The following is a 228118-nucleotide window of genomic DNA, read 5'->3' as shown; positions in this document are numbered from 1 at the left end:
CCGACGCTGCTTCCGGCCGGGGCTCCGCTGTCGCTGAGCGGACTGCTGGCCCTGGCGGGAACGTGGCGGGTGCTGCTCGACCTCTTTGCACTCGGTCTCTTCGGTGGCTTCTTCATTGTTCCCCTGTACGCCCTGATCCAGTTGCGCAGCCCGGTGGACCAGCGGGCACGAATCATCGCTGCCAACAACATCCTCAACGCGTTGTTCATGGTCGCCGGTTCGCTGGCGGCTGCCGGATTGCTCGGCGACGGCCTGACGATCCCGGCGCTGTTCGGCGTCGCGGCGCTGTGCAATGCGGCCGTGGCGGTCTATATCTACAGCCTCGTTCCGGAGTTCATGCTGCGCTTCGTCGCCTGGCTGCTGATCCACTCTTTCTACCGCCTGCGACAAAGCGGCATCGGAAACATTCCGGAAGAGGGGCCAGCGGTACTGATCTGCAACCACGTCAGCTTCGTCGACCCGCTGGTTATCGCCGCTGCCAGCCGCAGGCCGATCCGCTTCGTGATGGATCACCGGATCCATCGCATGCCGCTGATCGGTTTCGTCTTCCGTCACATGCGCGCGATTCCGATCGCGCCGGCGCGCGAGGACGCGGCGATGATGGAGGCGGCTTTCGAGGAAGTGGCGCAGGCACTGGCTGCCGGCGAACTGGTCGCCATCTTCCCCGAGGGGCGCATCACCGATAACGGCGAGCTCTACCCCTTCCGGCCCGGCGTGCAGCGCATCGTCGGGCGCACGCCGGTGCCGGTCATCCCGATGGCGCTGCAAGGCCTGTGGGGCAGCTTCTTCAGTCGCAAGGATGGTCCGGCGATGAGCAGGCCTCTGCGGCGCGGCATCTTCTCGCGGATCGCTTTGACGGTGGGCACCCCGGTGGCGCCGGCGGCAGCGACACCCGAACATCTGCAGGAGATCGTCGCCGGATTGCGGGGCGACTGGCGTTAGAATGTCAGCCATGCAACTCTCCGCGCTCAGGCTACGCGAACGGGCCGACCTTTACGAACGACTGATGCGGCTCGACAAGCCGATCGGCATTCTCCTGCTTCTCTGGCCGACGCTGTGGGGGCTTTGGCTCTCGGCTCTGGGGAGACCCGACTGGCTGGTGGTGTGGATATTCGTCCTCGGCACGGTCTTGATGCGCTCGGCGGGTTGCGTGATCAACGACCTTGCGGACCGCAACTTCGACCCGCACGTCGAGCGTACACGGAACCGCCCGCTCGCAGCCGGACGCGTTTCGGTGCGCGAGGCATCCTGGCTGTTCACTGCGCTGGTCAGCTGTGCGGCCGTCCTCGTGTTGCCGTTGCGCAGCTGGTTACTGGCCGGCCTCTGCTTGGCGGCCCTCGGTCTGGCTGCGAGCTACCCGTTCACCAAGCGCTTTCTGGCGATTCCGCAAGCCTATCTGGGTGTTGCTTTCGGCTTTGGCATCCCGATGGCCTACGCTGCCCAGCTTGGACAAGTGCCCGCCGAGGCCTGGTGGTTGCTGCTCGCCAACGTCTTCTGGGCGATCGCCTACGATACCGAGTATGCGATGGTCGATCGCGCCGACGATCTGAAGATCGGCATCCGGACTTCGGCGATCACCTTTGGCCGTTTCGACGTCGCTGCGGTCATGCTCTGCTACGCACTCGCTCTGGCGCTGATTGGCGTCATCGGCCATGGCGTGGGACTGGGTCAGGCGTTCTACGCTGGCCTGGCAGTTGCGGCAGGCATAGCCGGCCATCATTTCACACTCATCAGGTATCGCGACCCGGCAGACTGCTTCAGGGCTTTTCGGCACAACAACTGGTTTGGTGCCAGCGTCTTTGTCGGCATGGCGATCGATTTTCTGCTGCGCGGAGTGGGCAACGGATGAAGAAGGTTCTTTTTGGCCTGCTGGCGCTTCTCGTCGGCAGCGCGCACGCGGCCGACGATGCTCGCGTCCTGGCGCCGATGCCGGCGGCTGCCGAAGCCAACCTGCGAAGCGAGATGCGTGCCAGCCTTTTGGCGCTGAACGAGATTCTCGTCCTGGTGGCCGCCGGGCAGCTGCGCGAAGCGGCTGCCGTCGCCGAGCGGGAACTCGGCGTCTCGGCGATGGGCAAGCACCGCAGCCAGCCCTTCGCGGCCCGGCCGGGCCCGCACATGCCGCCGGCGATGCACGCCATCGGCATCGATGGCCACAAGGCGGCGAGTGATTTTGCCCGGATTGCTGCCGGTGGCGACCGCGACCAGACGGTTGCCGCGCTGCCGACGCTGACTGCGGCCTGCGTCGCCTGCCATTACGGCTATCGGCTTCGTTAGCGGAGATACGCGGCATGACGGACGACCTGCTGCGCTGGGCCGAGGACGCGGCAAGCGCCGACGCGCGGCCGGCTGCCGGGCTTCTCCCCTGGAAGATCCTGGTCATCGACGACGACCCTGAGGTGCATACGGTCACCCGCTTCGCGCTGCTCGATCTGCGGCTCTTCGGGCGGCCGCTCCACTTGCTGCACGCCAGCAGCGCCGCCGCGGCGCGGGCGTTGTTGCGCGACAACCTCGACGTGGCCGTGGTCCTGCTCGACGTGGTGATGGAGACGGTCCAGGCCGGTCTCGATCTGGTCGGTTTCATCCGCGATGAGCTCGGCCTCGCCGAGTGCCGCCTGATCCTGCGTACCGGTGAGCCGGGCTACGCGCCCGAACTGACGGTGATTCAGGAATACGACATCAATGACTATCGCACCAAGGGGGAGCTGACGCATACCAGGCTGATCACGACCGTCAGTTCTGCGCTGCGCTCCTACCAGCAGCTGCATGCCCTCGCCGAGCATCGCCGCGGTCTCGAGCTGATCGTGCGGGCAGCGGCGGACCTGATGCAGGAACACGCCATTGCCAACCTGGCCGAAGGCGTTTTGACCCAGCTCGCGGCACTGCTCAGGTTGCCCGTGGATGGGATCGTCTGCAGTCAGAAGGGGTCACCCCTCGGTGACGACCGCGAACGCTGTTACGTCGTTGGCGCTACCGGCCGCCACGCGGGTTGCATCGCGCAGCCGCTGGAGACGCTGGCCGACCAGCGCATCGTTGCGGCCATCATGAGTAGCTTGGCGCGTCGCAGGCACGTCTTCGGCGTGGATCATGCCGTTCTCTACCTGCAGGCGGCGCCGAGCCAGGAGGCGGCCATCTTCCTCGACGGAGGGCAGATGCTGGAGACCATCGACCGCACCTTGCTCGACGTCTTCGTCGCCAACATTGCTGCCTGTTTCCGCAACGTCAAGCTGGTCGAGCGCCTGCTGCGGGCGCAGGACGAGATCGAGGCGCAGCGCGCCTTTCTCCGCACCGTCATCGACGCCAGCCCGCACTTCATCTTCGTCGTCGACCGCGAGGGCCGGATCCGCCTCGCCAACCAGAGTCTGGCGGAGCGCTTCCGGCAGACGCCCGCGCAGATGGTCGGCAGACTGCAGGCGGATTTCGTCAGCGACGCGCTGTTGCTGCAGGCCCTGGAAGGCGATGATGAAGAGATCGCTGCCGGCCGCCAGGAACGCATCGAGCGGGAAATCGGTTTCATCGGCCGCAGCGGTGAGGAGCGCTGGTTCCACACGATCAAGGTGCCGCTGAAGGATGCCGGCGGGGCGGTCGAGCAACTGGTCGGCGTCAGTATCGACGTCACTGATCGCAAGCGTGCGGAACGGCGACTTCTCGAGGCCAAGGAAAGGGTGCAGGTGACCCTGGACTCGATCGGTGATGCGGTCATCACGACAGACGCAGAAGGCAGGATAGACTACATGAATCCGGTGGCCGAGAGCCTGAGCGGCTGGGCCTTGGCAGATGCCCGCGGTCGGCCGGCGGCAGATGTCTTTCGCGTCGTGCACGAGGACACGCGGGTGCCGGCCAGGGATCCGATCCAGCGTTGCCTGGCCGAGAAGCGGATCGTCTCGCTGCCCGGCCATTGCGTCCTGTTGGCGAGGGACGGGCGGGAGTACGACATCAACGACTCGGCGGCACCGATTCCTCGCGGGGATGGCGGGCTGCAGGGTGTCGTCCTGGTCTTCCACAATGTCACCGAGACTCGCCAGTTGGCTCGCCAACTGGCCCACGATGCGACCCACGACGCGCTGACCGGACTGATCAACCGCGCGGAGTTCGAGCGGCGACTCGAGCGGGCAGTGTCATCGGCGCAGGATGAGGGGGCCCGGCATGTCCTTTGTTACATCGATCTCGACCAGTTCAAGGTGGTCAACGACACGGCCGGGCACGCCGCGGGCGACGAGCTGCTGAAACAGATCAACGCGCTGCTTGCGGGCAGCTTCCGCGAAAGCGATACGCTGGCACGGATCGGCGGCGATGAATTTGCCCTGCTGCAGGAGAACTGCCCGCTGGAACGTGGCCATGTCGTCGCCCAGGCGGCGCTGCGCACGCTTCGCCAGCACAGCTTCAGCTGGGAGGGGCGGAGTTACCAGGTCGGCGCCAGCATTGGCCTGGTGCCGATCACCGCCGAAACCCAGGATACCGCAGAACTGCTGACGCGCGCCGACGTCGCCTGCTATACGGCCAAGGAACTTGGCCGCAACCGGGTTCATGTCTACCAGTCAGGTGATACCGAGACCGTACAGCGCCACAGCGAGTTGCTGGGCGCGGCCGGTCTGCGGGACGCTCTCGAGCGTGGGCTTTTCCGCCTGCATTACCAGCCGATCGTTGGGCTCGCCGGGTCGGGGTTCCGCATCGTTCGCTACGAAGCGTTGCTTCGTGTCGTGCATGAAGTCTATCCGGGCCGGCAGGGCGAACTGGTCTTGCCGGCGGTGTTCATTCCGGCCGCCGAGCGCTTCGGACTCATGGGTGCGATCGACCGCTGGGTGATCAGGCGAGCATTCCAGGAGTATGCGCAGGGGATCGGCACGACCGGCGCAACCCTGGCGATCAACCTGTCGGGCAATTCGTTGAGCGATGAGAGTCTGCTGCAGTTCATCGAGTCCCAACTCGCCGAATTCTCGTTTCCCGCCGAGCGCGCCTGTTTCGAGATCACCGAGACGGCAGCCATCCAGAACCTGCGGCCAGCGCTTGGCGTGATGGCCGCCCTCAAGCGCCACGGCTGCCAGCTGGCGCTCGATGACTTCGGCAGTGGGCTGTCTTCCTTCCACTACCTGAAGACCCTGCCGGTGGACTTTCTCAAGATCGACGGCAGCTTTGTCAAGGACATGTGCTCGAGCGCACACGATGAAGCGCTGGTCGCAGCGATCAACCAGATGAGCCACGCGCTCGGCTTGCGGACGATCGCCGAATACGTCGAGAACCGGGAAATCGTCGATCGCCTGTGCCAACTCGGGGTCGACTACGCTCAGGGCTACTTTTTCGGCAAGCCGGAGCCCTGGCGGCAGGGTGGCGACTGAGGACGCGTGCCGGCGTCAACTGGTGCCGGCTCGGGCGCGCAGGTGATCGCGAGCCAATCGAGACGGGATGCGGCAGGGGTACCTGCGGCGGCCGGGCGGACCACGCGGCAGGACGGGCACTCCGTTCGCTGATCCCCGCCCTGCCGGCTTGCTCGCATTGCCCGTCAGGTTCCGGTGGCGCCGGCAGCCGTCACGCCTGAACCGACGCCGGCCGATCCTTCGGTTTGCACATGTCTAGCGTCAGCCACTGCCGGGCCGAAGCCCGGCAACTTGCCGGATTCGCTGCTCAGCGGGCGTTTTCCAGCGCGGCGATTCGCTCAGCGATCGGCGGATGGCTGGAGAACAGAGCCATCCAGCCCGGGCGATCGGTGATGCCGGCGGTGGCGATGTTCTTCGGCAGGTCGCCGGAATCGATGCCACCCAGGCGGCGCAGCGCCGCCATCATCGGTCGCGGCGTGCCCATCAACTGGGCGGCGCCGGCGTCGGCGCGGAACTCGCGCTGGCGCGAAAAATACATGACGATGATGCTCGCCAGAATGCCGAAGACGATGTCGCAGACGAAGACGGTGATGGCATAGCCGAGCCCCGGGCCGCTGTCCTCGCTGCTGCCCCGGCGCAGGAACGAATCGACCAGCCAGCCGACGACGCGGGCGACGAAGAAGACGAAAGTGTTGACCACGCCCTGGATCAGGGTCAGCGTCACCATGTCGCCATTCGCGATGTGTGCCACTTCATGCGCAATCACGGCCTCCGCTTCTTCGCGTGTCATGCTCTGCAGCAGGCCGGTCGACACGGCAACCAGCGAACTGCCACGACTCGCGCCGGTGGCGAACGCATTCGGCTCTCCCTCGTAGATCGCCACTTCCGGCATCGGCAGACCGGCCTTGTCGGCAAACCGGCGAACCGTCTCGACCAGCCAGAACTCGGTCGAATTGCCCGGTGTGTCGATGACCTGGGCACCGGTGCTCCGTTTGGCAATGGTCTTCGACATCAGCAGCGAGATGAAGGCGCCTCCAAAGCCCATGATGAAGGCGAACAACAGCAGCTTGCCGAGGTCGAGGCCGCTGTCGGCAAAGAACCGGTTGGCCCCCGTCAGTGTGACGACGGTGCCGAGCACCAGCATGATCGCCAGGTTGGTGGCGACGAGCAGAACGATTCGTTTCATGAGTCAAACCTCCAAGGACAAGAGGGCGGCTGTGGCGGTGTGGATGAAGCGCAGGCCCCGCAGCATACCGGACATTGTGGCGTAGAAATGGCGACGAGAAGCCGTTCTTCAAGAGGGGCGGACGATCGCAGCGCCATGCGGCGCTTTCCACTGCGCGCAGCAGCCTGCATCCGTTTCACTACTGCCCACGGTTCTCGCGGACTGCGGTCGCGGTCGCACCGCTTGCTGGCGCCGGCCGCAGTTCGTCGTCCGGCACTGTCGGGCGAGCACGCGTGTGGCGACCATCGCGTTCTCGCGCAAGCCGCCGCGCCAGCGTTCGCCCGGCACGGTCGGCGACCCGGTCGATGGCCGTTGCCAGGTCGGCCTGCGTGTCCTCGATGACCATCTCCGGCGTGCCGGGCAGAGCGCAACGCAATCGGCAGCACTTGTCCGCGCCGCCACGGGGACCGTTGAGGTCGCAGAGGACGACCGACACCCGACCGAGGTGCTGCTGCGCCCAACCGAGGGCGAAGTGCAGGCGACGCTGCACGTGTTCGCGCACAGCGGCATCGGCATCGATGTTCCTGGCGTGAATGCTGATCTGCATGGCTGGGCTCCAGTCGGGTTGTCTCGAGCCGGCAGTCTAGGATAGCCGAGGGTCGTATGAAAAATCGAATATACTTGGGCGATACTTCCGTTTTTCTGGAGTTTTTCCGGCGATGGCAAACCTCAATTTCAAGCACCTGCGTTACTTCTGGATGGTTGCCAAGTCCGGAACGATCGCGCGCGCCTGCGAGCAACTGCACCTGACACCGCAGGCGATCAGCGGTCAGCTGCGGGAACTCGAGGAAGCTCTCGATGTGGAGCTGTTTCGCCGCGCTGGGCGCGGCCTCGAGCTGACCGATGTCGGCCGGCGCATTCTCAGTTATGCCGAGGAGATCTTCGCACTCGGCGACGAACTGCTTGCCGTGGCGCGCGACCAGACCAGCCGCAAGAGCCTGCCTTTCGTCGTCGGCATTGCCGATTCGGTTGCCAAAACGGTTGCCCATCGCGTCGTCGCGCCGGCGCTGCAGCTGCCCGAAGCAGTCCGGCTGGTCTGTCGTGAAGGTCGCCTGACGACGCTCCTCGGCGACCTCGCCGTGCATCGCCTGGACATGGTGATCGCCGACCGGCCGTTGCCCGGCAATCTGAACGTGCGCGGTTACAGCCATCTGCTCGGCGAGAGTGACCTGACGGTCTTTGGCGCCGCCGGACTGGTCCACACCCTGTCCAGCGACTTTCCCGCGTTGCTCGAAGGCGCGCCCTTCCTGATGCCGGGCGACGACATCGCCATCCGGCCGCGGCTCGAGCAGTGGTTGCAGGCAAAGCGGCTGCAGCCGCGGGTCGTTGGCGAGTTTGACGACAATGCCCTGTTGCAGGCATTCGGGCGTGCCGGGGCCGGCCTGTTCGTGGCGCCGACGGCGATTGCCGACGACGTCGTCGACCAGTATCACGTCCTCCGCGTCGGCCGTATCGAGGCCGTCAGCGAGCAGCTGTTCGCGATCACCAGCGAGCGTCGCCTGAGCCATCCGGCCACCGTTGCCATCAGCCAGACCGCGCGGGACGAGGTCTTCCGTACTGCCAGCGATGCCGGCGCCGCAGGCAGCGGCGAGGGGGCTGCCGCCGCCATTCGCCAGCGGCGGCGGTCGCGCCTGCCAAGAATCCTTGGCTGAGCCGGGCAATGCATCGTTTTTCTGGATGTATTTGTACAAATAATTCTGCTTTTTTATTGGCTGATGAGCCCCTATCTTTCTTTCTCGTTCCCCATTGACAACAGGAGACACCAATGAAAACCCTTTCCCTGCTGACCGCTGTCCTGGCGTTCGGCCTGACTCTGGCGGTTGGTGACGCCGAAGCCAAGCGCCTCGGCAGCGGCAAGTCTTCCGGCATGCAGCGCGAATCGGTGACCGCCGATCGCCCGGCGTCACCGGCGATGGCACCGGCGCCGGCCAGAGCACCGGCGGCGGCGCCGCCGGCAGCGCCAAAGCGCTCGTGGATGGGACCGCTGGCCGGTCTCGCAGCCGGCCTCGGCCTGGCAGCCCTCGCCTCGCACTTCGGTTTCGGCGAGGAACTCGCGTCGATGCTGCTCATCGGCCTCTTGGTGATGGCGGTGATGGTCGTCGTTGGTCTGATCATGCGGCGTCGTGCCGCAGCGCAGGCCGGGCCGGGCGACTTGCGGTACGCAGGTGCCGGAGCCGACCACATCGGCAGTCGGCGCAGCTTCGACGAAGTGGCGCTGCCCGCGTCGAGCACTGCTCCTGCTGCTCCGTTCGCTGCCCCCGTCGCTGCTGCGGCCCATTCCGGGACCATCCCCTCGGACTTCGATACCGCTGCCTTCGAGCGCAATGCGAAAGTGAACTTCATTCGTCTGCAGGCGGCGAACGACGCCGGCAACCTCGACGACATCCGCGAATTCACCACGCCGGAGATGTTTGCCGAGATCAGCATGGCCTTCAAGGAGCGCGCTTCGGCGACGCAGGAGACCGACGTCGTCAGCATCGAAGCGACTGTTCTCGACGTGGCCGAGGAAGCGGCGCGTTACATCGTCAGCGTGCGCTTCAATGGCCTGATTCGTGAGCAGGCAAACGCCGCTGCCGAGCCCTTCGACGAGATCTGGCACATGGTCAAGCCACGCGAAGGGCGTGGCGGCTGGACTCTCGCGGGCATCCAGCAGATCCAGTAAGCGGCTTCCCGATCCTTCCCTCGGCGGACGGCGATTCGTTGTCCGCAGCCTTCGCCCCCGACCGGCCCCTTCCGGCGGGGGCTTTTTCGTCGCCCCGTGCGACCACCGTCCGCCAACGGTCATGACTGCCGAGGCACACCTGGTGATGAAAGTCATGACCGTTCCCCTCATCCCCGACCCATCTCCCGCGTGCGGGAGATGGGCGTTCTCCCGCACGCGGGAGAGGGGCGATTGGCGAGTCGCTGACGCGACTTTCACATCAAAGGCGCGACGGTCGCACGGCAAACCACAGGCCGAGGGCAAGGATGGCGAACGACAGGGTCGCGATGACGCCACCCCAGAACCAATAGGGCAGCCACAGCGCCTGTGCCATGATCGCCGTATCGGAAGCATGCGGCAGGCCGTCGATGCTGGCGCTGGCGGAGAACATGTAGTCGACGTCCTGCAGCCAGCTCAGGCAGAGGATGGCGGCGGTCAGGCGCAGGACGAACGTGGCGCCGCGCTCGCTCAGCCAGAGCGCGGCGAGAAGGAACGACAGCGCTGCGCACAGGAGAAAGGTGATGCCGAAAAGGTTGTGCGCCCACAGCGCGACGACCAGCAGCAGGCTGCCGCCGATCAGCGCGAGCAGCGCGCGCGCCAGGCGCGGCCAGCGGCTGAGCATGAGCAGCAGGCTGCCGGCGATGCTCGGGGCGAGCAGGCCGCCAGCAGCGACCAGTGCGCTGTCGAGCCGCCCGGGTGTGCCCCGCCAGAGAGCCACTCCCGAACCGTCCGCATGCAGGGCGAAGCTCTCGAAGTGGGCGCCGAGGAGCAGTGCCGTCAATCCATGGCCGAGTTCGTGGGCGCAGGTGGCGAGCAGTGACACTGGGTAGAGGAGCGTCCGGCCATGCGGCAACTGCCAGGCGATGGCGATCAGCAGCAAGACGCCGAGCAGCGAACGCAGCGGCTGCCGGGATTCCGGCACGGGTCGGGCGGTCGTCGGATCACCGGTGGGTGCAGTCATCGTGGTGCAAATCCTTGCATTGCCTTGCCTGCTTCGTATAATCCTCGACTCCACCCGGTCTGTCGCCGGGTGCTCACAGCGGGAGTCGGAATGAAGGGTATCCTGAATCTCTTGGCGAAGGCAAAGCTTGTCGAGCTCTCCGACGATGAGCGTCCGGCGGTGCCCGCGCCTCCCGCAGCGCCCGCCGTGGCTCCCATGGAACCGGTCGCACAGCGCCCGGCGGAGCTCACTGCGGCGCCCTTGCCGGCAGCCGGTGAGCTGCCGTCGCTGGCCGAAGCCTGCGCGGACGTCGAGAGCGAGTCCTTTGCCGACATCTTCGCCGGTGCTGCCATCCCGCCGTCGCCGTATCCGGCCGAAAAGCTGCTGCGCCTGCTCGACGGCCTGCGCGCCATGGATGCGGTGACGCGCAAGGCAGCCGTGCTGGCGATGGACGCTGCCGATGACAACTGGCAGATCGACGACTGCCTGCGCGATGCCGAGCTGAAGATCGCCGCGCTCGAGGAGCACAAGAGCAGGCTGGCGGCGCAGATGGAGAGTCGCGAGCGGCAGTCGGCCGCGATCGTCGAGCAGATCAGGCTGACCCTCGACGAGGCGACGGCAGCGATCCGGCAGCAGATCTCCGAACTCGAGCAGCTGCGTGAGCGCGAGGTGACGCGCGCCGCGCAGGAAACCACCAGCGTCGAAGCCGGCCTGCGCGCGGCCCGCGAGTCGGTGGCGCGGGAGACGCGGCGCATCGACGGCGAGATCGAACGTCTGCGCGAGATCCCCAACAGTTTCAGACCGCCGGCCGCCGGCCACTGAGAGTCGGTCAAGGAGAAGACAGATGGCACAACTGACCCCGCTTGCCAAAGGGCTGATCACGGTGATCGTCATCGGCGTTGCCGGTTCGCTGGCCTGGAACTTCGGCCTCAAGGAGCGCTTCGCCGGCGGTGGCGAGACTGCCACCGGCAAGCCCGTCGTCGTCGGCACCGCACCAGAGGCGACGCCGAAACCCCGCGCCGAGGCGCCGGCGAAGGCGGCAGTGCCGGCCGAGGACCGCAACGCACCGCTCGGCAGTGCCGCCAACCCGCTCAAGGTCAGCCTGGTCAGCTTCCACGGTTACGCTCCGGCGCTGGTCGCCAACGGCAACGCGCTGACGACGCAGCCGGGGTCGATCTACGGCAAGCTCGGGGTACATGTGCGCTTCGTCATCCAGGACGACATCCCGACCCTGGCCACCATCTTCGAATCCGGGGCGGCGCAATGTGCCTGGCGGACCTCGGATTTCTGGGCGCAGGAGCAGCCGAACCTGCGCAACGCCGGCCTCGACGGTCGGGCGGTGATGATCGTCGACAACACACAGGGCGGCGATGCGGTCATTGCCCGGGATCCGGCGGTGAAGGCGGTCGAGGACCTGGCCGGGCGGAGCGTCGCGCTGCTGCAGTTCACTCCCTCGCACGGCATGCTGATCGACGCCATCGACAACTCGTCGCTGACCGCGCGCCGCAAGGACAGCGTCAAGATGGTGTTCATCAACGCCGAGGAAGGAACCGCCGGCGTTCGCGCCGCGCTCGAATCCGCTGCGGTCGACGCGGCGGTACTCTGGGATCCCGATCTCGCGCTCGCACTGCGCAACGTCAAGGGCGCGCACGTCGTCTATTCGACGAAGACGGCGACCAACCTGATCTTCGACGTGATGGTCTGCGACTCGCGCCTGCTGGCGAAGCCGGAAGGGCAGGCGGTGGTGCAGAAATTCGTCGCCGGCTGGATGGACGGGGTGCTGGCGGCGCGTGCCAGTCCGGACAATGCGGTCGACGCGCTGGTGCGGACGCAGGAGTTCTTCAAGCTGCTCGCCGACAAGGAAGGCAAGCCCTTCGTCAGGAGCCTGTTCGCCAACCTGGTATGGACCGGTGTCGAGGACAACGCCCGGATCCTCGGGCTCGCCGGCGGTACCAACCACTATGAGCGGGTCTACAAGCGATTCGACGAGATCTACCGCAAGGCAGGGGCGCTGGCGAATCCCAAGTCGCCGGTGATCGCACCGCAGGACAGCTTCGATTATCGCTTCATCAAGGCGCTGCTGGCCGAGAACAGGGCGGCGGCGGAGGCGGCTGCAAAGCCCCAGGAGACCTTCACCCAGTCGGCGCTGAGCGAGGCGACGCAGAAGCAGGCGATGGTCACCAAGCCGGTGACCGTCGGCTTTGCCTCGGGCAGTGCGGAACTGACGAAGCGCGCGCAGAAGACGGTCGACAGCGAGATGGTGCCGTTCATCGAGAACAACGGCAAGGCGTATTTCGAGGTGAGCGGCAATTCGGACTCGACCGGCGCCCGTGAGACGAATCTGCGCCTTTCGGCAGCGCGCGCGCGCGCCGTCGTCGACTACCTGGTGACGCAGTGGGAGTTTCCGCGCGAGCGCTTCAAGATCGTCGGCAACGGCCCCGACCGGCCGCTTTGCGTCGAGGCCAACGCCGCCGCCGAAGGCCTGGGCATCGACGATTGTCGCGCCTTGAACCGGACGACGCGGGTGGCCGTTTACGGCGGCCGCTGACCGGCTGTCCGGTGATTGCCGGCTGATGAGCGACTTCTGGAACCCTTACGCGGCGCTCGCCGCGCCGCAGCGACGCCTGCTGGGGGTGGGCGCGGTTGCCGCGCTGCTGCTGCTGTGGAGCCTGCTTGCCGTCTCTGGCCTGGTCAGTGCGACGAAACTGCCGGCGCCGTGGGACGTGCTCGCGGCACTGGCCTACCTCGGCTGGCATGAAGGGCAGAGCATGCTGCTAACGGCGACGCTGTGGTCGGTCGGTCGCCTGCTCGTCGCCGGCGCGTTGGTGATCGCCATCGGCATCCCCGTTGGCATCGCCATGGGCGCTGCACCGAGGGTCAATGCGCTCCTCTCGCCACTCGTCGACCCCTTCCGTTCGGCGCCGGTGGTGGCGCTGCTGCCGATCCTCGTGATGTGGCTGGGAATCGGCGAGACGATGAAGATCGCATTCCTGTTCATCGGCGCCGTCGTGTACCTGATTCCGATGGTGCGTGATGCCATCCAGGCGGTGCCGCAGAGCTACTGGATCGGCGCCCGCGACCTCGGTGCGACGCCGTGGGAGTGCGTGCAGCGCGCCGTCATCCCGATGGCCATGCCGCGCATCGCCGATGCGGTCATCGTCGGTTTCTCGGTCATGTGGACTTACATCACGGTCGCCGAGTACGTCAATGCACGCCAGGGACTCGGGCAACTGATCCAGAATGCGCGGCGCTTCAGTGCCTGGGATCAGGTGTTCGCCGGCATCATCGTGATCATTGCCCTGGCTCTGGCGACTTACCAGTTCATGGTCTGGTTGAAGCGCCGGTTGTACCCCTGGGAGACCGAGCAGTGAGCGCCGAACAGCCAGAGGCTGCGGCTGCAGAGTCGGCCGCGAAGCCGCTGTCGGTCGTCCTCGACGATATCGTCCAGGAGTATCCGGCGCCGGGGGGGGGCGTGACGCGCATCATCGACCGCGTTTCGCTTCGCTTCGACCAGCCGGGAATAAACATGCTGCTGGGTCCGTCCGGCTGCGGCAAGAGCACCCTGCTGCACATGCTCGGCGGCGTGCGTCCGCTGGGTGTGGTCTCGCCGAGCGCCGGTCGCGTGCTGATCGACGGTGTCGAGTGCTCGGGTCCGCACGACGACGCGGTGATGGTTTTCCAGCGCTATGCGAATCGTCCGGACCTGACGGTGTTCGACAATGTCGCCTTTCCCTTCCGGCTCAGGCTCTGGCGCGAGCGCGTTGGCGAAGCGGAGTGGCGGCAGCGGGTCGAGGACATCCTCAAGGCGGTCGGCCTGTCTGACAAGCGCGGCCTGCGTCCGGCGCAGCTCTCCGGGGGCCAGAACCAGCGCGTCGCGCTGGCGCGGGCACTCGTCCTGCGTCCGCGCATTCTGTTGATGGACGAGCCCTTCGGCGCCCTCGACGCGCAGACGCGCGACGAGATGCAGCGGTTGCTGATCGAGCTGCACCGCTCCTGGCCCTGTCTGGTGGTCTTCGTCACGCACGATGTCACCGAGGCGCTGGTGCTGGGGGACCGCGTGATCGTGCTGTCGACGCAGCCGGCGCGGGTCGCCGACGATTTCCAGATCAGCGAGCCGCGCCCACGGTCGGCATCCTGGCAGCGGGCGCGCGAGACGCTCGCGCTCGAGGAGCGCATTCTCGACCAATTGCACCAGGCGAGCCCGGGCAAGGGCCAGCTCAGGGTGACCATCTAGCGATGGCCGAGGGCAAGCCGTCCTACGTCCGCGAGGTCCTGACCAGTCAGACCAACCTCTACGCCTTCCTCGGTTCGTTGGCGCTCGGTGCCGTTCTCTCGATTCCCTTCGGTTTCGGCGTTGGCGCCATCCCGCTGATCGCCTTCGCCGCCGGGGATATCCTCGCGGCGCTGCACATTCCCTCGCTGCCGACCTTTCGCGACGGCGTTGACCGGCGCTGGCGGGCGAAACTGCGGCAGGCGTCGCGCACGCAGCTGATCGACGAGATCCAGAAGCGCGCCGGCAAGCGTGCGCTGCCGGCCGCCGCCCTGCGTACCTACCAGCGCATGTACGAACGCGTGCAGTCGCTCTACCAGCGTGCCGAGAGCGGGCAGGGACGCCTCGCCTGGCGCGATGTCGAACAACTCGACGACGTCACCCTCGAGTACCTGGCGATGTGGCTCGCCCTGCTGGTGATGGACGACCGCGCCGAGTCGGTGAACCCGCGCGAGGTCGAGGCCAAGCTGGCGGCGGTCGATCGGGAACTGGCTGCGCCGCGCAGCGGCACCGACCTGCGCCAGCTGCACAAGGCGCGTGCCGACTACGCGGCGGTGATCGAACGTCACAACCGGATGCAGAGCCGCCGGCGGGCACTGGAAGCGGCGATGCTGTCGATGCCCGATCAGGTCGACGAAATCTACCAGACCATCATGACCCTGCCGGTGACCGAAGAGGTCGGCGTGCGGCTCGAGGAGGCGATTGGCCGGCTGCGCCTGCAGGAAGACATCGAGGCCGACCTGGCGGGCGACCTCGCCGAAGCGCTGCCCGGTGTGGCGATGCCACAACCGGCAGCCGATGCCGCGCGGCAGCGGCGGCTGGTGGCTGTCAGCGGCGGGCGGCGCGGCGCCTAGGGCCGGCTTGGCCGACGAACGGGCACGAGGGGCGGAGCAACACCCGTCAAACCATTTTTTTGCCGCCAATGCGGCCGCAGAAAGGAAGAAGGCGATGGCTGACATCAATTTTCTCGGACGACTGTCGAACCTCTGGTCGGGCTTCGTCTCGCTGTGGATCACCGATGTCGAGAAGCGGCATCCCGAGATCGCCTACCAGAACGCCATCGACTCGATGATCGAGAAGTATGGCAAGCTGAAGAGCGCGACGGCGGCGATCATGCGCCGGCGCGAGGAGATCTCGACACGGCTGGAGAACGAACGCGGCGAGCTGGCCGCCATCTCTGCCGACCTCAGCGCCGCCCTTGCCACTGGCCAGGACGAACTCGGCATCGTTCTCATCCAGAAGAAGAACGCGCTCGAAGCCAGCGTCAAGACGCTCGAGCAGGAGATGGAACAGGCGCGCAACGACGCGCAGGAAGCGAAGGATTCGCTGCTCGGTGTCAAGTCCGAGATCCAGAAACTGAAGGACGAGAAGGACCGCATGCTGGCGCAGATGCAGAGCGCGCAGGCACGCCTGAAGATCCAGAACCAGCTCGAAGGGCTGTCGGTCGATGCCGAAGTGCGCGCGCTCGACAATGTCCGCGAGCACATCAGGAATACCGTCGCCGAGGCCAAGATGGGCAGCGAGCTGCGCGACTCCGACCTCGACGTCAAGCTGGCACGGCTGCGCCAGAGCAGCGGCGCGATCACCGCCCGGCAGCAGCTCGAGGAGATGAAGCGGGCGCGGGCGGCGCAGGGCGAAGCAGCCGGCAAGAGCATGTGATGGTCGCCGCAGCCGGAGTGCGCCGGTGAGCGGCGGCGGCGAGGGCCGGCCGCCGCTGCCGGTGTGGGCAGAAACGCTGCGCCAGAAGTACCTCGCTGGCGAGGCGGCGGTGTTCGTCCTCTACCGCAACGTCTTCGACCGTTACCGGGCGGGTGACGGCTATCGCACGTTGCAGCCCTTCCTCAGCGAGGTGCTGCTGCGGGACAACAAGCAGAACATCTTCGAGCTCAGCATCGACCGGGGTGTGCGGGTCATTCAGGGGGGCAGCGCCGGCGAGCGCGCCGAGCTCTACCGGCATCTCGAAGGCAAGGGGCTGAGCGGCATCTTCGAGTCGCTGGAACGGCAGATGCGTGAGCAGCGATCGAGCGCCCTGCTGATCCCCTACGCCGGGACGATCTTCCCGGCCGCCGAACTGCATTTTCTCTCGCTCGACGAGCGCGGTGCGTTCGCCGCGCTGCACCGCTGGTCTCTGGACGCGGAGTTGGCCGACCGGGACAACGTCGTCATTCTGGTCAGTGAATCGCTCGCCGACCTCAGCCCGGCACTGCTCACCAATCCGCGGGTCGTCGCCATCGAGCTGCCGATGCCCGACCATGCCAGCCGGTTGGCGGCGATCCGCCATTACGCGCCGGCCATGCCGCCGGGCGAGGCCGATGAACTGGCGGGGCAGACCGCCGGCCTGCGCCTGATCCAGCTCGCCAGCATCGTTGCCGGCGAGGCACCGCAGGGGATGAATCATGCGCAGCGGCGGACGCTCATTGCCGAGCTGTTGCAGGGCAGTCCACAGGCTGCCGAGCGCGCCGAGAAGCTGGCGGCGATCACTGCCGGCATGACGCCGGCCGAGATTCGCCAGATCGTCGACCCGACACGCAAATTGCCGGCGGGCGACGACCCGGCGGGCGAGGTGCTGGCGGTCGTCCGCCAGCGCAAGCGCGAACTGATCGAAAAGGAATGCGCCGGCCTGATCGAGTTCATCGAGCCGCGGCACGGGCTCGAAACCGTCGGCGGCAATGCCCACATCAAGGGTGAACTGCGCGACATCGCGCGCCTTATCCAGAGCGGCGACCGCACGCGGGCGCCGATGGGACTGCTGGCGGTGGGGCCGATGGGTGCCGGAAAGACCTTCGTCATCAAGGCCTTTCTCAAGGAGGCCGGACTGTCCGGCATCGCGCTGAAGAATTTTCGCTCGAAATGGGTCGGCTCCACTGAAGCCAATCTCGAGCGGGTACTGGCGACGGTCAAGGCGATGGGTCCGATTGCGCTGGTGATCGACGAAGGCGACCGCAGCTTCGGACGTCAGGGTGACGATGCCGACGGTGGCACCAGTTCGCGTGTCATCGCCCGCCTCAAGGAGTTCATGTCCGATCCGGAGAACCGCGGCCAGGTGCTGTTCATCCTGATGACCAACCGGCCGGACAAGCTCGACACCGACATCAAGCGCCCGGGTCGCCTCGATCGCAAGATCCCGTTTTTTTACGCCGAAGACGCTGCCGAGCGTGCCGCCGTCATCAGCGCCGTCTGTGCGCGCTACCGGGTGCCGCTCGCGGTCCCCGAGGACACGCTGCTGGCGGCCTGCGAGTCCCTCGCCGGTTACTCGAACGCCGATCTCGAAGCGCTCGCACTGCTTGCCGCCGAGTTTGGCGAACGCGAAGCGCGCCTCGCCGGCGGCGCAGCAGCGGCCGCTGCCGGCAGCAACGCTGCGGTGACGCCGGCGCTGCTGGCGCAGGCCAGCGACGACTTCATGCCACCGCAGGAAACGGCCATGGTGTGCTACATGGAGATGCTGGCGGTTGCCGAAACCTCGCGTCGCTCGCTGCTGCCGCAGCGTTTCCGCTCGCTGTCGGCAGTCGAGGTGCAGGAGCGCCTCGCCGACCTGCGGCGTCAGATCCTACCCTGAAGGAGTCCTCATGTTCCCACTGCTCGCAGACGTATCCCTCGACACCGACCAGACTATCGCCGCGACCCGTCTGCTGCTGCACATCGCGCACGTCGATGGTGCACAGACCGCCGAGGAGGTAGCGCTGATTCGTTCATTCTACGAGGGCGCCGGTGAAGGGGCGGCATGGCCGGATTTTGCCAGCCTGCAGGCGGTCGGCGTTGGCGAGTTCAGCCAGACCTTCGCCGAGCCGGCACAGCGCGACCTCGTCGTTGCCTTCTGCCTCATGGTCGCCTATGCCGACGGCGCCCTGAGCGCCGACGAACTGTCCGCCGTGGCGGCGGTGGCCAACGGGATCGGCATGTCCCCGGTGCGCGTCGACGAACTGCTGGCGCTGGTCAAGGACCACATGCTGGCACAGCTCGCGCGCCTGCCCGACGCCGCTTCGGTGGCGACGGTCGCGCGCGAGCTTGGTTGAACGCCGTCGCTGCCGCAGCGGGAAGCCGTTGCCCGCGGCGCCGAACTGCGCAGCCAGCGACCTGTTCTTCGCCCGACGCCGGCACGGCCTTTGCTGCCGACTGATGGCGCCACGACCGTCGCCCGCTTGACCAAGCTGCGGCAACGAACGATACTGGCCCGCGAAGTCGCTGTGGACTGCACCTTCCAACAACGCCAGGAGGAGACGGGCATGTGCAAGGGACTGATCGTTGTCGCCACACTGTCGCTGGTTGCCACCCTGTCTCCGGCAGCACCCCCCGACGAAAGAGGCGCCGCCGTGGGCGGGAGCCGGAATGACAAGTGGAACGAAAAGAATGCCGAGATGGCCGAGGCCCTCCGACTCAAGGGCGATGTCCAGGCAGGGCAGGAAGACTACAAGGCGTATTGCGAAGCCTGCCACTTGCCGAATGGTCGCGGCAATCCGCACGGCAGCATTCCGCAACTCGCCGGACAGCATCCGACCGTGGTCATCAAGCAACTTGCCGACATTCGCTCGGGCCTACGTTCCAACCCGACGATGTATCCCTTTGCGATGAAGCTGCGCGACGCGCAGGCACTGGCGAACGTCGCCGCCTATCTCGCCACGCTTTGTGTGCCACGTGATTCAGGGAAGTACGAGGGCCCCAACGCGGCGAAGCTGATCGCTGCCGGAAAGGTGCTGTACAACCGGGAATGCGTCCAGTGCCACCAGCCGAACGGGGACGGCGCCGCGGAGAAGTTCTACCCGGTGCTCGCCGGCCAGCACTACCGCTACCTGCTGCAGCAGATGGTCGATATCCGTGATGGCAGGCGCCGCAACAGCCACCCGGACATGGTCCGGATGATCGCCAAGTACGACGATGCGCAGTTGGTCGCCATCGCCGCCTACCAGGCAATGCTGGTGACACAGCAGCGGCAATGGACTGTCCAACCGGGCTTCTGCAAGGAAACGGCGGATCGGATCTGAGCGTGCGCGTCAGCACTCGCAAGAAACAAGGTCGCACGTCTTGGTTCCTCGCACAAGACCGTCCGCTTGCCTGAATAAACCAGATCCTACCCAAGTGGGACACCTTGATCCGCCCAGCCTGCACGGTATGACCATGCGTGGAAATAACCTCAGGACCGCCAGAAAGTTGGGGTGAAGAGTACGAAGACCGTCAGGACTTCCAGGCGGCCGATCAACATTGCCGCCGTGCAGACCCACGTCTGGAAGTCATTGAGCGACTGGTAGTTCTGGGCGGGGCCCACGACATTCAGGCCTCAATGCTCTCAACCTATCAGAACATGGTCATACCGATCCCTTGTAGGCGTGTGATAAGTGTGGTTTGTTGGTGAAGTCTCTTGGGTATGATCGGTTTGGCTTGATCTGGACGAGATTCTTGATGAGTTGGTTGAAGACGGAGGCGACGTTGTCGAGAGCATCGAGGCCTTGGAGAAGCCAGCGGCCGAGGGTGCGCTTGATGCGAGAGAAGGTGTCGCCGCGGTTGATGAAGTAGCGAGCGCGGGTGTTGGGATCGAGGGCTTCGCTGGCGGCATGGACGGCCAAGGCATTGAGGTTGTCGCAGAGGACTTTTGCGCCGAAGTCTTGTTGTGCCGCCAGCCAGGACATGCCTGACAAGTGCTCCAGGGCCAGGCGGTGCTTGATCCGGCGGAATGCCTCCTCGATTCTCCATCGGGAGTGATACAGTGCTCCGAATTGGTGAGCGGGGTAGGCGTCGCGGTCCAGGAGCGAGGTCACGAGGACACGGACCTTCTGGCCGAACACTTGGCGAATGAGGCGGACTTTGCAGGGCGTTGCGGCAATTTCGTAGTCGAGGGCATCCTGTTTGCCAGGGGCGGGCAGGGTCACGATCTGCTCGACGAGCCCGGATCGGCGGAAGGTTCGGACGGCGCCGAAATTGAGGCTGTCGGCACGCATGCAGAAGTGGCGTCCTCGCTGCGTCAAGGCGGCGAAGAGCCAGTAGGCTGGGTAACCGCGATCAAGCACCAGGATGTCGTTGTCGCGCAGTTTGTCGAGGTGCTCGAAGAGCATCTGACGCTCGCCGACGTCGGGAGAATACAGCTTGGCGGCGAGGGTCATTTCGATCCCTGGCAGGTAAAGCGCGAAGCCGATGGCATCGACCACATGGCGAGCGAACGACTTGCCGTCGCGGGTCTTGCCGAACAGGGTCAAGCGCAGGACGGTCGCATCGCCGGCCACCACGCGCAGCCCGTTCCACAATGGAAAGCCGAACTGCTCATCGACCAGAGTGAGGAACTGATCGTTGAGCAGTCCGAAAGCGGTGGCCGACACCTGCTTCCGGGCTTGGGCAAAGGCCTGCGCGGAGACTTTTCGCAGCAGCTCGGCGCGGTTCGCCAGATTGGCGAAGAACGCGTCCAGTTCAGACTGCACTTTCGACGTGTATCCGCCGAGCAGGCAGGCCATCAGACGGGCAAAACTGAGAACGCCGGTCCGCGAAAAGGCTTTCTCCGAAAGCCGCGCGTGAAGGAAAAATGCTTGAGAAACAAGATATTTGGAGAACGAGTCAACGACGTTGACATAAAGATCACGGCATATAAAATTCTACATCCATATCAAGGGGATACCTACTTTGCCCTGTGCTCGCCTAGCACGCAAGCGGCTTCTCAGTCGGCCTATCGATTTATGCGTATTGGGTGCTAGGTTGAGAGCATTGATTCAGGCCTGGGCCAGCATTGTTGATGCAGGCAATGATGGCGGTAATTGATGAGGTAAAATCGAGGCCCGAGGCCACAAGAAAAAAGGTCAGCTCGCCGGCAGCGAGGATGTAAAGAAAGATGAACCCCAGCACGGCACCGGCAATGGGAGCAGGAATCGCCTTGTCGCCGATGCGCAAGGGGGCGACGATGCGCGGGTGAACCAGCCGCTTCAACTCCAGCAGTCCCTGTTGCGCCAGAATCAGGGTACGGATCATCTTGATACCGCCGCCGGTGGACCCAGAGCTCACGGTAATGCAGGAGAGAAACAGCATCCACAATGGCACGAAGATCGGCCACTTGTCGTAATCCTGGCTGGCAAAGCCACAGTCAGTGGCAATCGAGACGAGGTTGAAGGCGACATGGCGCAGACTGGTCATGAAGTCGGGATAGACCCCAGAAACGGAAATATAGATCGCGCACACCAAGGTCGAACTGGCCAAGACGGCGACGACCGCCTTTGCTTCCGTATCGTGCCAATACACCGCCAGAGAACGCTTATGCCACGCCAGAAAGTGGGAAGCAAAGTTGATCGCCGCGATGGTCATGAAGACGATCAACACCGCTTCGATCATCGGCGAATCGAACTGTCCGACGCTCGCATCGTAAGTCGAGAATCCTCCCAACGACATAGCGGCAAAAGCATGACAAACAGCATCCAGCCAACTCATGCCAACCAACTTTAGAGCGGCAATGCATGCGAGTGTGATGAAGAGATAGACCAGCCACAACACCTTGGCGGTATCGGCAATCCGTGCCGTCAGCTTGGAATCTTTGTTGATGCCCGTCGCTTCGGCCTTGTAGAGCTGCATGCCACCGACGCCCAGCAACGGCAGGATGGCAACCGCCAGCACAATGATGCCCATACCGCCGAGCCAGTTCAGTTCATGCCGCCAGATGTTGATGGCCGGCGGTAGTTTCTCAAGCCCTGTTAATACTGTTGCCCCAGTCGTCGTCAGGCCAGACATTGTCTCGAAGAACGCATCAGTGAAGGACAGGTCATCGATCACGAACATCAGGGGCACGGTTGCGATGCACGCCATCAGGATCCAGGCCAGCGTCACCAGGATAAATCCGTCCCTTGGTTTGAGTTCCCGCTTCTTGCTGCGACCAAGAACATGCAGGATTGCTCCAAAAGCAAAGGCAATCGCCATGGCCAGCACAAAATCGATTCCCGTGCCGTCGTTGTAGACGACCCCAGCGACGATCGGCATCAGGTAGGTCAGGCTGAAGAACATCAGCATGCCGCCAAGTACGTGCAGGACGGGCCAGATGCGCGATGTCATCAGAGAAACCCTGCCGAGACTTGGAACAACTTCTCGACTTCCGTTACCTGCCGCTTGCGCATGCAGAAAACGATCACATGGTCGTTCGCTTCAATCACGGTATCGTGATGCGGAATGATGACCTGGTTGCGCACCTCGTCGACAAGGAAGCCTTCATGCTGAGTGACATCAGCCTCCTTGACACGGCGAACGATCGCGCCGATATGCACCCCCGCGATCTTGGGCAATTCTTCGATACGCCTCCCAACCACCTTGGACGTGTCCCGATCGCCATTCGCGACCAGTTCTAGCGCCTCCGCCGCGCCGCGGCGCAGACTATGGACTTTTGCCACATCCCCGCGCCGGACATGGGTCAGCAAGGATCCGATGGAAATCTGCGCGGGTGAAATGCCGATGTCGATGGGGCCACCCTGCACCATTTCTGCGTAAGCTCGGCGGTTGATCAGCGCCAATACCCGCTTGCATCCCAACCGCTTGGCGAGGGATGCCGCCATGATGTTGTCTTCATCATCATTGGTCAACGCCAGATACATGTCGATCTCGTCGATGCTTTCGTGGGTCAAAAGCGCTTCGTCGGTCGCCTCGCCACGCAAAACGATGGCGTTTGAAAGCCGCGCGGCAACCTGTCTGGCTCGCTCCGGATTTGTTTCGAGTAGTTTGACCTGGTACTTTCCTTCCAATGTGGCCGCCACTCGAGCGCCGATGTTTCCTCCAGAACCTGCAATGCCTCGGGAAACTCGATCAGCTTGATGATGTAGTCGGTGATGTCCTGTTCCGGGCAGATCGCGTAATCGACGGCAAAGTTGTTGTCCGACAGCAGTTCATCACTGAGAAAGTCCGGAGACCGGAGCCGGGCAAGTCGCGTCGGCACATGAAAGAGATTGCGGGCAATCTTGCAGGCCACCAGATTGGTTTGATCTGACTGAGTGACGGCCACTAGCATTTCCGCATCTTCGATGCCGGCATCACGCAGCACGGACGGATAGGCGGCATTCCCAGCGAGCGTGCGAACGTCAAAGCGGTCGGCCAGATTCACCAAGGCTTCGCGATCTTGGTCGATGATGGTGATGTCGTTGGCTTCGGATGATAGCGCCTCCGCGACGCTTGCCCCAACCTGGCCTGCACCGAGAATCAGGATTTTCATGCCCTGATTCCGGACAGGGTCGTTATAAAGTCAATTTGACCATGCCTGACAGTTGCAGTCTGATATTTCAACGATGACACGCTAAGGATCCATAAGGCCGAACCCATTCAGTATCCAAAAACATATATAAAGATGGTGTAAAAGAATCCAAAAAAAGATATAAAGATAGTGTAAATATTTCGTTGAACTAGAAGGCTCCGCGCCGAAGTAGTCCTACTTTGTCAGATTGCCTTTCGCTCTAATGCCGAGAGCATGGCGGCTGGCTTTCTATAGGCGTAGTCCATGGCTTGGCACCGCCGTCGATGCCTGTTGACGATGGATTCCGCGGGCTCTTCGTCGGTGACGATCTTGGTGGGCAGCCGTCCTTGGCGCATGATCTCCACCAAGCCGCGGCAAGAGATCAGCTCAGCCGTCTCACGATTGGCGATTCGCTCTTGGCCTCCCGGAGGGACTGCTCGGCGAAACGGTGCGCTCCCTGCACTTCCGCCAAGGGGCGCAACCAAGCCCTGGGCTTGGCATTGGACAGGCCGAATTTGAGTTTCGTCCCAGCGAGTTCCCGTCGTACCAGGAGATGCCAGCGTGCTGCAGTAGCGTGGCACAGGACAGGCCAGCGATGCTGCCGCCGATCAGTGCAACATGCGGAGTCGTATTCATGCTCTTCATGGCCACCGAAGTTGTGTCATGGACAACCGGAACGGCATTGCCTGGATTGTGCAATGACGTCGATTCAATTGAACGTTTTGCGGCAGAGTTGTCCACGACATTGTGTCTGATACTTCCTGGGGCATCGACGCGTCTGGAGCTTCGGCAAGACCAGGAGCCTGCTGGGCAGAGAAAGGACTGACGCGGAGATGTGATGGGAAAAATAGCCTTGGTCACGGGAGCGGCAGGCGGCGTGGGTCAAGCGGTGGCGGCCAAGCTGGTTGAGGCAGGCTGGCGACTGATCGTGACCAGCCGGAATGGCGAGCGCCTGGCCGGCACCTTCGGCGACAACCATCTTCAGGTGGTCGCTGACTGCTCCAGCGTGGTCGGATCGCGCCACATTCTCGAAGTGGCCAAGGCACATCGGATGCTGCCCACGGCATTCGCGCACTGCGTCGGCAACATTCGCCTGGGCGCGTTGCATCGGCAGGCCGAGGACGACTTCGCTGCCTGCCTCAACGCCAACCTGATCAGTGCCTTCCATACGCTGGCGGCTTTCGTCGGCGCCTTGCGCGACGCCAGGTCTCCCGGGTCAGCGGTGCCGGTCTCGTCCGCTGCTGCCCGCATCGGCACTCCCAATCATGAGGCGGTAGCGGCCACGAAGGCCGGCGTCGAAGGTCTGGTACGCAGCGCGGCGGCGACCTATGCGGGCAATGGCATCCGCATCAACGCCATCGCCCCCGGCATCATGGACACACCCGCCGCGACCGCCATTCTGGGCAGCGCGCTGGGTCGCGACGCGGCGGCTCGGCAGTACCCCTTGCCGGGAATCGGTTCCGCTGACGAACTGGCCGAACTGATGGTCTGGCTGCTCTCGGACAAGGCAGCGCGGGTGACCGGCCAGGTGTGGTCTCTGGACGCCAGCTTCTCCACCATTCGGCCACTGGTCAGGTAAGGCGGCATGGAGCAACCTCGGCCCGCTCCCCTTCCGCGCAGTGTTGCCTGGCTCGGTTACGGCGGGCTGCTGCCGTTTCTGATCGCCGCCAGCCACTTCCCGGCCTGGTATCTGCCGTTGCGCTTCCGGCTGACTACCGCGGCCTTCCTTCGCCTGATCGCAGGGGCGTTCGCTGAAGCCGCGTGATCTTTCAACAGCCGTCGAACAAGAGGGATCCGATGAACGCCTTCAACAGACTTCCGGGATTCGTGCAGACGCCGGCTGGGCGAGAGCGCGATGTACTGCGGCTGTTGCCCCGCGCGCTGGTCTTCGGCACGCTGCTTCTGGCCCTGCCGTCGCTCGCCGCGAGGATCTTCTTCGCCGCCGGGGATGCGGTGGAGGCCAGCACTCGTATCCAGACGGTCGACATTGTGGCGATCAGTCTTCTGGTCCTGCACGGGACGGTGGTGCTGACGGTCGCGATTGCCGCGTTCATCGTCATGGTGATGAAAGGTCCGGCTTACGTGGCGGACGCTTATCCCGTCGACGATTCGGAAAGCCCGGATTTGTCGGATGGCCGTTAGCAGCCCTCGTGGCGATGGATTGCATGCCCAGTGTGCCGGGCTTCTGTCGAGTCGGATGGGAGTCGAGACCACATCGTCGGCGATGAGCGAAGCAGACCAGATGCAAACACCTCGGCCACTCCTGGCGGACGCTGCTCCAGGTTTGCACGGGTCATTGCAGCCACCTGCCGGCGAATGGACGATACTGCGACTGGCCGCAGCCGATTTTGTCCCGACCTGGCACGGCCGCGTCCTCGACCATCTGTCACCGCCTGACCCCTCACGCGCACGACAGGTCGGTCTGCTGATCGCCGATCGACAGTGGGGTCCGTTCAAGCTCGATCTGCGGACAATCGAACTGGTTTGCTGAAGGAAGCACGACGATGTTCAAACGGTTCATTCTGTCTCTTGTGCTCATGTCCTCCGTCGTGCCGGCGGGCGCCGATGAGCCGTCCTTGCCGCTTGGCGAACTGGCCAAGCCAGGTCGGGTGCTGATGCTCCGGCATGCCCACGCGCCGGGGATCGGCGACCCGCCGAATTTCGTCATCGGTGATTGTTCCACACAGCGCAATCTCGATGCCAGTGGCCGGGCTCAGGCGCGACGGCTCGGAGAGCGTCTGCGTGCGGCCGGCGTGGCGAAAGCGAGCGTCTTCGCAAGCCAGTGGTGCCGCGCGCTCGAAACGGCCCGCCTGCTCGACCTTGGCCGCGTAGAGCCCATGCCCGCACTGAATTCGTTTTTCGAGAGGCCGGACGACAGGCAAGCGATTCTCGACGGCTTGCGGGCTTTCCTCGCCAGGTTACCCGTCGATGGCCCGCCGGTGATCCTGGTCACCCATCAAGTCGTGGTGAATGCCTTCACCCCGGCAACGCCCCCGGCTGGGGGCGGCAGTATCTTTCGGATCAACGGGACCGGAGCGCCGCAGTGGCTGGCCACCATCCCGATGGAGGTGCCAGGAGCTTCATGATCCAGAGTTGCAGTCGGCGCATCCGCCTCGGATCCGGGCAATGGTTGCGAACGGCGATCGCGAGGACGTGCAACGCGCCACCTTCACCTGAGCGGCACCCCGGCGGCGCACGGCGGTCGCAGTGGGCACTGAACGTGCCGCGTGATTGCGGGTACAATCGGTGGTACTTGCCGAGGGATTTTCACCATGCGCTTCTCCGGATCAACCAGTTACGTCACGACCCATGACCTCAACCTGGCGGTGAATGCCGCCATCACCCTGCAGCGGCCGCTGCTGATCAAGGGTGAGCCGGGCACCGGCAAGACCATGCTCGCCGAGGAAGTCGCGGCTGCGCTCGGCCTGCCGCTCTTCCAGTGGCACATCAAGTCGACCACCAAGGCGCAGCAGGGCCTCTATGAGTATGATGCGGTGTCGCGCCTGCGCGACTCGCAGCTCGGCGAGGCGAGGGTCGCCGACATCGGCAGCTACATCGTCAAGGGCGTGCTGTGGCAGGCCTTCGAGTGCGAGACGGCATCGGTCGTACTGATCGACGAGATCGACAAGGCGGACATCGAGTTTCCCAATGACCTGCTGCGCGAACTCGACCGGATGGAGTTCTTCGTCTATGAGACGCGGCAGACCGTTCGCGCCCGGCAGCGGCCGGTCGTCGTCATCACCTCGAACAACGAGAAGGAACTGCCCGACGCTTTTCTCCGCCGCTGCTTCTTCCACTACATCCGCTTTCCCGACCGGGAGACGATGAAGTCGATCGTCGATGTCCATTTTCCCGGCCTCAAGCCGGCGTTGCTGCGCGAGGCGCTTGAGGTCTTCTTCGAGCTGCGCGAGATTCCCGGCCTGAAGAAGAAGCCATCGACCTCGGAACTGCTCGACTGGCTCAAGCTCCTGCTGGCCGAGGACATTCCGCCCGAGGTGCTGCGCAGCAAGGAGCAGAAGGCCGCCATACCGCCGCTGCACGGTGCCCTGCTGAAGAACGAGCAGGACGTCCACCTGTTCGAGCGCCTGATTTTCATGGCGCGCCACAATCGCTGAGGCGACCGTGAGGTCGCACGCGTCCGCGTCGTGAGTGGCGCCGACGACCGCCGACGATGCTGATCGACTTCTTCCTGCACCTCAAGGCGAGCCGCCTGCCGGTATCGATCAAGGAGTTCCTGACGCTGCTCGATGCGTTGCGGCAGCACGTCATCGAGCACAGCATCGACGACTTCTATCTGCTCTCGCGCACCGTCCTGGTCAAGGACGAGAGCCACTTCGACAAGTTCGACCGGGCCTTCGGCGAGTATTTCAGGGGCGTCGAGGCGCTGCCCGGGATGGAGGTGCTGATCCCGGAGGAGTGGCTGCGGCGGGCGGTCAAGAAACATCTCAGCGACGCCGAGCGCGCGCGGCTCGAGAAGCTCGGCTGGGAGAAGCTGATGGAGACCTTCCGGCAGCGGCTGGCCGAACAGAAGGAGCGCCATTCGGGTGGCAGCAAGTGGATCGGCAGCGGCGGCAGTTCTCCCTTCGGCCACGGTGGCACGCATCCGGAAGGCATCCGGCTGGGCGGCCGGAGCGAGAATCGCTCGGCGGTCAAGGTCTGGGAGCGGCGTGAATACCGCAACCTCGATGACAGCGTCGAACTCGGCACGCGCAACATCAAGGTCGCGCTGCGCCGCCTGCGCCGCTTCGCGCGCGAGGGCGCAGCCGAGGAACTCGACCTCGAAGGAACGATCGCCGGCACCGCGCGCAATGCCGGCTGGCTCGACCTGAAGCTGCGGCCTGAGCGGCACAACGCCGTCAAGGTGCTGCTGCTCCTCGACATCGGCGGCTCGATGGATGATCACATCCGCGTCTGCGAGGAATTGTTCTCCGCCTGCCGCAGCGAGTTCAAACACCTCGAACATTACTACTTCCACAACTGTGTCTACGATCACCTGTGGCGCGACAACCGCCGGCGGCACAGCGAACGCATCGCGACGCACGACCTACTGCACCGGTACGGCAGCGACTACAAGCTGATCTTCGTCGGCGACGCGGCGATGAGCCCCTACGAACTGCTGCAGCCGAACGGCAGCATCGAGTTCAACAACGCCGAGCCGGGTGCCGCCTGGTTGCGCCGTCTGGCCGACACCTGGCCGCACACCATCTGGCTCAACCCGGAATCCGAGCACTCCTGGCAGTACCGGCAGTCGACGGCGCTGATCCGCAATCTGCTCGGCGGCCGCATGTTTCCGCTGACGCTCGACGGTCTCGAGCGGGGCATGCGTCTGCTCAGCAAGTAGTGGTCTGTCCCCTCTGCTGCCGTTGCCTCACGGCAGGACCGTACCGTCACGCGCAATCACGCGCTGGTGGCTGTACTCGGCAGCCGGCGGTCGTTCCACCGTACCGCGTGCCTGCAGGTAGTCGACGAAGGTCTGCGTGTAGCTGAGATAGGTGTTCACACTGCGGCCGGCCTGATTGATCCGGGCGAGCGTGCCGTAGCCATCGCCGCCGGTTGCCAGGTAGTCGCTGGTGACGACGGTATAGGTGCGCTCGGGGTCGAGCGCCTGCCAGTCATCACGGTCCCTGGCGCGCACCTCGATGCGGGTGAAGCGGCTGCCGCGTGCCTGCCGCAGGTCGAGGTGCCAGCGCAGGCCGGCAGCGTAAGGGTGCGAGCCATCCGAGCCGCCGCGGTCGAGGTAGTTGCCGACCGCATCCTCGAGCACCTCGGTGACCTGGCGACCGGTCAGTTGCAGTTCGTACAGGACGTTGGTGTATGGCAGGACGGTGTAGGCCGTGCCATAGGTGACCTCGCCCCGCGGCAATGGCGTGCGGATACCGCCGCCATTCTGCAGGGCGATGTCGGCAAGCCTGCTCGCCTGGCGATAGGCTTCGGCAACTGCCTGCGCGATGTCACTGCCACGCGCCAGCCGGTTGGCGTTCTCGCAGCCGCTGACACCAGCGCTGCGGTTGGTCGTTTCACCGGGGACGCGCACGAGGCACAGCGGGTCCGTGGCGGTGCCGATCCGCTGCCGCTTCATCTCGTCGAGGCGGCTGGCGAAGCGGAGAAGTTCCGCCTGCGCCACAGGATCGGGAATGACGGGGCGGGCATCCGTGCCGCGCAGTGCGTCGAGGATATGGGCGCGCGTCGTCGCGTCGACGGCGACAAAGGTGCCGCTGCCGTCCTGCTGCCGGAAGTCGTCGCCGATCGGCAGCGTCGGCGAGCCGCCGCAGCTTGCCACCGCACCGTGCGCATCAAAACGGACCCGCATCAGGCCGAAAATCTTGGCGTATTCCCAGGCCTGCCCGATGCACACCGGATCGCCATCGCGGTTGCGGGCGACCGTCGGGTAGGGGCCAGCGGCGGAAGCCATGCCGATCGCCGAAAAATCGCCGAGCAGCGTGTGCGAATCTCCGCCGATGATCACATCGACCTCGCTCAGCCGCGCCGCCATGGCCTGGTCGGCCTCGTAGCCCTGGTGGGTGACGAGGATGATGTGGCGGATGCCCATGGCGCGCAACTGGTCGATGACCTTCTGCGCCGTCTCGACCTCGTCGTGGAAGCGCGTGCTCGGCAGTGGGCGCGAGGAGTTCATCGTCTTGCCACGCACCTCGATGCCGATGATGCCGACGCGGATATCGCCGAACTGCCGCAGCAGGTAGGGCTGCAGGTAGTCATTGGCGCCTGTCGGCGCCAGTGGCGAGCCGATCGCGGGCTCGACATTGGCCGCGAGGACGGTGGTCCGACACGGTCCCTGACGCAGGTGGTCGAGAAAGCGCCGCAGTCCGGCATCACCTTCGTCAAACTCATGGTTGCCCAGTTCGAAGACGTCGAAACAGACGGTGTTCATCAGCACCGCGTCGGCCTCGCCGTTGTACAGCGTGTGGTAGAGCGTGCCGGTCATGGCGTCGCCGGCGTGAATCTTCAGCAGGTTCGGCAACTCCGAGCTGGCCTTGAAGAGCGCCGTCAGGCGTGGAAAGCCACCGGCGGCGACGCGTGTCGGCACGCCGTCGAGCCGCAGCTCGAAGTCCGGCTGCGGCTCCAGGTTCGAGTGGTGATCGTTGATGTGGGCGATATGGATCTCGATACCCGTCGCCGGGCCGGGTGCCGGCGGTGGCAAGCCCTGGCAGGCGGCGAGCAGGCAGCCGATGGCGGGCAGGGTGACAAACGGCGACGCGGGGCGTAATGTCTGGCGCATGATCAGGGTGGTCCGGAGGCAGGTATGGTGAGCCGGCAGGCTCTGTCGCGGGATGAGCCGACAGCATAGACCCTGCCGCCCGCGTCTGCCAGCGCTTTGCCGATCGTGCCGTCGGCGGTGGGTGAAAGCGCCGCCACGTCGCCAGCCCCGGTATTGGTGATTGCACGGTCGGCTGTTAGACTCCGGCGCGGCCAGTGGTCCGTGCCGTGTCCATTGGCGGGCGGGTTCACGCAGCGCCGGTCGGCGCGGGGCATTCTGGGAGGAACGAAGATGGGATTGTTCGATTTCGTCAAGGCAGCCGGCGAGAAGCTGTTTCGTGCCGGAGACACCGATTCGGCAGCGGCCGCCGCTGCGGCTGCACCCGACGATCAGGCGGCGAGGGACCGCCTTGAAGAACTGAACCGGACCGCGGGTGATGCGATCGAGGCCTACATCCGGACGCAGGATCTGCCGGTGACCGGTCTGACCGTGAGCTTCGATGGCGCCACTGGCGCGGCGACGGTTTTCGGTGTCGCCGGCGACCAAGCCAGCAAGGAGAAGATCCTGCTCTGCTGCGGCAACGTCGCCGGCGTGGCGCAGGTCAACGACATGCTGTCGGTCGATCAAAGCTCTGCCGAAGCAAGCTTCTACACCGTCGTCTCGGGTGACAACCTGTCGAAGATCGCCAAGGCGCATTATGGCGACGCCAACAAGTACCCGCTGATCTTCGAGGCCAACAGGCCGATGCTCGGCCATCCGGACAGGATCTATCCCGGCCAGGTGCTGCGCATTCCGCCCCTCTGAGCGGCTGCCGCGTCGTGCCGCAGCGCGCTCGCCGGCGCCTGCCCTGACTACTCGGGCTGGCGGGGCGCCGCCAGCCGCTCGAGCATGGCGCGTACCGCCCTGATCTGCAGGCCGTTGTGGGTCGGGTAGTCGCTGCCGGTGTAGCCCCACCAGTCCCAGCAGGCGAAGGGGTTGCTGATCCATCTCCGCGAACCCGACGCCAAGCCGTGGCGCGGTGCGGTCTGCGGGTAGAGGACGAGCAGGCGGTTGCTCTCGGCCCAGCGGTTGTAGCCGGCGCCGTCGACGAAGCGTCGCCCGATCTGCGCCGTACTCTGGCGGCAGCCATGAAAGGCGACATGGACGCGGCAGGGGGATTCCCGGCAGGCGGCCGGAACGTAGAGATAGGCTTCGTCGGCGAGACCGGAGTCGATCGCCGGACCGGCTGCGAAGGGGCGCTGGTCGAACGCCAGCATCTCGCCACGATCGTCGGCCGCCGGGGGCTGCAACGGGCCGAGCATGTGGCCGAGCATTTCCCCGGCTGGATCGAGGTCGCCGCAGCGGTTGATGAAGGGCGATGCCGTGCTGCCGCAGCCGGCGGCTTGCGGGTCAGCGACCGAAATCATCGCGTGTGCTGCCTCGGGCACGCGCACGAAACGGATCGCCGCTGGCGGCAGCCACTCGCCGTAAAAGGCGGCGAGTCGGTCGACGACCGCGCTTGTCACCTTGTCGTCCTGGCCGCCGGAAAGCAGCCACACCCGGTCATCGCGCAGATGATCCAGCGGGTCGATTCGTCCGCCGCGTGCGTGTGCCTCGGCGCGGGCGCGCAGCTCGCCGACCGGCGGCAGCGGCGCCCACCAGGAAGGTGACATGCAGCGCGTCAGCGCCCGCCAGATGGAATCGTCAGCGCAATCGTAGGGGCCGCCGGCGAGGACACCGGCGCCGCGCACCAGGCGCGAATGCGCCACCTGGAACTGGACCGCCATGTAGCCGCCGGAAGAAATCCCCGACACGGTCAGTTGCGACAGATCTGCCGCCAGTGCCGGCAGGGGTGGTGCGGCGAGGCCGCTGCGGACACTGGCGACGACGGCGAGGACGAGCAAGGCAGCGAAGCCGCGCCACGAGCCGGGGTGCGTTTTCATCGAGCTGATTTCCTGGAAGAGTGGCGCAAGCGGCAGCGGCCATGCTAGCAGATTCTGCCTGGGGCCGGGCTCGCCGCTGCCCCGGCAGTGGGGTCGATCGGCCAGCCTTGTTGCCGGGCTGGCGCACCTTTACACTGTGCCCTCGCTCACTCTCGGCCGCGCCGGGCGCGGATCGCCATGCCGAATTCTGCCGTTGCCGTGGACTCGAAACTGCCACGAGTCGGGACCACGATCTTCACCGTCATGTCGCGGCTTGCCGCCGATTGCGGCGCGATCAACCTGTCGCAGGGTTTCCCGGATTTCCAGGCCGACGAAGCGCTCTTCGATGCAACCAGCCGCGCGATGCGCGCCGGCCGAAACCAGTATCCGCCGATGGCCGGCATCGTCGAACTGCGTACGGCAATCGCCGGCAAGGTGCGCACGCTCTACGGCACCGATTACGATGTCGAGGACGAGATCACCGTCACCGCTGGCGCGACCCAGGCGATCTTCACGGCCATTGCCGCCTTCGTGCGCGCCGGCGACGAGGTCGTCGTCCTCGATCCGGTCTATGACAGTTACGTGCCGGCGATCGAGACGGTCGGCGGCCTGGCGGTTTTCGCCAGCCTGCGCTTTCCTGACTACCGGCCGGACTGGGATCAGGTCCGCTCGCTGCTCGGGCCACGGACGCGGATGATCATCATCAACTCGCCGCACAACCCGACCGGCAGCCTGCTGCGTGGCGAAGACCTCGATCGGCTCGCCGAACTGACGCGCGGCAGCGACATCGTCGTCCTCGCCGATGAGGTGTATGAGCACATCGTCTTCGATGGGCGCCAGCACGCGAGCGTCGCCATGCACGGCGAACTCGCCGCGCGCAGCATCGTCGTCTCGTCATTCGGCAAGACCTACCACATCACCGGCTGGAAGGTCGGCTACGTCCTCGCCGCGCGGGAACTGATGGCCGAGTTTCGCAAGGTGCATCAGTTCAACGTGTTCACGGTCAATGCGCCGTGCCAGTTCGGCATCGCCGAGTACATGCAGGATGCGTCGCGCCACCTCGGGCTGGCGCGCTTCTATCAGGCGAAACGCGACTTCTTCCGCGAGCAACTGGCGGCCTCACGCTTCGAGCTGCTGCCCTGTCACGGAACCTACTTCCAGCTCGCCCGCTACGCGGCGATTTCCGACCTTCCGGACGGTGAGTTCGCCTGCTGGCTGACGCGCGAGGCCGGGGTCGCGGCGATCCCGGTTTCGGTCTTCCGCCACGACGGTGCCGATGACCGCGTCGTCCGCTTCTGCTTCGCCAAGCAGGAGGCGACGCTCGCCGCCGCCGGCGAGCGGCTGCGCCGCCTGTAGCGATTGCGATTGCAGGCGGCAGCCAGCGCCTGGATTCGGTGACGGTATACTAAATGCATCGATGCGGCACGTTGGTTGCTGCCGTTGAGCGGCGACGGTAACTTCCCGTAAATTCTCCGGGGACAATCTTTCCGGGACAGTATAGTATGCGCGCCGAACCGGCCACTCGGCGCATTGCGACGAGCGATCGATCGAGTCGGCAGGAGGCGTCGCGGCGAAAGACTGTTTGTCCATCTCGGATCGCTCTGTCTGCCGCTTGGTGATTCGAGGTCACAGCGCGGCCGCGCTGCGGTTCGTCTTCTTGCTGTCCCCAAACCGTACCAAGCCCGAAGAAAGGAGATGCGATGAGCATGCTGCAGGAGTTCAAGGAATTCGCCATGAAGGGCAACGTCATGGATCTCGCCGTCGGCGTGATCATTGGCGGTGCTTTTGGCAAGATTGTCGATTCGGTGGTTGGCGACCTGATCATGCCTTTCATCGCCTGGATCATGGGGGGCAGGCTCGATTTTTCGGGCATGTTCCTGGTTCTTGGCAAGGTGCCGGAAGGCACGGCGATGACGCTCGACGCGCTGCGCAGGGCACAGGTCCCGGTTTTCGCCTACGGCAACTTCGTCACCATCCTGGTCAACTTCATCATCCTCGCATTCATCATCTTCATCATGATCAAGCAGATGAACCGCCTCAAGCGGACGGAGCCCGAACCCGCAGCGGCGCCGGCACCGGCGGCCGCCCCCGAGACGCCCGAGGATGTGCTGCTCCTGCGCGAGATCCGCGACAGCCTCAAGAAGTAGGCACGCGTTCCCGCCGGGCTCGTTCGCCGCTGCCGCGAGCGAGTCGGTTGCGCTGGGGCTCAGTTCTCACTTGCCGAGGCCTTTGCTGGCGTCACCGGCGAGCACCAGGGTCATCCGCTCGGGATCGATGTACTTGCGGAATGCGGCGCTGGCCTGTTCGGCGCTCACCGCCATGATCCGGGTTTCGAAGGCCTGCGAATCGCGCCAGTCGCGGCCGAGATCGAGCAGCGATGTCCAGCGCGAGGCGATCGTCGAGTCCTGCGAGCGCGCGACCGCGCTGGCCTCGACGATGCCCTTGCGGGCGGCAGCCACTTCAGCCGCGGTGAAGCCCTTGTCGCGCGCCCGGCGAATCTCCTCGCCCAGTGCCTGCTCGGCGCGCGCCGCGTTCTGCGGTGCGACCATGGCGGCCACCGTCCAGGTGGTCAGGCGCTGGCGCTGGCCGATTGACAGGCTCGAGGCGACGCTGTAGCTGAGCCCGTCCTGCTGCCGCAGGCGGTCCATCAGACGGCTGGTCAGGCCGCCGCTGTTGCCGAAGATGTAGTTGGCGACGAACAGTGCCGCGGCGTCGGCATCGTCACGGTGCAGGTCGATGTCGAGCCGCGCCCGCAGGACGGCATTCTCCCTGTCCGGCGTGTCGATGACGATCCGTGCCGGCGGCACCGGGCGGAACTCCCGCTCGAGGCGCTCGTAGGGCGATCGCGAGCGGGCGTCGGCGAACAGCCGCCGCAGTTGCTCCTCGATCGCCTGCGCATCGAAATCGCCAACGATCGCGATCTCGCCGCGCGCCGTGCCGACGAGTTGGTGCTGGTAGTCGACGACATCGGCGAGTTTCAGCCGGCGCAGTTGCTCGATCCGCTCCGGCAGTGGCGTGTGGTGGCGCGGGTCGCCTGCCGGGTAGGTATTGAAATGCGCCGCGAGGGCGTCGCTGGCGAGGTCCTCGGGGCTATCGAGCTGCGCCTGCAGGGCGGTCAGGTATTCCCGCCGCAGTTCCTCAAACTCGGTCGGCGGGAAGCTCGGCTCGCCAAGCAGTTGCGCTGCCAGGGCAAGCGCCTCGGGCAGCCTGTCGCGTGTCGTCTCGAACTGTGTCAGGCCGCCACGAACCTTCAGCCTGGTCATTTCATCGGCGATCTGCTGCCGGCTCAACTGCCGGCTGCCGCGCGGCAGCATGGCGATCGCCAGCGCACCGGCCATCTTGCGGTCGCGCAGCGACTGCTCGTCACCCCAGCGGAAGCTCATCGAGACGTTGACGGTCTGGCCCCGGTTCTTCTTGGGCAGCAGGGCGATCTGCAGATCGCCAAAGCGGCTCAGCCGCGTCCGCCGGCCAAGGTTTTCATAAGTGGGGTCGAAAGCCTCGCCGGCGTCGCCGCGAGTCGCGGGCCGATAGCTTGCCAGCAACTCGGCGGCCGTCGGCGCCTTGGGCAGCACGGCGCGCTGTGGCGAATCGTCCGGGATGAAAACGCCGACGACGCGGTTGTCGCGCACGAGGTAGCGGGCGGCGGCCGCATCCACCCGTTCCGTCGTCATTCGGTTGAGCTGATCGCGGGCGTGGAAGAACAGCCGCCAGTCGCCCAGGGCAATGTACTCGGACAGCATCACGGCGAACGACTCGGGATCGGTCAGCGCGCGCTCGTAAGAGGTGCGTGCTTCCGCCAGAGCGCGTTCGAGTTCGCCGGCGGTCGTCGGCTGCCGTGCCAGACCGCCTTCGATGGCCTCGATCATCACTTCGCGAACGCGGTCGATCGACTGATCCTTGGCCAGGACGGCGCCGAAGAGGACGAAGCCCGGTTCACGGGTCTCGACCGGCGAGGCGAACACCTGCGTCGCCATGCCGGTCTGCACCAGGGCGCGGTAGAGACGACCGTTTGGTGTGTCGCCGAGGACGTCGCTGGCGAGGGCGATCGCCTCGGAATCGGGGTGCAGGCTGGCGGGCGTGCGGTAGGCGACGGTCAGCAGTTGCACCTCGCCCTTGCGCCGGATGACGAACTGGCGCTCACCGTCGGCAGTCGGTTCGACGGTCCATTGCTCCGGCAGCAGCCGTTTCGGTCGCGGCAGCTTGCCGAAGCTGGCGGCGATCCAGTCGAGCGCCTGCTGCTCGTCGAACTTGCCGGCGACCGTCAGCACGGCGTTGTCCGGCTGGTAGAAGCGGCGATAGAAAGCCTGCAGGTTCTCGATGCGGACGTTCTCGATGTCGCTGCACGCGCCGATCGTGCTGTTGCCGTAGTTGTGCCAGTCGAAGAGCAGCGACTGCATGCGCTTGAACAGGACGCTCGCCGGCTCGTTCTCGCCCATCTCGAACTCGTTGCGGACGACGCTCATCTCGCTCTCGAGGTCCTTGCGCGTGATGAACGAATTGACCATCGCGTCGGCGCTCCAGTCGAGGGCCCAGCGGAGGTTGCCGTCGTTCGCCGGGAAGGTGAGGTAGTAGTTGGTGCGGTCGAGCGAGGTCGAGCCATTGATGTCGAAGCCACGTGCCTGGAACTGTCGCGCCGGGTCCGGGAAGCGTTTCGAGCCCTTGAAGATCAGGTGCTCGAGCAGGTGCGCCATACCGGTCTCGCCGTAGTTCTCGTGCCGTGACCCGACGAGGTAGGTGACATTGACGGTGGCGGTCGGTTTGCCGGCGTCAGGGAAGAGGACCGCGCGCAAGCCGTTGGCCAGTCGGTACTCGTTGATTCCCTCGACCGTGGCGACATGCGTGACACCGGTAGGGAGACGGATGGCTTTCGCCGGCTCGGCGAAGGCTGTGAGCGGCAGTAGCGCCAGCGTCAGCCACGCCAGAAAGCCGCTCACCATCGTGCTCGAGTTGTTCATTGCGCGCTCCATCCGGCTCATGGCTGCCGAGCTGGCGGCCCGCAATGGCGCCCTCTCGTCGGCAAAGAGCCTGGCAGATTGTCGGGGTTGGCAGATTCCCGCCTGCCAGAACGTGGAAAGGCCCGCACAGAGGGAGGGCTGCGCGGGCCGGGTACTGCATCGCCGCCATGCGGAGGAGGGGGGAGGAGAGCGTGGCAGCGACGGAGCGAAGATTAGCAACCGCCGGCAGGACAGTCTGTTGCCGCTGTGTTCCCTTGTGTAACGGCATGTGACTTGCGTTCAGGCGTCGTGGCAGCCGCGGCGAGGGAGTGCTATTGCCTGTGACCACAGGAAGCTGGCATGATTCGTCGCTCGAGCTTTGTTGATCCCGGCGGCGGGGCAGCGCGGGACCGCGCCATCAGCTTCGCTGCCATGACCCGAGAGGAGGGTGCGATGAGTCAGGAATCCGATAGTCTGGGCCTTGCGACAGTCATGCTGGAACGACTGGAAAGGGAGCGTCTGCCTCGAGCACTCGACCTCAAGGCAAAAGTCGACGGCGGAGAGCGACTGGACGAACTTGACATCGCCTTTCTCGAACGGGTCTTTGGCGACATGCAGGCGGCGCAAAAGGTGGTCTGGGAGCATCCCGAGTACCAGGAACTGGCGGCCAAGATGGCCGACCTTTACGAGGAGATCACCGCAAAGGGCCTCGAGAACGAGAAAGCCCAGCCGTCGTAGCGTCCTCGGCGGGACACTTGCTGCCAGCGGGCCCTGAGTGGAGAGAGCACGCCGGCACGGGTCGTGTCGCCGGAGCGAAGCCCGATCCGCTGCCGGCGGCGGCATCAGATCACCTTCTGCGCGCGCAGGCCGGCGATCTCGTCGTTGCTGAAGCCGTTTGCCAGGAGGATTTCGTCGCTGTGTGCGCCGGCCTCGGGTGGCGGCAGGCGGACGGCGAATGGTAACTCGCTGAGCTTGAACGGCGGCGCGAACTGGCGTACGCCATTGTCCTCGACGAGCATGCCGCGGGCCTGCAGGTGCTCGTTCTCGATGCTCTCCTCGAAGCGCAGGACCGGGGTCACGCAACAGTCCACCTGTTCGAACACGGCGCTCCATTCAGCCAGGCTGCGGCTGGCGAATGCCGCCTCGAGCTCGCGGCGGATGCGCTGGCCGTCGCTGCCGGTGGCGAAGGCGAAGGGTGCGAGATCGGGACGTCCGATGGTCGTACACAGCATTTGCCAGAACTTCGGTTCCATCGCGCTGACCGCGAGATGGCGGCCGTCGCTCGTCGCGTAGACGCCGTAGCTCGGCATGCCGCCCGAGAGAACGTCCTCGCCGCGCGGCACGGAATGACCGAGGCCGAGGACCGCGAGCAGCGGGAACAGCGTGTGGGCGAAGACGGCGTCGGTCATCGAGACATCGACGTAGCGGCCATGCCCGGTCGCGCGGGCGTCGATGACCGCGGCGAGGACACCGACCAGCGCGCTCAGCGAACCGCCCAGCAGGTCGCCGATCTGGAAGTTGGGGATCGCCGGCGCACCGCCGGCAGTGCCGATCTGGTCGAGCAGACCACAGTAGCCGAGGTAGTTGAGGTCGTGCCCGGCGCGGTCCCGGTAGGGGCCGTCCTGGCCATAGCCGGTGATTGCGCAGTATGCGATGCGCGGGTTGATCGCCGCTACCGCCGCGTAGCCGATCCCCAGCTTGTCTACCACGCCGGGTCGGAAACCTTCGAGAATCACGTCGGCGGTCGTCGCCAGGCGCATGAACGCGTCCACGCCAGCCGCCTGCTTGAGGTCGAGCCTGAGGCTGCGCTTGTTGCGATTGACCAGCTGGAAGTAGCTGACGGCGCCGTGTACCGCGCCGGCGCTGCGCGCGTAGTCGCCGGCTCCGGTGTCTTCGATCTTGATCACGTCGGCGCCGAGATCGGCGAGGTGCATGCTGGCAAGCGGGCCCGGCAACAGGCGCGTCAGATCGAGCACGCGCAGGCCGGCGAGAGGGGAGGGTCGCATGGCTGTGAGCTTTCGCAGAGAGGGTCGGTACGGCAGGAGTCCGCGGCGCCGGCCGGCAGCGCGCGGGTGGGGCAGCCTCATTCTAGACCGGCTGGCGGATTTCTGCCGGCCCCATGCCGGTCGGGTTGACGGGATCTGGCCGTGACGACGCGGCGGTCCTCGCCCTGGCGCCCGTGCCTGCCGACAAGGTGCAGCGACGAGCCGCAAGCTGCCGTAGAATCGAGCGCATGAACACTTGCGGGATCAGTGGTGTCGTCCTCGCCGGCGGTCTGGGGCGGCGGATGGGCGGCGTCGACAAGGGGCTGCAAGAGTTCGAAGGCAGGCCGCTGGTGGGCTGGGTGATCGAGCGTCTGGCGCCGCAGGTGGACGAACTGCTGATCAACGCCAACCGCAACGCCGAACGCTACGCAGCCTTCGGTCATCGCGTCGTGGCCGACCGCATCGAAGGCTTTGCCGGCCCGTTGGCCGGGCTGCATGCGGCGCTTTCGGTTGCCCGTCATCCCCTGCTCGCGACGGTTCCCTGCGATTCGCCGTTCCTGCCGGGCGATCTGGTCGCACGCTTGCGCGCAGCACTCGACGCGAGCGGCGCCGAACTGGCGGTCGCGACCAGCCTGGGGCGGGTGCAACCGGTCTTCTGCCTGTGCCGGCGTACCGTCTTGCCGGCGCTGAGCGAGCATCTTGCCGCTGGCGGGCGGCGGATCGAGCGCTGGCTGAATTCGCTGCGGCTGGTCGAGGTGGGCTTCGAAGATCAGCCGGCGGCCTTCGCCAACCTCAACAGCAGCGAAGACCTGCAAGGCGGTGCCCGTGTGGCGGCGCCACGGCGTTGCCCGCAAGGCAGTTCGTGCAGCGACGCAGGCAGGCAGTGACGGTGGCCGGAGTGGGTCAACAGGGCGCGTGATCGCAGCCTCGGCCGCTCTGCAGTGTCAGGCAAACCAGGCGAAGGCGAAGACGGCGAGCATGGTCACGGCGATCGCCAGCTTGGCGACGATGGCGACGAGAAAACCGATGCCGGCGGCGACGCCGGCGCGGGCGGCGCGGCGCTGATCGCGTCGGGCGATGTATTCGCCGCAGACGGCTCCGAGTATCGGGCCGAGGATCAGCCCTGGCAGGCCCAGGAACAAGCCGAGCAGCGCTCCGACGCCGGCACCGGCGATCGCCATGCCGCTGGCGCCGGCACGCTTGACGCCCCAGACCGAAGCGAGCGTCTCACCCAGCCAAGCGGCCAGCGTGAGGACGGCGAGCCCGATCAGTGTCGGCACCCCGATGCGTGCGAAGTCGTCGAGCCACGCGGCCAGCAGCATGCCGCCATAGAGCAGCGGCACACCGGGGAGCAGCGGCAGAAAGACACCGAGCAGCCCGAGCAGCATGGCCGCGAAAGCGACGATCCACAGGATTTCGTTCATCGGCCCGCTCCGCCCGGCGAATGAGTCGGCAAGGCCCTGGATGGCGCAGAGGGTGTCGACCTGCCGCTGGCGCCAGTGGTGTTCATGTGCCCGTTCTCCCAGTCAGAGGTGGTCTGCCGCCCCGTCGTGCTCGGCCCTACTTGGTGATTGGCGCGTTGCGACCGGAGAGGCGATCACTGAGGCGCAGGGCAGCATCGCTGAAGCTGCCCTGCGGTTTCTCGCTGCAATGGCGATCGACATGCTGCTCGACCGTGTTGCTCGAAATGGCCGATACCTGCTGGCCCGGATTGGCGTAATTGTGCCCGGTGAGGACGCCCCGGATCCAGGCGACATAGACCGCGCGCTGCTCCGTATCGTTCCTTGACGCCACCCAGGCGCGGCAGGACATGTCGTCGAAGCCGACGATCTTGAGTGGCAGAGCCGCATCGGTGTTGGGCGTCGCCAGTGTGGCCAGCAGCAGGACGGCGTTTGCCAGCGGGTGGCAGCGGGACATCGAGTGGCTCCGTGCTGATTGGACTGAGTGTAGACAGTGCCATTTTCGTCGGTTGCCGGGGGCGAGTCCATGCCTGTCGAGGGCGAACGCCGGAAACGGCTACCGTTTGTTGGCGGGCTCCGACAGTCCAGGCAGACGAGTACAATGGAGGGCCTGCATCCCTCATCGAAGCGAGCCCATGACCGGACAGCTCTTCATCGTCAGCGCGCCATCCGGCGCCGGCAAGACGACCCTGGTGCGACTGTTGCGGGACAACGACCCGGCGCTCGACGTCTCCGTCTCGCACTGCACGCGCGCGCCGCGCAGCGGGGAACAGGACGGCCGCGAGTATCACTTCGTCGGTGTCGCCGAGTTTCTTGCCCAGGTGGCTGCCGGCGGCTTTCTGGAATGGGCAGAAGTCCACGGCAACTACTACGGCACGGCCCGAAGTGGCGTCGAAGCCGCCCTGCTTGGTGGCCGCGACATACTGCTGGAGATCGACTGGCAGGGCGCGCAACAGGTACGGCAGCTCTTTCCGGGGGCGATCGGCATCTTCATCCTGCCGCCTTCGCTGGTTGAACTGGAACGACGGCTGAGCGCGCGTGCGACCGACAGCGCGGACACGATCGGGCGTCGCCTGGTGGCGGCGCGGGAAGAGTTGCGGCATGTCGGCGATTTCGACTATGTTATCATCAACGATGACCTGCAACGTGCGTTGCACGATCTGTTGGCGGTGACCCGTGCGGCGCGACTGCGCTACGCCACGCAGTGTCGGCGACATTCCACCCTGTTCGCAACCATGATCTGAGCCCCTGGAGATTCGCATGGCAAGAGTGACCGTAGACGATTGTCTGACCCGCATCCCGAACCGTTTCCAGATGACGCTGGCCGCCACCTATCGGGCGCGCCAGATCACCGCCGGCGCTTCGCCGTTGATCGATGCCAACCGTGACAAGCCGACCGTCACGGCGCTGCGCGAGATTGCACTGGGCAAGGTCGGTCTGGAAGTGCTCAACCGCGGCCAGGCCTGAGCCTTCGCATACCAAATTGCCGAGGCGCAGCCGTGGATGCCGGTGCTCGGAGCGAAGAGGCTGCTGTCGCGGCGGCTGCTCTCGGCGCGGCAAGAGGGCCGGCACAGCCTGGCGTCGGCGAACCTGTGGGGCCTGAATGCGGCGACGGGCCGGCGCTGCGCTCGGAGGTGTCGCAGGAAGTGGCGACTGACGCGGCTGACGCACCCGTTGTCGAGACCAGTCCGGTGGTTCCGGTGAGTGGCGCGGCGGCACTCGCGCCACCTGCGCCGGCCAGCGTCGACGCTGCTGCGGAGGTGGAGCCATTGCCGCAGGAAAGCAACGAGGCACTTCCTGCTGCCGAGGATGATCCTGCCTACCGGGTCTTCATCGACAGCCTGATGTATCTGCCACCGGAAGAGGTTGAACTCGTCGAGGAGGCCTATCGTTTCAGCGAGGCTGCGCATCGGGGGCAGAAGAGACAGTCGGGCGAGCCCTACATCACGCACCCGCTGGCCGTCGCCGGCGAGATCGCCGAATGGCAGATGGACGTCGAGGGGGTGATCGCCGCTCTGCTGCACGACGTGATGGAGGACACGCCGGTCAGCAAGAGCACCATCGCCGAGCGCTTCGGCAAGCCAGTTGCCGATCTCGTCGACGGCCTGTCGAAGCTCGACAAGCTCGAATTCCAGTCGGCCGAGGAAGCGCAGGCCGAAAACTTCCGCAAGATGCTGATGGCGATGGCGCGTGATCTGCGCGTGGTCCTGATCAAGCTTGCTGATCGTCACCACAATCTGCAGACGATGGCTGCCGTGCGGCCGGAGAAGCGCCGCCGCATCGCCCGCGAGACCCTCGAGATCTACGCGCCGATCGCCAACCGGCTGGGCCTCAACAAGCTCTACCACGAACTGCAGGATCTCTCCTTCCAACTCATCTATCCGCTCCGCGCGCGCGTCCTGGCGCGTGCGCTGAAGGCGGCGCGCGGCAACCGGCGCGAACTCCTGTCGCGCATCCTCGACGGCCTCAGCCGGCGGCTGCAGGAGGCGGGGATCGAGGCACGCACCTCTGGTCGCGAGAAGAGCCTGTATTCGATCTACCGCAAGATGCTCGACAAGCGGCTGTCGTTCTCGCAAGTCCTCGACGTCTACGGCTTTCGCGTGCTGGTGGGCGATGAGACGACCTGCTACGTTGCGCTCGGCGTCCTGCACGCGCTCTACAAGCCGGTGCCGGGGAAGTTCAAGGACTACATCGCGATCCCGAAACAGAACGGTTACCAGTCGCTGCACACGACGCTGATCGGCCCGCACGGTACCCCATTCGAGTTGCAGATTCGCACCGAGGCGATGGACAATCTGGCGCAGGAAGGCGTTGCCTCACACTGGTTGTACAAGGACAGCGAGCAGTTTGGCGCCGAACTGCAACAGAAGACTTCCACCTGGTTCCACTCGCTGCTCGACCTGCAGAGCACGAGCGACGAGTCGGGCGATTTCCTCGAACACGTCAAGGTCGACCTCTTTCCGCACGAGATCTACGTCTTCACGCCGAAGGGGAGGATCATCGCGCTGCCGCGCGGCGCGACGGCGATTGATCTGGCGTACGCGGTGCACTCCGACATCGGCAACCACTGTGTTGCTGCCAACATCAACTTCCAGCCGATGCCGCTCGTCACCGAACTGACCAACGGCGACCGGGTCGAGATCATCACCGCGGCCGATGCCCATCCGAGCCTGGCGTGGCTGAATACGGTCAAGACCGGTCGTGCGCGCAGCAAGATCCGCCATTACCTGAAGAGCGTCCAGCATGACGAGTCGACGCTGCTGGGCGAGAAGATGCTCGATCAGGAACTGCGGGCACTCGGTGTGGCCGCTTCCGAACTGCCGGTGTCGAGCTGGAAGAACGTCCTGCGCGATTCCGGAAACAAGCTGATCAAGGAAGTCTACACCGATATCGGACTCGGTTTTCGTCTCGCCGGCGTCGTCGCACGTCGTCTGCTGGTGCGCGAGGATGCGTCACCGGCAGCGGCCAGGGCGCCCGCATCGCTGGTCATTCGCGGCAGCGAGGGAATGGCCGTGCAGTTTGCCCCGTGCTGTCAACCGATTCCCGGTGACCCGATCATCGGCTCGATCTGGAAGGGCAAGGGCCTGGTGATCCATACCCATGATTGCCCGGCGATTCGCAAGCTGCGCAGCGCCAAACCGACGAAGTGGATCGACGTCGAGTGGGAGCCGGAGCCGGGTAGGCTATTCAGCGTCCGCCTGCGCCTGACGGTGCAGAACACCGTCGGTGCCCTGGGGCGAATCGCGACCGAGATCTCGCAGTCGGGGATCAACATCGTCCATGTCAACATGGACGAGAAGCATCCCGGCCTGTATACGACGATCAACTTCACCGTGCAGGTGGCCGGCCGCACCGCTCTGGCGCGATTGATGCGCAGCCTCCGCCGTCTGCCGGAGGTGATCCGCATTGCACGTGAGCAGGGGCAGGCTGCTTGAAGTCGCGCCGTTCCGGCCACTCGACGACGCCTGAGCAGCGGCGCGTACCGGCTTGAAGGTGCTCGTCCTCGGTGCCGGCGTCGTCGGCGTCTGCACGGCCTGGTATCTCTCCCGGGCTGGCCACGAGGTCTGCGTCCTCGACCGCCAGCCGGCGGCCGGGATGGAAACCAGCTTTGCCAACGGCGGCCAGATCTCGGTGTCGCACGCCGAACCGTGGGCCAATCCGCATACCCCGCTGCGTGCGCTCGCCTGGATGCGGCGCGAGGACTCGCCCCTGCTCTTCCGGCTGCGCTGTGATGCCGCCCTGTTCGACTGGGCGCTGCGCTTCCTGCGCGAGTGCTCGCCATGGCGAACGCGTGCCAACGTGCGCCAGATCGTCAGCCTGGCGCTCTACAGCCGACGCCAGCTGCAGGCGCTGCGCGCCGAACTGCCACTGGCCTACGATCAGCTCGAACGGGGTATCCTGCACCTGTACACCGATCGTCGCGACTTCGCGGCGGCGCTCGGCGCCGCTGCGATGATGCGCGAGCATGGTTGCGAGCGGCGGCCATTGAGCGTGGACGAGTGCGTCGCCATCGAGCCGGCACTGGCGTCAGCGCGCCCGCTGCTCGTCGGTGCCGACTACACGGCCGCCGACGAATCGGGCGACGCGCACCGATTCACGCGGCAGCTGGCGAGCCACTGCGCGGTGGCCGGCGTGGTCTTCCGCTACGGGGTCAGCGTTGCTTCGCTGCGTACTGCTGGCGGCAGGGTGCAGGGGGCGCTTGCCGGCGGCGAACTGCACCAGGCCGACGCCTACGTGGCTGCGCTCGGCAGCTACACGCCGTTGTTGCTGCGGCCGCTCGGGCTGCGCCTGCCGGTTTACCCGGCGAAGGGCTACTCGGCGACGGTGCCGCTGGCTGCGGCCAGTGTCGCCCCGACCGTCAGCCTGATCGACGATGCGCACCGGATCGTCTTTTCCCGCCTCGGACAGCGACTGCGAATCGCCGGTACGGCCGAGTTCAATGGCTACGACACGGCGCTCAACCCGGTGCGCTGCGAGGCGCTCATGGTACGAGCCAAGCAGCTCTTTCCCGACCTGCAGCCGGCTGGTGAGATCGAGTTCTGGGCCGGGTTGCGGCCGGCGACGCCGTCCAACGTGCCGCTTGTCGGGCGCTCGTCGATCGCCAATCTCTATCTCAACACCGGCCACGGGACGCTTGGCTGGACGATGGCCTGTGGCTCCGGCGCCGCCCTCGCCGACATCATCAGCGGCCGCTCGCCCGAGCCGCCGTTCCACTTCCTCTGAACGCCTGGAGACCGCATGAGCAGCGTCAGCTACGAAGTCAGCGACCATGTCGCCATCCTCACCCTCAACCGGCCGCAGGCGCTCAACGCGCTCGACCTGGCGATGATCGAAGACCTGCGCGAGACGACAGCACGCGCCGCCTTCGCGCCCGAGGTGCGCGCCGTGCTCCTGCGCGCAGCCGGTGCTCACTTCATGGCCGGCGGTGACCTTCGGTGGTTCCGCGAGCAGGTGACGCAGCCTGCCGGGCAGAGGCAGATGCGTTTCGAGCGGGTGATCGCCGACGTGCACTTCGCGATACTCAACCTGAAGAGCATGTCGAAGCCGGTCGTCGCCGCCGTGCAGGGCGCGGTCGCCGGTTTCGGGATGTCGCTGATGATGGCCTGCGATCTCGTCGTGGCAGCGGACGATGCCTACTTCACGCTTGCCTACAGCAACATCGCGCTCTCCCCAGATGGTGGAGCGACCTGGTCGCTGCCGCGACAGGTGGGCCTGAAGCAGGCGATGGAGATCGCCCTCCTGGGCGATCGTTTCGACGCTGCGCGCGCGTGCGAACTCGGACTGCTCAATCGGGTCGTGCCAGCGGCAGAGTTGCCGGCAGCGGCAATGGCGCTGGCGCAGCGACTGGCGAGCGGCCCGACCGGCGCCCTGGCGCGGACCAAGGCGCTGCTCAACCAGTCGCTGGCAACGCCCTTGGCCGAACAGTTGCATGCCGAGCAGGAGGCCTTTGCCGCCTGCGCCGCCGAGGCGGACTTTGGCGAAGGACTGGCAGCCTTCTTCGAACGGCGGCCGGCTGCATACGCCCGTTCGTAGCGCCCTGTGCTGCTGGTCGACACGCACTGCCACCTCGCTGCCGGGGAGTTCGCCGACGACCGCACGGCGGTGGCCGCAGCGGCGCGTGCCGTCGGGGTGGTGACGATCGTCGTGCCGGCGGTCGATCTGGCGAGTTTCGCCGCCGTCAGCGAGTGCTGCGCGATCGTTCCCGGTTGCGCCGCCGCGTACGGAATCCATCCGCTGCACGTGTCGCAGGCGGGCGAGGGCGATATGCGGCTGCTGCGCGAATGGCTCGAGCAGGCGATGTCGGCGCGAAGATCGGTGATCGCACTGGGTGAGATCGGCCTCGACTTCCATGTTGCCGGCGCCGATGTCGAGCGGCAGGAATATTTCTTTGTCGAACAGCTGCGGATTGCGCGTGACTTTGGCCTGCCGGTTCTGCTGCACGTGCGCCGTGCGGTCGATCAGGTGCTCAAGTACCTGCGGCGTGTGCCGGTGCCGGGTGGCATCGCGCATGCCTTCAATGGCAGCCGACAGCAGGCGGACGAGTTCATCGCGCTCGGCTTCAGGCTCGGTTTCGGCGGCGCGCTGAGCTTCGACCGCGCGCGACACATCCGGCAACTGGCGGCGACCCTGCCGTTGTCGTCGATCGTCCTCGAGACCGATGCGCCGGACATGCCGCCAGCCTGGCTTGCGGGAGGACGCAACTCGCCGGCCGAGCTGCCGCGGATCGGCGCCCTGCTGGCTGAACTGCGCGACATCGGTGTCGACGAGCTGGCGCGCGTGACCAGCGGCAACGCGCGCGCCGCGCTGCCTCGGTTGCTTTCGGACGATTGATCGGGTAGGGTACGGCCTGAGGGCGTCGGGCTGTTCTCCCTGTGCGTGTCGGGGACCAGGTGAGGAACGATCTGACAGCACAACGATCTGATGGCGCGGGCAGCATTCCGGGATTGGTTCAGCGTTTCCCATGTCGGTTGCGGCGACTGTGTGGTCGATCTCGACGGACTCCTCTGCGAGCGCAAACGTTGGCGTTTTCCATCATGAAAAACAGCTTCGATCGACCTGTTGCCACGACCGTGGCACTGAAGAAAGTCGTGCCTGCGATCCCGCAGTACCTGCAGGCGCACTACTGGTGGGCATACGTCCACCCGCGCGCCATCCACGTATTCGAGCGGCAGTGGCTGGTGAACCTGATTCTCTGGGGCAATTACAAGCGCCTGTGCAATGCGCTGCTGCAGGAGTACGGGCACCATCTGCCCGGGCGCACGCTGCAGATCGCCTGCGCCTACGGCGATTTGACGCCGCGTCTGGCGGCATGCGTGGCGCCCGGCGGCATGCTCGAGATCGTCGATATCCTGCCGATCCAGCTCGATAACCTCTCCGGCAAGCTGGCGGCGGCGGCGCCGGTGCGCATGCATTGCATGGATTCGGCGGCGTTGAGCTTTGCTGACGCCGCTTTCGATCGCGCCCTGCTGTTCTTCCTCCTGCACGAGCAGCCGCAGGCGGTTCGCGAGAAGACGCTGGCCGAGGCGCTGCGCGTGGTTCGACCGGGCGGAACGCTGACCATCGTGGATTATGCGCCGCCGAGCCGCCTGAATCCGCTGCGCTACTTCTGGAAACCGGTTCTCGACCGCCTGGAGCCGTTTGCGCGGGATCTCTTCAGCGAGGAGGTGGCCGCCTGGCTGCCGCGCGACGGTCGTTCGGTCATGGTCAGCAAGCAACGTTTCTTCGGGGGCATGTACCAGATGTTGACGCTCCGCGTCGTCGCCGGTGCCAGTGGGTAGCGGGCAGGCGGACGCGCAATCGACTGGCCGCGGCGCACCGTGCTGCCGCGGCTTTCCGCAGGATGATCGTCACCGGCTCCGGGTCGGTGCGAGAAAGGATCAAGCATGGAGAGTTACAAGGCAGACGTGGTGATCGTGGGTGGCGGCGGGGCCGGCCTGCGGGCGGCAATCGCCGTTGCCGAGGCCGACCCTGCGCTGCAGATCGCGCTGGTGTCGAAGGTCTATCCGATGCGCAGCCACACCGTCGCTGCCGAGGGGGGTTCGGCGGGCGTGAAGCAGGCGAGCGACAGCCTCGAGTATCACTTCAACGATACCGTGCATGGTGGTGACTGGCTCTGCGAGCAGGATGTGGTCGAGTACTTCGTCGCCCACTGTACGGAGGAGCTGACGCAACTCGAGCATTGGGGTTGCCCGTGGAGCCGGACGCCCGACGGCCACGTCAACGTCCGTGCCTTCGGTGGCATGAAGATCGAGCGGACGTGGTTCGCCGCCGACAAGACCGGCTTCCACATGCTGCACACGCTGTTCCAGACCTCGATCAAGTATCCGTCGATCAAGCGTTTCGACGAGCATTTCTGCGTTGACCTGATCGTCGAGGATGGGCGCGTGCAGGGTGTCGTCGCCATCGAGATCGCTTCCGGCGAATTCACGCTGGTCGAGGCGCGCTCGGTGGTGATCGCCACTGGCGGTGCCGGCCGGGTGTTTCGCGAGAACACCAACGGCGGCGTCGTCACCGGCGACGGCATGGCGCTGGCCTATCGGCACGGTGTGCCGCTGCGCGACATGGAGTTCGTCCAGTACCATCCGACCTGCATGCCGGGAACCGGTCTGCTGTTCACCGAGGCCTGTCGGGGCGAGGGTGGCTTCCTGGTCAACAAGGACGGCTATCGCTACCTGCAGGACTATGGGCTGGGGCCGGCCGAACCGACGCCACGCAACAAGGCGATGGAACTCGGACCGCGCGACCGCCTGAGCCAGGCCTTCTGGTACGAGCAGCAGAAGGGCCGGACGATCGAGGGGCCGCACGGCTCGGTGGTCCACCTTGATCTGCGTCACCTCGGAGAGCATAAGCTGCGCGAACGCTTGCCGCAGATCTATGAGCTGGCCGAGCAGTTCATGGGCGTCGACCCGGCGCATGCGCCGATCCCGGTGCGCCCGGCGGTGCACTACACGATGGGCGGCATTCTCGTCGACGGCCGCTGCGCGGCGCCGTTGCCGGGGCTCTATGCCGCCGGCGAGTGTTCCAGCGTCGGCATCCACGGCGCCAACCGGCTGGGTTCCAACTCGCTGTCGGAACTGCTCGTCTTCGGCAAGGTCGCCGGCGTCGAGGCTGCCCGGCATGCACGCTCGGTGCCTCCTGGCGATTCCGCCCGGCTGCTGAAGCAGGCGCAGGCGGTCGAGCAGCGCGTCCAGGGACTGAAGACGAAGAGCGGCGGCAGCGAGCGCATCGCCACGCTGCGCAAGGAAATGGCGCAGACGATGGAGGACGGCTGCGGTATCTACCGTCTTGCCGACAGCATGCAGAAGACCTGCGACAAGCTCGACGAGCTCAAGGATCGTTTCCGCAACGTCAATCTCGAGGACAAGTCGAGCGTCTGGAACACCGAATGGCTGCTCGCCATCGAGCTCGAGTATCAGCTCGACGTCGCGCAGTCGATGGCCTGTTCGGCGATCCAGCGGCGCGAGTCGCGTGGCGCCCATCAGCGCCTCGACGGTTACGAGCAGCGCGACGATGTCAAGTTCCTGGCGCACTCGCAGGCGCACTACGTCGCCGGCGGTCCGCCGCGGATCGACTACGGACCGGTCAGGATCACCAAGTCGCAGCCGGGCACACGGGCTTATGGGGCCGCAGGAGAAAAGGCCGAGCAGGAAAGGAAGGCGTCCAATGTCTGAGATGCAAAAGACGATCGAAATCGAGGTCCTTCGCTACCACCCGGAAAAGGACAGGGAGCCGCACCGGCAGGTGTTCGAGGTGCCGTTCACCGACGACATGTCGGTCCTGCAGGGCGTGCAGTACATCAAGGATTACCTCGACGGCTCCCTGAGCTTTCGCTGGTCGTGCCGGATGGCCATCTGCGGCAGTTGCGGCATGATGATCAACGGCATACCGAGCCTGTCGTGCCAGACCTTCCTGCGCGATTACTACCCGGCGCGCGTGCGCGTCGAAGCGCTGGCCCACTTCCCGATCGAGCGCGACCTGGTGATCAACATGGAAGGCTTCATCGAGAAACTCGAGAGCATCCAGCCCTACATCATCCCGAAGGAGGAGCGCACTCTGGCGCAGGGCGAGTATCTGCAGACGCCCGAGCAGCTCAATGCCTATGAGCAGTTCAGCTCGTGCATCAATTGTCTGCTCTGCTACGCTGCCTGCCCGCAGTTCGGTCTCAATTCGAGCTTCATCGGACCGGCGGCGACGGCGCTGCTGCACCGCTACAACGTCGATTCGCGGGATGGCGGCAAGGCCGAGCGGATGGAACTGATCAATTCCGAGGAAGGCGTGTTCAACTGCACGGCAGTCGGCTACTGTTCGGAGGTCTGTCCGAAGCACGTGGACCCGGCGAACGCCGTCAACCAGAACAAGACCAACAGCGCAGCCGACTATTTCCTGCGTTTCCTCGCTCCGAAAGGAGGTGCCAAGTGAACAAGCGACGTCCCTATGTGCGCTCGATGGACGGCTGGTGGCGCAAGAACCCGTTCTTTGTCGAGTACATGATCCACGAAGGTACCGCCCTCTTCGTCGCCGCCTACGCCGGCGTCCTGCTCACCGGGCTGTATCGCCTGTCGCAGGGCGAGGCCGCCTGGAATGCCTGGCTGGCTGCCCTGAAGAACCCCTGGTACATCGCCTTTCACGTGGCGGCGCTGGCGGCGCTGAGTTACCACACCTACACCTGGTTCAAGATCATGCCGCGCACGATGCCGCCGGTGGTCGTCGGCGGCGAGCGCCTGCCGGGCTGGGTGATCACTGCCGGCGGCCTCGCGGCTGCCGCTGCGTCCTGTCTCGGTCTGCTCGCTCTGGTATGGGGGATGGCACGATGAAAGCGCCGTTGAAACGCTCCAACGCACCGATCTTCTGGGCGCTGTTCGGCGCCGGCGGCATGCTGTCGGCGCTGTTCGGGCCGATGCTGGTCTTCATCACCGGCCTCGCTTTGCCGCTCGGCCTGCTGCTGCCGGCGGACACGATGAGCTATCCGAAGATGCTCGCCTTCGCCCAGAACATCATCGGCAAGGGCTTCATCTTCGCGATCATCGCGCTCTTCCTGTGGCATGCGGCGCACCGCATCTTCCACAGCCTGCACGATATCGGTATCCACGCCGGCACCGGCGCGAAGCTGCTGTGTTACGGCAGCGCCCTGCTCGGCACGCTGATCGCCGCCTACGCGCTGCTGGCGATCGGCCAGTACCTCGGCCTGTGCCTTGAGCGTCGCGAGCATCGGCTCGACCTGCTCTTTGTCATTGGTGGCTTGCGCTACGCCAACCGCGACCACCAGCATCGTCGCCGCATCAACCCCGGCCTGGGCGTTGTACGCCTGTTCGAAGCCGCCACCGGCCACCGGCATGATGCGGGATTCTTCGTCGGTCAGATTGATCTGGTCACTGTCCCGTGCGCCGGGCTCGGGGGCTTTCGGCGGCTTGCCGCCCAACTTTTTGCCGGCCGCTTCTTCCTTGGCCGCGCGCCGGGCCATTTTCTCGTCGTACTCGGCTTTCTCTCGCTGGTAGCGCTCCTCGGCCCGGGCAGCAATCTTCGCCTTGGCCACGGCCATCGCCGCCAGCCGATCTTCACGGCGCTTGATTTCTTCGGGCAGGCTGACGCCGTCCGGAACGTCGGCTTGATCCGCCTGCTCCGCCAAGCTGAAGAGTTCCTGCACCTCAGCCTTGAGCTGGGCTTCCAGCTTTTCGATGTGTCCGTGGGAGAGCGCGCTGTGCCTTGATGCGTTGGCCTCAATCTTGGTACCGTCAAGACAGACGTTACCCAGCTTGAGCAATTTCATTTCCTTGGCCATCGCCAGCACCTGCAGAAACAGCTCGCTCAGTTCGTCCAGAAAACGCCGGCGGAACGTCGCCAGGCTGTCGTGATCGGGATGGCTTCCGGCGGCAATGTAGCGGAAGGCCACCGAATCGTACGTTGCCCGCTCCAGCCTGCGGCTGGAGAAAATACCCGTGGCGTAGCCATAGACCAGAATCGCCAGCAGGGTCGCCGGATGGTACGCCTTTGACCCACGTCCAGCGTACTGTCGCGTCAGCTTCGACAGGTCCAGCTGGTCGACCACCTCCACAATAAAGCGCGCCAGATGATCCTGGTTTAGCCAATCATCCAGTGACGGCGGTAGCAGGTAGTCGGTCTTACGGTCGGTGACGATGAAGTGGGACATGCCGGACCTCGGTTGCTTCAACAGGCATGATCTTAGCATATCCGGTCGGAAGCAAGCCCAAAGTCCGACAGGCTGCTAGCGGCACAGTGCGCAGTGGCTGGGCGAGCGGACCGGCCACTGCGCGCCGTCCTTTTCGTCAGGCCATGCCGCTCAGTCTCGCCTTGCGTTCGCGCTCGATGCGCGTGATGTAGCGCTGCAGCATGTTCATCCGCGCACCGGCGAGGCCGATGAACTCGCAGCCGACGCGAAAGTAACGCGCGCCGCCGCGAGTGGCCTCCTCCCCCTTGTTGCAGACCAGCAGGTTGGCGCTCAGCAGACCTTCGTCGGGCAGGCTGATCCTGCCGTCGTCGAGGCGCTGGCCACGTGGCAGCAGCGTGGCGAGGCTGGGCGTCGCCATCAGCCCGACACCACCGCCACTGATGTCGAGGATCGAGGTGTCCACCGGCAGGGCGCTCCCGTCGGCACGCCGGAGCGTGGCGACCAGGCGTACGGGCTTGGTCACCGGCGTCGTCAGGCGAAAGTACTCGCGCCGCTGCAGCCGCAGCAGCTGGTCGGGCAGCGCCGCGGCGAACGCCGGCAGGCCGCCGTTGTGCGTTTGCGACAGTCTCCCGAGACTGAACTGGATCTTCACCTTGTCCAGCGTACTGACGAGAAACAGTCGCTCGGCGAGCAGCACCTGGCGGTTGATCGCTTCGTCGCGGCCGCTGTCGATGAGAAGCTGGTCTGCTGCCGCATCCACCTGCAGCACCGATGTCAGGATGAATGAGCGGCCTTCGTCAAAGTAGGCGCTGACCAGAGACCGGCGCTGCACCAGACTGCGCAAGACAGCGACGATCTCAACCTTCGATTGCAGGAGAAAGCGGGCGTAGTCCTCGGGCCGCTCGATCTCCAGGTGAATCGGTTGCTGCTCGGCCAGTATCTGGGAATCCGTTTCTTCCATTGCCATTCCTGGGGTCATCTGCAGGCGGCAGTTTAACGCAGAAAGCGCTGCCGGGCGGGCTCAGGCGCGCCTGGTGTGCCCCAAGTAGTGCGCGCCCATCGCAGCAGGAGGATGCCCATGAATGTGCTGTACAACTCCCGCTCGCCAGGCTGGCAAGGACCGTGCGTCGTTGCGTCACCTGCGCGCCGCACCTTGCTCGCAGACCAGGAAGATGCTCGAACACAGATCGGGATACAGCTTGCCGAGCTGGTAGCTGCCTTCGAGGTATTCCTTCGAAATGATGTCGGTCTGCAGCAGGCGGTCCCACTGGAAGTTCGCGAGTGCCTTGAAGAAGATGCCTGAACGATGAACGACTGTCATGCCAGCCGAGATCACGTCGCGCTCCAGCGTGTCAAGCGAGTAGGTGCGGCGGTGGCCATGCTGGGCTTCGGCTGGCGTGACCGCTGCGTTGTGGCTGATCACGCCCATCTTCACCGCGATCTGTCGGGAGGCGGCATTCGCGTTGGGGCAGGCCAGGAAGAAGCGGCCGCCGTCCTCGAGCCACTCGTCGTTGACTCGGCGCAGGACGCCGACCGGGTCGTCGAGGTGCTCCAGTACGTGGGTCATCACGATGTTGTCGTAGCGTCTAGGCAGCTGCACCGACTCGAAGAGCGCGTTGAAGTAGGTGGGCCCTGGGCCCAAGGCATTCTTTGCTTCGGTGATGGCGAGGTCCGACGCCTCAACGCAGGTGATGTCCCTGAAGAGCGCCATCAGGCGCCGCGTGAAGTTGCCCTTGTGGCTCCCGAGTTCCAGCACGCTGCCCGGACGCGTGAAGACCGCGAACGACTTGAGCATGTAGGGGTGCAGGACGTCGAAGTCAAAGCTGTAGGCGTACTTCTCGTGGGCCTCGTTACTGGTGTCGTCGATTTCGCGGTTGTAGTCTCGTTGCGACATGGCGGGTGCGGTTCGGCGGATGGTTGAGGAACGGGGCATGAGCCTCAGTGCTCGAGTGTCGCGTGGCCGAAGCCATGGCGACCGAACTCGTTGCCGTTGTACAGCAGATGGACGCGACCGTCGCAGGCAAATACGTGTGGGTAGCACTGCATCTGTGAGTCCCAGCAATTGCCGGCCGACAAATCGATTCCCGCCCGAGTGTCGTCGCGCTGCCAGTGGATCAAATCCGTCGACCAGGCGTATCCGATACGGTAGGTGGCGGAAGTGTGATTGCGGAAGCCATGCGCTTCGCGATAGCAGAAGTACATGTGATACGTGCCGTCAATGCTGATTACCGTCGGCAGCGCCTGGCACTCGTCAGCGTTCAGGCGATCGGGCACGACCTGCCGTGAATTCCGGTGCCAAGTGATGCCGTCTTGCGAGACCGCGTGCGCAATCTTGTACACCCGGTCAGGGGGCGCGGATGCGTCTTCGCGTATCCAACGCAGGCCGAAAATGTACCACATGTGGTAGGTGAATTCGTGTTTCGTAACGAAGGCATCTCCGACCAAGAACGGCTCGTGGAGTGTGGCCGCAAGAATCGGTCCGGTGCCATGCCGTTGAAACGTGACGCCGTCATCGGCACTGATTGCGAGGCCGATCGCCGCATCGGCCGAGACTGAGACCTTGCGGTTCCACCCGGTCGTGTACGCGAGAATGCGGTTGCCGTCGTCGAAGACATGGAAGGGAAAAATACCGTGCTCATCGAAGCAACCGAGGCCGCCCAGAGGTATGACTGGACTTGTCGACACCCCTAGAAGTTGCTCGAGACGGCGGTCGAAATCGACGAACGCGACGTGGCTCAGGAACTTGCCGCTGGCGTCGCGCTCCCGTGTCGAAAAGTAGACGCGGATGCGGTCGTGCAGAACCAGCGCCTGAGGAGACTGCGCAAAGCCCACGTTTTCGAAGGGCAAGCGGTACTTCGACGGCTGGAAGATGAGCCCGCGTTTGACCCACATCACGGCCGACCCCAGTCCAACGGCGACATCAATCTCGCCAGCCCGATCCCCTCGCGTCCCATCCCGTTGCCTTGGTAGAGCATGTAGCACTGCTCATTCAAGCCGAAGAGGTGCGCATAGCTGACCATCTGCGAGTCCCAGCCAGTCGCGGATGTGGTCATCCCCGCCAGTTCGTCATGTCGGGACCAGTGACGCATGTCTGTTGATCGAGCGTAGCCGATACGGTAGCCTCCAGCGGAGCACTTGTACCCGTGGCTGTGGCGATACGAGAAGAACATGTGGTACAGGCCGTCGCGGAACGTGACGTCGGCGCAGGCCTGACATTCGTCGTCACCCACACGGTCGGCGATCAAGTCAGTGCCGTGCTTCATCCAGTGAATGCCGTCGACGGAAGTTGCCATCCTGATCTTGTAGACTGGCTCGGGCCGTCCGCGCTCGTGCCGAATCCACTGCTTCCCACTGACATAGAAGAGGATCCATCGATCGCCGAACTTGCGGATTCGCGGGCTGCCCATCATGAACGGCTCCTCTGGACTGTACGGGATAACCGGGCCGGGTCCGATCCGCTTGAAGGTCTCGCCGCCGTCTTGACTCACGGCCACGCCGATGGCGCCGTTGATGGGCACCGACTCGCAGCGTGTCCAACCCGCATAGTAGATCCGTACTTCGTCCCCAATCCTGATGGCCGAGACCGGGTTGGTGCCGAACTCGTCGAAGGTGCCAAGTTTGCCCAGTGGCAGGAGCGGCGCGTCGCAGACCCTAAGGACACGCGTCGGATCATTACGATCCAGGTCCAGGTAGGCGATGTAGCTGACATAGAGGCCTTGCCGGTCCGGCTTTGGGCGCGAACAGAAGTAGACGCGCACGCGATCGTCCAGGACGATCGTCGATGGCGACTGCGCGAATTCGTGCATCCACGATTCGCCGTTGAGGTCGCGCGGGTCGAACAGCTTGCCAAGCTTTTGCCAGATGAACATGGTGGAGTACGAGGGCTGTGTATCAGCGCATCAGACACTCGATCGCGTCGACATCAAAGACCGGGATACCCAGTTTCGCGCTGACGGCGCGACGGTCGCGCCAGTAATTGTCGATGAAGATCGCATCGCGCGGGTCGATGTGGTCGGACTTGTCCTCGTCGTTGGCGAGTTGCACGGTCCGGTGAAACAGCGACTCTGCGATGGCGCACCGGCGCAGCGTCTCGCCCAGGTCTTGCCGGTGCTTGGTCAGCAGGACGATCTCGATGCCGTTGTTCCTGCACTGATAAAGGTAGTCCATGACCCTCCCGTGCACTCGCTCACCATCAACGATCGTCTCGTCGAAGTCGATGTAGACCCTGCGATAGACAAGATCGCTGCGAAAACGGTTGTGCAGGCAGCGGTCGAGCTGCAGCGCGTAGTCATTGCGCCGTATCGTGACCGGGATGCGCAGCGCATTGAACAGGCTCAGCAGCGCGAAGTTGACGCCAGCGTGCCGATAAAGCCCCATGGTGCTGGACTGGCGCGGCGCGAACTCCAGCAGCTTGAAGCGGCCTTGCGCATCTTGCTTGACCTGAAAAAACCACGCGCCGTCCAGTTGGAAGCTGTCGTGGATGACCTGAGCAATGCGCCGAACCTCGTCGCTCAAGGGCACGGCGGTGGAACGGAAGGATATGCCCATCTGCACACGCTCGCGCGTGCGCGGCCCGATGAAGAGCAACTGGCCGCAGTAGTCGGAGAAACAGTCCACGCTGAGCTCGTCACCCGGCAGGTATTCCATCACGAGCAGGTCGGGATGCCTGGACAGCAGGAATGCAAGTTCGTCCGGCGTGTCCGCGCGGTATGCTCGCTTACCGCCTTGCCCGTCGTCCGGTTTCAGGAACCGCGGGAACTGCAGCGACGGATCCGAACGACCGAACAGCCGCGGGCAGAAGTCGAAGCCCTTGAGCGCTTCGTAGGTCAGCGACTTGTGACGGGCGATTCGATTCGTCTTCGCGCTGGAGGTGACCACCCGGGCTGTCAGGCGAGCTTGCTGCGCTGCCAGGAAGCTGCAGATCGTGTCGTGCGTGGGATAGATGAACTCGATCGCGTGCGCACACAGGTAGCCGTTCAGTCGCTCGACGAAATCCGGTCGATCGACGTACAGAAGGGGATCCTCGATGTAACGATCTGCCTCGTACAGGAAGGACGCATGGTCGTTCTTGCCCGAGGCTCCGAACAATTCAACGTGATGGCTATACTTCAGCGAATGGTAGATCTCCAGCCCGATCTCGGAGCCTGCGGGGAAGACCATGATCCGGTGCTTGGTCATGCCGCAGAAGAGGGGCGAAGCGCCAACTCAGCAAGCAGACCGCACGAAAGTTCCGGGTAGTCGATGCCGACCGTGCAGAACGCCTCGATGACCCGGTCGTCGAAGTCGTGCATTAGCATCTGCCGCGTGGACAGGGGCTTCAGGTAGAGGCCCTCGAGTCGCTTGATCTCGTAGCCGGCACGTTCGATGTCGCGGCGCAGCGTCTGCACCGTGTAGTAGCGCTTGTGGCCGAGCAACCGGTCATGGTGTGAGAGTTCCTGCATGTCCGACAGCATCCCGGCGAGGTGCCCCAGGCGGCGGTTCAGCACCTCGGCGTTGGGCACGGTGACGAACATGCGTCCGCGCGGGTTGAGGAATTGCCCGAAGTGCTCGAGTACCTGCACGGGATCGTCGACGTGTTCGAGCACGAACCCGAAGACGATGATGTCGAAGCGCTCTTTGCTCTCAAAGGTCTCGAAGTACGACTCGACGATCTCGGCGTCGGAGTCCGAATATTTCTGATTGAAGTTGGCGATTACCGCCGGCGACGCATCGACGATCACGTGCCGGCCGAAGTGCTTGCCGAAGACGCGGGCGGCGATGCCGTGGCCCAGACCGAGTTCGAGCAGCGACGCGGCGTTCTCGGAGAACTTCAGAACGCGCGTCGGGTACCACTTGAGCAGGATCTCGTTGTCGAAGTCGTAGATGTTGTCGCCTTGGTAGGCCCTGACGTGTTGGTCGAGTGCGTTGGTAGCAGGCATCAAAAAAGGTTTCCTGACAAGGCGATCCCGCGGCTGCCGGATGGGCGGCGCGGTTCAGATCAAGTCGTACGCGCTCAACATGCTGGACGCGACCCGCGAAGCAGGGTTGAACATTAGCACATCGACGATTGAAAGACAGGGGACGAACGGCTTCCCGCTTTGCGCATACTCGAGGGGGTGAGGGCGCAGAAAGCGCAGTTCGATGCCCCGAGCCGCGAAAGCCTCCCTGGAGTAGAGTTCGGTACCTCCGATCGAGTTGATGTATTCGCTGGCGCCGCAGGCTTCGCAGATGGCGAGGACCTTCTCCTGCGCCTTCAGTTGCGAGTCGAAGTCGATGGACGACGACGCTCGGATCTCTGCACCGATGTCGAGTTGTGCCGCGAGGACCGATAGCGAGTGGTGGAGGTAGCCGAAGAGATTACGTTCGGGATGGAGGACGATGGTCTGCAGCACGTCGAACGTGCTGTCGAAGCAGGGCGCGTGTCGGTAGGCGCCGGAGAACTGGGCCAGCAGCTTGCGCCCGTCGAATTCTTCGGCGAGGTGGCGCTCGACGATCTGCAGTGAGTCGGAGCCTTTCTTCAGTGGCAGCGTGAACACCTCGTCGGCCCCGTTGCGCAGGAAGCGGTTGCGGTTGATCCAGCCCTTCTTGGTGTACTTGATCTCGTCGTAGATCACGAACACGTTCACCGCGCTCATCAGTTGGAAATAGCCGATGTAGGGCAGAAAGTAGGGCTGCATGATCGCCAGCCTCAAGGGGCACCTCGTGCAAGCAATCGCGGCGGCATGCTGTCAGCACTCACAGCGCCGCGATCACGCGGCAGACCTCCGTCACCTGCGCATCGGCAAGATCAGGGTAGATGGGCAGGCACAGCACCTGCTGGGCCGCCGCACTCGCCACCGGCAGGCGGTCGCGCTGCGCCGACGGCAGGCCGCGGTACATCGAGAACTCGGAGATCAGCGGATAGAAGTAGCGGCGGGGATAGATGCCGGCGCCGCGAAGGCGCTGGTTCAGTTCGTCCCGGCTGATCGGGTACTCCGGTTGGACGAGGATGGGGAAGTACGCATGGTTCGCCCGCCGTTCCCCCGAATCCCCCAGGCAGAGGATGCCAGGCACTTCGCGCAGCCTTTCGCGGTAGGCGTGGTCGATCTCACGCCGCCGTGCCAGTGCCTGGTCGATGTACTTCAACTGCAGCAGGCCCAGCGCAGCGTTGACTTCGCTCATTTTGCCATTAATTCCGGGTGCGACGACGTTGGTCTCACCCGCATGGCCGAAGTTCTTGAGTTGGTCGATGCGTGCCTTGGTACGCGCGTCGGGGCACACGACCGCCCCACCCTCGAAAGTGGTGAACACCTTGGTCGCGTGAAAACTCAGCACGGAGAGGTCGCCGTGCGTCAAGACGCTGCCACAGTGGCACTGCACGCCGAAGGCGTGCGCGGCGTCATAGATGACCTTCAGGTTGTAGATGTCGGCGATCTGCTGGATGGCGTCCACGTCACAGGGGTGGCCGTAGCAATGCACGGGCAGTATCGCGGTTGTTTGGGGCGTGATCGCGGCCTCGATCTTGCCGGGGTCGATGTTGAGCGTCTTGGGGTCGACATCCACAAATACTGGCTTGATGCCGTTCCAGAGCAGCGAGTGCGCGGTAGCCACGAAGGAGTAAGGCGTGGTAATGGCCTCGCCGGTGATGCGCAAGGCCTGTAAGGCGGTGACGAGCGCGATGGTGCCGTTGCAGAACAGGGCGATGTGTGGCACGCCCAGATACTCGGCCAACTCCTTCTCCAGGCGTGCATGGAAGGGGCCGCCGTTCGTGAGCACGCGGGACGACCAGATTTCCTCAAGTAGCGGAATGAACTCCTCCAGTGGTGGCAGGTGCGAGCGCGTAACGTAGATGGGTTTGGTTTCAGACATGACGATCTCGTCCAATGGAAAGAGTGCGAGCGATGGCGCACGGTCCCCGCTCTCGCGGACAGCGGCGCCGGCCGGTGGCGGGCAGTTGCAACGGGCAGAGACAAGAAAGGGCCACCATCACGTTGGTCATGGTCGTCCCGGTGCGCCTGGGGGGCTGCGACGTTCCGGCGTGCGCAGCCGGCCGAGGACACCGCCCAAGGTGCTCTCGCGAGCCGCGTTCACGCGCGCCAACTCGAACTGGTGCGAGAACAGATCGAGCGGCGCCGGGTGATATGTGATCTCGCGGTAGGCGTTGACGGAGGAGATGAACTCCAACTGCACCATGGGCAGTAGATGAGCCCCATCAACGGACCGCAATGTCCAGGTTGGTGTCGGGAACCCCAGGAAACTCATCTGAATCCCAACCGGTCGGTGCCCGTAGTCGGCGTCAACTTCACGCGAACACTCCTTCCCTAATGCCGTGCGAGCGCTGGTGCGCAGCAAACGTTCCGGACACGGGTCTTGCTGCGCGGGCATCTTCTCGGGCTGTCGGCGTCTGTTTGGCGTCATACTGACCTTCGGCACGGCGTACCATGGCCTCGCAGCTTTGCCTCGGACCGTTCTGGCAACGAACGGCGCGCTGTCGTCGCAAGTCTAGCTTGCCGGCAAGCCCTCGAACAGGGGCGCTGGAGACGATGCCTGGCCATTCTCCAGCTGATAGAGCCAGGCCAGCAACTCGGCGACGGCTACGTACAGGTGTGGCGGGATATGCTGATCGAGATCGACCTGGAGCAGCAGCGATACCAGTTCTGCCGATTCGTGCACATAGACCCCATGCTCATGGGCGCGCGCGATGATCTGTTCGGCAACCAGGCCTCGCCCCTTGGCGACCACCCGCGGTGCCGCTTCGGCTTGGTTGTAGGCGAGCGCCACCACGGTCTTGCGCGCATCATCGGGTTGCATGGGCGTCACCATCGCTCTCTCGCAAGCGGCAGAACGTCAGCACTCCGGCCGTCCCTTCGGTTTCCCCCATGCGGTGCCGTATGCCAGTGTGCGGGAGGCAGCGCAGGTCGCCTTGCGTGCCGCGCGCTGGCCTGCTCCATGGCGCCGATGTTCGAGGGTCCGTAGACCGCGCCAGCGATGCGCAATCGGACACCGACGGTTGCTGGCAAGGGTTCTCCTGCATGTGGACGGATGGGGGATTTTCCCCATTCGCGCACCGGTCAGTGCAGCCGGACCTGTCGTGGGCGATGAATCCGGGCAGCCCGACATGTCCGAGAGTCGAGGCCGCGGCGCGTCCGGGAACCGTCGTGCCCGCGAGGGTCAACGTTGGCACGCCCATCCAGCAGGCGTGCAGGGTGGTCGTGCCGCCGGTGTAGGGGAAGGTGTCGAGACAGATGTCGACCTGCTGATGCAGCGCGAGATAGGCGTGCATGTCGCAACGCGGGTGGAAGACCAGTCGATCAGGGGCGATTCCGTTGCGGGCAAACTCGTCCGCCAGACGCTCGGCGTTCCGGTCCGGCCGCATTGCGGCGAGCAGCATGCTGGCGTCGGGCAGGGCGCGCAGCAGGGCGCTCCACAGAGCGACGACCGGTGGACTGATCTTGGTCGGGCGATTGAAGCTGCCGAAGGTGAGGTGGCCGCATGTGAGCGCGGGCAGCGGGGCGATGTCCGGTGCTTCGGCGAAGGGCAGAAAGGGCGCGCTGGCCGGCAGGCGGATGATCTTCTCGGTGAACTGGTGGTCGAACTCGCCGGGCGGGAGGAAGAAGCGGTCCGCGAGGAAATAGTCGACGGTTTGCAGGCCGGTGGTTCCGGGGTAACCGATCCAGCTTGCCTGTATCGGCGCTGGCTTGAGGGCGAAGGTGGGCAGACGGTGATGCGCGGTGTGACCGCTGAGGTCGATCAGGATGTCGATGCCGTCGGCACGGATCTGCTCCGCCAGATCAGCGTCGCTCAGGTCGGCCACAGGTTGCCAGTGCGCGAAGTGCCGACGCAGGCGCTGCGTGACGTGATCCTCCTGCGCATGGTTGTAGTAGGCATGCAGCGCCAGGCTGGGGTAGCCGGACAGCTCGACGAGAACCGGCTCGATGAAGCTGGCGACGGCATGGTTGCGGAAGTCGGCGGAGACCAGACCGACGTGCAGGCAGCGGTCTGGGTCGCGCCGATTGTGGTGTGGCCGGCGGTGGTCACGCCAGGGTGCCTCGATCATCTCGCCGAATTGCCGATGCTCGGCGAACAGTGCTGCGGCGTCGATCGCCTGATGGTGACTGAGGGTGTAGAGCAGGTTGCTGCGTGCCAGCAGCGAATCGGGTTTGAGCCGAATCGCCCGCCGCAGCGCGGTATCGGCTTCGGGGTAGCGTCCGAGTGCGGTCAGGACGACGCCCAGATTGAGATGCGCATTCGCGAGATCGGGTGCGAGGGCGATTGCCGAGCGGTAGCTCGCCTCGGCTTCGTTGAGTCGATCGGCTTGGTTGAGCACGTTGCCCAGGTTGTAATGCGCTACGGCGAAGTCCGGACGGCAGGCGATCGCTTGCCGCAGATCCGCTTCGGCGTCTTCGAGCCGATTCCGTGCGCGCCGCGAGGCCGCGAGGACGACCATGGCTTCGGCGAAATCCGGCTGGCAGCTGATTGCCGATTGCCAGGCGCTTTCCGCCTCTTCGCTTCGCTTCTGCTCGTCCAGGTTGTTGCCCAGGTTGTAGTGCGCGGCGGCGAGATCCCGCTTGAGCAGCAATGCCTGGCGCAGTGCGGCCTCACCCTCGCCGAACTGGCCCTGGACGGTCAGGACTTCGCCGAGGTTGCAGTACGCTTCCGGATAGTCCGGCTGTAGCGCCAGCGCGCGCCGGTAACAGGTTTCCGCCTCCTGCAGGCGGCCCTGCGCCTTCAGGTTGCGACCCAGGTTGTTGTGGGCCTCGGCGAGATCCGGCTGCAGCGCCAGTGCCCGTTGGTACGCACTCTCGGCATCCTGCAGGCGGTCGAGTTCCATCAAGGCGTTGCCCAGGTTGCCGTGGGCGAGAGCGAAGTCGGCGCGCAACTCCGTTGCGCGCTGGTAGCTGATCACGGCATCCTCGTGTCTCCGCTGCAACAAGAGGGTATTTCCGAGGTTGTAGTGCGCTTCGGCGAAGTCGTCTCTGACGGCGAGCGCGCGCCGCTGGCAGCCTTCGGCCTGCGCCAGCTGGCCAAGGTCAGCGAGCACCAGACCGAGATTGCTGAGAACCTGTGCGTCTTCTGGCAGCAGATCGGCCGCGCACTGCATCGCGGCCAAAGCTTCCGCGCCGTGGCCCTGCGCCTTGAGCAGGGCGCCGAGAATCTTCCAGCCGAGACCATCCTGCGGATGGGCTTCCGTCAGACGGCGTGCGACCACTTCGGCGGCGGCGTACTCGCCGCGCTGGTAGAGATCGATCGCCGCAGCGGCCTGCGTCGCGCTCGACCCGTCCGTGGCGTCCGATCCGGCTGGTGGCCGTGCGGCGGCGCGCGCGGCGGTCGCTCCGCCTGGCCCGCGCCGGGCTTCCTTTCGTTCGCCACGGGTGACCGGGGTTGATGCCAGTTGCCGTCGCAGCTCCTCCACTTCGGCGCCGTCGAGCCCATGCTGCTCACCGAGCCCGAGAACCTCGCGCGCTTGGCAAGCTTCGCCGCTGCGCAGCAGCGCGTCGATGTAACTCAGCCAGTGGAGGCGGGACTGCGGGTCCGCTGCCAGCGCAGCCATGAAGTGCGGCAGCGCGGCAGCTGGCTGCGTACCTTCGACCTGCAGGACGCCGAGCCCGTGGTTGGCGGCTGCATGCTCGGGTTGCGCCAGCAGGATGGCACGGTAAAGTTCCTCGGCTTCACGCACGAGTCCTGACTGATGACACTGGCGGGCCTTCGCCAGTGCCCGCGACAGCGTTTCGTCGAGGCCGATGGCCGGTGGCGCAGTGCTGTCCAGCGCCGAGCTGTCCAGTTCAGCCGGCAAGTCTTGCATCCTCGCCAGTCGCCGTGCGCTCGGCGAAGGAAACCCCAGTGAGGGCGATGCCGGCCCGCTCCATCTGTTGTCGGAGGACAGTCGATCCGTCGCGCAGGAGGGCGGTCACCTCCGGCCCGGCGGCGGTGACGGTGATGCTGAGTCGCTCCCTGACGAGGGACAGCCGGGCATCCACCTCGCCCAGCAGGGGCAGGTTCAGCAGCAGGCGCGTCTGCCAGGGGGCATCGTCCTCGGCAGCGGCGGCAGCCGAGCGCTCAGGTGGGCTCCCGATCTCCCAACGGATGTCCTGCCCGGGCCAGATCTGGCCTTGCCACGAGTAGACCTGTGTCGCGTAGGCTTCGAGTTGCTGCTGCACGATCGCCTGCGCCTGTGGCGCCACTGGCGACGGTGCGGGCGCCGGTGCCTGGCCGAGCGGGGCCGCGCTGCCGGCCTCGCGCGCCGGTAGGGGTGGCAAGGTGCCGCTGGCGGCGCGCACGACAGGTTCGTCGCCGGGCACGACACGCGCCGGTGCTGCCGTGTCGGCCGGCAACGGACTGAGCCTGCCCTGCGGCTCGGCCAGCAGCTGTGCCTTGGCATGGCGTCCGTCGATCCATTGTGCCTGGTGTGCCTCGTAGAACATCCCGCTGCGACTGATCGCCTGCTGCAGCAGCGGCAGCAAGTCCTGGCCCTGGCGCGGCGGACTGGGAGCAAGCGGCTGGTTCTCGTTCAGCGGCAGAGCCTGCGAACCGGTCCGGCCGGAGCGGCTGCCGTCGACCAGCAGGCTGCCGATCAGCTGCCCGGTGCGACTGAGCGTCGTCGCCGCCGATTCGCCATCGGCCGCCGCCGTCCTGCCGCCGGCCACGACTGCCAGCGTCAGCCGGCCATCGCTCTCGGCCACCTCGAGTTCGATCGCGTCGCCCGTCTGGGCGGCAAAGGGCAGCGCGAGCGTCACGCTGCGCTGGTTGATCATGGCGCGGTAGCTACCGTTCGGCAGCAGGGCCTGAATCTCGGCCAGCAGTCTCTGGCCGACGACCAGCCCGGTGAGCCGGTCGGCGATCTCCTGTGCCGGCGGCGTCGGCCGCAGCGCCAAGTCGGCCGCCGGTTGCAGGCGGTTGGCGAAATCAGTACGAATCATCGCCGCCGGGGGTCAGCGTTCGGAGTGGGCAGGGCGGTTCATCACGCCTGCCGGCTGGCGGAGCACGACGCGCAGTTCGGCCTGCCGGCGGGCAACCAGAGCGCTGATGCCGGTGTCGCATCGCTGGCAGCTCTCGATCAGTGTCCGGGCCTCGTCCGCGGCAGCGGCCGGCAGCTCGGCGGCGAAGTCGGCGGGCAGGGCCGCGATCAGCGTCCGCCGCTGCGCATCATGCTGCAGCAGCGATTCCCAGTCGCTGCCCCGGGCATCTGCCAGCATCACCTGCGAGAGTGAGGACAGTTGCTGCAGGGCTCCCAGAGTGGGGTTCATGCCACCGACTGCTGCAGGCGATCGGGCGAGATTTCACGCCAGGCACTGTGAATCTCCTCGAGCAGGCTGGCGACCTCTTCCAGCGCCGCCAGGTCATTGTCGAGGTTGGCGCGCAGCAGACGCAGGACCAGATAGTCGTACAGGGCGTCCAGTCGCTCGGCGATCTCGCCTCCCTTTTCCAGGTCAAGGCTGATCTTGAGGCCGTTGCCAATGATGTCGATGGCTTTCGAGATGGCTTCGCCCTTGGCGGCGATCTGCTGCTGCTGCATCGCGGCGCGCGCATTGCCGATGGCTGCTTGGGCACCGGCGAAGAGCAGCAGGATCAGGCGATACGGATCGGCGACCTCGATGGCGGCGTCCACCCCGACCTTGCGGTAGGCGGAAATCGCATTGCGGGCATTGGCGAACATTCAGGACCCCTGGTTGTAGGTGGGCAGGTTGGCGAGCTGCTGTTGCAGGAAGCTGCTGGTCTTGGTCATTCCCGCCATCAGCGTATCGAGCGCAGTGAACTGCCTGCGATAGCGGGCCTCGATCTGTGTCAGGCGGGCCGCGATGATCTCCGACTGCTGACCGAGGCCCTTGATCGAAGTGCTCAGCCCCTCGCTGCGTGCGGCGATGAGGCCACCGACGCCGGTCAGTCCTTCGGTTGCCGTGCGAAACGCCTTGCCATACGCAGCGACGAGGTTGGCAACACCGGTGAGGTCGTCGCTGATCGCCTTGCTCAGATTTGTCGCGTCGACGTTCAACTTCCCGTCCTTCTGCAAGGTGACGCCGATGTCCGTCAGACGTTGCAGGCTGGCGCTCGCCAGTTCTGTCGGCACCGTGCCGAGCGCTGTCCGGACGTTCTCCTGTGCGTTGCGCAGCGTGCTGTCGCCATTGAGTGCGCCAGCCTTCTTCGTCGCTGCGTCGTAGCTGCCGAGGCTGCTGGCGGTGGTGTGGAACTCGTTGAAGGCCTTGACGAGCGCGTTGACGCCATTGTTCAGGCTGGTGGTGTCGCGGCTGATCGTCAGCGTCGTGCTGACTGAGGTCGCCGGCAGTTCGGGACCCTTGAGCAGGTTGATCGTCACGCCGTCGATCGCCGTCGTCACGGTGTTGCTGCTTGCTTCGACGGCGATGCCGTTGAGCTTGAAGGCGGAGCCCTGCGCGGCCTGCGTCTGGGCGAAAGGATCGGTGGCCGGTACCGGCGTCGCGTTCGGGTCGTAGGCGAGGCCAGGAATCCCTGCCAGCGTGACGATCTGATTGCTGCCCGCGGCATCGCTGGTCAGCACCAGTTGCTTGCCGGCCGTGCCGTTGATCACCACTGCCGAAACGCCGGCACTGGCAGAATTGATGGCATCACGGACATTCTCCGGCGTCGCGCCGTCGGCAATCGTGATCGCCGTGCTCTTGTGCGGGCTGCTGCCGCCAGCGCTGTCGAGCGATAGCGTCAGGGTGCCGCCGGTGGGCAGCGTCGTGCCGGTGCCGGAGAAGGGACTGGCGGCCCCGGTCGCGCTGGCGATGACATGCTGGCTGGCGAGGCGCGTCACCTCAAGCCGGTAGCTGCCGGCGACGGCGCCCGACGAAGCGCTCGCCGAAGCGATCGTCGCGTCGCTGAGTGCTGTCCGGAAGACCGAGAACTTTTGCAGCGGCGTCGAGCCGGTCGCCGGGACGAGGTTGCCGGCTGCCGTCTGCAGCGCCGAGACGGCGCTCTGCAGTGACCCGAGGGCCGAGATCTTGGCCTGGAATCCCGCTTCCTTCTTCGCCAACGCGGTCAGCGGGCGCTGCTCGAGCGCCATCAGTTGGCTGACGATGCTGTTGACGTCGAGATTCGAGCCCAGGCCCGGTGATGAAATCGCCATCGGCTTCTCCCGTGCTACTCAGTGGCTGGCGCGACCGCGTTCAGGCCGATTGCTTGACGAAGAGCCCCTTGATACTGTCGAGCGTTTTGGCGATGGCGATCATTTCGGCCGACGGCATCTGGCGGATCACTTCCTTGGTGCTGCGGTCGATGATCTTCACCACCAGTTGTCCGGTGTCATCATTCACGCTGAACTCGATGTCGCTGTTGATCGGCTGTACGAAGCTGCGCACACTTTCGGTCGCCGCTTCGAGTTGTTCGCGGGCCGCGGGCTGCAGCTTCGCCGTCGGTAACGGCTCGCGCCCGGCGGCGATGCCAGCCCCTTCGCCAATCCGCTTCGCTTGGTGTTCGGCCAGATTGGGCATCGGCTGGGCATGCGCGGTCAGCGAAGTGCCGCTAGGCTGGATGTTCATCTTTCACTCCTTCGGCAAGTGGCTTCGGGGGCGTCGTCGTGTTGCCACGTTCACGCCCCCGATCTTACCCCCAAATTGGCGGCGGATGCTTAGCCGCGCAGCAGTGAGAGCACGTTCTGCGGCAGGGCATTCGCCTGTGCCAGCATCGCCGTGCCGGCCTGCTGCAGGATCTGCGCCCGCGACAGGTTGGCGGTTTCGGTCGCGAAGTCGGCGTCCAGTATCCGGCTGCGCGAGGCCGACAGGTTCTCGGACGTCGCGGCGAGGTTGCTGACGACGCTGCTGAACCGGTTCTGCACGGCACCCAGGTTCGCGCGGCTCGAGTTGATGTTGGCCAGTGCCGAATCGATCGTCGAGATGGCGTTGGAGGCACCGCTCGCCGTGCGCAGATCGACGCTTGCGATGCCGGCGCCGAACGTGGCCGTCGCCGCCGTGTAGCCGGCCGTCAGGTTGGTCGAAGCGATGTTGGCGCCACCGAGGTTGATGCCGGCGCTGCTCGTCGAGGACAGCTTGACGCCACCGTAAGTGTTGCTGACCGAACCGGTAGCGAAGCCGAAGTTGGTCGTGTCCGCCGTACCCGCAGCCTCGACGGTGATCGTGCGCCCGTCGGCAGCCGTCATGCTGACCTTCATGCTGCTGCTGTCAAAGGTGGCGGTGACACCGGTCTGGTTCGACACGGCGTTGATCGCGGCGACGACGTTGTTGCCTTGGTCAGTGAAATCGGCCGCGACACCAGCCGAGATCGCTCCGAGCTTGACGCCGTTGATCTTGATGTAGTTCGTCGCACCGCCGTCGACTGCGGCGTTGGCCGTGATCGCGCCGCCGGAGACAGTGCTTGCCGTCGCGACAGCAGAAACCCCGGTCTGGCCGGTGACTGTATTGAAGGCGGCGGCCTTGGCGATCGCGCTGTCGGAACCGACCTTGGTCGTTCCGGCGGTCAGGCCGGTTTCCGTGGCGGTCGCAGTACCCGCGAGTTCCACCTTGATGTCGTGACCATCGATCGAAGCGAGTGTGAGCACGCCGGCACTGGCCGATGCGACGACGCCGGTCGTTCCCGTCTGCCCGTTGATTGCCGTGGCCACGGCGGCAGCCTGTGCGGTCGCATCCGCGCCAGCCGTGACGGAACCGACGGAGACACCGTTGATCTTGAGGTCGCCATCGGCCAGAGCGCCGGTGGCGGTGACCAGGCTGGCCGTGTAGCTCACCGAACTCGACACGCCGTCGGTCAGCGACGGGCCGACGCCGTAGCCGTTGACCGTGATGCCGCCGGTGGAGATGGCGCCGTTGCTGACCGTTGCCGAGAGCGAGGTCACGTACGACGAATTGGTGCCGACGCCCAGCGAATCCGCCTTGGCGCTGGCGATGGTGCTGATCGAGATCTGCTCGCCGGTGTTGGCGCCGATCTGGAACGATTGCGAGTTGAAGGTACCGTCGAGCAGCTTGACGCCGTTGAAAGCGGTCTGGCTGGCGACCGTGTTGATCTGCTGCACGAGCTGGTCGACTTCCTGTTGCAGGGCCGCCCGGTCGGTGGCGGTGTTGGTGGCGTTGGAGGCCTGCACGGCCAGCTCACGCATCCGCTGCAGCGATTCGGTGACGCTCTGCAGGCCACCTTCGGCCGTCTGCGCCAGCGAGATGCCGTCGTTGGCATTGCGCGAGGCCTGGTTGAGGCCGTTGATCTGCGAGGTCATGCGCGCCGAGATGGCGAGGCCGGCGGCATCGTCCTTGGCGCTGTTGATGCGCAGGCCCGACGACAGGCGCTGCAGCGAGCTGGCCAGCGAGTTCTGGGAGCTGTTGAGGCTGCGTTGCGAGTTCAGCGACGCGACGTTGGTATTGATGATTTGCGGCATTTTCCTTCTCCTGTCGAGATCAGATTGACTTCGGTTGCCGGTGACCTCTACGTCTTCCGGCTCATCCCCGGTAGCGAGTTTTGCCCGCTGACATTTCCTGTAACGACGTGCGGCGAAGGAACTTTAGGTTTTTTCCCGCGGCCGGGCGTATGAATTTCCCAGCGGCACGGCGGCACGGAAGTTGAGTGTTCCGGTGCCATCCGGCGATGAAACCACTCGCTTCTGGAGATGCGCCGGCAGGCGGCGAGGTGGCCCTGGCGACGGTCGCCGGCGTGCCGCAGGTCGGTTGGCCAGATCCGGGTGATCGGGATTGCCCGGTATGCAGCAGGCTTCGCTGCATACCGGGCAGTGCGCAGGCAGTGCCCCGGAGCGGGGCCGCCGCTCAGGCGATCAGGGCAAAGTCGGCATGACTGAGCAGCGGATGGGTCTCGGCGCCGATGATGGCGATGGCAACCGCGGCGCCGCTGCCGTTGCCGTCGGCGTCGTAGAAGAGCTCACCGCTCGTCGTGTTGTAGATGATGCGGTCGGTCGCGTCGTGTGCCCGCGTGATGCCGGCGCCGGAGTGGAACTGGTCGGCGCCCAAGCCGCCCGGACTCGATCCGAGCGCGCGGAAGATCGCCAGGCTCAGTTCGATCGTGTCGCTGTTCGGGCTGAAGTCGGTCAGCAGATCGCGGTTGCTGGATGCGCTGGGTGCCTGATCGAGGACGAAGCGGTCCGCTCCGGCACCACCGGTCAGGCTGTCGTTGCCGCTACCTCCGATCAGCCGGTCGTTGCCGCCACCGCCGATCAGCCGGTCGGCGCCGCCACCACCGCTGATCGTGTCGGCGTTGGCGGTTCCGATGAGGGCGTTGGCGCCGGCGTTGCCGACGATCGACAGCGAGTCGCCGACCAGCGCGGCGTCGACGTTCAGCGCGACGGTGCCGCTGCTGGCTGCGACCTCGCCGAGTCCGCTGCCGATCACCACGCGCTCGATGCCGCTGTCGCCGGCGAAGAGCGTGAGCGTGCTGGCGGCGGTTGCTGCGAAACGGATTTCGTCTATGCCGCTCGAGCCGCTGTCGGCAATCTCGACTGCCGGATGATCGCTCGCCGCGGCAATCAGATAGAGGTCCGAGCCCTCGCCGCCGTCAAGCACGTCGATACCCGCCTTGCCGTCGAGCAGGTTGTTGCCGGCGTTGCCGCGCAGCGTGTTGGCGAGGGCGTTGCCGGTGGCGCCGAGATTGCCGCTGCCCTCGAGCACGAGGTTCTCGACGAAGTTGCCGAGGGTCCAGCTGATGCTGCTGCGCACGGTATCGCTGCCGCCGCTGTCGACCGGGCTGCTGGCTGTCGCCGTTTCGAAGACCTTGTCGGCGAGGTTGTCGACGACGTAGGTGTCATCGCCGGCGCCGCCGAACATCGTGTCGGCGCCGAGACCACCGTCCAGGAGATTGGCGCCGCCGTTGCCGGTCAGGACGTTGTTCAGGGCGTTGCCGGTGCCGGCGAGTTCCGCGGATCCGAGCAGTGTGAGCTTTTCGAGGTTGGCTCCCAGCGTCCAGGAGGAACTCGTTTCGATCGTGTCGATCTCGCTCGCCAGGGTGGACGTCTCGATGACCGAATCGCTCGTATCGGCGACGTAGACGTCGTTGCCTGCACCGCCGATCAGGGTGTCGCTGCTGCCACCGCCGATCAGCCGGTCGGCGCCCGCGCCGCCGTCGATGCGGTCGGCGAAGGCGGTGCCGGTGAGGACGTTGGCGCCGGCGTTGCCGACGATCGACAGCGCGTTGCCGACGAGTGCGGCGTCGATGTTCAGCGCGCCCGTGCCGCTGCTGTTCGCGGCTTCGCCGAGCCCGCTGCCGATGACCACGCGCTCGACTCCGACGTCACGGGGAAGGAGCGTCAGCGTGCTGGCGGCGGTCGCCGCGAAACGGACTTCGTCGATGCCGCTTGAGCCGCTGTCGGCGATCTCGGCCGCCGGATGGTCGCTCGCCAGGCCGATCAGGTAGATGTCGGAACCTTCGCCGCCGTCGAGCACGTCGATACCCGCCTTGCCGTCGAGCAGGTTGTTTCCGGCGTTGCCGCGCAGCGTGTTGGCGAGGGCGTTGCCGGTGGCGCCGAGGTTGCCGCTGCCGCCGAGCAGAAGGTTCTCGACGAAGTTGCCGAGGGTCCAGCTGACGCTGCTCTCGACCGTGTCGGTGCCGCCGGCATCGACACGGCTGCTGGCGCTCGCCGTTTCGTAAACCACGTCGCCGGCGCTATCGACGACGTAGCTATCGTTGCCTGCGCCACCGAACATCGTGTCGGCGCCAGCGCCGCCGTCGAGGCGGTTGGCGCCGCTGTTGCCGGTCAGCACGTTGTTCAACGAGTTGCCGCTCGCCACCAGGTCGGCGCTGCCGAAAAGTGAGAGATTCTCGAGGTTGGCGGCGAGTGTCCAGTTGACGCTGCTGACGACCGTGTCGATCTCGCTCGCCAGCGTCGAGGCCTCGATGATGGTGTCGGCGGTGTGGTCGACGACGTAGGTGTCGCCGCCGTTGCCGCCAGTCAGCGTGTCGACGCCGGCGCCGCCGTCAAGACGGTTGGCGAGGGCGTTGCCGGTGAGGACGTTGGCCAGATCGTTGCCGATCAGGTTGTTGGCGAAGCTGCCGACGACGCTGGCGTTGTCGACGTCGGCGCCGAGGACGAAGCTGGCTCCGTTGGTGTTGATCGCCACGAGGACGCTGTCGCTGCCGGCGTTCGCTGCCTCGATGACGACGTCGCCGATGTGGTCGACGAGATAGACATCGTCGCCGTCGCCACCGACTAGCTGATCGGCGCCGCGCTGGCCGTCGAGCGTGTCGTTGCCGTCGGCGCCCTCGAGCCGGTTGCTCTGGGCGTTGCCGCGGAGCAGGTTGGCGGCGCCGTTGCCGATCACGCTGAACGGTCCGTTGCCGCGCAGCTCGACGTTCTCGAAGTGGGCGAGGATGCCAGTCAGGCTGATGGATTGCGGCGCCGAGCTGGCGTAGACGATCTGCAAGCTGTCGTTGCCTTCGCCAGTGCCCTCGCTGACGTTGGCCAGCTCGGCCGCGGCGTTGAGGACATAGGTGTCGTCGCCGGCACCACCGGCGAAGGTGTCGATTCCGGCCTGGCCGTCGAGGACGTTGTTGCCGCTGTTGCCGCTCAGACGGTTGGCTTGGGCGTTGCCGGTGCCGTTGACGCCTGCCGCGCCGGTCAGCACCAGTTCCTCGAGGTTGTTGCCAAGCACGAAGCTCACCGACGAGAAGACCCGGTCGGTGCCACCGGTTGTGCTGCTTTCGACGACGACATCGCCGACGTCGTCGACCACGTAGCTGTCGTTGCCGGCGCCGCCATTCATCAAGTCGGCGCCGGCGCCGCCGTCGAGGAGGTCGTTGCCGGCATCGCCGACGAGGTTGTCGGCGCCGCCCAGTCCGTAGAGTTCGTCGTTGCCAGGCGTTCCGGTGAGCTGGTTGCCGCTGGCGTCGCCAGTCATCGCCCTGCCGGCGAAGGTGGCAGCCTGCAGCGTGTAGCTGCCGCTACCGCCGCGTGCGTCGCGGGCGAGCAGGTAGTAGGTGCCCGTGGTGGTCACGGCATGGATGATCTGTGCGCTGCTGGTTTCGGCGGCGGCGTTGTCGTTGCTGGCGATCGGCGACGGCAGGGTGGCCGCCGTGGTCGGGCCATGCAGCGACAGGTACGCATCCACTGCCGATCCCGGTGCCTGGAGATCGAAGACGTAGGTCGTTCCGGCGCTGAGGCTGACGGCAAAGAGGTCGCGGTCGGTGGAACGTTCGAGCCAGCCGCTGAGCGGCTCGCCGCCGACGGCCAAGGAGCCGGCAGTGGCAGGCGTGGCGCCGTAGTCGTCACTGTTCGCCGTGTCGTCGTTCAGGATGGTGCCGGTTGCGCTCGATGTCCTGAAGCCGAGGCCGGACGACGGGTTCGACAGGGTGACGACGAAGGATTCGTTGGCCTCGATCACGCGGTCGCCCTGCACCGTGACCGTGATGGTTTTCTCCGTCTCGCCGATCGCGAAGGTGATGCTGCCCGAGGTCGGGCCGGAGAAATCGGTTGCCGGATCGGTCGGCGAGCTTCCCGTTCCCTGCACACTCCAGCTCAACGTCTGCACCGACGCGCTGGCGGTGTTCAGCTTCACCTTGTAGGTGAAGACCGCTGCGCCGCTATGGCCTTCGAGCTGCTGGGCGACGTCGGCGCTGATCGACACCAGCGAGCGCAGCGAGCTACCGCCGAGGAGCTCGCTGAGCGACTTGCTGCCGTCGGCAAAGACGAAGAGCTCCATCTCACGGACGGTATCCGAGCCGCTGACGGTACCGTAGAAGTTGAAACCGACATTCTCCGTATAGGTGTAGGTGTAGCTGCCATAGCTGCCGCCGAAGACGACGCTGTCGTTGCCGTCGCCGCCGTCGAGCAGGTCGTCGCCGAGGCCGGCGATGAGGACGTCGTCACCGTCGCTGCCAAACAGGCTGTCGTTGCCGGCGCCGCCATCGAGCCGGTTGGCCAGCGCATTGCCAGTGATCTGGTCTGCCGCCGAACCGCCGACGGCATTCTCGATGAAGCACGAGTAGGCGATGGCGATGTTGTTCGTCATGCTGTTGCCGGACGAGAACGAGCCCGGCGCCAGATTGATCATGCAGTTCGTGTCCCAGCCACTGAGGTTGAGCGTATCGACGCCAGCGGCGTCGTAGATCGTCAGGATCGGATTGGCGTTGACGGTGAAGTCGAAGATCGCCGCCATCGAGCCGCTGACGTTGCTGCCGAAGCCATAGACCGTGTCGCCGGTGCGGGTGGTCGTGTCGGCGCCGTAGATCGTCTGGATGGCGAGGACGTCGTTGAGCATCGGCGTCTGCGGTGAGTAGGTGCGGCCGTCGCGACCGACCCAGTCCGCCCAGGCGATCTGGCTGCTGCTGCCACGGCCGGTGTTGGGGCCGAAGTACGACATCACCGAGTAGACCTGGCTGTCCTGGAACGACGATGGCGTCCAGTTGCCCGTGCCGTTGTACTCGCCCATGTGGTCGAGGCCGAAGGCGTGTCCGAGTTCGTGTACGTAGACCTGGAAGGAGTACTGGCCGACCTGCGGCGACATCAGATCAGCGTAGGCGCGGTTGAACCAGACGCTGCCGATCGACGGATAGTAGGCATGGGCGTAGCTGACGCCGGTGCTCGAGGTGCCGATCTCGATGTTCGAGTTGCCTGGGCTGGTGCGCACGAGGTTGGGCGCGATGAGGTCGTCCCAAGTCTGCAAGGCACGTTCGGCGGCTGTCTGTTGCGCGACATTGAGGCCGACGAAACCGGGCAGCTCATTGTTGCCGCCGTAGATGCCGGAGGCCGTCGTCGGAAAAGCGTAGGTGATGGTCGACCCGCTCCACCGGTATCCAGAGATCAGCTGGTCCAGGATCTGTTGCTGGGTCCACGATGCGAGTGCCATATCGACTCCCTCTGCCGCGTGGACGCAAAGCTGGAGGAGGCACTCGATCAGCGCAAAGGGCGCGCGCCATTCGGGCAACCCGGCCACCCTTCCGAGCCGTTGTGGCAACTCGGGGTAGGGTCCGTGGCTTTGCGTCCGGAGGTTTCCCTCCGTTTGCCATTGACAGGGTGCAAGGACCGACCACAATGGCCAGACTCGCACCCACCGAAAAACGCTGTCACTCTAATCCAGCGGCGGCAGAAAGTAAAGCGGAATCCGGAACGAAGCAGGGCGAATCCGTGTCGGAATTCACGTTTGCCTGGCTACGGGCCGCGGTTGCCGGCAGCCGGTGGCAAGCGGGACCCTGGCGCGAGACCCGCTGCGTGCTTTGAGCAAACCCGGCAGGTCGCTATAATGCACGGCGGCTGGGCGGGTAATCCGGGACCTCACCCTCGTGGCCCGCCAGATGGTGCTTGCCTTGTGGCTTGTCGGTGTGCGACACCTTTCCTGAATCGAGATGCGGATCCTGCTTTGCAATGATGATGGCTATTTCGCACCAGGAATCGAACACCTGGCGCGGGCACTGGCCGATGTCGCCGAGATCACCGTCGTTGCGCCCGAGCGCGACCGCAGCGGTGCCAGCAACTCGCTGACGCTCGATCGCCCGCTGTCGCTGAAACGGGCGGCGAACGGGTTCTACTATGTCAACGGGACGCCGACCGACTGTGTCCATCTGGCGGTCACCGGCATGCTCGAACAACTGCCGGACATGGTGATCTCGGGCATCAACATTGGTGCCAACATGGGTGACGACACGATCTATTCGGGCACCGTCGCCGCCGCCACCGAGGGTTTCCTCCTCGGCGTGCCGTCGCTGGCTGTTTCGCTGTGCAGCAAGACCGGCGGTCATTTTGCGACCGCCGCCCGGGTCACGCGCGAACTGGTCCTGCTGCTGCAGCGGCAGCCCCTGCGTTCGCCGGTCCTGCTCAACGTCAATGTTCCCGATGTCAGCCATGAGGAACTGGCGGGCATCGGCGTCACCCGCCTCGGCAAGCGCCACAAGGCGGAGCCGGTGGTGCGCACGATCTCGCCGCGCAATGAGACGGTCTTCTGGGTCGGTGCTGCCGGCGAGGCACAGGATGCCGGCGAGGGCACCGACTTTTTCGCCGTGCAGAACAACCAGGTATCCGTGACGCCGTTGCAGATCGACCTCACCCACACGGCCCAATTGTCGCTGGTGCGCTCGTGGCTGGCGCAATGAGCGGCGCCGTTGCCGGTTTCGGAATGACTTCGCAGCGCACGCGCACGCGCATGATCGAGCGCCTGCGCGAACAGGGAATTGCCGATGAGGAGGTGCTGGCGGCGATTGCCGCCGTGCCGCGACACGTCTTCGTCGAGGAGGCACTGGCGTCGCGCGCCTACGAGGACACGGCACTGCCCCTGGGCTTTTCGCAGACGATTTCGCAGCCCTACGTCGTGGCGCGGATGATCGAGGCGTTGCGTGCCGGCCGTCAGCGACTCGGCAAGACACTCGAGATCGGCGCCGGCTGCGGCTACCAGGCGGCGGTTCTGGCGCAGTTGACCGACGAGGTCTATGCGGTCGAGCGGATCGGACCATTGCTCACCAAGGCGAGGGCCAACCTGCGCGCGATCGGCAAGTCCGAGGTTCGCCTCAAGCATGCCGATGGACAGCTCGGTCTGGCGGAGGCGGCGCCCTTCGACACGATCATCGTCGCGGCGGCGGCGGCCCGCGTGCCACCGCCGCTGCTGCAACAACTGGCGGAGAATGGCCGCCTCATCCTGCCGCTCGGTGCGAGTGCGCAGCAACTCGTGCTGATCGAACGAGGCCGCGAGGGATTGGTCGAGTCCCGCCTCGACACCGTGCGCTTCGTTCCGCTCCTGTCGGGGGTCCAATGAAGGATCAGGTGCCTCTCCCAGCTCTTCCGATTCGTCTTCTGGCGGTCCTGCTGGCGGTGCAGCTCGGTCTGGCAGGCTGCGCCGGCAAGGGGTCGGCGCCGGCCGAGGAGACTGCGCGGGTGCCGGCGCGGCAGGCGGGGCCCGCGACCCCGGGCAGCCGGGACGGCTACGTCGTCAAGCGTGGCGACACGCTTTATTCGATCGCGCTGGATCACGGGCTGGACTACCGGGAACTGGCAGCGTGGAACAACATCGACAATCCGAACCGGATCCTGGTCGGTCAGGTGCTGCGCGTCCGGGCCCCAGGCGCGGCTCCTGCCGCCGAGGGGGTCGTCGTGCGGCCGATTGCCGCCGGCGCGGCGGTCGAACAGCGACCACTGACGGCGAGCGCTCCGCCGGCTGGCGAACAGCGTTCGCCAGCCGCGGCGGCGGACCTGTTCAAGCGGGCGCCGCTGGCAGGCAAGGAGCCCTACTCGGAGCAAGCGCTGGCACGCGCGCAGGCGCAGGCAGCGGAGCCGGTAGTGGCGGTGGCTCCCGCGGCGGCAAAGGCGGAAGCCAGGCCCGAGGGCAAGCCCGAGGTGAAGACCGAGATGAAGCCCGAGGCCAAGGCGGAGGCCCGGCCGGAGGCGAAGGCTGACAACGAGGCCCGCAGCGGTGACGCCTCCGGCAATGACGAGGTCAGCTGGATGTGGCCGGCGAACGGCAAGCTGGTCGCCACCTTCAGCGAGGGCGGCAACAAGGGAATCGACATCGCAGGCAAGGCTGGCGACAGCGTCGTGGCTGCCGGCAGTGGCAAGGTCGTTTACAGCGGCAGCGGTTTGCGTGGTTATGGCAAGCTGGTGATCGTCAAGCACAACAACACCTTCCTGACGGCCTACGCGCACAACCAGAACGTGCTGGTCAAGGAGGGCCAGTCGGTGGGCAAGGGGCAGAAGATCGCCGAAATGGGCAACACCGACGCCGACCAGGTCAAGCTGCACTTCGAGATCCGGCGTCAGGGCAAGCCGGTCGACCCGCTGAAGCTCCTGCCCGGACGCTGATCATGCCCGCTCCCTACGACGCCGGGTTGGATCCTTTCGCCGACGAGATCGAGGCGGAGCAGTGGGCCGCTGGCGAAGCCGATCCGGTGCCCGAGGTCGTCGATTCGCTGCCGTCAGCCGAGGCCGAACTGCTCAACGACGTGACGCAGCATTACCTCAACGAGATCGGCGCCAAGCCGCTGTTTTCACCGGCCGAGGAGGCCAATTGGGCGCGCCGGGCGCGGTCCGGGGATTTCCTCGCGCGGCAGAAGATGATCGAGCACAACCTGCGGCTGGTGGTCAACATCGCCAAGCATTACCTGAACCGTGGTTTGCCGCTGCTCGACATGATCGAGGAGGGGAATCTCGGCCTGATCCACGCCATCGAGAAGTTCGATCCCGAGCGCGGCTTTCGTTTTTCGACCTATGCGACGTGGTGGATCAGACAGGCCATCGAGCGCGCGATCATGAACCAGTCGCGGACGATTCGCCTGCCGGTACACGTGGTCAAGGAGATCAACCTCGTCCTGCGGGCGATTCGCCATCTCGAGGTCGCCAGTGGCCGTGACATCTGCATCGACCAGATTGCCCACCTGATCGATCGGACCGGTGACGAGGTGCGGCGGGTGATGGCGCTGAACGAGCGGATCGCTTCGCTCGATGCGCCGCTGCAGGTCGATCCCAGCCGAACGATCGGCGACGTGATTCCCGACGAGCAGTTGCTCGAGCCCGACGAGCTGCTGCAGGCCAACGAGATCGGCGATCTCCTGGTGCGCTGGCTGGCGCAGCTGGGTGACAAGCAACAGGAGGTGCTGCAGCGTCGTTACGGGCTGGGCGGAATCGAGCCCTGCACGCTCGAGGAGATCGCCCTCGATATGAACCTGACGCGCGAGCGGGTGCGCCAGATCCAGATCGAAGCCATCGATCAGTTGCGGCGCATCATTCGCCGCGGCGGCGGCACCGCCGACAACCTGCTCTGACGGGCACGCGCGGCGGCCGCTTTGGCGTCGACTATCACGGGCTGCGCGCGGCGGCCGGCCGGTTGCCGCGGGCGGGGTAGCCGGCGGCATCGAGCAGGGAATTCCAGCTGGGCGCGTCGAAGCCGCGCAGGTGCTGGCGGCCGACGCTGACGCTGGGAAAGGCCGCTTCGCTAGCGAGCAGGCGGCTGAGATCGGCAAATTCCTCCTCGCTCCTGAGTATCTTCTCCGTGAATGGGACGTCACGCTGCCTGAGCAGCTCACGCGCGTCCTGGCAGCCCGTTCCACAGCGCTCTGTGGTGTAGAGCACGACGGGAAACTTCTCGCTCGCCTGGCGCACGGCATAGGGGAGCGGTCGCTCCTCGCTGCTGCTGGCGCTCGTCGTGGATCGGCTGACGTTCCTCGCGCCTGGCGGCGGCGGCATGTCGGAGATGACCGTGCCGCCGGTGCTCGGGTCGACCCAGCGATAGGTGATCGTCTCGGCGCTGGCGCCGGCGCTGGTCAGCAGCAGCCAGAGCAGGGACAGGGCAAGGAAGAAGCGGCTGCCGCCGCGGATTGTCGGTGTGCACATGCGGTTGGTCCCTTGCTGTTCAGGCCGCGACCATCCCGCAGTGACGCAGCAGGGCGTCGACTTGCGGCTCGCGACCGCGGAAGGCGCGGAAGCTGTCGATCGCCGGCCGGCTGCCGCCAACCGAAAGGATCTCGCGCAGGAAGCGCTCGCCGGTCCTCCGGTCGAATGGGTTTTCGGCCTCTTCGAAGGCGCCGTAACAGTCGGCCGAAAGAACCTCGGCCCACTTGTAACTGTAGTAACCGGCGGCGTAGCCGCCGGCAAAAATGTGCGAGAAGCCGTTCGGGAAGCGGTGCCATGGCGGCGGCACGAGGACGGCGACTTCGCGCCGCACTTCGGCAAGCAGGTCGAGCACGCTGCGCTCGCCGGCCGGATCGAAGTCGCTGTGCAGCAGCAGGTCGAAGAGCGAGAACTCGACCTGCCGCAGCATCTGCATGCCGCTCTGGAAATTCCTTGCCGCCAACATCCTGTCGAAGAGCGCACGCGGCAGGCTTTCGCCGCTGTCGATGTGGGCGGTCATCCCTTCCAGGACTGTCCACTCCCAGCAGTAGTTTTCCATGAACTGCGAGGGCAGCTCGACGGCGTCCCATTCGACGCCGTGGATTCCCGCAACGCCCGCTTCGTCGACCTGCGTCAACAAGTGGTGCAGACCATGGCCGGTTTCGTGGAACAGGGTGCTGACTTCGTCGTGGGTGAAGATCGCCGGTCGCGGCTGTCCGTCCCTCTCGCCGACCGGTCGCGAGAAGTTGCAGTTGAGGTAGGCGACCGGCTTCTGGATGGTGTCGCTGCTGCCGTCGGGCGACTGCAGGCCAATGCGGCGGCGGCCGATCGCTTCGTCCATCCAGGCGCCGCCGCGCTTCGTCTCGCGCGCGTAGAGATCAAGGTAGAACTGCCCGACGAGTTCGCCGGCTGGGTTCTCGATGCGGAAGAAGCGAACGTCCTCGTGCCAGACGGGCGCCCGGTCGGGCCGCAGGCGGACATCGAACAGGCTTTCGATGACCGAGAACAGGCCGGCAAGAACCTTGTCCTCGGTGAAGTACTGCTTCACCTCCTGCTCGGAGAACGCGTAGCGCGCCTGCAGCAGCTTTTCCGAGACATAGGCAACATCCCAGGCCTCCATTGTCGGCAAGCCGAGTTCGCCACTCGCGAAGGCACGCAGGTCGGCGACGTCCCTTTCGGCGAAGGGCCGTGCCCGGGTTGCCAGGTCGCGCAGGAAGGCGAGGATCTGGGCGACCGAGTCGGCCATCTTGGGCACCAGCGAGACCTCGGCAAAGCTGCCGTAGCCGAGCATCCGCGCCTGCTCATGACGCAGTTCGAGAATCCGCCGGATCAGCGGGGTATTGTCGAGCTCGGCCGGGCCGGACTCGGCGGCACGTGTGGCATAGGCACGGTAGAGCGTGGCGCGCAGGCGACGGCTGTCGGCGTACTGCATCACCGGCAGGTAGGATGGCATGTGCAGGGTGAACTTCCAGCCGCTGCTGCCGTCGCGCTCGGCGGCCTCGCGCGCCGCCTGACGCACGTCGTCGGGCAGGCCGGCCAGTTCGCTGGCGTCGGTCACCAGTTCGCTGAAGGCGTTGGTCGCGTCGAGCAGGTTCTCGGAGAAGCGTGCCGCCAGCTGTGCCAGTTCTTCGCTGATTTCCTGGAAGCGCGGCTTGCTCGCCGCCGGCAGCTCGGCGCCCGCCAGGCGAAAGTCGCGCACCTCGTGCTCGACGACCCGCTGCTGCGCCGGCGACAGGGTGGCGAACTCGCTGCCGGCGGCGATCGCCCGGTACTTGGCGAACAGTTGCAGGTTCTGACCGACCTCGGCGTAGAAGCGCGAGACCTCAGGCAGCATCCGGTTGTAGGCGTCGCGCCATGCCGGCACGTCGTTGACCGAGTGCACATGGCCGACGATTCCCCAGGCGCGCGCCAGCTGCTCAAAACCGTCGGCCAGCGGCGCCGCGAAATCCGACCACGTGGCGGCGACGGCAGCGGACGCGAGTCGGTCGACCAGGCTGCGGCAGCGCGCGAGCAACTCGGTGATCGCCGGCTGCACATCGTCCGGTGACAGCAGGTCGAAACGCGGCAGTCCGGAAAGATCGAGCAGCGGGTTGTCCTGCAGGCTGTTGGGCTGGTTCATGGTGTTTCCAGGTGGGAAGAGGGCTCTGTCGGTGCCGGCGGCCGGTGCCGGTGCGAGTGCTGGCTATTGTACTAGGTCGCGCTGGGAGCGCCACGTGGCATGGCCGAGCGGCGCCAGGTGACGGCGGGTCTGCGCACCCCTGTCCGTACGATGGCATGGAACTTGCTGGCGGTCGCATGTCTTCACTCAAGAGCAACGGGACATGTTTCAGAAGACCAACAGGCCGTCCGGGGGATTCACCCTGATCGAGTTGATGATCGTCCTCGCGATCATCGGCATTCTGTCCGCCATCGCAGTGCCCCGGTTCGCCGAGTTCGTCGCGAAAGGGGAGGACAAGGCGGCGCAGACCGATGCGCGCAATCTCCTGATGGCAGCCACTATTGCGAGTTCGGCGCAGTAGGAGCATTCCCGGTCGTGCGGCTGGCACGGCAGGAAGTGCGTGCGCCGCGACCGCTGCGGTGGGGCAGGAGGGGTCAAGCTGACGATTCTTGGCAGTCGGGTGACGCGGATGGGCCGCCTGGATCGCCTCTTCGCCGACGGCACCCTGTCGCCGATGACCCGCCCCACTTCGTCCTGGCCCGTCTCCAGGGAGCTCGAGCCGGTCAAGGAACGACCCGGCATGGTCTCACCCGGGTTGGCAAGTGAGCGTTGCTGGCGGCGACGGCCGGCGCCCGTGAGGCTGTCGCCTATTCCACCAGCTCGCGATAGGCGTGCCAGGTCGCGTGGCCGAGCAGCGGCATGAGGACGACGAGGCCGAAGAACAGGGTGAGGAAGCCCAGCGCCGTCAGGACGACGACGGTCGCGCCCCAGACGAGCATCGGCAACAGGTTGGCGTCGACGGCGCGCAGGCTGGTGCGGATGGCGGTGCCGACGGTCACCGGTCGGTCGAGCAGCATGGGGACCGAGACGACGGTCAGCGAAAATACCAGCAGCGCCTGGATTCCCCCGGCGAGAATCCAGATCAGCAGCAGGTCGCGGTGCTCGACCGAGAGATGAATCTCGGCCAGCAGGGCCAGCAGGTCGGGAGCAATTCCGGGCGCCAGGAAGGCGAACAGGAAGCTCGAGACCCGTTCCCACGCGAGGCCGAACAATGCCAGCAACAGCCCCAGCTTGGCCAGCTCGATGGCGTTGCGTCGACCACCGGAGAGCGAGCCGATGAAAGTCGACTTGTGGCCGCTTTCCAGGCGCCGGCTGATCTCGTACAGGCCACCGGCGAGCAGCGGGGCGACGAGGAAGAAGCCAGAGGTGGCGACGATGAAGATCTGTCCGTTGCGCCAGGCGAAGATGGTGATCAGGTCGCCGGCAATGGCGAACAGCAGGCCATAGGCGAGACTGGCGATCGGGTTGGCGAGCAGGTCGCGCCAACCCGCAGCGAGCCAGGCCAACGGCCGGCCGACGCCGACGCTGCGTACCGCGGGCACCGAATCATGGCGCTCGGTTGTTGGGCTTGTCTCCACACGCATGCGCACTCCTTCTGCGAGAGGGGCGCTGACCGCGGCGATGCGCGGTGCGCCGGGCAGTCGATCAGTCGATGAATGTCTCGCCGGTCAGCCGTTCGCAGGCTTCGACGTAGCGGGCGCGTGTGCCGGCGAGCACCTCGGCCGGCAGGCGGGGGGCCGGGGGCCGCTTGTTCCAGGCGAGTGTTTCCAGGTAATCGCGCACGTACTGCTTGTCGAAGGATGGCGGGCTGAAGCCCTCGCGATGGGCGTCGGCTGGCCAGAAGCGTGACGAGTCCGGGGTCAGGGCCTCGTCGATCAGGTGCAGGACGCCGCTGGCGTCGAGTCCGAACTCGAACTTGGTGTCGGCGATGATGATGCCGCGGGCGGCCGCATGTGCGGCGGCGGCAGTGTACAGTGCGACGGCTGCCTCTCGTGCCTGCCCGGCGACCTCCCCGCCGCTGCGTCCGTTGGCCGGCAGCAGGTCGGCGAGTGCGCGTGCGCATTCGGCAGCAGCGCGTTCGAAGGTGATGTTCTCGTCGTGATCGCCGAACGCCGCCTTGGTCGCCGGCGTGAAGATCGGCTGCGGCAGGCGGCTGGCGAGTTGCAGGCCGGCGGGCAGGGCGATGCCGCAGACGGCGCCGTTTGTCTGGTAATCCTGCCAGCCGGAGCCGATCAGGTAGCCCCGCACCACCGCCTCGATCGGCAGTGGCCGCAGGCGCTTGACGACCAGCGCACGCCCGCGCACCTGCCAGCGTTCGTCGGCAGCGACGACCGACTCCGGGTCGATGCCGGTGAGCTGGTTGGGGATGATCGCCGCGAGGCGGTCGAACCAGAAGCGGGCGAGGCGCGTCAGCACGCGGCCCTTGTCAGGCACCGGGTCGGGCAGGACGACGTCGAAAGCCGACAGGCGGTCGCTGGTGACGATCAACAGACGGTCGCTGCCGACCCCGTAGATGTCGCGCACCTTGCCGCGGCCGAGCAGCGGCAGACTGGTGATGCTCGATTCGAACAGGGCTGCGCTCACGTTCTTGTTCCGGGGGGCTGCGATGGCGGGAGAGACGGTCGAAGCCCGCGATTATAGGACAGAAAGCGCGCGGCCCGGCGGTGCCTCTCAATGCGCGGCGTCTTCCCTCTGCTGCAGCCGCCGGCGCAGGCGGCGGATGCCCAGCAGGGCGCAGGCTGCGATCGGCGGAATCGAGGCCGCCGTCGCCAGTTCGGGCGAGATCCACGGCAGCAGGTGCGCGCCACCCTTGGCGAGATAGTGCACCAGTTGCGAAGCGTAGTAGGTGATGGCGACCACCGACAGTCCCTCGACGGTCTCCTGCAAACGCAACTGCAGGTGGGCGCGCCGGTTCATTTGCGTCAACAGCTGCTGGTTCTGCCTTTCGACCTCGACGTCCACGCGCGTGCGCAAGAGCTGGCTGGTGCGCGCCAGTCGGTCCGACAGCTCGTCCTGGCGGCTGGCCATTGCCTTGCAGGTCTGCATGGCCGGCAGCAGACGACGCTGCATGATCTCGTGAAAGCTTGGGCAGCCGCTGACGCGCGTCTCGCGCAGCTCGCTGATGCGCTGCATCACCAGCTCGTGATAGGCGCGCGCGGCGCCAAAGCGGAAGGTGGTACGCGCCAGCGAATGCTCGACCTTCGCCGCCAGTCGCGTCAGCTCGCCGAGAACCCGGCTCTCGTCGCTCGGCGAACTGGCCTCACCGATGTGGTCGACCATCGTCGCCAGGTCCTCTTCGGCGTCATGCATCCAGGCGCCGATCTCGCGCGCCACCGGCAGCGCCAGCAGTGCCAGCAGGCGATAGGTCTCGATCTCGAGCAGGCGCTGTACCGTGCGCCCCGCCTGCCGTGGGGTCAGCGAGCGGTCGAGGACGAGAAAGTTCGTCGCGTCCTGCTCGAGCATGAAATCGGTGAATGCCCAGGCAGCCTGGTCGGCAACCTGGGCTGCGATCATCTGCCGACCGGTCGGGGACAGGTTGCCGGTGACCGATTGCGGCGAGACTTCGTTCGCCGATCGCAGCTCCACGTGGGTGGCGACGATCAGTCGTCCGGGTATCCCGTCCAGGTACGCGCGCGGCAGCAGGTCGAGTGCGCGGGTGGCTGCCGCGGTCTCGTCAACGGCGGCCGGCGAGCAGAACACCGTGTGGCAGGAAAACTCCGTGTGCCGCTCCCAGCGCAGGATGAAGCCGGCACCGGCGAAGAGGACCGAGTCGCCCGAGCCGCTCAGCCGGTCCATGCCGGCTTGACGGGCGGCGTCGTGGACGCGCTGGCCTTCGGCCGCGAGCGAGGCGGCATCGTGGGTGAACGCGAGGTGCGAGACGAGAACCGGCGCCACCAGGGGGGGCGCCGGGCGGGCATGGAACTCGTCGTTGAGCAACTGGCGCAGCGGGTGCTGCGCGAGGCCGGCAAGTGGCTGCTCGGGCTGCGGTGCCATCGGTCAGGAAGCGGCTGCAACCCTCGCGAGCGCCGCAGCCGCTGCTTGCTCGATCAGACGACGGTCTGCTTCAGCTCGCCGCTACGGTAGCGTTCGGCCATCCGGTCGAGCGGGATGACCTTGATCCGGCTCGCCTGACCGGCGGTACCGAAGGCCTCGAAGCGGGCGCGACAGATCTTCTTGGCCGCCTCGCGCGCCGGCTTGAGGTAGTCGCGTGGATCGAACTTGGTTGGATTCTCGGCGAAATAGCGGCGAATCGCCCCGGTCATCGCCAGACGGATGTCGGTGTCGATGTTGACCTTGCGCACACCATGCTTGATTCCGGTGACGATCTCTTCGACCGGCACGCCGTAGGTTTCCTTCATGTCGCCGCCGAACTGGCGAATCTCCTCGAGCAGTTCCTGCGGTACCGACGACGAGCCATGCATCACCAGGTGGCAGTTCGGGATGCGCTGGTTGATCTCGCGGATGCGGTCGATCGCCAGGATGTCGCCGGTCGGCTTCTTGCTGAACTTGTAGGCGCCGTGCGAGGTGCCGATGGCGATCGCCAGTGCGTCGCACTGCGTCTGCCTGACGAAATCGGCTGCCTGCTCGACGTCGGTCAGCAGTTGCTCGCGGGTCATCGTGCCTTCCGCGCCGTGCCCATCCTCCTTGTCGCCGCGCATCGTTTCCAGCGAGCCGAGGACGCCCAGTTCACCTTCGACCGAGACGCCGATGGCATGGGCGAATTCGACGACCTTGCTGGTGACCTCGACGTTGTACTCATAGGAGGCGACGCTCTTGCCGTCGGCCATCAGCGAGCCGTCCATCATCACCGACGAAAAGCCGGAGCGGATGGCCGACATGCAGACGGCCGGCGACTGGCCATGGTCCTGGTGCATGACGATCGGGATGTGCGGATAGGCTTCGAGTGCCGCGAGGATCTGGTGGCGAAGGAAGGGCTCGCCGGCGTACTTGCGGGCGCCGGCTGAGGCCTGCATGATCACCGGCGCGTCGACCTCGGCGGCGGCTTCCATGATCGCCCACACCTGTTCCATGTTGTTGACGTTGAAAGCGGGCAGACCATAGCCGTTCTCGGCGGCGTGGTCGAGCAATTGACGCATCGATACGATTGGCATGATTGTCATCTCCAGTTGTTGCCCGCCGTGGCGGGCGGGGCAAGCCGCCTGTGCGGCTTGCCGGGAAGAATGGTCCGCATGGAGCGAGCAGAGGATGCCGGAGGAAGCTCGCTGCTCCCCTCAGACCTGGTAAGCCTGTCGATCGCCGACCCGGACGATCTTCAGCGTGTTGGTGCTGCCGCTGCTGCCCATCGGGTCGCCGGCAGTGAGGACGATGAAGTCGCCCTTGTCGACGATGCCGGCGCTGGTCAGCAGTTCCTCGGCATCGTGCAGCAGCTCGTCGCGGGTGGTCGGTCGCTGCGTCATGAACAATGGATAGACCGCGCGGTACAGGCACATCCGGGTCAGCGCTTCGGGGCGCGGGGTCAGTGCGTAGACCGGAACGCCGCAGTTGAGGCGGCTCATCCAGAGCGCCGTCGCGCCGGACTCGGTGAGCGCGGCGATCGCCTTGACCTTGAGATGGTGCGCCGTCCAGATCGCGGCCAGCGAAATCGTCTGGTCGATGCGCGTGAAGACCTGATTGAGGAAGGCACTGTCGAGGGTGACCTCGGCCGATCGCTCGGCGGCCTGGCAGATCCTGGTCATCGCTTCGACGGTCTCGACCGGATATCTGCCGGAAGCCGTCTCGGCCGAGAGCATCACGGCATCGGTGCCATCGAGGACGGCGTTGGCGACGTCCGAAACCTCGGCCCGCGTCGGTGTCGGTGCGAGGATCATCGACTCCATCATCTGCGTCGCGGTGATCGCCAGCTTGTTCTTCTCCCGTGCCATCTGGATCATTCGCTTCTGCAGTGCCGGCACGGCCGCATCGCCCACCTCGACCGCCAGATCACCGCGCGCGACCATGATGCCGTCCGACGAGGCGATGATCTCCTCCAGCGCCGCCACGGCCTCGACCCGTTCGATCTTGGCGATGGTCGCCGCCTGGCCGCCCGCGGCGTGGATCAGCTGCTTCGCCATGTACATGTCGGCGGCACTCTTGGGAAACGACACGGCGACGAAATCGACACCGATGCTCGCTGCCGTACGGATGTCGTCCATGTCCTTGGCCGTCAGCGCCGGTGCCGACAGGCCGCCGCCCTGGCGGTTGATTCCCTTGTTGTTGGAGAGTTCGCCGCCGTGACGAACGGTGGTGAAGATCTCGCTGCCGATGACGCGTTCGACGTCGAGGACGATGCGCCCATCGTCAAGCAGGAGGACGCTGCCGGCGGAAACGTCGCGCGTCAGGTCCTTGTAGTCGAGACCCACGCGCTCGCCGTCGCCCACTTCGCAGCGCGAGTCGAGGATGAAACGGGCGCCCTGTTCGAGCCAGATCTTGCCCTCGGCGAACTTGCCAACCCGGATCTTTGGCCCCTGCAGGTCGGCGAGGATGCCGACCGGCCGTTGCACGCGGGCCGCCACTTCACGCACCATCTGGGCGCGCGCGATGTGGTCGTCGGCCGTGCCATGCGAAAAATTGAGGCGCACGACATCGACGCCGGCGCGAATCATCCGTTCCAGCACTTCGCTGCTCGACGATGCCGGGCCCAGGGTGGCGACGATCTTGGTATCTCGTGACATTCTTCTTCTGTGGTTGGTTGTTGGCGGCTGCAGCCAGGGGGGGCGCCCGCAGGCGCCCCCCCTTCTCACTCGCTCAGCGAGTCATCACCCGGACCATCTCCAGCACCTTGCAGGAGTAGCCCCATTCGTTGTCGTACCACGAGACGATCTTGACGAAGGTGCCATCGAGTGCCATGCCCGCTTCGGCATCGAACACCGAGGTGCAGCTTTCGCCGCGGAAGTCGGTCGCCACGACCTTCTCGTTGGTGTAACCGAGAACGCCCTTCATCGGACCCTCGGAAGCGGCCTTCATGGCGGCGCAGATCTGCTCGTAGGTGGCTTCCTTGCTCAGTTCGCAGGTCAGGTCGACGACGGAGACGTCCGAGGTCGGAACGCGGAAAGCCATGCCGGTGAGCTTCTTGTTGAGCTCGGGGATGACCTTGCCGACTGCCTTGGCGGCACCGGTCGAGGACGGGATGATGTTCTCGAGGATGCCGCGACCACCGCGCCAGTCCTTGTTCGACGGGCCATCGACGGTCTTCTGGGTGGCGGTGGCGGCGTGTACGGTGGTCATCAGGCCGCGCTTGATGCCCCAGTTGTCATTGAGGACCTTGGCCACCGGTGCCAGGCAGTTGGTCGTGCACGACGCGTTCGAGATGATCGCCTGGCCGGCATAGGTCGCGTCATTGACGCCGAAGACGAACATCGGCGTATCGTCCTTGCTCGGGGCGCTCTGGATGACCTTCCTGGCGCCGGCGGCGATGTGCTTCTGGCAGCTGTCGAGGGTCAGGAAGAGGCCGGTCGACTCGACGACGACGTCAGCGCCGACTTCATTCCACTTCAGCTCGGCGGGATCCTTGACGGCGGTCAGGCGGATTCTCTTGCCATTGACCACCAGCGTGTTGCCATCGACGGAGATGTCACCGTCGAAGCGGCGATGGACCGAATCGTACTTGAGCATGTACGCCAGATAGTCCGGTTCGAGCAGGTCATTGATGCCGACCACCTCGATGTCCGGGAAGTTCTTGACGGCAGCGCGGAAAACCATGCGGCCGATACGCCCAAAGCCATTGATGCCTACCTTGATAGTCATTGAAACGGTCTCCTTGAGAAATTACAGCAGTGATTTCACGATCCTGACCACATTGGCCACGGTGAAACCGAAAGAGTCAAACAACTGGTCGGCGGGCGCCGACTCTCCAAATCGATCGATGCCGAGGACGGCGCCGTCGAGTCCAACGTACTTGTACCAGAAGCCGCTCACGCCGGCTTCGATCGCCACCCGCGGCACCGCTCGCGGCAGCACGGCGTCGCGATAGGCCGGCTCCTGGCGGTCGAAAACCTCGCAGCAGGGCAGCGAAACCACACGCGCCGCGATGCCGTCCGCCGCCAGTGCGCGCTGTGCGTCGAGCGCCAGGCGAACCTCCGAGCCGGTGGCGATCAGGATGACGCGCGGCGCCGGGCAGTTGGCCAGCACATAGCCGCCACGGCGGATCGTCGAAGCGGCTGCAGCGCTGCTGACGAGCGGCAGGTTCTGCCGCGAAAGGGCGAGAATGGTCGGCCCGTGGCGACGCTCGACGCCGGCCACCCAGGCGACCGCGGTTTCAACGGCGTCGGCCGGCCGCCACAGGTCGACCCCGGGGATCAGTCGCAGGCAGGCGAGATGCTCGATCGGCTGGTGCGTCGGTCCATCCTCGCCGAGGCCGATCGAGTCATGGGTATAGACCATGATCTGCCGCAACTGCATCAGTGCCGCCATGCGGATGGCGTTGCGTGCGTAGTCGGAGAACACCAGGAAGGTGGCGGTGTAGGGCAGCAGCCCCCCGTGCAGCGCCAGGCCGTTGGCGATCGCCGTCATGGCGAACTCACGCACGCCGTAGTAGATGTAGTTGCCGCCCTGCTGACCAGTGATCGCTTGCGCGCCCGGCCACCAGGTCAGGTTCGATCCGGTCAGGTCCGCCGAGCCACCGACCAGCTCCGGCAGGCACGGCGCCAGGGCAGTGATGGCGCTTTGCGAGGCCTTGCGCGTGGCGATGGTGCCGGCACGGGCAGCTCCGGCCAGGCAACCCGCAACGGCATCCTGCCAGCCTTCCGGCAGCGCACCCTCGATGCGGCGGCTGAACTCGGCAGCCAGTTCGGGGAAGGCGTCGGCGTAGGCGGCAAAGCGCTTCCGCCAGTTGTCCTGGAAGAAGCTGCCGCGGACACGGCCGTCCCACTGTGCGTAGACCTCGACGGGAATCTCGAAAGGCGCGTGCGGCCAGCCGATGTGGGCGCGCGTCGCGGCGACTTCGGTGGCTCCCAGCGGTGCACCGTGCGCGTCGTGACTGCCCGCCTTGCTGGGCGCGCCAAAGCCGATCTGCGTCCGGCAGCAGATCAGCGTCGGTCGCTCACCATCGCTGCGAGCGGCCAGCAGCGCCGCGTCGATCGCCTGCGTGTCGTGGCCGTCGATGTCGGCGATCACCCGCCAGCCGTAGGCCTCGAAGCGTTGCCGGGTATCGTCGGTGAACCAGCCGGCGACGTGGCCATCGATCGAAATGCCGTTGTCGTCGTAGATGGCGACCAGCTTGCCGAGCCCGAGGGTGCCGGCGAGCGAGCATGCCTCGTGCGAGATGCCCTCCATCAGGCAGCCATCGCCGACAAAGACGTAGGTCGCGTGGTCGACGATCTCGTGCCCGGGCCGGTTGAACTCGGCGGCGAGCATCCGTTCGGCGATCGCCATGCCGACCGCGTTGGCCAGCCCCTGCCCGAGCGGGCCGGTCGTCGTCTCGACGCCGGCCGTGTGCCCGACCTCGGGGTGGCCCGGTGTCCGCGAGCGGAACTGGCGGAACTTCTTCAGGTCGTCGAGCGAAACGTCGTAGCCGCTGAGATGGAGCAGCGCATAGAGGAGCATCGAGCCATGACCGTTCGAGAGGACGAAGCGGTCACGGTCCGGCCAGCCAGGATCCGCCGGGTTGTGGCGCAGGTGGCGACGCCAGAGCACTTCCGCGATTTCGGCCATCCCCATCGGCATCCCGGGGTGACCGGAGTTGGCCTGTTGCACCGCGTCCATGGCGAGGGCGCGGATGACGCTGGTCAGGGGGGAAAATGGTTTGGGCACGATGCTTCGCGAGTCCGGGGCAGGAGGTTGAATCGCATGTGCGGATTATCCGCCAAAAGCGGCACTTTTGCCACCTTCCTCGCCGCAGCGCCGTCAGCGCGCCGCCGGCCGCGCCCGCCTCGCGGCGGCTGGCGTTGGCGGCGAGGCCGGTCTGGCCGCGGCGCACGTGCCGGCGAAACAGGGGGGGCTTCGTTGGAAAGTGATCGCTAACGATAATTTGCAAAAAGTTTAACTTCAAATAATCTATGTGAGCACCTAAACTGCGCGCACTCCGATCCGCAGACCCGTTCCGCTCGCTCTATTCCACCTCCACGCAGGGAGACAAGCATGGACCAATCGAACCGTTACGCCGACCTCAGCCTCCGGGAAGAGGACCTTATCGAGGGTGGTCGGCACATCCTCGTCGCTTACAAGATGAAGCCGAAGGCGGGTTACGATTACCTGCCGGCAGCCGCCCACTTCGCTGCCGAATCGTCGACCGGCACCAACGTCGAGGTGAGTACGACCGACGACTTCACGCGCGGCGTCGACGCCCTCGTCTACCACATCGACGAAGCGAGCGAGGAGATGCGCATCGCTTATCCGCTCGAACTCTTCGACCGCAATGTCACCGACGGCCGCATGATGATCGTCTCCTTCCTGACGCTGTGCATCGGCAACAACCAGGGAATGGGCGACATCGAGCACGCCAAGATCTACGACTTCCACGTCCCGCAGCGCGCGCTGCAGCTCTTCGACGGGCCGGCGAAGGACATCTCCGATCTCTGGCGCATCCTCGGCCGGCCGATCCGCGACGGTGGCTACATCGCCGGCACGATCATCAAGCCGAAGCTTGGCCTGCGCCCGGAACCATTCGCCGCAGCCGCCTACCAGTTCTGGCTCGGTGGCGACTTCATCAAGAACGACGAACCACAGGGCAACCAGGTCTTTGCGCCGATGAAGAAGGTCATGCCGCTCGTCTACGACGCCATGAAGCGGGCGCAGGACGAAACCGGGCAGGCCAAGATCTTCTCCGCCAACATCACCGCCGATGACCATTACGAGATGTGCGCACGCGCCGACTACATCCTCGAGACTTTCGGTCCGGATGCCGACAAGGTGGCGTTTCTCGTCGACGGCTATGTCGGTGGCCCCGGCATGGTCACCACCGCGCGTCGCCAGTACCCGAACCAGTATCTGCATTACCACCGCGCCGGCCATGGGGCCGTCACCTCGCCAAGCTCGAAGCGCGGCTATACCGCCTATGTCCTGGCGAAGATGGCGCGGTTGCAGGGGGCCTCGGGAATACACGTCGGCACGATGGGCTTCGGCAAGATGGAAGGCGACGCCGACGACCGCTCGATCGCCTACATCATCGAACGCGACGAATACCAGGGTCCGGCCTATCACCAGAAGTGGTACGGCATGAAGCCGACGACGCCGATCATCTCGGGCGGCATGAACGCCCTGCGCCTGCCGGGATTCTTCGCCAACCTCGGTCACGGCAACGTCATCAATACCGCCGGTGGCGGCGCGTACGGCCACATCGACAGCCCGGCCGCCGGCGCGATCTCGCTGCGGCAGGCCTACGAGTGCTGGAAGGCCGGCGCCGACCCGATCGAATGGGCGCGCCAGCACCGCGAGTTCGCCCGCGCCTTCGAATCCTTCCCTGGCGATGCCGACATGCTGCATCCGGGCTGGCGGGACCGGCTCGGCGTGCATCGCTGAGACCAACGAGCGGCGGTCGCGGGCCGACCGACGACCGACAACGGCACGCCGGCGGCTCGCTGCCGGCTGGGCAGGGGCAGGCAATGACCGACAGCGAGCAGTACCGGGTTCGCCGGGAACCTTTCTACCGCCAGCAGGGCAACGAGGTCGCGCTCTATGCCGCTGCCTACGCCGCCCGCCTGCCGGTGATGGTCAAGGGGCCGACGGGTTGCGGCAAGTCGCGCTTCATCGAATACATGGCCTGGAAGCTCGACCGGCCGCTGATCACGGTGGCCTGCAACGAGGACATGACGGCCTCGGATCTGGTCGGCCGCTACCTCCTGGAAGCGGGCGGCACGCGCTGGCTCGACGGTCCGCTGACCACCGCCGCGCGTATCGGCGCCATCTGCTACCTCGACGAGATCGTCGAGGCCCGCCAGGACACGACCGTCGTCATCCATCCGCTGACCGACCACCGGCGGACGCTGCCGCTCGACAAGAAGGGCGAACTGCTGCGCGCGCATGCGGACTTCCAGCTCGTCATTTCGTACAACCCCGGCTACCAGAGCCTGATGAAGGATCTCAAGCAGTCGACCAAACAACGTTTCACCGCCTTCGATTTCGACTACCCGGAGGCCGAACTCGAAGCGACGATCCTGGCCAGCGAAAGCGGCATCGATCGCGCGTTGGCGGCGCAACTGGTCGCCGTCGGCGCTGCCGCGCGCCGCCTCAAGGGGCATGGTCTCGACGAAGGCGTGTCGACCCGCCTGCTCGTCTATGCGGCGACGCTGATCCGGAACGGGGTCGCTGCCGGCGACGCCTGCCGCATGGCGCTCGTGCGTCCGATCACCGACGACCGCGACATCCGCGAGACGCTCGAGCACGCAATCGACGCCATCTTCGCCTGAGAACGGGACTTGGCATGCGCGGCAGCGAGACTCCCCCGGCGCTCTCGGCGGATCGTCTGGCCGCCTGCCGTGCTCGGCTCGACTGCCGGCTGCCGCAGGTCGACGGCGTCTTCGCCGACTGCCTGCGCGAAGCCATCGCCGTTCTCACGCCGGCGGGCGTCGACGCCTACCTCGACTGCGCCCGCTTCCTCGGACGCATCGGCCGTGGCGCCGAACCGCTGCTCGCCTTCCTCGAGGAGTGGCCGGCAGTCGCGCGCTGCGTCGGCGAAGAGAGCTTGCCGGCAGTGGTCGCGACGCTGCAGCGTTTGCACAAGTCGCCGAACGGCAAGGCCATCGCCCCGTTCCTGCAGAGCCTCGCCGCCGTGTCACGGCGGCTTGCCGCCGGCGGGCAATTGCAGCGCTACCTCGACCTGACGCTGCGCCTGATGGAGCGCACTTCGGGATCGATCCACGGCATCCACCAGACCTTCGCCAGCCCCGGCCTGCCCGACTTCCTGGTCCAGGCGCCGACGCTGCTTGCCGGCCTGAGCATCGCTGGGCTGACGAACTGGGTCGACTTCGGCGTGCGCAATTACGCCAGCCACCCCGAACGTCAGCGTGACTACTTCCGCCTGCAGTCGGCCGACAGCCGCGCCGTCTTCCAGCGCGAACGGCACGGGACCCTGCTGGTCGACCACGAGCGCCTGCTCGAGCTCTATTTGCGGGGGCTCTGGGGCGAGCAGGCGCAGCTCGTCCCGTACGCCGTCGCCAGCGAGGCCGCCAACCCGGCGTCGCCGGTGCAGCCCTACGACGACGCGGATGGCATCCGCCTGCCCGACGTCCTCGATGATGCGCCTGGCGTCAGCGGCATCGACCGCTACCGCGCCGCACTGGCGCACATCGCTGGCCACCGGCGCTGGAGCACGCCGCTGTTCGCCGACAACCTCAGCCCGATGCAGCGCCTGGCGGTCGAGACCTTCGAGGACAGCCGCATCGACACGCTGATCGTCCGCCGCTACCCGGGCATGCGGCGCATCTTCGGTGCGCTGCATCCGCGCCCGGTTGCCGGCGCCTGCGACCCGCAACGCTTCTCCTGCCTGCGCCATCGCCTGGTCATGCTGTCGCGCGCCCTGCTCGATGGCGAACACGGCGACAGCGACGGAGACCTGCGCGAATTCGTTGCCCGCTTCCGCCAGGCGCTGGCCGATGGCGAGGCAAGCAGCCTGGCGATGAGCGAGCTGGCGCTCGCTTACGTGGCCCGCACCCGCCGGCAGAGCGACCAGTTGCCCGAGCTCTACTTCACCGATACGCTGGTCGACTACCGCGACGACAACCGCCATCTCTGGCGCTTCCACGAACTCTCCGACGACGAGGAGATGTTCGTCGAAAACCGTCCGGCGAGCGCCAGCGCCGAAATCCACCGCCTGCCACCGCACCATTACCCGGAGTGGGACGATCACAGCCAGAGCTACCGTCCCGACTGGGTGAGCCTCTACGAATCGCTGCACCCGTCGGGCGACGCGGCGCTGATCGACCGGCTGCTCGACCGGCACGCCGCACTCGCCCGTCGGCTCAAGCGCCTGCTCGACATCCTCAAGCCGCAGGACCGGGTTCGCCAGCGTTTTCAGGAGGATGGCAGCGACCTCGACCTCGATGTCGCCGTCCGCTCGCTGATCGACTGCCGCAGCGGCGTCACGCCCGATCCGCGGATCAACATGAACCATCGCAGCAACGGCCGCAACCTCACCGTCCTGCTGCTCCTCGATCTTTCCGAGTCACTGGCGGACAAGGTCGGCAGCGGCGATGGCGAGCAGACGGTGCTCGAACTCAGCCAAGAGGCGGTCTCGCTGCTCGCCTGGTCGATCGACCAGCTCGGCGACCCGTTCGCCATCGCCGGCTTCCATTCGGATACCCGGCACGACGTCCGTTACCTGCATCTCAAGGGCAGCAGCGAGCCCTGGGGCGACGCCGTCAAGCAGCGCCTGGCGGCGATGCAGGCCGGCTACTCGACGCGCATCGGCGCCGCTCTGCGGCACGCGGCGCACTACCTCGCGGCGCAGCGGGCCGAGAAGAAGCTGCTGCTGGTCCTCACCGATGGCCAGCCGTCGGACGTCGACGTGCCGGACGGCCGGCTACTGATCGAGGACGCGCGCAAGGCGGTGGGCGAGCTCGACCGGCAGGGGATCTTCAGCTACTGCATCAGCCTCGATGCCAAGGCGGACGATTACGTCGCTCACATCTTCGGTCACCGCCATTCGGTGATCGACCGCATCGAACGGCTGCCACAGCGGCTGCCGGAACTGTTCATGGCGTTGACGCGCTAGATCTGGGCAGCGAACCAGCGACAGCCGCCACTCTTTCGATCACCGGTCGACGTCGAGCGCCGGGCAGCGCCAGCACGCTGGTGACCAACGGCGATCAACCAGAGTGAATCCGGGACAGGCCGATGGGCACCATCATTCACCGTGCCAGGGAATGTGCAAGCGCTTCTTCCCGATATCAAGGCCGTTTCATGCCGTGTCCGAAGGCGTGGCATGAAATTCCGGGCTCTTGCGATAGAAGCGGAAGCAGTTCCGCAGTTGCGCCGTCTGCGCCGCGTCGAGGCCGCTGAACTCGACGCCGCACAGGAATCCGTCTGCCTCTCGTTTCTGCCAAGCCAGTCGCGCTTCGATGCTCAGTGGGTTCTGCTTCTCGTACGCTTGCAGATCGCTGTTGGGCAAGTAGAGCTGCAGGCGGAGCGGCTCATTCTGCGGCAACATGTTGCGGGTTCTCAGTCGCAGGCCCTGCATCGAGAAATCGCTGGCGACGGCTTCAGCCGCTGTCGTTCCGAGCAAGAGTCTGACCCGCAGCGTGTTCTGGGCGCGCGGCGCGCGCCGCTTTTCGTGCTGTGCCGGTGCGATCGCCAGCTCTCCCGTGAACGTGAATCCTTCCATGATGTTGTTGAGCCGGCCGGCGACGGCGCGCAGATCCTCGCCGATGGCCGCCGTCGTCTGCACCTTCATTCCATTGGCGTGCAGGGTATGGAACAGGTCGTCCTGCCGGGATTCGAGGCGGGCGAATTCGTCGACCTGCTGTTGGCTGGCCTGGGAAATGGCCTGGTTCGCCCTGGCCGTCTCGACGGCAGTCGTCGCGATGCCCTCGATGCTCTGTGCCGTCCTGCGTGCTTCCTCCTGCGTCGCGCCGACTTTTTCGACGACCACATTCATTGAAGTGACCACGTGCTGGACCTTCTCCGACAGTTGTCCGATGATCGCGCTGACCTCGGAGGCCGAGTGGGTCGTGCGCTCCGCCAGTTTCCGCACTTCGTCGGCGACCACGGCAAAGCCACGCCCCGATTCCCCGGCCCGCGCTGCCTCGATCGCCGCATTCAATGCCAGCAAGTTGGTTTGCCCGGCGATTTCCTTGATGACGTTCACGATGTTGTGGATCATCTGGGCAAAGCGCTCCAGTTCCAGGATTTCGCCGGATGCGTGACCGACCTCGCGCGCCGTAAGCTCCATCGATGCGATGTTCTGGCGCACGTTGTCGATGCCTTTCCGGGCGAGTTCCTCCACCTGATCCGAGCGGTTTGCCGTATCGATGGCTCGTGCCTGCACCTCGGAAGAAATCTGGTGGACATGCTGCATGGCCTTGCCGACCTCGTCCGAATGGCATTCCTGCTGTTCGCTGACGTCGGCGATTTCGTTCGAGATGGCGGCTACCTGATAGGCGGATTGCTCCATGTTGCGGCCACAGTCGTCGATTTCCTTCAAGATGATCTGCAACCTGTGCTGCATCTTGTCGAGTGCCAGCAACATCTCCCCGGCCTCATCGCCGGACCTGACTTCGATCGCGTTGTCGAGTTTCCCTTCCGCCACGCAGTTGGCGACCTGCACGGCGAGGTCAAGTGCCCGGTTGATGCGGCGCACGATGAAAAACGACAGGAACAACCCGGCCAGGACAGCGACCATCGCGATCAGGACGGAGAGTTCCTGCGTGTGACGCGCCGACTCGATGACCTGAGTGCGTGATTCGGCCGCCTGTCGGCGCGATGCCTCGATATGATCGACGATGATCTGCTTGATCTCCCGCCACAGCGGCGTTTCGGCGGCAATCGTCAACTCCCGTGCCGCGGCAAGTTCATTGGCCGTGACGCGGCTGACGATCGTCTCCTGAATCTGGCGTTGCTTCTCGCGCAGGGTCGCAATCCTCTGCAGCGATCCGGCTGCGGAGTCGTTGCGGCCAGCGAGGCTTTGCGCCTGCTGCAGCGCCTTGCCGAAGTCGGCCGCTGCCTTCGCAAAATTGTCAAATGCCTTTCGGTTCTCTGGTTCCAGTTGCATGTTGCGCAGCGCTTGACCCATCTGCAGACCTTGGGCATACATTTCCGTGAAGGCGAGGAGTTCGGCCTGGTCCTTGTCCACGAAAGTGGAGAACCGGCCGGAGGTCGTTCCGATGCCGGTGATGGCGACCGCCAAGCCTGTCCCGAAGAGGATCACGATCGAGCCGATGATGATGAATATTTGCGTGCGAATTCGCAGGCAACGAACAACTGAAGGCATTTTCATGGCGACGGGCGAGAAGAGTCGGGATTGCCGGCGTGTGGCGGTGCGGTGACCAAGCCCTGCGCAGGGCGGTGCTTGAAGGCCCGCGAGCGAGGTCGGGAAAAGGCATTGGAAACTGGACCATGTCGCGCGAGTATCTTCCCTGCAGCACCTCATCGTCAAGAAGCGGTGCGTTCCCGCCCGGTTCTCCTCTACGCCAGAAAACGGCGCTGCCGGTTCACGGCGGATTCCCGAAGGATGCCGCCCGCCTGGTGTGGGTGGACATCGGGCATCACCGCTCCCGCATGGCGGGTCCTGCACCCCCTTTTCCCGCACGAACCGCTGCTCGAACCCGAACGCCGGACGGCCCGCAGCCGCGCACACAGGTCGAATCTCAAGTAGATTACGTGCTCGCGCTGCGGCCGCTGCCGCCGCGCCGCAGAAATCGCCGGAAGCAGGGTACGCATGGACGTTTTCAAGTTTCGCGAGCGGCTGGTCGGTGAGTACAGCGAGTTCACCCGCCGGTTGACGTGTATCAGCTCGGCGGACATCGCGTCCTTCGTCGCCGCCGCGTATGAGTCGCAACGCGACTGGCCCGCGCCGCTGGTCCAGGTGAATCCGAACTTCAGGAACGAGCGCTCCGTTGACCAACTGGTCTCGGCCGGCAGCCTGCACGCCGAATGTGCGCGGATCTTTCGGGCGGGCAAGGGGGCCGCTTCGGCCGGCACATCGCTGCAGCTCTTCAAGCACCAGGAGGAGGCGATCGGCTTCGCCCAGACGGGCGCCAGCTACGCCCTGACCACCGGTACCGGCTCACCGGATGCAGCGCATCCACCGTGAGCGCCTAGCTTCATCTAAACTGCAATGATCGCCTGGAAAACCATCACGCCATGAACGATATCAAGAAGAAATCAGTGCTGTTCGGCCTGCCAGATGACGTCCTGCAACCGGACGGCAAGAGCATCGTCCTGATCAAGCTGTTGCAGGCCAAGGGTCTGAACCGCGACGTCAAGCGCAAACTGAGCGAGCATTCCAAGGGAGCCGACTACTTTGCCGGAATGATTGCCGAGTCTCTAGGCGAGCGGGTCGCCCACCTTGCGGAAGCGGACAAGCAACTCGTCCGCCGCTGGTCGAATCCCATGCAGCGTATGGGTTCTTTCTGGGCTGCGCGCCGAGCAGGTCCAGCAGGGCGCGACCGGTTCACAGCGATGGACTATGCGCAGTCCGTGGACCTGGTTTTCCTCGAGGAATACGACAGCGACTGGACCGCCCTCACGTTCGACGAGGAGACGCTGCTCGACAGCTGCACGGATTGGCGGGATATCCGGTCTGGTATTGAAAGAGCTATGGGGTCGTCAAGCGCGAAGCTTTCGTTCAACGTCTTCATGCTCTGGCCGCAGATTGCCGAAGAACTAGAACGTTGGCCGGAACTTGACGATGTGCGACGGCGGGCGGTGAGTCATGCTGTCTTCGCGCTCTGCTCGGCGTCGGCGAACGAATGGTTCGCACGAAGGGCTATCGGACTGTGCCCGGATTTGAGCAGCGACTTCCAGTTAGTCGATCAGGCCGTTCAACCAGAGCAAGCCGAACAGGCGCCTGTCGCCGGGGAATTGAGCCCGGCTGGGTTTCAGGCGGATTGGGATGCGCTTATGGAAAGGCTCGATCAGATCCGCGACGAATTGCGTCGCTGTCCATCCATGCAGTCCGTCGCCGACTTGATGAGGATTGGCGAAGAGTTCGGGGTGCTGGCAGCGCACTTGCCTGTAGCGGAGGACACGCTACGCGAGGAGATCAAGGCCAAAGTGGACGCGCTGATCAAACTTTGCCACGAGTGGAGTGGCAAGCCGGAGTTTGCCTGGCTGGACGAGGCGGTGCTGCTGGCGCTCGAAAAACGCTGGGAGGATGCGCTCGGCGAGCCGGAGGCAAGCCTCGAAGAACTGTCAGTCGATGCGAATGCCGCTCTCGAGCGGACTTCTCTCGCCGGCGCGACCTTCGAGTCCGAGGCCGGCGGGCGCCAAACCTTGCAGGAAAGCCACGATGCTCTGGATCGACAAGTACGCGCGGCGAAATCGTCGCTCGAGCGCAAGCCGATCGAAAGGAAGCGCCGCGAGCGGGAGAGAGCGTTGCTGGACTTGGACGAGAAGCTCGAGTCACTGCAGGATGCCTTCTTGTCGGCCGCCAGCCCCTATTGCCGATCGTTTGAGACGCAGGAGCATGATCCTCGGCAGTTCGAGGGGGAAGAGTGTACTGGAGGGGTCGCTGTCGCTCCGGTTGAGCCCGCGCTTGCGGTGATGCCAGGAGAACCCGAGGAAGTGCCGCCGCCTTCGGTAACAGAGCCTATGCCAGAGGACGAACCTCAGATCCAACCACTACCGGCTCCGGGTATTGAACCGGTATCGGAGCCTACGCCTGACCCAGCGCCTGAGCCGAGCCCCAAGCCCTTGGCTGAGCACGTCATGCCAGCCCGGACTGAGGTCAGCCATGGCATCGTGGTTGCGGGTGGCGCCGCGCCAGAAAGCACTCGTGAGGAGATGTATTCCCCAGACGCTGGCGAGGCATGCCGTCCAATCTGGACCCTGCTGGGGCGAGGGAACCTGTCGATGGCATACCAGTACGCCAGGGCCCTGACGAAAGCGAACGGGGGCATCCGAACACCGCCACTCGAACTGTTGGAATCGCTGGCACTGGCACATTCTTTGGTTTTTCCTGACGGTCGCTTGCGTGAGTCGGTGGCAGCCAGGCTTCAGAACCTATCCGAGGCATGGTTTCACGAGGACGGTCCGCATTCGTGGCATACGGCGCTAAACCTGCTACTCGTGGCGGCGACGTTGCGGCCGATGGTGCTCTGTCCGGAAAGCGGCGCCTCGGCGATTGCCGGCTATCTGCATCTTGACAGTCAGGGGCGGTACAAGTCGCTCTATTTGCTCGTTCAGGCCCTCCGCGAGTCCAGTGAGCGCCTTCTTCGTTTCCGGATCGAACTGGCGTCGATTCGCTCGGCGCGTTCCCAAGCGGCGATCAGCAAGGACTTTTCGGGGCTCCAAGCCGAGGCGCGCGACTGGTTGCGAACGCAGGCGCCTGCGATGACGATCAAGTTCGCTCCAGCGACCAAGGTCTGGCATGCGTGGCTGAAGCCAGAGGGCGTGATGTCACGGTTAGTGTCGCCAGTGGCGGAGAACAAGCCGGCGGCAGTCGCCGAGGTCAAGGGACTGATCCGCTCGCTGTCAGACCAAGCTGAGTTGCGAAAGCTGATTCGCAAGACAGACCGGACGGAGAACGGGCGGGTGAAAGGCGAGGACATTCACTCCGGTGCCCTCGATCATCTCGGTCGATGTGCTCAGGAGGCTCTTGGATTCGCTCGGCGTTGGACCGCACTGGTCGAGGCCCAGAGCCCTTCGAGTGACCAGATGCGCAAGCTATTGTTGCAGGTTCGTGAGAAGTTGGACCAATCGATGCAGCCAATTGAGTCGGAACTCGTTGCGTCCGCCACTGACCAGTGGGGGCTTGTGGCGAGCGCACAGGCCGTGGTCTGGAGAGAGCTTCAGGCGCTTCACGGCCTCTTCGATCCGGAGTCGCCACTGCCTGCATCCGAGCCGCCGGCCGACCAAGTGATTGTGGGCGAACTCCTACTTGTGCCTGAGATTCGTGTAGGGGCCAACTGGTCAGTTGAAACCCCGGAAACGACGATTGTCTCTGCTATCCGAACGTGGACTGCAAATCCAGTTTCGCTCGGTCAGGCTTTCGAGCAACGGCTTCATGTGGGTGATGTGTTCGGGGCAAACTTGTTGTTGCAGGGCGCGGACGACGAGGATTCGGGAAGCGACACGGGGGACAGTCTTCGGCGTGCGCGCGATAGCTGGTGCGCGAAGCTCAAGGCTTCTCTCCTTGTGGCGCGTCGTGATATCGAGGTGGGCTCAGCCTACGGCTACGTTTCGGACGCCGAGCGCAGCTCCTGGGAGAGCGGTCTGGTTTTCCTGGAGGCACAAACTGCTGAACAAGGGCGTTTCGATGTGGCACTGAGCGCTATTTCTGATATTTCCGCGCAGATTCGCGGGAACCACGACAAAAAGGCTGGGGAAGTAGGCGCCGCGATTTCCGATCTGGCGGGATTTGGAAAGGATCCGGCCGACTTGGCCGAAGTTGAGAAAGCCCTCCGCGAGCGTGATATCGCAACCGCCAACGAGTTGTTGCAGCGCGTTCGCCGCGGTCTGCCGCCTTGGCCGGACGAGGCCGTTGAAGCTGACCCGTTCCATTCTTTCTTAGCCGGCATTGGCGAGTTGGAGGATTGGCTGAGCAGTCGGAGAAGCAAGGAGTCCATCGATACGACGATCAAGAAGGGCGAGTCGATACCGGGACTCGAACTAGGAAAGGTTGACGGGGCGCAACGGGATCAGGCGGCGAAGATGTTTACAGACTGGGCGCAGCTCAAGTCACGGCGGGAAGCTGAAGCGATTCGACTGCAATCGTTCTTCAGTGGCCTTGGATTTGTGCTCCCCAACCCGCCCTCCAGGGAGAGCAAGACTCCAAAAATGGAGGTTTGGAACATGAGCACGGGAACGGTTGAAGACCGTGGCGTTTGTCCGATCCCGCACTTCGGTTCCGGCGCCAAGGGAAACTATCGCGTCATCTGTCTGTGGGAGCGGCCAACCGAGGACGACATTGTCCAGATGGTCGGCGATTCGAGTCTGCATCGGGCAACAATCGTTCTCTATTTCGGTCGCATGTCAGAGCGCAAGTGGCGTGATATCAGCCGGAAGACGAAGCTTGCACACAAGAGCTTTGTCCTTATGGACGAAGTCATGCTTCTGTTTCTGGCGGGACAGGGAGGGTCTCGGCTGGCGGCATTTTTCTCGACCAGCCTCCCATTTGGCTACTCCGATCCGTACGACGCGACTGCCGGCTTGGTGCCACCAGAAATGTTCTTTGGTCGGACGTCAGAGCTCAACGCCATTCTCGGAATGAATGGCCGCTGCTTCATCTATGGGGGGCGCCAGTTGGGCAAGACCGCCCTGATGCGGCGTGCCGAGCAGGCGTTTCACGCGCCCCCGAACGGGCGGTATTCTATCTGGATCGATTTGCGCGCTGAGGGCATCGGCGTAAATCGTGCGGCATTCGAGATCTGGCTACCGCTGGCTGCCAGCCTCAGAGGTGTCGGTGCTCTGGGTTCGCCGGTTTCTTCTGCCTCTCTGGCAAAGAAAGGCGGGGTGGATACGTTGGTCGACGAGGTGCGTACATTCCTCGTAAAAAATGTGGAGCGGCGCATTCTCCTGCTTCTTGACGAAGCCGACCGATTCTTCGAGCAGGACGGAAGACATGACTTTGCCGAGACCCGCCGCCTTAAACAGTTGATGGATGTTACCCAGCGGCGTTTCAAGGTTGTCTTTGCCGGATTGCACAATGTCTTCCGGATGACGGAACGTGCAAATCATCCCATGGCGCATTTCGGCGAGCCGATCAAGATCGGCCCCTTCATCGATGAGCATGAGATCAGAGAGGCTCAAGAACTCGTGCGCAAGCCCTTGTTGGCTGCCGGCTTCGAATTCGATGCCCCAAGCCTCGTGATACGCATCCTGGCCCAGACGAATTACTACCCGAGCCTCATCCAGCTTTATTGCCATCACCTGTTGCGCCACATGCTGACCAAGGTTGGTAGCGCTCAGCGGCCGCACGGACCGCGGTATCGCATTACCAACCAGGACATCGAAGCGGTCTATTCCAGCGGAGACCTTCGGGATGAGATACGCAACAAATTCCGGTTGACGCTGCAACTTGATCTCCGCTACGAGGTAGTCGCCTATGCGATGGCACTGGAGGCGCTTTCCGGCCGCTACACACACAACGAGGGGATGGACTGGCGGAGCATCTGGCAGAACGGTGCCATGCAATGGTGGCCCGAAGGGTTTCACGATACCAGCGAGTTGGATTTTCGAGTCCTGCTCGACGAGATGGTGGCACTGGGGGTGCTTTCTCGCACACCGGAGGGCCGCTATAGCCTGCGCAATCCGAACATCTTCTTGTTGCTCGGTAACCAGGAAGAAATCGAGACGGTGCTGGTCAAGTCGCGGCAGCCGACTGGTGAGTTCGATTCTGCAGCCTTCAGGGCACATTTCCGAGACAAGCCGGACAGCCCGCAAAGGAATCCTCTTACCTATCAGCAGTTGAGCGAGCTACTGCGGCACGAAAACTCCGTCCTGGCGCTAGCCGGATCACTTGCTGGCGGATCTGCCGGTCTCATTCCGGCACTAAAAGACTATCTCGATCTGACAGGTAGCGGTGTACTTGTGGAGATTGATGGCTGCGGTGATCACCTTTCATTTGCCAATACCCTGAAGAGGATCACCAGGAATAAGCAAAATGAAGGACTGACAGTCATTGTTGTCCCGAACACCGTGCCTTGGAGTGGTATCTGGGTCAGAGACGCCAAGCGTGTTCTCGACGGCTTGCATATGGCGAACCGCTTCGTTTCCTTGGTATTCGTGGCGGATCCCGAGATGATGTGGGGTGCATTGGCCGACGAGGCTCTGCAAGAACTCGAAATCCCATGGATGTCAATGTTGCCTTGGCGGGAGAGCTTCGTTCGGCAGTGGCTTGAGGACTTGAAACTGCCGAATGCAACGGGCGCGCTCGGCGCAGCGACTGGGTTCTGGCCAACGCTCCTTTATTCGCTGATTGAGGAAGGTATTACTGCCCGTGAACTTGATCGCCGCATAGAGGCAATTGAACAGAGTTGGAAAGATCCTGAAGAGGTGCGAAAGCGTCTCGCGGATTTCGGACTCAATGTTCGCTTGCCGCAACAGATACTCACTACTCTCGCGAACTGGGGTGAGCAGCCAGCCGAGGCGAGCGAACTCGCCGAAATGTCTGAGTGTGGGCTGGATCAAGTTGAGCGGGCGTTGCGGTGGGCTGAACGGATCGGGCTCGCAAAACGGGAGGGCGGTGATTTCTGGGTGCTCGACCCCGTGGTGCGACGGACTCTGCTGGCAGTGAAGATTTGATGAGTTGGTGGAAGCTGCCGGGTCCCAGCAATTTCATTGCCAGGAACGTGGAGGCCTTGCGGGCCGGATACAACCTCGTTTTGCCGACACCGGTGCGTGGTGTCGCGGAATTGGCTGAGACTCTGCGGCGGAACTTGTTGGATGAGGGTTGGCGAGTTGCCGGGCCCTTTGATGACGAGGACCAGAACCCGATTGATCAGCTCTACGCTTGGCTAGACGTCGGGGACAACGATGTTAAACGGCGATCGATCGGGAAGTTGAGGGACAGTCTTGATCCGGGACAAGTCGTCATCGTGCAAGGTATCGATGGCGATCACTGGCGGTCCTGGGAGCATTTCATGACTGAGTACGAGGCGGCTAGTCGTGTCGTCTCAAAATTTGACAGGCCGCTGGTGGTTGCCGTCGTGACGGGGGTTCCACTCTCCAACTTTCCCGAACGCGCTCCTGCATTGCTGACAACCCCCTGGCAAGACGTAGTGGGTGAACTCGACGTTCTCCTGTTTGTGCGGGAGGCAATGCGCGTCAAGCACCTCGAAGGGGGGAAAGAGAAACTGCTTTCGCGAATCGTCACCAAGCTCGCACTTTGGGATTTTGAGCTGGCCGAATACCTGGCCGGCATCAATGAGCGCGAGCTCTTCGATCCTGTCGCCGCGTTGCGTGGTGCGGCCGATGCTTTGGGACGACCGGATGAGTTTGCGGCAACTTGGGAAGCGGGCGGTAAGATCAAGTTCGACGGAATGGAACTTGAACATTCAATGCTTCTGCTGCGTCATCCCGTCGAGCACGGGAAATTGGTGGAACGTTTGTGGCAAGCTCAGGCAGGCGAACTCCTGCCACTTCTTGAATTGAGTCGTCGTTATTGGGTGCAGCGGATGCGCCCGGTGGTCAGACTGCCGATTCGCGTGAATGAAACGAAGGTTAACGATCTCAACGAACTGGAAATTGGCCAGCTGGCATACGTTGCACGATCTCAGACGCTGAACCACGCAATTCAGCAGGCGACCGAGAAACTTCGACGGTATCGGAACAAGTTGGCACACATCGAGGTACTCGAGTATTCGGAGGCGTTCGATCCGGATTTGCGTGGCCGCTGATCCCATGGTTGAGCGCGCTGGGCGTGTCGCGCAGGACATCCTCCGCCGGTCGCTGATCGACTACTGGCAGGAGGGGCGCTGCGCCGTCTCCGGGCTCGACGCTCTGCCGCTGCTGCGCGCCCCGCACATCAAGCCCAGAGCGCAGTGCGAGAGCGACGCCGAGCCCCTCGACGTGTTCAATGGCCTGTTACTGGCGCCGCATGTGGACGCGCTGTTCGATGGCGGCTGGATCAGTTTCGACGACGATGGCGGTGTGCTGGTGAGCCCTGAACTGTTGGGCGAGCAGCGGGTGCTGCTTGGGGTGCAGCCGGGCCTGGCGGCTTGCGGAGTTGGCCGCGCCACGCATCGGCTACCTGGTCTGGCATCGGCAGTTCTTCCGTCGATGAACGAAGCTTCTGCCCGCAGTCATGGTTCTTGTGGTCGACAAGCACCGAAGCCCTTGTGCGTCCTCGACAGGAATGCAACCCGCGAACTCGGCGAGTATCGCACCCGCCGCCCGGTGCGGGCGGTGGGGGATGCGCTGCATAATGCCCGCTGAACGAAAGGAGCCCTCATGCTGACCCGGATGCAGATGCAGAACTTCAAGGCGTGGAAGGACACCAAGAGCGTTGAGCTCGCGCCCTTGACCGTGATTTTCGGCACCAACAGTTCCGGCAAGTCCAGCCTTGGCCACCTTCTGCTGGCCCTGAAGCAGACGGTACAGTTGGCCGACCGAAAGCGCGCATTGCACTTGGGAGACGAGAAGTCCCTGATTGACCTCGGCACCTTCGCTGATTGCGTCCATGGGCACGATCTGGCCCAGAAGATCATGTTTTCCCTCCGCTGGCGGCTGCCGCAGGTATTGACCGTCAGGAACCCGTTGAATTCCTTGGAAGTGTTCAAGGGCAGCGAGCTCGAGTTGTCGTCAACGCTGCGCGCGGACAAGAACGGCCAGCCGGAGACCGAGTGGTTTACCTATCGGCTGTTGCAGGGCGACGCCGAGTCACTGGCGGTGACGCATCGGCGTGGCGACAGGATGTCACTCGACTGCGAACCGTTGAACTTGGTGAAGGCAATAGGCCGCAAGTGGCCGCTGGAGCAGCCGGAGAAGTTTTACCGCTTTGCCGATCGCACGCTCCTTCGCTATCAGAACGCCGACTTCCTGGCCGGCTTTGCGCTGCAGGCGGAAGAAATGCTGGAGCGGATGTACTACCTCGGCCCGCTGCGGCAGCCAGCCCGGCGTGTCTACCAGTGGTCGGGCGAAACCCCGCCGCATGTCGGAGCGCTTGGTGAGCATACGATTGCCGCACTGCTGGCGGCGACCGGGCAGGGGCGCAAACTGAACCGCGGCCCAAAGCAGAAGCTGCAGCCCTTTGACGTGTTCATCGCTGGCTGGTTGCGCGACTTGGGGGTCATCGACAGCTTCGAGGTCCACCCGGTCGCCGAGGGGCGCAAGGAATACGAGGTTCTGGTGCGGACCCATGCCGAGTCGCCAGTGGTCAAGCTGACGGACGTCGGGGTGGGCGTCTCGCAGGTGCTGCCGGCACTGGTACAGGCTTTCCATTCACCGTCCAATTCGGTGGTCTGGATGGAGCAACCGGAAATCCATCTGCATCCTTCGGCCCAGGCCAACCTGGCGGATGCCTTCATCAGCGCGGTGCAGTCCAACGAGAGCGGCAGCGCCCGCGGTACCCAGTTGATCATCGAGACGCACTCCGAGCATTTCCTCACGCGTCTGCAGCGCCGGGTGGCGGAGCGCAGGATCGCGCCGACCGACGTCGCGGTGTATTTCGTTAGGCGAGAGGGTGCGAACGCGGAACTGGAGGCCCTACGTCTCAATCTTTTCGGTGAGATCGAAAACTGGCCAGTGAACTTCTTTGGCGACGAGATGGGCGACATCGCGGCGCGCACTCTTGAGGCGATCAGCCGCCAGGCTGCGGGGGAGAGGGCATGACGCCGGTGGTCATCGATACCAACGTGTTGCTGGTAGCCAACGGAAGCCATCAGGAGGTCACAGACGAATGCCGCGCGGCTTGCGTCAGGGCGCTCCTTGCCAGAAAGGCGTCGGGCAGGGTGGTGATCGACGATGGTTACCGCATTCTCGGCGAGTACCGAAACAGGACGTGTCCGAATGAGCCAAAGGGCGTGGGTGACGTCTTCCTCAAGTGGCTGCTGCAGAATCAGTCCAATGCCAGCCGCGTGTGCCGTGTGCACATCACGGAGACCGGGCCGGACCGTTTCGTAGAGTTTCCCGATCCGTTGCTGGAGGAGCGTTTCGACCCGCCCGACAGGAAATTTGCGGCCGTGGCGAACGCGCATCCGGACAAGCCGCCGATCTGGCAGGCAGCCGACAGCAAGTGGCTGGACTGGTGGCCGCAACTGGCAGCCCAAGGTGTTGGGGTCCATTTTCTCTGTCCGGCGGACGTGGAGCGGTTCTACGCGAAGAAGTTCCCGGAACGTGATCTGCCGGCTTTGCCACCCAGGCCATGAGCGCCTTTTTCCGCTTTCCGCACACGCCGCACCTGGCTTGGATGGGAGGCGGCATCCCGCGCGACGACAAGGTGCTGTCTGTCGTCGAGGCTGATGCTCTGCTCGCAGAGCAGGTGGTGGTGGAAGAAAAGCTCGATGGCGCCAATCTCGGATTCTCGGTTACTCCGGATGGCGCCCTCCGCGCCCAGAACCGTGGGCATTACCTCAGTGCACCCCATGCCGGGCAGTTCGCGCGTCTGGGTCAGTGGCTGACGCCGCGCGAGGAGGCTTTGTTTGATGCGCTTGGCGAACATCTTGTCGCCTTCGGGGAATGGTGCGCGGCGCGTCACTCACTGGCCTACACGGCCCTGCCCGACTGGTGGTTGCTCTTCGATGTTTATGACCGGCGAGCCGGTCGCTTCTGGAGCACGGAGCGGCGTGACCGCTGGGCCGGGAGCCTGGGTCTGGTCACCGTTCCCACATTGATGCGGGGCCAGCACAGCTTGCAGGAGTTGCGGCAGTTGGCGATCGATCGCCGGAGTGTATTTCGCGACGGACCGCTCGAGGGGGTCGTCATCCGGCGCGAGGACGATTCCTGGCTGCAGTCGAGGGCGAAGCTGGTGCGGGCCGATTTCACGCAGCAGATTGCTGGGCACTGGCGGCACCGGGCACTGCAATGGAACCGGTTGGATCATGGCGCGAAGCGTGGCTGACGGGGAGGATCAACTGCCTTGGCATCGGCGCCAACGCCAGCTGCCAATCCTCACAAGTTAGCATATCAGCATATTGCGCGGCAGGCCTTGTGTCGGCTGCGCTCCTGCGGCAAAATAGAGCTGTAACCAATTGTTTATAAAGGAGAATCGCATGACGGCCTGAATATGCCAACATACTTGGTAAGCTCTCCAAGTATCTGTTTTCTCAAGAGTTGCTCCAAGTGGCTCGCCTCGACCCCAAACACTTCACCCGCTGCCGTACCCTCACCCTGCCAACCGTCCTCAGTTTTCTGCTCTCCAGCGTCCACGCCGCCGTCCAGTCGGAACTCGATCAGTTCTTCGCTGTCATTGATCGCCGTTATGGAGCCACCGATGATCGGCGTAATGGAGCCAGTTTGAAGAGTTAAAAACGGGCTAACTCGGGGCTTAAAGGGTGGCGGATTTTACCTGTTTTTGCGGTGCTGATTTTGGTGCCGTTGGCGCCAATTTTGGTGAGCGGTACGACTCACCATCGAGGGTCAGGCAATAGGCGTTATGGCGCAGGCGATCGAGGGTCGCGGAGGCGAGCAGGCGGTTGGCGGGAAAGGCCTGATCCCACTCGGAGAAATCAAGATTGCTGGTGACGATGGTCGCCGCGCGCTCGTAGCGTTCTGCGATGAGGTCATGGAAATCCTCGTCGGCGGAGGCGCGGAGCGGTTTGAGTCCAAAGTCGTCGACGATCAAAAGTGGAACCCGTGAGAGCGTGGCGATCTTGCGCTCGACGGTGCCGACGGCGCGAGCCGTCGTCAGGGTGGCACACAGCTGAGCCTGGGTAGTGAACAGGACGTCAACGCCCTGACGCACGGCGCAATGGCCGAGCGCTTGCGCCAGATGGCTCTTGCCCGTGCCGCACGGTCCGACGATGAGGACGGGCGCCTTCTCCTGCAGATAGCGCCCGGTGGCCAGATCATGGATCAAGGCCTGGTTCAGATTCGGCAAGCGCGCGAAATCGAAACCTTCGAGCGACTTCCCGGAGCGGAACGCGGCGCGGCGCAGCCGCAAGGCGAATTTCGTCTGGTCGCGACGCGCGACCTCATCGTGGATCAAGAGGGACAGGAATTCGGTATAAGCCAATTTCGATTCAATGGCTTGGCGATTTCTCGCCTCGAGCGAACCGAGGATGCCGGAGAGGCGCAACTGCTTGAGATGGGGAGCAAGTTCAGGGATGGGATTCACGATCAGTCCTTCAGGTTGACATAGGCCGGAGGGCCTGGAATTCCCGCGGCCGGGGGTCAAGGTCGGGCAACGCCCGGCGCAGCGAAACCTTGACGCCCGGACGCGGGAGATACGCTTCGCCGTGGCTGAAGACGGCAGAGTGCCGGATTCAGCCATGGAGAACAGCGCGGCGCTCACTGCACCGTGGTCGATGCCGCAAACAAACTGGCGGCATTGCGGGCAAAGCGCCCCGAATGCGGAGTGGGCTCGGGCGCGGTTGCCGCCCAGGTGTCGGCCCGCAAGTCATGACCGCCGGCCAGAATCGTCTTCACCGTGCGGTAGAAGGGCGACTCATGCGCCAGGGCCCGGGCGCACGCGGCGTCCAGGCGGGTGGCGGGGTAGGATTTCTGCAAATGCAGCACGCCTTGTGCCGCACGCAGTCGTTCAACGATGCGGTCGGCGAGCAGACGCTCGATCAACGCGGCGCAGGCCGGCCCAACCCGTACTGCCTGCTCCACGCACCACGCTCGGTCATGGGCAAAGAAGGCTCGGGCGTCGGGCGGCAGATGATCCTTGACGGTCCGCCGCTCACCGGCCTTGAACGCTCGGGCATGCGCGGCGACGGGCTTGAACTCATGATAAATCGTCACCATGCCGTCGCTGGCCTTGAACCAGAGACGCTTGCCGACCAAGGTGAACGAGACGGAATAGTAGGCGCGCTCGAACTGGATATGGCAGTCGGGGTGAACGGTCGCCTGCGACCAGACGCCGAGGTCCGGCGCCACGCCGGGAAGCGGCAGAAGGACCGCACGCTCAAGCGCGAAGAGATCGGTCGGCGCCTCGCCGGTGGTGCCATGCCGGCGGGTGCCGGCTTCGTCCATGACCCAGGCTTTGGCTTGGCGATTGAGATCGGCCAGATCGAGGAAGGTCTTGAGCGGCAGAAAGTTGCCCTTGAGGTATTTCACCCCCGACTCGACGATGCCTTTTTTTTGCGGATCATGTGGCGGGCAGGCATCGATCTTGAAGCCGTAGCCCTCGGCGCAATCGGCATACGAGCGTTGAACCTGCGGGTCATGGATGCACGCCTTGATGATCGCGCACTTGGCGTTGTCGATGATGAGTCGTGCCGGAACGGCGGCGAACCATTCGAAGGCGCGACGATGACAGCCGAGCCAGGTCGCCACCGTCTGGTCCCAGACAAACTCGACGTACTGGTGCCGCGAGAAGCAAAGCGTCATGACGAAGGCCCAGGTGCGGCGTGGCCCACCGGCCGGGTGCTCCAGGAACGGGCCGGCACCGAAATCGACCTGGGCCGCTTCGCCGGGGGCGAAGCTCAGGCGGACGGTGGTCTGTGGCGGGATCGCCCGTTTCAACGTGCCGAGCATCCGGCGTACCGCCGAGTAGCTGCCGGTATAGTCGTGTTCGCGCTTGAGCACCGTGTGAATGACGACGCCGGAAACGCCTTGACCCAGCCAAGCCGCGATGCGTTCTCGATGCGCTTCGAGACTGGAAACGGTGGTGGCCGCGCGCCTGGCGGGCGCCAGCCCTTCGGCAATCGTCGCATCGTCGGGGGCGGCCAAGTCGCCGGCGAGCCAACCGCGTGCGCTGGCCAGGGTTCGTAGACTGGCTGCTGTCCGCCGCCCCATGAGGCCACTTCGGGAAATGTCGCGATCAGAGTCGCCTTGCCGCATACGCAGCAGGGCTTGTCGATAGTGGTGCATTTCGATCTTCCTTTTACTCATCACTTCCCTCGGAAAAAAGTCGCCGAGGGTAGCGTTGAATCGGTGAAATCCGAAATGCCCGTTGCTTACTTCTTCAGGGCCCGTGGCCCCAATACGCCGATCATCGTGTGGATCCCATATGCCGATCATGGCCTGGCTCCATTACGCCGATCATGCGCTGGACCCTATACGCCGATCCTCAAGTGGCTCCAATGTGCCGATCGCTGACACTTCGCCAACCTGCGCAATCGCGCCGACTCGGTCCGTGAGGTCACCGCTCAAGCCTTCTACCAGGCACGTTACAAGATCAACGCGCTGGTGTTCGGCGAGGTCAATCAGCACCTGATGGGACTGGTGGAGGAACACTTGCCGATCCCGCGCTGGAGAGGCTTTCGGGTGGTCGCTGTGGATGGCAGCGCGGTTCGCCTGACGATGATGAAGGACAACGTCCGGTCGATCGTCACAGGCATGGCTTTCGGCCTCTACCTGCCGGGGATCGAGCTGTTCCTGAACTTCCGCCTGCATGAGCCTTTGTCCGATGAGCGTCAGATGTTCTTCGAGGCGATCGATTGTCTGCGCTCCGACGATGTGCTCGTGATGGACCGCGGCTTTCCATGTCGTTGGCTGGTGTCGGCGCTGACGGCACGTCGCATCCCCTTCTGCATCCGCTGCGATTTGTCTCAAGGATTCAAAGTGGTACGCGAGTTCCTGCAGTCCGGTCGAAGCGAGCAGGTCGTCGTCTTGCGCGCGCCCAATGCCCGTGATGCCGAGGACTATGAATGCCCGGCCACGCCGACCACGGTTCGCTTGGTGCGGGTGACGACACCGAACGGACGGGTGCATGTGGTGATGACCTCGCTCCTCGATCCAGTGACCTTTCCCGCCGCCGCGTTTGCCGAGCTGTACCACGGCCGCTGGCGAATCGAAGAGGCGTTCAAACGGATCAAGCACCGGCTGCAACTGGAACATACCTCCGGCTTGTCCTGGCATGCGGCGCGCCAGGATTTCGGCGCCAAGGCGGTCTTCGACAACCTCAACGCACTGGCCGCCTATGTCGCGACCCACACCCTTCTCGACCCCGGTTCGTCCTACAAGATCAACCGCACCTTGGAAATCGACAAGATCAAGCGACAGATCGGTCGTTGGCTCCTGGCTGCAACCGCCACCACTCGCCGCCTCAAGCCCATCCTCGAGGAAATCGCCCTGAACCTCCAGAAGTTCGTCCCCAATCGCTCCCAACCGCGAAAACCGCAGCCGAAACCGCACCTGTCGCACGCCTATAAGTGATTATGCCTATATGCTAACTTGTGAGGATTGCGCCAGCTGCGCCTGGGTTGCCGGCGCCGGGACTGACTTCGGCAGCGCGGCAAACTTCGCAGCGTTCCAAGCCGCGCTCGAAGTTCAGGATCGGCCCGGCATGATATTGTAGATACGCGGCTATACATCGTGGAGGACCGGCGCATGAAGGTACATCTGGCCAAGTGGGGCAATAGCCTAGCGGTACGCATTCCTGGCGAGTGCGCCCGTCAGGCGCATCTCAAGGCCGGCGATGCTCTGGAAATCGAAGTCACGACGACGGGCGATCTGTGCCTGCGCCCCTTGCCGGTGGAGCTGTTTGACAAGACGGCATTCGTGAAACAGGTGCAGGCACTGCGCGCCCATCTGCCGATGGGCGAACAGGTTGTCGAGGCCATGCTGGAATCCGATCGCTTCTGATGATCTACGCTGACGCCAGCGTCTGGGTGGCCTTGTTGACACCGGAGACAGGAACGGCCCGGGTGGAACGGTGGTTCGAAAATCTCTCCGAGACCCCGGTCAGTGCTGACTGGACATTGACCGAGTTCCACAGCGCCATTGCCCTCAAGACCCGAAGCGGCCAACTGCTCCGCCGGCAGGCCAGTGACGTGCTGGTTTTGTTCGAACGACCCGGTGCCGGCGGCCTGACGCTGGTACCCGTCTCGCGTGTTGCCTACCGCTCAGCGGCGGTACTGGTGGATGATTTCGAGCAGGGGCTTCGCGGCGCAGACGCCCTGCATATTGCCGTCGCGCAGGATCTGGGCGTTCGGCGATTTGCTACCCTGGATCGCAGGCAGGGCGTCAACGCACAGCGCCTCGGGCCGGCTCTGGAACTCGGCCTGGCGCAAGGCTCATGACCAGTCGACAGGAAACGGCCGGCAGCGCTTCGTCAACGACGACCGGGGACATGCCGCACGTAGGCGTGCGGCGGCGGGAGCGCCGGGCGTTCTGCCCGTTCCGTGGCGGCGATCAGTTGAGCACGCTCACGCAACGGGCACGTGGCTCGCCGCTACGGCGCGTCAGGTATCCTGCCGCCGGCGGCGCAGCCCGCCCAGGCCAGCCAGCAGGCCGAGGCCGGCGAGCGCCAGACTGGATGGCTCCGGCACGGACCGGCTGGGTTCGGCATAGAGAAAGTCGTCCATCACGACGACATCGTCGTTGGGGTTGCCGAGCACACCGTTCGCGACAATGGTATTGAGTCCGGAAGTCAGTCGGACGCGGCTGATCCGCTCCCCCGCACCGGCAACCGCGCCGAGGAAGCTCAACCCCTGGTTGCCGCCGACGAGGACGTCGCGTGCGAAGATCGACGACCCGCTCTCGTCGAAGAACTCCATCGTCGTCAGGCCAGCGACCTCGACATCGGTGAAGATGGCAGCGAAAGCGCTCGTCGTGGCAGCCGTCGTCGTCCCGGGGACAAAGAAGCTGACGTCCGTGATGTTGCTGCCGACGGCGGTGAACAGTCGTTGCGCGCTGAAGGTCTGGAAGTCGTTCGGGAAGCCGAACAGGATCGGTGCGGCCTGGCCGGCGTTGGCACTGACCAGGAAACCGGTTCCGGGCGTGCTGAACACCGCTCCGCGCGGCGAGTTGAGGTTGAAGAAGTCGGCCGGCAGGGGGTTGGCGTCGGCGCGGTTGTCGGGCACGCCATCCCAGTTGATTTCGCGGCGAAGGCCGCCGAAGGAACCATTGGCGCCGGCAGTGGTGCCGCCGCCGACGGCCGCGCGAAAGGCATCGCGCGTGGGGGTGATGGCTGCGGCATTGGTGCCGGCGGCCTCGAAGACGATCAGGGCGGCGCTCGCCGCAGGGGCCAGCAGCATGGCGGCAAGAGCGCCTGCGGACTTGCAGATCAGGTTCATGACTGTATTCCTTTCGCTGATGACGCGGTGGTGAGACGGCAGATGGTTCGCACAGGATGCGAACGAGTGCGATAAGCAAGAACTGGTCCCGGAACAGAAATACGCACTGCAACAGCGTGTTGGGATGAACTCGGGGTCGCCCGTGGCGGTGGGTGTAAAGAAAACCGACAGCGCGGTGCGGGAGCGGGCTTGGTCGCCACGCGGCGTGCAGCCCGCCGGGCCGTGTCACCGCGGGTAGCGGGCGTGCCGGAGCCGCTAGCGCAGCGGCGGCGCCTGCGGCACGGCGGTGCCGGGCGGAGCGTGGTCGAAGCGAATGGCGCCGGTGTAACAGAGAAAGCGCCCACCGGCGGCGCGTCCGACCAGGGTCATTCCGAGCCGCTCGGCGAGCGAATGACCCATGGCGGTGATGCCATTGCGCGAGACCACGGTCGGCACGCCCATGCGTGCCGCCTTGAGTACCATCTCGCTGGTCAGCCGGCCGGTGGTGAGCAGCAGCTTGTCGCCGCCGTCGACGGTGTGCATCGCCATCCAGCCGGCGACCGTGTCGACGGCATTGTGGCGGCCGACGTCCTCGACGAAGAACAGCAGCTCGCTGCCGTGGCAGAGCGCCGTGCCGTGCACCGAGCCGGCCTCGCGGTAGACGCTGGGCTGTGCCCGCATGCATTCGAGTGCCGCCAGCAGCGTCGTCCGATCGACGCGCGGCAGATCGACGGCCGGCAGGCGCAGGGTCGCGAGGTCGGCCATCTGCTCGGCGAACATCGTCCCCTGGGCGCAACCGGTGCCGAGCACTGGGCGTACGCCGCCTGTCCGCAGTGCCTTGCTGCCGCCATGGCCGTTGCGCGTCCGCAGCGCAGCCGCGTCGACCGACCAGTCGACCGTCACCGAAGCCACCTGCCGCGCGTCGTCGAGCAGCCGCTGGTTGAGCAGGTAGCCGAGCGCCAGCCACTCCGGGTACTGGCCGAGCGTCATCAGCGTCACCAGCTCGCGCCGGTCGACGTAGAGGGTCAGCGGTCGCTCGACCGGGATGCGCATCATGCGCTCCTCGCCCGCCGCGTCGAGCACGCGAATCTCCCGGGTCAGGCTGGCCGTCGCCCGCGTCAGTCGCGGCAGGCCGGGATCGCGCTCAGTCGGCATCGGCGTCCGGCGCCGTCCGGGCGTAGCCGGTAGCCGCTCCGATGCGGCCGCCGCGCCGCAGCCGCACGGCGCAGTACTTGAGTTCGGGGATGCGCGCAGCCGGGTCGAGAGCGGCGTTGGTCAACAGGTTGGCGGCCGCTTCGTGGTAGGCGAAGGGCATGAACATCGTACCGGCCGGAGTTCCCGCGTCGGCGCGCGCATGCATGACCACCTCGCCGCGCCGCGACTGCACGGTGACCAGGTCGCCCGGCCGCAGCGACAGCGCAGCCATGTCGCTGCCGTTGAGCGCGACCGTCGGCAACGGCTCGATCGCGTCGAGCACGCGTGTCCGCCGGGTCATGCTGCCGGTGTGCCAGTGCTCGAGCTGGCGGCCGGTGATGAGGACGAAGGGGTAATCGGCGTCGGGCGTCTCGTCGGCGCTGACCAAGTCGGCCGGCACCAGCCGCAGGCGGCCGCTGGCGGTCGGGAAGCGGTCGATGAAGACGATCGGCTGGCCGGGATCGTCGGCGTCCAGGCAGGGGTAGGTGACGCTGCCCTGCTGTTGCAGCCGTTGCCACGAGATGCCGCCGATCAGCGACGGCATGGCCTGGCGCATCTCTTCGAAGACTGCCGCGACGCCGCATTCCTCGCCCGGGTAGTGCCAGTCGAGGCCGAGTCCGCGGGCCATACGTTGCACGATCCAGAGGTCGGCTCGGGCGTCGCCGGGGGGCTGCAGCACCCGCCGGCCGAGTTGCAGCATGCGGTCGGTGTTGGTGACGGTGCCGGTCTTCTCGAGCCAGGCCGATGCCGGCAGGACGACGTCGGCCAGCCAGGCCGTCTCGGTCATGAAGAGGTCCTGGACGACGAGGTGCCGCAGGCTGGCCAGGGCCTGCCGTGCGTGGTTGAGGTCGGGGTCGCTCATGGCCGGGTTCTCGCCCATGATGTACATGCCGCGCACCTTGTCCGGATCGCTCTCGGCGGCCAGCGCCAGGTTGAGGATCTCGACCACGGTGTAGCCCGGCCGCTCATCCAGCGGCAGCCGCCAGAAGTCCTCGAAGCGGCGCCGCGCCGCCGGGTCGCTGATGCGCTGGTAGCCGGGGAGCATCATCGGGATCAGGCCGGCGTCGCTCGCTCCCTGCACGTTGTTCTGTCCGCGCAGCGGGTGCAGACCCGTTCCCGGTCGGCCGATCTGGCCGGTCACCGCGCACAGGGCGATCAGGCAGCGGGCGTTGTCGGTGCCGTGCACATGCTGGCTGACGCCCATGCCCCAGAGGATCATTGCGCTGCGCGCACGGGCGAAGGCGCGCGCCACCTCGCGCAGCGTCGCCGCCGGGATGCCGCAGAGGGGCGCCATCGCCTCCGGGCTGAAGCGTTTCACCTGCTCGCGCAGCGCTTCGTAGTTCTCGACCCGCCGACGGATGAAGTCCGCGTCGGCCAGTCCCTCGTCGATGACGGTGTGGATCAGCGCGTTGAGCATGGCGACATCGCTGTCGGCACGGAAGCGCAGCTGGCGCCAGGCGTGGCGACCGATGTCGGTGCCGCGCGGGTCGGCGACGACGATCCGCGCGCCGCGTCGGGCGGCATTCTTCATCCAGGTGGCGGCGACCGGGTGGTTGACCGTCGGATTGCAGCCGATGAGGAAGATCAGCTCGGCGTCCCGGACGTCGCTGACCGGGTTGCTGACCGCACCCGAGCCGACCGCCTCGAGCAGCGCGGTGACGCTGGAAGCGTGGCAGAGGCGGGTGCAGTGATCGACGTTGTTGCTGCCGAAGCCGGTCCGCACCAGCTTCTGGAACAGATAGGCCTCCTCGTTGCTGCCCTTGGCCGAACCGAAACCGGCCAGCGTGCGGGCGCCGTGCCGTTCACGCAGCTCCCGGAAGCGGCCGCTGGCCAGCGCCAGCGCTTCCTCCCAGCTCGCCTCGCGGAACAGCGCGCGCCAGTCGCCGGGGCAGGCTGCCGCAGCGGCATCCTTGGCGGCGCCGGCGAGGCGGATCAGTGGCCGCGTCAGGCGCTGCGGGTGGTGCACGTAGTCGAGGCCGAAGCGGCCCTTGACGCACAGGCGTGATCGGTTGGCCGGTCCGTCGCGGCCATCGACGCCGACGATGCGTTCGTCACGCACGTTGCAGGTGATCAGGCAGCCGACGCCGCAATACGGGCATACCGTGTCCACCTGACGGTCGACGACCTGGCTGCCGTCGCGCGAGCGGGCGCTGAGGGCGCCGGTTGGACAGGCCTGCACGCACTCGCCGCAGGCGACGCAACTGCTCTCGCCCAGCGGGTCGTCGAGGTCGAAGACGATCCTTGTCGACTCGCCGCGCCAGGCGTAGCCGATGACGTCGTTGACCTGTGTCTCGCGGCAGGCGCGGACACAGCGCGTGCATTGGATGCAGGCGTCGAGGTTGACGATCATCGCCGGGTGGGATTCGTCCGCCGGCGGCTGCGGCCGGCGGTCCGCCTGCAGCTGCGGGCGGACGTGCACGCCGGCGCGGGCCGCTGCCGCCGACAGCTCGCCATGCGGCAGCGTGCCGTCGGCGTCGAGCCACTTGTGACCACTCGCGGGCATCTCGGCGAGCAGCAGTTCGAGCACCATGTCGCGGCTCCGGCGTGCCCGCTCGCTGCGCGCATGGACGCTCATCCCGGGCGTTGGCACGCGGCAGCAGCTGGCGGCCAGGGCTCGCTCGCCGTCGATCTCGACGACGCAAGCGCGACAGTTGCCGGCTGGTCGCAGCCCGCGCCCGAGGCACAGATGCGGGATGTCGAAGCCGTGCCGCAGCGCGGCGTCGAGAATGCTCTCGCCGGCGCGCGCCGTCAGCCACTGACCGTCGAGGGTGAAGGCGACGGTCGCCGCGTGCGGTTCGCCGGCGCCGCCGCTCATCGCGGTCCTGCCGCGACTTCGCCGGCGAAATGGATCTGCACGCTGCGCAGGACGTTTGGCGCCGCCTGCCCGAGGCCGCAGATCGAGGCGTCCGCCATCACCTGAGCCAGATCGTCGAGCAGCTCGTGCTGCCAGTCGGCGGCGGCCATCAGCGCCGCCGCACGCGCCGTGCCGACGCGGCAGGGCGTGCACTGACCACAGCTCTCGGCGGCGAAGAAGCGCATCATCGCCAGCGCGGCGTCGCGCGCGCGGTCGTGCTGGCCGAGCACGATGACGCCCGCCGAACCGATGAAGCCGCCACTCGGCTGCAGGGTGTCGAAATCCAGCGGCACGTCGGCGAGCCTTGCCGGCAGGATACCGCCGGCAGCGCCACCGGGCAGGTAGGCGTAGAGCGTGTGGCCGTCGGCCATGCCGCCGCAGTATTCGTCGACCAGCTCACGCAGCGTGATCCCCGCCGGCGCCAGCTTCACCCCGGGCTGCCGGACGCGACCGCTGACGCTGAAGCTGCGCAGACCGTGGCGGCCATGGCGGCCAAAGCCGGCAAACCAGGCTGGCCCGCGCTCGACGATGTCGCGCACCCAGTAGAGCGTCTCGAAGTTGTGCGCCAGCGTCGGTGCGCCGAACAGCCCGCGTTGCGCGACGTACGGTGGGCGCAGGCGTGGCTCGCCACGGCGGCCCTCGATGCTCTCGATCATCGCCGACTCCTCGCCACAGATGTAGGCGCCGGCACCGCGGCGCAGTTCGATCGCCGGCAGGCGGCACGGCGCCGCCGCGACGAGGTCTGCCAGAGCCGAGGCGAGCAGCGCGCGTGCCGCGTGGTACTCGTCGCGCACGTAGACATAGACCGCGGCGATACCGACGACGTGCGCCGCGATGAGGACGCCCTCGAGGAAGCGGTGCGGGTCGCGCTCGAGCCAGGTGCGGTCCTTGAAGGTGCCCGGTTCGCCTTCGTCGATGTTCACTGCCAGCATCCGCGGCGCTGGCTGGTCGGCCACCAGTTGCCACTTGCGGCCGGCCGGGAAGCCGGCGCCGCCGAGGCCGCGCAGCCCGGAATCGTTCATCGCCTGCAGCACCCTTGCGGCCGGGAGCGAGCCACTGGCGACGGCGGCGGCCAGGAGATAGCCGCCAGTGGCCCGGTAGGTCGCGTAGTCGGCGTGCGGCACCCGTGCCGGATCCTGTCCCGGCACCGGCGTCACCGCGCGTCCGGCGAGCGCCGCCGGGTCGAAGGCGGCGACCGATCCGGGCGGCGACGGATCCTGCGTCGGCGAGGACGCCGTCGTCGCCCGTTGCGCGACCGCCTGCAGCAGGGCGGCCGGCGTCGCCTGCGGCACGGCATGCTGGCCGACCAGCGCCGCCGGCGCCTGCTCGCAGCGGCCGATGCAGGGGGCGGCGAGCAGCCGCACGCCAGCCGCTGCGACTTGCCGCCGTGTCTCCGCCAGCAGGTGGTCGGCGCCGGCGAGCGAGCAACTGAGGCCGGTGCAGACGCGCAGCGTCAACCGGGGCAGGGCTGCGTCGTCGGCGACGATGTCGAAGTGATGGTAGAAGCTGGCGACCTCGTAGACCTCCGCCAGCGGCAGTCTCATCAGGTGCGCGAGCGCCACCAGGTGACGCGCGCGCAGCGCTCCGTGGGCATCCTGCAGACGATGCAGGAACTCGATCAGCAGGTCACGCCGGTAGCCCGCCGGGCCAGGCTCGCCGATGCTCCGGCGCACCTCGGCGCACGCCCCGGCATCGGCTTGCCGACCCTTGGCAAGGTTGCGCCGCCGGTTGCGCCCGGCCGGCGCATCGGCGTCAGCCACCGGCGGCGCCTGCGTACGGTCCTCCCGGAGCCGGTCAGTCATGGCCGTCGGCGAAGCCGCTACTGCGCCAGCAGCCGCAGCGCACGCTGCCTGCCCAGCCGGCCGATGACGTGCATCTCGCAGGGCTTGCAGTCGAAGCGCAGCGTCAGGCGTTCGCTGCCGTTGATCAGGAGCATCGGTTCGGCACGGATGCCTTTCACCAGCTTTGGACAGAGGTTGAAGCTGTAGCGCAGGCAGTGCTTGGTGATCATCAGCGACACCTCGCCCTTCCGTTGGCCGCATTCGTAGGCTGGCTCGATGAACTCGACGCCGTGGCGGGCGTAGAAGGCGCGCGCGCTGCGGTTGCTGACGCCCGCCAGGTAGTCGAGCGAGCGGTCGGGGCAGGGCGCTGGCGGGACAGCGGCCGGTCGACGCGCCGGCCGCTCATAGGCGGCGCGGCGGGCCGCGTCGAGCGCAGCCAGCGCATCGCGACGCAACTGGTTGAGCGTGGCGATCGGCAGGAACCAGTCGCTCGCGAGGTCGATGGCGATGCTCCGTGCACTGTAGATCGTCGCGCCAAGCCGGCTGAGGCTGTCGCGCATCCCCGCCCGCGCCCGCTCGGCGTCACGCGCAGGCTGTCGCTGCTGCGCCAGCGTCGCCTGCGCCGTCACGCCGCGCTCATCGCTGATCGTCAGCACCAGGCCATGCGCATCCTCGTGCAGGACCAGATCGACCGCGATCCTGCGGGCTGCCGACTTCCTTGCCAGGCAGCGGGCGAACTCCTGGTCGCGGTTGCGGTGGATGCGGGTGCCGGGCTGCAGGACGGCCGGCAGTGCGTCGGCCGCGAGCTGCGGAAACAGTCGGCAGCTGCCGTCGTCCTGCTTTTCGACGCGGTTGATCTGCAGGCCGTGCAACTCGCCGGTGGCGTCGAACCAGGCGACCCCGTCACCGTTGTGCACCGACTGCCGGCAGTCGAGGTCGAAGTGGTCGCTGCCGATGCGGGTGACCGTGCCGATTTCGTCACCGACGAACTTCGGTGTCGCGAAGGCCCCGATGTCGGCCCTGCGGCCCCTGACGAAATAGTCGGTGGCGCCCCGGTTGAAGGTCTTCTCCGGTTGCGGGACGAAAAGGAAGCTGCTCTGCCCGGACGAACTGCGGCGATGACCCGGGCGCTCGGCGATGATCTCGTCGAGCAACTGGCGATAGTGGGCGGTGATGTTCTTGACGTAGGCCAGATCCTTGAGGCGTCCCTCGATCTTGAACGAACTGATGCCGGCGTCGACCAGTGCCCGCAGATTGCTGCTCTGATCGTTGTCCTTCAGCGACAGCAGGTGCCGGTCGGCGGCGACCACCTGGCCATCGCCGCTGGCCAGGGTATAGGGGAGACGGCAGGATTGCGCACAGTCGCCACGGTTGGCGCTGCGCCCGGTCTGCGCGTAACTCAGGTTGCACTGGCCGCTGTAGCTGACGCAGAGGGCACCGTGCACGAAGAACTCGAGAATGGCGTCGGTCGCGTTGGCGATGGCGCTGATCTGGTCGAGCGCCAGTTCGCGCGCGAGGACGATCTGCGAGAAGCCGACGGCGGCGAGGAACGCGGCCTTCTCGGGCGAGCGGATGTTGGTCTGGGTGCTGGCGTGCAACTCGATCGGCGGCAGGTCGAGCTCGAGCAGTCCCATGTCCTGGATGATCAGCGCATCGGCGCCGACCTCGTGCAGTTGCCACGCCAGTTGCCGGGCCGCTTCCAGCTCGTCGTCGCGCAGCAGGGTGTTGAGCGCAACCAGGACCTGCGCGTCGTAGCGGTGCGCATGCTCGACGAGGCGGCCGATATCGGCGACCGAATTGCCGGCCCGCGCGCGTGCGCCGAACTCCGGGCCGCCGATGTAGACCGCATCGGCGCCGTGAATGATGGCCTCGATCCCGAAATCGGCATTCTTCGCCGGAGCGAGGAGTTCCAGGTGCTGCCGGGTCTTCTGCATGTGCGGGTTTGAGTGGGCAATGGTGGCATTCTATACGCTCCGGCCAACGGTGTTCGGCTTCGTCAGAGGTGTCGGCCAGCGCGCCGCGGGGCAGCCAGTCGCCGGGCCTGCAAGGGCCGTGCACCTACCCGACGGAAGCTTGAATCTTCTTGTCAACCGCAACCCGCGGCGGGCGTTAGTCGGCGCATGCGCGGCACAGTGACCGCCAACACTTGGAGAGGAGAACGACATGGGTAGCCTGAGCAACGAGTCCTTCGACCAGTTTCTCGATTCACTCAAGCAGGCTGGCGTGCAGATCAGCAACGAGGATGAACTGCGCGAGCGGCTGGCGGAGGCTCAACGCTGGCGTTTCGCCTTTGCCACCCTGGCGGCCAACGGCCGTCCGCTCGGAATCCGCTTCCAGGACAGCAGCAGCGGTGTCAACCAGGACGACATCCAGCGTACCCTCGCCCGCTTCCAGTTTCCCGAAGTTCTGCACAGCACCTTCACCGCCAGCCTGCGCGCTGACCACTGATCACCCACCGCCGCTGGCTTCGCCCGGCAGCGGACTCGTCGCACCCTCTCTCCCCTGAAGCCTGGCCGCGCTGGAGCACCCGCGCCGCAAGCGGCCTGTTGCGCGCGGCGGGGATGCATGGCTGCATTTCCCTCCTGCGGCGCGGCTGGATCGGTCATGCCTGTTGAACGACGACTGCAGTGTGAGTCATAATGTCGGCATGAACGATTCCCCCCCCCAGGATCCGCGGCGGCGGCTGCGCGAATTGCTCGCCATAGCCGAACGCGACCGCACCGACGAGCAGTGGGACGAGATCATCGAGATCGAGATCACGCTCGCGCCGGGAAACCGTGAGTCCGATCGCAACTCGGACCGGCCCGGCGAGCGGCAGCCCGACAGGCGGCAGGGGGCGCACGGTCCCGGTCGTCGGCCCGAGCAACGCAAGCCAGCAGCCAAACCGCCGGCACCAAGGCAGGAGCCCAAGCCACAGGGGCCGCGGCCGGAACCTGCGGGCGACGTGCCCGGCGAGCCGCGCGCGGCGGATTCGCGGCCACCGCGGCGGCACATGCGGCGGCCCCGGCGCCCAACGGAGACGCCCGGCGAGAGCTGAGCTGCCCTGCCCGCTGCTGTCGTCCCGGGTCTTGGTCCGCTGCCGCATTGCCAGCGTCGCTTCGGCCGTCATCATCGCCCACTGCCCCTGAGCGGTTGCCGGGCAAGCGGCTCCGGGTCGCGCAGCAGCAGCGTCGGCGGTGCAAAGGGTGCGAGACGTTCGAGAAAATCGAGCATTTCCAGCGCCGGCGCGTTGCGGAAGAAGGCCGCCATCGGCGTCTCCATCCAGATTCGGTCGGCGTGTGCCCACACCTCGTGCGGCGTATCGCCGATGCCGTCGTCGTCGAGGTCGAATCCCAGGTAGCTGTCCCAGTAGTTCCCCCACCACTGATTGGCATCGTCGCTGTCGCCGGCGCCGACGAGCGCCGGCCAGAGATTGTGCTCGAAGCGGTTGCGCAGGACCAGGTGACCGCCGCGTTCGCCGTAGAAGCTGATGCCGGTGATGTTGTGCGCGATGCGATTGTCGATCACCGCCATGCGGTTGATCGCGTGCCGCGGCGAGTCCGACAGGATGCCGACCGCGCAATGGATGATCTCGTTGTCGTGCAGCAGCGTCGTGCCGCTCTCCTTGAGCGCGACGCCGGCGCCGCTGGCGTCGATGGCGTGCAGGATCTGGTTGCGGCGGATGACCAGCCCATCCGAGTTGAGCGCGGTGATCCCGGACGAGTTGTCGCGCAGATGGTTGGCCTCGATCAGTGTGCGGTGGGCGAAGAGCAGGTTCATTGCACGGCGGCTGTCGTGGACGCTGTTGCCGACGAAGCGGTTGCGCAGCGAGTTGCTGACCGTGATGTCGCGAACGCCGCGCAGCTCGTTGCGCTCGATGCGGTTGCCCATGCTGTACCAGAGCCGGATCCCGTCGCCGCGATCCGCCGGCGCCAGCGCCAGCGAGCGGATGCGGTTGCCGACGATGCGGTTGTCGTTGGCCTGTTGCAGGGTGATGCCGAACAGCACTTCATCGATCCGGTTGTCCTCGATCAGGTTGTGCTGTCCGTCCTCGACCAGCACACCGGAGTCGATGCGGTCGTGCGAGTCGCCGGAGTTCCTGAGATGCAGCCGGCGGAGGACGACGCCGCTGGCGCGCACCGTCACCACCGTTCCCTTGCCGCCACCGTCGATGGTGATTTCTTCGCGGCCGTCGATCAGGATCGGGCGGCTGATCAACACCGGACCGGAGTAGGTCCCGGCCGGCAGCTGCAGGATGCCGCCACTCGGTGTGGCGTCGATCCAGGGCTGCAGCGATGGCGCCGGGGCGTCGCTGCCCGTCCCTTCGGCGGTGGCGAGGACGAGGCCAAACAGGATTCCGAGGCTGGCGGCGGCGAATGCCGCCGGCAACCGGGCCGGTCGCCTCAGGCGGCCGACTCGCGATGCAGCCACAGGCACCTGCCCTTGCTCGCCTGCTCGATCGCTGCCAGCAGCTTCTCGTGCTCGGCGAGTTCTTCCGGGCTGGCGCGCCGGACCAGTTGCGTGCGCGCTGCACCGACGGCAGCGGGACGGTGACCGGTCTCGCTCCGCTGCGCCGGCTCGTCGGCCAGATCGATGATCAGGCTCTCCTGCCCACGGGTCATCGCCAGATAGACTTCGGCCAGGATCTCGGCGTCGAGCAGGGCCCCGTGCAGCGTGCGCCGTGAGTTGTCCACCGCATAGCGTTCGCAGAGCGCGTTCAGGTTGTTCTTCTTGCCCGGGTGCAGTTCCTTGGCCATGCGCAAGGTGTCGCAGACGCCATGGCAGACGGTCTCGACTGGCGCCATGTCGAGCAGGGCGAGTTCGGCGTTGAGGAAGCCGAGGTCGAAAGCGGCGTTGTGGATGACCAGTTCGGCGCCGCGAATGAAGTCGAGAAAGTCGCCGGCGATGTCGGCGAAGCGGGGCTTGTCGAGAAGGAATTCGCGACTGATGCCGTGCACCGACAGCGCGCCGGCGTCGATTTCGCGGTCCGGGTTCAGGTAGACGTGGAAGTGCTGTTGCGTCAGGCGGCGGTTGCGCATCTCGACGCCGCCGATCTCGATGATGCGATGCCCCAGCTTGTGCTCGAGGCCGGTCGTTTCGGTATCCAGGAAGATCATTCGCATCGCTGCTCTTTCCGCACCGTGTGCTAACGGGGAGCGCGGCTCTGCCGCAACTCATCCATGCCGCGATTCGCCAGCGCGTCGGCACGTTCATTGCCGGCGTTTCCCGCATGTCCGCGGACCCAGCACCACTTGACCCGATGCTGCCCGGCCAGCTCTGCGAGCCGCTGCCAAAGGTCGGCATTCTTCACTGGCTGCCGGTCCGCGGTGCGCCAGCCGTTGCGCTGCCAGTTGCGGATCCACTCGGTGATGCCTTTCTGCAGGTACTGTGAATCGCTGTGCAGATGCACGGTCGCTGGTCGGCGGAGCGCCTCGAGTGCGCGAATCGCGGCCGTCAGCTCCATGCGGTTGTTGGTCGTCGCCGCTTCACCGCCCCAGAGTTCCTTCGCGTGTTCGCCGCTTTGCAGCACGACGCCCCAGCCGCCTCGACCAGGGTTGCCGCGGCAGCCACCGTCGGCGTAGATCGTCACGATGGCCTCCTCACTCATGCCGGTTTGCCCTCTTCTTGCTCACGGCCGACAGGGCCTTCGGCGCTGATCGCTGCCGCTTCCAGCTGGGCAGGATCAGCCGCATGCCATGGACGCGCTTGATTGCGCGCAGCAGATAGACGCCACCGGCAAAGCTCCACCAGCGATTGCCGGCAGCTTCGATGAACTGCCAGCGGCGCAGCCAGCGCTCGCTCGAGCAGGGCGGTGCGTAGCAGCCGAAGCTGCCACGTTCGACCTCGAATCCCAGCAGTTGCAGCCAGTCGCGCAGGCGCCCCGGTGAGAGGTAGTCGCCATTCCAGGGAGTCCCGGCCGGGCAGTTCGGCAGCTTGCGCCGCAGGCCCCAGGCCGAGAACGGGTTGAAGCCGGTGATGATCGCTTCGCCTTCCGGAATCAGGATGCGCTCGACCTCGCGCAGGATCTGGTGCGGGTCGTCGTGGAACTCGAGGACATGCGCCATGACCACCAGATCGATGCTGTGGGCGGCAAACGGCAGCTGCCGCAGGTCGCAAAGGACGTCGACCAGGCCCGACTCGCCGGTCACCTGGCGCAAAGGGATACGGTTCTGCGCCAGCAACCGGATCTCCGGCAAGCCGATCTGGATGGCGTTGTAGCCGAAGAGATCGGCCACCGCGGCATCGATGCTGGCCCGTTCCCAAGCCATGACGTAGCGCCCTTGCGGGCTTTGCAGCCAGTCGCCGAAAACAGGAATTGACATTTTCTGCAGTTCTTCCAAAATTCAGCGATGTTTGACGTCATCCGTATCCCAGCCTTCAAGGATAACTACATCTGGTTGCTGCGCAAAGGCGCTGCGGCAACGGTGGTCGATCCAGGCGACGCACGCCCGGTGCTCGAGGTCCTCGAGCGCGAGCGGCTGACTCTCGCCAGCATCCTCGTCACGCACCACCATGCCGACCACCAGGGCGGCGTTGCCGAGTTGCTGGCACACCATCGTGCCGAGGTATTCGGGCCGGCAGCAGAAGCGATCGGCGGCATCAACCGGCCGTTGCGCGGTGGTGAGACGATCCAACCGGCCGGCTGTGACAGCAGCTTCGCCGTCCTCGCCGTGCCCGGGCATACGTTGGGTCACCTCGCATATTATGGCGCAGGCTGCCTGTTCTGTGGCGACACACTGTTCGCCGGTGGCTGTGGTCGGCTTTTCGAGGGAACGGCGGTACAGATGGCGGCCTCGCTGGCGTCCCTCGCGGCTTTGCCGGACGAGACCGTCGTCTACTGCGCGCACGAGTATACGCAGGCCAACCTGTGCTTTGCGCTCGCCGTCGAGCCGGGAAATCGCTACCTGCAGGTTCGCGCGGCGGAGGTCGCCGCGGCGCGTGCCAGTGGTCAGGCGACGGTGCCCTCGACGATCGCCTGCGAGAAGGCCAGCAACCCCTTCCTGCGCTGCGCCGAGCCGGAGGTCGTGGCCGCTGCGCAGCGTCACGGAGCTGCTGCGGCCGACGCAGTGGCGGTCTTCGCCGCGCTGCGCGAGTGGAAGAACGGCTTCTGAGGATTCGCAGCCGGCGGATCGTGCGCACCGGACGAGCTTCGTTTCGGTGTCCCTGCCGGGCTCGGTGCGCCCGCTGTGAATCCATCTGTCGCGCGGCCGACCCGTGCTGTGGGCTGCCCACTCGGTTCCACCCACGAACCGAATCGACCTGTTCGCGACCTCTCAGGCGGCCGGATCGCGGTTGTCGGCCTGCCGCGCCGCGCGCCAGGCGCGATCGACAGTGTCGAGCACCTTGCCGGCATTGAAGGGCTTGACGACGAAGCCGCTGGCCCCGTTCTCGATCGATGAGCGGACATGGTCGACGCTCGGACTGCCGGCGAGCATGATGACGATGGTTTCGGGGTGTCGCGCCTTGATCGCCTGCAGCGCTTCGAGGCCATTCATCTCCGGCATCACCACGTCCATGCAGACGATCTTCGGCCGCAGGCGCTCGGTGAGTTCGAGTGCGGCGACGCCATTGCGTGCCTCGCCGATGACATCGTATTCGCTGTCACGCAGCATGCTGCGCAACAGGCTGCGCATCAGGTCGTTGTCGTCGACGATGAGGACGCTGGGACGTGACAGGGTGCTCATCCCGGCCGGCAACCTGGCGAGGACCGCGTGGCGGCGCGGCAGTGGCTGCTTCGTGCTAAATTGGCGCTTTCCCCAGTCAGCCCAGGGGCTGCCGTGATGACCGAAGACACCTCTCCCAACACCGCGACCGCCTCTCTGCGAATGAAGAAATACGGGCTGCGGATTGCGCTTGCCCTGCTGCTCATCGGTGTCCTCGGTTTCCTCGTCGTGCCGCCGCTGGTCAAGTGGCTGCTGGTGGATCAACTCGCCGCGGCACTGCACCGGCCGGTCAGCATCGAGAGTCTGAGGATAAACCCGTACAGCTTGTCCCTGCAAGTCGACGGCCTGGTGATCCAGGAAAAGGGCGGCGGCGACAAGGTGGCCGGTTTCGAGCAGTTGTTCGTCAACCTGGAGTCGAGTTCGCTCTTTCGTCTCGGGCCAGTGATCAGCGAACTGAAACTGGTTGGCCCCGAGTTGTCGCTGGTGCGCCTGCCTGACGGGCGGTTCAACGTCTCCGACCTGGTCGACGAGTTCATGGCCCGGCCCGCATCGACCGAGCCAACGCCGCGCTTTTCCGTGAACAACATCCAGATCACTGGTGGCAAGGTGGACTTCGACGACCGGATGCTCGGCGAGAAGCAGCAGCTCAGCGAGGTCAACGTGGCCTTGCCCTTCGTTTCCAGCCTGCCGAATTCGGTCGAGATCTTCGTCGAGCCGGCATTCTCGGCTTCGCTCAACGGCGCGCCGGTGGCGGTACAGGGCCGGAGCAAGCCCTTCTCGGCGACGCAGGAGAGCGAGCTGGCGGTCGACCTGCGCGAGGTGCAGCTCGCTCCCTACCTCGACTATCTGCCGTTGCGCCTGCCGATCCAGCTCGTTTCAGGCGCCGTCGACGGCGAGCTGAAGCTCGTCTTTCGCCGCGGCGAGGATGATCATCCGTCACTCGGCCTGTCGGGAAGTGCCACGCTGAGGGATCTCTCGGTCAAGGACACCGCCGGCGCGCCGCTGCTGTCGTTGAAGCAGTTGCACGTGGTGCTGTCCAGGATCGATCCGCTGCAGCGCGTCTTCGCCATCGAACGGGTGGCTCTGGAGGCACCCGAGATCCATGCGCGCGTCAGTCCGCAGGGGACGATCAACTGGATCGACTTCTTCAATCAGGAACTTGCCGCGCGTTCGCCGCCGGCAGCGGCAACCGTGACCGCGGCGGAGCAGCCGGCGGCGCCGGTGAGCTGGTCGCTGGGCGAAGGCAGGGTCAGTGGCGGTGCGCTGCGCTGGCTCGACGAATCGCACGGCAAGCCCTTCAACGCCAGCATCGAAGGCCTTGATCTCGGCATCCGCGATGTCGACGGCAAGGGCGCTTCGCCAGCGAAGTTCGAACTCGCGATGCGTTTTCAGGGAGAACCCTGGATCAAGGGGGGCACACTCGCGGTGACCGGTGGACAGCTCGATCTCGCCAAGCGGCGGGTCCTCATCGATCAGCTGACGTCGCGCGGAACGCAGTTGCTGCTGCGTCGCGCCGCGAACGGCAGCATCGATTTCGTGCAGCCGCCTGTCCTGCGCGCTGCCGCGGCTGCCCAGAAGGATCCGGGTGCCGCCTGGGAGATCACCATCGCCAGGAACCACGCCGAGGAGATCGGCCTGCGTTTCGAGGACGCCGCGGTGTCGCCACCGGTCACGCACACGGTCGACGGCCTGCGTTTCGACGGAGAGAATCTGTCCACGGTGGCCGGCAGCACCGCCCAGCTGAAGACCAGTTTCCGGCTCAATCGCAAGGGCGAGGTCGAGCTCGCCGGCAGTGTCCGGGCGCTGCCGCTCGACGCCGACCTCAAGCTGGCCGTGCGGACTCTCGAACTGCTGCCGCTGCAGCCCTACGTCACCGAGCACCTCAACGTCGAGCTCACGCGCGGTCTGCTGAGCGCCGACGGGGCACTGCAACTTCGCCAGACGGGCAGCGGCCGGCTCGACCCGGCTGCGCTTGCCGGCGGTTTCCGCGGCGAGCTGACGGTCGGCGACTTCCAGGCCGTCGACAAGATCAACTCGGCCGACCTCGTGAAATGGAAGTCGCTCCATCTCGGCACGATCGACCTGCGCCTGCAGCCCGCTTCGCTGGCGGTCGGCGAGGTGGCGTTGAGTGATTTCTTCGCCCGCGTGATCATCAGCCGCGAGGGCAAACTGAACCTGCTGCAGATCGTTCGCCAGGACGGACCAGCGCAGCCAGAGGCGGTGCCGGCCGCGCCGCCGGTGGTTGCCGGCGAGGGCAAGGCGGTGGCGCCGGTTGGCGGGGCAGCGAAGAAGCCGCGCATGCCGATCAACATCGCCAGGATCACGCTGCAGGGCGGTGATGTCCGCTTCAGCGACAACTTCATCAAGCCCAATTACTCGGCTCACCTGAGGAAGATCGGTGGCACGATCAGCGGTCTGTCGTCGGCGGCCGACAGTTCGGCGAAGCTCGACCTGCGCGGCAGTTACGACAACATCGCACCGCTGACCGTCAGCGGCCAGCTCAATCCGTTGTCGCCAGACCCACGCCTCGATCTGCAGGCGGACGTCAAGGGGATCGAGATGACCTCGCTGTCGCCGTACTCCGGCAAGTATGCCGGCTACGCGATCGAGAAAGGCAAGATGTCGCTGTTCGTCAAGTACAGGATCGAGAACCGGCAGCTAACGGCCGAGAACCGGGTGTTTCTCGATCAGCTCACCTTCGGCGAGCCGGTTGCCAGCCCGGATGCGACCAAGCTGCCGGTGACGCTCGCGGTCGCCCTGCTGAAGAACCGCAACGGCGAGATCGACATCAACCTGCCGATTTCGGGTTCGCTCGATGATCCGCAGTTCAGCATCGGTGGTCTCATCGTGCGTGTCATCGTCAATGTCCTCATGAAGGCGGTGACCTCGCCATTCGCACTGCTTGGGTCGATCTTCGGCGGTGGCGAGGAGCTGTCGACGATCGACTTCGCAGTCGGCGAGGCAAGGTTGACGGCCGAGGCAGAGAAGCGCCTCGACACGCTCGGCAAGGCGCTGATCGACCGGCCAGCCCTGAAGCTCGAGATCGAGGGGCGCGCCGATTTGCAGAGCGACCCCGAGGGATTGAAGCGCGATCGTCTGCAGAGCAAGGTGCGCGCGCTGAAACGCGAGGACCTGACGAAGAAGGGCATTGAAAGCGGCTCGCTGGAGAGCGTCGAGGTCGACGCCAAGGAGTATCCGGTGCTCCTTGAGCGCGTCTATCGAGCCGAGAAGTTTCCCAAGCCACGCAACCTCATCGGCATGGTCAAGGGTTTGCCGGTCGACGAGATGGAGAAACTGATCCTGGCCAATACCGTGGCCGATGAGGAGGAACTGCGCGATCTCGCCGACCGGCGCGCGAAGGCCGTACTCGATCGCCTGCTGGCGCGTGAGGTGTCGGCCGAGCGGCTGTTCCTGTTGCCGGTGAAGCTCGTCGCATCCGACGGCAAGGCCGATGTCGCTGCCCAGGCGCGCGAGAGCCGGGTCGCGTTGTCGCTCAAGTAGGCGCGGCGTTTCGCGTCCGACCGGCAGATGAGCGAAGGCATCCCGCAGGCCTTGCTGGCCATCGGCATTGCGCTTCTCCTGCTGCAGGTCGCCGTCCTCGCCCGTGCCGCGCACGCCCGCCAGACACTCGATGCCGGCCTGCGCGAGGTGCAGCGCTCGATCGCGCAGCTCGCGCGTGAGCTGCGCGATGAACTCGCGCGCGGACGGCAGGAGGCAGTGGCGGCTGCGCGTGGCGATCGCGAGGAGCAGGCGCTGGCGCTTGGCCGACTGTCGCAGGCGCTTGCCGGCGAACTCGGGCGGCTCGGCGAACTGCAGGCGCAGCAGCTCGAATCCTTCGCGCAACAGCTGTCGCGGCTGACCAACAGCAACGAGCAGCGCTTCGAAAGCCTGCGCCTGGCACTCGAGGCACGCCTGTCGTTGCTGCAGACCGACAACGCGCGCAAGCTCGAAGAAATCCGCCAGACCGTGGACGAAAAGCTGCACGCCACTCTCGAGCAGCGGCTGGGAGACTCATTCCGCCTGGTCAGCGACCGACTCGAGCAGGTGCACCGCGGGCTTGGCGAGATGCAGACACTGGCCACCGGCGTCGGTGATCTGAAGCGCGTCCTGAGCAACGTCAAGGCTCGTGGTACCTGGGGCGAGGTGCAGCTCGATGCGCTTCTCGACCAGCTGCTGACCGCCGACCAGTATGCGCGCAACGTGGCGACGCGACCCAACTGCAACGATCGCGTCGAATTCGCCATCCGTCTGCCGGGGGCCGACGAGCAGCGGCCGGTATGGCTGCCGATCGACGCCAAGTTTCCGCTCGAGGACTACCAGCGCCTGGTCGATGCGCAGGAACGGAGCGACGCGGCCGCGCTCGAGCTGGCGATGCGGGCGCTCGAGGGCCGCTTGCGGGAAGAGGCGCGAAAGATTCGCGAGAAGTACATCGAGCCACCGCACACCACCGACTTCGCCATTCTCTACCTGCCGACCGAAGGTCTCTACGCCGAGGTCCTGCGGCGTCCCGGTCTGGCCGATGGACTGCAGCGGGAGCTGCGCGTCTGTGTCGCCGGACCGACGACGCTGGCGGCGCTGCTCAACAGCCTGCAGATGGGCTTCCGAACGTTGGCGATCGAGCGTCGTTCGTCGGAGGTGTGGGCGGTCCTGGGTGCGGTGAAGACCGAGTTCGGCAGATTTGGCGAGGTTCTCGAGGCGACGCGCCGCAAGCTCGAGCAGGCGAGCAGGAGCATCGAGTCGGCTGGCGTGCGGACACGGCAGATCGAGCGCAAGCTGAAGGACGTCGAGGCGCTGCCAGTCGGCGAAGCGCAGCAGCGGCTCGCTGATCTCGCGCAGGTGACGGATGGCGATCCGCCGGAGGGAGGCGCTTGAGCAGGAAGGTCGGGCGTTTCGAGATCATTCGCGAACTCGGCCGCGGTGCGCAGAGCGTCGTCTATCTGGCGCGCGACCCCCATCTGCAGCGGCAGGTGGCGATCAAGACGCTGCATTTTGCCCGTCCGGATGCACAGCAGAACAGCCAGTTGCTGGCCGAGGCGCGGATGGTCAGCCAGTTGCGGCATCCGAACATCGTACCGATCTTCGAGGCGGCGGAAGAGCAGGGCGACCTGTATCTGGTTTTCCAGCTCGTCCCGGGCAGGAACCTGGCCGAGCACCTGCAGATCACCGGTGCCTTGCCGCCGGCGCGCGCGTTGCCGATCATGCTGGCGATCCTCGACGCGGTGGCCCATGCCCACGCGGCCGGCATCATTCATCGCGACCTGAAGCCGAGCAACATCCTGATCGACGACGATGCAGTGGTGCGGGTGATGGATTTCGGCATCGCGGCGCGTGCCGAGGCGCGGTCGACCGACGGTGGCCAACTGACGGGGACGCCGGCTTACATGGCGCCGGAGTACATTGCCGAGCGCCGCAGCAGTGAGCGCTCGGACATCTTCGCCGCTGGCCTGGTCCTCTACGAGTTGCTCGTCGGCTGCCGCGCGCTGGCCGGCAGTGACGTGCAGCAGGTGATGCGACGGCTCGTCGGCGAGGATATCCGCTTGCCCGCGGAGACGATCGGCCTGCTCGACGAGCGCCTCGTGCACCTGGTGCACCGGGCCCTCGAACGCGATCCGGCGAACCGCTACGAATCCGCCGCGCAGATGCGCGAGGCGCTCGACGAGCATCTGCATCCGTCGCCCATTGGCGAAGCCGGCGACGCGCGCCAGAGCACGATCGACTTCCTGTTGCGGCGCATGCGCCACAAGAGCGACTTTCCGGCGCTCTCGGAGTCGGTGAGTGCGATCAACCGGATCGCCACCGCCGAAAACCAGAGCGTGTCGCAGCTTGCCAACACGATCCTGAAGGACTTCTCGTTGACCAACAAGATCCTGCGCATGGTCAACTCCGCGTACTACCAGCAGGCGGGTGGCGGCAACATCAGCACCGTCTCGCGCGCCGTCGTCGTTCTTGGACTCGATGCCGTACGCAGCATGGCGATCACCGTGCTGCTTCTCGAGCACCTGCAGAACAAGGAGAACGCCGACCAACTCAAGGACGAGTTCCTGCGCGCCAATCTCGCCGGTGTTCTGGCGCGCGACATCGGCAGCAAGGTTGCCGGCCGCTCCGAGGGCGAGGAGGCGTTCATCTGCGCGATGTTCCACAATCTCGGGCGCTTGCTGAGCCAGTATTACTTTCCGGAGGAGAGCGCCGAGATTCGTCGTGTCCTGCTGCAGAGGAACTGCGCCGAAGACGCCGCGGCGCAGCAGGTGCTCGGTATCTCCTTCGCCGATCTGGGGATGGCCATCGCCCAGACCTGGGGTTTCCCGCGGCAGATCGTCACCAGCATGCGACGCCTCCCGCAAGGCAGCGTCCGGCGTCCTCTCGGCAGCGAAGACCGCTTCCGTGTCCTGGCCGCGCTGTCGAACGAGTTGTGCGGGGTCATCGCAGAACACCCCAGCGAGCAGCAGCCCAAGGAACTGCGGCGCATCGCCGGCCGCTTCGCCGAAGCGATTGCAGTCGACGAGCAGGACCTGCGGCAGGCCGTCGACCGGTCGCTCGAACAGGTGGCGGACTTCGCGCGCAGCATTCGCCTGAACCTGCAGCAGACGCGCGTAGGTCGCCAGCTCAAGGCCTGGGGCGCGTCACAGGCCAGCCTGGTCGCTCCGCCGCCGCCGGCTGACGACGGGCTGGGCGGCAGCGCCCTGCCTGAGCTTGCCGCAGTGCCGCCAGTGGCCGACCAGGCTCCCGAGGCAGTGGAGGCGGTTCTTGCCGGCATCGCCGGCAGCAACGACGGCGGTGCGCGGACAGCCACCCTGCTCGCCGGGATCCAGGACGTGAGCAACGCCCTGGTCAGCGATTTCCGGCTCAACGACGTCCTGCGCATCACCCTCGAGACGATGTACCGCGCCATGGGTTTCCGGCGGGTGATCCTGTGCGTGCGGGACCAGCGCAGCAATTCGATGCTCGGTCGCTTTGGTTTTGGTCCCGATGCGCTGGAGGTGGCAAAGCGCTTTCGCTTCTCCCTCGTCTTCTCGCCCGACATCTTCCATGCCGCGCTGGCCAATGGCGTCGACATCCTGATCAGCGACACCAACGACCCGAAGATCGCGGCGCGCATCCCGGACTGGTTTCGCAAGGCGGTGGCGGCCGAGACCTTCGTCGTCCTGCCTCTGTCCATCAAGCGCAGCCCGGTGGCGATGATCTACGCCGACCGGGCGCTGCCCGGTGAGATTCTCATTTCCGGACAGGAACTCTCTCTGCTGCGAACCCTGCGCAATCAGGCGGTGCTGGCGATCAAGCAGTCGGGCTGACCGATCTCCGGGGGCCGTCTGCCTGCTACCAGAGTTTCCACCACGGCTCCTTGCGCTCGAGGCCGCGGACGTAGTAGGCGCTGTTCGGGAAGTTGCGGCGCATGATGCGCTCGGCGTCGTCACGCAGATCGGTCAGGCCAAGGGCGTCGTAGGCCTTGACCATGATGAACAGCGCTTCTTCGGTGGCGGGTGCGTTCGGGTAGTTGAGGACCGCATACTGGGCGCGGTTGGCAGCGGCGAGATAGGCGGCGCGTTTCATGTAGTAGCGCGCGACATGCAGTTCGAGCGAGGCGAGGGCGTTGACCAGGTACTTCATGCGCAGGATCGCGTCGGGCGTGTACTTGCTGTCCGGAAAGCGGGTCACCAACTCGCGGAACGCGTCGAAGGACTCGCGTGCGCCCTTCGGGTCGCGTTCGGTCATGTCCTGGTTGCTGACGATGCCGAGCATCCCGAGGTCTTCGTTGAAGTTGATCAGGCCCTTCAGGTAGTAGACGTAGTCGACGTTCGGATGGTTTGGATGCAGCTTGATGAAACGGTCACAGGCGGCGATCGCCGATGCCGGTTCCTGGTCCTTCCAGTAGGCATAGGCAATGTCGATCTGCGCCTGCTGTGCGTAGCGGCCATAGGGATAGCGTGACTCAAGTTTTTCGAAGTACTTGACGGCACGTGCATACGCGCCTTCGTTGAGCGCCTCCTTGGCTTCGCTGTAGAGCTTGTTGGCTGACCAGCCGATCGTTTCGTCCTTGCTTTCCGGAAAGAGTCCGCAGCCGGCGAGCAACGAAGCGAGAAAGAGGGATGCGATAATCGCTAAACTACGCATGATGAAGAACCCAGAGAAGAAGAAGGCCGCGGCCGGAGCGCCGGAGCCGCGCGTGGGGCCGGGCGATTATAGCGCAAACCCCCGGACAGCCCTGAAGGTCCCGGCCGAGTGTGGCGGTCAGCGGCTCGACCAGATTCTGGCTCGGCTGTTGGCGCAGCATTCGCGCAGTCGCTTGCAGGGGTGGATCCGCGCCGGCAGGGTGGCCGTCGGTGGCACGCCCGTGCTGGAACCACGGCAGCGGCTCTGGGCGGGCGAAACGATCGAGCTGGCGGAGGCAGCGGACGAACGCGCCGAATCGTCTACGCCCGAGGACATCCCTCTGCAGGTGGTCCATGAGGACGAGAGCCTGTTGGTGATCGACAAGCCGGCCGGCCTGGTGGTGCATCCGGGTAACGGCAACTGGAGCGGCACGCTGCTGAATGCGCTGCTGCATCGCTGGCCGGAACTCGCCCGGCTGCCGCGGGCGGGTATCGTCCATCGCCTCGACAAGGACACCAGCGGCCTGCTGGTCGTCGCCAGGACCCTTGAAGCGCAGACCGATCTCGTCCGGCAGTTGCAGGCGCGCAGCGTGCGGCGGCACTATCAGGCGGTGGCGCGCGGGCGGGTCGAAGCGTCCGGTACCGTTGACGCACCGATCGGCCGCCATCCCACGCAGCGTACACGGATGGCGGTCGTCAGCACGGGCAAGGCGGCGCGTACGCACTACCGGGTGCTCGAGCGCTTCATCGACTGCTCGCTGATCGAGTGTGCGCTGGAGAGCGGACGAACGCATCAGATCCGGGTGCACATGACGGCCGCCGGTTATCCGCTGGTTGGTGACCCGACCTACGGCCGCGGTGTCAGCCGGCTGCCCAAGGGCCCGCCATTTTCCCGGCAGGCGCTGCACGCCTGTCGTCTGGCGCTGCGGCATCCGCTGCGCGGCGAAGCGATGCAGTGGCGATCGGACCTGCCGGCGGACATGGCGGAGTTGCTCGACCATCTGCGGCGGCAGGCGGCGCTGGCCGCCGACGAAGCGCCTGTCGATGACGGCGATGAGGCGACTTGGCAGGAAGCAGCGGCCGCGATCCTTGCGGACGATGACGACGAGTTCGAGGATGAGGATGAGGATCTGCTCGCGCCATAGGGGTGCCCTTGTCGCCAGCCGCTTGCCGCTGCGCGCTGCCGTTGCCGGCCGGCGATGAGCGGCGCCGGCTGGATCATTCCCGACTGGCCGGCGCCGGCGCCGGTACGCAGCCTGTTGACGACGCGCCACGACGGCGTCAGCCTGCCGCCCTACGGCAGCCTCAATCTCGCCGATCACGTCGGCGACGACCCGTTGGCGGTGGCCGCCAATCGGCGGCGGCTCGGCCAGCGGCTGCCGGCCCCGCCGTGCTGGTTGCAGCAAGTGCATGGCACGACGGTGGTCGACGCCGCGCTGGCGGTTGGCGCCGCCGCGCCCGCAGTCGCCGATGCATCGTTTGCCCGCGCGCCGGGCGTCGTCTGCGTCGTGATGACCGCCGACTGCCTGCCGGTCCTGCTCTGTGACCACTCCGGCAGCGTCGTCGCTGCCGCGCATGCGGGCTGGCGCGGTCTGCAGGCCGGCATCCTCGAGCGGACGGTCGCGGCGATGGGAGTACCCGCCGCCAGCCTCCTGGCCTACCTCGGGCCGGCGATCGGCGCGCAGGCTTTCGAGGTCGGCGACGAGGTGCGGCAGGCTTTCATCGCCACCGATCCGGCCGCGGCGCGTGCGTTCAGCAGGCTGGCGAACGGTGCCGGTACGGCCGCCGGCGGTGCGCCAGCCGGCCGTGATCCGCGGCAGTCGGACGGCGGGCGTGCCGGCGGCGGCTGGCTGGCCGATCTTTACCTGCTGGCGCGGCAGCGGTTGTCGCGGCTCGGCGTCGGGTCGGTTCACGGTGGCGAGCACTGCACGCTGCGGCAGCAGGACCTCTTCTTTTCCTATCGCCGTGACGGCGTCACCGGCCGCATGGCGTCGCTGATCTGGCTTGCCGGCGAGCGCCAGTCGGTTGCGTCGCCGGCGGGCCAGGGTGATTGATGCCGGTTCGCAGCGATTCCCTGACAGGCTCCCGGCACCACCTGCCGACCGCGGCTGGCGGGCGAAGACGAGCTTCCATGCATTGGCCTGGCGGGGCGACAGAGCGGTCAGGGTGGCGGGTCCGGCTGATCGCCAGCGGTAGCCTGCGCCGCCTTGCGGGCCGCCCGGCGCCGGCGCCCCGGCGCACCGAAGATCCAGAGCAGGAGGGCGAGCGGCAGGATGCCGTAGAACAGCAGGGTGAGGATGCCGGCGACGACATTGCTTTCGGTCAGGGCCATCAGCACGGTCACGTACAGCCAGGCGAGGGCGACGATGTGCATGCCGCGATTATAGGCGCGCCGAACCTTCGCTCGATGCGCGGTCACGACGCAGGCGGGCCGCGCGGCGATGCAGAAGCGAAAACTTTGCCTGCCGGCGTTGACAGCACCGATGCTGCAATGCAGAATCGCCGACGGCCTTAGTTGGTCAGGATAAGAGCGTTCAACCTTCAACAGGAAAGGAAACATCGATGACGCAACGTGTTGCATTGGTTACGGGTGCCATGGGGGGGATCGGTACCGCCATCTGCCAGGAACTGGCGAAAGCCGGTCACAAGGTGGTTGCTGCCTATCATCCGGAGTTCGACAAGCCGGAAGAGTGGACCAAGGCGATGGCCGAAGCCGGTTTCAACGATTTCATCTGTGTCGCCGGCGATGTTTCCGATTACGATTCCTGCGTCGCGCTGGTTGCCGAGGCTGAAGCCAAGGCCGGGCCGATCGACATCCTGGTCAACAATGCCGGCATCACGCGTGACAAGATGTTCGCCCGCATGGAGCCGGCGCAGTGGAATGCGGTGATTTCGACCAACCTCAACAGCCTGTTCAACATGACCAAGCAGGTGTCGGGCAAGATGGCGGAGCGGGGTTGGGGCCGCATCATCAACATCTCGTCGGTGAACGGTCTGCGCGGCCAGGCCGGCCAGACGAACTACTCGGCGGCCAAGGCCGGCGTCATCGGCTTCACCAAGGCGCTGGCCGCCGAGGTCGCTGCCAAGGGCGTGACGGTGAACGCGATCACTCCGGGCTACGTCGCGACGGCGATGGTCATGGCGATCAAGCCGGAGATCCTGCAGGGAATCGTCGACACCGTGCCGATGAAGCGCCTGGCGAAGCCGGAGGAGATCGGCGGCGCCTGTGTCTACCTCGCGTCCGACATCGCCGGCTTCATGACTGGTTCGACGATGAACATCTGCGGCGGTCTCTACTACCAGTAAGAGAAACTTTTTTCTGCCGTTCGGCCCAGACAGGCTCCAGATGGGGCCTGTTTTTTTTTGCTGGCGTATAATGGTGCTGCACCGCACCAAACAGCCGTGATGCTCGCTCGTTGGCCCGGATGGCAGGAGATCACGAGCCTGGCTCGTCGATCGCCGAGCGTGTCCGAGGCGGATGACTGCCGGGGTCCGGGCTGTCTGGGCGACCATCACGGCCCGGGCGCCGGCGAGCGTCCGCCGAGTCATCTCGAGAAGGAGGAAGGGTCGCCATGCCCGAGCAGCCGCGACTGATCAAGAAATACCCGAACCGTCGTCTCTACGACACCCGGACGAGCGCCTACATCACCCTCAGTGATGTCAAGGATCTGGTCCTTGCCCGCGAGAACTTCAACGTGCTGGATGCCAAGACCAGCGAGGACATCACGCGCAGCATCCTGCTGCAGATCATTCTCGAGGAGGAGGCTGCCGGCATCCCGCTGTTCACCACCGACCTGCTGGCGCAGATGATCCGCTTCTACGGGCACGCGATGCAGGGCGTCCTCGGCAAGTACCTGGAAACGAACATCAAGTCCTTCGTCGACTTCCAGAAGAAGCTGCAGGAGCAATCGCAGCAGCTCTACGGAGAAAGCAACAGCCAGGTGCACGCCGACATGTGGTCGCAGTTCATGAACTTCCAGGGCCCGGCGATGCAGACCATGATGGCGACCTACATGGAGCAGAGCCGCAAGATGCTGCATCAGATGCAGGATCAGCTGAAGACGCAGACGCGGACCCTGTTCACCGGACTGCCGTTGCCCGGTTTCCAGGCTGAAGCAGAGAGCCGGCGCGAAAGCGATGTAGACACCTAGTCGCAGCCTTCGCGGTCACTCGGCGCATTGCCGCCGCGGCCGCAGGCGACCGGCTGCCGCTTGCGCCGCAGCCGGCCGGCCAGGTTGTCGAACTGGCAGCTGCTCTGCGGCCCTACTGCCGCAGGAGCGCGATGAAGGTCGCGGCGATGATCGCCGATGTGATGACGCCGCTGATGTTGGCGCCGAGTGCCTGCGGCATGATGATGGCGCGGGCGTTTGCCGCGCTGGCAACCTTCTGCACGATCTTCGCCGTCGTCGGTACGCAACTGACGCCGGCAATGCCGACGATCGGGTTGAACTTGCCGCCGGACCAGAAGTAGAGGATGTAGCCGCCGAGCAGACCGCCCAGGGCCGAGATCGTCAGCGCCAGCATGCCGAGCAGCAGCAGCTTGAGTACGGTTGGTTCGAGCAGGGTGTTCGCTTCGCAGAGGACACCCAGCGTCAGGCCGAGGAAGAAGGTCGCGGCGTAGAGGAACACCTCGCTCAGCAGCTTGGTGAAGGCGTCGATGCCGCTCTCGCGCACCGCGACGCCGAGGAAGAGCGAGAAGAAGAGCGGTGCCGCCACCGGAAACAGCAGGCAGAGCAGCGTACAGGCGACGACGGCGAAGGTCAGCTTCTGCTGGCGGGAGATCTTCGGCCCGCGATCCTCGACCATGCTGATGCCGCGGATGTGCTCGGGCACCAGCCACTTGATCAGGTACGGATAGGCGCCATAGGTGAGGCCGAGGTAGAGGTAGCCGACGACGGTGATCGGGACGAAGAGATCCTTGGCCAGGACGAGCGAGGTGAACAGCACCATCGGCCCATCGGCACCGCCGATCGTCGCCACTGCCGCCGACTGGCCCTCGTTCAGGCCGAGGCCGACGGCGATCGGGAAAACGGCGATCGTCCCCAACTCCGCGAAGAGGGCGATGATCATGCTCTGGAAGGGGCGCGCCATGACATAGCCGACGTCGAGCAGGACGCCGATGCCCATGAACACCAGACAGGCGATCAGGCCGTTGCTGAAGGTCAGCGTGTAGACCGGCTGCAGCCAGTCGATCTGCATGATGTTCATCAGGTCGATCGGGTCCGCCAGCAGCGGGTCGACGAAGAGCGTTCCCATGCGTTTGGCGTCGAGGAACATCACGCCGGCGTTGACCGACGACATGCCGAGCCCCATCGGAATCATCAGCAGCGGCTCGAGGACGTTCTTCGAGCCCAGGTAGATGAGCAGGAAACCGAGCAGCATCAGGAAGATGCGCCCGAACATGATCTTCGGTTCGGAGGCCGCCAGCGTGGCGATGCCCTGGAACAGATCGAGAAAGTTGATGCCTTCCATACGCGTCAGTCCTCGCGCCGGGTGCCGAGGTCACAGCCGGCCGGCGCAGCGAATTGCAGGCGGCAGGAAAGAGCTTCCTGCCTGTTGCTCAGCCGGTTCAGCCGATCGTCACCAGCGGCTGCCCGCCCTCGACCGCGTCACCGGGCGCGACGAGAACGCGCGTCACCTGGCCGCCGCGGCTGGCAATGACCGGTGTCTTCATCTTCATCGCTTCGAGCACGAGCAACTGATCCCCGCTGGCCACCGTCTGGCCGACCTTGACGAGCACCTCGACGACGACGCCCCCCATGCCGGCGACCTCGTCACCGGCGCCGGCGACAGACGCCGCAGCCGGAGCCACCGCAGCCGGTGCCGCAATGCTGGCGCTCCCCGCCGCTGCCACCGGCGCCGCGACAGCCGGCGCCGCGACAGGCGATGCCGACTGGCCGGCGGTGAGTTCGAGCACGGTCACGTCGTACTCGCGTCCGTTGACCGTGACCTTGAATTTTCTGGGCATGTTCTTGCTCCTGTTATCTGCTGCCGCGGCCCGCAGACCCCGGCAGGTGTGAATGATGTTGGGCGGCGCGTCCTTCGCTGGACCAGCCGTGGCTCGCGGGCGCAATGTGCAGGATGCGGTGCGGGCCCATCGCGGCGAAGATCGCTGCCGAGAGGGCGGCGACGTCCTCGTCGGGAACGCCGGGGCCGACCGGGCAGACCGTGCCGGTGGGCATCTCGACCGGCCTGGACTTTTCGGCGCGCGCGGTCAGCACCACCATCAGCTTGATGATCACCGCGACGATCATCGAGATGACGATGGCGATGCCGTAGACCTGCAGGGACTTGATGATTGCGGCAGTCAGCATGATGCGGGTTCCTTTGCTCGCCGGTTACATGGGAATGTTGCCGTGCTTCTTGGCCGGCCGCATCTCGCGCTTGTCGAGCGTCTTGCGCAGCGCGAGTGCGACCATCCAGCGCGTGTCCTGCGGCTCGATGACGTCGGTGATGTAGAAGTTGCTCGCCGAGACGTAGGGTGAGGCGAACTCGTCGCGGTACTCCTGCGCCAGCTCGGCGGCCCTCGCCTGGCGATCCTCGGCCTGCTCGAGTTCCTTGCGATAGAGGATCTTGACCGCTGCTTCGGCGCCCATGACGGCGATCTCGGCCGTCGGCCACGCATAGACCATGTCGGCACCCATTTCCTGCGCGCACATCGCCAGGTACGAACCCCCGTAGGCCTTGCGCAGGATGACGGTGATCTTCGGCGAGGTGCAGGATCCGTAGGCCGAGAGCATCTTGGCGCCGTGGCGGATGATGCCGCCGCGTTCCTGCTCGACTCCGGGCAAAAAGCCCGGCACATCGACGAGGGTGACCACCGGCACGTTGAAGATGTTGCAGGTGCGGACGAAGCGCGCCACCTTGTCGGCGGCGTTGAGGTCGAGGGCGCCGGCCATCACCATCGGCTGGTTGGCGACGAGGCCGATGACCACGCCGCTGATCCGCGCGAAGCCGACGATGACGTTGCGCGCGAAGCCGGCATGCACTTCCAGCAGTTCGCCCTTGTCGACCAGCCGGCGGATGATCGAATACATGTCGAGCGGCTCGGAGGGGCTGTCCGGGATGCAGTCGTTGATGCCGGGGTCGTCGAGTTCCTCGATCGGCACCGACAGGTCGTGCGGCGGATCCTCGGTATTGTTCGCCGGCAGGTAGGAGAGGATCTGCTTCACCAGCGTGATCGCGTGCCGGTCGTCCTCGGCGACGAAGTGCGCGTTGCCGCTGACCGTCGAATGCATCTCGGCGCCGCCGACCTCGGCCATCGTCGTCGCGCGGCCGGTCACCGCCTTGATGACTTCCGGACCGGTGAGGAACATGTGCGCGTTGTGCCGCGTCATGATGACGAAGTCCATCAGCGCCGGCGAGTACGCCGCGCCGCCGGCGCAGGGTCCGCAGATCACCGCGATCTGCGGCACGACGCCGGAGAGCAGGACGTTGGTGTAGAAGACGTCGCCGTAGCCCGAGAGGGCATCGACGCCCTCCTGGATGCGGGCGCCGCCGGAATCCTTGAAGGCGACCAGCGGCACCCCGGTCTTCAGCGCGTGGCGCATGATGCGCGTGATCTTGCGCGCCTGCATCTTGCCGAGCGTGCCGGCGACGACATTGAAGTCCTGGCTGAACGCCGCGATCTGCAACGTTCCAAAGTAGCCGTTGCCGGCGATGACGCCATCGGCCGGCAGCGTGCGCCCGGCAAGGCCGAAGGAGGTCGCGGCGTGCGAGGCATAGAGCCCGAGTTCCTGGAAGGTGCCCTCGTCGAAGAGGGTCAGAAGCCGTTCGCGGGCGGACAGCAGTCCTTTCGCGTGCAGGGCTTCCAGCTTCTCGGGGCTGACATGGTCAATCAGCTTGTCGCGCTTGGCGCGCAGCTTGTCGATCAACTCCGGTTTTATGGTCATGTGGATTCCTATCGGTGTCTGAGCCTGAACTGATTCTCATTTTTCAGCAGCGACCTGCTGGCGAGCTCCCGGCAGCGTAGTATCCATACTTTGCCTTGTGTTGACTAGTGGTTCGAAAAAAATTCTTTCCTGTTGCGCGATCGGGAGCGGCCGCACGCGGCGGCGGCCGGAGCCGTCGGCGCGTCCCGGCGAACCGATTGCCGCGGCAATCCGGCCGTCCTGGCGTAGAATGCGAAGCTGATGCGGGGAACCGATGCCGGCGAGGATGCCGGTCAATGGGTGGACGACAGAAACGCAAAAGCCCCGAAGAAAGTGAGCTTTCTCGGGGCTTTCGAATCGTCGGGCTTGAGTTGTTGCGGCTGGTGCCCAAGAGAGGAATCGAACCTCCACGGTGTTGCCACCACTAGGACCTGAACCTAGCGCGTCTACCAATTTCGCCACCTGGGCATTTCCAGCGAAGCCCGAATTCTATAGGAACATCAGCAGATGTCAATGACCAGCCTGTCGGCGATCCGCCGCCGCGATCCGCAACTCGAGCGTGAGCAGAAGCGCTACGAGCAACCGCTGCCGTCGCGTGAGTACATCCTGCAGGTGCTGGCCGAACAGGGCAGGCCGGTCGCCTGCGAGGCGCTGCAGGAGTTGCTCGACATCCAGGACGAAGAGTCCGGCGCCTTCCAGCGCCGCCTGCGGGCGATGGAGCGGGAAGGACAGCTGTTGCGCAACCGCCGGGAGTGCTACCTGCTGCCGCAGCGCGCCAGCCTGATTGCCGGTCGGGTCGAGGGGCATCCCGACGGTTACGGCTTCCTCATTCCCGATGATGGCAGCGAGCATCTGTCGCTCGAAGCGCGGCAGATGTCGAAGGTGCTGCATCGCGACCGGGCGCTGGCGCGTGTCGTCGGCGTAGACCGTCGCGGGCGCCGTGAGGCGGTCATCGTCGAGGTCCTCGAGCGCGCCAACAGTCGCGTCGTCGGTCGCGTCCTCGTCGAGCATGGCATCACGCTGGTGGTGCCCGAGGACCGGCGAATCAACCAGGACATCCTGATTGCGCCGGAAGATGTGCACGACGTGCGTGCCGGAGCGGTGGTGACGGTCGAGATCATCGAGCAGCCCGATCGCCATACCAAGCCGCTGGGGCGGATCGTCGAGGTGCTCGGCAACTACGCCGATCCCGGTATGGAGATCGAGATCGCGCTGCGCAAGCACGCGCTGCCCTTCGAGTTCTCGCCGGCGGCGCTGGCTGAGGCGGCCAGCCTGCCGGAAATGGTGGCCCCGCATTCCTGGCAGGGGCGCGTCGACTTGCGTGCGCTGCCGCTGGTGACGATCGACGGCGTGACGGCGAAGGATTTCGACGACGCCGTGTTCGCCGAGCGGCAGGAGCATGGCTGGCGACTGGTGGTGGCGATCGCCGACGTCAGCCACTACGTGCAGCCTGCCTCGGCGCTCGATCGCGCCGCCTGCGAGCGCGGCAACTCGGTCTACTTCCCGCGGCGGGTGATTCCGATGTTGCCGGAGAAACTGTCGAACGGCCTGTGCTCGCTGAATCCGGAAGTCGACCGCCTGGCGATGGTCTGTGACATGACGATCGACGACGCGGGCGGGATCGGCGGCTACCGTTTCGCCGAAGCCGTCTTCCGTTCGCACGCGCGACTCACCTACGACGAAGTGTGGAGTTGGCTGTCGCAGGCGAGCGAACCCGCGGACGAGCGCCATCGCCGCCTGCTGCCGCATCTGCAGGCGCTCTACGCGCTCTATCGGGTGCTCGTCGAGGCGCGTGGCAAACGTGGTGCGATCGACTTCGAGACCATCGAGACGATGATGCTCTTCAACGACCAGGGCAAGATCGAGAGCATCGTCCCGGTAGTCCGCAACGATGCGCATCGGCTGATCGAGGAGTGCATGCTCGCCGCCAACGTCTGCGCCTCGGACTTCCTGCAGGTGCGGAAGCAGGCCTGCCTGTACCGGATTCACGAAGGCCCGACCCCCGAGAAGCTGGACGCCCTGCGCCGTTTCCTCGCCGAGTTCGGCCTCGCGCTCGGTGGCGGCGACGAGCCGTCGGCACGCGATTACGCCGACCTGCTGGCGGGCATCCAGGGTCGTCCCGACGTCCAGCTGCTGCAGACGGTCATGCTGCGCTCGCTCCGCCAGGCCGTCTACAGTCCCGACAACGTCGGCCATTTCGGCCTCGCCTACGAGCACTACACCCATTTCACCTCGCCGATCCGTCGCTATCCCGATCTGCTGGTGCATCGCTCGATCAAGGCGGCGCTCGCCGGCGGAACATACACGCCGGGGAAATGGCAGGAGATCGGCGTGCACTGTTCGCTGACCGAGCGCCGGGCCGACGAGGCGACCCGCGACGTCGCCAACTGGCTCAAGTGCTATTACATGCGCGAGCGGATCGGCGAGACCTTCGCCGGAACGATCGCCGCCGTCGTCCCCTTCGGCCTCTTCGTTGCCCTCGACGAGGTCTACGTCGAGGGTCTGGTGCATGTCTCGGAACTCGGCGACGAATACTTCCAGTTCGACGCCACGCGTCACCAGATGCTGGGCGAACGCAGTGGCAAGCGCCATCGCCTGGGCGACCGCCTGGTCGTACGGCTGGTGCGCGCCGATCTCGAAACCGGGCGCATCGACTTCGTCCTCGCCGACGCATCGCCGGCCGCCGCGCCGGCTGCCGGCGCGAAGCGCGACGGCAGGCCGGGCGGCTCTGCTGCCTGAAGATGGGCGAGGCACTCAGCCGCCGCAACTTCCTGCGTGGCCGTTTCGCTGTCCGCGTGCCGCCGCTGCGTCCGCCGTGGGCGCATGCCGGTGTGGACTTCGCGCAGCTGTGCACCCGTTGCGGCGACTGTGCAGCCGCCTGTCCGACGCGCGTCATCGTTGCCGGCGACGCGGGCTATCCGACACTCGACTTCGCGCGTGGCGAGTGCAGCTTCTGCGGTGCCTGCGTGGCGGCCTGCCGGAGCTGCGCGTTGCAGCGGCAGGATGGCCAGTCGCCGTGGTCGCTGCGCGCGGCGATCGGCGATGCGTGCCTCGCGCGACAGCGGGTCGAATGCCGCGTCTGCGGCGATCTCTGCGCGGCGGCGGCGATCCGCTTCCTGCCGCAGCGGGGTGGCGCTGCGCTGCCGCTGCTCGACGCGACGCGCTGCACCGGCTGCGGCGCCTGCGTCGCCCCTTGTCCGGCGCGGGCGATCGTCGTTGCCGAGGGCAGCGATGTCGGCTGAGCGGCTGCGATGAGCAGCGATCGGCACGACGAGGCCGGGCCGGCCGACTCGGCGGCGGCCGACGCGTCAGCGCGCCTGCTGCGCGTGGTCAGCCTGCTGGTCGAGGAGACGCGCCCCGGCCGCGCCGGCCGCGTCGGCCTGCACAGCCACCTCGAACGCGATCTCGGGCTCGACAGCCTGGCGCGCGTCGAACTCCTCCTGCGCGTCGGCAGCGAATTCGGCCGCTCGCTGCCCGAGGCCGCACTCAGTGAAGCCGAGACGCCCGCCGATCTGCTGCGCCTGATCGACCGCGCCGGTGCTGCGACGCTGCCGGTGGTCGCCATGGACCGGGTTGCCGCCGGCGGGCCGATCAGTCTTCCCGAGCGGGCAGAGACGCTGGTCGACGTCCTCGAGTGGCACGCCGAGCGCCAGCCGGGGCGGTGTCACGTGCTGGTGTACGGTGACATCGATGCCACCACCGGCGAACCGCGCTGCACGCCCCTGTCGTATGGCGAACTGCTCGTCGAGTCGCGCCGCGTCGCCACGGCGCTGGTGTCGCGCGGCCTGCAGCCGCGGCAGGCGGTGGCGTTGATGCTGCCAACCGGTCGCGACTATCTCGCCAGCTTCTTCGGCGTCATGCTCGCCGGTGGCATCCCGGTGCCGATCTACCCGCCGGCGCGGCTGGCGCAGATCGAGGACCACCTGCAGCGGCATGCACGCATCCTGGCGAATGCCGAAGCCGTGTTCATCATCACCGTGCCGCAGGCGAAGGGCGTCGCCGCCCTGCTGCGCGCCCAGGCACCGACGCTGAGCGAAGTGCTGACGCCCGACGAACTGTCGGCGGTGGCGATGCCGCTGCTCTACCGGCCGGCAGCGAGCGACACCGCCTTCCTGCAGTACACCTCGGGCAGTACCGGCGACCCGAAGGGCGTCGTTCTCAGCCATGCCAACCTGCTCGCCAACCTGCGGGCGATGGGCGAGGCCGTCGCCGTGACCAGTGACGACGTCTTCGTGTCCTGGCTGCCGCTCTATCACGACATGGGCCTCATCGGCGCCTGGTTCGGCTCGCTCTACTTCGGCATGCTGCTCGTCCTGATGTCGCCGCTCGCCTTCCTCTCGCGACCGGTGCGCTGGCTGCAGATGATCTCGCGGCATCGCGGCACGCTGTCGCCGGCGCCCAACTTCGCCTATGACCTGTGCGCGCGCAAGCTCGCCGACGCCGATCTCGCCGGGCTCGATCTCGGCTCGTGGCGGCTGGCGCTGAACGGCGCCGAGCCGGTGAGCCCGGCGACGCTGCAGGCCTTTGCCGATCGTTTCGCTCCCTGCGGACTGCGGCGAACGGCGATCACGCCGGTCTATGGCCTCGCCGAATGCTCGGTCGGTCTCGCCTTCCCGCCGCTCGGGCGCGGGCCGCGCATCGACGTCATCGAGCGCGCCGCGCTGTTGCAACGCAAGCTCGCCGTGCCGGCGGCTGCCGAGGCCAGCGATGTCGTGCGCGTGCCCGCCTGCGGTCGCCCGTTGCCGCGGCACGAAATCCGCATCGTCGGCGCCGACGGTGGCGAACTGCCCGACCGGCAGGTCGGTGCGCTGCAGTTCCGCGGCCCGTCGGCGACCGCCGGTTACCACCGCAATCCGGCGGCGACGCAATCGCTCTTCCGCGACGGCTGGCTCGACTCCGGCGATTTCGCGTACACCGTCGAGGGCGAGATCTACCTCACCGGGCGGGTCAAGGACCTGATCATCCGCGGTGGCCGCAACCTCTATCCCTACGAACTCGAGCAGGCGGTCGGCAACCTGCCCGGAGTGCGTCGCGGCTGTGTCGCGGTCTTCGCCAGCAACGACCCGGTCAACGCCAGCGAGCGCCTGGTCGTCGTCGCCGAGACCCGCGAGGAGGATCCGCAGCGACGCGAGGAACTGCGGCAGATGATCAACGAGGCGGCAGTGACCGCGATCGGCCTGCCGGCCGACGAAGTCGTGCTGGCGCCGCCGAATTCGGTGCTCAAGACCTCCAGCGGCAAGATCCGCCGCAACGCCTCGCGCGAAGCCTTCGAACGCGGCCTGCTCGGCGTCGCCGGCGCCAGTTCCCGGCGGCAGCTCGTGCGCCTGGCGATCGCCGCCGGGCAGGCACGCGCGGCCGACGCCGCGCGGAGATTCGCGCGGCGAGCCTACGGCGCCTGGTGCTGGACGGTCTTCCTGCTGCTCGCGCTGCCGGTGATGGCGCTGGTGCTCGCCCTGCGCTCACCGCCAGCCGGCCGACGCATCGTCCATCATGCCGGGCGCGCCTTCCTGCGCCTCGCCGGCATGCCCGTACCCGTCGTCGCCGCTGGCGCCCTGCCGGCCGGACCCCACCTGCTGCTGGTCAACCACTGCAGCTATCTCGACTCGCTCGTTCTCTGTGCCGTGCTGCCGCCGGCTGCCGCCTACAGTTTCGTCGCCAAGCGCGAGTTCGTCGGCCAGCCACTGGTGCACGCCTTTCTGCGTGCACTCGGAACGCTCTTCGTCGAGCGCTTCGATGCGCTGCGGAGCGTCGAGGATGTCGACGAGATCATCGCCGCGCTGGCGCGCGGGCAGAAGGTGCTCGTCTTTCCCGAAGGCACCTTTTCGCGCGAGGCCGGGCTCAAGCCCTTTCGCATGGGCGCCTTCGTCGCCGCCGTGCGCGCCGGCGTCCCGGCGCTGGTCGGTGGGCTGCGCGGGACGCGCAGCGCCCTGCGCGACCGCACCTGGATGCCGAGGCGTGGCCCGCTCGCCTTCGGCCTCGGGCCGCTCCTGCCGCCGCAAGGTGACGACTGGGCGGCGGCGGTGCGGCTGCGCGACGCCTGCCGCCGGGCCATGTTGCCGCTTTGCGGCGAGCACGACCTCGAAGCCTGAGTCCGTGCCCACCGCCCGCCGACGAGACGCGATCAGTTCTTCTTGACGACCTTCTTGACGGCATCACCCTTGAAGGTGTTGTCGACCAGCGGCGGCGCGTCGACCTGCGGCACGTGGCACTGCACGCAGTTGTAGCGACCACCGGTGGCTTCGGCGTGCTTCTTGCCGTCACGGTCGACGAAGTGGCTGTCGCCGATCTTCGGCGCGTTCTTCTTCCTGTAGGTCGCGGCCGAGTGGCAGTCCATGCACTGGTTGCCCTCGAGGTTGATCTCGTCGAAGTTCTCGACGGCGTGCGGAATGACCGGCGGCTGCGTGCTGAAGGTCCGTGCCACCGGTGCTTCGGTGCCGGGCCGCTTGCCGACGTAGGTCTTCACCTCCGGCGCCTGGTCGGGGGCGGCAACGTCGGCGCCGCGCATTGAACTCGCGCTGTCGGCAGCAAACGCCAGCGCTGCCAGGGAGCTCGCGGCGATCGCCAGGATGAGTTTCAGTGACTGGTTCATGGTTGGCGTTTCCTCCACTTCAAGGGATGGTTGCAGGCGTTGCGACGGATTGGCATGCGGGCTCTGTTGGCGGTGATTACCCGGCTTTCAGCTGGCGGCGGTCGACGACGGCGCTGCCGGCTGCGCGCCGTCGTCGGGGTGATTGTTGAAGCGCGGCCCGAAGGCGAAGACGTCCTTCGAGCAGACATCGATGCAGCGCCCGCAATTGGTGCAGTTGGCGGCAAGGATCACCGGTCCGCGTCCCTGGCCGGCGCCCTTCAGCGCCGGGCGGATGACCTGCGGTTCCGGGCAGACCTCGAAACAGTCCATGCAGTCGTTGCACGCCGCGCGCTTCGCGGCCGTCACGCGCAGCGGGCTCCACCTGGCGAGCAGGCTGTAGAACGCGCCGACCGGACAGAGGTGGCCGCACCAGCCGCGGCTCATGACGAAGAGATCGAAGACGAAGACCGCCAGAGCCAGCATCCAGGCGGCGCCGAGACCGAAGATCAGGCCGCGCTGCAGCATCGACACCGGATTGACCAGTTCCCAGGCGATGCTGCCGCTGAGCGCCGCGAGCAGCAGCGTCATCGCCAGGATCCAGTAGCGGGTGCTGCGCGCGACGTGCGCGCTGCCGCGGATGCCGAGGCGGTCACGCAGCCAGCCGGCGAGGTCGGTGACCGCATTCAGCGGGCAGACCCACGAGCAGTAAACGCGACCGCCGACGAGCAGATAGAAGGCGAGGACGATCGCCGCGCCGATCAGCCCGAGTCTTTCCGGCCGGTGGCCGGCGAGCAGGGACTGGAGCAGGACGTAGGGGTCGGTCAGCGGCAGCGTGTCGAGGGTCAGGCTGTAGGCGAGATTGCCCTTGACGAGCCAGATTCCGGCCAGCGGACCGACGAGGAAGAGGGCGAGGATCGCGACCTGGCACAAGCGCCTGGCCAGCAGCCATCGGTGCGCTGCCAGCCATCCCTTTTCCGCCACCGCTTCGGCACCGGCGCGACGGCCGTTCATCGCCCGGCCTCCATCGGCAGCGTCCTGCCGCCGGCACCCTTGCCTGCCGCCGTGGCGCCGCCGTTGCCTGTCGGCGCCGTACCACCGAGGCCGGGCGGCAGGCTGGGAATGAGCTGCGCATCGCCGCTTCCCGGCATCCCCGGGGGCAGTCGTTCGCTGCCCGGATCGAAGTGTCCGTCGAGCTTCATTCCATCGGGCAGGCGGTCGGGCAGGTCGACGATGCCGCGCTCCTCGACCAGCGAGTGACCGCCGGCCTTCCTTTTCTCCTCCCAGCCGAGGCGGTAGTGTTCGCCGAGCGATCCCTTGATCAGGGGCGCCGGCAGCACCCTGATCGATGCCTCCTCGGTGACGCACGCGTTCTCGCACTTGCCGCAGCCGGTACAGTGCTCGGAATGCACCGTCGGAATGAACATCGTGTGCCGTCCGGTACGCGTGTTGGGCCGCAGTTCGAGCGTGATCGCCTTGTCGATGACCGGGCAGACGCGGTAGCAGACGTCGCAGCGCAGGCCGAGGAAGTTGAGGCAGGTCTCCTGGTCGGAGAGGATCGCGAGCCCCATTCGCGACTGGTTGATGTCGGTCAGCGAATGGTCGAGGGCACCGGTCGGACAGGCCTTGACGCAGGGGATGTCCTCGCACATCTCGCACGGCCCGCTGCGCGCGGTGAAGTGCGGCGTACCGCTGGCGACGGGCGACTCCGGTCTCGCCAGCGCGAGAATGTCGTAGGGACAGTCGCGCACGCACATGCCGCAGCGGATGCACGCACCCAGGAAGTCCTCTTCGGCGCCGGCGCCCGGCGGACGGATCGCCAGCGGCGGTCGCGCCAGCGCGTTGCGCTGGTAGCCGGCGAGGCCGAGACCGAGGATGCCGACGCCGCAGAGCAGCCGCGCCGTATCGAAGACGAACTGGCGACGCGCCGGCGACCGCGTGCTGTCGCTGCCGGATGCGCTTGCCCCGCGCTGACGGGGCTGGTCGGAGGTCCTCGACATGGCTATGGGCTACCTGGGCATGGCGGTTGCAGCGGGCGCTGCAGGAAACCCGGGCAGCCGCTGGGCGGGCAATGATCCGCCCGCCCGGGCACTCCCTGATTGTTTCGCTGGCGCCGCCGCGGCCCGCAGTCACTCAGGCCTTGACCACCTTGCACGCACACTTCTTGAAGTCGGTTTCCTTGGAGATCGGGCAGGTGGCGTCGAGCGTCAGCTTGTTCACCAGCCGGTGCTCATCGAAGAACGGAACGAAGACCAGGCCGACCGGCGGCTTGTTGCGCCCGCGCGTCTCGACCCGCACCTGGATCTCGCCCCGCCGGGTGCTCAGCTTGACGACGTCGCCGCGCTGCAGGTTGCGCTTCTTCGCATCGTCCGGATGCATGTACAGCCAGGCATCGGGCATCGCCTTGTAGAGCTCGGGAATGCGGCGGGTCATCGACCCCGTGTGCCAGTGTTCGAGCACGCGGCCGGTGCACAACCAGAGGTCGTAGTCCTTGTCGGGCATCTCGGCCGCCGGCTGGTAGGGCAGGGCGAAGATCACCGCCTTGCCGTCGGGATGGCCGTAGAACTTCACGCCCTCACCCTTCTTCACGTAGGGATCGTAGCCCTCGCGGAAGCGCCACAGCGTTTCCTTGTTGTCGACCACCGGCCAGCGCAGGCCGCGCGCCTTGTGGTAGACGTCGAAGGCGGCGAGGTCGTGCGCATGACCGCGGCCAAACGCCGCGTACTCCTCGAACAGACCCTTCTGCACGTAGAAGCCGAGCGCCTTCGACTCGTCGTTGTCGAATCCCTTGTAGGTCTGGCTGAGCGGGAACCGGTCGGCCTGGCCATTGGCGAACAGCACCTGGTAGAGCGTCTTGCCCTTGTACTCCGGATTCTTCTCGAGCAGGGCGGCCGGCCACACCTCGTCGGTGGTGAAGCGCTTGGAGAACTCGATGTACTGCCAGAGGTCCGAGCGTGCCTGGCCGGGCGCCTTCACCTGCTGCCGCCAGAACTGCGTGCGGCGCTCGGCGTTGCCAAAGGCGCCTTCCTTTTCCATCCACATCGCCGCGGGCAGGATCAGGTCGGCCGACATCGCCGACACCGTCGGGTAGGCGTCGGAGACGACGATGAAGTTGTCCGGATTGCGCCAGCCGGGGAAGATCTCGTCATTGACGTTCGGACCGGCCTGCATGTTGTTGGTCGTCGTCGTCCAGTAGAAGTTGATCTTGCCGTCCTTGAGCAGGCGGCTCTGCGCGACGGCGTGCGCGCCGATCCAGTCGGGGATCGTTCCCGCCGGCAGCTTCCACACCTTCTCGGAGGCTTCCCGGTGCTTCGGATTCATCACCACCATGTCGGCCGGCAGGCGATGCGAGAAGGTGCCGACCTCGCGCGCCGTGCCGCAGGCCGAGGGCTGTCCTGTGAGCGAGAACGGGCTGTTGCCGGGTTCCGAGATCTTGCCGACCAGCAGGTGCACGTTGTAGACCATGTTGTTGACCCAGGTGCCGCGCGTGTGCTGGTTGAAGCCCATGGTCCAGAACGAGGTGACCTTGACCTTCGGATCGGCGTAAGCCCGGGCCAGTGCCTCCAGCCTGTCCTTCGGCACACCCGAGAGTTCGTGCGCCCGGTCGAGCGTGTACTCGGCGACGAAAGCCTTGAACTCGTCGAAACTCATCGGGCTGGCATTGTTCGGGTTGCCCTTCGGCTTGCCGTCCTCGCCCGGATAACCGTTGTTCATTGCCACCTTCTCGAGCGGGTGGTTCGGCCGCAGGCCGTAGCCGATGTCGGTGACACCCTTCTTGAAGTTCACGTTGCGGGCGACGAAGTCCTGGTTGACCGCGTTGTTCTGGATGATGTGGTTGCAGATGTAGTTGAGGATCGCCAGGTCACTCTGCGGTTTGAAGATCAGTTCGTTGTCGGCGAGTTCGGTCGAGCGGTGGCCGAAGGTCGAGAGCACGTGGATCTTGACGTCCTTGCCGGTCAGCCGACGGTCGGTGACGCGCGACCAGAGGATCGGGTGCATCTCGGCCATGTTCGAACCCCAGAGAACGAACGCGTCGGCGTGTTCGATGTCGTCGTAGCAGCCCATCGGTTCGTCGATGCCGAAGGTGCGCATGAAGCCGGCGACCGCCGACGCCATGCAGTGGCGCGCGTTGGGATCGATGTTGTTGCTCAGCAGGCCCGCCTTCATCAGTTTGGCGGCGGCGTAGCCCTCCCAGATCGTCCATTGGCCGGAGCCGAACATGGCGATGTTGCGCGGGCCGCCCTTCTTCATCGCCGCCTTGCACTTGTCGGCCATGATGTCGAAGGCCTGCTCCCAGGAGATCGGCGTGAACTCGCCATTCTTGTCGAACTTGCCGTCCTTCATGCGCAGCAGGGGTGTCGTCAGGCGGTCCTTGCCATACTGGACCTTCGACAGGAAGTAACCCTTGATGCAGTTCAGCCCCTTGTTGACCGGCGCGTCCGGATCGCCCTGGGTGGCGACGATGCGACCATTCCGGGTGCCGACGAGAACGCCGCAGCCGGTGCCGCAGTAGCGGCAGGCGCCCTTGTCCCAGCGGACGCCATCATCCGCCTTCGCCGCGGCCGCCTGCACCAGGCCGGGAACGCTGATGCCGGCGACGCTGGCGGCGGCGGCAACCGCCTGGCTCTTGATGAAGTCACGACGGGTCAGGCTCAGTTTCATTTCAGGCTTCCTTATCGGTGTCGGGTTCGAACTGGTGATAGACCATGGACGCCGAGAGCACTCCCGGCTGCTGGTTGATCTGGGTGAAGAGTTCGCTGCTGCCCTGCAGCGAATCGCTTTCGATGGTGACGATGAGGCGACCCTCTTCGGTCACGGCGTGCACCTCGACGCCGGCGAGTGCCGACAGCGCCGCCTGCACCTCGGGCAGTGCGTGCGGGAGCGCGTGCACCAGCACGCTGGAGATGTTCATGTAGGCGGGTCGCTCCGGGTTGGCAAGCAGCCCGGGCGGCATGCGAAAAGCTGCCGCAGGCGGCCGCCCGATCGTGCTTCAGGCGCACACTCTAAATCGGCCGCGAAGGCTTTTTTTTGATTCAGATCAGAATCAAAAAAAGTTCTTGCGGTGCAGCAAGAATGGCCTCCGCCGATCGCTCGCCGCCGCCGGGTGGCTCAGATCGCCTGCAGTTCGCTCTGGTAACGCTGCCAGTTGTGCACGTAATGCGCCGCGCTGAGGCGGATGCGCGCGACCTGGTCGGCGTCGAGCTGGCGCACGACCTTGCCCGGTGAACCGACGATCAGCGAATGGTCGGGAAAGACCTTGCCTTCGGGAATCAGCGTGTTGGCGCCGACGATGCAGCCCTGGCCGATCACCGCCCGGTTGAGCAGCACCGAACCGATGCCGATCAGCGAGCCGTCGCCGATCGTGCAGCCGTGCAGCATCACCAGGTGACCGACGGTGACCTCGCGACCGATCGTCAGCGGCACCCCCTCGTCGGTGTGCAGCACACACTGGTCCTGGATGTTGCTGTCCTCACCGATGCTGATCGGATCGTTGTCGCCGCGCACCGTCGCGTTCCACCAGATCGATGCGTTCTTCGCCAGGCGGACGTCGCCGATGACGATCGCGTTGGGGGCGACCCAGCTTTGCGGGTCGAGCTGCGGGCGGCGGCTGCCGAGAAGGTAGATGGGCATGGGAATGGACTCGCTGTGGTGGGGATGGGCGGATTGTAGCCTGCGTCGCGCCCGCTGCGGCTACTGATGGCGCAGTGCCTCGATCGGGTCGAGCGCGGCGGCGCGGCGGGCCGGATAGTAGCCGAAGAAGACGCCGACACCGGCAGCGACGGCGAAGCTGACGAGCACCGAGGTGCCGGAGATGACGATCACCATGTCGGTCAGCGCGTTCGTCAGCAGCGCGCCGCCGACGCCGACGAAGAGCCCGATCAGGCAGCCGGCGACCGAGATCATCAACGCCTCGAAGAGGAACTGCGCCAGGATGTCGCGCTGGCGGGCGCCGATCGCCATGCGGATGCCGATCTCGCGCGTCCGCTCGGTGACCGAGACGAGCATGATGTTCATGATGCCGATGCCGCCGACGAGCAGCGACACGGAAGCGATCGCGCCGAGCAGCAGCGACATCACGCGCGTCGTCTCGGCTGCCGAGTCGGCGGCCGCCGCCAGGTTGCGCAGGTAGAAGTCGTTGTCCTGTCCCTCGCGCAGGCGGTGCCGCTGGCGCAACAGCGCGACCATGCCCGCCTCGACCGCCGGCATCGCCTCGGCCGACGCCGCCTGCACCATGATCATCCGCACCGAGCCGGGAAACGGGTTGCCGAAAACCTTCCGCTGCGCGGTCGTCAGCGGGATGATCAGCGTATCGTCCTGGTCGCGGCCGTCGAGATTCTGGCCCTTGCGGGCGAGGACGCCGATGATCACGAACGGGCTCTGGCGGATGCGCACCGTCTGCCCGAGCGGATCGTCGTTGGGGAACAGGTTGTCGGCCGCGGTCTGCCCGATCAACGCCACGCGCGTCGCCGCGCGCACGTCGGAATCGCCGAAGGGATAGCCGCTCTGCAGTGTCCATGCGCGCGCATCGAGGTACGGTGGCGTCGTGCCGACGACCGTCGCGCTCCAGTTGTTCGGCCCGTGCACGAGTTGCTGCGTTCCCTGCTGCACCGGCGCCACGTTGGCGACGCCGTCGAGCTCGGCGATCGCCTCAGCGTCGGCGATGGTCAACGTCGGCCCGCCGCCGCTGCCGCTGCGCAGTCCGCCGGCGCTCGTCGAGCCGGAGATGACGATGTACAGGTTGCTGCCCATCGTGCTGATCGTCTGCGCAACCGAATACTGCGCACCCTGGCCGATGGCCAGCATCAGCACCACCGAGCCGACGCCGATCACCATGCCGAGCATCGTCAGGCCGCTGCGCAGTCGGTTGGCGCCCATCGCCTGCCAGGCTTCGCCAAGCATCGCCTTCAGCATGGCGCCTCCTGCCGGGTCGGCTCGTCGCTGACCAGCTGGCCGTCGCGGAAACGCACCTGGCGGGCGGCGCAGGCGGCGATGTCCGCTTCGTGGGTGACGAGGACGATGCTGATCCCCTGCCGGTTGAGGTCGGTGAACAGGCCCATGATCTCGGCGCTGGTGTGGCTGTCGAGGTTGCCCGTCGGCTCGTCGGCGAGGATCAGTTGCGGCGCATTCACCAGTGCGCGGGCGATCGCCACCCGCTGCTGCTGGCCGCCCGAGATCTGGTTCGGTCGCGCTTTTTCGTAGTCGGCGAGGCCGACCCGCGCCAGCTCGCGCCGCGCCCGCTGCCGCCGTTCGTCGCGCCGGCAACCGGCGTAGACCAGCGGCAGCGCGACGTTGTCCTCGAGGCTCATGCGCGGCAACAGGTTGAAGCCCTGGAAGACGAAGCCGATGCAGCGGTTGCGCAGGGCGGCGAGTTCATCCCGGCTGAGGTGGGCGACGTTGCTGCCGACGAGGAAGTAGTCGCCACTGCTCGGTGTGTCGAGGCAGCCGAGCAGGTTCATGAAGGTCGACTTGCCCGATCCGGAAGGCCCCATGATGGCGACGAACTCGCCGCTGGCGATGCTCAGGTCGACCCCCTTCAAGGCAGCGAACGAACCGGCCGCGGTCTGGTAGGTCTTGCCCAGGCCGACCGTCCGGATGACTGCCCCGGGCATCAGAACAGCCGCATCCCGACGCTGCTCGGCTTGCCGCTCGGCGTCGCGACGTTCTCGCCGACGACCACGCTGTCGCCGGCCTTCAGCTCGCCGCCGACGACCTCGGTGTTGCGGTTGTCGGTGATGCCGAGCTGCACGCTGACCGGCTTCAGTGCGCCCTGCTCGATGCGATAGACGGTGCCGCTGGCGGCGGCCTCGCGCTTGCGCGCGGGACCCTCGCCGGGCGGTCGCTGGCCACTGCCCGCCGCCGTCGGTGGGCGGGCGCCGTTGCCGTCGGCCGGCTTGAAACGCAGCGCCGCGTTCGGCACCAGCAGCACGTCCTGCCGGCTGGCGACACCGATGCTGACGTAGGCGGTCATTCCCGGCAACAGGATGTGGTCCGGGTTCGACAGCGAGACGCGCACGTTGTAGGTGACGACGTTCTGCTGCGTCGTCGGGTTGAGCCGGATCTGCTGCACTTCGCCGTGGAAGCTGCGATTGGGAAAGGCGTCGACGGTGAAACGCACCTTCTGTCCCTCGCGAATCTTGCCGATGTCGGCCTCGGCGAAGCTCGAGTCGATGCGCATCTCCGACAGATCCTGCGCGATCTTGATCAGCGTCGGCGTCTGCAGGCTGGCGGCAACCGTCTGCCCGAGGTCGACGACGCGGTCGACGACGACGCCCGAAACCGGCGAGCGGATCGTCGTGTAGCGCAGGTTGACCTCGTCCTTGTCGGCCGCCGCCTTCGCCTGCGCCAGTTGTGCCTCGCTCGAGCGGCGTGCCTGGATCGCCTGTTCGAGTTCCTGCCGCGAGACATACTCCTCCTTGAAGAGCGCCTGCAGGCGTGCCTCGTTGGCTCGCGCCAGGTCGACCGCGGCGGCGACATTGAGCACGTTCGCCGCCGACTGGCGGGCCTGTGCGGCGAGCAGGCGGTCGTCGAGTTCGAGCAGCGCCTGGCCCTTCTCGACCTGGTCGTTGAAATCCACGTAAAGCCTGGTGACGGTGCCGGAAACCTGTGTGCCGACATTGACCAGCACGATCGGATTCAGCGTGCCGTTGGCCGACACCGTCTGCGTGATGTCACCCCGTTCGATGGTCTGCAGCTTGTAGCGCTGTTCGAGCGACTCGCTGCCGCTCTGGCGGTACCACCAGAAAGCGCCGGCGGCCAGCGCGGCGGCGGCGACGAGCAGCAGGGGTTTGCGGGCGGAAATCTTCATCGTGCTTCGTCCTGCCGGCTGGGGGTCGATGACAGCAACTGGCCGTCGAGGATGCCGAGTGCGCGGGCCAGCGTGGCGCGCGAGACGTGCCAGTCGAGCGCCGCCTGCACCCGCTGCAGGCGGGCGTTGGCGAGCGCGCTCTGCGCGTTGAGCACGTCGAGGATGTTGCCGACGCCGGCCTTGTAGCGACCGAGGGCGACGCGCTCCGAATGTTCGGCGCTGGCCAGCAGGTCGGCGGTCGTGCGCAGCGTCTGCGTCGCGGTATTCAGGCTCTGCCAGGACTCCCAGACCTCCAGCGCCACCTGTTGGCGGACGTTGTCGCGGCGCGCGCCGGCGACGTCGCTGCGCGCCTGCGCGGCGCGCACGTTGTAGGTGGTGTTGAAGCCCGAGAACAACGGCAGGTTGATCGTCAGGCCGATCGAGCTGGCATTCGCCGAGACGCCGCCGATGTTCTCCCAGCTCGGGCCGGCACCGAGCGACAGAGTCGGCAGGCCGCTCGCACGCGCGTAGTCGATGCCGGCCACGCTGGCGCGGTACTCCGCTTCCGCCGCCTGCAGGTCCGGCCGCCGCAGGCGTGCTTCGCCGATCAGCGCCGCGACGTCATCGCTGAAACGCTCGTCCGGCTTCGCCGACGGGGGGTCGTCGAGGCGCAGCGGCTGGTTGGCATCGAGTCCCATGACGTTGGCCAGTCGCCCGAGGCTGTTTTCGCGCACGCCCTCGGCACGGATGCGGGTCAGCGTCGCCTGCGACGCCGCCGTCTGCGCCTGCAGCCGGTCTGCCGGCGTGCCGGTGCCGACGCGATAGCGGACCTCCGCCGCGTTCAGGCTCTCGCGGCTCGCCTTCTCCGACTCGATCGCCGCGGCGACCGCCGCCCGCGCCGCCTGCGCGTTGTAGTAGGCCTGCATGGCGTTGAGGAAGACCGTCTGCACGCCCGCGTCGAGCGTCGAGGTGGCGGCGCGCATCAGTTGCCGCGCCACTTCGAGGTTGGCCGAGCGGGCGCCGAAGTCGAAGAGCAGCCACGACAGGGTCAATGAGGCGTTGCGCTGGTTGGCGCTGCGCGAGTCGACACGGACGCGGCTGGCGGTGGCGCGGCCATCGATGGTCGGCAGGAACTCGGCCTGCGCCAGGCCGACGTCGGCCGCCTGTATGCGCGCCGCGGACCAGATCTCGCGCGTCGTCGGGTTGCGGCACAGCGCCAGGTCGACCGCCTCGACGATGCCGTAGGGCGCATCCGCCGCCGGCAGCTGGCACGGCAGGGCGCGGCCGTCGATGCGCAGTGCCGGCCGCTCGGGCGTGATGTCGCGGGTGGCGAAGGGATCGCCGAGCTCGAACGCCGGCAACTCGGCGCTGAGAAGCGCGAGCAGGCCGGCGACGACGAGGCGGTACCGGGCGGTGGCGGAAGAGTGGGCAACGCTCGCCGGTTGGCGAAAGGGCAGGGGGCTCATCGGCCGCTAGTATAGCCAGCCCGCGACCGATTCCGCCGCATTGCCAGCGGCTCGTTGCGCTCGCCTGGCGTTAGCAAATGTTTCAGGCTGCCGCAGCGGCAGGCGAATTGACCGGCGGTGCGATTTGCGGGGATACTTCGTCCTGCCGTTTGGCTGTTTGACTCCTTCCCCACGCGGTTCTGCGCCGTCTGGCGGCAGACCGCCCTGCCGGCCGACAACGCGTGTCACTCACCGCACCTCCCGACAATTCCTGGTACGTCTGCTTCTGCAAGCCGCGACGCGAGGCGTTTGCGTTGCGCAAGCTGGAGGAGCAGGGCTACGACGTCTTCCTGCCGTTGCTGACGCGCTGGGAGAAGGCGAAGGACGGCTGGCGGCCGCAGCAGCAGGTGATGTTCCCGCGCTACTGCTTCCTGCGCTGTGGCCGCAGCGGCCAGAGCATCGCGCCGATCCGCAGCACGCCCGGGGTCAGCGGACTGGTCACCTTCGGCAACCAGCCGGCGACCCTCGACGAAACCATCATCGAGGCGCTGCGCGCGCTCGTCGACAAGCAGGCGGGCGCCGTCGCGGCGGGGCGCACGCCGTTTCGTGCCGGCGACACGGTCGACATCGCCGACGGGCCGCTGAAGGGGATGTCGGGCATCGTCTCGGCGGTGGCCGCCGAGCGCGTCACCGTCATGCTCAGCCTGCTCGGGCGCGAGAAGCCGGTCGCCGTACCGGCCGCCCACCTCACCCTGGCGTGATATAGTCCCGCGCCGGAATCGCCGGGTGACGGCAGAATGGGTGCCCTGACAGACTCCAACCCGACCTTGAGGAGAAGAACCAGCATGACCGTGCAGAAGAAGATTGCCCTGATCACCGGCGTCACCGGCCAGGATGGCGCCTACCTCGCCGAGCTCCTGCTCGCCAAGGGTTACGAGGTTCACGGCATCAAGCGCCGCAGCTCGCTGTTCAACACCGACCGCATCGACCACCTGTACCAGGATCCGCACGAGCAGGACCGCCGCTTCATCCTGCATCACGGCGACCTGACCGACTCGACGAGCCTGATCCGCGTCATCCAGCAGGTGCAGCCGGACGAGATCTACAACCTGGCGGCGCAAAGCCACGTCGCAGTCAGCTTCGAGGAACCCGAATACACGGCCAACGCCGACGGCATCGGCGCCCTGCGCCTGCTCGAGGCGATCCGCATCCTCGGCCTCGAGAAGAAGACCCGCTTCTATCAGGCGAGCACCTCGGAACTCTACGGCCTCGTCCAGGAAATACCGCAGAAGGAGACGACGCCGTTCTACCCGCGCAGCCCGTATGCGGTCGCCAAGCTCTACGCCTACTGGATCACCGTCAACTACCGCGAAGCCTATGGCATCTATGCCTGCAACGGCATCCTGTTCAACCACGAGAGTCCGGTGCGCGGCGAAACCTTCGTCACGCGCAAGATCACGCGTGCCATCGCGCGCATCGCGCTCGGGCTGCAGGACTGCCTCTACCTCGGCAACCTCAGTGCCCTGCGCGACTGGGGGCACGCCCGCGACTATGTCGAGATGCAGTGGCTGATGCTGCAACAGGACCACCCCGAGGACTTCGTCATCGCCACCGGCGTGCAGTACAGCGTTCGCCAGTTCGTCGAGTTCGCCGCCGCCGAACTCGGAATCGGCGTCCGCTTCGAGGGCGAGGGCGTCGATGAGGTGGGCATCGTCAGCCGGGTCGAGGGCACGCGCGCCAAGGTCAAGCCCGGCGACGTCATCGTCCGCGTGGACCCGCGCTATTTCCGGCCGACCGAAGTCGAAACGCTGCTCGGCGATCCGACGCGGGCGCGCGAGAAACTCGGCTGGACGCCGACCACCAGCGTGCAGCAACTGGTGCGGGAAATGGTCCTCGCCGACTACAGCTCGGCGCGGCGCGATGCGATGGTCAAGCTCGCCGGATTCCAGACCTTCGATCATCACGAATGACGGCCGACGACGATGACTGAACCCCGCATCTACGTCGCCGGCCACCGCGGCATGGTCGGCTCGGCGATCGTCCGCATCCTGCAGGGCCAGGGGCAACCGCACCTGATCACCCGCAGCCACGCCGAACTCGATCTCACCGACCAGGCCGCAGTGCGCCAGTTCTTCGCCAGCGAGAAGCCCGAGCAGGTCTATCTCGCCGCCGCCCGTGTCGGCGGCATCCACGCCAACAATACCTACCCGGCCGAGTTCATCTACCAGAACCTGATGATCGAGGCCAACATCATCCACCAGGCTTGGCGTGCCGGCGTCCGCAGGTTGCTCTTCCTTGGCAGCAGCTGCATCTATCCCAAGCTCGCGGCGCAGCCGATGGCCGAGGACGCGCTGCTCACCGGCACCCTCGAGCCAACCAACGAAGCCTACGCCGTCGCCAAGATCGCCGGCATCAAGCTCTGCGAAAGCTACAACCGGCAGTACGCCACCGATTACCGCAGCGTCATGCCGACCAACCTGTACGGCCCGGGCGACCACTACGACCTGCAGAACAGCCATGTCATCCCGGCGATGATCCGCAAGCTGCATCTCGCCAAGCTGGCGGCGGCACACGACTGGCCGGGAATCGCGCGCGACGAGGCGCGCAACGGCCCGATCCCCGACGAACTGCGGCAACAGCTGCACGGCACCAGCAATGCCGGTCTGGCACCCTGCCTGACGCTCTGGGGGACCGGCACGCCGAAGCGTGAGTTCCTCCATGTGGACGACATGGCGGCCGCCAGCGTGCACGTGATGAACCTCGACAAGGCGAGCTACGACGCCCACACGCAACCGATGCTGTCGCACATCAACGTCGGTACCGGTGAGGATCTCAGCATCCGGCAACTGGCGGAAACGGTGGCGCAGGTCGTCGGTTACGGCGGCCGCATCGAGTTCGATCCCAGCAAGCCCGACGGCACCCCACGCAAGCTGCTCGACGTCTCGCGGCTGCACGCGCTCGGCTGCCGCGCCGGGATCGGGCTCGCAGAGGGCCTGCGGCAGGCCTATGCCGACTTCCTGCAACGCTGAGCCGCTGCCGGCCTGGCGCATCAGCCACCACGGCGCGGTCGATGGCGTCACCGGCTCGTGCCACCAGCTCAGTCTCGCTGACGGGCAGTCGCTGCTGATCGACTGCGGTCTCTTCCAGGGTGCCGAGACCTCGCGCGAGGGCGCCAGCGCCGAGCGCCTCGCGGTCAACTTCCCGGTCGCTCGGGTGCGTGCCCTGGTCGTCACGCACGTCCATATCGACCATGTCGGGCGCCTGCCGCATCTCCTCGCCGCCGGCTACCGCGCGCCGATCATCTGCAGCGAGGCATCGGCGAAGCTGCTGCCGCTGGTTCTCGAGGATGCCATCAAGGTCGGCTTCACGCGCGAGCGGGCGCTCGCCGAACGCTTTCTCGAGCAGATCCGCAGGCAGATCGTCGCCTTGCCGTACAAGGAATGGCAGACGGTCGTCGACGGCGAGGTCGAGCTGCGCGTCAAGCTCTCGCCGGCCGGCCACATCCTCGGCTCGGCCTACGTCGAATGTGAACTGCGACAGGGCAGCGAGCGGCAGCGGATCGTCTTCTCCGGCGACCTCGGCGCGCCGCACACGCCCCTGCTGCCGGCGCCGCAGTCACCCTACGCGGCCGACGTCGTCGTCCTCGAGAGCACCTACGGCGACCGCTGCCACGACAGCCGGCGGGACCGCCGGCAGCGGCTGCAGGCGGTCTGCGAACACGCCTTCGGCAACAAGGGGGCACTGCTCATCCCCGCCTTCAGCATCGGCCGCACACAGGAGCTGCTCTACGAACTCGAAGAGATCATCCACCGCAACCGCCAGCGCGCCGCCGCTCCCGGGGTCCGCTGGGAGGACCTCGACATCATCGTCGATTCGCCACTCGCCGCCGACTTCACCAATGGTTACATGCAGCTGCGCCAGCACTGGGACGCCGAAGCCCGCCGCAAGCTCGCCGCCGGTCGCCATCCGCTCGACTTCGAGCAACTGACCACCATCGACGACCATGCCACCCACCTGCGCGCCGTCGAGTACCTGGCGCGCACCGCCCGGCCGGTGGTCGTCATCGCCGCCAGCGGCATGTGCAGCGGCGGGCGCATCGTCAACTACCTCAAGGCGATGCTCGGCGACCCACGGCACGACATCCTGTTCACCGGTTATCAGGCGGCGGGGACGCCGGGCCGCGACATCCAGCGCTACGGCCCGAAAGGCGGCCATGTCGAACTCGATGGTCAGCGCTACCCGATCCGGGCCGCCGTGCACACTCTCGGAGGCTACTCCGCGCACGCCGACCAGAAGGACCTCCTCAACTTCATCGGCCGCATGCGCCGGCCGCCGCGGCAGGTGCGCCTGGTGCATGGCGAGGAATCCGCGAAGCGGGCGCTGGCGGCGGCGATCCGCGAGCGGCATCCCGGGATCGAGGTGCTGGTGCCCTGATCGCCGGGGGCGGCGCGTGCTGTGGGGCGCTTGTCTCGCGCTCAGGCTTGCCCTATCATTCGCGTTCATCCATTGAACAGAAACCATGACTCCGGCGGAACAGGCACAGCTGCGCATCCTCAAGATCGTCGATGCCGAGCCGGCCATCAGCCAGCGGCAGCTTGCCGAACGACTCGGGGTCAGCCTCGGCAAGATCAACTATCTGCTCAAGGCGCTGCTGGACAAGGGCCACATCAAGGCCGGCAATTTCCTGCGCGCCGAGGACAAGGCGAAGTATGTCTACCTGCTCACGCCGGAAGGCATCAGTGCCAAGCTGCAGCTCACGCGCAACTACCTGGCGCGCAAGGAGCAGGAGTGTACCTGGCCGTGAAGGCCGAGATCGACGCCATGCGCGCCGAACTGGGTGTGCAGGAGGAGCGTTACTGACCTGACGGCTGCTTCCGGGCCGGCGACAAGTGAACCGTGCTGAATGCTCTCGAGCATCCGGGCATGGCGGTAGCGTGCGAAAAACGGGGACGGTATACTTTTCTTGCCTTCGGAGGGGAGGTCACATACGGTTCCTCTTGTCTTGGTCTGTTCACCTACAACTACCGCCTCTACGACAAATACCGGCGCCCGATCGCCAGCCTCGCCGTTCTTGCTGACGATCGCCCACATTGGAAGCCGCAAAGCTATGGATATGAACTCCTCGGTTGTCGGCACTACCTCGAATTTCCCACCGTAAAGCTGCTCGACTACCAGCCGCAAGCGCAAGCCCTGCTGGTTGATCCCAACCCTTTCGCCCTGGTTACTGCCGCTCATCTGCTCACCCAGCAGACCAAGGGCGACGACCGGCAAAGGCTTGCTGCAAAATGGCGTCTGGCCAAACTGCTTTACGAACGGAACTGGGACAAGCAACGCATCATTGACCTGTTCAGCGTCATCGATTGGATGATGCAGGTGCCGAAGGACCTGCAGAATCAACTCTGGCAAGACATCGAACAACTGGAGAGGAACCGAACCATGCCCTACATCACCTCGGTAGAACGCATCGGCATTGAGAAGGGCATCCAGCAAGGCATGCAGCAAGGCATTCGGCAAGGGGAGTCTGCTCTCCTCGAACGTCAACTCACGCGCCGCTTCGGCCCACCCAGCGCGGAGACCCTGGCTCGGCTGCAGGCCGCCACGGTTGAACAGCTGGAACAGTGGGCCGACAACATCCTTGACGCCACGACGCTGGAGGACGTCTTCAAGGATCACTGAGCCCAGAAACGGTGACGGTATACATTTCTTGCCTGGAAGGTACGCCTCGGCGACTTCCTCGGGTGACATGTTGCCATCGCGCGACTGGCATTCAAGCCGAACACCAGCGACTTGGGCGAAGCGCCGAGGCGGACGCTGTTCACCGACCTCTTCGCCGCGGAGGCGACTGCGACAGCGCACGACCCGGTCTTCATGGAAGCGGTTCTGAGCGTCTCCAGCCACGAGGCGCGACTGATCTGCGTGAGCCGTCCGGGCGCTGCGCTTGAAGGGCTTGGCAAGTGGACTGGCCTCTGAAAGGCATTTCATATACTGTCCCCGTTTTTACCGAGGGAGGTCGATATGAGCACCAAGTACGAGACCGATGTCGTGGCATGGGCAAACGAGCAGGCCAGCCTTCTTCGTGCCGGGCGGTTCGATCTGCTCGACCGCGACCACATCGCGGAGGAAATTGAAGACGTGGGCAAGAGCGAACAGCGCGAGCTTGCCAGCGGGATGTCGGTTCTCATGGCCCATCTGCTCAAGTGGCGATATCAGCCGGAGCGACGGGGAGCCAGTTGGGAAAAGACCATCCTCGCGCAGCGCAAGGAGATTGCCTATGGACTGAGTGAAGCCCCAACCCTCTCCCCCAAGCTTCACGAAACTCGATGGCTTGCGATGGTGTGGGCCAAGGCTGTCGCTCAGGCAGTTGGGGAAACCGGCCTTGATTGCTTTCCCGACGCCTGTCCGTGGATGATGGAAGAAGAAGTTCTCAATGATGACTGGCTACCGGATGCCTGAGGAGACGCATCTGCAAAAACGGTGACGGTATACATTTCTTGCCTGGAAGGTACGCCTCAGCGACCTCCTCGGACGCCATCTTGCCATCGGGCGACTGGCATTCAAGCCGAACACCAGCGACTTGGGCGGAGCACCGAGGCGGACGCTGTTCACCGACCTCTTCGCCGCCGAGGCGAACCAGATATTTAATATACTGTCCCCTTTTCGTTTACATGACGACGACCGAATTGATTGGCTCGGTGCTGCTGCGCCACCCGCATATCAAGCTGGCGGTGCTGTTTGGGTCGCTGGCAGCGGGTAAGGCTCGGCCGGACAGCGACCTCGATCTGGCGGTGGCGGATGACAAGCCCTTGGGTGTGGATGCCAAGATGGCGTTGGTTGCCGATCTCGCCGAGCGTGTGGGCCGGCCGGTCGATCTGATTGACCTGACCAGCGCCGGCGAACCGCTGCTTGGACAAATCCTCACGCACGGGCGCCGCATCCTGGGAAGCGATGAACGCTTTGCACAACTGTTGTGCCGGCATCTGATCGATGACGCGGATTTCGCGCCGTATAGCAGCCGCATATTGGCCGAACGGAGGCGCGTATGGATCGACAGGTAATCGAACAGAAGCTCGAGTCTCTACGGCGCTGCCTGCTCAGGGTGAAGGAAAAGTGCCCGGTCGACGCCGAAAGCCTGGTACGCGATATCGATGCCCAGGACATCATTACCCTGAATCTCACCCGCGCCGTTCAACTTTCCGTCGATTTGGCCGCCCACCTGATCGCCAGCCGGGACGTACCGGCGCCAAATACCATGGGGCAAGCGTTCGAAGCCCTCGCCAGCACTGGTCTGATCAGCCCGGCTCTGGCCAGCCGCATGAAAAAATCGGTCGGATTTCGCAACATCGCCATCCACAACTATGAGGCCACCTCTTGCTATACGCCGGCCGAATTCGAGCGGCGGCGAGCCGAATCGGGGTCCTTCGTGAATCGTGTTCTGGCCCAGGACATCATCCCTCTGATCGGGGCGTCCCATGAGTCTGCCCGCTCTGGATAAGCTGGTACGCATCGGGCAACTCAAGGCCGAGCCGAGCAACCCGGCCGAAACTGCGGCGCTACCGTCGTCCGGTGCAGCCCGCGACTGGCTACTGGATGAAACAATTGCGCGAGCGGCATGAAGCGAGTAGCGACGATCCTTTCAAAGTGTTGGACGAGGCACCCGAGCCAGCGCTGGCCGCACTCGAGTAGAACCATGGTTTCCAGATTGGCACTGATCGTTACGTGGGGTCATCCAGCGAGCCCGGCGAGGGTCGTCCCGTGCTCCTTCCGCACGGAGAGTGCGGTGCCATGGCAATGAAGCGCGACTCACCGTCGAGCCGCACGGCCGGAATCGGTAAGTGCAGAGTTGAATCTCGCGCAGGCTGCAGGCAACATGGCCCAGCCCAGCTGAAGTTCCCGGGGTGACTCTTCTCTCAAGGAATTTTCGTACACAGGCCTCATCTTGCGTACCTACAGCTCCGTCCGCTTCGGAATTGAACGAGGGCAGGAACCTCAAGGTCTGGAACGGTAGCCAGAAAGCGTCAGCCTGTTCTCGATGTGGCGGGAATACATATGGCAGACGTGGCATGACGCCGAAGCGCGTTACCAGGTCAAGCGCAACCTCGACCGCCTGGTGTATCGACATCGATGGGAGCGAAAACGCACCCTCGATCTCTTCGCGGTGCTCGACCGGATGATGCGACTGCCGGATGCCCTGGAACAGAGGTCGTGGAAGGATATCGAAGCGATTGAAGGAGCACTGACCCGGTCCGCCGGTTCGTCTGCCGGAAGGAAAATATGAGACTCACAGCAGGGGAACAGTCCGCGATCCGCAAAACGATTCACGAGGCCGATGCACACGCCTCGATCTACCTGTTTGGCTCACGCGTCGATGACTCAGCCAAGGGTGGGGACATCGACCTGCTCGTGCTATCGGGCAGGATCGACCTGATGAGCAAGCTGGATATTCTCGCCCGGCTTCATCAGCAGTTCGGCGAGCGCAGGATCGACCTCGTCGTCTATCCGGATGCTTCCCGGCCCTTTCCTCGAATGGTCCTGGAAGAAGGCGTGCCGTTGTGACGCCCGTCAAGGCAGAACTCCTGAGGGAGGAACTGGCGCGCCTGCAGCTTGCCGCCGACCACCTCCAGTACTCGATCGAGCGCTGCCGGGACCTGCTGGGTCAGGAGGCTTGGTCGCCGGAGCAACTGGAGCGCCTCGAATCCTTCACCAGCCGCTTCGCGCGCCTCGCCGACTTGCTCACTCAGCGCGTATTCCGCCTGATCGATGAAATCGAGTTGATCGGCGGTGGCTCGCTGCTCGACCGAATCTACCGCGCAGAGAAGCGAGGCTGGGTAGAGGCCGCGCAGCTGATCCGCATTCGCGAGTTGAGAAACCTGATCGCCCACGAATACGCGACCGAGAAGATGCCCGAGATCCATGCTGCGGTGGCCGCGCTGGCACCGACGCTCCTGGCCACCGTGCCCCGAGTCATCGCCTACGCCGATGGCACGCTCCGCAAGTACGCGAGCTGACCGCCTGCCAAGACCTCTGCCTCGCTCCCGGGAGGCTGGTGATTCCGACTGCGTCGCCCGCTGGTTGCGTCGGGCCGCATGCCGCTGCGCCCAACCGTGTCCCCGCCGCCTCGCCGCGGCTTCCTGCCGCCCGACGGGGCTTCCGGCGCGGCGCGCGAGCAGGAAACGTGAAGACAGTCACGCTTGGCAAAGGCGCCCTGGGTGATCATTGGCAGCCTCGCGGAGAAGCGCACACCGCTGACCGGCCGCGCTCCCGAGCGAAAGGAGCGGCTTGCCCATGGTTCCCCGCAGGTGCCGAGCGACCGCCACGCAGCCTCCGGCGCAGCGAGCACAGCAGAACAACCCGCGCCGCAACGCCTGTCGCTGCGCTGCGCGATCGCCGCTGACCGCCCATCGATCTGCTGAATGCCGAAGCGTTCGGGCATGGCGGTAGTGTGCCCGGGGTTCGCCGAGTTCTCCGGCGTGCAGGCGGGCTGCAGAACGTCTTCACCGGAGCGTATCCGGAAGGGGGCCAGACACCGCTCGGACCAGCATACGAGGCCGCCCGCGACACCAAGCCGTCCCGCCCGCTGGCCACGGGCACGGTTCGCGGGCACAGCCAGGGGCAGGCGCACAGCCGGGTGCGGAACGCTGCCAAGCGGCCCGGCCTCGCTGCCGGTCAGGTTGCTGCTGCATCAGTCAATCGACCGGTCGCCCGTCGCGGACCGCTTCAGGCGGACGCGACAGCGGGCCGCTTGGCGGCTCGTCCTCGGGATGCCGGGGTGATGCCAAGGCCCAGGCCCGCTCCGTGCAACTGGCATCCTGCGGCAGGGAGTTCCTCGAAGGCGCTGCTTGCGGCGGCACACGACCTATACTGTTCCGGTATCAGCGTCCCCTTGTTATCCGTCACCCATGGCAAGCCCGATGCCGTCAAACGATGACTACGACACGCCTTGGAAAGACGCGCTGACGCGCTACTTCCCGGAGTTCATGGCCTTCTACTTTCCGCGAGCCCACGCCGAGATCGACTGGCGGCAGCCGCACGTTTTCCTGGACCAGGAACTCGCCCAGGTGGTGCAGGACGCACAGCTCGGCAAGCGGCTGGTTGACTGTCTGGTGCAGATCGCAACGCGGGACGGAGGGGAGCAGTGGGTCTACATCCACGTCGAAGTCCAGGGCCAGCAGGATGCCGACTTTGCCGAGCGCCTCTTCACCTACAACTACCGCCTCTATGACCGCTACCGTCGTCCGGTTGCCAGCCTGGCCGTGCTGGCCGACGAACGTGAAAACTGGAAGCCGACGCGGTTCAGCTATCAGCTGTTCGGCTGCGAGGTTGGCATCCGCTTTCCCGTGGTCAAGCTCCTCGACTACGCCAACCAGACCGAATCCCTGCTCGAAGACCCCAACCCCTTCGCACTGGTCACCGCGGCTCACCTCTTTACCCGGCGCACAAAGGGTGACCCGGAACAGCGCTATGCGGCAAAATGGCGTCTGGCCAAGCTGCTCTACGAACGCAATTGGGACAAGCAGCGCATCATCGATCTGTTCGGGGTCATCGACTGGCTGATGCGGCTGCCGACAGAGCTTGAGCAACGGCTGCTGCAGGAAGTCTACACACTGGAAAGGAAGGTCATCATGCCTTACGTCACCTCTGCAGAACGCTTCGGAATCGAGAAAGGCCGACAGGAAGGCCGACAGGAAGGCGAGGCTTCCCTCCTGAAGCGCCAGCTCGCGCGTCGCTTTGGCACGCTCCCCGATACCGTCCAGGTGCGGTTGACCACCGCCACGATCGATCAGTTGGAAGAATGGGCGATCAGGGTGCTCGATGCCGAGTCTCTGGACGCAGTCTTCGATCAGCGTCCGCAGTAGCCAAGGGACGAGCGTCGCACGGGTTGCGGGGCGGGGTCGGCTTTGCGGCGGCCCATCGGTTCCGGTCACTGTGGCAATGAGGACCTTTCCTGGCCGCCGGCTCCGCACAGGATACCGGCTACAAGCTGATCTTTTCGCACGCTGTCGTCGTCGAACACCTGCTGCTCGAATTCCAGCGTGCCGTCGACCCGTGGCTGGCGCTACGGATCCTCGTGTATGCCGGCCTGTTGTACCAAGACCTGAGTCGCATGGGCGAAGTGAGCCGAGGCGAGAAACGGCCGGCGGTGTTCCCGTTGGTTATCTACAATGGCCGCGATCCGTGGGGCGCCTCCCGCGCGTTGGCGAGCTGATCGACGAACTGTCGGGCAGCCGGAAGTGCTATCGCCCGACGAACCGCTGCTTTCTGCTCGAGGAAGCGTAATTGGCCGACGAGTCGAACACGGTCGGCGGCATCATCCGGATCGAGAAGCGGTGACGAGAAGCGGTGACAGTATGCTTTTCTTGCCTGGACCGTAGGCTGCGGCGACGTCGACGGACGCCATATTGCCGTCTGGGGACTGGCATTCAAGCGGAACACCGAAGACCTGCGCGAAGCGCCGAGCCGGACGCTGCTCGCATACCTTTTCCCACCACGGGGGCGCGACCGCGACTGCGCACGCCCCGGTTGCCATGGAATCGGCCCGGCGCGTCTGCGGCGAGGAGGCCTGCCTGATCTACCTGAGCCATCCGCGGGCTGCGCTTGAAGGGCTCGGTGAGTGGGTTGGTCTCTGGAAGGTATTTCATATACTGTCACCGTTTTTTGTCACAATGATGCCTGGCGACCGGATGCCTGAAGACACGCATCGCGAGTAGCCGATCCCCGGCGCCGTCACGTCACCATGCGGACAAAGGCTTACGCAGTACCAGCGAAGGTACGGCGGCGGCTGCACGGCAATGGATCAACCGTCAGCCGGGCAGGAGCAGGCATGCTGTCGTGGTCAGGATCACTGGCTGGCGCACGACTTCGATACGCTCATGGCGATGGATCGCTCAGCACTCACGCGGAAATCCAACTGGTTTATCTGATTGTTTTTGAGGACAACTGGTTGTACGAACTGCGTTCGCGCTTGCGCGGGAATGAGGGTTTGCTGGCGCCGCCCGCAATTCTTGCGGCCCCCGCGGCCCCGCGCCATGACCGAGGTCAGTTGAGGTCATTGAGTGGGCGCGTCTCTGGAAGGCATTTAATATACTGTCCCCTTTTTTTCATTGTTCTGTTGGACAAGGCACCCGAGCTAGCGCTGGCCGCACTCGAGTAGAGCCATCGTTTCCTGGTAGGCAATGATCGTCCCCTGGGTGCATCCAGCCAGCGCGGCGCGCTGATCCCGCGCCCCGGCCGCCCAGCGGGGACAGCGACATGGCGATGAAACGCGACTCACCATCGAGCCGCACGGCAGGAGTCCGCACGCGCTGGGTCAAGGCTCGCACAGGCTGCAGGGAACATGACCCAGCCTACCTGAGGTTCCCGGGGTGACTCGTCCCTCAAGGTATTTCATATACTGTCCCCGTTTTTTTGGGCACCCCAAACCAGAATGAGCGAGAATTGCGCTTTTCCCACCGGAGTTAAGCCATGGAACTGATCGCGGTACTTACTGCCGCCGAAGAAGGTGGTTACGTTGCCCTGAATCCTGAGACCGGTACCACTACGCAAGGTGAAACCGTCGAGGAGGCTATCGCCAACCTGCGAGAGGCTACCGAACTGTATCTCTCGGAGTTTCCCATCCCTCCGCCAGGGCATCCGCTGGTAACAACGTTCAGCGTTCCCGCGCATGCCTAAGCTGCCTCGTGTTTCGGGCGCCATCGTAGTACGGGCGTTGGAGCGGATGGGTTTCGAGAAGCTGCGCCAATCTGGAAGTCACGTCATCATGCGCCGTGGTTCTAGAGGCTGCGTCGTCCCGATGCACAGCGAGGTCAAAGTCGGCACATTGGCAGGCGTCTTGCGCCAAGCCGATGTGTCACCCGACGAATTCATCGCGGCCTTGTAATCGTGGAGCTCAACGAGTAAGCAACTGTCTTTCGAGTCAAGCGGTATGAAGAGAATCGTCCCATGCTCTACCGGTTCTGAGCATGGCGTTGAGGATAGTCAGGAGCTTGCGCATGCGGGCGACGATGGCAACCTTTTTGGGTTTACCTGCGGCGACGAGGCGGTCGTAGAACTGCTTGATGACGGCTTCAAGGGAAACCTTCCCTTCACTTGCCGTGGCGCCCTTCATCAGTGACTCCAACAATTTGAGAACTGACTCGAAGTATCGCATGCAACACTCCTGAGCCATCCGCGGACAGCGCTCGAAGCGCTTGCTGAGCGGGCTGGTCTCTGGGTGGAATTTCATATACTGTCCCCTTTTTCGACGCAACCGCCCATTTGACGATCAGGGGCAACTGCTGGTCCGGTTGCAGACTGAAGCCAAGCTCGACATCCAGCAATCCGTAAGAGAAGAGAAACTCGCCCTGGTCTGGTCGGCAGTGCTGGACTTGGAAAACACCGCAAATGCCGATATCGAACGGAGCAAGGCCATCGAGGGATGGAAACCACTCGCGGTAATCGACATGGACGCAACACCACAAATTGAATCCCTGGCAGAAGAATTCGCCAGTATTGGTGTCAAACCCATGGATGCCCTCCATGTCGCCAGCGCAATCGCCGCTGGTGCAACCTATCTGCTCACGACAGACAAGCAACTACTGAAAAAGATGGCTGTTGAACCGCGCGTTCGTGTAATTGACCCTGTGGATTTCATTAAAACACAACAGGACAAAAACCATGAGAACTGATACCGAAATCCGCCATGAAGGCGTAGCGATGCTCATAAAAAACCTTGGGCCCATCGAAGCGGAGCGATTTATCGCACTGATCAACCGCGAACGCTTCGATTACACCGAATGGCGCAGGAATCAATGGCTGGGCGAAACAGTTGCCTCCCTCGCCGAAAGGGCAAGAAAACTTCGTTTGGCTAGTAAGTAATGCGCCCTCACGGTATGGCATGCGACATCAATGTGCCCCCACAACAACCCCGTCATTGCGGTAACCGTTCAGTCCCCCTCACCGCCGATTGGCCAGCAGCCTCCGCGGCCGTGCCTTTGGGCGAACGACGGAGCTCGTGACCGCTGCGCGCCGGTGCCCATGCCGTCGTGGGCGATCAGACCATCCGCCCCATCGCTTTTGCTCAACAGCTTACCGACGTAAGCTGAAAAACCACCTGCGATATTGTGGGAGCTGAGCGTGCGTTGCATTGGACTGAGCCCCGTTGCCCACGGCCCAGCCCGTCGTGCCATGCATCTGACCGACCACGATCTTCGCCAACTCGACCGCGATGCCCTGTCGCGGCTTGAGGAAGAGTCGTTGCGGCGGTTGGCGGAGCGCCTGCTGGCTGACCTCAAGGAGGCGCGGGACCGATTGAACCAAGGCTCCCGCACCAGTTCGCGTCCGCCCGGCAGCGATTCGGTCTATCGCCAACCACGTGCGGCCGCGGAGCGTGATCCGCCGACGGACGGTGCGTCTGGGGCGCCACCAACGACAACGACCGGCGAACCAGGAGAGGCGCTTGAGGCGAGCGACGACGGCGCTGCGGTGACGATAACGCCTTCCGGCGCGGCTGCCCCTGCGGCGCGTCGCCCGGGTCGGCAGCCGGGCGCGCCCGGGTTTGGTCGAACCCAGAAGCTGACGGTCAACGCTGTGATCGATCATTGGCCGGAGCGATGCGCGGCCTGTGACGAGCCCTTCGCAGCCGAACCGGTAAGCCTACGGGCGCTACGACGAAAGCTCCTCTGTGAGTTGCTCGGACTGCAACTGTCCGCCGGACTCATCGACCAGACCATACGGCAAAGCGCCGGACAGGTCGCACTGGTCGAAGACCTGCTGCTGGAGGAGATCGAGCGCGCCGGCCTGCTGCACCTGGACGAGACGCCGTGGCGAGAACGTGGCCAGTTGCTGTGGCTGTGGGTGTTCAACGCCGTGACGACGGTAGTCCATTTCATCGGCGCACGCAGCGCCGAGATCTTCATCAATGCCCTCCAGGGCGGTTTCGCTGGCTGCCTGATGAGCGACGGCTACGCAGTTTAGCGTTCGTACCTCAACCGTATTCGCTGCCTGGCGCATCTCCTGCGCGAGGCACGCGGACTGACCGAGGCCACTTGCCGGCACACCAGTCAGGTCGGGCAGCAACTCCTCGACCTGATGGGTGGCCTGATACAGGCGACCCAGGCTGCCCGCGATGGCCCTTTCGACGACTGGGCCGAGCGCCAAGCACCAGCCATCGCCCAGCTCAAGGCCTTGTGCGAACGCCACCGACACAGTCCCTTCGTCAAACTCAACGAATTCTGCCGCGAGATGCTCAACGATTGGGAAGCGATCATCCGGCCGCTACTGGACCCCAGCCTGCCGCTCACCAACAATGCGGCCGAACGCCTGTTGCGCCACTGGGTCATCGCCCGTCGCCTGAGATTCGGTACCCGCAGCGAGCAAGGAACTCGAGCGTTTGCGCTGTTCGCCGGCATCATCGATACTTGTCGCGCAAGGAAGGCGTCCGCTTGGGATTACCTCACCACCGCCCTTCAGGCCGGCCGCCAAGGACTACCGATGCCACCTTTGCCCGCGATTTCAGTGGGGGAGTGATTGGTTACGTCCAAAGTGTTGGACAAGGCACCCGAGCTAGCGCTGGCCGCACTCGAGTAGAACCATCGTTTCCTGGTAGGCAATGATCGTCCCCTGGGTGCATCCAGCCAGCGCGGCGTGCTGATCCCGCGCTCCGGCCGCCCAGTGGGGACAGCGACATGGCGATGAAACGCGACTCACCATCGAGCCGCACGGCAGGAGTCCGCACGCGCTGGGTCAAGGCTCACACAGGCTGCAGGGAGCATAACCCAGCCTACCTGAGGTTCCCGGGTTGACTCGTCTCTCAAGGTATTTCATATACCGTCCCTTTTATTCACCGTAGACTCCCATGCCTATACTGTCAGTCTTCTTTGGCATCATCGTTCGCATGTGGCATGATGACCATCCGCCGCCCCATGTTCACGTCGAGTATCAGGGATTCGAGGCCTTTGTCGAAATTCGAACGGGCGAGATCAGCGAAGGGCGGCTACCGAGGAAAGCTGCGGCCCTCGTCAAGGAATGGTGCCTGCGGCATCAAGATGAGCTGATGACGAACTGGGAGCGCGCGCAGAAATTTGAATCGTTGCAACGTATAGTTGGAGCAGACCACGATGATTAAGGTGATGACGGCACGCTATCTTGGCAACTATCAAGTTGCACTTGTCTTCTCTGACAATAGGGAAGGGGTTTTTGACGGTACAAGTTTGCTACAACGCCACGGAACGCTGATAGAAGCGCTGCGCGATGAGAACTTCTTCAAGCTCCTGTTTGTCGATGCGGGCGCGTTATGCTGGCCGAACGGCCTGGAACTCTCGCCGGCACGACTGCATGAGAACTGCAACATGACTGCAGCGGCCTGAGTCCTCGGAGAAGGCCAACCAAGGCGCGGTCCATGTCGTTCTGCTGCACGATGTATTCGAGCGTCACGCGATTTCCCAACCCCTCGTGTTGCGTTGGCTGGTGTGCCAGTTGCTCGGCAGCGCCGAGGGAACCTTCAGTATCAAGAAATTCCAGGTCGACCTGAAATCTCAAGGTGTTGCGGTTGGCAAAGACACCCTGCACAGAAGCTGACCATCGACGCTGTGCTCGCTCATTGGCCGGAGCGATGCGCGGCCTGTGGTGAACCCTTCGCAGCCGAACCGGTGGGTCAAGCCTACGGGGGCTACGACGAAATCGAAGTGCTGTCGGCCGACCCGAACGCCCCAGGCCTGCGGCTGTGGGTGACGCAGCACCGGTTCTGGGAAGCCCCGTGCGGGTGCGGCCACTGCAGCCGCCATCAGCCGCCGCGTGCGTTGGTCCTGCCCGAATGGCAAGGCGCGCGGGTGGATGCCCAGCAGATGCTCGGGCCGCGCCTGGCCAGTCTGATCGTCATGCTCTGCCTGCGCTATCGGCTCTCGCGCGCCAAGGTTCGAGAGCTCCTCGGTGAGTTGCTCGGACTGCAACTGTCCGCCGGACTCATCGACCAGACCATACGGCAAAGCGCCGGCCAGGTCGCGCCGGTCGAAGACCTGCTGCTGGAGGAGATCGAGCGCGCCGGCCTGCTGCACCTGGACGAGACGCCGTGGCGAGAACGTGGCCAGTTGCTGTGGGTGTTCAACGCCGTGACGACGGTGGTCCATTTCATCGGCGCACGCAGCGCCGAGATTTTCATCAATGCCCTGCAGGGCGGTTTCGCTGGCTGCCTGATGAGCGACGGCTACGCAGTTTAGCGTTCGTACCGCAACCGTATTCGCTGCCTGGCGCATCTCCTGCGCAAGGCCCGCGGACTGACCGAAGCCACTTGCCGGCACACCAGTCAGGTCGGGCAGCAACTCCTCGACCTCATGGGTGGCCTGATACAGGCGACCCAGGCTGCCCGCGATGGCCCTTTCGACGACTGGGCCGAGCGCCAGGCACCAGCCCTCGCCCAGCTCAAGGCCTTGTGCGAACGCCACCGACACAGTCCCTTCGTCAAACTCGGCGAATTCTGCCGCGAGATGCTCAACGCTTGGGAAGCGATCATCCGGCCGCCACTCGACCCCAGCCTGCCGCTCACCAACAATGCGGCCGAACGTCTGTTGCGCCAGTGGGTCATCGCCCGTCGCCTGAGCTTCGGTACCCGCAGCGAGCAAGGAACTCGAGCGTTTGCGCTGCTCGCCAGCATCATCGATACGTGTCGCGCAAGGAAAGCGTCCGCTTGGGATGACCTCACCGCCGCCCTTCAGGCCGGCCGCCAGGGACTACCGATGCCGCCTTTGCCCGCGATTTCAGTGGGGGAGTGATTGGTTACGCCACACGCTCTATCCGCGTTGCAGAAAGACCCGAAGGCGGCCCAGCTGGCCCTTTGTTGCCAGCCATCTTCGCCCATGGTTTCGGGAAATGATGAACTATTTCCTGTTCAGTCCGCTGACTCAGCGGGAAAATCCGGTTGCTTGTTTGTCAAGCGGTCCAGGATGGTCGCGGGCCCTGGCTAACGACGAATTGACCACGCTGCCTGGTCGGCCTCACCGTTACGGGCCACTTGGCGAAGCCGGAGGGGCACTGGACCGTGTTCACTGGTTGTGGCCTGTGACCTCAACTTGCTGAATGCTGAGACATTCGGGCATGGCGGTAGCGTGGCCGAATGCTCATCATGGAACGACCGGGCACCGATGGTGCGGCCGGAACACCCGCGCTGCACCAGGAGATAGCCCAAGGGCCACCGAGCCACGTCAGCATCCCGTAGGAGCCCGATTCATCGGGCGAATGAGGCGAGTGAGTGGCTCACGCGCTTGGCGAAACCGGCCTCGATTGCTTTCCCGACGCCCGTCCGTGGGCGATGGAAGAAGAAGTCCTCAATGATGCCTGGCGACCGGATGCCTGAAGACACGCATCGCGAGTAGCCGATCCCCGGCGCCGTCACGTCACCATGCGGACAAAGGCTTGCGCAGTACCAGCGAAGGTACGGCGGCGGCTGCACGGCAATGGATCAACCGTCAGCCAGGCAGGAGCAGGCATGCTGTCGGGGTCAGGATCATTGGCTGGCGCACGACTTCGATACGCTCATGGCGATGGATCGCTCAGCACTCACGCGGAAATCCAACTGGTTTATCTGATTGTTTTTGAGGAAAACTGGTTGTACGAACTGCGTTCGCGCTTGCGCGGGAATGAGGGTTTGCTGGCGCCGCCCCAATTCTTGCAGCCCCCGCGGCCCCGCGCCATGGCCGAGGTCAGCTGAGGTTATTGAGTGGGCGCGTCTCTGGAAGGTATTTAATATACTGTCCCCTTTTTTGCACCCGCTTTCTCACCCTAAGCCGCGAAGGCCGTCCGGAGTCTGTGGAACGACACAGAGCATGGCAAAGAGATCTGGACAAGGAGGTGTTCTTTGCCGAGATTTTTGGGGCAGACTAGGGTCCACGGCGGGCAGGAACGGAGGCCGGGAAGGGCGGCGCAAATGCGTTTCTGCTCTTGCGGAAACAAGGAGACTGTGCCCTTATCCCAGTGGAGGTTATCGAGTGGGCGCTTTTGGGAAGGTATTTCATATACTGTTTCTCTAATTGCCCATCTCCGCCAAGCACAGACCGATGGAAAAACCGACCCTACCCAGCGACGACTACGACACCCCGTGGAAAGACGCGCTGACGCGCTACTTCCCCGAGTTCATGGCCTTCTACTTCCCGCGAGCCCACGGCGAGATCGACTGGCGGCAGCCGCACATTTTCCTGGAGCAGGAACTCGCCCAGGTGGTGCAGGACGCCCAGCTCGGCAAGCGCCTGATTGACTGCCTGGTGCAGGTCGCGACGCGGGACGCAGGTGAGCAATGGGTCTACATCCACGTCGAAGTCCAGGGCCAGCAGGATGCCGACTTCCCCGAGCGCCTGTTCACCTACAACTACCGTCTCTACGACCGCTACCGTCGTCCGGTTGCCAGCCTGGCCGTGCTGGCCGACGAACGTGAAAACTGGCAGCCGGACGGGTTTGGCTATCAACTGTTCGGCTGCGAGGTCGGCATCCGCTTTCCCGTGGTCAAGCTCCTCGACTACGCCAACCAGACCGAATCCCTGCTCGAAGACCCCAACCCCTTCGCACTGGTCACCGCGGCTCACCTTCTTACCCGGCGCACAAAGGGTGACCCCGAACAGCGCTATGCGGCAAAATGGCGTCTGGCCAAGCTGCTCTACGAACGCAATTGGGACAAGCAGCGCATCATCGATCTGTTCGGGGTCATCGACTGGCTGATGCGGCTGCCGACAGACCTTGAGCAACGGCTGCTGCAGGAAGTCTACACACTGGAAAGGAAGGTCATCATGCCTTACGTCACCTCTGCAGAACGCTTCGGAATCGAGAAAGGCCGGCAGGAAGGCCGACAGGAAGGCCGACAGGAAGGCCGACAGGAAGGCGAGGCTTCCCTCCTGAAGCGCCTGCTTGCGCGTCGCTTTGGCACGCTCCCCGATGCGGTCCAGGTCCGGCTGACCACCGCCACGATCGATCAGTTGGAAGAATGGGCGATCAGTGTGCTCGACGCCGAGTCCCTGGACGAAGTCTTCAATCAACGCCGACAGTAGCAAGGGTTGCGTTGGCTGGTGTGCCAGTTGCTCGGCAGCGCGGCGGGAACCCTCAGTATCAACAAATTGCAAATCGACCTGAAATCTCAAGGTATTGCGGTCGGCAAAGACACCCTGCACAGTTACCTGAGCCATCTCGATGGCCACGAAGAACTGATTCATGTCTGCGCCAGTGTGGATCACCCGGAGACTTCGTTCGAGAAATCCGGGCCTTGCAGGATGTCGCCTCGGAGTTCCTACGCGACAGCAGGGCGCAGATCACGCCTGGGCCGACCAGCCGTGCTGGAAGTCCCTGCCGGCATGACCCTCGTTGCAGCCCGCGATTGGCTACTGGATGAAACAAGTGCGCGAGCGGCATAAAGCGAGCAACGACGATCCGTCGAGGAGTGATGCTGCGGCTGGTGGGGCATGCAGGTTACCTTGCCGCGGCCAGGCCGGGTTTCCAGGCAAAGCTGCTCTCCGAACGCAATTGGGACAAGCAGCGCATCATCGATCTGTTCGGGGTCATCGACTGGCTGATGCGGCTGCCGACAGACCTTGAGCAACGGCTGCTGCAGGAAGTCTACACACTGGAAGGGAAGGTCATCATGCCTTACGTCACCTCTGCAGAACGCTTCGGAATCGAGAAAGGCCGGCAGGAAGGCGAGGCTGCCCTCCTGAAGCGCCTGCTCGCGCGTCGCTTTGGCACGCTCCCCGATGCGGTGCAGGTCCGGCTGACCACCGCCACGATCGATCAGTTGGAAGAATGGGCAATCAGTGTGCTCGACGCCAAGTCCCTGGACGAAATCTTCAATCAACGCCGACAGTAGCAAGGGTTGCGTTGGCTGGTGTGCCAGTGTCACCGTTCACTCCCCCTCACCGCCGATTGGCCAGCAGCCCCCGCGGCCGTTCCTGTGGACGGACGACGGAGCTCGATACCGCTGCGCGCCGGTGCCCATGCCGTCGTGGGCGATCAGACAAACCGCCCCATCGCTTTTTCTCAACAGCTTATCGACGTAAGCTGAGAAACCACCTGCGATTTCGTGGGAGCTGAGCGTGAGTTGCTTTGGACTGAGCGCCGTTGCCCGCAGCCAAGCCCGTCGTGCCATGCATCTGACCGACCACGATCTTCGCCAACTCGACCGCGATGCCCTGTCGCGGCTTGAGGAAGAGTCGTTGCGGCGGTTGGCGGAGCGCCTGCTGGCTGACCTCAAGGAGGCGCGGGACCGATTGAACCAAGGCTCCCGCACCAGTTCGCGTCCGCCCGGCAGCGATTCGGTCTATCGCCAACCCCGTGCTGCCGCGGAGCGTGATCCGCCGACGGACGGTGCGTCTGGGTCGCCGCCAACGACAACGACCGGCGAACCAGGAGAGGCGCTTGAGGCGAGCGACGACGGCGCTGCGGTGACGATAACGCCTTCCGGCGCGGCTGCCCCTGCGGCGCGTCGCCCGGGGCGGCAGCCGGGCGCGCCCGGGTTTGGTCGAAGCCAGAAGCTGACGGTCAACGCTGTGATCGATCATTGGCCGGAGCGATGCGCGGCCTGTGACGAGCCCTTCGCAGCCGAACCGGTGGGTCAAGCGTACGGGCGCTACGACGAAAGCTCCTCTGTGAGTTGCTCGGACTGCAACTGTCCGCCGGACTCATCGACCAGACCATACGGCAAAGCGCCGGCCAGGTCGCGCTGGTCGAAGACCTGCTGCTGCAGGAGATCGAGCGCGCCGGCCTGCTGCACCTGGACGAGACGCCGTGGCGAGAACGTGGTCAGTTGCTGTGGCTGTGGGTGTTCAACGCTGTGACGACGGTGGTCCATTTCATCGGCGCACGCAGCTCCGAGATCTTCATCAATGCCCTGCAGGGCGGTTTCGCTGGCTGCCTGATGAGCGATGGTTACGCAGTTTAGCGTTCGTACCTCAACCGCATTCGCTGCCTGGCGTATCTCGTGCGCAAGGCCCGCGGACTGACCGAGGCCACTTGCCGGCACACCAGTCAGGTCGGGCAGCAACTCCTCGACCTCATGGGTGGCCTGATACAGGCGACCCAGGCTGCCCGCGATGGCCCTTTCGACGACTTGGCCGAGCGACAGGCACCAGCCCTCGCCCAACTCAAGGCCTTGTGCGAACGCCACCAACACAGTCCCTTCGTCAAACTCGGCGAATTCTGCCGCGAGATGCTCAACGATTGGGAAGCGATCATCCGGCCGCTACTCGACCCCAGCCTGCCGCTCACCAACAATGCGGCCGAACGTCTGTTGCGCCACTGGGTCATCGCCCGTCGCCTGAGCTTCGGTACCCGCAGCGAGCAAGGAACGCGAGCGTTTGCGCTGCTCGCCAGCATCATCGATACTTGTCGCGCAAGGAAAGCGTCCGCTTGGGATTAGCTCACCGCCGCTCTTCAGGCCGGCCGCCGGGGACTACCGATGCCGCCTTTGCCCGCCGTCTCGGTAGGGGGGTGTTTGGTTACTCGGCGCACGAGAACGCAATGCACGGAATTTGTTTATTGCTTAGTAGTAGGCTCTGATAAGATGCAAAGGTTGTAAGCCTTTGCGGTTAGAGAGGCACATATTGTCGAAACAATTCCAACATAGGAACAAGGACTGCCGATGAGAAAGTCTGTTTATGTTGCGATGAGCGCTGACCTCATCCATCCAGGCCACACCAATATCATTAAACGCGCGGCTGAATTGGGTGATGTTACGATCGGTTTGCTGACTGATAAAGCCATCGCATCTTACAAGCGTGTCCCTTTCATGGCATGGGAGCAACGCGCTGAAGTCGTCGAGAGCCTAAAGGGCGTGGTTCGAGTGGTGCCCCAGCATACCTTGGATTATGTACCCAACCTTCGTGAATATAAGCCCGACTATGTTGTCCACGGTGACGATTGGCAAACCGGTGTTCAAGCCAAGACACGTCAGGCGGTGATTGACGTGCTTGCTGAATGGGACGGCGAGCTTCTCGAGGTTCCTTATACTCGCGGAATTTCATCAACCAAATTGCAAGGTGCCATAAGGGAGATTGGCACCACACCGGACATTCGCCGTGCCAGCCTGCGCCGGATGCTGCATGCCAAGCCCATCCTGCGCTTCCTTGATCTGCACAACGCGCTTTCGGGCCTGATCACTGAGAAGGCGGGGATCGACACGCCGACCGGGCGCAAGGAATTCGACGGGATGTGGGCCAGCTCACTCACCGACGCGACATCGAAGGGCAAACCTGATACCGAGGCAGTGGACACTACTGGGCGTGTCAATACGCTCAATGAAGTACTGGAGGTTACCACCAAGCCGATCATCTATGATGGTGATACAGGCGGCAAGCCCGAGCATTTCCAGTTCACGGTGCGCACGCTGGAGCGTCTGGGTATTTCGGCCATCATCATCGAGGACAAGGCGGGGCTGAAGAAAAACTCGCTTTTCGGCACCGATGTCGATCAGACGCAGGACAGTATCGAAGCGTTTTCCGACAAGATCCGCATGGGCAAGATGGCCCAGCAGACCGATGATTTTATGATCATCGCACGCCTGGAAAGCCTGATTTTGGGCAAGGGGGTTGATCATGCGATGGAACGGGCCGAGGCCTTCATCGAGGCCGGAGCCGACGGGATCATGATCCATTCGCGCGAAAAGACCCCCGACGAGGTCTTCGAGTTCTGCGCCCGCTACAACAGGCTGGAGCGCCGCAAGCCGCTGGTCGCAGTGCCCTCGTCCTACAACAAGGTGACCGAGGAGGAACTCGCGGCCAACGGGGTCAATGTGGTGATTTATGCCAACCAGCTCTTGCGCTCGGCCTATCCCGCGATGATGGAGACCGCGCTATCGATCCTCGAACATTCACGCTCGGCGGAATGCGACAGCCGCATGATGCCGATCAAGCAGATCCTCGAACTCATTCCGGGTACGAAGTGATGATATCGCCAAAAGCATTTCATTCGGCTTTCGCAGCCGAAGGCGTCGATTTTCTAGCTGGGGTCCCGGATTCGCTGCTCAAGGATTTCTGTGCCTATGTCGATGCGGTGCTCCCTCCCGAAAGCCATGTGATTGCCGCCAATGAGGGTACCGCGGTTGGTCTCGCGGCCGGGCATCATCTGGCGACGGGCGGTCTGCCGATGGTCTATCTTCAGAATTCGGGCTTGGGCAACGCGGTCAACCCGCTGCTGTCGCTGGCCGATCCGGAAGTCTATGCCATCCCGATGATCGTGCTGGTGGGCTGGCGAGGCGCTCCCGGTGTCAAGGACGAGCCGCAGCATCTCAAGCAGGGTCGGGTGACGCCGGCGATGCTGGAGGCGATGGAAATCCCCTATAAGATGCTCGAGGGCGATCCCAAAGCGGCCGCAGAGGCGGCAAGCTGGGCAGCTGAGACAGCACGCGCGACGAGCGCGCCGGTGGTGCTGCTGGTGCACAAAGGCGCTTTCGGGAAGGCCGAGGAAAAGCGCCCCCCGCGCGCGATGCCTGAGAGGATGCTGGCGCGCGAGGCTGCGATTCTGTTGGTGACGGCCGCCCTGCCTGCAGGGGCCACGATCGTAGCGACCACCGGAATGATCTCGCGCGAGCTTTATGACAGCCGCGTTGCACTCGGACAGGACCGTTCTAGCGACTTCCTGACCGTCGGCTCGATGGGGCATGCCTCACAAATCGCGCTAGGTATCGCGCGAGCGAAACCCGATGCGAAGGTGGTCTGCCTCGATGGCGACGGGGCGGCGCTTATGCATCTGGGCGGTATGGCAACCGTCGGCACGAGCGAGGTCGGGGATCTGTTGCATATCGTACTTAATAATGGCGCGCATGACTCGGTCGGCGGTCAGCCTACAGTGGCCCAGCAGATCTCTCTCACGGCGATCGCGACGGCCTGCGGCTACGACGTCGTAGCCGGTCCGCTGGAGAATGAGGCCGATATCCGCGCAGAGGTCGCACGTCTGGCGCAAGTGCCGGGCAGGCGGTTCCTGGAGGTGCGCGTCCGCCCTGGTTCGCGCGCTGATCTGGGCCGACCAAAGGAAAGCCCCGCGGAAAACAAGGCGCATTTCATCGCGCGGCTGCGCGGATGACGCCGCCAGCCGCTCCTTGCGTCCAGATAAGAATGAAGGAACCTATGCCGTCCCCACCGTGGAATTTTCACAACCCCGTGAAGGTGCATTTTGGCGCCGGTTGCCGCAAGGTGCTGGCCACTGGCCTCTCGCGGCACAAGCTGCTGGTGGTGACGACCGCGCGCGGGCGGGCGCAGTTCACTGCTGATCCGCATCTGGGCATGCTGGAATCGGACATCACTTGGTCGGACCGCGTCAACTCCAACCCCGGCCTGACCGACATCCAAGCGGAAATCGACCGGCTGTCGGGACAGGCATTCGATGCTGTCCTGGCGTTCGGCGGCGGCTCGGCCATGGACGCGGCCAAGACGATGACCGCCGCGCTGACCCCAGGGCTGGCCTGCCGCGACTTAGCCACGCTGATCTCTGATCCTGGCAGGCATCTGACCAAGCCCTTGTTGCCCATCTATGCCGTAAGCACAACATCCGGCACCGGGGCCGAGGTGACCCCCTTCGCTACCATCTGGGACCATCAAAACCGCAAGAAACTTTCTCTAGCCAGCCCGCGCCTATTCCCTGTCACGGCGATTGTGGATCCGGAACTGACACACGGGCTGCCGCGCGCCGCCACGCTATCAACCAGCCTGGACGCCATGAACCAGGCTTTTGAATCGGTCTGGAACCGCAACCGTACGCCTTTGACCACGCTGATGGCCGCACGCGCCATCAAGCTGGCGTTCGTGGCCATCCCACGCCTTGCCGTTGATCTTGATGACCATGACGGTCGCACGTTTATCGCCGAAGCCAGTTTGCTAGCGGGGCTGTGTATCAGCCAGACCCGCACGGCGATCTGCCACTCCATGTCGTATCCACTGACCGCTCATTTTGGTATCGCCCATGGGCTGGCCTGTGCTGCCACGATGTCTGCTGTAGCGCATGAGGTGCTAACTGCCAAGCCCGCCGGACTGGCCGAGGTGGCAGCGCTGAACGGGCTGACCAACGCGATTTCGCTGGTTCAGCAGCTCGACTCTGTGCTGCAGACCACAGACCTTCGTCGCTTTTTGGCGACTGAACTTCCCAAACGGGACGCGGTGATCGCGCTGCTCGCTGATATGTACACCCCGGGGCGTAGTGAAAATTTCATCCTGCAAATCGATCATGACCTCCTGACGCGTATCATCGAGCGCGATCTTGAGTAACAGGTTTCAAGAATCGTGCCGTAAAGTTTGGACGGAAGATACTGTGCCGATCAGCTTGCCCGGCTAGAGTTTGCATTATTAAAATAAAGAGCTGCGAATGAAGAACATTGTTTTGTTGTGTGGTTTTGGCTGGTCTGGATCAAGCGCTGTTGCCGATTGGCTTTATGATTCGGGGAATTTTTCTCAACCAGGGATCGAGCAAGAGATCCTTCCAATTAGCTTCGGGCTTTGTCGTGGGCTTAGAGCAGCGGAAAGAAATACATATTTAGATGCGGTCTTGTCAGCATATGCCTTATTACCTGACAGCAAGTTAATGAAGCATCAAATCAACAAAAGCTTTGCGAATTCCAATCCGCATGTATCGTTAATGCTTTTTTTTAGTCGGATAAAATATTATTTATATAAGGCCGCAAGAAAAAAATTACTCCAAAGAATGGATTCGTCGCTGTCGAATCTGCTTCGTGGGGAATTTAGAACCGACGAGCATTATTTAAGAGATGTATCACTCTTTTTTGACACATTGCAGAAAATAAGGAGCGAAAATTCTGGGCGTGACATCAGCAAGGACAGCCGCGAGCAGCTAGAGTACATCTTTAGTAATATAATTCATCACTTCCTTGATCGCCATGCAGACTCTGAAAAAATTACAGTACTCGACAATGCGATATCTGGGTATTTTTTAGATTATGTGAAATACATTGACTTTTCTCGATTTGACAATGTCTATGTTATTATTGTTACGCGCGACCCCAGGGACCAGTTTGTAGATAGAGTAGCGAATAGCTTGACGACATTCGCGCATTCTCACAAGGGTTTCGTTGGCGAGTATTTAAAATATCAAAACTCAATAAATTCATTCATGGAAGATTGCGCTGAGGAAAAAAATGTGAAGATATTTGATACAAACTTTGAATGCTTTATAAGAAATCAGTCTGGCTTGCGTGAAAAAATTTGGAATAGTTTTGTCGCGAATGGTGTTGTAGTTGGCGCGTACCAAAGTGAAAAAAAACTTTTTGACGCAGAGAAATCTTTGCGGAACATCGGACTTTGGAGGAAGTCGGGGCTCTCAAGTCAGATAAATTATATTACTAGAGAACTGAGCGCTTTTTGTCTCGACTAATGCGCACTATCGAGTGATGGCATGCGAACCTAGGGAACCACGGATTTAATAGGGCTTACTCCGTTTCGTGTGGAACCGGCGTCGGGTCCGTCGGGTCCGTCGGACAGGTGCGTTGATCAGCGCTTCCTTAGTACATCAAATGCGAAAGATACTCTTTTCCGAGAAAGTGACCACAAATCTTCTTCTACTCCAGGTTAATTGTAAATGACCGCAAAAGACCACCACATGGTCGAAGTGCTGCGCGGGGCGGGGATTGCTTTTGTCCTTCGCGGCATCGGGGCCGGGTTGGCATTCGCACTAAATGTTGTAATCGGACGGATGTTGGGGGCCGAAGGGGCCGGCCTCTATTTCCTTGCGCTTTCAGTGGCCAGCATCGGGGCGGTGGTCACCAAGCTGGGGCTGGACAACACATTGCTGCGCTTCGTGGCGGCGGGGGCCAGCTTGGCAGACTGGAACCGCGTTGTCGGAGCTTTTCGAACTGGCACGCGCCTGGCCGGAGCGGCCAGCCTGGGCGGGGCAATAACCGTGTTCGCGGCCGCGCCGCTAATGTCAGAGCATCTCTTCGGGGAACCGGCGCTTGTGGGGCCTTTCCGGGCGATCAGCGCTGGCATCTTCACATTCGCGATGATGATGCTTCTGTCCGAATGTCTCAAGGGCCTCAAACGCATCCGCGACTCGATGCTGGTCTCCGGCGTGCTGTACCCGTTGATCGCGCTTGTCCTGATCTGGCCACTCGCAAGCCTGTTCGGGCCGACAGGGGCAGCGCTGGCCTATGTGCTGGGTACGGGCGGTGCGGCGGCGATCGGCTATGCGATGTGGCGTGCGAATATCCGCAATCATGCGGCGCCAGAGCCTGCCTTCGAGCGCGCGACGCTCTGGCAAAGTGCCCGCCCGCTCTGGGTGATGGACCTGATCAACCGCGCGGTCCTGCCATGGGCACCACTGTTCTTGCTGGGCATCTGGGGGACAGCGGCGGATGCCGGGGTATTTGCGGCAGCGACGCGGGTGTCCATGATCATTGCGCTTTTCTACACGGCCTCTATCACAATCTTGGTTCCGAAGTACGCAGAGCTATACAATACTGGCCAGATCGACATGCTTGGACAAGTTGCACGGCGTTCGGCTCTGACCTTTACACTGGCGGGATTGCCCGTGCTCGCGGCATTGTTCTACTTCCGCCTCGATGTGATGCTTCTCTTCGGACGTGATTTTGGTAGCGGTGCCCCGGTCTTAGCCATACTTTTGATAAGCCAGATGACTCTTCTACTTATGGGGTCTATGGGATATATATTACTTGTTTCTGGCCATTTTAGAGAGATGAGGAATGTGGCAATTATTGCAGCATTCTTCATGTTAATTGCAGCACTAACTCTCACTCCAATTTATACTTCAACTGGCGCTGCAATCTCTGCAGCGATTGGGGTCGCCGCAATGAGCTTTGGAAATACAATATTTGTGCATCGAAGATTAGGTATTAGCTTGATAAGTCCAGGTGAATTACAGCAAAAATGAACGTACTCATGATTTTCAACGGACATAATGTCGGTGGCGCTGAATTGCAATTTTTGGAGCTTGCGCAACATATGTCCAGAAATCACACAGTAAGTGTGGTTAGTATCCATGGGGATCAAGCTGTCAAGCATTTCGAATTGACATCACAGATACCTCTTTTTTCTTTTCCCTACCAGACCTCTCCCTACCAAAGAAAGATTGGGGCGATTGGTCAGCTTTTAAAAGCTGTAAACTTTGGACGAAGAATCAAGCCAGATGCTATTATATCAACTTCCTTTACTGGGAACTTGCTAGCATTTCTGATTTCGAAGTTCTTACCTGCCCGGTTGCTGTCTCTTCAAACCGTTGCAAAGGCAATGGCCTATCCGAAACTGGATAGAGCAATCTTGCGGCGCTTCGACGTGTTGATTGCGGGTTGTAGTGACATCAAGCATTACCTTTTGGCGCACGGCCAGTCGGAAGACAGTATCAAAGTCGTGAACAACTGGGTGGATTTCTCCTCTCGTGTGGTATCGCAATCACCAAGCGCCATAAGGGAGCGTTTAGGGATTGCGCAAGACAAGACGATCATCGGGTGCGTTGGTCGTATGCACGAACAAAAAGGGCAAGAGTTTCTGATCAGAGCCTTCCGCGAGCTTGCGGAGACGCGATCTGATCTGAAATTGTTGCTTGTTGGCGACGGCCCGCGCATGCAGGAGATGCGCGACGAGGCTGATGGGCACCCTGACATCATCTTCACGGGCACAGCCCAGGGGGATGATTACAATGCCTTTCTGAACGCGATTGACATTTACGTGCAACCCTCCCGGTATGAGGGGTTGCCGCGTACTTTGCTGGACGCGATGTATATGAAGCGGCCGGTGATCGCGACGGCAGTGAATGGGAATGTTGATGCGATTCAGGATAAGCGGAATGGGATATTAGTCGCACCAGAGAGCAGCTCTGGGATTTATACTGCACTGACCTTGCTGTTGAACAATCCGGGCTTATCTCGAGCGATCTCAGAACACGCATATTTTAGTGCGATTGAGAATTTTTCTGCCGGATCCCAATTGGATAAAATAGAAAGCGCCCTCAAGTGAACACCGGGCCTATATCAATGGCGATATTCTTTGGCTTTTTCTTTCTTTCAGCGTACAGTCTACAACGTGCCTTCCTCGTTTTTTTACTATTAAGCCCATTTCTGCCCGGATACATTGCCTTTCCCCTTGGAAGCGATGGAAGCGGCATATCTGCTTTTAGATTGGCATCTTATTCAATATTTTTGGTTTTCGTTGCCTCATTAATTTCAGATCCGAACAGTTGGGTTGGCGTGTGGCGATGCTGGATGAGGGAGAAAGCGATTGTCGCCGCATTTATTATTTTGACCGTTTCGAGGGCAGTTTCGACAATAGTATATCAAGAACCTCGCATGATGTTCTATGTATTGGATGAGTTTATCCTAATTTTCTCACTTCTTTTGCTTTCAACTCGCGTATTCATAAATAACAAAAGTATTTTAGAGTTAAGAACAGTATATAGCGTCTCTTCGGTTCTGTTACTTGCCTTTCTAATGATTGAGGTTCTGGGACAGAGGCCAGTACTCAGCTATTTCTTGAATGTTACAGTCACCATTGTTGGAGAGGGTGTTTTCGAAGGCTTCGCTCGCGACGGCAGATATCGGGCGCAGAGTTTTTTTGACAATCCTCTTAGCTTCGCTGAGTTCTTGTTGTACACATCGGTTATGTTTTTATTTCTATTTAGAAAAACTAACGCGCGCAATGGCTGGGCTTACGCTGTCGTTGGGGTTGTGATGCTTGTGGCCACCTTTTCAACTGGCGCGAGGTTCGCATTTGTTGTAGTCGTGATTATTTTCTTGTCTTATATTATATTCCGTTTCTTGAAAACGGCCAGCGCAACTGCCCAGAAGGTTCTTATACTATCCTTGCTGATGGCTATTCTTGTTGCAGTCTTTTCTTTGTCTGCCATTCTTGCAGATATTGAAAACTATATTGATTTGTTCTCTTTTCTTATTGTTGATGATGTTTCTAGTCTCCCGAGCCTTATTAGTCGCGCAAATCAATGGACTGCAATACCCGCAGAAGTCACGTCTAACCAATTTATAGGAATTCTTGGCGAAGGCTATCGAAGTGATCTGATCGAAAGAATAGACATTAGATTAGATTCATACTACTTTCGCTTGTTGATAGAAGGTGGTTGGCTTGCCGTTGCGGCCTTCTTGTTGGTATACGCAAAAGCTATGCTGTCATGTGCCATCTTTTCAAAAAGTCGTGCCAGAATTCTTTCAAAATTAAGCGTTAGTGATGCCGCTTTTTTTCTGAGAATTTTTTTTAGTATTTTTTTCGTCACAAAGCTATTCTTGTCAATGAACTTTAACAATTACCTGTTATTCGTTTTTTTGGGTTTGTTGGTCTCGCTTCACTCAAGAACGAAGGCAAATGCGCATTCTCCTCACCCATAACAACTATTCCGTCCAAGGCGGGGCCGAGGTCTTCTATCATGAGATCGGCCGGATGCTCGAGGCCAATGGCCATGAGGTCGCGCGGTTTTCCTGCGCCGAGGAAGGGTTGGACGCCCCGCAGGGCAGCTTTTTCCCCCACGTGCCCCATTACGCCAGCGGTAGCCTGCTCTCCAAGGCCGCCCGCGTGCCCAGCGTCATCTACAACCGCGACGCTCGCGCCCGCATGGCCCGGCTCATCGCCGAGTTTCGCCCCGACCTGATCCACGGCTTTGCGATATATGGACGGCTCACCCCGTCAATCCTCGATGCCGCCCGCGCGGCCGGGGTGCCGGTGGTGCTGTCTTGCAACGATTACAAGCATATCTGCCCGAATTACAAACTGTTCCACCACGGCAAACTCTGCGAAGACTGCAAGGGCGGGCGGTTCCACAGCGCCCTGCGAAATCGCTGCTGCCATGACAACCTCGCAGTCAGCGTGGTGTCGATGCTGGAAGCCTATGCGCATGACCGCATGGATATCTGGCGCAAGAATGTCGATACGTTCCTCTTCGCCAGCCGCTTCATGGCCACCAAGACCGAGGAATTCTGGGGCAAGGGCCGGGTTCCGATGGACTTCCTGCGCAACCCGTTCGATGCAGCGGCCCATCATGTGCCCGTGCATGCGGGCGGGTACATGCTGTATTTCGGACGCCTGATCGACGAGAAGGGCGTTGATGTGCTGGTCGAAGCCGCCCGCGGCGCCCCGGATGTGCCGGTGGTGATCGTCGGGGAAGGCCCTGACCGGCCCAAGCTAGAACAGATCGCGGCCAGCCTTGACAATGTGCGCGTTGTCGGCCCGGCCTGGGGGGAAGATCTGAAGACATGGTTGCACGGCGCGCGGGCTGTGGTCGTGCCATCGCGGTGGCATGAGAATTTTCCCTATGTGATCCTGCAGGCCTTCGCCGCGGGCAAGCCCGTCATTGGTGCTGACCGAGGCGGCATTCCTGAATTGGTCTGCGCCGGACCGCATGGTTGGCTCTTCGATCCACTTGATGTGGATACGCTTTCCGCCCTGATGGAAAAGGTGCGGGTTTTGGAAGACCATAGGATCCTTGAAATGGGACAATCAGCGCAGAGTTACGTGGCTGCACAGTTCAGCGACAAAAAAATATATGCCGATCTGAAGAGAATTTACGAGAGGGTGCTGGGATGAGAGGTCTGATTATTGGTGGAAGTGGTTTTCTCGGTTCGCATGTTGTAGATCAGTTGCTTGCAGATGGGATGCGAGTCCGCGTCTATGATCGCGCCAGGGAGCGCTTCCGGTGCACCCCTGCCGCTGTTGATTTCCGGCAAGGTGATTTTACCGACACCAACTCCCTCGCGGAAGCGCTGGTCGATGTGGATGTGGTGTTTCACATGCTCAGCACCTCGGTTCCCTCCACTTCGAATCTCGATCCCGTCACGGATATCCAGGGCAACCTCATCGGAACCGTGCGGTTGCTGGAACTGATGCGCAGCGCCGGTGTCCGGCGCATGGTGTATCTGTCGTCGGGCGGAACAGTCTATGGCCCCACTCAGGCGGACCCTGTGCCCGAAACCCACCCCGAGTGCCCGATAAGTTCATACGGGATCGTCAAATCCGCGATCGAGAAATACCTGTTGATGGAGCAGCACCTTCATGGGCTGCGCCCGACGATCCTGCGGGCGTCCAACCCTTACGGCCCACGTCAGGGGCATGGTGGCGTTCAGGGTGTGATCGGAACCTTCGTGTGGCGTATCGCGCGAGCGGAGCCGATCCAGATCTGGGGGAATGGCAACATCGTCCGCGATTTCATTTATGTGGATGATCTGGCCCGCCTTTGCGTCAACTGCGCGACGCAAGAGGTCTGCGGCGTATTCAATGCCGGCAGCGGACAGGGGGCCTCTATCAACGAGGTACTTGACGTGATTAGAACAGTGACGGGTCACGCTGTGCAGCCAGACTACAAGCCGGGGCGCGGTTTCGATGTGCCGCGCGTGGTGCTCGACATATCTGCGATCCGCGAACGACTATCCTGGGCGCCAGCAATATCACTGAAGGATGGGATTGGCTTGACATGGAAATGGCTAAAAGATCATTTGGCCGAGAAGTAACTCCCCATGGTCGCACAAATCGATGTTGATTATCTGAAAGCGCGTCCCGCGCGTCTCTGGAGCTGGCTGCTAAGTGATGGCCTGTTCGAAGGGCGCCCGTTCACCACTCGCGGCCAGTTCGTCAATCCACTCCTGTTTCGCCGGTTCGCGTTGCAGAAACGACCACCACAGATGCGCAAAGTCAAGGCGCTGATTTTCATACTGAGCACGGGGCGCTCCGGGACAACCATTATCGGGATCGTATTGTCGAGGCATCGTGATGTCGGGTACCTGAATGAACCGGAGGCAATATGGTCAACCCTGCGCGATGATGAAGATCTGATCGGCAGCTATCATCGTGGTCCCGCGCGGTATCGTGTTGCGGAAGAAGATGCGTCTCTTTCCCTGATCAACGATGCGCATCGCGGCTACGGGGCGTATTTGCGCCTTACGCTGACGCAGCGTGTTGTCAACAAGCATCCAGCACTTACTTTCCATGTTCCTTTTGTTCGGCAGATTTTCCCAGACGCGAAATTTCTGTTTCTGTCCCGTGATGGACGGGACACATGCGCGTCAATCGAGCACTGGTCCGCGCGCCGTGGTTCGAATGTCGGAGCAGAGACCCATGATTGGTGGGGCGTGAACCGGCGCAAGTGCATGCTTCTCGAAGATCAGATCATCCCGGAGGACCCTCATCCCGCACCCCATGCCGAAAGCCTGAGCGAATTGACGGACAATCGTGCAATGGCCGGGACCGAATGGATCGTCACGATGCGCGAGGGGCTGAGGCTTGTCGATTCCCACCGTAAAGATGTTGTGCATGGCTCCCATGCTGATCTTTGCGCTCATCCCGAGGAGGCCTGTGCGCGCATATCCGAATTTGCCCAGTTGCCTCCGGTCCCGGTGTCCCTCGACTATGCAAAGTCAACGCTCAGCCCGCTAAAACCCAAAACAGACTTCCCGCTGCCGAAGGAGCTTGAAGCACTGTTCGGGAGTACCTCTGCGGCACTTGCTGGTTCGAGGCGGTCTTGATGCCCAGAGCCAAGCTGTCGATACTCGGAACAGTTGGTGTTCCGGGGAACTACGGGGGCTTTGAGACGCTGGCAGAGAACTTGGTGAGGTATCATGCTGCCCTTGAACTAAATGCACACCTAACCGTGTACTGTTCGAGCAAGAGTTTCCCTGAGCAGCGATCAAAATTTTATGATGCAGACCTGCGCTACATCAATCTGTACGCGAATGGGCCCCAGTCCATTCCATATGATATCTTGTCACTCTTCAGTGCTGTGCGGCAAAAAAGCGATGTCATTCTCTTATTGGGTGTATCGGGCGCGCTCGCATTGCCATTTATACGCCTGATTTCTCGCGCACGCATTTTGACGAATGTTGATGGTATTGAGTGGAAGCGGGCAAAGTGGCGCGGATTAGCGAGAATGATCCTCAAATGGTCTGAGTTTGCCGCAGTCCACTGGTCTCATGTCGTAATAGCGGATAATGCGGCCATCGCAGAACACGTAAAGGCAAGCTATGGGATAAAATGCAAGGTTATCCCCTATGGGGGCGACCATGCCGTCGAGGCTGAGTCGACCAAAGCCCCGGAAATCAAGCTGCCTGACGACTTTGCACTTGCATTGTGTCGCGTCGAACCCGAGAACAATGTCGCGATGATCTTGGAGGCCTTCTCCCGGATGCCCGAACGTGCTTTGGTTTTCGTCGGGAACTGGAACCAAAGTGACTACGGAAAAGACGTGCGCCGGACGTACGGAGAGCATTCAAATATCACTCTGCTTGATCCGATCTACGATCCGGGCATATTGCGCTGGATACGGGATCGTACCGTTGCCTATATTCATGGCCATTCCGCTGGCGGAACCAATCCGTCGCTGGTCGAAATGATGCATTTCGGTATTCCGGTCTTTGCGCATGGATGCACATTCAATCGCTTCACGACGGAAGAAAGCGCCTCGTACTTCAGCACGCCTGAAGAGTTGATTACGGCCGTTGAAGGGCTTGATGATGAGCAGGGGCGCATCATCGGAACAGCGATGCGCGAGATCGCACAGCGCCGTTATACATGGGAAACCGTTGGTCGTGCATATTTCGAACTAGTAGAGGGCATATGAAGATCGAGGAAACCCGACCATCAGGGGTTTTCGTGATCACCCCACGTCGCTTTGCAATCCTCGAAAGTTAGCCTATTGTCATTGTTACTAAGCAATAAACGTCTTCTGTTCATATTGTACGAGCGCAATCCGGATGCCGAAAAAACCCTCGAACGATCTCTGGAAGAGTTTGAAGGCGCTCCAGCGCCCCCTGAATGAGACGCCGCAGGCTGATTTTGTCGAGCGGCTTCTGTTTCGCCACGCGTTCCTTGACACTCTTCCACACTTGCTCGTCCGGATTGAGTTGCGGCGAGTAAGGCGGCAGGAAGTGCAGTTCCAGCATGCCGTTGGTGGACGCGACGTATTCGCTCACCAGCTTCGCTTTGTGAATCGAATGACCATCGACAACCAGGAAAATGGGCTGCGTCGCGCCGAGCATGAGTTGTTCGAGGAAGGTACGGAACACCGCGGCGTTGACCAGACCCTCGTGAAGCATGAACTGAAGTTGCCCGCCCGTGCCAACTGCCGACAGCATCTGGACGGAGACGCGCTGGCCTGTGGTGCGTGCCACCGGCGTCCGGCCGCGAGGCGCCCAGGTCGTGCCCGCGTGGTAGTCCGAGCGCATCCCAGCCTCGTCAGCGAACATGATCAACGCCCCACGAGCCCTCGCACGTGCCTGGAGAGCGGGGTACTCCTCCGTGTGCCAGCGCTGCACCAGCGCCGCATCCTGCTGATAGGCACGGTACAGCGGGCGCTGGGCAGTGAATCCGAGTTGCCGCATGACCTTGCCCAAGGTCGGCAGGCTCAGCGTCATCTGAAACTGCCGTTCGATCAGGCTGCCGATCAGGCGCAAGGTCCACAACCCGAAGTCAAACTTCAACTGGTCGGGCGTGCGGTCGCGAACCGTATCGGCAATCCAGCGCAACTGATCCGGGCTGACCTTCGGCGGCCGACCCGCGCCTTCTCGGGCAAGCAACGCGTTCTGACCACCGTCGTAAAATGCCGCCACCCATTTGAAAACCGCGCGCACCGAGACATCAAAATGGCGCGCCACGTCACTCGCCGGCATACCAGACCGAACCATTTTGACGCTTTGCATGCGTATCCATTGCTGTTCCATGCGGCGAGAAGTGAAAACCGGCCTTGGGGGAATCGAATGAAAGTTCATGGCGAGCATTATACATGAAACTCGTCCGCGCGCCAGAGCTCAATGCACGCAATTTATTTATTGCTTAGTAATTGTAAGCGTGGGAGAGGTGGGGTTTCGGCTGCGGTTTTCGAGGTTGGGAGCGATTGGGGACGAACTTCTGGAGGTTCAACGCGATCTCCTCGAGGATCGGCTTGAGGCGGCGAGCGGCGGCGGTTGTAGCCGGGAGCCAACGGCCGATCTGTCGTTTGATCTCGTCGATTTCCAAGGTGCGGTTGATCTTGGGTGATTGCCGCGAATAGTCATACCGTGGAGGCTGGCCGGATCAGGATGTCCCACTTGGGCAGGAGCGGGTTTCTTGCCAGTCGGGACTCAACAGCCTGCATGGCAACCTTGGCCACGGTGACTCCTTTTTGATAGGCCGTCCGGCTCAGTTGGACGACGGGATGGATGCCTTTCCAGGTCATGCTTTTCGCCCACGCCAACATTGTTTCGGTATCGGTCAGCTTGGCGCCGTTCCAGTGCTTCTCGAGGATTCCCCAGCAGCGCTCGACGGGATTGTATTTGCTGTGGTACGGCGGATAGTAGAGGAGGCGAATGGACTTGCCGATGTGGTCGGCGAACTCGACCATGCGCTTGAGAAACTGCGTGCGCCGACCATTGCTCTCGGGTCCGTTGTCGGCCTTGATCTGGATGTGGGTGACGCGCGCACACGCATCGGGGTCTTGACATGCCCACCTGGCGTACAGGCTGTCGATGATGAAATCGCTGGTCTTCGCCGAGCTTCCGAAGGACAGATGAAGGGAGCCACTGTCTTCGTTGACGACACCAAATGGGGTGTGCTTCTCTTGGCACCCCATGTCGTGGTCTGCCGCCTGGTTGTCACCCCGCGTCTTGCCACCGCGCGAGTAGTCGCCAATATTCACCGTCGCCTTGCAGTCCATGCTCAGGCGCATGACCGCTGCGCCTTGGCAATCCCGGTCATGTTCCCGGATGTTGGCGAAGATGGCGTCGGTTTCGGGGACTTTTTTTGGGGTTTGGCCTTGAGCACCGGACGCAGCCGGTACCCGTTCCGGTTCAACACTTCCGACATGCAGCTTCGGGACGGCAACACCTCGTCGGCAAATCCCAGCGCTTGCAACTGCTTGCGGGCCTCCTCCGCCGTCAAGCGGGTGAACGACAAGGTCGTGCGAAAAGTCGGATCCTGCTGGGCATGACTCTCCGCCAGTCTCCACAGCGCTTCCGCCACCTCCGGGTGTTTCTGCTCCCACAACTTCGCACCACAGAACGCGTGATGCCCCACACAAACGATCCCGGTGCGTTTCTCGTTCAGACCAAGCCGAACAGCCTCCCGACTCCAGCCGAAAACCTCCTCTGCGCACCGAGCGCTGCCGCTACAGTACTTCACCGCCATCTCCGCCTGAAACGCCCGGCGCTCCGATCCCGTCATCTTGCTCGACGCAAGCCGGATGTCTTCCACATGACTGGCTTCAAGAGAAACCCCCCCTTCACTTACCATGGCGACCTTCATCAGTGACTCCAACAATCTGAGAACTGACTCGAAGTGTCGCATACAACACTATGAGCAAGAGACCATATCTAATCAGACAAGCCTGCCACCATGGCTGCTGGTATGACGTCTTGCGGATATCGCCTTAAGTGGAGACCACCGTTGCCACCTTTAGGTGGCGCAAGAGAGGCAGGGTCGCGTTAGCGACCCTGTTTAGCCGCTTTGAGCGGTTCACATAATGAAAGCCCCCGGTTTTGCCGGGGGATGGTTACATTAAAATCCAGGAGTCTTGGCGTGATCATCGTGACTGGCGGTGCCGGCTTCATCGGCGCCAATTTCGTAATCGACTGGCTGAAACTGAATCACGAGCTCGTGCTCAACCTCGACAAACTCACCTATGCCGGCAACCTGGAGAGCCTCGCCAGCGTGCAAGGCGATGCGCGTTACCTGTTCGCGCAAGGCGACATCGGTGACCGCGCGCTGGTCGGCAAGCTGCTGGCCGAGCACCGGCCACGCGCCATCATCAACTTCGCTGCGGAGTCCCACGTGGACCGCTCCATACACGGCCCGGAAGACTTCATTCAGACCAACATCGTTGGCACCTTCAACCTGCTCGAAGAAGTGCGCGGCTACTGGAACGGCCTCGGCGAAGCAGAAAGATCCACGTTCCGCTTCCTCCACGTCTCCACCGACGAGGTCTACGGCTCACTCGACACGGGAGCACCCGCGTTCACCGAGAACACCCCGTTCGCCCCCAACAGCCCCTACTCCGCCAGCAAGGCTGCGAGCGACCACTTGGTGCGCGCCTACCACCACACCTACGGGCTGCCGGTGCTCACCACGAACTGCTCCAATAACTACGGACCCCACCAGTTCCCCGAGAAACTCATCCCGCTGATGATCCTCAACGCGACCCGTGGCAGAGCCCTGCCAATTTACGGCGATGGCAAGAACGTGCGCGACTGGCTGTACGTCTCCGACCACTGCTCGGCCATTCGCGTGGTGCTGGAACAGGGAAGGGTAGGGGAGACCTACAACATCGGAGGCTGGAACGAGATGCCCAACATAGACATCGTCCTCCGTGTCTGTACTCTGCTCGACGAGTGGCAACCCAGTCCCGAGGGACCTGCCACCCGCCTCATCACCTACGTCAAGGATCGCCCCGGCCACGACCGCCGCTACGCCATCGACGCCACCAAGATCCACCGCGAACTCGGCTGGAGACCCGCCGAGACCTTCGCCACCGGCATCCGCAAAACGGTGAAGTGGTATCTGGACAACATGAGCTGGGTGGAACATGTGGCTAGCGGCGAGTATCGAAAATGGCTGGAGACCAACTACACGGAGAGAAAGCAGTGACGCGCAAAGGCATCATCCTTGCCGGTGGTTCCGGCAGCCGGCTGTACCCAGCCACCCTCGCGGTGTCCAAGCAACTGCTGCCGATCTACGACAAACCGATGATCTACCATCCGCTGACCACCCTCATGCTGGCCGGCATCCGCGAGATCCTGATCATCTCCACCCCTCAGGATACGCCACGTTTTGAACAACTTCTGGGTGACGGTAGCCGGTGGGGAATCCATCTGCGCTATGCCGTGCAACCGAGTCCGGATGGCCTGGCGCAAGCCTTCATCATCGGTGCCGATTTCGTCGGCAGCGATGCGACCGCCCTGATGCTCGGCGACAACATCTTCTATGGTCATGACATGGCGCACGACCTGGGCGTCGCCAACGAACAGGCAAGCGGCGCGACCGTCTTTGCCTACCGGGTGCACGACCCCGAGCGCTACGGCGTGGTTGAGTTCGATACCGTCGGCAAAGCCATCAGCCTAGAAGAAAAGCCCAAGGCGCCGAAATCCAACTACGCCGTTACCGGCCTGTACTTCTACGATAACCGTGTGGTTGACATCGCCCGTACCATGAAGCCCTCGCCGCGCGGGGAACTGGAGATCACCGACGTCAACCGCCGCTACTTGGAATGGAACGAACTGAGCGTTTCCATCATGGGGCGCGGGCGTGCCTGGCTCGACACCGGCACCCACGAGTCTCTGCTGGGAGCCAGCCTGTTCGTTCAAACCATCGAAAAGCGGCAGGGCCTCAAGATCGCCTGCCCGGAAGAGATCGCCTACCGGCGGGGCTACATCGACGCGGCTCAAGTCGAAAAGCTCGCCACACCGCTGCAGAAGAACGCCTACGGCCAGTATCTGCTGGCCATGCTCAATGAAAAGGTCTTGTGATGAAACTCATCCCAACGCAACTGCCGGAAGTGCTGCGGATTGAACCGAAAGTCTTTGGCGATTCCCGCGGATTCTTCATGGAAAGCTGGAACCGCACAACTTTCGCCAGCATCGGGCTCAATGTCGATTTCGTGCAGGACAACCACTCCTGCTCTGGCAAGGGAGTGCTGCGCGGTTTGCATTACCAACTCCGGCAGCCGCAGGGCAAGCTGGTGCGGGTGACCAGTGGCGCGGTCTACGATGTTGCCGTCGACCTGCGCAGAAGCTCGCCAAACTTCGGCAAATGGACCGGCCATGAACTCAACGCCGAAAACAAGCACATGCTGTGGGTGCCGCCCGGCTTCGCGCACGGCTTTCTCGTGCTTTCCGAATCCGCCGACTTTCTCTACAAGACTACCGATTACTACGCACCGGAACACGAGCACAGCGTGCTCTGGAACGACCCGGCCATCGGCATTCGTTGGCCGCTCGAGGCCGAGCCGGCGCTGTCCGCCAAGGACAAGGCCGGTAGCTTGCTGAAGGACGCGCAGATTTATCCATGAACATTCTCCTGACTGGCAGTGGCGGACAAGTGGGCTGGGAGTTGCACCGCACTCTCGCCTGTCTGGGCGAAGTGGTGGCCGTGGATTCGGCGCAGATGGACCTCACCGACGCAGACGCGATCCGTCGCGTGGTGCGGGAGGTGGCTCCCCGGATCATCGTCAATTCTGCGGCCTACACCGCGGTGGACAAGGCCGAGAGCGCAAGCGACCGCGCCTATGTCATCAACTCCACCGCGCCAGGCATCCTCGGCGATGAAGCCGAGAAACTGGGTGCACTGCTGGTGCATTATTCCACCGACTATGTGTTCGATGGCTCGGGCGACGCTTCTTGGCGTGAGGACGCCGCTACCGGTCCCCTCAACGTCTATGGAGCCAGCAAGCTGGCCGGAGAACTGGCGATCCAGGCGGTCTGCCGCCGCCATCTCATCTTTCGTACCTCCTGGGTGTATGGCGCACGCGGGGCGAACTTTCTCCTCACCATGCGCCGGCTGATGCGGGAGCGGCCTGAGCTCAGGATCGTCGCCGACCAGATCGGGGCCCCCACTTGGAGCCGCATGCTGGCCGAGGCCACCGCCCTGATCCTGGCCCAACAACTATCGCCCGACCGTGGCGCCGATCGTCCGGAGCCCTGGGGGGTGTATCACATGACCAATGGCGGCGAGACCTCCTGGCACGGCTTTGCGCAAGCCATCCAGGCGCCTGACGACGGCGAGTTTCAGTCGCGGCTGTTGCCCATTTCCAGCGAGGAGTATCCTACACTGGCGAAACGCCCGCTTAACTCGCGGCTGAACAATGACAAGCTGGAGCGGGTGTTTGGCGTGCGGTTGCCGGATTGGCGGACGGCTTTGACCCTGTGCATCCGGAGTTAAATCCAAAAAAATCCCGCGCTTAAGGAAGTGAGAGGTGGCCCCGCTTGTTTGGACAGCAAAGGCTCTTCGATAAGTGGAGCCCTGCCAGTTCCGGTCGGCTGACCGGTGATGCGGTTGGTTTTGACCTTCTGGGATTTTATCCGAACCGAATAGAGCTCGGTGGAGCTTGTGGGCGAAGGGACGTGCGGTGGGAAAGTCGCCAGACTTTTCCACGGCAAGCGGCCCGGTGCGCGCTAGCGCATCGTCCACAAATCCACGGAGCCCCTTCCCCATGCCTTACGCCGCGGCTCGGATGGCCGACGCGAGGGCAGCGAAGTAGGCGGTGTCCGGCGTCTTGCCGTCCAGGGCGCGATGCGGTCGGCGCTCGTTGTAGAAGCGGACGTACGTGGCCAGGTTGGCTCTTGCATCGGCGACGCTGTCATAGGCCTTGAGATACACTTCCTCGTACTTGAGCGTCTTCCACAGGCGCTCGACAAAGACGTTGTCCCGCCAGGACCCCTTGCCGTCCATGCTGATCCGGATGCCGTGCGCCTTGAGCATCCCGGTGAATTCGCCGCTGGTGAACTGGCAACCCTGATCGGTGTTGAAGATCTCCGGGCAGCCGTGCCGGTGGATGGCTTCCCGGACCGCGTCCAGACAGAAGTCGGTCGTCAAGGTGTTCGACAGCCGCCAGGCGAGCACCCGCCGCGAGTACCAGTCGATCACGGCGAACAGGTAGAGGAAGCCCCGGCGCATCGGAATGGTGGTGATGTCCGCCGCCCACACCTGGTTGGGCCGCTCGACGGCAAGATCGCGCAGGAGATACGGATGGATTTCGTCGCCGCGCCGACGACGAGAGGTGTTGGGCTTCCGATACAAGGCCTCGATGCCCATGCGCGCCATCAGGGTGCCGATGTGTCGGCGGCCGGCCTGGAAGCCCTCGGGGCGCAGCAGATCGCGCAACATGCGGGCGCCGGCGAAGGGGTGCTCCAGATGCAACTCGTCGATCCGGCGCATCAGCGCCAGATCCTCCGCCGAGACCTCGCGGGGCGTGTAGTACGCGCTCGAACGGGCCACCCCGAGGAGGGAGCACTGATGCGCGACAGGGAGCTTGTGCTTGCGGTCAATCATCTTCTTGCGCTCAGCAAGCCCGCCTTGGTGAGCGCATGTTCTAAAAAATCCTTCTCCAGCGTCAGCTGTCCGATCTTGGCGTGCAGTTTCGTCAAGTCCGGATCGCTGCTCGCAGGACCGCTGGTAGTAACTTCTCAATAAGCCCGGGCATGAGCGATCGCTGAATCGGGGATGCTTGCTTGCACAGCCCTGAAGCATGACCCGCGCAGCCCAGTCGTAGCAAGGCTTGGCGGCCACCGCAAAAAAAAGCTTTCGCAAAGAAGGGCTAGACAATTTTCGGGGCCTTTGGCAGAATAGGCTGAGGTTGGCGGATCTGCGTTTCTGGTGAAGGTTGTGCGATGGATGTGATGACGCCGAGCAGTTGGGTGCACTGCGGCCGGGAGTTCAGTGCGCGAGAGGTTGCCGACATCTGCGCGACGGTGGCGTGGCTGCCCGGGTTGGCGCGCCATGAACTGGCGGCGACGCTGTGCGAGCATCTGGGCTGGGTGACGCTGACGGGGACGGCGAAGACCGGCGCCTGCCTGGAGTTCCTGCAGCGCTTGCAGGCGGCCTGCCTGCTCGTCCTGCCCGCACAGCGGGCCGCGCGGGTATCCCGTTCGACGCCACGCTGCCCGGCGCGGCCCCGGGCCGTTGCCGAGCCGATGGTCGAGCCGACTCCGGTGGAGGTTTCGCTGTCGGCCCTGGCCCCGGTCCGCCTGGAAGTGATCCGCGACACCGCCTTGGCGAAGCAATGGGATGATCTGATGGCGCGCTGGCACCCGCTCGGTTTCCAGGGTGCCTTCGGCTACCGGTTGCGTTACTTCATCACGGCGGGCGAGCTGCGGCTCGGTTGTGTCCTGTTGTCCGGTGCCGCCCGGGCGGTGGCCGTGCGCGACGACTGGATCGGCTGGACCGCTCAGACCCGGCGCCACAACCTGCCACGGGTACTCAACAACAGTCGCTTCCTGATCTTCCCGCACGTTCGCGTACCGCATCTGGCCAGCCAGGTGCTCGGCCAACTCGCGCGTCGTGCGCGCAGCGACTGGCTCGAACATTGGGGCTTCGAGCCCCTGCTGCTGGAAAGCTTCGCGGGAATAAGGGGACAGTATACTTAATTCATCCGAGTCACGCGGCAGAAGCAGCAAGCCTGTCAGACTCCCATTGAGGATACCGTCACCCAATTACCATTTACAGCCCGCGGCGACGAGTCAGCAGGCCGAGCAGACCAAGGGCGCCGAGAACCAGCGCTGGGCTGGTCGGTTCGGGAGCCGGAAAGGTCACGCTGCCAAAGGTCGAGGCGACTGCGGCATTGTCGAAAGCGGTCGAGGTTGTCCCGTGGTAGGCCACGGGGGTCAGGAACTGGCCGTTCGGCTGCGTCCCGGTGGGCACGAAGCCAGTCGTCGAGTTGTCGTTGATGCATGCCAGCGCCGGGGCTGCAGTGCACGGACCAATCGCCACGTAGAGCGGTGACTGGGTATCGACGACGGCCTGGCTCGTCGGGTAGTTGCCAAAGAATCCGGTGAAGGGGTCGATGCCGATGCCGGCGTTGATCTGGTTGATGCCGTCCTGAAAGTCGTTGTGGTCGGTTCCGAGCACCAGGCCGCCGTCTGCGCCGTCGAGCGCCTTGGCGTAGCTCTGGATCCAGGCGTTCTCGGGCGGGAATCCACCGGAGGTTGTCCAGAATGGTGCCGACGAAATGATCCGTCCGTCGACGATGAGGTTCTTCTGGCTCAGGCTGTTGTACCAGGCGGCGATGTTCTGATAGTTGGCGACCTGGTTCGCGCTGTTGTTGAGACCGGTGACCAGGTCATACACCCAGACCTGGTCGAAGTTGGCGTAGTCCGAGTACACCGCTGAATTGAGGTTGCGCTGCGTGACGTTGTAGCCCGGCAGTGCGGCGATCATCCCGGCCAGTTGCTGGCCATCCGCCTGGTAGGTGGTGGTGTCGGTAATTCGGGGACAGTATATGTATCTCTGAGTGCTTCTGGCCGACAGTCGGCGGATTGTCGCTCGCGGTCGACGTGGCCGGGAGGATTTCCACCTCACGGTCAGTTCAAATCGCCCGATGAAACGGGCTCCTACAGCGTAATGCGGGAGGCGTGCCAGCCAAGCGCTGCCCTGAGGTTGCTTCAATCCACCCCAGCCCATCGTGCCAGCGGGGGGTGTGGTCAATTACCCCGCGGGTTGTTGTTGCGAAAGGTGGCGCTGGAGGGATGAGGGCGGCGAGGTGTGAGCTGTCCGAGCTTGCAATTGAATATACTGTCACCGTATTCCAAAGGTGCAGGATGCAACAGGGCTTCATGTACAATAATGCTGTACAAGTCATCTGGAGTTGGACATGACCATCGAGACAACATATAGCCAGGCCCGTGATCAGTTGAAAGCGCTGATGGATCGGGCCGTGGATGATCGCGAGATTGTGGTGGTGCGTCGCCGTTCCGGTGGGGCAGTGGCCATGATTGCTGCGGACGAACTGGAGAGTCTGACAGAAACCGCTCACCTTCTGCGTTCCCCAAAGAACGCAGAGCGAATCCTCTCTGCCTTGGCACGCGCTCGGGGGGGCGAGGTGGAACCGACGCCTGTGCATACCCTGAAACAACGTAATTCGGTGACGTAATTCGACGTAATTCGACGTAATTCGACGTAATTCGACGTAATTCGACGTAATTCGGTGGTAATTCGGTGACAGTATATTTATCTCTGAGTGCTTCTGGCCGACAGGCGGCGGATCGTTGCTGGCGGTCGACGTCGCCGGGAGGATTTCCACCTCACGCTCAGTTCTAATCGCCCAATGAATCGGGCTTCTACAGCATAAAGTGGGGCGTGCCAGCCAAGCGCTGTCCTGAGGCTGCTTCAAGCCACCCCAGCCCGCAGTGCCAGCGGGGGGGGGCAGTACCCCGCGGGTTGTTTTTGCGAAGATGGCGCTGGAGGGGTGGGTGCGGCGGCGTGTGATCTGTCCAAGCTTGCAGTTGAATGTATTGTCACCGTATCCCTTCCACGAACACGGCGTCCAGGGTCTGTGCGTCGAGCGCGCGCTTCGCCCACGCCTCCAGGCGCTCCGGTTCAGCGCCTGCGAGCTGGCTCTCCACCCAAGGCGGCAAGGCTCCGAAGCGCCAGGTCAACAACTGCTTCAGCAACCGTGCTTCGCCTTGCTCGATTCCCTTTTCGATCCCCTTTTCAATTCCTCTTTGGATCCCCTTTTCGATCCCTCTATCCATCGCCTGTTGTTCCCATTGCTCGGCAATCGTCTGCATCAGTTCACCTCCACCACTCAAAGTTTCTGTCACTACCTGGCGCAACTCGTCACCGCTCAACCGGTCGACGCTCGCCGCCTGCGCCAGGTAGCGTAAAAGCGTACGGACATAGTCCAAGCCCATCGAGCTCTGCGCGAGGTCCCGCAGCAGTCCCAGGATGTCCGGCAGCCGTTCGCGCAACTCGTTCCGGAAGATGTACTTCAGGGTGAGCAGCGCCGTATGCAGCATGACCGCGCCCTGCAACTCGTCGTCCCGGTATCCGCTCAAGTCGATCAGGTGATAGACACATGCCGGCACATAGTCGCGCAGCGGCGGAACGTCTTCCACCTCGTCGGCGAATTGCCGGCTCACGCGCCAGGTTGCCGTGCCGTGATGCACCACGACCGGCACGATGACTGGCAGGTGGCCGGAATTCCCGGCATTCAGCCATTGTTCCCAGATCCGTACACGATAACGCAGGAGGTCCAGGCCGATTCGCGACTCGACGTAGCTCTTGTGTTCGAACAGCACGTGCACATACCCGGTTCCGCCGCCGCGGAGATCGACGGAGTACAGCAGGTCTGCAGGATGAAGCGCAAGTTCCGGATCGAGAAACGAATCCTTGGCGGTGCGCAAGGTCTTCCAATCCAGTGCCTCTACGGCTGGCGCCGGCAGATACCGCTCGAGGAACTCCGCCGCCACCTCGGTCCGCCCGAACACCGCCTTGAAAAAGCGGTCGTGAGGGCTGTTCAACGCCGTCATGTGCGATCTCCGCCAACTCGCTGCGCTTTCATCCTACCACTGTCAGGACGGACGTCGCCACCCTGAAGCGAGAGAAAAGTCGGGTCGGCGTACTCGACTGACCACCAGCCCTCGCAACCTGGCTGACACGTTGCGCCAAGGGGATACGCTGTCATTCGCCACCGAGAGAACTGACTTGAAGACTCCGGACTGCGAGCGTACGCTGGGTTGCTCAAGCAGCCGTTGATCTTCGACGGCCGCAACCTTTTCGACCCGGCCCGGGTCCGCGGCCTCGGGCTGGAGTATTGCGCCATCGTTCCACGGTGGCCTCGGCAACGCTCCAGCGCTTGGCCAGTTCTTTCTGGGTCATCAACTGCTGGTGGTTCGCAACGTGGTCTTGACGGCTGCCAGCGATTGACCCAAGCCGTCGGGGTTGGCGTAATCTGCCAATAGCCACTAGATGGAGGTCGGCATGCCTACGCGCAATGTTGTGCTCACCGAGCACCAAGCCTCGCTGGTCGAGCGGGTCGTCACCGGCGGTCGTTACCAAAACGCCAGTGAAGTTCTGCGTGAGGGTCTTCGTCTCGTTGAGCAACTAGGGAACCGCTGATCAATGGACCTTGACACGCGCCAAACCCGTTCCATGGCGGGAACCCGGCCGCTCGGAGTCAGCAGTCGCACTCTTCGAGTCGGCTTCGCCGGTCGTCAAAGCCCGGTTTCGACCTTTCCGCCCCCTTCTCGGGTCCTTCGGCTGACTCAGGACGCACCTTGGCTGTGGACGGCCAGAAGCTGCCGCCTGGCGATGACCAGATTGGCCAGCGCAAAGAGGATGTGCAACTGGGCCGTGTTCTTCTTCAGGCCCCTGTAGCGGACCTTGCGGTGACCGAAGAGATTCTTCACGATGTGGAAGGGATGCTCGACCTTCGAGCGAATGCTCGCCTTGACCGATTCCAGACGACGCAGCAGCGTCCCGAGCTGGCTCTCCTTGGGGATCGCCTTCAGCTTGCTGCGCTTGGTCGCGACCTGCCAGTCGATGTCCCGGTCTTTCAGTTCTTCGCGCTTCTCGACGCCGGTGTAGCCGGCATCCAGATAGACGACCTTCTCTTCGCCGTGCAGCACTTCGGCGGTCTGCGCCACGTCGGCGACGTTCGCCGCCGTTCCGACTACCGTATGAACCAGCCCGCTCTCGGCATCGACGCCGATGTGCGCCTTCATGCCGAAGTGCCACTGGTTGCCCTTCTTCGTCTGGTGCATCTCCGGATCCCGGGCCTTCGCTTCGTTCTTCACCGACGGCGGTGCGGCAAGGATCGTCGCGTCGGCAATCGTTCCCTCGCGCATCATCAGTCCCTTGGCCGTCAGTGCCGCGTTGATCGCCGCGAAGACGCCCTGCGACAATTCCTTCTCTTCCAGCAAGTGGCGAAACTGCAGCAGCGTCGTCGCATCCGGAACCGCCTCTCGCGACAGATCGATCCGCACGAATCCCCGCAACGCCTGGCTGTCGGTGATCGCATCCTCCACCCCCTCGTCCGACAGGCCGTACCATTGCTGGACCAAATACACCCGAAGCATGCGCTCCAGCCCGATCGGCGGCCGGCCGCGCTTCCCCTTCGGGTAGTGCGGTTCGATGATCGCCAGCACATCTCGCCAGGGAATGACCTGTTCCATGTCCGCAAGAAAGCGCTCGCGTCTGGTGACCCGCCTCTTCGCCGCAAACTCGGCTTCCGAAAAACTGATCTGTTTCACTGGCCAATCCCATTCTCACCAACGTGCACATTATACCAGAGGCATCGTGAGCGAGGGCGAGTAACCATCCCCCGGCAAAGCCGGGGGCTTTCATTATGTGAGCCGCTCAAAGCGGCTAGACAGGGTCGCTAACGCGACCCTGACTCTCTTGCGCCACCTAAAGGTGGCAACTCAGCGCCACAGGCTCAGTTGATCCAGTCGCTTGTCCTCCTGCTCCTGGTCTCGGATGTACTCCCGGATCAACGTCTCGTCTCGACCAACGGTCGAGACGAAGTACCCTCTTGCCCAGAAGCTCTGGCCGACGAAGTTCCTCTTCTGCTCACCGTACACTCGGGCCAAGTGAATCGCGCTCTTGCCCTTGATGTACCCCACCACATGCGACACAGCGTACTTCGGGGGAATCGAAATCAGCATGTGCACGTGATCCTGCATCAGATGCCCCTCTTCGATCCGACTCTCCCTCTGCTCCGCCAGTTTGCGGAACACTTCCCCGAGGTGGCGACGTAGCTGCTCATACAGCGTACGCCGTCGGCACTTCGGGATGAACACTACGTGGTATTTGCACTCCCACTTCGAGTGGCTTAGGCTTTCGGACTCGTCCATCGGGATTCTCCATAGTCGTGTGCTTGGCGGCTCACGGCTTGAAGTTTCCTGATGGACTCCCTGAAATGTCAAACTTCTCCAGTCCCCCGGCAGAGCCGGGGGATTTCCCATTCTTGGTTAAATCAGCGCTTCCCTAGAGGCCAAAGATGCTTGCCGTCTTGAGGCGCTTCGGTCTGCTGCGCAAGTGGGGATCGCAGACATTGAGGCTGGCCGATTCAAGACCTTTGCAACCAAAGAATCGCTGCGGGGCCACCTCAAATTCATCACCGACAAAGCGATTGCGGCTGCATGAGCTTTGTCTGGCAGATCCGGTTGGCAGCGCGAACCGAACTGGATTTTCTCGACATCACCGCATGGACTGCTGAGAACTTCGGCGCTCGCCAGGCAGAGTACTGCGCCCCCGAGTTCGACAAAAATACGGCTAAGTGATTGTTTGTGCGCAATTCACCGGTTCGGAATTGGCACTACAGACGTCTAGCGGAGGGCTCGGGCAGGGCGACGGTGTCGAACAGCTTCTTCTGTTGGGGGTCCTCCGATTGCTTCATGACAGCATGGACTTGCCCAGGCATGTTCCGGTGGCCAACAATCAAGCTCAATGATTGCCCAATGATGAGTTCACAAGCGACTGCGGAGAATAGGGGAAACTTTCGAACCAGCCCGCGTTTCCACTTTCCTGCAAGCGGTAGCTCCGGGGTGCGGATAGAAAAAGAGGTATGCTGCACCACCAGCGCGAAAACTCCGTCCCGCCGATACCGTTCGACCGCGGGTGGCTGGCGGTCGGCAACACCGGGCCAAGGACGACAACGTCGAGACCGAGTTGGGCTGCCCGCGCCAGATCGGCGGCGCTGTGACACGAGGCGGCGATCCGCTCGAAATCCGGACGTTGATCGATCTCCCTCAGCCGACTCGACGAGAGATGCAGTCCCTGGGCGCCGACCGCATGAGCCAGCTGCGCATCGTCGTTGATCATGACCGCGGCCTTTCCGTGCGCTTGCGCCAGAGCCACGACTGCCTGCGCGAAGTCGGGACGCTGCGTCGGCGCCAGCCTCTTGTCGGACAAAGCGGGCGTGGAGTCCGGCACGGGAGGGTGTGGGGCGTGGCTTCTGGGGGGCGCAGCAGCGGCTGGGCGGTCCAAGTGTGCCATCGGCATTGCTATTGAATATACTGTCACCGTAATGCACGCATTGCTCGGCAATCGTCTGCATCAGTTCACCTCCACCACTCAAAGTTTCTGTTACTACCTGGCGCAACTCGTCTAATGCGGTGACAGTATACTTAACTCCAGGCCATGTGCCGTCCCGCGTGCGGTTTGTCCCTTGCACACAGCGGGGACAGTATACTTAACTCCCATTGAACGCTTATCCGGAGGACAGCAGTGGCGAGACTTGCGAGGGTGGTGGCAGCGGGTTATCCGCATCACGTGACGCAGCGGGGCAACCGGCGTCAGCAGACCTTCTTCTGCGATGACGATTATCGCGAGTACCTGCACCTGATGTCGGATTCATGCAATCGTGCCGGGACCGAGGTCTGGGCTTATTGCCTGATGCCGAACCATGTCCACCTGATCATGGTGCCGCAGGATCCCGATGGCCTGCGCCGCGCGATCAGCGAGACCCACCGGCGATTCACGCGACGCATCAATCTCCGCGAGGGATGGCAGGGCCATCTCTGGCAGGAGCGATTCCATTCGTTCCTGCTCGATGAGACGCACCTGCTGGCCGCCGTGCGCTACGTCGAGAACAACCCGGTTCGGGCCGGCCTCTGCGCGCATGCCGAGGAATGGCCGTGGTCGAGTGTCCGCGCACACTTGCGGGGAGAGGACGACGGCTTGGCAAGGGTGGCGCCGCTGCTCGCCATGGTTGGGAACTGGCCCGAGTACCTGGGTGCAGCGGTGGAGCAGCCCCTGGTCGACAAGATCCATGCCCACACCCGGACCGGTCGACCGCTGGGCGAGGAAGCGTTCGTCGAGGAACTGGAAGGTCGGCTGAATCGGAGGCTCCGACCGCAGAAGCGCGGCCCCAGACCGCGGCCGGAAGCTGGTGACGAGGAGGCGCTTTCACCGCCTGGGTGATGCCGGCAGCGGCGAGTTTTGTATACTGTCACCGAAAGTGTGGCGTTGGTCGGCGCGGCGCAGGAGTGCGAGGGCTTCGCTCTTTCTGCCGGCACTGTGCAGGGCGATCGCTTCGACGTAGAGGAAGCGCGGGTTTTCGGGGGCGAGGCGCGCGGCCGCCGAGAGCTCGCGGAGTGCGGCTCGCTGGTCGCCCTGGCGTACGAGCAGCAGACCGAGCGCGTGGTGCAGCTCGGCACTTCGCGGCAGCAGGGCGAGTCCCTGCCGCAGCACCCTTTCTCCGTCGGCGTCGCGGCCGAGCCGGCGCAGGGTGTCGGCGAGATTGACGTAAGCCGGCTCGAACAGTGGATCGAGTGCGATTGCCTGTTCGAAAGCCAGCAGCGCCTCGTCGCCACGCCCCTGGCGCAGTCGCAGGATGCCGATGTTGAGGCGGCCAGATGGCCAGTCGGCCTCGAGATCGAGTGCATTCTGGTATTCCTGCATCGCCGCCGCCTGCGCTGCCCGCCCTGCGGCGCCGAATCGCTCGCTGGGAACGTCGGCGAGGAGGCGCGCCGCCTCGATGCGGACGCCGCGCACGGGGTCGGAGAGGAGTGGCGCGGCGATCTGCAGGCGCACCTCGGGCGGTGCCGCATCGAGCAGCCCGAGTGCCGCGATGCGCAGCAGGGGATCCGGGTCGGCGAGCAGCGTGTGCGCCGTCTGCAGCGTCTCCGGGGTGGTGTGTGGCTGGGCGAGGGTCGCAGCCGTCGCCCGGATGATGCCCGGTGCCGCCGGGTTGCGCGCGAGATCGAGCAGGCCGGGCAAGCCCTGCATGCCGCGCGTTGCCCCCGCGTGCAGGGTCGGCCCGTAGCTCGGGCGATCGCGCCAGGCCCTGCCGTACCACCGATCCATCGCTTGCGCAGCCCACTCCGGCTTGCGGTCTGCATGGCACTGGTTGCAGGCGTTCGGCGTGCCGAGCGAGAGCGAGAGGTCGGGGCGCGGAACGCGGAGGCTGTGGTCCTGCCGGGCGTGGATGACCATGTAGTTCTGCGTCGGCATGTGGCAGTCGATGCACTGCGCGCCCGGGCCACCGGTCTGGTGCCGGTGGTGTGCGGGCACATCGTGCTGGGCGGCGTTGTGGCAGCGGTTGCAGAGGGCGTTGCCCCTGGCGCGGGTCTGCAGCGAGTGCGGCTCGTGGCAGTCCATGCAGGTGACGCCGCTCTGCTGCATCCGGCTCTGCAGGAAGGAGCCCCAGACATAGACCTCTTCCCGCTGCTGGCCATCGGCGTGGTAGTTGGGGGCGGTGAGCATCGCCAGCCGGTGGCTGTCGGCGAGTACTGCGCCGGGCTTGCGCTCTTCGCTCAGGGTCGATCGGCGCGCGTGGCAGGCGGCGCAGACGTTCATGCCGGCAGGGTCGGAGGGCTTGTCGCGCACGGCGACGCGGGCGTCGGCGGTGGGAAATTTCCACGCATCGAGCCAGCGGCTGCCGAGTCGTGGCAGCCCGATGTCGCCCTGCGCCGGATGCGGTGGCTTGGCCCCGGCGGCCCACGCCACATGCCGCGAACCGGGACCATGGCAGGCTTCGCAGGCGACATTGATCTCGCTGAAGGTGCTGCGGTAGGTGTGGCTGGCGGCGTCGTAGCCCTTGCGCAGGTTGGTCGAGTGGCATTCCGCGCACTGCAGGGCCCAGTTCTGATAGTTGCCGGTCCAGTGCAGCGCATCCTTGTGGTCGACCCGGCGCTCGGGTTGCAGGTGGAACCAGCGCTGCCCACCCTTCTCCTTCGGGCGCGAGTCCCAGGCGATCGACAGCGCCTGGTAGCGGCCGCCTGGGAAGGCGACCAGGTACTGCTGCAGCGGGTAGACGCCGAAGGTGTAGCCGATCTCGTAGTCGGCGAGCTTGCCGTCCGCTCCCTCGGTGCGCACGAAGAAGCGGTCGCCGCGCCGGTAGAAGCGGGATTCGACGCCATGCTGGCGGAACGTGGCGTTTGCGAAGTCGCCGAGTACCGTGTCCGGAGTCGCAGTCTGCATCGCGCGGTCGTGGTTCGATCCGGACCACGCCCGGTATTCAACTTCGTGGCAGCTGCGGCAGGCGGCGGCGCCAACGAAGCGCGGCGCCCGGCCGCCGTCGCCGGCTGCGGTCGTGGTGGTGGCGGCGGTCTGCGCTGGCGGGTCGGCTGTGCCGCTGCGCGTCGCATGCAGGACGATGCCGGCGGCGACAATGCTGAGCAGGAGCAGTCCGACCAGCAGCACGACCGGTCGCCGCAGCGGCGGCGCGGTCCGCACGGCAGATGCCGCCGGGGCCGCGGCAGTCGCCGGCAGTGCAGACCGGCGCGTACGCTTGCGGGTCATCGTCGCGGTGGTGGGGTGTGGCGGTGCTCAGTCCGGCCTTCGCCGGCGCAGGAGCGACAGGACGACGAGCACGAGCAGGCCGCCGCCAAGGAACAGCGCGAAGAAGAGTTGTTTTTCGGAAAGGCCGAGGAAATTGATCGGCAGGCCCAGGCGGCAGGCCAGCGGGTAGGCCGCGAGGGCCAGTCCGAGCCCGGCCAGCGTCGCCAGCGATCCGCGAAGATCGTTGCGCAGGTTGAAGCGGAGCATGGCGAACGGCAGATCCCTCGCCTTTTCCCGCGGCAGGTCGCCGAACAGGTGGTGACCGCCCTTGCGGCCGAGGGTGTAATGAATGACCAGCGCCGGCAGCAGGATGACCGCTGCGAGTGCGAGGAAAAACGAGCCTGGTGTCCAGTGGTTCATTGTGCGTCGATCTCCATCGGTTGCCCGGGGGCCGCGCTGCCAAACCGCGCGACAGCCCGCGCCGGGAGCCACTGTAGCAGAACGCACGCAGGCCGTCCGCGAAGGATTTGGCGGCGGGCTGCGTTCACACGGCGCCGGCGGCGCGCAGGGCGTCGATCGCCGCTGCGTCGCAGCCGAGTTCGCCGAGAATGGCATCGGTGTGCTGGCCGAGGGCGGGCACCGCGTCCATGCGCGGCGTGAAGCCGCTGTTGCTGCCCGGCGGCAGCAGAGCCGGAATCGGGCCGGCCGGGGTCGCCACTTCGGTCCAGCGCTTGCGTGCCGCGAGCTGCGGGTGCTGCCAGACTTCGTGCATGTCGTTGATGCGCGCGTTGGCGATGCGCGCGCCGTCGAGGCGGGCGATCAGCTGCTCGCTGTCGAGGCGGGAGAACTGTTCGACGATCAGCGCCTGCAACTCGTCGCGTGCGGCGCTGCGGCTGGCGTTCGACGCGTAGCGGGCATCCTCCGCCAGATCCGGTCGCTCGAGGACCTGCCGGCAGAAGAGTTGCCACTCGCGTTCGTTCTGCACGCCGAGCATGACCAGTTTGCCGTCGCCGGCGGCGAAGGGGCCGTAGGGGTAGATCGTCGCGTGCGCGGCGCCGGCGCGTGGCGGCGGTGCGGCGCCGTCGCTGGCGTAGTAGAGCGGGTAGCCCATCCATTCGACCATGCTCTCGAGCATCGAGACTTCGATCCGGCAGCCGCAGCCGCTCTGCGCACGCTGCAGCAGGGCGGCGAGGATGCCGCTGTAGGCGTACATGCCGGCGGCGATGTCGGCGATCGAGCAGCCGGCCTTGGCCGGCGCGTCGGCGCTGCCGGTGACCGAGAGGAAGCCGGCTTCGCTCTGGATCAGCAGGTCGTAGGCCTTGCGGTCGCGATACGGGCCGTCGTCGCCGTAGCCCGAGAGGTCGCAGACGATCAGCCGCGGGCAGGCCGCGCGCAGCTCCTCGTAGGACAGGCCGAGTCGCGCGGCCGCACCCGGTGCGAGGTTCTGCACCAGGACGTCGGCCCTGGCGAGAAGCCGGGCGAGCAGCGCCGGCGCCGCGGCATGCTTGAGGTCGAGCGTCAGGCTTTCCTTCGAGCGGTTGGTCCACACGAAGTGCGAGGCCAGGCCGTGCACGCGCTGGTCGTAGGCGCGGGCGAAGTCGCCGCTGCCGGGCCGCTCGACCTTGATCACGCGCGCGCCGAGGTCGGCGAGCTGGCGCGTGCAGAAGGGCGCGGCGATGGCGTGTTCGAGGGTGACGACGGTGATGCCGTCGAGTGGGCGCATGCCGGGCTCCGCAGATCAGTACGAGCGCGGCAGCCCGAGCAGGTGCTCGGCGACGTAGGCGAAGATCAGGTTGGTCGAGATCGGCGCCACCTGGTAGAGGCGCGTCTCGCGGAACTTGCGCTCGACGTCGTACTCGCTGGCGAAACCGAAACCGCCGTGCGTCTGCAGGCAGACGTTGGCCGCCTGCCATGAGGCCCTGGCGGCGAGGTGCTTCGCCATGTTCGCCTGGGCGCCGCAGCGCCGCTGCGCGTCGAAGCGGGCGCAGGCCTCGTAGCGCATCAGGTTGGCCGCCTCGATGTCGATGAAGGCCTCGGCGATCGGGAACTGCACGCCCTGGTTGCTGCCGATCGGCCGCTCGAAGACGATGCGCTCGCCGGCATAGCGGGTGGCACGCTCGATGAACCAGTAACCGTCGCCGATGCACTCGGCGGCGATCAGCGCGCGCTCGGCGTTGAGTCCGTCGAGCAGGTAGCGGAAACCCTGGCCTTCCTCGCCGATCAGGTTCTCCGCCGGCACCTCGAGTCCGTCGAAGAAGAGTTCGTTGGTCTCGTGATTGACCATGTTGGCGATCGGTCGCACCTCGAGCCCGTTGCCGATCGCCTGGCGCAGGTCGATGATGAAGATCGACAGGCCCTCGGCTTTCCGGCGCACCTCGGCGAGCGGCGTCGTCCGGGCGAGCAGGATCATCAGGTCGGAATGGCGGACGCGCGAGATCCAGACCTTCTGGCCACTGACCACATAGCATCCATCCTTGCGCACCGCGGTGGTGCGCAGGCGGGTGGTGTCGCTGCCGGTCGTCGGTTCGGTGACCGCCATCGACTGGATGCGCAGTCTGCCGGCGGCGATCGCCGGCAGGTATCTTTCCTTCTGCGCCGGGCTGCCGTTGCGCAGCAGCGTGCCCATGTTGTACATCTGGCCATGCACGGCGGCGGCGTTGCCACCGCAGCGGTTGATCTCCTCCATGATGACGCTGGCGGCGGTCAGCCCGAGGCCGGAGCCGCCGTACTCCTCGGGGATCATCGCCGCCAGCCAGCCGGCGTCGAGCAAGGCGGTGACGAAGTCGTCGGGGTAAGCGCGCTGCTCGTCGATACGGCGAAAGTACTCGTCGGGGAACTGCCGGCAGAGATCGCGGACGGCCTCGCGGATTTCCGGGTGCAGGTCGGCGGTGGTTTGCATGGCGATCCTCGTGCTGGTCGGCGGCAGTTTACACCATCTGCCAGCGGCGGCCGTCGGTCGCCCGGCGACAGACTATCGCCGGCGGTTCCGGTTGCAGTAGACTGGCGCCGCCGGCACGCCGGCAACCTCGTGAATGAGCCAGGACGAATCGACAGCCATGGAGAACGCACTTCCCGAGAGCGCGCAGAGAGTGGCCGATCTGCTGCGTACGCTGGGCCACCGCCCACCGGTGGTGCGGCTGCCGGCGAGTGGCAGGACCTCGGCGGAAGCCGCTGCGGGGCTCGGCTGCAGCGTCGCCGAGATCGCCAAGTCGATCGTCTTCCGGCAACTGGCCGACGACACGGCGGTGATGGTCGTCGCCAGCGGCGCGTACCGGGTGGATGAGGGCAGGGTGGCGGCGCTGGTCGGTCCGCTCGGCAAGGCGGATGCCGCCTTCGTCCGCGAGCACACCGGTTACGCGATCGGCGGCGTCTGCCCCCTGGGCCACCCGCGGTCGACGATCGTCCTCGTCGATCGGCTGCTGCTGGCCTTCGACCGGATCTGGGCCGCCGCCGGCCATCCGCACTGCGTCTTCAGCCTGTCGCCACAGGAGTTGCTAGCGATGACCGGCGGCCAGGTGGTCGACGTGGCCGAAGTGCCGGCCGCCGACCGGTCGCCAGCCTGAGTCGCCGCCGCCACGGCGATCCGCCGGCACGCGTCGCGCTTGCTTCCTGTCGCCAAGGGTTTACCATCTTGGCCTTGGGTATCCTGCGCCACCGCCCGCCGGCATCGAGCATGCCGCGGGCCGCCACCCGCCGGCGTGGCGCAACCTTCCTTTGCGGAGAAGATGAATCATGGCCGTAGCGCCCGAAACCGCCATCATGGCGCTGTACTGCGACTTCGAGAACGTCGCCCTTGGCGTGCGTGACGCGAAGTACGACAAGTTCGACATCAAGCCGGTCCTCGAAAGGCTGCTGCTCAAGGGCAGCATCGTCGTCAAGAAGGCCTACTGCGACTGGGAGCGCTACAAGGGTTTCAAGTCGACGATGCACGAAGCGAGTTTCGAGCTGATCGAGATCCCGCACCTGCGGCAGTCGGGCAAGAATTCGGCCGACATCCGGCTGGTCGTCGACGCCCTCGACCTGTGCTACACGAAGTCGCACGTCGATACCTTCGTCATCATCAGCGGCGACTCGGATTTCTCGCCGCTGGTCTCGAAGCTGCGCGAGAACGCGAAATACGTCATCGGCGTCGGTGTCAAGCAATCGACTTCGGATCTGCTGATCGGCAACTGCGACGAGTTCATCTTCTACGACGACCTGGTGCGCGAGATGCAGCGCGCGGCGCGGCGCGACTCGCGCGAGGCGCCGCAGGCGACCAGGCGGACGCCGGAGGAGGATGCCGAGCGGCGTGCCGAACTCGAGGCGCGGCGGAGCAAGGCGATCGAGCTGGCGGTCGCGACCTTCGACGCGATGGTCGACGAACGCGGCGACAGCGGCAAGATCTGGGCTTCGATGCTGAAGGAGGCGATCAAGCGCCGCAAGCCGGATTTCAACGAGTCCTACTACGGTTTCCGCGCCTTCGGCAACCTGCTCGAGGAGGCGCAGGCACGCGGTCTGCTGGCGATCGGCCGCGACGAGAAGTCCGGTACCTACGTCTTCCGGCGCAACGGCTTGGCGGCCGCTGGCGAATCCGGCGCCGAACTGCCGCTCGACGAGACGCGCGATTCGCCGCCGGTGGCGGTGCCCGAAGCGCCGCGCGCGACCGACGAGCCGGCGGCAGCCGCCGCCGGCGAGCCCGCCCCGCGCCGCAAGAGCGAGGGTCGGCGCAAGGCGGTCGACAAGGGCGGCAAGCGAGGGGCGCGTGCGCCGAAGGAGGCCGGGGAAAGCGGCGTCGTCGCGCTGACGGACGTGCCGCCGACAGCAGAGGCAGCGGCTGCCGTCGACTGGTCCGGGGTGGGCGCCGAGCCTGTCGCGAGTGCCCCGCAGCCGGTGGCGGTGGTGTTGACGCCGATCGATGCGCCGGAGCAGGCTGCCGCAGTTCCGCCGGCCGCGGTCAGCGAGGTGGCTGGAGCAGGCGAGGTGGGCGAAGTCGGCGAGGTGGCTGCGGCAGGCGAGGTGGGTGAGGTCGGTCCTGCCGCGGATGCGGCGGCCGTGCCGCCGGCGAGGAAGCCGGCCGCTCGGCCACGGCGTCCACGCAAGCCGAAGGCACCGGTCGACGTCGCCTGAGCATGCGGGCGCCGCTGCCTGCCCCGTAAACGCGAAAGCCGCGACGGCGGTCGCGGCTTCGCTGGCTGGTGGGCGGCGCCCGGCGTCGTCAGGCTGCAGCCTGTGCGGGAATCTGGCCGGCCATGCGAACGATCCGGTTCTGCGTGTCGACGTAGATCAGCAACGGCGCATACTTGGCGAGTTCGACCTCGTTGTACACCGCAAAACTGGCGATGATCAGGATGTCGCCCGGCGCGGCGCGGCGTGCCGCCGACCCATTCACCGAGATGACTCCCGAGCCGCGCTCGGCGCGGAGGGCGTAGGTCGTGAAGCGCTCGCCGTTATTGACGTTCCAGATATCGATCTGCTCGTACTCGCGGATGTTCGCGGCATCGAGCAGATCCTCGTCGATGGCGCATGAGCCCTCGTAGTGAAGCTCGGCGTGCGTGGCGCTGACGCGGTGCAGCTTCGACTTCAACATGGTCCTCTGCATGGATTCACCGGTTTGGGAGTTTGGGGAAGCGCATTGTAGCTGCTGATCGCGACCTGTCAACGGCCGTCGCAGGCCGGGATTTCGACATTGTCGATGAGTCGCGCGCTGCCCAGGCGACTGGCCGCGAGGACGACCAGCGGGCCGTCGTCGGGGCTGCGCGGTGGCTGCAGATCGGCCTGTCGCCGCAACGCAACATAGTCGGTTTGCCAGCCGTTGCGGTCGAGTTCGGCGGCCGCGTCCGCCTCGAGGCGGGCGAAGTCGGCATCGCCGGCAGCGACGGCGGTGGCGATGCGCTGCAACAGTCGGTGCAGCCGCGGCGCCTCGGCTCGCTCGCCGGGCGACAGGTAGCCGTTGCGCGACGACAGGGCGAGGCCATCGGCGGCACGAACGGTCTCGCCGCCGACGATCTCGATCGGCAGCGCCAGTTGCCGGCTCATGTTGCGCAGGACCATCAGCTGCTGGTAGTCCTTCTTGCCGAAGAGCGCCACCTGCGGCTGGACGATGTTGAACAGCTTGAGGACGACGGTGGCGACGCCGCGGAAGTGGCCGGGCCGGAACTCGCCATCGAGCTGGTTCTGTGTTGCCGGCGGCTCGACGTGGTATTCCTGCGGCTCGGGGTAGAGCTCCTGTTCGCCGGGGGCGAAGAGCAGGTCGACACCGGCGGCGACGAGCTGTGTGCAGTCGGCGTCGAAGGTTCTTGGGTAGCGGTCGAAGTCGTCGTTGGGGCCGAACTGCAGGCGGTTGACGAAGATGCTGGCGACGACCGTATCGCCGTGCGCGCGCGCTTCCTGCATCAGGGCGATGTGGCCCGCGTGCAGGTTGCCCATGGTCGGCACGAAGGCGATACGGGCGCGTTCCCGCAACGCGGCGCGCAGTTCGGGGATCGACGAGTGAATCTGCATCTTCCGGCTCAACCTCTCTCAACGTGCCGCAGGCATGCGCTGCGGTCTTGTCGGCAGGCTCCGCTGCCGTCTGCTCGCTGCTCCAGGTTCGGCCTGGTCGGCAGCCTTCGCTTCAGTAGCAGTGCTCGGCGGCCGGGAAGCTGCCATCCTTGACCGCTGCGACGTAGGCGGCGATCGCCGCCGCGATCGATGGCTGGCCGAGCATGAAGTTCCTGACGAAGCGCGCCCTCCGGCCGCTCGAGATGTCGAGCATGTCATGCAGGACGAGCACCTGTCCGGAACACGCGCGGCTGGCGCCGATACCGATCGTCGGCACGCTGAGCCTGTCGCTCACCTCCGCTGCCAATGTCTCGGGAATCGCTTCCAGCACCAGCAGCCCGGCGCCGGCTTCCTGTTGCGCCAGGGCATCGGCGTGCAGGCGGGCGGCAGCCGACTCATCCCGGCCCTGGACGCGGTAGCCCCCGAGCTGATGCACGGACTGCGGCGTCAGTCCGACGTGTCCGCAGACGGGGATGCCACGGGCGGTCAGGAAATGGGTCGTCGCGGCCATCTCGCTGCCACCCTCGAGCTTGACCATCTGGGCGCCGGCGGCCATCAGGCGGACGGCGTTGCGCAGCGCCCTTTGCGGGCTTTCCTGGAAGGTCCCGAAAGGCATGTCGGCAATCACCAGCGGTCGCCGGCTCGCGCGGGCGACGCTCGCGGTGTGGTAGGCGATGTCGGCGAGGGTGACCGGCAGGGTCGAGTCGTGCCCCTGCAGGACCATGCCGAGCGAGTCGCCGATGAGCAGGGCATCGACGCCCGCGGCTTCACAGAGCTGGGCGAAGCTGGCGTCGTAGCAGGTGAGGACCGCGATCTTTTCGCCGCTGGCGCGCATCCTGGCCAGGTCGACATGCGTCAGGCGGCGCGTCGCAACGTGGGTGGACATGGAATCACTCTCCGCGGTTGAAGAATTCCCGCTGTCCGCGCATGCCTCCGATGGCGATGCGGTTGTTGGCGGTGAGGGTAGGGCAGGGCACGGTGGCAGGCGGTCCGGCGGATGGCTCAGTGGTCGCGGAACAGGATCTCGGGCCGGGTGGCGCCGTCCATCACCATCCGTTCGAGGCACTGTTGCACGCCGGCGCTGGCTGCCTCCATGCGTTCGACCGCGTTCACCGCGGCGGCGAGATCGCCGGCCTGCTGGGCCTCGAGGGCGCTGCGTCCGTGCCGATGCACGTCGGCGTGCGGCGTTTCCATCGCCCGATGGCCATCGAGTTGCGCAAAGCTTCTGCCTTCGCCCTCGTAGTACCACTTTCCGAGGCGACACGAGGTGTGCGTGGCAAGTTCGCCGGCGCTCCTGTCGGCGGTTCCGAGGAGCGCCTGGTAGATGTCGAACTTGAACAGCAGATGGTCCATCTTCGCCAGTTCGGCGAAGCTGCGCAGCGCCGCGATGCTGATCGCCTGTTCCATCCCGTGCGCCAGGTCGGTGATGCCGGCGATCGTCGTCGAGGCTTGCTGGCCCTGCTCGCCGAACGCGTCCGACTGCTCGGCGAGGCGGCCGATGCTGTGCTGGGCGGTGACGGTCTCACCCTGGATCGCGTTGACCAGTTGCGAGATGTCGCTGGTCGCGTGCGTCGTCCGGTCGGCGAGCTTGCGCACTTCGTCGGCGACGACGGCAAAGCCTCGTCCCGCCTCGCCGGCACGCGCCGCCTCGATCGCCGCGTTGAGCGCGAGGAGGTTGGTCTGATCGGCGATCTCCTTGATCAGATGAACGATGCCGCCGATCTTCTGCGCGCTGCCCTGCAGACCGTGTATCTTGTCCAGCGCCTGGCGCGAGTTGTCGGCGAGTTCATTGAGGTCGGCGCTGATGCGGTTCACCGAGTCGCGGCTGTTCGCCGCCATGCTGGCGGCGGACAGGGTTTCACGCCGTTTGCCACGCAGGCCGTCGGCGAGCGCCAGCAAGCTCTGCTGCGAAGCGGCGAGCGACTTCCGGTACGAGCGCAAGGCGACGAACAGGCGCTGCATTTCCGCCGCCTGGCGAGTCGCCTGTGCGTCCCGCTGTCCGGCCTGCGCCTGTCCGGCCTGTCCGGCCGAGATCTGGCCGCGCAGGCCGGCGTTCTCCGCTTCGAGCTCGCTGATTCGCCGTTCGAGGCGGCGCATCCGCTCCCCACCACCGAAAAAAGGCATCGTCGTCCCCCGTTTTCCCGCATCGGTTCCAAGGTCCGGTGGCGATCCGGCGCCACCATCGCAAAACGGCGCCTAGGATACACAGAGCGGCCGACGAATGGGCAAGTTTGCGTGCTGTCGCAACGCAAAAAAACTGGCCCGCGCCGCTCGCGGCGCCGTGCCGTGCGCTGGCGTGCTTGCGTTGCGCGCAACGGACTGCAACATCCCGTTACGAAAATGCCCTGTCGTATTGGCCGCCTGCCGCGTTGACCGGTTATCGATCCGGGAGACACGCAAGATGAAAACCACCCTCGCTGCGCTGCTGGCTGCCGCTTTCCTTGGCGGCTGTGTCGTCACCCCCCTGCCGCCGGCCGTTGCGCCACCGCCAGCCTACGCTTACCCGCCGCCGCCAGTCGTGCTCGCTCCGCCACGGGCCTACGCAGCACCGCCGGCGGTGGTCGTTGCCCCCGGCTGGCGCTACCGTGGCCCGGGCGGGTGGTGGCGGCCCTACCGCGACCCACGCTGGTAACGACTGCTTCCCGATCGCTCAGGGCGCGAGTCGTTCGATGCGTTGCTGGCTGAGCGCCGGCAGCCAGGCAGCGGCGCTGCCGCGGCCCGGAATGTGGCAGTCCGGGGCGATCTCGAGCAGCGGCGCGATGACGAAAGCCCGCAGGTGCATGCGCGGGTGTGGCAGGCGGAGTCGTTCGCCGTCGAGCGACAATTGGTCGTAGAGCAGCAGGTCGAGGTCGAGTGTCCGTGGCGCCTGTGGAAAATCCCGCCGGCGACCGAATTGCCGCTCGACGACGAACAGTTCGTCGAGCAACTCGTGCGGCGCCAGCGTCGTGACGAGCGCGGCGACGGCATTGATGAAGTCGGGCTGTCCCCGGATTCCCACCGGAGCCGTGCGGTAGAACGAGGAAACCCGCAGCACGCGTGACTGCGGCAGCCTGGTCAGCGCCTCAGCGGCGGCGCGTACCTGAGCGACGGGGTCGGCGAGGTTGGCGCCAAGCGCGACAAAGGCCTGGTGCGAGGACCGGCTCAGGTGAGGCGAAAGAGGTCCGATGGCGCTGCCCGGTGTGTCACTCGGCCGGGCTGGCTGTGCTTCGTTCGCCGGCCGCGCGGCGGCGACGCCGGCGGCGGGGCGCTGCCGCCGCCTGCGGCAGCAGCATGGCTGCCCGGCCCTCGTCGCTGGCGGCAAGGAACGCGCTCCACCAGTCGCCCACCTCGCGCTCGACTTCGCCCGCCTCGATGCGCAAGAGCAGGAAGTCGTAGGCCGCCTTGAAGCGCGGCTGCTGCAGGATGCCGTACGGGCGCTTGCCGCTGCGCTGTTCGAAGCGTGGCTGCAGCGCCCAGATGTCCTTGATGTCGCCGCTGATCCGGCGCGTGATCGCCAGTTTCTCCGCCTGTCCGTCGAGGACCTCGTCCATCGCCAGGAACAGCGACGGCAGCAAAGGTTCACCGGCCGCCCTGAGCGGTTCCCACTTGGCGAGCAGTTCATGCCAGAGCAGGGCGGCGAAGAGGAAGCCGGGCGACACCGGCTTGCCGTCGCGCACCCGGCGATCGGTGCTGGCGAGCGCCAGGCTGACGAAACGTTCGCCGCTCGACTGGTCGAGAATGATGTCGAGGAGGGGAAACAGGCCGTGATGCAGCCCCTCTTCGCGCAGTTGCTCGACGCAGCGCACGGCGTGGCCGCAGGTGAGCAGCTTGAGGATCTCGTCGAGCAGGCGTGAGGGCGGAACGTTCTCGATCAGGCTGCTCATCTCACGGATCGGGTGCCGCGCCTCGGGATCGATCGACAACCCCAGTTTGGCCGCCAGGCGGACGGCGCGCAGCATGCGTACCGGGTCTTCACGGTAGCGGGTCTTCGGCTCGCCGATCATGCGCAGCGTCTTCTGCCGCAGGTCGGCGACGCCATGGTGGTAGTCGACGATGGTCTCCGAAGAAGGGTCGTAATAGAGGGCATTGACGGTGAAGTCGCGCCGTGCGGCGTCTTCCGCCTGGCTGCCGAAGACGTTGTCGCGCAGAACCCGCCCCTGCTCGTCGACCAGCGCCTTGCCGCTACCGTTTTCGCCATGATGGCCGCGGAAGGTGGTGACCTCGATGGTCTCGGCGCCCATGCTGACGTGCACGATCTGGAAGCGGCGGCCGATGATGCGCGAGCGACGGAAGCAGTGTCGCACCTGTTCCGGCGTCGCGCTGGTGGCGACGTCGAAGTCCTTCGGCTTCAGCCCGGCGAGCAGGTCGCGCACCGCGCCGCCGACGATGAACGCCTGGTAACCGCTTTCCTGCAGGGCTTCGACCGTGCGCCGGCTGCCGCGGCTGATGTCGTCACGCTGCAGGCCATGCTGGGTGACGGCGATGACCGCCGGTTCGCTGGGCTTGCCGGCAGCCTTGCGTCCGAGGACGCGGGAGATGAACTTGCGGATCATTAACGGGGGCTTGTCTCGTTCTCGTTCTCGTGCTCTTGTGCCGTCATCATAGCCCAAATCGTCGTCGTCGGCCCGGAGAATGCCCGGTCAGCTCAGTCGCGCAGGCTGAGAACCGGCCAGCCGGCTCCTGCGGCGTGCGCCCGCAGCGTGGGGTCCGGGTCGACGGCCACCGGGTTGCTGACCCGCGACAGCAGCGGCAGGTCGTTGAGCGAGTCGCTGTAGAACCAGCTGCGCTCGAAACTGCTCCACCACAGCCCCATCGCCTCGAGCCAGGCTTCGACGCGGACGATCTTGCCTTCGCGGAAGGAAGGCAGGCCGCGCACCTTGCCGGTGAAGCGGCCATCCTCCTGGGCCGGAATCGTCGCGATCAGGTGCGCGATGCCGAACTCGCGGATGATCGGTCCGGTGACGAAGCTGTTGGTGGCGGTGACGATCGCGCACAGGGCGCCGCGCGCGAGATGCCCGCCGACCAGCGAACGGGCCTTGTCGCCGACCAGCGGCAGGATGTGGCGCGACAGGAACTCGCGTTGCCAGAGGTCGAGCTGGCTGCGTGGGAAGCGCGACAGCGGATGCAGCTGGAAGTCGAGAAAGAGGTCGATGTCGAGCGTACCGGCCTTGTACTGCTCGTAGAATTCGAGGTTCTTCGCTTCGTACAGGTCGCGGTCGAGGATCCCCTTGCCGATCAGGAACTGCGCCCATTCGAAGTCGCTGTCGCCGGCGATCAGGGTGTTGTC

Annotated in this window: 198 protein-coding genes, 1 tRNA gene, 12 pseudogenes and 1 riboswitch (1 of these 212 cut by a window edge); of the genes and pseudogenes, 117 read left to right on the top strand and 94 right to left on the bottom strand. The window is 64.7% G+C overall.

Annotated elements, in window-relative coordinates:
- The 4 genes in view from V5B60_RS01035 to V5B60_RS01020 are tightly spaced (at most 14 nt apart) and all read left to right on the top strand, a layout consistent with a single transcriptional unit that may run on beyond the window.
- Nucleotides 1-942 carry the 3' portion of an MFS transporter gene (locus tag V5B60_RS01035; RefSeq protein WP_332345201.1) on the top strand. The gene continues 939 nt to the left of window position 1, outside the view, so the window shows 942 of its 1881 coding nt (coding positions 940-1881); its start codon lies beyond the left edge, outside the window; its stop codon occupies nt 940-942.
- A gap of 10 nt (nt 943-952) precedes the next feature.
- Nucleotides 953-1849, top strand: coding sequence for a 4-hydroxybenzoate octaprenyltransferase (gene ubiA / locus V5B60_RS01030; RefSeq protein ID WP_332345200.1), 897 nt, complete (start codon nt 953-955; stop codon nt 1847-1849).
- Nucleotides 1846-2274: a cytochrome C gene (locus V5B60_RS01025; RefSeq protein WP_332345199.1), complete on the top strand. Its 429-nt coding sequence runs from the start codon at nt 1846-1848 to the stop codon at nt 2272-2274. Before ubiA ends, V5B60_RS01025 begins: the two co-directional genes overlap by 4 nt.
- Nucleotides 2275-2288: 14 nt before the next feature.
- The gene (locus V5B60_RS01020) at nt 2289-5333 is read left to right on the top strand and encodes an EAL domain-containing protein (RefSeq protein WP_332345198.1); all 3045 of its coding nucleotides are present in this window, start codon (nt 2289-2291) and stop codon (nt 5331-5333) included.
- A 286-nt stretch (nt 5334-5619) separates the two neighbouring features.
- Here the strand turns inward: V5B60_RS01020 and htpX are convergent, their stop codons facing one another.
- Nucleotides 5620-6498, bottom strand: coding sequence for a protease HtpX (gene htpX, locus V5B60_RS01015; protein WP_332345197.1), 879 nt, complete (start codon nt 6496-6498; stop codon nt 5620-5622).
- 178 nt (nt 6499-6676) lie between these two features.
- The gene (locus tag V5B60_RS01010) at nt 6677-7084 is read right to left on the bottom strand and encodes an HPF/RaiA family ribosome-associated protein (RefSeq protein WP_332345196.1); all 408 of its coding nucleotides are present in this window, start codon (nt 7082-7084) and stop codon (nt 6677-6679) included.
- Between the two features lie 112 nt (nt 7085-7196).
- Between V5B60_RS01010 and nhaR the strand changes: the two genes are divergently transcribed.
- Together nhaR and V5B60_RS01000 are read left to right on the top strand one after the other, a co-directional pair.
- Nucleotides 7197-8189 (top strand): transcriptional activator NhaR, encoded by a 993-nt coding sequence (gene nhaR, locus V5B60_RS01005; protein ID WP_332345195.1) that lies wholly within the window; start codon nt 7197-7199, stop codon nt 8187-8189.
- A 113-nt stretch (nt 8190-8302) separates the two neighbouring features.
- A complete protein-coding gene (locus V5B60_RS01000; RefSeq protein ID WP_332345194.1) occupies nt 8303-9199 on the top strand; it encodes a Tim44 domain-containing protein in 897 nt (298 codons plus the stop codon).
- A gap of 259 nt (nt 9200-9458) precedes the next feature.
- Here the strand turns inward: V5B60_RS01000 and V5B60_RS00995 are convergent, their stop codons facing one another.
- A complete protein-coding gene (locus V5B60_RS00995; RefSeq protein WP_332345193.1) occupies nt 9459-10199 on the bottom strand; it encodes a M50 family metallopeptidase in 741 nt (246 codons plus the stop codon).
- A 90-nt stretch (nt 10200-10289) separates the two neighbouring features.
- Between V5B60_RS00995 and V5B60_RS00990 the strand changes: the two genes are divergently transcribed.
- The 9 genes from V5B60_RS00990 (at nt 10290) to V5B60_RS00950 (ending at nt 19427) form a co-directional block, all read left to right on the top strand.
- Nucleotides 10290-11000 carry a methyl-accepting chemotaxis protein gene (locus V5B60_RS00990; protein WP_332345192.1) on the top strand — a complete coding sequence of 237 codons (711 nt, stop codon included), beginning with the start codon at nt 10290-10292 and terminating at the stop codon, nt 10998-11000.
- Nucleotides 11001-11022: 22 nt separating this feature from the next.
- Complete coding sequence (locus tag V5B60_RS00985) at nt 11023-12726, top strand: phosphate ABC transporter substrate-binding/OmpA family protein (RefSeq protein ID WP_332345191.1); 1704 nt, start codon at nt 11023-11025, stop codon at nt 12724-12726.
- A 25-nt stretch (nt 12727-12751) separates the two neighbouring features.
- A complete protein-coding gene (locus V5B60_RS00980; protein WP_332345190.1) occupies nt 12752-13549 on the top strand; it encodes an ABC transporter permease in 798 nt (265 codons plus the stop codon).
- Entirely contained in the window at nt 13546-14412 is an 867-nt protein-coding gene (locus tag V5B60_RS00975) for an ABC transporter ATP-binding protein (RefSeq protein ID WP_332345189.1), read from the top strand. The genes V5B60_RS00980 and V5B60_RS00975 overlap by 4 nt, the downstream gene beginning before the upstream one ends.
- A gap of 2 nt (nt 14413-14414) precedes the next feature.
- Nucleotides 14415-15302, top strand: a complete 888-nt coding sequence (locus V5B60_RS00970) for a hypothetical protein (RefSeq protein WP_332345188.1) — start codon at nt 14415-14417, stop codon at nt 15300-15302.
- Nucleotides 15303-15396: 94 nt separating this feature from the next.
- Nucleotides 15397-16107, top strand: coding sequence for a PspA/IM30 family protein (locus V5B60_RS00965; protein WP_332345187.1), 711 nt, complete (start codon nt 15397-15399; stop codon nt 16105-16107).
- Between the two features lie 25 nt (nt 16108-16132).
- Complete coding sequence (locus tag V5B60_RS00960) at nt 16133-18004, top strand: ATP-binding protein (RefSeq protein WP_332345186.1); 1872 nt, start codon at nt 16133-16135, stop codon at nt 18002-18004.
- 10 nt (nt 18005-18014) lie between these two features.
- Complete coding sequence (locus tag V5B60_RS00955) at nt 18015-18461, top strand: TerB family tellurite resistance protein (protein WP_332345185.1); 447 nt, start codon at nt 18015-18017, stop codon at nt 18459-18461.
- A gap of 210 nt (nt 18462-18671) precedes the next feature.
- Nucleotides 18672-19427: a c-type cytochrome gene (locus V5B60_RS00950; RefSeq protein ID WP_332345184.1), complete on the top strand. Its 756-nt coding sequence runs from the start codon at nt 18672-18674 to the stop codon at nt 19425-19427.
- A gap of 149 nt (nt 19428-19576) precedes the next feature.
- Here the strand turns inward: V5B60_RS00950 and V5B60_RS00945 are convergent, their stop codons facing one another.
- The 4 genes and pseudogenes from V5B60_RS00945 to trkA all read right to left on the bottom strand — a co-directional run bounded on the left by V5B60_RS00945 (nt 19577) and on the right by trkA (nt 23605).
- Nucleotides 19577-19708 (bottom strand): hypothetical protein, encoded by a 132-nt coding sequence (locus V5B60_RS00945; protein WP_434735388.1) that lies wholly within the window; start codon nt 19706-19708, stop codon nt 19577-19579.
- Between the two features lie 40 nt (nt 19709-19748).
- Entirely contained in the window at nt 19749-21017 is a 1269-nt protein-coding gene (locus V5B60_RS00940; protein ID WP_332350368.1) for an IS4 family transposase, read from the bottom strand.
- 85 nt (nt 21018-21102) lie between these two features.
- Entirely contained in the window at nt 21103-22461 is a 1359-nt protein-coding gene (locus V5B60_RS00935) for a TrkH family potassium uptake protein (protein ID WP_332345183.1), read from the bottom strand.
- Nucleotides 22461-23605 (bottom strand): annotated as a pseudogene (gene trkA / locus V5B60_RS00930) (Trk system potassium transporter TrkA). Before trkA ends, V5B60_RS00935 begins: the two are co-directional and overlap by 1 nt.
- An 856-nt stretch (nt 23606-24461) precedes the next feature.
- On the opposite strand from trkA, the gene V5B60_RS00925 reads away from it, so the two are divergent.
- The 7 genes from V5B60_RS00925 (at nt 24462) to V5B60_RS00900 (ending at nt 28964) form a co-directional block, all read left to right on the top strand.
- Entirely contained in the window at nt 24462-25202 is a 741-nt protein-coding gene (locus tag V5B60_RS00925) for an SDR family NAD(P)-dependent oxidoreductase (protein WP_332345182.1), read from the top strand.
- Nucleotides 25203-25208: 6 nt separating this feature from the next.
- Nucleotides 25209-25388: a hypothetical protein gene (locus V5B60_RS00920; RefSeq protein WP_332345181.1), complete on the top strand. Its 180-nt coding sequence runs from the start codon at nt 25209-25211 to the stop codon at nt 25386-25388.
- 32 nt (nt 25389-25420) lie between these two features.
- The gene (locus V5B60_RS00915; RefSeq protein ID WP_332345180.1) at nt 25421-25765 is read left to right on the top strand and encodes a hypothetical protein; all 345 of its coding nucleotides are present in this window, start codon (nt 25421-25423) and stop codon (nt 25763-25765) included.
- Nucleotides 25755-26114 carry a CIA30 family protein gene (locus V5B60_RS22125; RefSeq protein WP_434735298.1) on the top strand — a complete coding sequence of 120 codons (360 nt, stop codon included), beginning with the start codon at nt 25755-25757 and terminating at the stop codon, nt 26112-26114. Before V5B60_RS00915 ends, V5B60_RS22125 begins: the two co-directional genes overlap by 11 nt.
- Before the next feature lie 13 nt (nt 26115-26127).
- Nucleotides 26128-26709 carry a histidine phosphatase family protein gene (locus tag V5B60_RS00910; RefSeq protein ID WP_332345179.1) on the top strand — a complete coding sequence of 194 codons (582 nt, stop codon included), beginning with the start codon at nt 26128-26130 and terminating at the stop codon, nt 26707-26709.
- 186 nt (nt 26710-26895) lie between these two features.
- On the top strand, nt 26896-27738 hold the full coding sequence (locus V5B60_RS00905) for an AAA family ATPase (protein ID WP_332345178.1): 843 nt from the start codon (nt 26896-26898) through the stop codon (nt 27736-27738).
- A gap of 56 nt (nt 27739-27794) precedes the next feature.
- Nucleotides 27795-28964, top strand: a complete 1170-nt coding sequence (locus V5B60_RS00900; protein ID WP_332345177.1) for a vWA domain-containing protein — start codon at nt 27795-27797, stop codon at nt 28962-28964.
- 27 nt (nt 28965-28991) lie between these two features.
- Here the strand turns inward: V5B60_RS00900 and V5B60_RS00895 are convergent, their stop codons facing one another.
- Nucleotides 28992-30860: a bifunctional metallophosphatase/5'-nucleotidase gene (locus V5B60_RS00895; protein ID WP_332345176.1), complete on the bottom strand. Its 1869-nt coding sequence runs from the start codon at nt 30858-30860 to the stop codon at nt 28992-28994.
- A gap of 270 nt (nt 30861-31130) precedes the next feature.
- On the opposite strand from V5B60_RS00895, the gene lysM reads away from it, so the two are divergent.
- Nucleotides 31131-31643 carry a peptidoglycan-binding protein LysM gene (gene lysM / locus V5B60_RS00890; protein WP_332345175.1) on the top strand — a complete coding sequence of 171 codons (513 nt, stop codon included), beginning with the start codon at nt 31131-31133 and terminating at the stop codon, nt 31641-31643.
- 47 nt (nt 31644-31690) lie between these two features.
- Here the strand turns inward: lysM and V5B60_RS00885 are convergent, their stop codons facing one another.
- A complete protein-coding gene (locus V5B60_RS00885; RefSeq protein ID WP_332345174.1) occupies nt 31691-32761 on the bottom strand; it encodes an extracellular catalytic domain type 2 short-chain-length polyhydroxyalkanoate depolymerase in 1071 nt (356 codons plus the stop codon).
- A 177-nt stretch (nt 32762-32938) separates the two neighbouring features.
- On the opposite strand from V5B60_RS00885, the gene V5B60_RS00880 reads away from it, so the two are divergent.
- Both V5B60_RS00880 and mscL read left to right on the top strand, forming a co-directional pair.
- Entirely contained in the window at nt 32939-34096 is a 1158-nt protein-coding gene (locus V5B60_RS00880; RefSeq protein WP_332345173.1) for a pyridoxal phosphate-dependent aminotransferase, read from the top strand.
- Between the two features lie 344 nt (nt 34097-34440).
- On the top strand, nt 34441-34887 hold the full coding sequence (gene mscL, locus V5B60_RS00875) for a large conductance mechanosensitive channel protein MscL (RefSeq protein WP_332345172.1): 447 nt from the start codon (nt 34441-34443) through the stop codon (nt 34885-34887).
- A gap of 66 nt (nt 34888-34953) precedes the next feature.
- Here the strand turns inward: mscL and V5B60_RS00870 are convergent, their stop codons facing one another.
- Nucleotides 34954-37695 carry a M16 family metallopeptidase gene (locus V5B60_RS00870; RefSeq protein ID WP_332345171.1) on the bottom strand — a complete coding sequence of 914 codons (2742 nt, stop codon included), beginning with the start codon at nt 37693-37695 and terminating at the stop codon, nt 34954-34956.
- Nucleotides 37696-38127: 432 nt separating this feature from the next.
- On the opposite strand from V5B60_RS00870, the gene V5B60_RS00865 reads away from it, so the two are divergent.
- Entirely contained in the window at nt 38128-38412 is a 285-nt protein-coding gene (locus V5B60_RS00865; protein WP_332345170.1) for a hypothetical protein, read from the top strand.
- 104 nt (nt 38413-38516) lie between these two features.
- On the opposite strand, the gene V5B60_RS00860 is transcribed toward V5B60_RS00865, so the two are convergent.
- Nucleotides 38517-39680 carry a CaiB/BaiF CoA transferase family protein gene (locus tag V5B60_RS00860; protein WP_332345169.1) on the bottom strand — a complete coding sequence of 388 codons (1164 nt, stop codon included), beginning with the start codon at nt 39678-39680 and terminating at the stop codon, nt 38517-38519.
- 227 nt (nt 39681-39907) lie between these two features.
- On the opposite strand from V5B60_RS00860, the gene mobA reads away from it, so the two are divergent.
- Nucleotides 39908-40546 (top strand): molybdenum cofactor guanylyltransferase MobA, encoded by a 639-nt coding sequence (mobA, locus tag V5B60_RS00855; RefSeq protein WP_332345168.1) that lies wholly within the window; start codon nt 39908-39910, stop codon nt 40544-40546.
- A gap of 57 nt (nt 40547-40603) precedes the next feature.
- On the opposite strand, the gene V5B60_RS00850 is transcribed toward mobA, so the two are convergent.
- Nucleotides 40604-41083: a DUF456 family protein gene (locus V5B60_RS00850; protein ID WP_332345167.1), complete on the bottom strand. Its 480-nt coding sequence runs from the start codon at nt 41081-41083 to the stop codon at nt 40604-40606.
- Nucleotides 41084-41219: 136 nt separating this feature from the next.
- Nucleotides 41220-41576 carry a hypothetical protein gene (locus tag V5B60_RS00845; protein ID WP_332345166.1) on the bottom strand — a complete coding sequence of 119 codons (357 nt, stop codon included), beginning with the start codon at nt 41574-41576 and terminating at the stop codon, nt 41220-41222.
- A gap of 178 nt (nt 41577-41754) precedes the next feature.
- Between V5B60_RS00845 and gmk the strand changes: the two genes are divergently transcribed.
- From gmk to frdD, 11 genes and pseudogenes are all read left to right on the top strand, one after another.
- Nucleotides 41755-42363 carry a guanylate kinase gene (gene gmk / locus V5B60_RS00840; protein WP_332345165.1) on the top strand — a complete coding sequence of 203 codons (609 nt, stop codon included), beginning with the start codon at nt 41755-41757 and terminating at the stop codon, nt 42361-42363.
- Between the two features lie 16 nt (nt 42364-42379).
- Nucleotides 42380-42586, top strand: coding sequence for a DNA-directed RNA polymerase subunit omega (rpoZ, locus tag V5B60_RS00835; RefSeq protein WP_332345164.1), 207 nt, complete (start codon nt 42380-42382; stop codon nt 42584-42586).
- A gap of 233 nt (nt 42587-42819) precedes the next feature.
- Nucleotides 42820-45054 carry a RelA/SpoT family protein gene (locus tag V5B60_RS00830; RefSeq protein ID WP_434735354.1) on the top strand — a complete coding sequence of 745 codons (2235 nt, stop codon included), beginning with the start codon at nt 42820-42822 and terminating at the stop codon, nt 45052-45054.
- 52 nt (nt 45055-45106) lie between these two features.
- Nucleotides 45107-46342 (top strand): D-amino acid dehydrogenase, encoded by a 1236-nt coding sequence (locus tag V5B60_RS00825; RefSeq protein WP_332345162.1) that lies wholly within the window; start codon nt 45107-45109, stop codon nt 46340-46342.
- A 15-nt stretch (nt 46343-46357) separates the two neighbouring features.
- Entirely contained in the window at nt 46358-47152 is a 795-nt protein-coding gene (locus tag V5B60_RS00820) for an enoyl-CoA hydratase/isomerase family protein (protein ID WP_332345161.1), read from the top strand.
- A 9-nt stretch (nt 47153-47161) separates the two neighbouring features.
- Nucleotides 47162-47950, top strand: a complete 789-nt coding sequence (locus tag V5B60_RS00815; RefSeq protein WP_332350364.1) for a TatD family hydrolase — start codon at nt 47162-47164, stop codon at nt 47948-47950.
- A 203-nt stretch (nt 47951-48153) separates the two neighbouring features.
- Nucleotides 48154-48897 carry a rhodoquinone biosynthesis methyltransferase RquA gene (rquA, locus tag V5B60_RS00810; RefSeq protein ID WP_332345160.1) on the top strand — a complete coding sequence of 248 codons (744 nt, stop codon included), beginning with the start codon at nt 48154-48156 and terminating at the stop codon, nt 48895-48897.
- 105 nt (nt 48898-49002) lie between these two features.
- The gene (frdA, locus tag V5B60_RS00805) at nt 49003-50790 is read left to right on the top strand and encodes a fumarate reductase (quinol) flavoprotein subunit (RefSeq protein WP_332345159.1); all 1788 of its coding nucleotides are present in this window, start codon (nt 49003-49005) and stop codon (nt 50788-50790) included.
- On the top strand, nt 50783-51538 hold the full coding sequence (locus V5B60_RS00800) for a succinate dehydrogenase/fumarate reductase iron-sulfur subunit (RefSeq protein ID WP_295354540.1): 756 nt from the start codon (nt 50783-50785) through the stop codon (nt 51536-51538). The genes frdA and V5B60_RS00800 overlap by 8 nt, the downstream gene beginning before the upstream one ends.
- Entirely contained in the window at nt 51535-51933 is a 399-nt protein-coding gene (locus V5B60_RS00795) for a fumarate reductase subunit C (RefSeq protein WP_332345158.1), read from the top strand. The genes V5B60_RS00800 and V5B60_RS00795 overlap by 4 nt, the downstream gene beginning before the upstream one ends.
- A pseudogene (gene frdD, locus V5B60_RS00790) lies at nt 51915-52229 on the top strand (fumarate reductase subunit FrdD); the annotation flags it as partial. The gene V5B60_RS00795 and the pseudogene frdD, both read left to right, overlap by 19 nt.
- 57 nt (nt 52230-52286) lie before the next feature.
- Here frdD and V5B60_RS00785 read toward each other — a convergent pair.
- The 19 genes and pseudogenes from V5B60_RS00785 to V5B60_RS00695 form a co-directional block, all read right to left on the bottom strand.
- A pseudogene (locus tag V5B60_RS00785) lies at nt 52287-53267 on the bottom strand (transposase); the annotation flags it as partial.
- 136 nt (nt 53268-53403) lie between these two features.
- On the bottom strand, nt 53404-54207 hold the full coding sequence (locus V5B60_RS00780) for a flagellar brake protein (protein WP_332345157.1): 804 nt from the start codon (nt 54205-54207) through the stop codon (nt 53404-53406).
- A gap of 174 nt (nt 54208-54381) precedes the next feature.
- Nucleotides 54382-55140, bottom strand: coding sequence for a class I SAM-dependent methyltransferase (locus V5B60_RS00775; protein WP_332345156.1), 759 nt, complete (start codon nt 55138-55140; stop codon nt 54382-54384).
- Between the two features lie 44 nt (nt 55141-55184).
- Nucleotides 55185-56138: a hypothetical protein gene (locus V5B60_RS00770; protein ID WP_332345155.1), complete on the bottom strand. Its 954-nt coding sequence runs from the start codon at nt 56136-56138 to the stop codon at nt 55185-55187.
- Nucleotides 56138-57115, bottom strand: coding sequence for a glycosylase (locus V5B60_RS00765; protein ID WP_332345154.1), 978 nt, complete (start codon nt 57113-57115; stop codon nt 56138-56140). The genes V5B60_RS00770 and V5B60_RS00765 overlap by 1 nt, the downstream gene beginning before the upstream one ends.
- Nucleotides 57116-57137: 22 nt before the next feature.
- Nucleotides 57138-58424 (bottom strand): ATP-grasp domain-containing protein, encoded by a 1287-nt coding sequence (locus V5B60_RS00760; RefSeq protein WP_332345153.1) that lies wholly within the window; start codon nt 58422-58424, stop codon nt 57138-57140.
- Complete coding sequence (locus tag V5B60_RS00755) at nt 58421-59164, bottom strand: class I SAM-dependent methyltransferase (RefSeq protein WP_332345152.1); 744 nt, start codon at nt 59162-59164, stop codon at nt 58421-58423. The genes V5B60_RS00760 and V5B60_RS00755 overlap by 4 nt, the downstream gene beginning before the upstream one ends.
- Before the next feature lie 54 nt (nt 59165-59218).
- The gene (locus V5B60_RS00750; protein WP_332345151.1) at nt 59219-59902 is read right to left on the bottom strand and encodes a WbqC family protein; all 684 of its coding nucleotides are present in this window, start codon (nt 59900-59902) and stop codon (nt 59219-59221) included.
- A 58-nt stretch (nt 59903-59960) separates the two neighbouring features.
- Nucleotides 59961-61073, bottom strand: coding sequence for a DegT/DnrJ/EryC1/StrS family aminotransferase (locus tag V5B60_RS00745; RefSeq protein WP_332345150.1), 1113 nt, complete (start codon nt 61071-61073; stop codon nt 59961-59963).
- A 126-nt stretch (nt 61074-61199) separates the two neighbouring features.
- Nucleotides 61200-61466, bottom strand: a complete 267-nt coding sequence (locus V5B60_RS00740; RefSeq protein WP_332345149.1) for a hypothetical protein — start codon at nt 61464-61466, stop codon at nt 61200-61202.
- Between the two features lie 240 nt (nt 61467-61706).
- Nucleotides 61707-62015, bottom strand: coding sequence for an EscU/YscU/HrcU family type III secretion system export apparatus switch protein (locus V5B60_RS00735; RefSeq protein WP_332345148.1), 309 nt, complete (start codon nt 62013-62015; stop codon nt 61707-61709).
- Entirely contained in the window at nt 62002-64998 is a 2997-nt protein-coding gene (locus V5B60_RS00730) for a tetratricopeptide repeat protein (protein ID WP_332345147.1), read from the bottom strand. The genes V5B60_RS00735 and V5B60_RS00730 overlap by 14 nt, the downstream gene beginning before the upstream one ends.
- Nucleotides 64988-66121 (bottom strand): flagellar hook-length control protein FliK, encoded by a 1134-nt coding sequence (locus V5B60_RS00725; protein ID WP_332345146.1) that lies wholly within the window; start codon nt 66119-66121, stop codon nt 64988-64990. The genes V5B60_RS00730 and V5B60_RS00725 overlap by 11 nt, the downstream gene beginning before the upstream one ends.
- A 12-nt stretch (nt 66122-66133) precedes the next feature.
- On the bottom strand, nt 66134-66448 hold the full coding sequence (locus V5B60_RS00720) for a flagellar protein FliT (protein WP_332345145.1): 315 nt from the start codon (nt 66446-66448) through the stop codon (nt 66134-66136).
- A complete protein-coding gene (gene fliS / locus V5B60_RS00715; RefSeq protein ID WP_332345144.1) occupies nt 66445-66858 on the bottom strand; it encodes a flagellar export chaperone FliS in 414 nt (137 codons plus the stop codon). The genes V5B60_RS00720 and fliS overlap by 4 nt, the downstream gene beginning before the upstream one ends.
- Nucleotides 66859-68286 carry a flagellar filament capping protein FliD gene (gene fliD / locus V5B60_RS00710; RefSeq protein WP_332345143.1) on the bottom strand — a complete coding sequence of 476 codons (1428 nt, stop codon included), beginning with the start codon at nt 68284-68286 and terminating at the stop codon, nt 66859-66861.
- A gap of 40 nt (nt 68287-68326) precedes the next feature.
- Nucleotides 68327-68698 carry a flagellar protein FlaG gene (locus V5B60_RS00705; protein ID WP_332345142.1) on the bottom strand — a complete coding sequence of 124 codons (372 nt, stop codon included), beginning with the start codon at nt 68696-68698 and terminating at the stop codon, nt 68327-68329.
- Nucleotides 68699-68787: 89 nt separating this feature from the next.
- Nucleotides 68788-70542 carry a flagellin gene (locus tag V5B60_RS00700; protein ID WP_332345141.1) on the bottom strand — a complete coding sequence of 585 codons (1755 nt, stop codon included), beginning with the start codon at nt 70540-70542 and terminating at the stop codon, nt 68788-68790.
- Between the two features lie 382 nt (nt 70543-70924).
- On the bottom strand, nt 70925-75949 hold the full coding sequence (locus V5B60_RS00695; protein WP_332345140.1) for a M10 family metallopeptidase C-terminal domain-containing protein: 5025 nt from the start codon (nt 75947-75949) through the stop codon (nt 70925-70927).
- A gap of 70 nt (nt 75950-76019) precedes the next feature.
- Nucleotides 76020-76117: riboswitch (cyclic di-GMP riboswitch) on the bottom strand.
- 328 nt (nt 76118-76445) lie between these two features.
- Between V5B60_RS00695 and surE the strand changes: the two genes are divergently transcribed.
- Genes surE through rpoS form a run of 4 tightly spaced genes read left to right on the top strand, consistent with a single transcriptional unit; the run spans nt 76446 to nt 79844 of the window.
- Nucleotides 76446-77189 (top strand): 5'/3'-nucleotidase SurE, encoded by a 744-nt coding sequence (gene surE, locus V5B60_RS00690; RefSeq protein WP_332345139.1) that lies wholly within the window; start codon nt 76446-76448, stop codon nt 77187-77189.
- A complete protein-coding gene (locus tag V5B60_RS00685; protein WP_332345137.1) occupies nt 77186-77845 on the top strand; it encodes a protein-L-isoaspartate(D-aspartate) O-methyltransferase in 660 nt (219 codons plus the stop codon). The genes surE and V5B60_RS00685 overlap by 4 nt, the downstream gene beginning before the upstream one ends.
- A gap of 8 nt (nt 77846-77853) precedes the next feature.
- Nucleotides 77854-78885 (top strand): peptidoglycan DD-metalloendopeptidase family protein, encoded by a 1032-nt coding sequence (locus tag V5B60_RS00680; RefSeq protein WP_332345136.1) that lies wholly within the window; start codon nt 77854-77856, stop codon nt 78883-78885.
- Nucleotides 78886-78887: 2 nt separating this feature from the next.
- Complete coding sequence (gene rpoS / locus V5B60_RS00675; RefSeq protein WP_332345135.1) at nt 78888-79844, top strand: RNA polymerase sigma factor RpoS; 957 nt, start codon at nt 78888-78890, stop codon at nt 79842-79844.
- Between the two features lie 34 nt (nt 79845-79878).
- Here the strand turns inward: rpoS and V5B60_RS00670 are convergent, their stop codons facing one another.
- Together V5B60_RS00670 and V5B60_RS00665 are read right to left on the bottom strand one after the other, a co-directional pair.
- Nucleotides 79879-80412, bottom strand: a complete 534-nt coding sequence (locus V5B60_RS00670; RefSeq protein ID WP_332345134.1) for a glutaredoxin family protein — start codon at nt 80410-80412, stop codon at nt 79879-79881.
- Between the two features lie 19 nt (nt 80413-80431).
- A complete protein-coding gene (locus V5B60_RS00665; protein WP_332345133.1) occupies nt 80432-82528 on the bottom strand; it encodes a M3 family metallopeptidase in 2097 nt (698 codons plus the stop codon).
- A gap of 202 nt (nt 82529-82730) precedes the next feature.
- On the opposite strand from V5B60_RS00665, the gene V5B60_RS00660 reads away from it, so the two are divergent.
- Nucleotides 82731-82928, top strand: coding sequence for a type IV pilin protein (locus V5B60_RS00660; protein WP_332345132.1), 198 nt, complete (start codon nt 82731-82733; stop codon nt 82926-82928).
- A gap of 286 nt (nt 82929-83214) precedes the next feature.
- On the opposite strand, the gene V5B60_RS00655 is transcribed toward V5B60_RS00660, so the two are convergent.
- The 7 genes from V5B60_RS00655 to tkt form a co-directional block, all read right to left on the bottom strand.
- The gene (locus tag V5B60_RS00655) at nt 83215-83991 is read right to left on the bottom strand and encodes a DUF2189 domain-containing protein (protein WP_332345131.1); all 777 of its coding nucleotides are present in this window, start codon (nt 83989-83991) and stop codon (nt 83215-83217) included.
- A 61-nt stretch (nt 83992-84052) separates the two neighbouring features.
- Entirely contained in the window at nt 84053-84991 is a 939-nt protein-coding gene (locus V5B60_RS00650) for a phosphoribosylaminoimidazolesuccinocarboxamide synthase (protein WP_332345130.1), read from the bottom strand.
- A gap of 87 nt (nt 84992-85078) precedes the next feature.
- Nucleotides 85079-86401 carry a DUF3422 family protein gene (locus tag V5B60_RS00645; protein ID WP_332345129.1) on the bottom strand — a complete coding sequence of 441 codons (1323 nt, stop codon included), beginning with the start codon at nt 86399-86401 and terminating at the stop codon, nt 85079-85081.
- Nucleotides 86402-86454: 53 nt separating this feature from the next.
- On the bottom strand, nt 86455-87519 hold the full coding sequence (gene fba / locus V5B60_RS00640) for a class II fructose-bisphosphate aldolase (RefSeq protein ID WP_332345128.1): 1065 nt from the start codon (nt 87517-87519) through the stop codon (nt 86455-86457).
- Between the two features lie 120 nt (nt 87520-87639).
- The gene (gene pyk, locus V5B60_RS00635; RefSeq protein ID WP_332345127.1) at nt 87640-89079 is read right to left on the bottom strand and encodes a pyruvate kinase; all 1440 of its coding nucleotides are present in this window, start codon (nt 89077-89079) and stop codon (nt 87640-87642) included.
- 73 nt (nt 89080-89152) lie between these two features.
- Entirely contained in the window at nt 89153-90151 is a 999-nt protein-coding gene (gap, locus tag V5B60_RS00630; protein WP_332345126.1) for a type I glyceraldehyde-3-phosphate dehydrogenase, read from the bottom strand.
- 21 nt (nt 90152-90172) lie between these two features.
- The gene (gene tkt / locus V5B60_RS00625) at nt 90173-92155 is read right to left on the bottom strand and encodes a transketolase (RefSeq protein WP_332345125.1); all 1983 of its coding nucleotides are present in this window, start codon (nt 92153-92155) and stop codon (nt 90173-90175) included.
- 327 nt (nt 92156-92482) lie between these two features.
- Between tkt and V5B60_RS00620 the strand changes: the two genes are divergently transcribed.
- From V5B60_RS00620 to V5B60_RS00610, 3 genes are all read left to right on the top strand, one after another.
- Nucleotides 92483-93862, top strand: coding sequence for a ribulose-bisphosphate carboxylase (locus V5B60_RS00620; protein ID WP_332345124.1), 1380 nt, complete (start codon nt 92483-92485; stop codon nt 93860-93862).
- 83 nt (nt 93863-93945) lie between these two features.
- Nucleotides 93946-94749 carry a CbbQ/NirQ/NorQ/GpvN family protein gene (locus V5B60_RS00615; protein WP_332345123.1) on the top strand — a complete coding sequence of 268 codons (804 nt, stop codon included), beginning with the start codon at nt 93946-93948 and terminating at the stop codon, nt 94747-94749.
- A 14-nt stretch (nt 94750-94763) separates the two neighbouring features.
- Nucleotides 94764-97052 (top strand): nitric oxide reductase activation protein NorD, encoded by a 2289-nt coding sequence (locus tag V5B60_RS00610; RefSeq protein WP_332345122.1) that lies wholly within the window; start codon nt 94764-94766, stop codon nt 97050-97052.
- Between the two features lie 186 nt (nt 97053-97238).
- Here the strand turns inward: V5B60_RS00610 and V5B60_RS00605 are convergent, their stop codons facing one another.
- Complete coding sequence (locus V5B60_RS00605) at nt 97239-99998, bottom strand: methyl-accepting chemotaxis protein (protein ID WP_332345121.1); 2760 nt, start codon at nt 99996-99998, stop codon at nt 97239-97241.
- A 140-nt stretch (nt 99999-100138) separates the two neighbouring features.
- Here V5B60_RS00605 and V5B60_RS00600 point away from each other — a divergent pair, with 140 nt between their 5' ends.
- From V5B60_RS00600 to V5B60_RS00575, 6 genes are read left to right on the top strand one after another with little or no spacing between them, the layout of a single operon-like run.
- Complete coding sequence (locus V5B60_RS00600; protein ID WP_332345120.1) at nt 100139-106240, top strand: ATP-binding protein; 6102 nt, start codon at nt 100139-100141, stop codon at nt 106238-106240.
- Nucleotides 106240-107334, top strand: coding sequence for a hypothetical protein (locus V5B60_RS00595; RefSeq protein ID WP_332345119.1), 1095 nt, complete (start codon nt 106240-106242; stop codon nt 107332-107334). Before V5B60_RS00600 ends, V5B60_RS00595 begins: the two co-directional genes overlap by 1 nt.
- Before the next feature lie 4 nt (nt 107335-107338).
- On the top strand, nt 107339-107872 hold the full coding sequence (locus V5B60_RS00590; protein ID WP_332345118.1) for an HNH endonuclease: 534 nt from the start codon (nt 107339-107341) through the stop codon (nt 107870-107872).
- Between the two features lie 15 nt (nt 107873-107887).
- On the top strand, nt 107888-109267 hold the full coding sequence (locus V5B60_RS00585) for an AAA family ATPase (RefSeq protein ID WP_332345117.1): 1380 nt from the start codon (nt 107888-107890) through the stop codon (nt 109265-109267).
- A complete protein-coding gene (locus V5B60_RS00580) occupies nt 109264-109803 on the top strand; it encodes a hypothetical protein (RefSeq protein ID WP_332345116.1) in 540 nt (179 codons plus the stop codon). Before V5B60_RS00585 ends, V5B60_RS00580 begins: the two co-directional genes overlap by 4 nt.
- Nucleotides 109800-110495 carry an RNA ligase family protein gene (locus tag V5B60_RS00575; protein WP_332345115.1) on the top strand — a complete coding sequence of 232 codons (696 nt, stop codon included), beginning with the start codon at nt 109800-109802 and terminating at the stop codon, nt 110493-110495. The genes V5B60_RS00580 and V5B60_RS00575 overlap by 4 nt, the downstream gene beginning before the upstream one ends.
- 426 nt (nt 110496-110921) lie before the next feature.
- Here V5B60_RS00575 and istB read toward each other — a convergent pair whose 3' ends face one another.
- Together istB and istA are read right to left on the bottom strand one after the other, a co-directional pair.
- Nucleotides 110922-111710 carry an IS21-like element helper ATPase IstB gene (istB, locus tag V5B60_RS00570; protein ID WP_332345114.1) on the bottom strand — a complete coding sequence of 263 codons (789 nt, stop codon included), beginning with the start codon at nt 111708-111710 and terminating at the stop codon, nt 110922-110924.
- Between the two features lie 173 nt (nt 111711-111883).
- Nucleotides 111884-113410, bottom strand: a complete 1527-nt coding sequence (gene istA / locus V5B60_RS00565) for an IS21 family transposase (RefSeq protein ID WP_434735353.1) — start codon at nt 113408-113410, stop codon at nt 111884-111886.
- 240 nt (nt 113411-113650) lie between these two features.
- On the opposite strand from istA, the gene V5B60_RS00560 reads away from it, so the two are divergent.
- The 3 genes from V5B60_RS00560 to V5B60_RS00550 all read left to right on the top strand — a co-directional run bounded on the left by V5B60_RS00560 (nt 113651) and on the right by V5B60_RS00550 (nt 115563).
- Nucleotides 113651-114697 (top strand): IS4 family transposase, encoded by a 1047-nt coding sequence (locus tag V5B60_RS00560; protein ID WP_332350362.1) that lies wholly within the window; start codon nt 113651-113653, stop codon nt 114695-114697.
- A gap of 174 nt (nt 114698-114871) precedes the next feature.
- Nucleotides 114872-115126, top strand: coding sequence for an AbrB/MazE/SpoVT family DNA-binding domain-containing protein (locus V5B60_RS00555; protein ID WP_332345112.1), 255 nt, complete (start codon nt 114872-114874; stop codon nt 115124-115126).
- Nucleotides 115126-115563: a type II toxin-antitoxin system VapC family toxin gene (locus V5B60_RS00550; RefSeq protein WP_332345111.1), complete on the top strand. Its 438-nt coding sequence runs from the start codon at nt 115126-115128 to the stop codon at nt 115561-115563. The genes V5B60_RS00555 and V5B60_RS00550 overlap by 1 nt, the downstream gene beginning before the upstream one ends.
- A 162-nt stretch (nt 115564-115725) precedes the next feature.
- Here V5B60_RS00550 and V5B60_RS00545 read toward each other — a convergent pair whose 3' ends face one another.
- From V5B60_RS00545 to V5B60_RS00525, 5 genes are all read right to left on the bottom strand, one after another.
- The gene (locus tag V5B60_RS00545; RefSeq protein ID WP_332345110.1) at nt 115726-116559 is read right to left on the bottom strand and encodes a PEP-CTERM sorting domain-containing protein; all 834 of its coding nucleotides are present in this window, start codon (nt 116557-116559) and stop codon (nt 115726-115728) included.
- A gap of 255 nt (nt 116560-116814) precedes the next feature.
- Nucleotides 116815-117693 (bottom strand): formate dehydrogenase accessory sulfurtransferase FdhD, encoded by an 879-nt coding sequence (locus V5B60_RS00540; RefSeq protein ID WP_332345109.1) that lies wholly within the window; start codon nt 117691-117693, stop codon nt 116815-116817.
- Nucleotides 117683-120547: a formate dehydrogenase subunit alpha gene (gene fdhF / locus V5B60_RS00535; RefSeq protein WP_332345108.1), complete on the bottom strand. Its 2865-nt coding sequence runs from the start codon at nt 120545-120547 to the stop codon at nt 117683-117685. The genes V5B60_RS00540 and fdhF overlap by 11 nt, the downstream gene beginning before the upstream one ends.
- Nucleotides 120544-122388, bottom strand: coding sequence for an NAD(P)H-dependent oxidoreductase subunit E (locus tag V5B60_RS00530; protein ID WP_332345107.1), 1845 nt, complete (start codon nt 122386-122388; stop codon nt 120544-120546). The genes fdhF and V5B60_RS00530 overlap by 4 nt, the downstream gene beginning before the upstream one ends.
- Nucleotides 122389-122405: 17 nt before the next feature.
- Nucleotides 122406-124301, bottom strand: a complete 1896-nt coding sequence (locus tag V5B60_RS00525; protein WP_332345106.1) for a peptidase U32 family protein — start codon at nt 124299-124301, stop codon at nt 122406-122408.
- Between the two features lie 229 nt (nt 124302-124530).
- Here V5B60_RS00525 and V5B60_RS00520 point away from each other — a divergent pair, with 229 nt between their 5' ends.
- Nucleotides 124531-124815: a hypothetical protein gene (locus V5B60_RS00520; RefSeq protein WP_034940929.1), complete on the top strand. Its 285-nt coding sequence runs from the start codon at nt 124531-124533 to the stop codon at nt 124813-124815.
- A gap of 154 nt (nt 124816-124969) precedes the next feature.
- Here the strand turns inward: V5B60_RS00520 and V5B60_RS00515 are convergent, their stop codons facing one another.
- The 5 genes from V5B60_RS00515 to V5B60_RS00495 form a co-directional block, all read right to left on the bottom strand.
- The gene (locus V5B60_RS00515; RefSeq protein WP_332345105.1) at nt 124970-125209 is read right to left on the bottom strand and encodes a hypothetical protein; all 240 of its coding nucleotides are present in this window, start codon (nt 125207-125209) and stop codon (nt 124970-124972) included.
- A gap of 266 nt (nt 125210-125475) precedes the next feature.
- Nucleotides 125476-126735, bottom strand: coding sequence for a nitrous oxide reductase family maturation protein NosD (gene nosD, locus V5B60_RS00510; protein WP_332345104.1), 1260 nt, complete (start codon nt 126733-126735; stop codon nt 125476-125478).
- A 14-nt stretch (nt 126736-126749) separates the two neighbouring features.
- Complete coding sequence (dnaQ, locus tag V5B60_RS00505; protein WP_332345103.1) at nt 126750-127469, bottom strand: DNA polymerase III subunit epsilon; 720 nt, start codon at nt 127467-127469, stop codon at nt 126750-126752.
- A 23-nt stretch (nt 127470-127492) separates the two neighbouring features.
- Complete coding sequence (gene rnhA, locus V5B60_RS00500; RefSeq protein WP_332345102.1) at nt 127493-127954, bottom strand: ribonuclease HI; 462 nt, start codon at nt 127952-127954, stop codon at nt 127493-127495.
- A complete protein-coding gene (locus V5B60_RS00495) occupies nt 127947-128669 on the bottom strand; it encodes a class I SAM-dependent methyltransferase (protein WP_332345101.1) in 723 nt (240 codons plus the stop codon). Before V5B60_RS00495 ends, rnhA begins: the two co-directional genes overlap by 8 nt.
- Nucleotides 128670-128696: 27 nt before the next feature.
- Between V5B60_RS00495 and gloB the strand changes: the two genes are divergently transcribed.
- Nucleotides 128697-129458: a hydroxyacylglutathione hydrolase gene (gene gloB / locus V5B60_RS00490; RefSeq protein ID WP_332345100.1), complete on the top strand. Its 762-nt coding sequence runs from the start codon at nt 128697-128699 to the stop codon at nt 129456-129458.
- Between the two features lie 162 nt (nt 129459-129620).
- On the opposite strand, the gene V5B60_RS00485 is transcribed toward gloB, so the two are convergent.
- Complete coding sequence (locus tag V5B60_RS00485; protein ID WP_332345099.1) at nt 129621-130031, bottom strand: response regulator transcription factor; 411 nt, start codon at nt 130029-130031, stop codon at nt 129621-129623.
- Nucleotides 130032-130127: 96 nt separating this feature from the next.
- Between V5B60_RS00485 and V5B60_RS00480 the strand changes: the two genes are divergently transcribed.
- From V5B60_RS00480 to V5B60_RS00470, 3 genes are read left to right on the top strand one after another with little or no spacing between them, the layout of a single operon-like run.
- Complete coding sequence (locus V5B60_RS00480; protein WP_332345098.1) at nt 130128-133511, top strand: DUF748 domain-containing protein; 3384 nt, start codon at nt 130128-130130, stop codon at nt 133509-133511.
- Nucleotides 133512-133538: 27 nt separating this feature from the next.
- Nucleotides 133539-134882, top strand: a complete 1344-nt coding sequence (gene rmuC / locus V5B60_RS00475) for a DNA recombination protein RmuC (RefSeq protein WP_332345097.1) — start codon at nt 133539-133541, stop codon at nt 134880-134882.
- Complete coding sequence (locus V5B60_RS00470; RefSeq protein WP_332345096.1) at nt 134879-137299, top strand: protein kinase domain-containing protein; 2421 nt, start codon at nt 134879-134881, stop codon at nt 137297-137299. The genes rmuC and V5B60_RS00470 overlap by 4 nt, the downstream gene beginning before the upstream one ends.
- A gap of 25 nt (nt 137300-137324) precedes the next feature.
- On the opposite strand, the gene V5B60_RS00465 is transcribed toward V5B60_RS00470, so the two are convergent.
- Entirely contained in the window at nt 137325-138119 is a 795-nt protein-coding gene (locus V5B60_RS00465; protein ID WP_332345095.1) for an outer membrane protein assembly factor BamD, read from the bottom strand.
- Here V5B60_RS00465 and rluD point away from each other — a divergent pair.
- Nucleotides 138118-139242 carry a 23S rRNA pseudouridine(1911/1915/1917) synthase RluD gene (gene rluD, locus V5B60_RS00460; protein ID WP_332345094.1) on the top strand — a complete coding sequence of 375 codons (1125 nt, stop codon included), beginning with the start codon at nt 138118-138120 and terminating at the stop codon, nt 139240-139242. The two genes, V5B60_RS00465 and rluD, sit on opposite strands and share 2 nt — an antisense overlap.
- 54 nt (nt 139243-139296) lie before the next feature.
- Nucleotides 139297-140151 carry a peptidoglycan editing factor PgeF gene (gene pgeF, locus V5B60_RS00455; RefSeq protein ID WP_332345093.1) on the top strand — a complete coding sequence of 285 codons (855 nt, stop codon included), beginning with the start codon at nt 139297-139299 and terminating at the stop codon, nt 140149-140151.
- 107 nt (nt 140152-140258) lie between these two features.
- Here pgeF and V5B60_RS00450 read toward each other — a convergent pair whose 3' ends face one another.
- The gene (locus tag V5B60_RS00450) at nt 140259-140657 is read right to left on the bottom strand and encodes a hypothetical protein (RefSeq protein WP_332345092.1); all 399 of its coding nucleotides are present in this window, start codon (nt 140655-140657) and stop codon (nt 140259-140261) included.
- 2 nt (nt 140658-140659) lie between these two features.
- Between V5B60_RS00450 and phbB the strand changes: the two genes are divergently transcribed.
- Together phbB and phaR are read left to right on the top strand one after the other, a co-directional pair.
- Complete coding sequence (phbB, locus tag V5B60_RS00445) at nt 140660-141403, top strand: acetoacetyl-CoA reductase (RefSeq protein ID WP_332345091.1); 744 nt, start codon at nt 140660-140662, stop codon at nt 141401-141403.
- A 266-nt stretch (nt 141404-141669) separates the two neighbouring features.
- On the top strand, nt 141670-142248 hold the full coding sequence (gene phaR / locus V5B60_RS00440) for a polyhydroxyalkanoate synthesis repressor PhaR (RefSeq protein ID WP_332345090.1): 579 nt from the start codon (nt 141670-141672) through the stop codon (nt 142246-142248).
- 112 nt (nt 142249-142360) lie between these two features.
- Here the strand turns inward: phaR and V5B60_RS00435 are convergent, their stop codons facing one another.
- The 6 genes from V5B60_RS00435 to V5B60_RS00410 all read right to left on the bottom strand — a co-directional run bounded on the left by V5B60_RS00435 (nt 142361) and on the right by V5B60_RS00410 (nt 146436).
- Entirely contained in the window at nt 142361-143569 is a 1209-nt protein-coding gene (locus tag V5B60_RS00435) for a sodium ion-translocating decarboxylase subunit beta (RefSeq protein ID WP_332345089.1), read from the bottom strand.
- A gap of 97 nt (nt 143570-143666) precedes the next feature.
- Nucleotides 143667-144065: an acetyl-CoA carboxylase biotin carboxyl carrier protein subunit gene (locus tag V5B60_RS00430; protein ID WP_332345088.1), complete on the bottom strand. Its 399-nt coding sequence runs from the start codon at nt 144063-144065 to the stop codon at nt 143667-143669.
- A gap of 13 nt (nt 144066-144078) precedes the next feature.
- Nucleotides 144079-144411 (bottom strand): hypothetical protein, encoded by a 333-nt coding sequence (locus V5B60_RS00425; RefSeq protein ID WP_332345087.1) that lies wholly within the window; start codon nt 144409-144411, stop codon nt 144079-144081.
- Between the two features lie 24 nt (nt 144412-144435).
- On the bottom strand, nt 144436-145989 hold the full coding sequence (locus V5B60_RS00420; RefSeq protein ID WP_332345086.1) for an acyl-CoA carboxylase subunit beta: 1554 nt from the start codon (nt 145987-145989) through the stop codon (nt 144436-144438).
- 36 nt (nt 145990-146025) lie between these two features.
- Entirely contained in the window at nt 146026-146265 is a 240-nt protein-coding gene (locus V5B60_RS00415) for a hypothetical protein (RefSeq protein ID WP_332345085.1), read from the bottom strand.
- A gap of 84 nt (nt 146266-146349) precedes the next feature.
- Nucleotides 146350-146436, bottom strand: a tRNA-Leu gene (locus V5B60_RS00410).
- A 39-nt stretch (nt 146437-146475) separates the two neighbouring features.
- On the opposite strand from V5B60_RS00410, the gene rnr reads away from it, so the two are divergent.
- From rnr to V5B60_RS00395, 3 genes are read left to right on the top strand one after another with little or no spacing between them, the layout of a single operon-like run.
- Nucleotides 146476-148707, top strand: a complete 2232-nt coding sequence (gene rnr / locus V5B60_RS00405) for a ribonuclease R (protein WP_332345084.1) — start codon at nt 146476-146478, stop codon at nt 148705-148707.
- A gap of 2 nt (nt 148708-148709) precedes the next feature.
- A complete protein-coding gene (gene napF, locus V5B60_RS00400) occupies nt 148710-149210 on the top strand; it encodes a ferredoxin-type protein NapF (protein ID WP_332345083.1) in 501 nt (166 codons plus the stop codon).
- A 9-nt stretch (nt 149211-149219) separates the two neighbouring features.
- Nucleotides 149220-152057 (top strand): AMP-binding protein, encoded by a 2838-nt coding sequence (locus tag V5B60_RS00395; RefSeq protein ID WP_332345082.1) that lies wholly within the window; start codon nt 149220-149222, stop codon nt 152055-152057.
- Between the two features lie 32 nt (nt 152058-152089).
- Here the strand turns inward: V5B60_RS00395 and V5B60_RS00390 are convergent, their stop codons facing one another.
- The 10 genes from V5B60_RS00390 to V5B60_RS00345 form a co-directional block, all read right to left on the bottom strand.
- Nucleotides 152090-152557 (bottom strand): nitrate reductase cytochrome c-type subunit, encoded by a 468-nt coding sequence (locus V5B60_RS00390; protein WP_034942719.1) that lies wholly within the window; start codon nt 152555-152557, stop codon nt 152090-152092.
- Between the two features lie 87 nt (nt 152558-152644).
- On the bottom strand, nt 152645-153547 hold the full coding sequence (napH, locus tag V5B60_RS00385; protein WP_332345081.1) for a quinol dehydrogenase ferredoxin subunit NapH: 903 nt from the start codon (nt 153545-153547) through the stop codon (nt 152645-152647).
- On the bottom strand, nt 153544-154533 hold the full coding sequence (gene napG, locus V5B60_RS00380) for a ferredoxin-type protein NapG (RefSeq protein WP_332345080.1): 990 nt from the start codon (nt 154531-154533) through the stop codon (nt 153544-153546). Before napG ends, napH begins: the two co-directional genes overlap by 4 nt.
- A gap of 133 nt (nt 154534-154666) precedes the next feature.
- The gene (gene napA, locus V5B60_RS00375; RefSeq protein WP_332350360.1) at nt 154667-157189 is read right to left on the bottom strand and encodes a nitrate reductase catalytic subunit NapA; all 2523 of its coding nucleotides are present in this window, start codon (nt 157187-157189) and stop codon (nt 154667-154669) included.
- Nucleotides 157190-157196: 7 nt separating this feature from the next.
- Entirely contained in the window at nt 157197-157487 is a 291-nt protein-coding gene (locus V5B60_RS00370; protein WP_332345079.1) for a chaperone NapD, read from the bottom strand.
- A gap of 155 nt (nt 157488-157642) precedes the next feature.
- Nucleotides 157643-158164: a gamma carbonic anhydrase family protein gene (locus V5B60_RS00365; RefSeq protein WP_332345078.1), complete on the bottom strand. Its 522-nt coding sequence runs from the start codon at nt 158162-158164 to the stop codon at nt 157643-157645.
- Between the two features lie 60 nt (nt 158165-158224).
- Nucleotides 158225-159445, bottom strand: a complete 1221-nt coding sequence (locus tag V5B60_RS00360) for an ABC transporter permease (protein ID WP_332345077.1) — start codon at nt 159443-159445, stop codon at nt 158225-158227.
- Nucleotides 159439-160143 (bottom strand): ABC transporter ATP-binding protein, encoded by a 705-nt coding sequence (locus tag V5B60_RS00355; protein ID WP_332345076.1) that lies wholly within the window; start codon nt 160141-160143, stop codon nt 159439-159441. Before V5B60_RS00355 ends, V5B60_RS00360 begins: the two co-directional genes overlap by 7 nt.
- Complete coding sequence (locus V5B60_RS00350) at nt 160143-161339, bottom strand: efflux RND transporter periplasmic adaptor subunit (protein WP_332345075.1); 1197 nt, start codon at nt 161337-161339, stop codon at nt 160143-160145. The genes V5B60_RS00355 and V5B60_RS00350 overlap by 1 nt, the downstream gene beginning before the upstream one ends.
- Nucleotides 161336-162784 (bottom strand): TolC family protein, encoded by a 1449-nt coding sequence (locus tag V5B60_RS00345; protein ID WP_332345074.1) that lies wholly within the window; start codon nt 162782-162784, stop codon nt 161336-161338. The genes V5B60_RS00350 and V5B60_RS00345 overlap by 4 nt, the downstream gene beginning before the upstream one ends.
- 221 nt (nt 162785-163005) lie before the next feature.
- Between V5B60_RS00345 and nusG the strand changes: the two genes are divergently transcribed.
- The 17 genes from nusG to V5B60_RS00265 all read left to right on the top strand — a co-directional run bounded on the left by nusG (nt 163006) and on the right by V5B60_RS00265 (nt 175637).
- Nucleotides 163006-163524: a transcription termination/antitermination protein NusG gene (nusG, locus tag V5B60_RS00340; RefSeq protein ID WP_332345073.1), complete on the top strand. Its 519-nt coding sequence runs from the start codon at nt 163006-163008 to the stop codon at nt 163522-163524.
- An 84-nt stretch (nt 163525-163608) separates the two neighbouring features.
- Nucleotides 163609-164733, top strand: a complete 1125-nt coding sequence (gene gmd, locus V5B60_RS00335; protein ID WP_332345072.1) for a GDP-mannose 4,6-dehydratase — start codon at nt 163609-163611, stop codon at nt 164731-164733.
- 12 nt (nt 164734-164745) lie between these two features.
- On the top strand, nt 164746-165792 hold the full coding sequence (locus V5B60_RS00330; RefSeq protein WP_332345071.1) for a GDP-L-fucose synthase family protein: 1047 nt from the start codon (nt 164746-164748) through the stop codon (nt 165790-165792).
- Nucleotides 165770-167197, top strand: a complete 1428-nt coding sequence (locus V5B60_RS00325) for an MBL fold metallo-hydrolase (RefSeq protein WP_332345070.1) — start codon at nt 165770-165772, stop codon at nt 167195-167197. The genes V5B60_RS00330 and V5B60_RS00325 overlap by 23 nt, the downstream gene beginning before the upstream one ends.
- Before the next feature lie 85 nt (nt 167198-167282).
- Nucleotides 167283-167567 carry a MarR family EPS-associated transcriptional regulator gene (locus V5B60_RS00320; RefSeq protein WP_332345069.1) on the top strand — a complete coding sequence of 95 codons (285 nt, stop codon included), beginning with the start codon at nt 167283-167285 and terminating at the stop codon, nt 167565-167567.
- A gap of 92 nt (nt 167568-167659) precedes the next feature.
- Entirely contained in the window at nt 167660-168439 is a 780-nt protein-coding gene (locus tag V5B60_RS00315) for a DUF4351 domain-containing protein (RefSeq protein ID WP_332345068.1), read from the top strand.
- A gap of 75 nt (nt 168440-168514) precedes the next feature.
- Entirely contained in the window at nt 168515-168733 is a 219-nt protein-coding gene (locus V5B60_RS00310; RefSeq protein ID WP_332350358.1) for a hypothetical protein, read from the top strand.
- Between the two features lie 45 nt (nt 168734-168778).
- Nucleotides 168779-169216, top strand: coding sequence for a DUF29 domain-containing protein (locus V5B60_RS00305; protein ID WP_332345067.1), 438 nt, complete (start codon nt 168779-168781; stop codon nt 169214-169216).
- Nucleotides 169217-169428: 212 nt separating this feature from the next.
- Nucleotides 169429-169818 (top strand): type VII toxin-antitoxin system MntA family adenylyltransferase antitoxin, encoded by a 390-nt coding sequence (gene mntA, locus V5B60_RS00300; RefSeq protein WP_332345066.1) that lies wholly within the window; start codon nt 169429-169431, stop codon nt 169816-169818.
- The gene (gene hepT, locus V5B60_RS00295; protein WP_332345065.1) at nt 169803-170255 is read left to right on the top strand and encodes a type VII toxin-antitoxin system HepT family RNase toxin; all 453 of its coding nucleotides are present in this window, start codon (nt 169803-169805) and stop codon (nt 170253-170255) included. The genes mntA and hepT overlap by 16 nt, the downstream gene beginning before the upstream one ends.
- Before the next feature lie 537 nt (nt 170256-170792).
- Nucleotides 170793-171038, top strand: a complete 246-nt coding sequence (locus V5B60_RS00290; RefSeq protein WP_332345064.1) for a hypothetical protein — start codon at nt 170793-170795, stop codon at nt 171036-171038.
- Entirely contained in the window at nt 171035-171316 is a 282-nt protein-coding gene (locus V5B60_RS00285; protein ID WP_332345063.1) for a nucleotidyltransferase domain-containing protein, read from the top strand. Before V5B60_RS00290 ends, V5B60_RS00285 begins: the two co-directional genes overlap by 4 nt.
- Nucleotides 171313-171768 (top strand): hypothetical protein, encoded by a 456-nt coding sequence (locus tag V5B60_RS00280; RefSeq protein WP_332345062.1) that lies wholly within the window; start codon nt 171313-171315, stop codon nt 171766-171768. Before V5B60_RS00285 ends, V5B60_RS00280 begins: the two co-directional genes overlap by 4 nt.
- 903 nt (nt 171769-172671) lie before the next feature.
- Nucleotides 172672-173616 (top strand): DUF4351 domain-containing protein, encoded by a 945-nt coding sequence (locus V5B60_RS00275; protein ID WP_332345061.1) that lies wholly within the window; start codon nt 172672-172674, stop codon nt 173614-173616.
- Nucleotides 173617-173705: 89 nt separating this feature from the next.
- Nucleotides 173706-173966, top strand: coding sequence for an Rpn family recombination-promoting nuclease/putative transposase (locus V5B60_RS22120; protein WP_434735352.1), 261 nt, complete (start codon nt 173706-173708; stop codon nt 173964-173966).
- Between the two features lie 1256 nt (nt 173967-175222).
- Nucleotides 175223-175429: a type II toxin-antitoxin system HicB family antitoxin gene (locus tag V5B60_RS00270; RefSeq protein ID WP_332345060.1), complete on the top strand. Its 207-nt coding sequence runs from the start codon at nt 175223-175225 to the stop codon at nt 175427-175429.
- Nucleotides 175422-175637: a type II toxin-antitoxin system HicA family toxin gene (locus V5B60_RS00265; protein WP_034890232.1), complete on the top strand. Its 216-nt coding sequence runs from the start codon at nt 175422-175424 to the stop codon at nt 175635-175637. Before V5B60_RS00270 ends, V5B60_RS00265 begins: the two co-directional genes overlap by 8 nt.
- Nucleotides 175638-175673: 36 nt before the next feature.
- Here the strand turns inward: V5B60_RS00265 and V5B60_RS00260 are convergent.
- Nucleotides 175674-175820, bottom strand: a pseudogene (locus tag V5B60_RS00260) (IS110 family transposase); the annotation flags it as partial.
- A gap of 127 nt (nt 175821-175947) precedes the next feature.
- On the opposite strand from V5B60_RS00260, the gene V5B60_RS00255 reads away from it, so the two are divergent.
- The 21 genes and pseudogenes from V5B60_RS00255 (at nt 175948) to V5B60_RS00160 (ending at nt 198268) form a co-directional block, all read left to right on the top strand.
- The gene (locus tag V5B60_RS00255) at nt 175948-176424 is read left to right on the top strand and encodes a PIN domain-containing protein (RefSeq protein ID WP_332345059.1); all 477 of its coding nucleotides are present in this window, start codon (nt 175948-175950) and stop codon (nt 176422-176424) included.
- Nucleotides 176414-176614 (top strand): hypothetical protein, encoded by a 201-nt coding sequence (locus tag V5B60_RS00250; RefSeq protein WP_332345058.1) that lies wholly within the window; start codon nt 176414-176416, stop codon nt 176612-176614. Before V5B60_RS00255 ends, V5B60_RS00250 begins: the two co-directional genes overlap by 11 nt.
- Before the next feature lie 309 nt (nt 176615-176923).
- Nucleotides 176924-178264, top strand: a pseudogene (gene tnpC, locus V5B60_RS00245) (IS66 family transposase).
- Nucleotides 178265-178592: 328 nt separating this feature from the next.
- The gene (locus V5B60_RS00240) at nt 178593-178862 is read left to right on the top strand and encodes a DUF4160 domain-containing protein (protein WP_332345057.1); all 270 of its coding nucleotides are present in this window, start codon (nt 178593-178595) and stop codon (nt 178860-178862) included.
- The gene (locus V5B60_RS00235) at nt 178855-179103 is read left to right on the top strand and encodes a DUF2442 domain-containing protein (protein ID WP_332345056.1); all 249 of its coding nucleotides are present in this window, start codon (nt 178855-178857) and stop codon (nt 179101-179103) included. The genes V5B60_RS00240 and V5B60_RS00235 overlap by 8 nt, the downstream gene beginning before the upstream one ends.
- Nucleotides 179104-179580: 477 nt before the next feature.
- Nucleotides 179581-180504: pseudogene (gene tnpC, locus V5B60_RS00230) on the top strand (IS66 family transposase).
- Nucleotides 180505-181785: 1281 nt separating this feature from the next.
- Complete coding sequence (locus V5B60_RS00225) at nt 181786-182766, top strand: DUF4351 domain-containing protein (protein WP_332345055.1); 981 nt, start codon at nt 181786-181788, stop codon at nt 182764-182766.
- 389 nt (nt 182767-183155) lie between these two features.
- Nucleotides 183156-183575 (top strand): DUF4351 domain-containing protein, encoded by a 420-nt coding sequence (locus V5B60_RS00220; RefSeq protein ID WP_332345054.1) that lies wholly within the window; start codon nt 183156-183158, stop codon nt 183573-183575.
- A 277-nt stretch (nt 183576-183852) separates the two neighbouring features.
- A pseudogene (locus V5B60_RS22115) lies at nt 183853-183978 on the top strand (hypothetical protein); the annotation flags it as partial.
- Nucleotides 183979-184358: 380 nt separating this feature from the next.
- A pseudogene (locus V5B60_RS00215) lies at nt 184359-185123 on the top strand (IS66 family transposase).
- A gap of 222 nt (nt 185124-185345) precedes the next feature.
- Nucleotides 185346-186647: a phosphoenolpyruvate mutase gene (aepX, locus tag V5B60_RS00210; protein ID WP_332345053.1), complete on the top strand. Its 1302-nt coding sequence runs from the start codon at nt 185346-185348 to the stop codon at nt 186645-186647.
- Nucleotides 186647-187783: a phosphonopyruvate decarboxylase gene (aepY, locus tag V5B60_RS00205; protein ID WP_332345052.1), complete on the top strand. Its 1137-nt coding sequence runs from the start codon at nt 186647-186649 to the stop codon at nt 187781-187783. The genes aepX and aepY overlap by 1 nt, the downstream gene beginning before the upstream one ends.
- A gap of 32 nt (nt 187784-187815) precedes the next feature.
- A complete protein-coding gene (locus V5B60_RS00200; RefSeq protein ID WP_332345051.1) occupies nt 187816-188961 on the top strand; it encodes a phosphonoacetaldehyde reductase in 1146 nt (381 codons plus the stop codon).
- A 97-nt stretch (nt 188962-189058) separates the two neighbouring features.
- Nucleotides 189059-190081 (top strand): hypothetical protein, encoded by a 1023-nt coding sequence (locus V5B60_RS00195; RefSeq protein WP_332345049.1) that lies wholly within the window; start codon nt 189059-189061, stop codon nt 190079-190081.
- A 204-nt stretch (nt 190082-190285) separates the two neighbouring features.
- Nucleotides 190286-191593 (top strand): oligosaccharide flippase family protein, encoded by a 1308-nt coding sequence (locus V5B60_RS00190; RefSeq protein ID WP_332345048.1) that lies wholly within the window; start codon nt 190286-190288, stop codon nt 191591-191593.
- Entirely contained in the window at nt 191590-192675 is a 1086-nt protein-coding gene (locus V5B60_RS00185) for a glycosyltransferase family 4 protein (RefSeq protein ID WP_332345047.1), read from the top strand. The genes V5B60_RS00190 and V5B60_RS00185 overlap by 4 nt, the downstream gene beginning before the upstream one ends.
- Nucleotides 192672-194054, top strand: a complete 1383-nt coding sequence (locus tag V5B60_RS00180) for a hypothetical protein (protein WP_332345046.1) — start codon at nt 192672-192674, stop codon at nt 194052-194054. Before V5B60_RS00185 ends, V5B60_RS00180 begins: the two co-directional genes overlap by 4 nt.
- Nucleotides 194032-195246: a glycosyltransferase gene (locus V5B60_RS00175; RefSeq protein ID WP_332345045.1), complete on the top strand. Its 1215-nt coding sequence runs from the start codon at nt 194032-194034 to the stop codon at nt 195244-195246. The genes V5B60_RS00180 and V5B60_RS00175 overlap by 23 nt, the downstream gene beginning before the upstream one ends.
- Entirely contained in the window at nt 195243-196166 is a 924-nt protein-coding gene (locus tag V5B60_RS00170) for an NAD-dependent epimerase/dehydratase family protein (protein ID WP_332345044.1), read from the top strand. The genes V5B60_RS00175 and V5B60_RS00170 overlap by 4 nt, the downstream gene beginning before the upstream one ends.
- 6 nt (nt 196167-196172) lie before the next feature.
- Complete coding sequence (locus V5B60_RS00165) at nt 196173-197177, top strand: sulfotransferase family protein (protein WP_332345043.1); 1005 nt, start codon at nt 196173-196175, stop codon at nt 197175-197177.
- Nucleotides 197177-198268: a DUF1972 domain-containing protein gene (locus V5B60_RS00160; RefSeq protein WP_332345042.1), complete on the top strand. Its 1092-nt coding sequence runs from the start codon at nt 197177-197179 to the stop codon at nt 198266-198268. Before V5B60_RS00165 ends, V5B60_RS00160 begins: the two co-directional genes overlap by 1 nt.
- Before the next feature lie 109 nt (nt 198269-198377).
- Here the strand turns inward: V5B60_RS00160 and V5B60_RS00155 are convergent, their stop codons facing one another.
- Nucleotides 198378-199367, bottom strand: coding sequence for an IS630 family transposase (locus tag V5B60_RS00155; RefSeq protein WP_332350356.1), 990 nt, complete (start codon nt 199365-199367; stop codon nt 198378-198380).
- A gap of 329 nt (nt 199368-199696) precedes the next feature.
- Nucleotides 199697-200808, bottom strand: a pseudogene (locus V5B60_RS00150) (ISAzo13 family transposase).
- A 360-nt stretch (nt 200809-201168) separates the two neighbouring features.
- Between V5B60_RS00150 and rfbB the strand changes: the two are divergent.
- The 4 genes from rfbB to rfbD are packed head-to-tail and all read left to right on the top strand — an operon-like array spanning nt 201169 to nt 204552.
- On the top strand, nt 201169-202263 hold the full coding sequence (gene rfbB / locus V5B60_RS00145) for a dTDP-glucose 4,6-dehydratase (RefSeq protein WP_434735297.1): 1095 nt from the start codon (nt 201169-201171) through the stop codon (nt 202261-202263).
- Nucleotides 202227-203141 (top strand): glucose-1-phosphate thymidylyltransferase RfbA, encoded by a 915-nt coding sequence (rfbA, locus tag V5B60_RS00140; RefSeq protein WP_332345040.1) that lies wholly within the window; start codon nt 202227-202229, stop codon nt 203139-203141. The genes rfbB and rfbA overlap by 37 nt, the downstream gene beginning before the upstream one ends.
- Nucleotides 203141-203683, top strand: a complete 543-nt coding sequence (gene rfbC, locus V5B60_RS00135; RefSeq protein ID WP_332350354.1) for a dTDP-4-dehydrorhamnose 3,5-epimerase — start codon at nt 203141-203143, stop codon at nt 203681-203683. The genes rfbA and rfbC overlap by 1 nt, the downstream gene beginning before the upstream one ends.
- The gene (gene rfbD, locus V5B60_RS00130) at nt 203680-204552 is read left to right on the top strand and encodes a dTDP-4-dehydrorhamnose reductase (RefSeq protein WP_332345039.1); all 873 of its coding nucleotides are present in this window, start codon (nt 203680-203682) and stop codon (nt 204550-204552) included. The genes rfbC and rfbD overlap by 4 nt, the downstream gene beginning before the upstream one ends.
- 276 nt (nt 204553-204828) lie before the next feature.
- On the opposite strand, the pseudogene V5B60_RS00125 reads toward rfbD, so the two are convergent.
- Nucleotides 204829-205769: pseudogene (locus tag V5B60_RS00125) on the bottom strand (IS3 family transposase); the annotation flags it as partial.
- 231 nt (nt 205770-206000) lie between these two features.
- Between V5B60_RS00125 and V5B60_RS00120 the strand changes: the two are divergent.
- The gene (locus V5B60_RS00120; RefSeq protein WP_332345038.1) at nt 206001-206756 is read left to right on the top strand and encodes a Druantia anti-phage system protein DruA; all 756 of its coding nucleotides are present in this window, start codon (nt 206001-206003) and stop codon (nt 206754-206756) included.
- A 73-nt stretch (nt 206757-206829) separates the two neighbouring features.
- Here the strand turns inward: V5B60_RS00120 and V5B60_RS00115 are convergent, their stop codons facing one another.
- Complete coding sequence (locus tag V5B60_RS00115) at nt 206830-207546, bottom strand: hypothetical protein (RefSeq protein ID WP_332345037.1); 717 nt, start codon at nt 207544-207546, stop codon at nt 206830-206832.
- A gap of 433 nt (nt 207547-207979) precedes the next feature.
- Between V5B60_RS00115 and V5B60_RS00110 the strand changes: the two genes are divergently transcribed.
- Nucleotides 207980-208258 carry a type II toxin-antitoxin system Phd/YefM family antitoxin gene (locus V5B60_RS00110; RefSeq protein WP_332345036.1) on the top strand — a complete coding sequence of 93 codons (279 nt, stop codon included), beginning with the start codon at nt 207980-207982 and terminating at the stop codon, nt 208256-208258.
- A gap of 364 nt (nt 208259-208622) precedes the next feature.
- On the opposite strand, the gene V5B60_RS00105 is transcribed toward V5B60_RS00110, so the two are convergent.
- Nucleotides 208623-209636 (bottom strand): Rpn family recombination-promoting nuclease/putative transposase, encoded by a 1014-nt coding sequence (locus V5B60_RS00105; RefSeq protein WP_332345035.1) that lies wholly within the window; start codon nt 209634-209636, stop codon nt 208623-208625.
- A gap of 451 nt (nt 209637-210087) precedes the next feature.
- On the opposite strand from V5B60_RS00105, the pseudogene V5B60_RS00100 reads away from it, so the two are divergent.
- Nucleotides 210088-210210, top strand: a pseudogene (locus tag V5B60_RS00100) (ribbon-helix-helix domain-containing protein); the annotation flags it as partial.
- Between the two features lie 161 nt (nt 210211-210371).
- Here the strand turns inward: V5B60_RS00100 and V5B60_RS00095 are convergent.
- Both V5B60_RS00095 and tnpA read right to left on the bottom strand, forming a co-directional pair.
- A complete protein-coding gene (locus V5B60_RS00095) occupies nt 210372-211358 on the bottom strand; it encodes an IS5 family transposase (RefSeq protein ID WP_332345034.1) in 987 nt (328 codons plus the stop codon).
- A gap of 171 nt (nt 211359-211529) precedes the next feature.
- Nucleotides 211530-211961 carry an IS200/IS605 family transposase gene (gene tnpA, locus V5B60_RS00090; protein WP_324601687.1) on the bottom strand — a complete coding sequence of 144 codons (432 nt, stop codon included), beginning with the start codon at nt 211959-211961 and terminating at the stop codon, nt 211530-211532.
- A gap of 288 nt (nt 211962-212249) precedes the next feature.
- On the opposite strand from tnpA, the gene V5B60_RS00085 reads away from it, so the two are divergent.
- A complete protein-coding gene (locus tag V5B60_RS00085; RefSeq protein ID WP_332345033.1) occupies nt 212250-212390 on the top strand; it encodes a hypothetical protein in 141 nt (46 codons plus the stop codon).
- A gap of 163 nt (nt 212391-212553) precedes the next feature.
- On the opposite strand, the gene V5B60_RS00080 is transcribed toward V5B60_RS00085, so the two are convergent.
- The gene (locus V5B60_RS00080) at nt 212554-213105 is read right to left on the bottom strand and encodes a thiamine phosphate synthase (RefSeq protein ID WP_332350352.1); all 552 of its coding nucleotides are present in this window, start codon (nt 213103-213105) and stop codon (nt 212554-212556) included.
- Between the two features lie 231 nt (nt 213106-213336).
- Between V5B60_RS00080 and V5B60_RS00075 the strand changes: the two genes are divergently transcribed.
- Nucleotides 213337-214032, top strand: coding sequence for an REP-associated tyrosine transposase (locus V5B60_RS00075; protein WP_332345032.1), 696 nt, complete (start codon nt 213337-213339; stop codon nt 214030-214032).
- Here the strand turns inward: V5B60_RS00075 and V5B60_RS00070 are convergent.
- The 4 genes from V5B60_RS00070 to V5B60_RS00055 all read right to left on the bottom strand — a co-directional run bounded on the left by V5B60_RS00070 (nt 214018) and on the right by V5B60_RS00055 (nt 219232).
- Nucleotides 214018-216288, bottom strand: coding sequence for a tetratricopeptide repeat protein (locus V5B60_RS00070; protein WP_332345031.1), 2271 nt, complete (start codon nt 216286-216288; stop codon nt 214018-214020). The genes V5B60_RS00075 and V5B60_RS00070 overlap by 15 nt on opposite strands.
- 93 nt (nt 216289-216381) lie before the next feature.
- Nucleotides 216382-216753, bottom strand: coding sequence for a hypothetical protein (locus V5B60_RS00065; protein ID WP_332345030.1), 372 nt, complete (start codon nt 216751-216753; stop codon nt 216382-216384).
- A gap of 124 nt (nt 216754-216877) precedes the next feature.
- Nucleotides 216878-218056: a CaiB/BaiF CoA transferase family protein gene (locus V5B60_RS00060; RefSeq protein ID WP_332345029.1), complete on the bottom strand. Its 1179-nt coding sequence runs from the start codon at nt 218054-218056 to the stop codon at nt 216878-216880.
- A gap of 15 nt (nt 218057-218071) precedes the next feature.
- The gene (locus V5B60_RS00055; protein WP_332345028.1) at nt 218072-219232 is read right to left on the bottom strand and encodes an acyl-CoA dehydrogenase family protein; all 1161 of its coding nucleotides are present in this window, start codon (nt 219230-219232) and stop codon (nt 218072-218074) included.
- 133 nt (nt 219233-219365) lie between these two features.
- Here V5B60_RS00055 and V5B60_RS00050 point away from each other — a divergent pair, with 133 nt between their 5' ends.
- Nucleotides 219366-219896: a YbaK/EbsC family protein gene (locus V5B60_RS00050; RefSeq protein WP_332345027.1), complete on the top strand. Its 531-nt coding sequence runs from the start codon at nt 219366-219368 to the stop codon at nt 219894-219896.
- Nucleotides 219897-220065: 169 nt separating this feature from the next.
- On the top strand, nt 220066-221439 hold the full coding sequence (locus tag V5B60_RS00045; protein WP_332345026.1) for an NYN domain-containing protein: 1374 nt from the start codon (nt 220066-220068) through the stop codon (nt 221437-221439).
- 88 nt (nt 221440-221527) lie between these two features.
- Here the strand turns inward: V5B60_RS00045 and panD are convergent, their stop codons facing one another.
- From panD to V5B60_RS22105, 5 genes and pseudogenes are all read right to left on the bottom strand, one after another.
- Entirely contained in the window at nt 221528-221911 is a 384-nt protein-coding gene (panD, locus tag V5B60_RS00040; RefSeq protein WP_332345025.1) for an aspartate 1-decarboxylase, read from the bottom strand.
- 56 nt (nt 221912-221967) lie between these two features.
- Entirely contained in the window at nt 221968-222813 is an 846-nt protein-coding gene (gene panC, locus V5B60_RS00035) for a pantoate--beta-alanine ligase (RefSeq protein ID WP_332350350.1), read from the bottom strand.
- 112 nt (nt 222814-222925) lie between these two features.
- Nucleotides 222926-223738 (bottom strand): 3-methyl-2-oxobutanoate hydroxymethyltransferase, encoded by an 813-nt coding sequence (gene panB, locus V5B60_RS00030; protein WP_332345024.1) that lies wholly within the window; start codon nt 223736-223738, stop codon nt 222926-222928.
- Nucleotides 223739-223854: 116 nt separating this feature from the next.
- The gene (locus V5B60_RS22110; RefSeq protein WP_434735351.1) at nt 223855-224205 is read right to left on the bottom strand and encodes a CZB domain-containing protein; all 351 of its coding nucleotides are present in this window, start codon (nt 224203-224205) and stop codon (nt 223855-223857) included.
- Between the two features lie 99 nt (nt 224206-224304).
- Nucleotides 224305-224691 (bottom strand): annotated as a pseudogene (locus V5B60_RS22105) (methyl-accepting chemotaxis protein); the annotation flags it as partial.
- A gap of 562 nt (nt 224692-225253) precedes the next feature.
- On the opposite strand from V5B60_RS22105, the gene V5B60_RS00020 reads away from it, so the two are divergent.
- Nucleotides 225254-225484 carry a hypothetical protein gene (locus tag V5B60_RS00020; RefSeq protein WP_332345022.1) on the top strand — a complete coding sequence of 77 codons (231 nt, stop codon included), beginning with the start codon at nt 225254-225256 and terminating at the stop codon, nt 225482-225484.
- A gap of 18 nt (nt 225485-225502) precedes the next feature.
- Here the strand turns inward: V5B60_RS00020 and folK are convergent, their stop codons facing one another.
- The 3 genes from folK to V5B60_RS00005 form a co-directional block, all read right to left on the bottom strand.
- Nucleotides 225503-226153 (bottom strand): 2-amino-4-hydroxy-6-hydroxymethyldihydropteridine diphosphokinase, encoded by a 651-nt coding sequence (gene folK / locus V5B60_RS00015; protein WP_332345021.1) that lies wholly within the window; start codon nt 226151-226153, stop codon nt 225503-225505.
- Nucleotides 226035-227384, bottom strand: a complete 1350-nt coding sequence (pcnB, locus tag V5B60_RS00010) for a polynucleotide adenylyltransferase PcnB (protein WP_332345020.1) — start codon at nt 227382-227384, stop codon at nt 226035-226037. Before pcnB ends, folK begins: the two co-directional genes overlap by 119 nt.
- 92 nt (nt 227385-227476) lie before the next feature.
- The coding region (locus V5B60_RS00005) for an HAD family hydrolase (protein WP_332345019.1) at nt 227477-228118 on the bottom strand (642 nt) is incomplete at its 5' end.

Source organism: Accumulibacter sp. (assembly GCF_036625195.1).
GTDB lineage: Bacteria > Pseudomonadota > Gammaproteobacteria > Burkholderiales > Rhodocyclaceae > Accumulibacter.
The sequence above is the reverse complement of the archived record's forward strand: the minus strand, read 5'-3'. Positions and strand labels throughout refer to the sequence as shown.

Coding starts and splice junctions, on each gene's coding strand:
- ubiA (WP_332345200.1), top strand. CDS start 953: ATGCAACTCTCCGCGCTCAGGCTACGCGAACGGGCCGACCTTTACGAA.
- V5B60_RS01025 (WP_332345199.1), top strand. CDS start 1,846: ATGAAGAAGGTTCTTTTTGGCCTGCTGGCGCTTCTCGTCGGCAGCGCG.
- V5B60_RS01020 (WP_332345198.1), top strand. CDS start 2,289: ATGACGGACGACCTGCTGCGCTGGGCCGAGGACGCGGCAAGCGCCGAC.
- htpX (WP_332345197.1), bottom strand. CDS start 6,498: ATGAAACGAATCGTTCTGCTCGTCGCCACCAACCTGGCGATCATGCTG.
- V5B60_RS01010 (WP_332345196.1), bottom strand. CDS start 7,084: ATGCAGATCAGCATTCACGCCAGGAACATCGATGCCGATGCCGCTGTG.
- nhaR (WP_332345195.1), top strand. CDS start 7,197: ATGGCAAACCTCAATTTCAAGCACCTGCGTTACTTCTGGATGGTTGCC.
- V5B60_RS01000 (WP_332345194.1), top strand. CDS start 8,303: ATGAAAACCCTTTCCCTGCTGACCGCTGTCCTGGCGTTCGGCCTGACT.
- V5B60_RS00995 (WP_332345193.1), bottom strand. CDS start 10,199: ATGACTGCACCCACCGGTGATCCGACGACCGCCCGACCCGTGCCGGAA.
- V5B60_RS00990 (WP_332345192.1), top strand. CDS start 10,290: ATGAAGGGTATCCTGAATCTCTTGGCGAAGGCAAAGCTTGTCGAGCTC.
- V5B60_RS00985 (WP_332345191.1), top strand. CDS start 11,023: ATGGCACAACTGACCCCGCTTGCCAAAGGGCTGATCACGGTGATCGTC.
- V5B60_RS00980 (WP_332345190.1), top strand. CDS start 12,752: ATGAGCGACTTCTGGAACCCTTACGCGGCGCTCGCCGCGCCGCAGCGA.
- V5B60_RS00970 (WP_332345188.1), top strand. CDS start 14,415: ATGGCCGAGGGCAAGCCGTCCTACGTCCGCGAGGTCCTGACCAGTCAG.
- V5B60_RS00965 (WP_332345187.1), top strand. CDS start 15,397: ATGGCTGACATCAATTTTCTCGGACGACTGTCGAACCTCTGGTCGGGC.
- V5B60_RS00955 (WP_332345185.1), top strand. CDS start 18,015: ATGTTCCCACTGCTCGCAGACGTATCCCTCGACACCGACCAGACTATC.
- V5B60_RS00950 (WP_332345184.1), top strand. CDS start 18,672: ATGTGCAAGGGACTGATCGTTGTCGCCACACTGTCGCTGGTTGCCACC.
- V5B60_RS00935 (WP_332345183.1), bottom strand. CDS start 22,461: ATGACATCGCGCATCTGGCCCGTCCTGCACGTACTTGGCGGCATGCTG.
- V5B60_RS00925 (WP_332345182.1), top strand. CDS start 24,462: ATGGGAAAAATAGCCTTGGTCACGGGAGCGGCAGGCGGCGTGGGTCAA.
- V5B60_RS00920 (WP_332345181.1), top strand. CDS start 25,209: ATGGAGCAACCTCGGCCCGCTCCCCTTCCGCGCAGTGTTGCCTGGCTC.
- V5B60_RS00915 (WP_332345180.1), top strand. CDS start 25,421: ATGAACGCCTTCAACAGACTTCCGGGATTCGTGCAGACGCCGGCTGGG.
- V5B60_RS22125 (WP_434735298.1), top strand. CDS start 25,755: ATGGCCGTTAGCAGCCCTCGTGGCGATGGATTGCATGCCCAGTGTGCC.
- V5B60_RS00910 (WP_332345179.1), top strand. CDS start 26,128: ATGTTCAAACGGTTCATTCTGTCTCTTGTGCTCATGTCCTCCGTCGTG.
- V5B60_RS00905 (WP_332345178.1), top strand. CDS start 26,896: ATGCGCTTCTCCGGATCAACCAGTTACGTCACGACCCATGACCTCAAC.
- V5B60_RS00900 (WP_332345177.1), top strand. CDS start 27,795: ATGCTGATCGACTTCTTCCTGCACCTCAAGGCGAGCCGCCTGCCGGTA.
- V5B60_RS00895 (WP_332345176.1), bottom strand. CDS start 30,860: ATGCGCCAGACATTACGCCCCGCGTCGCCGTTTGTCACCCTGCCCGCC.
- lysM (WP_332345175.1), top strand. CDS start 31,131: ATGGGATTGTTCGATTTCGTCAAGGCAGCCGGCGAGAAGCTGTTTCGT.
- V5B60_RS00885 (WP_332345174.1), bottom strand. CDS start 32,761: ATGAAAACGCACCCCGGCTCGTGGCGCGGCTTCGCTGCCTTGCTCGTC.
- V5B60_RS00880 (WP_332345173.1), top strand. CDS start 32,939: ATGCCGAATTCTGCCGTTGCCGTGGACTCGAAACTGCCACGAGTCGGG.
- mscL (WP_332345172.1), top strand. CDS start 34,441: ATGAGCATGCTGCAGGAGTTCAAGGAATTCGCCATGAAGGGCAACGTC.
- V5B60_RS00870 (WP_332345171.1), bottom strand. CDS start 37,695: ATGAACAACTCGAGCACGATGGTGAGCGGCTTTCTGGCGTGGCTGACG.
- V5B60_RS00865 (WP_332345170.1), top strand. CDS start 38,128: ATGAGTCAGGAATCCGATAGTCTGGGCCTTGCGACAGTCATGCTGGAA.
- V5B60_RS00860 (WP_332345169.1), bottom strand. CDS start 39,680: ATGCGACCCTCCCCTCTCGCCGGCCTGCGCGTGCTCGATCTGACGCGC.
- mobA (WP_332345168.1), top strand. CDS start 39,908: ATGAACACTTGCGGGATCAGTGGTGTCGTCCTCGCCGGCGGTCTGGGG.
- V5B60_RS00850 (WP_332345167.1), bottom strand. CDS start 41,083: ATGAACGAAATCCTGTGGATCGTCGCTTTCGCGGCCATGCTGCTCGGG.
- V5B60_RS00845 (WP_332345166.1), bottom strand. CDS start 41,576: ATGTCCCGCTGCCACCCGCTGGCAAACGCCGTCCTGCTGCTGGCCACA.
- gmk (WP_332345165.1), top strand. CDS start 41,755: ATGACCGGACAGCTCTTCATCGTCAGCGCGCCATCCGGCGCCGGCAAG.
- rpoZ (WP_332345164.1), top strand. CDS start 42,380: ATGGCAAGAGTGACCGTAGACGATTGTCTGACCCGCATCCCGAACCGT.
- V5B60_RS00820 (WP_332345161.1), top strand. CDS start 46,358: ATGAGCAGCGTCAGCTACGAAGTCAGCGACCATGTCGCCATCCTCACC.
- rquA (WP_332345160.1), top strand. CDS start 48,154: ATGAAAAACAGCTTCGATCGACCTGTTGCCACGACCGTGGCACTGAAG.
- frdA (WP_332345159.1), top strand. CDS start 49,003: ATGGAGAGTTACAAGGCAGACGTGGTGATCGTGGGTGGCGGCGGGGCC.
- V5B60_RS00800 (WP_295354540.1), top strand. CDS start 50,783: ATGTCTGAGATGCAAAAGACGATCGAAATCGAGGTCCTTCGCTACCAC.
- V5B60_RS00780 (WP_332345157.1), bottom strand. CDS start 54,207: ATGGAAGAAACGGATTCCCAGATACTGGCCGAGCAGCAACCGATTCAC.
- V5B60_RS00775 (WP_332345156.1), bottom strand. CDS start 55,140: ATGTCGCAACGAGACTACAACCGCGAAATCGACGACACCAGTAACGAG.
- V5B60_RS00770 (WP_332345155.1), bottom strand. CDS start 56,138: ATGTGGGTCAAACGCGGGCTCATCTTCCAGCCGTCGAAGTACCGCTTG.
- V5B60_RS00765 (WP_332345154.1), bottom strand. CDS start 57,115: ATGTTCATCTGGCAAAAGCTTGGCAAGCTGTTCGACCCGCGCGACCTC.
- V5B60_RS00760 (WP_332345153.1), bottom strand. CDS start 58,424: ATGACCAAGCACCGGATCATGGTCTTCCCCGCAGGCTCCGAGATCGGG.
- V5B60_RS00755 (WP_332345152.1), bottom strand. CDS start 59,164: ATGCCTGCTACCAACGCACTCGACCAACACGTCAGGGCCTACCAAGGC.
- V5B60_RS00750 (WP_332345151.1), bottom strand. CDS start 59,902: ATGCAGCCCTACTTTCTGCCCTACATCGGCTATTTCCAACTGATGAGC.
- V5B60_RS00745 (WP_332345150.1), bottom strand. CDS start 61,073: ATGTCTGAAACCAAACCCATCTACGTTACGCGCTCGCACCTGCCACCA.
- V5B60_RS00740 (WP_332345149.1), bottom strand. CDS start 61,466: ATGAGTTTCCTGGGGTTCCCGACACCAACCTGGACATTGCGGTCCGTT.
- V5B60_RS00735 (WP_332345148.1), bottom strand. CDS start 62,015: ATGCAACCCGATGATGCGCGCAAGACCGTGGTGGCGCTCGCCTACAAC.
- V5B60_RS00725 (WP_332345146.1), bottom strand. CDS start 66,121: ATGATTCGTACTGATTTCGCCAACCGCCTGCAACCGGCGGCCGACTTG.
- V5B60_RS00720 (WP_332345145.1), bottom strand. CDS start 66,448: ATGAACCCCACTCTGGGAGCCCTGCAGCAACTGTCCTCACTCTCGCAG.
- fliS (WP_332345144.1), bottom strand. CDS start 66,858: ATGTTCGCCAATGCCCGCAATGCGATTTCCGCCTACCGCAAGGTCGGG.
- fliD (WP_332345143.1), bottom strand. CDS start 68,286: ATGGCGATTTCATCACCGGGCCTGGGCTCGAATCTCGACGTCAACAGC.
- V5B60_RS00705 (WP_332345142.1), bottom strand. CDS start 68,698: ATGAACATCCAGCCTAGCGGCACTTCGCTGACCGCGCATGCCCAGCCG.
- V5B60_RS00700 (WP_332345141.1), bottom strand. CDS start 70,542: ATGCCGCAAATCATCAATACCAACGTCGCGTCGCTGAACTCGCAACGC.
- V5B60_RS00695 (WP_332345140.1), bottom strand. CDS start 75,949: ATGGCACTCGCATCGTGGACCCAGCAACAGATCCTGGACCAGCTGATC.
- surE (WP_332345139.1), top strand. CDS start 76,446: ATGCGGATCCTGCTTTGCAATGATGATGGCTATTTCGCACCAGGAATC.
- V5B60_RS00685 (WP_332345137.1), top strand. CDS start 77,186: ATGAGCGGCGCCGTTGCCGGTTTCGGAATGACTTCGCAGCGCACGCGC.
- rpoS (WP_332345135.1), top strand. CDS start 78,888: ATGCCCGCTCCCTACGACGCCGGGTTGGATCCTTTCGCCGACGAGATC.
- V5B60_RS00670 (WP_332345134.1), bottom strand. CDS start 80,412: ATGTGCACACCGACAATCCGCGGCGGCAGCCGCTTCTTCCTTGCCCTG.
- V5B60_RS00665 (WP_332345133.1), bottom strand. CDS start 82,528: ATGAACCAGCCCAACAGCCTGCAGGACAACCCGCTGCTCGATCTTTCC.
- V5B60_RS00660 (WP_332345132.1), top strand. CDS start 82,731: ATGTTTCAGAAGACCAACAGGCCGTCCGGGGGATTCACCCTGATCGAG.
- V5B60_RS00655 (WP_332345131.1), bottom strand. CDS start 83,991: ATGCGTGTGGAGACAAGCCCAACAACCGAGCGCCATGATTCGGTGCCC.
- V5B60_RS00645 (WP_332345129.1), bottom strand. CDS start 86,401: ATGGCACCGCAGCCCGAGCAGCCACTTGCCGGCCTCGCGCAGCACCCG.
- fba (WP_332345128.1), bottom strand. CDS start 87,519: ATGCCAATCGTATCGATGCGTCAATTGCTCGACCACGCCGCCGAGAAC.
- pyk (WP_332345127.1), bottom strand. CDS start 89,079: ATGTCACGAGATACCAAGATCGTCGCCACCCTGGGCCCGGCATCGTCG.
- gap (WP_332345126.1), bottom strand. CDS start 90,151: ATGACTATCAAGGTAGGCATCAATGGCTTTGGGCGTATCGGCCGCATG.
- V5B60_RS00620 (WP_332345124.1), top strand. CDS start 92,483: ATGGACCAATCGAACCGTTACGCCGACCTCAGCCTCCGGGAAGAGGAC.
- V5B60_RS00615 (WP_332345123.1), top strand. CDS start 93,946: ATGACCGACAGCGAGCAGTACCGGGTTCGCCGGGAACCTTTCTACCGC.
- V5B60_RS00610 (WP_332345122.1), top strand. CDS start 94,764: ATGCGCGGCAGCGAGACTCCCCCGGCGCTCTCGGCGGATCGTCTGGCC.
- V5B60_RS00600 (WP_332345120.1), top strand. CDS start 100,139: ATGAACGATATCAAGAAGAAATCAGTGCTGTTCGGCCTGCCAGATGAC.
- V5B60_RS00595 (WP_332345119.1), top strand. CDS start 106,240: ATGAGTTGGTGGAAGCTGCCGGGTCCCAGCAATTTCATTGCCAGGAAC.
- V5B60_RS00590 (WP_332345118.1), top strand. CDS start 107,339: ATGGTTGAGCGCGCTGGGCGTGTCGCGCAGGACATCCTCCGCCGGTCG.
- V5B60_RS00585 (WP_332345117.1), top strand. CDS start 107,888: ATGCTGACCCGGATGCAGATGCAGAACTTCAAGGCGTGGAAGGACACC.
- V5B60_RS00580 (WP_332345116.1), top strand. CDS start 109,264: ATGACGCCGGTGGTCATCGATACCAACGTGTTGCTGGTAGCCAACGGA.
- V5B60_RS00575 (WP_332345115.1), top strand. CDS start 109,800: ATGAGCGCCTTTTTCCGCTTTCCGCACACGCCGCACCTGGCTTGGATG.
- istA (WP_434735353.1), bottom strand. CDS start 113,410: ATGCACCACTATCGACAAGCCCTGCTGCGTATGCGGCAAGGCGACTCT.
- V5B60_RS00555 (WP_332345112.1), top strand. CDS start 114,872: ATGAAGGTACATCTGGCCAAGTGGGGCAATAGCCTAGCGGTACGCATT.
- V5B60_RS00550 (WP_332345111.1), top strand. CDS start 115,126: ATGATCTACGCTGACGCCAGCGTCTGGGTGGCCTTGTTGACACCGGAG.
- V5B60_RS00545 (WP_332345110.1), bottom strand. CDS start 116,559: ATGAACCTGATCTGCAAGTCCGCAGGCGCTCTTGCCGCCATGCTGCTG.
- V5B60_RS00540 (WP_332345109.1), bottom strand. CDS start 117,693: ATGCCGACTGAGCGCGATCCCGGCCTGCCGCGACTGACGCGGGCGACG.
- fdhF (WP_332345108.1), bottom strand. CDS start 120,547: ATGAGCGGCGGCGCCGGCGAACCGCACGCGGCGACCGTCGCCTTCACC.
- V5B60_RS00530 (WP_332345107.1), bottom strand. CDS start 122,388: ATGACTGACCGGCTCCGGGAGGACCGTACGCAGGCGCCGCCGGTGGCT.
- V5B60_RS00525 (WP_332345106.1), bottom strand. CDS start 124,301: ATGCAGAAGACCCGGCAGCACCTGGAACTCCTCGCTCCGGCGAAGAAT.
- V5B60_RS00520 (WP_034940929.1), top strand. CDS start 124,531: ATGGGTAGCCTGAGCAACGAGTCCTTCGACCAGTTTCTCGATTCACTC.
- dnaQ (WP_332345103.1), bottom strand. CDS start 127,469: ATGCGAATGATCTTCCTGGATACCGAAACGACCGGCCTCGAGCACAAG.
- rnhA (WP_332345102.1), bottom strand. CDS start 127,954: ATGAGTGAGGAGGCCATCGTGACGATCTACGCCGACGGTGGCTGCCGC.
- V5B60_RS00495 (WP_332345101.1), bottom strand. CDS start 128,669: ATGTCAATTCCTGTTTTCGGCGACTGGCTGCAAAGCCCGCAAGGGCGC.
- gloB (WP_332345100.1), top strand. CDS start 128,697: ATGTTTGACGTCATCCGTATCCCAGCCTTCAAGGATAACTACATCTGG.
- V5B60_RS00485 (WP_332345099.1), bottom strand. CDS start 130,031: ATGAGCACCCTGTCACGTCCCAGCGTCCTCATCGTCGACGACAACGAC.
- V5B60_RS00480 (WP_332345098.1), top strand. CDS start 130,128: ATGACCGAAGACACCTCTCCCAACACCGCGACCGCCTCTCTGCGAATG.
- rmuC (WP_332345097.1), top strand. CDS start 133,539: ATGAGCGAAGGCATCCCGCAGGCCTTGCTGGCCATCGGCATTGCGCTT.
- rluD (WP_332345094.1), top strand. CDS start 138,118: ATGATGAAGAACCCAGAGAAGAAGAAGGCCGCGGCCGGAGCGCCGGAG.
- V5B60_RS00465 (WP_332345095.1), bottom strand. CDS start 138,119: ATGCGTAGTTTAGCGATTATCGCATCCCTCTTTCTCGCTTCGTTGCTC.
- pgeF (WP_332345093.1), top strand. CDS start 139,297: ATGAGCGGCGCCGGCTGGATCATTCCCGACTGGCCGGCGCCGGCGCCG.
- V5B60_RS00450 (WP_332345092.1), bottom strand. CDS start 140,657: ATGTTTCCTTTCCTGTTGAAGGTTGAACGCTCTTATCCTGACCAACTA.
- phbB (WP_332345091.1), top strand. CDS start 140,660: ATGACGCAACGTGTTGCATTGGTTACGGGTGCCATGGGGGGGATCGGT.
- phaR (WP_332345090.1), top strand. CDS start 141,670: ATGCCCGAGCAGCCGCGACTGATCAAGAAATACCCGAACCGTCGTCTC.
- V5B60_RS00435 (WP_332345089.1), bottom strand. CDS start 143,569: ATGGAAGGCATCAACTTTCTCGATCTGTTCCAGGGCATCGCCACGCTG.
- V5B60_RS00430 (WP_332345088.1), bottom strand. CDS start 144,065: ATGCCCAGAAAATTCAAGGTCACGGTCAACGGACGCGAGTACGACGTG.
- V5B60_RS00425 (WP_332345087.1), bottom strand. CDS start 144,411: ATGCTGACTGCCGCAATCATCAAGTCCCTGCAGGTCTACGGCATCGCC.
- V5B60_RS00420 (WP_332345086.1), bottom strand. CDS start 145,989: ATGACCATAAAACCGGAGTTGATCGACAAGCTGCGCGCCAAGCGCGAC.
- rnr (WP_332345084.1), top strand. CDS start 146,476: ATGTCAATGACCAGCCTGTCGGCGATCCGCCGCCGCGATCCGCAACTC.
- napF (WP_332345083.1), top strand. CDS start 148,710: ATGGGCGAGGCACTCAGCCGCCGCAACTTCCTGCGTGGCCGTTTCGCT.
- V5B60_RS00395 (WP_332345082.1), top strand. CDS start 149,220: ATGAGCAGCGATCGGCACGACGAGGCCGGGCCGGCCGACTCGGCGGCG.
- V5B60_RS00390 (WP_034942719.1), bottom strand. CDS start 152,557: ATGAACCAGTCACTGAAACTCATCCTGGCGATCGCCGCGAGCTCCCTG.
- napH (WP_332345081.1), bottom strand. CDS start 153,547: ATGAACGGCCGTCGCGCCGGTGCCGAAGCGGTGGCGGAAAAGGGATGG.
- napG (WP_332345080.1), bottom strand. CDS start 154,533: ATGTCGAGGACCTCCGACCAGCCCCGTCAGCGCGGGGCAAGCGCATCC.
- V5B60_RS00370 (WP_332345079.1), bottom strand. CDS start 157,487: ATGCCGCCCGGGCTGCTTGCCAACCCGGAGCGACCCGCCTACATGAAC.
- V5B60_RS00365 (WP_332345078.1), bottom strand. CDS start 158,164: ATGCCCATCTACCTTCTCGGCAGCCGCCGCCCGCAGCTCGACCCGCAA.
- V5B60_RS00360 (WP_332345077.1), bottom strand. CDS start 159,445: ATGCTGAAGGCGATGCTTGGCGAAGCCTGGCAGGCGATGGGCGCCAAC.
- V5B60_RS00355 (WP_332345076.1), bottom strand. CDS start 160,143: ATGCCCGGGGCAGTCATCCGGACGGTCGGCCTGGGCAAGACCTACCAG.
- V5B60_RS00350 (WP_332345075.1), bottom strand. CDS start 161,339: ATGAAGATTTCCGCCCGCAAACCCCTGCTGCTCGTCGCCGCCGCCGCG.
- V5B60_RS00345 (WP_332345074.1), bottom strand. CDS start 162,784: ATGAGCCCCCTGCCCTTTCGCCAACCGGCGAGCGTTGCCCACTCTTCC.
- gmd (WP_332345072.1), top strand. CDS start 163,609: ATGACCGTGCAGAAGAAGATTGCCCTGATCACCGGCGTCACCGGCCAG.
- V5B60_RS00330 (WP_332345071.1), top strand. CDS start 164,746: ATGACTGAACCCCGCATCTACGTCGCCGGCCACCGCGGCATGGTCGGC.
- V5B60_RS00325 (WP_332345070.1), top strand. CDS start 165,770: ATGCCGACTTCCTGCAACGCTGAGCCGCTGCCGGCCTGGCGCATCAGC.
- V5B60_RS00320 (WP_332345069.1), top strand. CDS start 167,283: ATGACTCCGGCGGAACAGGCACAGCTGCGCATCCTCAAGATCGTCGAT.
- V5B60_RS00305 (WP_332345067.1), top strand. CDS start 168,779: ATGAGCACCAAGTACGAGACCGATGTCGTGGCATGGGCAAACGAGCAG.
- mntA (WP_332345066.1), top strand. CDS start 169,429: ATGACGACGACCGAATTGATTGGCTCGGTGCTGCTGCGCCACCCGCAT.
- hepT (WP_332345065.1), top strand. CDS start 169,803: ATGGATCGACAGGTAATCGAACAGAAGCTCGAGTCTCTACGGCGCTGC.
- V5B60_RS00290 (WP_332345064.1), top strand. CDS start 170,793: ATGTGGCGGGAATACATATGGCAGACGTGGCATGACGCCGAAGCGCGT.
- V5B60_RS00285 (WP_332345063.1), top strand. CDS start 171,035: ATGAGACTCACAGCAGGGGAACAGTCCGCGATCCGCAAAACGATTCAC.
- V5B60_RS00275 (WP_332345061.1), top strand. CDS start 172,672: ATGCCGTCAAACGATGACTACGACACGCCTTGGAAAGACGCGCTGACG.
- V5B60_RS00270 (WP_332345060.1), top strand. CDS start 175,223: ATGGAACTGATCGCGGTACTTACTGCCGCCGAAGAAGGTGGTTACGTT.
- V5B60_RS00265 (WP_034890232.1), top strand. CDS start 175,422: ATGCCTAAGCTGCCTCGTGTTTCGGGCGCCATCGTAGTACGGGCGTTG.
- V5B60_RS00250 (WP_332345058.1), top strand. CDS start 176,414: ATGAGAACTGATACCGAAATCCGCCATGAAGGCGTAGCGATGCTCATA.
- V5B60_RS00240 (WP_332345057.1), top strand. CDS start 178,593: ATGCCTATACTGTCAGTCTTCTTTGGCATCATCGTTCGCATGTGGCAT.
- V5B60_RS00235 (WP_332345056.1), top strand. CDS start 178,855: ATGATTAAGGTGATGACGGCACGCTATCTTGGCAACTATCAAGTTGCA.
- V5B60_RS00225 (WP_332345055.1), top strand. CDS start 181,786: ATGGAAAAACCGACCCTACCCAGCGACGACTACGACACCCCGTGGAAA.
- V5B60_RS00220 (WP_332345054.1), top strand. CDS start 183,156: ATGCTGCGGCTGGTGGGGCATGCAGGTTACCTTGCCGCGGCCAGGCCG.
- aepX (WP_332345053.1), top strand. CDS start 185,346: ATGAGAAAGTCTGTTTATGTTGCGATGAGCGCTGACCTCATCCATCCA.
- aepY (WP_332345052.1), top strand. CDS start 186,647: ATGATATCGCCAAAAGCATTTCATTCGGCTTTCGCAGCCGAAGGCGTC.
- V5B60_RS00200 (WP_332345051.1), top strand. CDS start 187,816: ATGAAGGAACCTATGCCGTCCCCACCGTGGAATTTTCACAACCCCGTG.
- V5B60_RS00195 (WP_332345049.1), top strand. CDS start 189,059: ATGAAGAACATTGTTTTGTTGTGTGGTTTTGGCTGGTCTGGATCAAGC.
- V5B60_RS00190 (WP_332345048.1), top strand. CDS start 190,286: ATGACCGCAAAAGACCACCACATGGTCGAAGTGCTGCGCGGGGCGGGG.
- V5B60_RS00185 (WP_332345047.1), top strand. CDS start 191,590: ATGAACGTACTCATGATTTTCAACGGACATAATGTCGGTGGCGCTGAA.
- V5B60_RS00175 (WP_332345045.1), top strand. CDS start 194,032: ATGCGCATTCTCCTCACCCATAACAACTATTCCGTCCAAGGCGGGGCC.
- V5B60_RS00170 (WP_332345044.1), top strand. CDS start 195,243: ATGAGAGGTCTGATTATTGGTGGAAGTGGTTTTCTCGGTTCGCATGTT.
- V5B60_RS00165 (WP_332345043.1), top strand. CDS start 196,173: ATGGTCGCACAAATCGATGTTGATTATCTGAAAGCGCGTCCCGCGCGT.
- V5B60_RS00160 (WP_332345042.1), top strand. CDS start 197,177: ATGCCCAGAGCCAAGCTGTCGATACTCGGAACAGTTGGTGTTCCGGGG.
- V5B60_RS00155 (WP_332350356.1), bottom strand. CDS start 199,367: ATGGAACAGCAATGGATACGCATGCAAAGCGTCAAAATGGTTCGGTCT.
- rfbB (WP_434735297.1), top strand. CDS start 201,169: ATGGTTACATTAAAATCCAGGAGTCTTGGCGTGATCATCGTGACTGGC.
- rfbA (WP_332345040.1), top strand. CDS start 202,227: ATGGCTGGAGACCAACTACACGGAGAGAAAGCAGTGACGCGCAAAGGC.
- rfbC (WP_332350354.1), top strand. CDS start 203,141: ATGAAACTCATCCCAACGCAACTGCCGGAAGTGCTGCGGATTGAACCG.
- rfbD (WP_332345039.1), top strand. CDS start 203,680: ATGAACATTCTCCTGACTGGCAGTGGCGGACAAGTGGGCTGGGAGTTG.
- V5B60_RS00120 (WP_332345038.1), top strand. CDS start 206,001: ATGGATGTGATGACGCCGAGCAGTTGGGTGCACTGCGGCCGGGAGTTC.
- V5B60_RS00115 (WP_332345037.1), bottom strand. CDS start 207,546: ATGATCGCCGCACTGCCGGGCTACAACGTCACGCAGCGCAACCTCAAT.
- V5B60_RS00110 (WP_332345036.1), top strand. CDS start 207,980: ATGACCATCGAGACAACATATAGCCAGGCCCGTGATCAGTTGAAAGCG.
- V5B60_RS00105 (WP_332345035.1), bottom strand. CDS start 209,636: ATGACGGCGTTGAACAGCCCTCACGACCGCTTTTTCAAGGCGGTGTTC.
- tnpA (WP_324601687.1), bottom strand. CDS start 211,961: ATGGACGAGTCCGAAAGCCTAAGCCACTCGAAGTGGGAGTGCAAATAC.
- V5B60_RS00085 (WP_332345033.1), top strand. CDS start 212,250: ATGAGCTTTGTCTGGCAGATCCGGTTGGCAGCGCGAACCGAACTGGAT.
- V5B60_RS00080 (WP_332350352.1), bottom strand. CDS start 213,105: ATGGCACACTTGGACCGCCCAGCCGCTGCTGCGCCCCCCAGAAGCCAC.
- V5B60_RS00065 (WP_332345030.1), bottom strand. CDS start 216,753: ATGAACCACTGGACACCAGGCTCGTTTTTCCTCGCACTCGCAGCGGTC.
- V5B60_RS00060 (WP_332345029.1), bottom strand. CDS start 218,056: ATGCGCCCACTCGACGGCATCACCGTCGTCACCCTCGAACACGCCATC.
- V5B60_RS00055 (WP_332345028.1), bottom strand. CDS start 219,232: ATGCAAACCACCGCCGACCTGCACCCGGAAATCCGCGAGGCCGTCCGC.
- V5B60_RS00050 (WP_332345027.1), top strand. CDS start 219,366: ATGAGCCAGGACGAATCGACAGCCATGGAGAACGCACTTCCCGAGAGC.
- V5B60_RS00045 (WP_332345026.1), top strand. CDS start 220,066: ATGGCCGTAGCGCCCGAAACCGCCATCATGGCGCTGTACTGCGACTTC.
- panD (WP_332345025.1), bottom strand. CDS start 221,911: ATGCAGAGGACCATGTTGAAGTCGAAGCTGCACCGCGTCAGCGCCACG.
- panC (WP_332350350.1), bottom strand. CDS start 222,813: ATGCAGATTCACTCGTCGATCCCCGAACTGCGCGCCGCGTTGCGGGAA.
- panB (WP_332345024.1), bottom strand. CDS start 223,738: ATGTCCACCCACGTTGCGACGCGCCGCCTGACGCATGTCGACCTGGCC.
- V5B60_RS22110 (WP_434735351.1), bottom strand. CDS start 224,205: ATGGACCATCTGCTGTTCAAGTTCGACATCTACCAGGCGCTCCTCGGA.
- V5B60_RS00020 (WP_332345022.1), top strand. CDS start 225,254: ATGAAAACCACCCTCGCTGCGCTGCTGGCTGCCGCTTTCCTTGGCGGC.
- pcnB (WP_332345020.1), bottom strand. CDS start 227,384: ATGATCCGCAAGTTCATCTCCCGCGTCCTCGGACGCAAGGCTGCCGGC.